Annotated in this window: 167 protein-coding genes, 1 other RNA gene and 3 pseudogenes (1 of these 171 only partly in view); 90 read left to right on the top strand and 81 right to left on the bottom strand. The window is 68.2% G+C overall.

The genetic code is table 11. From position 1 onward, the window contains the following. Positions 1-84: 84 nt before the first annotated feature. Positions 85-225 (bottom strand): annotated as a pseudogene (locus AC1RNC_RS15275) (hypothetical protein); the annotation flags it as partial. A gap of 458 nt (positions 226-683) precedes the next feature. On the opposite strand from AC1RNC_RS15275, the gene AC1RNC_RS15270 reads away from it, so the two are divergent. The 5 genes from AC1RNC_RS15270 to hisG all read left to right on the top strand — a co-directional run bounded on the left by AC1RNC_RS15270 (position 684) and on the right by hisG (position 6,088). Continuing rightward, positions 684-1,352 (top strand): hypothetical protein, encoded by a 669-nt coding sequence (locus tag AC1RNC_RS15270; RefSeq protein ID WP_492887212.1) that lies wholly within the window; start codon positions 684-686, stop codon positions 1,350-1,352. A gap of 349 nt (positions 1,353-1,701) precedes the next feature. Further along, the gene (locus AC1RNC_RS15265) at positions 1,702-2,208 is read left to right on the top strand and encodes a hypothetical protein (protein WP_492887211.1); all 507 of its coding nucleotides are present in this window, start codon (positions 1,702-1,704) and stop codon (positions 2,206-2,208) included. 278 nt (positions 2,209-2,486) lie between these two features. Beyond that, positions 2,487-3,983 carry a histidine--tRNA ligase gene (hisS, locus tag AC1RNC_RS15260; RefSeq protein WP_492887210.1) on the top strand — a complete coding sequence of 499 codons (1,497 nt, stop codon included), beginning with the start codon at positions 2,487-2,489 and terminating at the stop codon, positions 3,981-3,983. Positions 3,984-3,986: 3 nt separating this feature from the next. Beyond that, entirely contained in the window at positions 3,987-5,117 is a 1,131-nt protein-coding gene (locus AC1RNC_RS15255) for an ATP phosphoribosyltransferase regulatory subunit (protein ID WP_492887209.1), read from the top strand. Further along, positions 5,114-6,088, top strand: coding sequence for an ATP phosphoribosyltransferase (gene hisG / locus AC1RNC_RS15250; RefSeq protein WP_492887208.1), 975 nt, complete (start codon positions 5,114-5,116; stop codon positions 6,086-6,088). The genes AC1RNC_RS15255 and hisG overlap by 4 nt, the downstream gene beginning before the upstream one ends. A gap of 410 nt (positions 6,089-6,498) precedes the next feature. On the opposite strand, the gene AC1RNC_RS15245 is transcribed toward hisG, so the two are convergent. After that, entirely contained in the window at positions 6,499-7,317 is an 819-nt protein-coding gene (locus tag AC1RNC_RS15245; protein WP_492887207.1) for an AraC family transcriptional regulator, read from the bottom strand. A 148-nt stretch (positions 7,318-7,465) separates the two neighbouring features. Here AC1RNC_RS15245 and AC1RNC_RS15240 point away from each other — a divergent pair, with 148 nt between their 5' ends. After that, positions 7,466-8,161, top strand: a complete 696-nt coding sequence (locus AC1RNC_RS15240; protein WP_492887206.1) for an O-methyltransferase — start codon at positions 7,466-7,468, stop codon at positions 8,159-8,161. Then, positions 8,161-8,907 carry a siderophore-interacting protein gene (locus AC1RNC_RS15235; RefSeq protein ID WP_492887205.1) on the top strand — a complete coding sequence of 249 codons (747 nt, stop codon included), beginning with the start codon at positions 8,161-8,163 and terminating at the stop codon, positions 8,905-8,907. The genes AC1RNC_RS15240 and AC1RNC_RS15235 overlap by 1 nt, the downstream gene beginning before the upstream one ends. A 120-nt stretch (positions 8,908-9,027) precedes the next feature. Here AC1RNC_RS15235 and AC1RNC_RS15230 read toward each other — a convergent pair whose 3' ends face one another. Next, positions 9,028-9,423 carry a MerC domain-containing protein gene (locus AC1RNC_RS15230; protein ID WP_492887204.1) on the bottom strand — a complete coding sequence of 132 codons (396 nt, stop codon included), beginning with the start codon at positions 9,421-9,423 and terminating at the stop codon, positions 9,028-9,030. A 205-nt stretch (positions 9,424-9,628) separates the two neighbouring features. Here AC1RNC_RS15230 and AC1RNC_RS15225 point away from each other — a divergent pair, with 205 nt between their 5' ends. After that, positions 9,629-10,306, top strand: a complete 678-nt coding sequence (locus AC1RNC_RS15225; RefSeq protein ID WP_492887203.1) for a ferritin-like domain-containing protein — start codon at positions 9,629-9,631, stop codon at positions 10,304-10,306. A gap of 39 nt (positions 10,307-10,345) precedes the next feature. Here the strand turns inward: AC1RNC_RS15225 and AC1RNC_RS15220 are convergent, their stop codons facing one another. The 10 genes from AC1RNC_RS15220 to AC1RNC_RS15175 all read right to left on the bottom strand — a co-directional run bounded on the left by AC1RNC_RS15220 (position 10,346) and on the right by AC1RNC_RS15175 (position 19,633). Continuing rightward, positions 10,346-11,791 carry a glycosyltransferase family protein gene (locus AC1RNC_RS15220; RefSeq protein WP_492887202.1) on the bottom strand — a complete coding sequence of 482 codons (1,446 nt, stop codon included), beginning with the start codon at positions 11,789-11,791 and terminating at the stop codon, positions 10,346-10,348. After that, the gene (locus AC1RNC_RS15215; protein ID WP_492887201.1) at positions 11,791-12,816 is read right to left on the bottom strand and encodes an aromatic ring-hydroxylating oxygenase subunit alpha; all 1,026 of its coding nucleotides are present in this window, start codon (positions 12,814-12,816) and stop codon (positions 11,791-11,793) included. Before AC1RNC_RS15215 ends, AC1RNC_RS15220 begins: the two co-directional genes overlap by 1 nt. Further along, on the bottom strand, positions 12,813-13,433 hold the full coding sequence (locus tag AC1RNC_RS15210; protein WP_492887200.1) for an LbetaH domain-containing protein: 621 nt from the start codon (positions 13,431-13,433) through the stop codon (positions 12,813-12,815). The genes AC1RNC_RS15215 and AC1RNC_RS15210 overlap by 4 nt, the downstream gene beginning before the upstream one ends. Positions 13,434-13,447: 14 nt before the next feature. After that, positions 13,448-14,209 carry an SDR family NAD(P)-dependent oxidoreductase gene (locus AC1RNC_RS15205; RefSeq protein WP_492887199.1) on the bottom strand — a complete coding sequence of 254 codons (762 nt, stop codon included), beginning with the start codon at positions 14,207-14,209 and terminating at the stop codon, positions 13,448-13,450. Further along, entirely contained in the window at positions 14,206-15,276 is a 1,071-nt protein-coding gene (locus tag AC1RNC_RS15200) for a 3-oxoacyl-ACP synthase III family protein (protein WP_492887198.1), read from the bottom strand. The genes AC1RNC_RS15205 and AC1RNC_RS15200 overlap by 4 nt, the downstream gene beginning before the upstream one ends. 2 nt (positions 15,277-15,278) lie before the next feature. After that, positions 15,279-15,503: a phosphopantetheine-binding protein gene (locus tag AC1RNC_RS15195; RefSeq protein ID WP_492887197.1), complete on the bottom strand. Its 225-nt coding sequence runs from the start codon at positions 15,501-15,503 to the stop codon at positions 15,279-15,281. 9 nt (positions 15,504-15,512) lie between these two features. Further along, positions 15,513-16,523, bottom strand: coding sequence for a 3-oxoacyl-ACP synthase III family protein (locus AC1RNC_RS15190; protein WP_492887196.1), 1,011 nt, complete (start codon positions 16,521-16,523; stop codon positions 15,513-15,515). A 105-nt stretch (positions 16,524-16,628) separates the two neighbouring features. Further along, complete coding sequence (locus tag AC1RNC_RS15185; protein ID WP_492887195.1) at positions 16,629-17,687, bottom strand: DegT/DnrJ/EryC1/StrS family aminotransferase; 1,059 nt, start codon at positions 17,685-17,687, stop codon at positions 16,629-16,631. Between the two features lie 192 nt (positions 17,688-17,879). Then, the gene (locus AC1RNC_RS15180; protein WP_492887194.1) at positions 17,880-18,548 is read right to left on the bottom strand and encodes a phytanoyl-CoA dioxygenase family protein; all 669 of its coding nucleotides are present in this window, start codon (positions 18,546-18,548) and stop codon (positions 17,880-17,882) included. Positions 18,549-18,556: 8 nt separating this feature from the next. Beyond that, positions 18,557-19,633 (bottom strand): helix-turn-helix domain-containing protein, encoded by a 1,077-nt coding sequence (locus AC1RNC_RS15175; RefSeq protein WP_492887193.1) that lies wholly within the window; start codon positions 19,631-19,633, stop codon positions 18,557-18,559. Positions 19,634-20,143: 510 nt separating this feature from the next. Between AC1RNC_RS15175 and AC1RNC_RS15170 the strand changes: the two genes are divergently transcribed. Continuing rightward, entirely contained in the window at positions 20,144-26,260 is a 6,117-nt protein-coding gene (locus AC1RNC_RS15170) for a hemolysin-type calcium-binding protein (protein WP_492887192.1), read from the top strand. 435 nt (positions 26,261-26,695) lie between these two features. Here AC1RNC_RS15170 and AC1RNC_RS15165 read toward each other — a convergent pair whose 3' ends face one another. From AC1RNC_RS15165 to ybaL, 4 genes are all read right to left on the bottom strand, one after another. Beyond that, complete coding sequence (locus AC1RNC_RS15165) at positions 26,696-27,568, bottom strand: hypothetical protein (RefSeq protein ID WP_492887191.1); 873 nt, start codon at positions 27,566-27,568, stop codon at positions 26,696-26,698. Between the two features lie 572 nt (positions 27,569-28,140). Next, positions 28,141-30,261 carry a M13 family metallopeptidase gene (locus AC1RNC_RS15160; protein ID WP_492887190.1) on the bottom strand — a complete coding sequence of 707 codons (2,121 nt, stop codon included), beginning with the start codon at positions 30,259-30,261 and terminating at the stop codon, positions 28,141-28,143. A gap of 207 nt (positions 30,262-30,468) precedes the next feature. Continuing rightward, on the bottom strand, positions 30,469-30,963 hold the full coding sequence (locus AC1RNC_RS15155) for a copper chaperone PCu(A)C (protein WP_492887189.1): 495 nt from the start codon (positions 30,961-30,963) through the stop codon (positions 30,469-30,471). A 60-nt stretch (positions 30,964-31,023) separates the two neighbouring features. Then, the gene (gene ybaL / locus AC1RNC_RS15150) at positions 31,024-32,706 is read right to left on the bottom strand and encodes a YbaL family putative K(+) efflux transporter (protein ID WP_492887188.1); all 1,683 of its coding nucleotides are present in this window, start codon (positions 32,704-32,706) and stop codon (positions 31,024-31,026) included. A 71-nt stretch (positions 32,707-32,777) separates the two neighbouring features. Here ybaL and AC1RNC_RS15145 point away from each other — a divergent pair, with 71 nt between their 5' ends. Both AC1RNC_RS15145 and AC1RNC_RS15140 read left to right on the top strand, forming a co-directional pair. Beyond that, positions 32,778-33,026: a helix-turn-helix domain-containing protein gene (locus AC1RNC_RS15145; RefSeq protein WP_492887229.1), complete on the top strand. Its 249-nt coding sequence runs from the start codon at positions 32,778-32,780 to the stop codon at positions 33,024-33,026. 18 nt (positions 33,027-33,044) lie between these two features. Beyond that, the gene (locus tag AC1RNC_RS15140; protein ID WP_492887187.1) at positions 33,045-34,841 is read left to right on the top strand and encodes a cation:proton antiporter domain-containing protein; all 1,797 of its coding nucleotides are present in this window, start codon (positions 33,045-33,047) and stop codon (positions 34,839-34,841) included. A 109-nt stretch (positions 34,842-34,950) separates the two neighbouring features. Here the strand turns inward: AC1RNC_RS15140 and AC1RNC_RS15135 are convergent, their stop codons facing one another. Then, a complete protein-coding gene (locus AC1RNC_RS15135; RefSeq protein ID WP_492887186.1) occupies positions 34,951-35,376 on the bottom strand; it encodes a helix-turn-helix domain-containing protein in 426 nt (141 codons plus the stop codon). Between the two features lie 32 nt (positions 35,377-35,408). Between AC1RNC_RS15135 and AC1RNC_RS15130 the strand changes: the two genes are divergently transcribed. From AC1RNC_RS15130 to AC1RNC_RS15090, 9 genes are all read left to right on the top strand, one after another. Next, positions 35,409-36,275: a class I SAM-dependent methyltransferase gene (locus tag AC1RNC_RS15130; RefSeq protein WP_492887185.1), complete on the top strand. Its 867-nt coding sequence runs from the start codon at positions 35,409-35,411 to the stop codon at positions 36,273-36,275. A gap of 52 nt (positions 36,276-36,327) precedes the next feature. After that, complete coding sequence (locus AC1RNC_RS15125; protein ID WP_492887184.1) at positions 36,328-36,969, top strand: TetR/AcrR family transcriptional regulator; 642 nt, start codon at positions 36,328-36,330, stop codon at positions 36,967-36,969. Next, on the top strand, positions 36,966-37,979 hold the full coding sequence (locus AC1RNC_RS15120) for an HlyD family secretion protein (protein WP_492887183.1): 1,014 nt from the start codon (positions 36,966-36,968) through the stop codon (positions 37,977-37,979). Before AC1RNC_RS15125 ends, AC1RNC_RS15120 begins: the two co-directional genes overlap by 4 nt. Continuing rightward, positions 37,976-38,911 carry an ABC transporter ATP-binding protein gene (locus tag AC1RNC_RS15115; protein ID WP_492887182.1) on the top strand — a complete coding sequence of 312 codons (936 nt, stop codon included), beginning with the start codon at positions 37,976-37,978 and terminating at the stop codon, positions 38,909-38,911. Before AC1RNC_RS15120 ends, AC1RNC_RS15115 begins: the two co-directional genes overlap by 4 nt. Then, complete coding sequence (locus AC1RNC_RS15110) at positions 38,908-40,086, top strand: ABC transporter permease (protein ID WP_492836333.1); 1,179 nt, start codon at positions 38,908-38,910, stop codon at positions 40,084-40,086. The genes AC1RNC_RS15115 and AC1RNC_RS15110 overlap by 4 nt, the downstream gene beginning before the upstream one ends. Positions 40,087-40,422: 336 nt before the next feature. Next, entirely contained in the window at positions 40,423-41,628 is a 1,206-nt protein-coding gene (locus AC1RNC_RS15105; RefSeq protein ID WP_492887181.1) for an OmpA family protein, read from the top strand. Between the two features lie 500 nt (positions 41,629-42,128). Further along, entirely contained in the window at positions 42,129-44,018 is a 1,890-nt protein-coding gene (locus AC1RNC_RS15100; protein WP_492836918.1) for a ribonucleoside-diphosphate reductase subunit alpha, read from the top strand. Between the two features lie 191 nt (positions 44,019-44,209). After that, complete coding sequence (locus tag AC1RNC_RS15095; protein ID WP_492887180.1) at positions 44,210-45,193, top strand: lipid A-modifier LpxR family protein; 984 nt, start codon at positions 44,210-44,212, stop codon at positions 45,191-45,193. A gap of 106 nt (positions 45,194-45,299) precedes the next feature. Beyond that, positions 45,300-45,635, top strand: a complete 336-nt coding sequence (locus AC1RNC_RS15090) for a hypothetical protein (protein ID WP_492836339.1) — start codon at positions 45,300-45,302, stop codon at positions 45,633-45,635. A gap of 6 nt (positions 45,636-45,641) precedes the next feature. Here the strand turns inward: AC1RNC_RS15090 and AC1RNC_RS15085 are convergent, their stop codons facing one another. From AC1RNC_RS15085 to AC1RNC_RS15065, 5 genes are all read right to left on the bottom strand, one after another. Beyond that, entirely contained in the window at positions 45,642-46,277 is a 636-nt protein-coding gene (locus tag AC1RNC_RS15085) for a DUF2799 domain-containing protein (RefSeq protein WP_492887179.1), read from the bottom strand. Positions 46,278-46,379: 102 nt separating this feature from the next. Continuing rightward, a complete protein-coding gene (locus tag AC1RNC_RS15080; protein ID WP_492887178.1) occupies positions 46,380-47,648 on the bottom strand; it encodes a patatin-like phospholipase family protein in 1,269 nt (422 codons plus the stop codon). 9 nt (positions 47,649-47,657) lie between these two features. Further along, positions 47,658-48,341 carry a PAQR family membrane homeostasis protein TrhA gene (gene trhA, locus AC1RNC_RS15075; RefSeq protein ID WP_492836345.1) on the bottom strand — a complete coding sequence of 228 codons (684 nt, stop codon included), beginning with the start codon at positions 48,339-48,341 and terminating at the stop codon, positions 47,658-47,660. A 242-nt stretch (positions 48,342-48,583) separates the two neighbouring features. Beyond that, positions 48,584-49,354 carry a sulfite exporter TauE/SafE family protein gene (locus AC1RNC_RS15070; protein ID WP_492887177.1) on the bottom strand — a complete coding sequence of 257 codons (771 nt, stop codon included), beginning with the start codon at positions 49,352-49,354 and terminating at the stop codon, positions 48,584-48,586. A gap of 37 nt (positions 49,355-49,391) precedes the next feature. Next, positions 49,392-50,558, bottom strand: coding sequence for an MFS transporter (locus AC1RNC_RS15065; RefSeq protein ID WP_492887176.1), 1,167 nt, complete (start codon positions 50,556-50,558; stop codon positions 49,392-49,394). A gap of 95 nt (positions 50,559-50,653) precedes the next feature. Between AC1RNC_RS15065 and AC1RNC_RS15060 the strand changes: the two genes are divergently transcribed. After that, positions 50,654-51,580, top strand: coding sequence for a LysR family transcriptional regulator (locus AC1RNC_RS15060; protein ID WP_492887175.1), 927 nt, complete (start codon positions 50,654-50,656; stop codon positions 51,578-51,580). Positions 51,581-51,600: 20 nt separating this feature from the next. Here AC1RNC_RS15060 and AC1RNC_RS15055 read toward each other — a convergent pair whose 3' ends face one another. After that, the gene (locus tag AC1RNC_RS15055; RefSeq protein WP_492887174.1) at positions 51,601-52,647 is read right to left on the bottom strand and encodes an aspartate-semialdehyde dehydrogenase; all 1,047 of its coding nucleotides are present in this window, start codon (positions 52,645-52,647) and stop codon (positions 51,601-51,603) included. 367 nt (positions 52,648-53,014) lie between these two features. Here AC1RNC_RS15055 and AC1RNC_RS15050 point away from each other — a divergent pair, with 367 nt between their 5' ends. The 3 genes from AC1RNC_RS15050 (at position 53,015) to AC1RNC_RS15040 (ending at position 54,419) form a co-directional block, all read left to right on the top strand. Further along, positions 53,015-53,107, top strand: coding sequence for a hypothetical protein (locus AC1RNC_RS15050; RefSeq protein ID WP_492887228.1), 93 nt, complete (start codon positions 53,015-53,017; stop codon positions 53,105-53,107). A 164-nt stretch (positions 53,108-53,271) separates the two neighbouring features. Continuing rightward, positions 53,272-53,934, top strand: a complete 663-nt coding sequence (locus tag AC1RNC_RS15045) for a hypothetical protein (protein ID WP_492887173.1) — start codon at positions 53,272-53,274, stop codon at positions 53,932-53,934. After that, positions 53,931-54,419, top strand: a complete 489-nt coding sequence (locus AC1RNC_RS15040; protein ID WP_492887172.1) for a PIN-like domain-containing protein — start codon at positions 53,931-53,933, stop codon at positions 54,417-54,419. The genes AC1RNC_RS15045 and AC1RNC_RS15040 overlap by 4 nt, the downstream gene beginning before the upstream one ends. A 68-nt stretch (positions 54,420-54,487) precedes the next feature. Here AC1RNC_RS15040 and AC1RNC_RS15035 read toward each other — a convergent pair whose 3' ends face one another. Continuing rightward, a complete protein-coding gene (locus AC1RNC_RS15035; protein ID WP_492887171.1) occupies positions 54,488-55,177 on the bottom strand; it encodes a glutathione S-transferase family protein in 690 nt (229 codons plus the stop codon). Positions 55,178-55,313: 136 nt separating this feature from the next. Between AC1RNC_RS15035 and AC1RNC_RS15030 the strand changes: the two genes are divergently transcribed. Then, entirely contained in the window at positions 55,314-56,354 is a 1,041-nt protein-coding gene (locus AC1RNC_RS15030; RefSeq protein WP_492887170.1) for a ribonucleotide-diphosphate reductase subunit beta, read from the top strand. 109 nt (positions 56,355-56,463) lie between these two features. Here the strand turns inward: AC1RNC_RS15030 and AC1RNC_RS15025 are convergent, their stop codons facing one another. After that, positions 56,464-56,886, bottom strand: a complete 423-nt coding sequence (locus tag AC1RNC_RS15025) for a DUF6491 family protein (RefSeq protein WP_492887169.1) — start codon at positions 56,884-56,886, stop codon at positions 56,464-56,466. Positions 56,887-57,093: 207 nt separating this feature from the next. Further along, a complete protein-coding gene (locus AC1RNC_RS15020; protein WP_492887168.1) occupies positions 57,094-58,350 on the bottom strand; it encodes a dicarboxylate/amino acid:cation symporter in 1,257 nt (418 codons plus the stop codon). 307 nt (positions 58,351-58,657) lie between these two features. On the opposite strand from AC1RNC_RS15020, the gene AC1RNC_RS15015 reads away from it, so the two are divergent. Then, positions 58,658-60,112, top strand: a complete 1,455-nt coding sequence (locus AC1RNC_RS15015) for an AMP nucleosidase (RefSeq protein ID WP_492887167.1) — start codon at positions 58,658-58,660, stop codon at positions 60,110-60,112. A gap of 48 nt (positions 60,113-60,160) precedes the next feature. Here the strand turns inward: AC1RNC_RS15015 and nudC are convergent, their stop codons facing one another. Then, positions 60,161-61,099, bottom strand: coding sequence for an NAD(+) diphosphatase (gene nudC / locus AC1RNC_RS15010; protein WP_492887166.1), 939 nt, complete (start codon positions 61,097-61,099; stop codon positions 60,161-60,163). Positions 61,100-61,192: 93 nt separating this feature from the next. Between nudC and ffs the strand changes: the two genes are divergently transcribed. The 7 genes from ffs (at position 61,193) to def (ending at position 66,570) form a co-directional block, all read left to right on the top strand. After that, positions 61,193-61,290, top strand: an RNA gene (gene ffs, locus AC1RNC_RS15005) — signal recognition particle sRNA small type. A gap of 187 nt (positions 61,291-61,477) precedes the next feature. Then, positions 61,478-63,340 carry a DNA polymerase III subunit gamma/tau gene (locus tag AC1RNC_RS15000; protein WP_492887165.1) on the top strand — a complete coding sequence of 621 codons (1,863 nt, stop codon included), beginning with the start codon at positions 61,478-61,480 and terminating at the stop codon, positions 63,338-63,340. Positions 63,341-63,372: 32 nt separating this feature from the next. After that, entirely contained in the window at positions 63,373-63,702 is a 330-nt protein-coding gene (locus tag AC1RNC_RS14995) for a YbaB/EbfC family nucleoid-associated protein (protein ID WP_125157003.1), read from the top strand. Positions 63,703-63,828: 126 nt separating this feature from the next. Further along, entirely contained in the window at positions 63,829-64,431 is a 603-nt protein-coding gene (recR, locus tag AC1RNC_RS14990; protein ID WP_492887164.1) for a recombination mediator RecR, read from the top strand. A 115-nt stretch (positions 64,432-64,546) separates the two neighbouring features. Beyond that, on the top strand, positions 64,547-64,699 hold the full coding sequence (locus AC1RNC_RS14985) for a hypothetical protein (protein WP_492836373.1): 153 nt from the start codon (positions 64,547-64,549) through the stop codon (positions 64,697-64,699). A gap of 69 nt (positions 64,700-64,768) precedes the next feature. After that, positions 64,769-66,040 carry a DNA recombination protein RmuC gene (locus AC1RNC_RS14980; RefSeq protein ID WP_492836375.1) on the top strand — a complete coding sequence of 424 codons (1,272 nt, stop codon included), beginning with the start codon at positions 64,769-64,771 and terminating at the stop codon, positions 66,038-66,040. A gap of 8 nt (positions 66,041-66,048) precedes the next feature. Further along, positions 66,049-66,570 carry a peptide deformylase gene (def, locus tag AC1RNC_RS14975; protein WP_492887163.1) on the top strand — a complete coding sequence of 174 codons (522 nt, stop codon included), beginning with the start codon at positions 66,049-66,051 and terminating at the stop codon, positions 66,568-66,570. Here def and AC1RNC_RS14970 read toward each other — a convergent pair. Beyond that, a complete protein-coding gene (locus tag AC1RNC_RS14970; RefSeq protein WP_492887162.1) occupies positions 66,567-67,265 on the bottom strand; it encodes an FMN-dependent NADH-azoreductase in 699 nt (232 codons plus the stop codon). The genes def and AC1RNC_RS14970 overlap by 4 nt on opposite strands. 86 nt (positions 67,266-67,351) lie before the next feature. Here AC1RNC_RS14970 and AC1RNC_RS14965 point away from each other — a divergent pair, with 86 nt between their 5' ends. Continuing rightward, entirely contained in the window at positions 67,352-68,266 is a 915-nt protein-coding gene (locus AC1RNC_RS14965; RefSeq protein ID WP_492887161.1) for a LysR substrate-binding domain-containing protein, read from the top strand. Here the strand turns inward: AC1RNC_RS14965 and AC1RNC_RS14960 are convergent. Further along, positions 68,248-68,727, bottom strand: coding sequence for a cupin domain-containing protein (locus AC1RNC_RS14960; protein ID WP_492887160.1), 480 nt, complete (start codon positions 68,725-68,727; stop codon positions 68,248-68,250). The genes AC1RNC_RS14965 and AC1RNC_RS14960 overlap by 19 nt on opposite strands. A 64-nt stretch (positions 68,728-68,791) precedes the next feature. Between AC1RNC_RS14960 and dapE the strand changes: the two genes are divergently transcribed. The 3 genes from dapE to AC1RNC_RS14945 are packed head-to-tail and all read left to right on the top strand — an operon-like array spanning position 68,792 to position 71,537. Next, on the top strand, positions 68,792-69,964 hold the full coding sequence (gene dapE / locus AC1RNC_RS14955) for a succinyl-diaminopimelate desuccinylase (protein ID WP_492887159.1): 1,173 nt from the start codon (positions 68,792-68,794) through the stop codon (positions 69,962-69,964). A 16-nt stretch (positions 69,965-69,980) separates the two neighbouring features. Further along, entirely contained in the window at positions 69,981-70,901 is a 921-nt protein-coding gene (locus AC1RNC_RS14950; RefSeq protein WP_492887158.1) for a glutaminase, read from the top strand. 54 nt (positions 70,902-70,955) lie between these two features. Further along, positions 70,956-71,537 (top strand): NAD(P)H-dependent oxidoreductase, encoded by a 582-nt coding sequence (locus AC1RNC_RS14945; protein ID WP_492887157.1) that lies wholly within the window; start codon positions 70,956-70,958, stop codon positions 71,535-71,537. Here the strand turns inward: AC1RNC_RS14945 and truA are convergent. Continuing rightward, positions 71,534-72,277 (bottom strand): tRNA pseudouridine(38-40) synthase TruA, encoded by a 744-nt coding sequence (gene truA, locus AC1RNC_RS14940; RefSeq protein WP_492887156.1) that lies wholly within the window; start codon positions 72,275-72,277, stop codon positions 71,534-71,536. The genes AC1RNC_RS14945 and truA overlap by 4 nt on opposite strands. Beyond that, complete coding sequence (gene fmt, locus AC1RNC_RS14935) at positions 72,277-73,203, bottom strand: methionyl-tRNA formyltransferase (protein WP_492887155.1); 927 nt, start codon at positions 73,201-73,203, stop codon at positions 72,277-72,279. The genes truA and fmt overlap by 1 nt, the downstream gene beginning before the upstream one ends. A 123-nt stretch (positions 73,204-73,326) precedes the next feature. Here fmt and AC1RNC_RS14930 point away from each other — a divergent pair, with 123 nt between their 5' ends. Continuing rightward, positions 73,327-73,686, top strand: a complete 360-nt coding sequence (locus AC1RNC_RS14930; protein WP_492887154.1) for a cell surface protein — start codon at positions 73,327-73,329, stop codon at positions 73,684-73,686. Between the two features lie 113 nt (positions 73,687-73,799). Here AC1RNC_RS14930 and dapD read toward each other — a convergent pair whose 3' ends face one another. The 9 genes and pseudogenes from dapD to AC1RNC_RS14885 form a co-directional block, all read right to left on the bottom strand. Next, complete coding sequence (gene dapD / locus AC1RNC_RS14925) at positions 73,800-74,660, bottom strand: 2,3,4,5-tetrahydropyridine-2,6-dicarboxylate N-succinyltransferase (protein WP_492887153.1); 861 nt, start codon at positions 74,658-74,660, stop codon at positions 73,800-73,802. Further along, positions 74,657-75,322 carry a pyrimidine 5'-nucleotidase gene (locus tag AC1RNC_RS14920; RefSeq protein ID WP_492887152.1) on the bottom strand — a complete coding sequence of 222 codons (666 nt, stop codon included), beginning with the start codon at positions 75,320-75,322 and terminating at the stop codon, positions 74,657-74,659. Before AC1RNC_RS14920 ends, dapD begins: the two co-directional genes overlap by 4 nt. Then, positions 75,319-76,233 (bottom strand): acetylglutamate kinase, encoded by a 915-nt coding sequence (gene argB, locus AC1RNC_RS14915; RefSeq protein WP_492887151.1) that lies wholly within the window; start codon positions 76,231-76,233, stop codon positions 75,319-75,321. The genes AC1RNC_RS14920 and argB overlap by 4 nt, the downstream gene beginning before the upstream one ends. Positions 76,234-76,321: 88 nt before the next feature. Then, entirely contained in the window at positions 76,322-76,594 is a 273-nt protein-coding gene (locus tag AC1RNC_RS14910) for a SemiSWEET family sugar transporter (protein WP_492887150.1), read from the bottom strand. Continuing rightward, a complete protein-coding gene (locus AC1RNC_RS14905; RefSeq protein WP_492887149.1) occupies positions 76,594-77,058 on the bottom strand; it encodes a response regulator in 465 nt (154 codons plus the stop codon). Before AC1RNC_RS14905 ends, AC1RNC_RS14910 begins: the two co-directional genes overlap by 1 nt. A 16-nt stretch (positions 77,059-77,074) precedes the next feature. Then, positions 77,075-77,710: pseudogene (gene lovK, locus AC1RNC_RS14900) on the bottom strand (photosensory histidine protein kinase LovK); the annotation flags it as partial. Positions 77,711-77,958: 248 nt separating this feature from the next. Continuing rightward, on the bottom strand, positions 77,959-79,002 hold the full coding sequence (locus tag AC1RNC_RS14895; RefSeq protein ID WP_492887148.1) for a sulfate ABC transporter substrate-binding protein: 1,044 nt from the start codon (positions 79,000-79,002) through the stop codon (positions 77,959-77,961). Positions 79,003-79,077: 75 nt separating this feature from the next. Then, a complete protein-coding gene (locus AC1RNC_RS14890; RefSeq protein WP_492887147.1) occupies positions 79,078-80,538 on the bottom strand; it encodes an OprO/OprP family phosphate-selective porin in 1,461 nt (486 codons plus the stop codon). Positions 80,539-80,803: 265 nt separating this feature from the next. Continuing rightward, positions 80,804-84,064: an autotransporter outer membrane beta-barrel domain-containing protein gene (locus tag AC1RNC_RS14885; protein ID WP_492887146.1), complete on the bottom strand. Its 3,261-nt coding sequence runs from the start codon at positions 84,062-84,064 to the stop codon at positions 80,804-80,806. Positions 84,065-84,226: 162 nt separating this feature from the next. Between AC1RNC_RS14885 and AC1RNC_RS14880 the strand changes: the two genes are divergently transcribed. The 10 genes from AC1RNC_RS14880 to AC1RNC_RS14835 all read left to right on the top strand — a co-directional run bounded on the left by AC1RNC_RS14880 (position 84,227) and on the right by AC1RNC_RS14835 (position 97,153). After that, positions 84,227-85,642 (top strand): sensor histidine kinase, encoded by a 1,416-nt coding sequence (locus tag AC1RNC_RS14880; RefSeq protein WP_492887145.1) that lies wholly within the window; start codon positions 84,227-84,229, stop codon positions 85,640-85,642. Between the two features lie 281 nt (positions 85,643-85,923). Further along, positions 85,924-87,357: a phosphate ABC transporter permease subunit PstC gene (gene pstC, locus AC1RNC_RS14875; protein ID WP_492887144.1), complete on the top strand. Its 1,434-nt coding sequence runs from the start codon at positions 85,924-85,926 to the stop codon at positions 87,355-87,357. After that, the gene (gene pstA, locus AC1RNC_RS14870; protein ID WP_492887143.1) at positions 87,350-88,648 is read left to right on the top strand and encodes a phosphate ABC transporter permease PstA; all 1,299 of its coding nucleotides are present in this window, start codon (positions 87,350-87,352) and stop codon (positions 88,646-88,648) included. Before pstC ends, pstA begins: the two co-directional genes overlap by 8 nt. A 58-nt stretch (positions 88,649-88,706) precedes the next feature. Next, positions 88,707-89,549 (top strand): phosphate ABC transporter ATP-binding protein PstB, encoded by an 843-nt coding sequence (pstB, locus tag AC1RNC_RS14865; RefSeq protein WP_492887227.1) that lies wholly within the window; start codon positions 88,707-88,709, stop codon positions 89,547-89,549. Positions 89,550-89,572: 23 nt separating this feature from the next. Then, on the top strand, positions 89,573-90,265 hold the full coding sequence (phoU, locus tag AC1RNC_RS14860; RefSeq protein ID WP_492887142.1) for a phosphate signaling complex protein PhoU: 693 nt from the start codon (positions 89,573-89,575) through the stop codon (positions 90,263-90,265). 18 nt (positions 90,266-90,283) lie between these two features. After that, the gene (gene phoB, locus AC1RNC_RS14855) at positions 90,284-90,976 is read left to right on the top strand and encodes a phosphate regulon transcriptional regulator PhoB (RefSeq protein ID WP_492836421.1); all 693 of its coding nucleotides are present in this window, start codon (positions 90,284-90,286) and stop codon (positions 90,974-90,976) included. Positions 90,977-91,463: 487 nt separating this feature from the next. Further along, positions 91,464-93,365 carry a HAMP domain-containing methyl-accepting chemotaxis protein gene (locus tag AC1RNC_RS14850; RefSeq protein WP_492887141.1) on the top strand — a complete coding sequence of 634 codons (1,902 nt, stop codon included), beginning with the start codon at positions 91,464-91,466 and terminating at the stop codon, positions 93,363-93,365. 61 nt (positions 93,366-93,426) lie between these two features. Then, complete coding sequence (gene purD, locus AC1RNC_RS14845; protein WP_492887140.1) at positions 93,427-94,710, top strand: phosphoribosylamine--glycine ligase; 1,284 nt, start codon at positions 93,427-93,429, stop codon at positions 94,708-94,710. Positions 94,711-94,777: 67 nt separating this feature from the next. Next, positions 94,778-95,860, top strand: a complete 1,083-nt coding sequence (locus AC1RNC_RS14840; protein WP_492887139.1) for a phosphotransferase family protein — start codon at positions 94,778-94,780, stop codon at positions 95,858-95,860. A gap of 6 nt (positions 95,861-95,866) precedes the next feature. Further along, positions 95,867-97,153, top strand: a complete 1,287-nt coding sequence (locus AC1RNC_RS14835; RefSeq protein ID WP_492887138.1) for a metal-dependent hydrolase family protein — start codon at positions 95,867-95,869, stop codon at positions 97,151-97,153. 1 nt (position 97,154) lies between these two features. Here AC1RNC_RS14835 and lpxK read toward each other — a convergent pair whose 3' ends face one another. Genes lpxK through AC1RNC_RS14810 form a run of 5 tightly spaced genes read right to left on the bottom strand, consistent with a single transcriptional unit; the run spans position 97,155 to position 102,982 of the window. Continuing rightward, complete coding sequence (gene lpxK / locus AC1RNC_RS14830) at positions 97,155-98,162, bottom strand: tetraacyldisaccharide 4'-kinase (protein WP_492887137.1); 1,008 nt, start codon at positions 98,160-98,162, stop codon at positions 97,155-97,157. Next, entirely contained in the window at positions 98,159-99,418 is a 1,260-nt protein-coding gene (locus tag AC1RNC_RS14825; RefSeq protein ID WP_492887136.1) for a 3-deoxy-D-manno-octulosonic acid transferase, read from the bottom strand. The genes lpxK and AC1RNC_RS14825 overlap by 4 nt, the downstream gene beginning before the upstream one ends. Before the next feature lie 9 nt (positions 99,419-99,427). Further along, the gene (locus AC1RNC_RS14820; protein WP_492887135.1) at positions 99,428-100,432 is read right to left on the bottom strand and encodes a cation diffusion facilitator family transporter; all 1,005 of its coding nucleotides are present in this window, start codon (positions 100,430-100,432) and stop codon (positions 99,428-99,430) included. Between the two features lie 31 nt (positions 100,433-100,463). Further along, complete coding sequence (locus AC1RNC_RS14815) at positions 100,464-101,165, bottom strand: lysophospholipid acyltransferase family protein (RefSeq protein ID WP_492887134.1); 702 nt, start codon at positions 101,163-101,165, stop codon at positions 100,464-100,466. Then, positions 101,162-102,982 (bottom strand): ABC transporter ATP-binding protein, encoded by a 1,821-nt coding sequence (locus AC1RNC_RS14810; RefSeq protein ID WP_492887133.1) that lies wholly within the window; start codon positions 102,980-102,982, stop codon positions 101,162-101,164. Before AC1RNC_RS14810 ends, AC1RNC_RS14815 begins: the two co-directional genes overlap by 4 nt. Before the next feature lie 144 nt (positions 102,983-103,126). Between AC1RNC_RS14810 and AC1RNC_RS14805 the strand changes: the two genes are divergently transcribed. Continuing rightward, a complete protein-coding gene (locus AC1RNC_RS14805) occupies positions 103,127-103,792 on the top strand; it encodes a fused DSP-PTPase phosphatase/NAD kinase-like protein (protein WP_492887132.1) in 666 nt (221 codons plus the stop codon). A gap of 14 nt (positions 103,793-103,806) precedes the next feature. Beyond that, positions 103,807-103,905: pseudogene (locus tag AC1RNC_RS14800) on the top strand (hypothetical protein); the annotation flags it as partial. 19 nt (positions 103,906-103,924) lie between these two features. Here AC1RNC_RS14800 and AC1RNC_RS14795 read toward each other — a convergent pair. The 10 genes from AC1RNC_RS14795 to obgE form a co-directional block, all read right to left on the bottom strand. After that, positions 103,925-104,158: a DUF4170 domain-containing protein gene (locus tag AC1RNC_RS14795; RefSeq protein WP_492836443.1), complete on the bottom strand. Its 234-nt coding sequence runs from the start codon at positions 104,156-104,158 to the stop codon at positions 103,925-103,927. A gap of 20 nt (positions 104,159-104,178) precedes the next feature. After that, positions 104,179-104,958, bottom strand: coding sequence for a 3'(2'),5'-bisphosphate nucleotidase CysQ (locus AC1RNC_RS14790; protein ID WP_492887131.1), 780 nt, complete (start codon positions 104,956-104,958; stop codon positions 104,179-104,181). Continuing rightward, positions 104,955-106,286, bottom strand: coding sequence for a TldD/PmbA family protein (locus AC1RNC_RS14785; protein WP_492887130.1), 1,332 nt, complete (start codon positions 106,284-106,286; stop codon positions 104,955-104,957). The genes AC1RNC_RS14790 and AC1RNC_RS14785 overlap by 4 nt, the downstream gene beginning before the upstream one ends. 57 nt (positions 106,287-106,343) lie before the next feature. Further along, complete coding sequence (locus AC1RNC_RS14780; protein ID WP_492836449.1) at positions 106,344-106,745, bottom strand: MAPEG family protein; 402 nt, start codon at positions 106,743-106,745, stop codon at positions 106,344-106,346. Between the two features lie 181 nt (positions 106,746-106,926). Further along, a complete protein-coding gene (locus AC1RNC_RS14775; RefSeq protein ID WP_492887129.1) occupies positions 106,927-108,702 on the bottom strand; it encodes a M14 family metallopeptidase in 1,776 nt (591 codons plus the stop codon). A 96-nt stretch (positions 108,703-108,798) separates the two neighbouring features. Continuing rightward, positions 108,799-109,116 carry a type II toxin-antitoxin system PemK/MazF family toxin gene (locus AC1RNC_RS14770; RefSeq protein WP_492887128.1) on the bottom strand — a complete coding sequence of 106 codons (318 nt, stop codon included), beginning with the start codon at positions 109,114-109,116 and terminating at the stop codon, positions 108,799-108,801. Then, on the bottom strand, positions 109,113-109,379 hold the full coding sequence (locus AC1RNC_RS14765) for an AbrB/MazE/SpoVT family DNA-binding domain-containing protein (RefSeq protein WP_492102107.1): 267 nt from the start codon (positions 109,377-109,379) through the stop codon (positions 109,113-109,115). The genes AC1RNC_RS14770 and AC1RNC_RS14765 overlap by 4 nt, the downstream gene beginning before the upstream one ends. A 41-nt stretch (positions 109,380-109,420) precedes the next feature. Further along, positions 109,421-110,950: a UbiD family decarboxylase gene (locus tag AC1RNC_RS14760; protein WP_492887127.1), complete on the bottom strand. Its 1,530-nt coding sequence runs from the start codon at positions 110,948-110,950 to the stop codon at positions 109,421-109,423. 21 nt (positions 110,951-110,971) lie between these two features. Then, positions 110,972-112,102: a glutamate 5-kinase gene (gene proB / locus AC1RNC_RS14755; RefSeq protein ID WP_492887126.1), complete on the bottom strand. Its 1,131-nt coding sequence runs from the start codon at positions 112,100-112,102 to the stop codon at positions 110,972-110,974. After that, positions 112,099-113,163 carry a GTPase ObgE gene (gene obgE / locus AC1RNC_RS14750; RefSeq protein WP_492887125.1) on the bottom strand — a complete coding sequence of 355 codons (1,065 nt, stop codon included), beginning with the start codon at positions 113,161-113,163 and terminating at the stop codon, positions 112,099-112,101. Before obgE ends, proB begins: the two co-directional genes overlap by 4 nt. A 218-nt stretch (positions 113,164-113,381) precedes the next feature. Between obgE and AC1RNC_RS14745 the strand changes: the two genes are divergently transcribed. Beyond that, positions 113,382-114,341, top strand: a complete 960-nt coding sequence (locus AC1RNC_RS14745; protein ID WP_492836463.1) for a hypothetical protein — start codon at positions 113,382-113,384, stop codon at positions 114,339-114,341. A 51-nt stretch (positions 114,342-114,392) separates the two neighbouring features. On the opposite strand, the gene AC1RNC_RS14740 is transcribed toward AC1RNC_RS14745, so the two are convergent. The 3 genes from AC1RNC_RS14740 to rplU all read right to left on the bottom strand — a co-directional run bounded on the left by AC1RNC_RS14740 (position 114,393) and on the right by rplU (position 115,990). Further along, positions 114,393-114,926 (bottom strand): GNAT family N-acetyltransferase, encoded by a 534-nt coding sequence (locus tag AC1RNC_RS14740; RefSeq protein WP_492887124.1) that lies wholly within the window; start codon positions 114,924-114,926, stop codon positions 114,393-114,395. Positions 114,927-115,116: 190 nt separating this feature from the next. Next, a complete protein-coding gene (gene rpmA / locus AC1RNC_RS14735; protein ID WP_096052697.1) occupies positions 115,117-115,386 on the bottom strand; it encodes a 50S ribosomal protein L27 in 270 nt (89 codons plus the stop codon). A gap of 31 nt (positions 115,387-115,417) precedes the next feature. Continuing rightward, positions 115,418-115,990, bottom strand: a complete 573-nt coding sequence (gene rplU / locus AC1RNC_RS14730; protein ID WP_492102102.1) for a 50S ribosomal protein L21 — start codon at positions 115,988-115,990, stop codon at positions 115,418-115,420. Between the two features lie 201 nt (positions 115,991-116,191). Here rplU and AC1RNC_RS14725 point away from each other — a divergent pair, with 201 nt between their 5' ends. Then, on the top strand, positions 116,192-116,821 hold the full coding sequence (locus AC1RNC_RS14725) for a hypothetical protein (RefSeq protein ID WP_492887123.1): 630 nt from the start codon (positions 116,192-116,194) through the stop codon (positions 116,819-116,821). 40 nt (positions 116,822-116,861) lie between these two features. Further along, positions 116,862-117,977 (top strand): CobW family GTP-binding protein, encoded by a 1,116-nt coding sequence (locus tag AC1RNC_RS14720; protein ID WP_492836470.1) that lies wholly within the window; start codon positions 116,862-116,864, stop codon positions 117,975-117,977. A 5-nt stretch (positions 117,978-117,982) separates the two neighbouring features. Here the strand turns inward: AC1RNC_RS14720 and AC1RNC_RS14715 are convergent, their stop codons facing one another. Next, the gene (locus AC1RNC_RS14715) at positions 117,983-118,735 is read right to left on the bottom strand and encodes a hypothetical protein (RefSeq protein WP_492887122.1); all 753 of its coding nucleotides are present in this window, start codon (positions 118,733-118,735) and stop codon (positions 117,983-117,985) included. 132 nt (positions 118,736-118,867) lie between these two features. Beyond that, on the bottom strand, positions 118,868-119,317 hold the full coding sequence (locus AC1RNC_RS14710; RefSeq protein WP_125156952.1) for a biopolymer transporter ExbD: 450 nt from the start codon (positions 119,315-119,317) through the stop codon (positions 118,868-118,870). Between the two features lie 263 nt (positions 119,318-119,580). Between AC1RNC_RS14710 and AC1RNC_RS14705 the strand changes: the two genes are divergently transcribed. Next, entirely contained in the window at positions 119,581-120,612 is a 1,032-nt protein-coding gene (locus tag AC1RNC_RS14705) for a WD40 repeat domain-containing protein (RefSeq protein WP_492887121.1), read from the top strand. A gap of 71 nt (positions 120,613-120,683) precedes the next feature. Here AC1RNC_RS14705 and AC1RNC_RS14700 read toward each other — a convergent pair whose 3' ends face one another. After that, positions 120,684-121,010 carry a GIY-YIG nuclease family protein gene (locus tag AC1RNC_RS14700; RefSeq protein ID WP_492887120.1) on the bottom strand — a complete coding sequence of 109 codons (327 nt, stop codon included), beginning with the start codon at positions 121,008-121,010 and terminating at the stop codon, positions 120,684-120,686. A 175-nt stretch (positions 121,011-121,185) separates the two neighbouring features. Further along, complete coding sequence (locus AC1RNC_RS14695; RefSeq protein WP_492887119.1) at positions 121,186-121,848, bottom strand: nitroreductase; 663 nt, start codon at positions 121,846-121,848, stop codon at positions 121,186-121,188. A gap of 119 nt (positions 121,849-121,967) precedes the next feature. Here AC1RNC_RS14695 and mtgA point away from each other — a divergent pair, with 119 nt between their 5' ends. Next, entirely contained in the window at positions 121,968-122,645 is a 678-nt protein-coding gene (gene mtgA, locus AC1RNC_RS14690; RefSeq protein ID WP_492836478.1) for a monofunctional biosynthetic peptidoglycan transglycosylase, read from the top strand. On the opposite strand, the gene AC1RNC_RS14685 is transcribed toward mtgA, so the two are convergent. Then, entirely contained in the window at positions 122,642-124,087 is a 1,446-nt protein-coding gene (locus AC1RNC_RS14685; RefSeq protein WP_492887118.1) for an FAD-dependent oxidoreductase, read from the bottom strand. The two genes, mtgA and AC1RNC_RS14685, sit on opposite strands and share 4 nt — an antisense overlap. Before the next feature lie 100 nt (positions 124,088-124,187). On the opposite strand from AC1RNC_RS14685, the gene AC1RNC_RS14680 reads away from it, so the two are divergent. Continuing rightward, positions 124,188-124,637 carry a MarR family winged helix-turn-helix transcriptional regulator gene (locus AC1RNC_RS14680; RefSeq protein WP_492836482.1) on the top strand — a complete coding sequence of 150 codons (450 nt, stop codon included), beginning with the start codon at positions 124,188-124,190 and terminating at the stop codon, positions 124,635-124,637. 23 nt (positions 124,638-124,660) lie between these two features. On the opposite strand, the gene AC1RNC_RS14675 is transcribed toward AC1RNC_RS14680, so the two are convergent. After that, positions 124,661-125,443: a TOBE domain-containing protein gene (locus tag AC1RNC_RS14675; protein ID WP_492887117.1), complete on the bottom strand. Its 783-nt coding sequence runs from the start codon at positions 125,441-125,443 to the stop codon at positions 124,661-124,663. A 71-nt stretch (positions 125,444-125,514) separates the two neighbouring features. On the opposite strand from AC1RNC_RS14675, the gene modA reads away from it, so the two are divergent. Both modA and modB read left to right on the top strand, forming a co-directional pair. Further along, on the top strand, positions 125,515-126,276 hold the full coding sequence (gene modA, locus AC1RNC_RS14670) for a molybdate ABC transporter substrate-binding protein (protein WP_492887116.1): 762 nt from the start codon (positions 125,515-125,517) through the stop codon (positions 126,274-126,276). A gap of 2 nt (positions 126,277-126,278) precedes the next feature. Continuing rightward, positions 126,279-126,953, top strand: coding sequence for a molybdate ABC transporter permease subunit (modB, locus tag AC1RNC_RS14665; RefSeq protein WP_492887115.1), 675 nt, complete (start codon positions 126,279-126,281; stop codon positions 126,951-126,953). A gap of 57 nt (positions 126,954-127,010) precedes the next feature. On the opposite strand, the gene AC1RNC_RS14660 is transcribed toward modB, so the two are convergent. After that, positions 127,011-127,655 carry a TetR/AcrR family transcriptional regulator gene (locus tag AC1RNC_RS14660; RefSeq protein ID WP_492887114.1) on the bottom strand — a complete coding sequence of 215 codons (645 nt, stop codon included), beginning with the start codon at positions 127,653-127,655 and terminating at the stop codon, positions 127,011-127,013. Between the two features lie 438 nt (positions 127,656-128,093). Between AC1RNC_RS14660 and AC1RNC_RS14655 the strand changes: the two genes are divergently transcribed. The 4 genes from AC1RNC_RS14655 to AC1RNC_RS14640 all read left to right on the top strand — a co-directional run bounded on the left by AC1RNC_RS14655 (position 128,094) and on the right by AC1RNC_RS14640 (position 136,293). After that, entirely contained in the window at positions 128,094-129,272 is a 1,179-nt protein-coding gene (locus AC1RNC_RS14655) for an efflux RND transporter periplasmic adaptor subunit (protein ID WP_492887113.1), read from the top strand. A gap of 149 nt (positions 129,273-129,421) precedes the next feature. After that, a complete protein-coding gene (locus tag AC1RNC_RS14650) occupies positions 129,422-132,601 on the top strand; it encodes an efflux RND transporter permease subunit (RefSeq protein WP_492887112.1) in 3,180 nt (1,059 codons plus the stop codon). Beyond that, positions 132,601-134,010, top strand: coding sequence for an efflux transporter outer membrane subunit (locus tag AC1RNC_RS14645; protein ID WP_492887111.1), 1,410 nt, complete (start codon positions 132,601-132,603; stop codon positions 134,008-134,010). The genes AC1RNC_RS14650 and AC1RNC_RS14645 overlap by 1 nt, the downstream gene beginning before the upstream one ends. Before the next feature lie 117 nt (positions 134,011-134,127). Beyond that, complete coding sequence (locus AC1RNC_RS14640) at positions 134,128-136,293, top strand: hypothetical protein (RefSeq protein ID WP_492887110.1); 2,166 nt, start codon at positions 134,128-134,130, stop codon at positions 136,291-136,293. 15 nt (positions 136,294-136,308) lie between these two features. On the opposite strand, the gene AC1RNC_RS14635 is transcribed toward AC1RNC_RS14640, so the two are convergent. Then, a complete protein-coding gene (locus AC1RNC_RS14635) occupies positions 136,309-137,049 on the bottom strand; it encodes a LytTR family DNA-binding domain-containing protein (protein WP_492887109.1) in 741 nt (246 codons plus the stop codon). A gap of 146 nt (positions 137,050-137,195) precedes the next feature. Here AC1RNC_RS14635 and AC1RNC_RS14630 point away from each other — a divergent pair, with 146 nt between their 5' ends. The 12 genes from AC1RNC_RS14630 (at position 137,196) to AC1RNC_RS14575 (ending at position 155,657) form a co-directional block, all read left to right on the top strand. Then, the gene (locus tag AC1RNC_RS14630; protein ID WP_492887108.1) at positions 137,196-137,756 is read left to right on the top strand and encodes a DUF2306 domain-containing protein; all 561 of its coding nucleotides are present in this window, start codon (positions 137,196-137,198) and stop codon (positions 137,754-137,756) included. Positions 137,757-137,910: 154 nt separating this feature from the next. Further along, entirely contained in the window at positions 137,911-138,600 is a 690-nt protein-coding gene (locus AC1RNC_RS14625) for a TetR/AcrR family transcriptional regulator (RefSeq protein ID WP_492887107.1), read from the top strand. Between the two features lie 200 nt (positions 138,601-138,800). Continuing rightward, entirely contained in the window at positions 138,801-141,041 is a 2,241-nt protein-coding gene (locus AC1RNC_RS14620; protein WP_492887106.1) for a TonB-dependent receptor, read from the top strand. Positions 141,042-141,131: 90 nt separating this feature from the next. Further along, positions 141,132-142,460 (top strand): spinster family MFS transporter, encoded by a 1,329-nt coding sequence (locus AC1RNC_RS14615; protein ID WP_492887105.1) that lies wholly within the window; start codon positions 141,132-141,134, stop codon positions 142,458-142,460. A gap of 84 nt (positions 142,461-142,544) precedes the next feature. Continuing rightward, complete coding sequence (locus tag AC1RNC_RS14610) at positions 142,545-145,919, top strand: glycosyltransferase (protein WP_492887104.1); 3,375 nt, start codon at positions 142,545-142,547, stop codon at positions 145,917-145,919. Between the two features lie 74 nt (positions 145,920-145,993). Continuing rightward, a complete protein-coding gene (locus AC1RNC_RS14605) occupies positions 145,994-147,619 on the top strand; it encodes an alpha/beta hydrolase (protein ID WP_492887103.1) in 1,626 nt (541 codons plus the stop codon). A 63-nt stretch (positions 147,620-147,682) separates the two neighbouring features. After that, positions 147,683-148,369: a hypothetical protein gene (locus AC1RNC_RS14600; RefSeq protein WP_492887102.1), complete on the top strand. Its 687-nt coding sequence runs from the start codon at positions 147,683-147,685 to the stop codon at positions 148,367-148,369. A gap of 278 nt (positions 148,370-148,647) precedes the next feature. Beyond that, positions 148,648-149,847 (top strand): ADP-forming succinate--CoA ligase subunit beta, encoded by a 1,200-nt coding sequence (gene sucC / locus AC1RNC_RS14595; protein ID WP_492887101.1) that lies wholly within the window; start codon positions 148,648-148,650, stop codon positions 149,845-149,847. Next, a complete protein-coding gene (sucD, locus tag AC1RNC_RS14590) occupies positions 149,848-150,732 on the top strand; it encodes a succinate--CoA ligase subunit alpha (protein WP_492836516.1) in 885 nt (294 codons plus the stop codon). A 176-nt stretch (positions 150,733-150,908) separates the two neighbouring features. Continuing rightward, complete coding sequence (locus AC1RNC_RS14585; RefSeq protein WP_492887100.1) at positions 150,909-153,872, top strand: 2-oxoglutarate dehydrogenase E1 component; 2,964 nt, start codon at positions 150,909-150,911, stop codon at positions 153,870-153,872. A gap of 57 nt (positions 153,873-153,929) precedes the next feature. Then, a complete protein-coding gene (gene odhB, locus AC1RNC_RS14580) occupies positions 153,930-155,162 on the top strand; it encodes a 2-oxoglutarate dehydrogenase complex dihydrolipoyllysine-residue succinyltransferase (protein ID WP_492887099.1) in 1,233 nt (410 codons plus the stop codon). A gap of 150 nt (positions 155,163-155,312) precedes the next feature. After that, the gene (locus AC1RNC_RS14575; RefSeq protein WP_492887098.1) at positions 155,313-155,657 is read left to right on the top strand and encodes a DUF3088 family protein; all 345 of its coding nucleotides are present in this window, start codon (positions 155,313-155,315) and stop codon (positions 155,655-155,657) included. Here the strand turns inward: AC1RNC_RS14575 and AC1RNC_RS14570 are convergent. Continuing rightward, positions 155,654-156,340 carry an AcvB/VirJ family lysyl-phosphatidylglycerol hydrolase gene (locus AC1RNC_RS14570; protein WP_492887097.1) on the bottom strand — a complete coding sequence of 229 codons (687 nt, stop codon included), beginning with the start codon at positions 156,338-156,340 and terminating at the stop codon, positions 155,654-155,656. The two genes, AC1RNC_RS14575 and AC1RNC_RS14570, sit on opposite strands and share 4 nt — an antisense overlap. A 263-nt stretch (positions 156,341-156,603) precedes the next feature. Between AC1RNC_RS14570 and lpdA the strand changes: the two genes are divergently transcribed. Then, complete coding sequence (gene lpdA, locus AC1RNC_RS14565; protein WP_492887096.1) at positions 156,604-158,004, top strand: dihydrolipoyl dehydrogenase; 1,401 nt, start codon at positions 156,604-156,606, stop codon at positions 158,002-158,004. Positions 158,005-158,095: 91 nt separating this feature from the next. Then, positions 158,096-158,548, top strand: a complete 453-nt coding sequence (locus tag AC1RNC_RS14560) for a hypothetical protein (RefSeq protein WP_492887095.1) — start codon at positions 158,096-158,098, stop codon at positions 158,546-158,548. Positions 158,549-158,677: 129 nt separating this feature from the next. Here AC1RNC_RS14560 and AC1RNC_RS14555 read toward each other — a convergent pair whose 3' ends face one another. The 3 genes from AC1RNC_RS14555 to AC1RNC_RS14545 all read right to left on the bottom strand — a co-directional run bounded on the left by AC1RNC_RS14555 (position 158,678) and on the right by AC1RNC_RS14545 (position 162,406). After that, on the bottom strand, positions 158,678-160,663 hold the full coding sequence (locus AC1RNC_RS14555) for a methyl-accepting chemotaxis protein (RefSeq protein WP_492887094.1): 1,986 nt from the start codon (positions 160,661-160,663) through the stop codon (positions 158,678-158,680). Positions 160,664-160,802: 139 nt separating this feature from the next. Further along, positions 160,803-161,732, bottom strand: coding sequence for a tyrosine recombinase XerC (locus AC1RNC_RS14550; RefSeq protein WP_492887093.1), 930 nt, complete (start codon positions 161,730-161,732; stop codon positions 160,803-160,805). Next, positions 161,729-162,406, bottom strand: coding sequence for a DUF484 family protein (locus AC1RNC_RS14545; RefSeq protein ID WP_492887092.1), 678 nt, complete (start codon positions 162,404-162,406; stop codon positions 161,729-161,731). Before AC1RNC_RS14545 ends, AC1RNC_RS14550 begins: the two co-directional genes overlap by 4 nt. Positions 162,407-162,531: 125 nt before the next feature. Here AC1RNC_RS14545 and AC1RNC_RS14540 point away from each other — a divergent pair, with 125 nt between their 5' ends. Further along, positions 162,532-164,691, top strand: coding sequence for a primosomal protein N' (locus AC1RNC_RS14540; RefSeq protein ID WP_492887091.1), 2,160 nt, complete (start codon positions 162,532-162,534; stop codon positions 164,689-164,691). A gap of 10 nt (positions 164,692-164,701) precedes the next feature. Here AC1RNC_RS14540 and AC1RNC_RS14535 read toward each other — a convergent pair whose 3' ends face one another. Together AC1RNC_RS14535 and AC1RNC_RS14530 are read right to left on the bottom strand one after the other, a co-directional pair. After that, on the bottom strand, positions 164,702-166,303 hold the full coding sequence (locus tag AC1RNC_RS14535; protein WP_492887090.1) for an MDR family MFS transporter: 1,602 nt from the start codon (positions 166,301-166,303) through the stop codon (positions 164,702-164,704). Positions 166,304-166,382: 79 nt separating this feature from the next. Next, positions 166,383-167,171, bottom strand: coding sequence for a TerC family protein (locus tag AC1RNC_RS14530; RefSeq protein WP_492887089.1), 789 nt, complete (start codon positions 167,169-167,171; stop codon positions 166,383-166,385). Between the two features lie 132 nt (positions 167,172-167,303). Here AC1RNC_RS14530 and AC1RNC_RS14525 point away from each other — a divergent pair, with 132 nt between their 5' ends. The 6 genes from AC1RNC_RS14525 (at position 167,304) to AC1RNC_RS14500 (ending at position 173,886) form a co-directional block, all read left to right on the top strand. Further along, on the top strand, positions 167,304-168,401 hold the full coding sequence (locus AC1RNC_RS14525) for an acyltransferase family protein (protein WP_492887088.1): 1,098 nt from the start codon (positions 167,304-167,306) through the stop codon (positions 168,399-168,401). A 67-nt stretch (positions 168,402-168,468) separates the two neighbouring features. Then, positions 168,469-169,170 (top strand): CHAP domain-containing protein, encoded by a 702-nt coding sequence (locus tag AC1RNC_RS14520; RefSeq protein ID WP_492887087.1) that lies wholly within the window; start codon positions 168,469-168,471, stop codon positions 169,168-169,170. Between the two features lie 63 nt (positions 169,171-169,233). After that, on the top strand, positions 169,234-170,193 hold the full coding sequence (locus AC1RNC_RS14515; protein ID WP_492836548.1) for a magnesium transporter CorA family protein: 960 nt from the start codon (positions 169,234-169,236) through the stop codon (positions 170,191-170,193). 118 nt (positions 170,194-170,311) lie between these two features. Beyond that, positions 170,312-171,550 carry a pentapeptide repeat-containing protein gene (locus tag AC1RNC_RS14510; RefSeq protein WP_492887086.1) on the top strand — a complete coding sequence of 413 codons (1,239 nt, stop codon included), beginning with the start codon at positions 170,312-170,314 and terminating at the stop codon, positions 171,548-171,550. Positions 171,551-171,621: 71 nt separating this feature from the next. Then, positions 171,622-172,383, top strand: coding sequence for a MipA/OmpV family protein (locus tag AC1RNC_RS14505; RefSeq protein WP_492887085.1), 762 nt, complete (start codon positions 171,622-171,624; stop codon positions 172,381-172,383). A 75-nt stretch (positions 172,384-172,458) separates the two neighbouring features. Next, positions 172,459-173,886 carry an alpha/beta hydrolase gene (locus AC1RNC_RS14500; protein ID WP_492887084.1) on the top strand — a complete coding sequence of 476 codons (1,428 nt, stop codon included), beginning with the start codon at positions 172,459-172,461 and terminating at the stop codon, positions 173,884-173,886. A gap of 60 nt (positions 173,887-173,946) precedes the next feature. Here AC1RNC_RS14500 and AC1RNC_RS14495 read toward each other — a convergent pair whose 3' ends face one another. Then, positions 173,947-174,807 (bottom strand): crotonase/enoyl-CoA hydratase family protein, encoded by an 861-nt coding sequence (locus tag AC1RNC_RS14495; protein ID WP_492887083.1) that lies wholly within the window; start codon positions 174,805-174,807, stop codon positions 173,947-173,949. A 99-nt stretch (positions 174,808-174,906) separates the two neighbouring features. Here AC1RNC_RS14495 and AC1RNC_RS14490 point away from each other — a divergent pair, with 99 nt between their 5' ends. After that, a complete protein-coding gene (locus AC1RNC_RS14490; RefSeq protein WP_492887082.1) occupies positions 174,907-175,695 on the top strand; it encodes an SH3 domain-containing protein in 789 nt (262 codons plus the stop codon). Positions 175,696-175,840: 145 nt separating this feature from the next. On the opposite strand, the gene AC1RNC_RS14485 is transcribed toward AC1RNC_RS14490, so the two are convergent. Then, positions 175,841-176,275, bottom strand: a complete 435-nt coding sequence (locus AC1RNC_RS14485) for a DUF488 domain-containing protein (protein WP_492887081.1) — start codon at positions 176,273-176,275, stop codon at positions 175,841-175,843. Positions 176,276-176,348: 73 nt separating this feature from the next. Between AC1RNC_RS14485 and AC1RNC_RS14480 the strand changes: the two genes are divergently transcribed. Then, a complete protein-coding gene (locus AC1RNC_RS14480) occupies positions 176,349-177,239 on the top strand; it encodes an alpha/beta fold hydrolase (protein WP_492887080.1) in 891 nt (296 codons plus the stop codon). Between the two features lie 101 nt (positions 177,240-177,340). On the opposite strand, the gene AC1RNC_RS14475 is transcribed toward AC1RNC_RS14480, so the two are convergent. The 6 genes from AC1RNC_RS14475 to AC1RNC_RS14450 form a co-directional block, all read right to left on the bottom strand. Next, complete coding sequence (locus AC1RNC_RS14475; RefSeq protein ID WP_492887079.1) at positions 177,341-178,288, bottom strand: thioesterase family protein; 948 nt, start codon at positions 178,286-178,288, stop codon at positions 177,341-177,343. Between the two features lie 50 nt (positions 178,289-178,338). After that, a complete protein-coding gene (locus AC1RNC_RS14470; RefSeq protein ID WP_492887078.1) occupies positions 178,339-178,824 on the bottom strand; it encodes a transcriptional repressor in 486 nt (161 codons plus the stop codon). A gap of 55 nt (positions 178,825-178,879) precedes the next feature. Continuing rightward, entirely contained in the window at positions 178,880-179,653 is a 774-nt protein-coding gene (locus AC1RNC_RS14465) for an acid phosphatase (protein ID WP_492887077.1), read from the bottom strand. Between the two features lie 62 nt (positions 179,654-179,715). Continuing rightward, entirely contained in the window at positions 179,716-180,768 is a 1,053-nt protein-coding gene (locus AC1RNC_RS14460) for a 1,9-bis(guanidino)-5-aza-nonane synthase (RefSeq protein ID WP_492887076.1), read from the bottom strand. A gap of 113 nt (positions 180,769-180,881) precedes the next feature. Then, the gene (locus tag AC1RNC_RS14455; RefSeq protein ID WP_492887075.1) at positions 180,882-182,636 is read right to left on the bottom strand and encodes a 6-pyruvoyl-tetrahydropterin synthase-related protein; all 1,755 of its coding nucleotides are present in this window, start codon (positions 182,634-182,636) and stop codon (positions 180,882-180,884) included. Between the two features lie 140 nt (positions 182,637-182,776). Further along, positions 182,777-184,048, bottom strand: coding sequence for a type III PLP-dependent enzyme (locus tag AC1RNC_RS14450; protein ID WP_492836573.1), 1,272 nt, complete (start codon positions 184,046-184,048; stop codon positions 182,777-182,779). 236 nt (positions 184,049-184,284) lie between these two features. Between AC1RNC_RS14450 and phnC the strand changes: the two genes are divergently transcribed. From phnC to AC1RNC_RS14425, 5 genes are all read left to right on the top strand, one after another. After that, positions 184,285-185,094 carry a phosphonate ABC transporter ATP-binding protein gene (phnC, locus tag AC1RNC_RS14445; protein WP_492887074.1) on the top strand — a complete coding sequence of 270 codons (810 nt, stop codon included), beginning with the start codon at positions 184,285-184,287 and terminating at the stop codon, positions 185,092-185,094. Then, positions 185,091-186,116, top strand: coding sequence for a phosphate/phosphite/phosphonate ABC transporter substrate-binding protein (gene phnD / locus AC1RNC_RS14440; protein WP_492887073.1), 1,026 nt, complete (start codon positions 185,091-185,093; stop codon positions 186,114-186,116). The genes phnC and phnD overlap by 4 nt, the downstream gene beginning before the upstream one ends. Before the next feature lie 8 nt (positions 186,117-186,124). Continuing rightward, the gene (phnE, locus tag AC1RNC_RS14435; protein ID WP_492887072.1) at positions 186,125-186,973 is read left to right on the top strand and encodes a phosphonate ABC transporter, permease protein PhnE; all 849 of its coding nucleotides are present in this window, start codon (positions 186,125-186,127) and stop codon (positions 186,971-186,973) included. Between the two features lie 59 nt (positions 186,974-187,032). Continuing rightward, complete coding sequence (locus tag AC1RNC_RS14430) at positions 187,033-187,254, top strand: hypothetical protein (RefSeq protein WP_492887071.1); 222 nt, start codon at positions 187,033-187,035, stop codon at positions 187,252-187,254. 146 nt (positions 187,255-187,400) lie between these two features. Continuing rightward, positions 187,401-188,240: the 5' portion of an OprO/OprP family phosphate-selective porin gene (locus tag AC1RNC_RS14425; protein ID WP_492887070.1), read on the top strand. 420 nt of this gene lie beyond the right edge of the window; the window shows 840 of its 1,260 coding nt (coding positions 1-840); the start codon lies at positions 187,401-187,403; its stop codon lies off the right edge, out of view.

The following is a 188,240-nucleotide window of genomic DNA, read 5'->3' as shown; positions in this document are numbered from 1 at the left end:
GCGCGAAAAATCGACAAGCCCTTGATTTCGTAGATTTCCATATCGCGAACGCCGGGGATAGAGCGCCCTCAATCCCCACCCCTTGTCATCCCGGAAGCCTCGTAGAGGCTGTCCGGGACCCAGGGGCCGGCGCGATGCGGTTGCCCCTGGGTCCCGGCCCTCCGCTTCGCTGCGGCCGGGATGACAAGAATTGTTGAGTAAAGAGGGAGAGAGGGTTTCCGTCAGGCGCCCCTCGCCGCCATCCGACCCCCGAGGTCGGAGCCCCCCTTACATCTCACGGCGAGACGATCGCAGGGCTGTAGGGGTTGCTCAAGGACGACGCTCCGCGTCGCCGCGCGCGGCCGCCGGAGGCGGTCCTTGACTGACCTGATCAGCCCTGCACGCTGCAGCCTCCAAGAGATTTAAGGCTCGCCCCGACCAAGGTCGGCTGGCGACCCCTGGGGCAGGCCGTTGGAAGTCTCCGCTCTCCTCCCCTCTTGGGGGAGAGGGACCGGCGAACGCCGGTGGAGGGGGCAGCGCCAGGCATCAACCCAGGCCGTTCCAACTCCTCCGCCGTCCGACGTTACGACGTCAGGCCCTAAAACGAGTAGAGTCAGACTCGCAATAGTTGTTGATATTTTGCGACTCGCTCCAGTATCGGCGCTTCCTTGCGGAAGCTGGTCTCAATAGATCGAGGTAGCGCGATGTCGCTTGAGCTCATTGGTCTCGGCAAATTGCTAAGAGCGATCTACGCAGACCGCTCCGACAGGATCCGCATCCTGCGAGAGGATATCCGCAACACCATCAAGCAAGAGCGCGGGGAGCCGCAAGGGGATGGCGGTGACTTCTACGTGCCGTTCTGGGCTGACGCTAAGCGGCACGTCAGGGGAGAGGCGTATCTTCGGCAGAGCACAGAGGCGCGTATAGAATCGAACCGCGGGCGCGGGCGGCTATACGAGTTGCTGACTGATGGCTTTCTGTCTTGGTGGGAAGAGAGGCGGCGTCTTCGCAATGAACCTTTCACGATCGGCGCGGATGTCGTTCGTGCTCGATTCAACTGTGAAGGGCTTGGCGTCGTAAAAGTCGAAAACACCCTCTCGATCACCGTGGGGGACGATGGGCGTCGGATCGTCTACCCCTATTTCCCTGAGCAGCCAGGGCTATCTGAGGAAGCGGCTAGATTAGGCCTTTGGGTGATGTCTCAGGCCCTTACAGCACATAATGTCGAGGGGATGCGTATCCTTGATGTTATTCGAGGGCGCACGTTTTCAGTCTTGGACACGCCATTGACTGGCAATGAAGGGCGCATTTTTCGAGAGTGCTATGAGGCCCTGCTGCGCGAGTGGCAGAGCCTCCGTGCTGACTATCTTTAAGGACCAGTGCTTGCCCGACCTCGGTTAGGTCGGTGCGATCCTTAAATCTCTTGGAGGCTGCAGCGTGCAGGGCTGATCAGGTCAGTCAAGGACCGCCTCCGGCGGCCGCGTTGCGGCGACGCGGAGCGTCGTCCTTGAGTGACCTGATCAGCCCTGCGATCGTCTCGCCGTGAGATGTAAGGAGGGGGCCTTCCTCTAGGAAGGCGCGATCACTTCTTCGGGGTGGGCTTCGGAGCTTGATTGGGCGCCGGTTGAGGCGAGGGCTTCGGGCTAGGAGCGTTTCGATCGTTGAAAGCGCCGCGTTCGTCGCCCTTTGACGTCGTCCCAGGATTTTTCGGTGGAGCCATTGATGTCCGCGTCCCAAATCGACCATCGCGATCTGATCCCGAGCGATCCTGCGATGATTGTAGAGATTGTGAGGCAGGCTGAAGAGCGCTTCAAGATGCAAGTGCAGTTTGCTCTTGCAAGCGACGCCAGGGCCGGGGCCATGGCTACTTGGACTAGCGCCACAGCCGGTGCCTTTGTGATTGCTGCGATGGGCAGCCTTAGTGGGGGCGCAAAATTCGGGGCCCTCGCTGCGGGCATAACATTTGGTCTAGCGGCCTTTTGCTCAATCTGGGCAGCTCGACCAATTGCATTTGGATGTATCGGTACTCTACCAAATGGCTGGCTAGAAGTCGTGAGAGATAATGAAAAGCTCGTGGAGAGCCTTGCGGGTTATGCAGTTCTGCTTGATGAGCATTTATTGGACAATGAAAGTCGTATGAAGCTTAATGGTCGTTGGACCACTGGGGCAATGTGGTGCATGATTATGTCGCCATTCATTGCGCTGGCTGCGGCTCTACTCTTTGGGTGAAGGGTGCCGCAGCACTAGTAGCGGCGTGAGCGCTGAGAGAGATGGTCCGCTATCGCCTTACGCCTTGACCCCCTTCCCCTCCCTTCGCCTATCCGCTACACCCCCGCCCGATGACCCGCCTGCCGCACCACCACGGCTGCCACCACCATCCGACCTCGCCTCGCGGGATCGGCCGGGTCCGCGCGCTCTAAGCCGAGCGACCCAGCCAGAGCCCCGCCTAGCGGATGGGGCTTGGCATAAGCGCCATCCGTCGAAGCCTTGAAGACTAAGGACCGACGATGACCGACGACTCTGTGAACACCCCGCAAGACTTCCGCCCCGAGGCGCGCGCGCCGCGCGGCTTCGCCGACAAGCGCGCCCGCGACCTGCGGGCCGAGCGGGCGATCCTGGAGGCGGTGTCGGCGGTCTATGAGCGCTACGGCTTCGAGGCCCTAGACACCGGGGCGTTCGAATATGCCGACGCCCTGGGCAAGTTCCTGCCCGACAGCGACCGGCCCAACGAGGGCGTGTTCGCGCTGCAGGACGACGACGACCAGTGGATGGCGCTGCGCTACGACCTGACCGCGCCGTTGGCGAGGTTCGCGGCCCAGAACTGGGAGACCCTGCCCAAGCCGTTCCGCCGCTACGCCTTCGGGCCGGTGTGGCGCAACGAGAAGCCGGGGCCGGGGCGCTTCCGCCAGTTCATCCAGTGCGACGCCGACACGGTGGGCTCGGCCCGTCCGGAGGCCGACGCCGAGATCATCGCCATGGCGGTCGAGGGGCTGGAGGCGGCCGGACTGCCGCGCGGGGCGGCGGTGCTGAAGATCAATAATCGCAAGCTGCTGAACGGTCTGCTGACCTCGGCGGGGGCGGAAAGCGCCGGCCAGAAGCTGGCCGTGCTGCGCGCGGTTGACAAGCTGGACCGCCTGGGCGTGGACGGGGTCCGGCTGCTGCTGGGCGAGGGCCGCCTGGACGAGAGCGGCGACTTCACCAAGGGCGCGGGGCTGAAGGGCAAGGCGATCGACTCGGTGCTGGACTTCGTGTCGGCCGGGGTCTCTGGAGCCACTGGGGGCCGTTCGGCGACCCTGGACAATATCGCCAAGGTGATCGGCGGCTCGGCCGAGGGCGACGAGGGCCTCTTGGAGCTGTCGCGGATCGACGCGGCCCTGACCAGCCTCGGCATCGCCGACGACCAGGCCTTCATCGATCCGTCGATCGTCCGGGGGCTGGAATACTACACCGGCGCGGTGTTCGAGGCCGAGCTCTTGCTGCAGACCACGGACGAGAAGGGCAACAAGGTCTCGTTCGGCTCGATCGGCGGCGGCGGGCGCTATGACGACCTGGTGGCGCGGTTCACCGGCGCCGTGACCCCGGCGACGGGCTTCTCGTTCGGCGTCACCCGCCTGGCGGCGGCGCTGCGGGCGGCCGGACGCGAGCCGGGCGGCGCGGCGCGCGGCCCGGTGGTGGTGATCGCGTTCGACCAGGCGCACATGGGTGAGTACTTCTCCGTGGTCGGACAATTGCGCGCGGCGGGCGTCGCCGCCGAGGTCTATCTGGGGACCTCGGGCATGAAGCCGCAGATGAAATACGCCGACCGCCGGGGCGCGCCGGCCGTGGTCATGCTGGGCGGGGACGAGATCGCCGCCGGCACGGTGACGATCAAGGACCTCGACGCCGGCCGCCTGGCCGCCCAGGGCCTGGCCGACAACGCCGCCTGGAAGGCCGAGCGTCCGGGCCAGCAGACCATCCCGCGCGACCAGCTGGTCGCGGCGGTTCAGAAGATCATCGAGGGCTAGGTCATGAGGCTCGAGCGTTCCATTCCGGCGGAGGCGCTCGACGCCATCCGCGCGCCGCTGCTGGCCGCCGGCGCGGCCCTGACCGACGCCCCGGTGCTGCAGCCCCTGGGCCTGCTGCTGGACCTAACCGGCGAGGCCATGCGCTCGCGGCTGTTCGTCGTCTCCGGCGACGGCGGCGAGGAGGCCTGCCTGCGGCCGGACTTCACCGTGGCCGTGGCCCGGCAGCACTTCGAGAACGGAGGGCAACCCGCGCGTCGCCGCTACGAGGGCAAGGCCTTCCGCGTCGCCCCGCGCGGCTCGGATCGCGCCGAGGAGTTCCTGCAGCTGGGCGTCGAGGCCTTCGAGACCGGCGACCCCGTGGCCGCCGACGCCGAGATCGCCGCCTTGGCCTGGGCGTCTTCCGCCGCTGGCGGACGCTCGGACCTGTCGATGATCCTCGGCGACGTCTCGCTGTTCGCCGCCTTCGTCGACAGCCTGGACCTGGCCCCGCCTTTGGCCGCGCGGCTGAAGCGCGCCTTCGCCAAGCCGCGCCAGCTGAAGGCCGAGCTGGACGGCGACTCGTCGGCCCTCTCCAGCGAGCAGTCGCGGATCGCCTCGCTGCTGGCCGGCCTGCCCGAGAGCGAGGCCTCGGCGGTGCTGCAGGAGCTGTGGTCGCTGGCCGGGATCGAGCCCGTCGGCGGCCGTCGCCCGGCCGAGATCGCCCACCGCCTGGTCGAGCGCGCCGAGGCCGCCAAGGCCGGTCGTCTGGACGCGGAGCAGGCCGGCAAGGTCCGCGCCTTCCTCGCCGTCTCGGATCGTCCGGACGCGGCGCTCGACGCCATCGCTGCGCTCGCCGGCCCTAACGACGAGCGCCTGAAGGCCGCCATCGCCGGCTGGCGCGCGCGCCTGTCGGGCATGGCCGCGCGCGGCGTTCCGCTGGAACGCGCCACCCTGGCCGCCGCCTTCGGCCGGGCCTTCGGCTATTACGACGGCTACCTGTTCGAGGTGCATTCGGCCGCTCTTGGCGCCGAGCGGCCGCTGGCCGCTGGCGGCCGCTATGACGGACTTCCGGCCAAGCTGGGCGTCTCCACCAACACCGGCGCGGTGGGCTGCATGGTCCGTCCGGCGCGCGCCTATGCGGGAGGCGGCGAATGAGCGCCTCCCAAGAGAAGAATGAGCCGATGATCTTCGCCATCCCTTCGAAAGGCCGCCTGAAGGACCAGGTCGAGGCCTGGCTGGCCGACTGCGGCTTCCGGCTGGAGATGACCGGCGGCGCGCGCGGCTATTCGGCCGAGCTGGCCGGCCTGCCCGGCGTCTCGGTGCGGCTGCTGTCGGCGGGCGACATCGCCGCCGGCCTCGACAGCGGCGACCTGCACCTGGGCGTCACCGGCGAGGACCTGCTGCGCGAGCGCGGCGACGACATGGACAGCCGGGTCATGCTGCTGCGCGCCCTGGGCTTCGGCCGCGCCGACCTCGTCGTGACCGCGCCCAAGAGCTGGCTGGACGTCGACACCATGGCCGATGTCGACGAGGTCGGGCACCTGCATCTGGCCAAGACCGGCCGCCGCCTGCGGGTGGCGACCAAGTACGTCACCCAGACCCGCGCCTTCTTCGCCCGCCACGGCGTCGCCGACTACCGGATCGTCGAGAGCAGCGGCGCCACCGAGGGGGCCCCGGCCGCCGGCGCGGCCGAGCTGGTGGTCGACATCACCACCACCGGCGCGACCCTGGCCGCCAACGGCCTGAAGATCCTGTCGGACGGCGTGATCCTCAAGAGCCAGGCCCAGCTGACCGCCTCGCTGATCGCGGCGTGGTCGCCGTCGCAGCTGGACAGCCTGAAGCGGCTGCTGGCCGTGGTCGAGGCCAAGGGCCGGGCCGGCAAGCTGGCCGCGCTGGTCTGGCCGGCCGAGCAGGACGCGGCGGGGCAGGCGGCCGTGGCCGACTTTGTCGCCAAGGGCGGTTCGCGCCGGGCCAACGGCGCCCTGCTGGCGACCGGCGACCTGTTCGACGCCGCCGCCGCCCTGGCCGCCGCCGGGGTGGAGCCCGTCACCGTGTCGCGTCCGGACTATGTGTTCGAGTCGCGCTCGGCCGTGCTGGATCGCTTCACCATCGCGCTCGGCCACTGAGTTTTGACGATATCGTCAAAATATAACATCGATTCACAAGGTAAAATCGACTTTCCAGTCCAAACTACGGCGCTCGCGTCAAAAATTCGGCCAAACCTTTGCGAAAAAGGGATTTGCCGCGTTGACACCGTCATGAATTTGACGTTTCTAGACGATGCAAGGACGAAACGAGCCCAACAGAGAGCTCCCGTTCTTCGGCGTTTCGGGGAGGAAACGCCCGCCTAGATCGAATGATCGAGAAAATAGCCAGCCCGTCGCGATTATCCCCCGCGGCGGGTTTGGTGTATCTGGGCCTTGGCTAGTCTTTTGACGAAAAAGTCAAAATTCATTCGGGGCCTGAAAGCGCTTCCAGATGCTCCGGCGCGCGGGACGCGCTCACGCCCTGACCCGGCGGCCCAGCCTTGGACGGATCAACCGCGCGCCGGATGCCGTTCGGCCATGTAGCGGCCCGGCGACGCGCCAAGCGCCTTTCGGAACATGGTCACGAAGCTGGGCGTGCTCTCATAGCCGAGGTCGGCGGCCACCGCCTGGATCGAAGCCCCCTCGGCCAGCCACTTCACGGCCAGTACGATGCCGAGCTGTTGGCGCCAGCGGCCAAAGCTCATGCCGGTTTCCCGGGCGATCAGGCGCATCAAGGTTCGGCCGCTCAGGCCGGCGCGCCTGGCCCAGCTGTCCAGGGTTCCGCGCGCGGCCGGCGCGGCCATCATCTCGTCGACGATCTTGCGCAGGCGAGGGTCGGCCGGCATCGGCAGGTGAAGGTCCTCGACCTTGGCCACGGCCAGCTCGTCGAGCAGCACGGCCACCAGCCGCGAATTGGCGCCGCCTTCCTCGTACAGGTAGGGCAGGTGCGCCGCGCGGGTCAGCAGTTCGCGCAACAAGGGCGTCACCGACACGGCCCGGCACGCCTCGGGCAGGCCCGCGCCGACGTCGGGATCGATGAAGGCGTTGTAGCCGACGAGCGCGCCGCTGGCCTTGACGGCGTGCAGCGCCCCGCCGGGGATCCAGATGGCGCTGCGCGGCGGCACGATCCACAGGCCGCCCTCGACCTCGCAGCTGAGCGCGCCCTGCTGCACCAGGATGATCTGCCCCTTCCGGTGGCGATGATGGTCGATCTCGACCCCGCCAACGCCTTCCATCGCCGCGCCAAGGGCCACGATGGGACGCGGCACGTCGTCAGGCTCGATCCAGTCATCTTCCGCGTCCATGTCCGCGATGTTCAGGATCGGCATGTCGCGCGTCCGGAGCGAATATCGCCGATGGCGAGATTGGATAACATTCTGTCCATCCTTCGGAATGACGCCAGTCTCGCTCCCGGCTATCCGATCAGCCAGGAGAAGTCGAGATCGGGTCGGCTTCGCGGATCGCAAGGGAGTCATCGTGACCACACTGGCCAGCGAACGGGTCGCCAAGCTGTTGACCCAGCTGCATGGGGACGCCGAGGCTTCCGACCGCGAACATCTCGAAGCCATGATGACGACCCTCGGGGCGCCGGGCGCCTCGATGGAGGAATTGATCGCCGGCCTGCTGGCCGAAGAGCGCTCCGACTACCGGGCGGTCTATCACCGCTATGCCGGCAACTATCTGGCGGTCACCCCAACCTATGGGCGGTTCCTCTACGCGATGGCGCGCGCCTGCAAGGCGACCCGTATCGTCGAGTTCGGCACCTCGATGGGGATTTCGACGATCTATCTGGCCGCCGCCCTGCGCGATAACGGCGGCGGGCGGCTCGTCGGGTCTGAATTCGAGCCCGGCAAGGTGGCGCGCGCCCGCGCCAACCTCGAAGCGGCGGGCCTTGGCGATCTGGTCGAGATCCGCGAAGGCGATGCGCGCGAGACGCTGAAGGACTCCGGCGGCGAGGTCGATCTGCTGCTGGTGGACGGCGCGTTCTCGCTCTACCTGCCGGTGCTCAAGCTGGTCGAGCCTTACCTGCGATCCGGCACCGTCGTTCTGGGCGAGAACGCTTTCGACCCGGACTATCTCGCCTATATCCGCGACCCGGCCAACGGCTACCTCGCCCAGACCCTGCCGATCGACGAGGGGCGCGGCAACGAGTTCGCCGTGAGGGTGGGCTGATGGCCAAGTTCGTCTTGTCCCTGCGCCCGAAGCCCAAGCCGCCCGGGCGGCTGAGCCAGGCGCTGACCCGCCTTTTGATGAAGCGCGCGACCGTCGCCGCCATAGAGCCGCTGGCCCCTCGCTTCCGGCTGATCACGCTGGAGGGGCCGGCTTTGGCCGGCGTGAACTGGACGCCAGGGCAAAAGATCCAGATCGCCATGGGCTCGGCGTTCATGGCGCGAACCTATACCCCGATGGCCTGGGACGGCGCCGAGGGGCGCGCCCGGATTCTCGGCTACGCGCACGGCGCCGGGCCGGGAAGCGGCTGGCTCGAAGCGCTCGAACCCGGCGCTGAATGCGACATCTTTGGTCCGCGCCCCTCGATGGATGTCGCGGGCCTGGCGGGACCGATTGTCGTCTTCGGCGACGAAACCTCGATGGGCCTGGCCCACGCGCTGGCCGCGCGGGACAGCGCCGGAACCCTTTCATGCGTCTTCGAGGTCGGCGATGTCGATCACGCCAGGGCGGCCACGATGCGCCTGGGTCTGTCCGACGCGGCGCTGTTCAAAAGGGCCCCTGATGACGCGCATCTCGAGGCGATGGCGGCTGCGCTCGCGTCATGGGTCGCCGCTGGCGCGTCTTTCGTTCTGACCGGAAGGGCGGGCGCGATCCAAAAGCTTCGCCAGGGCCTGAAGCTGGAGGGAGTCTCGCCGGGGCGTATCGTCACCAAGGCCTATTGGGCGCCCGGCAAGACCGGTCTGGATTGACGCCGATCCCGTCAGGATCGGTGAAAATCCCGGCTCGAACCCCGAAGGATCCAAGGCCGGCTCTGGCGTTTTCAGGTCAAGTCGACCCTCTGAACGTCGCCCGGCGCCGGCCTCGCAATCCTATTCGCAGGCCGCGCAGCGCGCGTCGTTGTGCCGGCGCCGCCAGTTGGCCAGGTGCGCGCCGGCCAGCAGCAGGCCGCCCAGCACGGTCAGCGCGCGCTCGTCGGCGGCGGCCGGAAACTCCAGGGCGCCGGCGATCATCAGGGCCAGGCCCAGGATCGCCACCGTCGCCAGGCGCCAGGAGCGCGGCCGACGTGTGGACAGGTCGACGAACGACAGCGCCGCGACCGGCGCGGCGACCAGCACGAAGGCCACGTGCACCCACTCGGCCCGCGCCCACAGGCCCAGCACCGGCAGCAGCAGGGCCAGCGCCGGCAAGGCCAGGCAGTGGACCAGGCACAGGGCCGACAGCCCGACGGCGGAGGCGTCGAGCGCCCTGGCGAGGGTGGGGGTCATGAAGGCGCTCCTGATCTACGCGTCGCGGGACATTCGGACGCGGCCTCCGCCGACACCCGGTCCCGCCCGATGGCTCCTATCTAGTAGTGATATAATATAACACAAGGCCGAGCGGCCCGGCGGAACGGGCGCGCCGACAGACCGTTGTGGTGAAGGTTCGCGGCGCATCGGCGCCAACCGGAACCGGTTGACTGGGGTTGAGCCCATGGCTGGCGCGTTCAGGGACCGCTATCTCGATCTTCTGTGCTCGATCTACATCTACAACGAGCACCGCGGTTACACGGCGATCGACCGCATGCTGTGGGCGGTCCGTTCGAGCTGGCCGGACGATCACAGGCTGATCGATCTGATCGAGAAGCACCGCGCCGACGAGCGCAAGCACTACATGATGTTCCGGCGCTGGTTCGAACGGCGAGGCGTCATGCCGCTGAACGTGGATCGCGCCTGCGGCCACATCGACCGCTTCGTCGAGATCATGTTCAGGTCGCCGATCGACGCGCTGGACCCCGCGCTGATCGGCCGCGAGGATCTGTTCGAACGCCTCTGCCGGATCATCTCCCTCACCGAGAAGCGAGGCTACCGGCAGGTCGAGGTGCTGCTTCGCAACCCCTGGGTCCTCGGGGATGGGTCCCTGACCAAGATCTTCCGTGTGATCGAACAGGACGAACCCAGCCACTGGGCGCCCTATGACGGCTGGCTCGCGGACCATGGCCGACGCCAGGCGAACACCTACGAGCGCGCGGTCGACGGGTTCATCCACGGCGAGTTGCTGGCCGTGAAACTGCCGCTGCTGTTCCTGTCGCCGCGCCTGGCCCGCCGGACGACCTGGCCGGACGCGCATGACAATGATGCGCTGTCCGGGCCGGCGCTCGCCGCGGCCTGAGCCGGAACGGGCCGCCGGTCCCGAACCTCGTCCGAACCCTCAGTCCTCGTTGACCACCGAGGTCAGGGTGCGGCCCTGGCGGGCCTCGAAGCGCTCATGGGCCAGGTCGATCATGGCCTTCAGCGCGCTGAGGAAGTGGGTCTGGTCAGTCATCAGCCGACAGCGTTCCTGCTGCGGGCCGCGCCAGGCGTCCAGGGTCGCGGGCGTGTCGATCAGCGTCGCCAGGCGGGCGAAATAGTCGTCGGGATCCTTGGCGCGATGCTCGGGCGGGGCCATGGAGGCGACGTCGCCGTCCTTGGTGGTCAGCAGCACCGCGCCCGCCGTCAGGGCGATCATGGCGCTGTTGCCGCCGCCCTGGCGGAACGGGTTGGCGAACACGTCGACCGTGGTCATCAGCCGGGCCAGTTCCAGGTCCTGGTAGATGTAGCGGAACTGATCGCCCAGAATCGCCTGGCAGGCGTCCAGCAGATTGTCGGGCAGGCCGCCGACCACCAGCCAGATGCAGTTGGGACGGTCGCGCAGGATCTTCTCCATCCCGGTGACGAAGGTCTCGTCCAGATCGACCGCCAGGCGGTTGCCGACCGTGGCGATGACGAAGGCGTCCTGCGGCAGGTGGACCTCGGCGCGGGAACGCGGGGCGGGCGGACCCTCGTCGTAGAACGGCCCCGACAGGCTCTGGACGTAGTTGCGGATGTAGCTGGCCGGCGCGCCGCGGCGCTTCCAGATCGGCGCCATGTGCTGGGGCTCGTGGAAGTACCAGAAGACGTCGGCGTACTGGGGCGGCGGCTCGTCGCCGCAGGTGAACATCACCGTCGGGCCCAGGCGGCTGGCGATGGTGATCTGCGGGGCCATGATCGGCTCGCACCAGAAGTGATAGGTGCAAGGCCCCTTGCGGATCGCGTCGACCAGGTAGTTGGGGTTCTCCTGGGTGGAGATCAGATTGAGACCCCGCTCGGGCGGGACGTCGCCCAGGCGCTCGTCGATATAGGCCTGCAGATTGTTCTTGATCTCGCCGCCATGGTGCAGGTCGATCCGCTCGACCGTCGGGTCCATGGCCAGGGCGGCGACATAGTCGATCGCCCCGCGCGACGGCGAGTGAAACGGACCGGCCAGGTCGCCGACGAAGACCACGTGGGCGCGCCGAGCGGCGCTGAGCGGAATGTCGCGTGGCGGCAGGATCAGGGCGTCCGCGCCGTTCAGGTGCAGGCGCCGCGCCAGGGCCGCGACCCGGGCCGCGTGGCCATCGCTCAGATGCGGGCCGCGCCACCAGGCGATCGAGCCGAGGTCGGAGATCACCTGCAGGATGAAGTCGGCCCGGTATTTGCCGCTCTCCAGCAGGCTGATCACCCTCTCGGCGAAGGTATAGTCGTTGACGCCGTCCAGGGCGTCCTCGCCCAGCATGATGTCCCAACGCTCGGCGATGATCTTGATCGAGGGCAGGTACCGCTCTTGGGCGCCCTCCTGGAGGAAATCGAACAAGGCCATCAGGGCAGGTCCTCTTGCTGGGTCATCGCCGTCAGGATCGCGTGCAGACGCGCGACGCGGGCCTCGCCGGGCGCGAACACCCGGTCGGCGGAGGTCAAGTCATAGTGGGGGCTGACGCGGGCGCAGATCGCGTGATCCTCGTCGAAGATCTGGCGGTTGACCCGGGCGCTGGAGTCGAGGAACGCCGCGACGGCAGTCTCGTAGCCGGGCTTGATCTTGCCGGCCAGCAGGCGGCTGCAGAAGTGCGAACGGCGCGGCGTGGCCGACGGCAGGAAGGTCTGCAGCGAATAGGAATAGCCGAAGGTCGAGGAGACCATGGCGAACGGGAAGACATAGATCGTCCAATAGCCCGGATAGGCGCCGTCGACGTCGAAGAAGCGGTTCAGGGTCTTGAGGCCGCGCAGCGTGCGGCTGTCGGTGACGTGGCCCGTATAGGTGACGTTGAGGCCGTCATGGACGGTAGCCTCCTCCTTCAGCCCCAGCTGCGCCAGGGTGTGGGGGTGGACGGCGTTGACGTGGTCGGTCTCCAGGGCGTTCTCGACCGCCACCCGCCAGTCGGCCTGGAACTCGAAGGCGTTGAAGTCGCGTCGGCCGGCGATGTGGCCGGAGACCCGCGCCAGGGGCGCGAAGGCGCCGGCCAGCTGGGCCTCCAGATTCTGCGCGGGCGCGATCCCGACAAAGAGAAAGTCGCCGCACCAGGCGGTCTGGAAGTGGCGCAAGGCCACCTTGTCCAGGGCGCCGGGCGGGAAGGTCTTGGCCAGCGGGACGCGCACCTGGCCGCCGCGATAGCTCCAGCCGTGATAGGGGCAGACGGCGCGGCCGACGCCGTGGTCCTCGACGAAGAACCGCCCGCCGCGATGCGGGCAGACATTGTCGAAGGCGACGATCTGGCCTTCGTCATTGTGCAGCACGAGGTCGCCCAGGGCCCAGTCCAGGCGCAGGAAGGCGCCCGGCTCGGCCAGCTCGCTCCGGTGGGCGACGAGGTGCCAGAAGCCGTTCAGAAGGGTGGTGTCGAGGGGGTTCAAAGCCGCCTCGCCGGCGCCGCGTAGAGGGTCACCCCGTCCTCGCAGCCGCGCACCACGACCGCGCCGGCCCCGACCGTGCAGTCGGCGCCGATCGACAGGCGCGGCAGCACCCGCGCGCCCGAGCCGAAGAACGAGCGCGGGCCGACCGTGACGCCGCCGGTCAGGTCGACATAGCCGCTGAGGGTGACGAAGTCGCCGAGGCTGGCGTCGTGGCCCAGGCCCGAATGGGCGTTGATGGTGACGAGGTCGCCGGCCCGGCTGTCGGCCGAGACATCCGCGAACGGACCCACGACCACGCCGCGTCCGAGCCTGGCCGAGGCCGAGACCCAGGCGCGCGGATGCAGCAGGGTGGCGAAGGCGTCGGGGCCGCCCAACCGTCCGGCCAGGGCGACCTTGCCGGCCGGACCGGCGACCGCCATCACCAGGCGCTGGTTGGGGGCGAGCGTATAGGCCCTGGTGTCGCCCAGCTGCGGCAGGTCGCGGCCGAAGGCGGCCATCGGCCGGTCGCCGTCGTCCAGATAGCCGACGAAGCGGTCGCCCTCGGGCAGACCCGGCGCGAACCAGTCGTGGATCTCGCGGGCGAAGGCCCCGCCGCCGACCAGCACATAGTCCGTCATCGCGCGCCTTCCCCTCAGCTGGCCAGGTAGCCGCCGTCGACGGCCCACACCGCGCCGGTCACCCAGCGGGCGGCGGGCGACAGCAGGAACACGGCGGCGCCCGCGACGTCGTCGGGTTGGCCGAAGCCGAGCGGGTGCTGGGCCTCATAGGCGCTCATGCCGGCGTCGGAGAGGCCCCGGGCCAGCCGCGCGTGCATCTCGGTCTCGACCCCGCCGGCGGCGATGGCGTTGACGCGGATGGCCTTGGGGGCCAGCTCGCAGGCCAAGGAGCGGGTCAGGCCCTCGATCGCGGCCTTGGCGGCGGAATAGGCCATCATGCCGGCGCGACCGCGCTGGGCCGAGGCCGAGGACATCAGCACGATCGACGCGCCGGGCTTCATCACATTGGCCTTGCCGGCCGCGCGGCCCAGGCCCAGGGCGCCGTGCACCGCCGCCCCGAACACGCCGTCGATCTGCTTGGCCTTGGTCAGGCGGGCCGGCAGGACCAGCTCGCTGCCGGCCGAGTGGAAGACGCCGTCCAAGCCGCCGGCCTCGGCGGCGATGGCCGAGACGCGATCGGCGACGGCGTCGGCCTCGTTCAGCTCGGCGGCGAAGGCGGTGTGGCCCTCACCGGGCAGGGCTTCGAGGGTGGCGGCCAGACGCGCTTCGTCGCGACCGGTGATGATCACCCGGCCGCCGCACCGGGCGATCAGGGCGGCGGTGGCCCGACCCAGGCCCGAGGAGGCGCCCGTGACCAGGATGGAGCGATCCTTCAGCGCGTCAGCCGAGAAGGTCATGCGGCGATCACCTCGGCGCAGGCCAGCGGCCCGAACTCGGCCAGGACCGCGCCCCACGACAGGCCCACCCCGAAGCCGACCAGCATCAGCGTCTCCGCCCCCGTGGTCAGGCGCTGGGCCATGTCGTCGGCCAGCAGCAGAGGGATGGTCGCCGAACTGGTGTTGCCATAGCGGTCGATATTGATCGGCAGGCGCTCAGGGTCGGTGGCGCCGATCTTCTTGCCGATGTGGCGCAGCATGAAGCGGTTGGCCTGGTGCAGCAGATAGGCGTCGACCTTGTCGCCGGTCATGTCCGCGTCGGCCAGGGTGTCGGCCACCAGCCTGGGCACTTCGCGCAGGGTGAAGGTGAACACCTCGCCGCCGTCCATGTGCAGGCGGGTCGGGTCCAGGGTGAAGGCTCGGTCGGGATCGATGGGGCGGAAGCCGCCTTGCGGCACCATCAGCGCGCCAGCCCCCGAGCCGTCGGAGCCCAGGCGGAAGCGCATCACCGGCGCGGCGGGATCGTGCTCGATGGCCGAGGCCGAACCCGCGTCGCCGAACAGGACGGCCGTGCCGCGATCGTTGGGATCGACCAGGCGGCTCATGGTCTCGCCGGCCAGCAGCAGCACGCGCTTGCAGCCGGACTGGATCAGGCTGGCCGCCAGCCACAGGCCGTAGACATAGCCCGAGCAGCCCAGATTGACGTCGAAGGCCTGGCAGTCGGCGGCCAGGCCCAGGCGTCCGTGCAGCAGGCAGGCGCTGGCCGGCAGCGGATGGTCCGGGGTCTGGGTGACGAAGATCACGGCGTCGACGCTGTCGGGGTCCCAGTCCAGCTTCTGGAGCAGATGCCGGGCGGCCGCGAAGCAGAGGTCGGCGGTGGTCTGGTCCGGGGCGGACCAGTGGCGGGTCTCGACCCCGATCATCTTGACGACGTCGGCCACGGCCTGGTCGCCCAGGGTCTCGGCGATCACGGCGTTGGGCACTGGCGCGCCGGGTACGGCGCAGACCACGCCGCGCAGGGCGACGCCGGACAGGGCGTAGCCGCCCCGACGCGGACGCTCACCAGCGGCGGACGTGGCCGTGGTCATGATCAGGCCGCCTGAGCCCGCGGGATCAGGGCGACGATGTCGGCCACCGTCACGCATTCGGCCAGGGCCGCGCCGTCCAGCAGCTCGCCACGGATCTCGTCGACCAGGGCGATGGTCGAGACGATGGCCAGCGAGTCCCAGTTGTGGTTGGCCAGGACGGTGTCGGCGTTCACCTCGGCGGTGTCGGTCTCGAAGATCTCGGCCAGGCCGGCGTACAGTTCTTGCATAAGGGGCTCCTAGAGAAGAGCCTGGGCGGCGGCCCAGGAATAGCCGACGCCGAAGCCGACCAGCAGGACGCGGCGCGGACGCCCGTCCCTGACCAGCGGTTCCAGCGCCATGGGAATGGTGGATGAGACGGTGTTGCCCCAGTCGCGCAGGGCCACCACGAAGCGGTCCTCGGGCACGGCCAGCTTGCGGCGCAGGCGGTCGAGGATGAAGGCGCTGGCCTGGTGCAGCACGACGGCGTCGTAGTCGTCCAGCGTGGCGCCGGCGCGGGCCAGAAGCTTGTCGATCGCCGCCGGGACCGCGCCCAGGGTGAAGGTCATGATCGCCGCGCCGTTCATGTAGAGGTGATCGGCCGAGCGCAGATTGCCCGAGGCGTCCTCGGTGACGACGGCCGTCTCCGCCGTGCGCGGCTGGCGGAACCCTCCGGCCGGGACGATCAGGTTCTCGGCCCCCGATCCGTCCGTGCCGAACACGAAGGGGCCCAGGGCCGGCGCATCGGTCTCGATAGCCTCGATCAGGGTGGCGGCCGCGCCGTCGCCGAACAGGCTGCGCACGCCGCGGTCCATCGGATGGATCAGCTTGGAATAGGTGTCGGCGGTCAGCAGCAGCACGCGCCGCGCCTGGCCGCTGGCGATCAGGGCCTGGGCCATCGACAGGCCGTAGACGAAGCCCGAGCAGCCGAGGTTGAAGTCCAGCGCGCCGATGTCCGTCCGCAGCCCCAGCCGCCGCTGCAGGATGCAGGCCGAGGTCGGCAGGATGTGATCCGGCGCCTGGGTGCAGAACAGCAGGTAGTCGATGTCGCCGGGCCCGAAGCGGCCCTGGGCGAACAGCGCCTCGGCGGCGGCCTGCGCCAGGTCGACGGCGGTCTCGTCGGGGGCGGCGATATGGCGGGTCTGGACGCCGGTCTTGTCGAGGATCTTGTCGGCCGGCCAACTGGGATACAGCGCGGCCAGGTCGTCGTTGCTCAGCACCCGCTCGGGCAGGTGGCTGGCGATCGCGACGATTTTTCCGCTGGTGCCCACCTGACTCGGACGCTCCTCAACCGACGGCTGAGACTAGGGTTCCAAGTTCTAAAGACCGGTTAACCATAAGGCCGCGCGGATGCGGCGCGGCGTCGCAGAGCGGGCTCAGGCCAGGGCTTGCGCGAGGCTGAGGCCGACGCGGTTGACCTGGTCCAGCGCCATGTCGGCGAAATAGGGCAGGCCCAGGGTCGCCGACGCCAGGCGGGCGGTGACGGGCAGCGGATCGGCCGGGCAGGACGCGAAGGCCCGGCTGGTGTGACAGCCCGCGCCCCACCAGCGGCGGGTGTCGACGCCCTGCGCGCGCAGCGCCGCCTCGACGGCGTCGGCGGAACCGGCCGGCAGCTCGACCACGCAGGTGCTGGACACCCACTCCGGGCCCCAGCCGGGCTGGAAGACGACCGACGGCGTGTGCAGCAGGGCCATGCGCAGGCGCTGGGCGGTGGCGGCGTAGGCCGTGCGGGTCGAGGTCCATTGGTCCAGGGCGGCCAGGCCGACCGCGCAGGTATATTCGCTGAGCTTGGCGTTGTTGGCTGGGAACCGCGCCTCGCGGTCGCCCATGAAGCCAAAGCTGGTCAGGCCCCGGAAGCGGGCGATGAAGGCTGGGTCTTCGGAAGCGATGAAGCCGCCTTCGCCGACGCCCAGCGACTTGGTGGCGTGCAGGCTGACCATGGTCGGGACCGGGGCGGCGCCGACGCTGTCGAACGAGGCGGCCGCGTCGATGACCACCGGCAGGCCGGTGTCTTCCCGCAGCCTGGCCCACGGCGCGGGATCCAGCGGCCGGCCGAACGAAGCCACCGGGATCACCGCCGAGACGGGCCCCGGCGCATGCGCCAGGCGCTCGCGGACATGGTCGGCGTCCAGCACGCCGGTGACGGGATCGACGTCGACGAACCAGGGAACCAGTCCCGCCTGGATCGCGGCATGGGCCGTGGCGACGAAGGTCCAGGCCGGCATGAGGCACAGGCCGCCCGGCTTGGCGTTCAGCGCCAGCAGGGCCAGGGTCAGGGCCTGGGTGCCGTTGGCGGCGGTGCAGGCCAGGGTCGGACGCGTGAATCGCGCCGCCAGGCGGGCTTCCAGCTCGATCAGCAGCGGGCCGAAATTGGAATACCAGCGCTTGGCGTCGATCCGCTGAAGATACGGCAGGATCGCCTCGGCCGACGGCATGAACGGCCGCGCCACCGGGACGGGGGCGTCCTGCGGTGACGGGCCCAAAGCCTCAACGGCCGAGAGGAGAGCGGACGAATGAACCAAAGCGGATCGCTCAAGGTTGCCGGAAGGTTCGAGTAAGCGCCACGATGGTTAATCGAGGGTTGCGGGCGGGGTCTCCGGGGTGCGACCGACTGACGCCCCCGGCCGCTACGGAACGAACACCTCGGCGGTGTCCATCCGCACGGTGCGCAGGGCGCGGGTGGCCGCGTCGACCGCCCGGTCGGCCTCTGGACGGAAGCTCAGCAGCAGGGAGCGCCGCCGAGCGCCGACGCGGTTTCGGGTGGCTCCGTGCGGCAGGTCGGCGTCGAACACCAGGATGTCCCCCGCCTCGCCGGCCAGGGTCCGCGCCAGGGACTCATCCAGCGCGCCGTGGTCGAGAGGACGCGGGACCACGCGGGTCGCGCCGTTGTCCGGACCATAGGCGTCCAGGAAGATCAGGGCGGCGACACAGCGCTTGCCCAGGCCATCGCGGTGCAGGGGCTGGTGGCCGGCGCCGGGCAGGGGCTCGCGGCCCTCGACCTGGCTGAAATAGAAGGGGCCGCCCACCAGCCGCCCGGCCGCCGCCAGCAGGGCCGGCGCGCGGCACGTCCGCCGCACCAGGGGATCGAGATCGACCAGGGCGTGGCGCCAGCCCGGCCCCTTGGGCGCGCCCCACTGGTCCGGGGTTCCGACGCCGGCGTCGAACGCGTCGCGCAGGCCCTGGCGCCAGGCCTCGGGTACGGCGCCGCGCAGCAGCAGATAGCCGTCGCGGTCGAGGGCGGCCGCCTGCTCCGTCGCCAGCGGCTCGACCTGGGTGGGCGACAGGGGGGCGGTCATCGGCGCCTTTAAAGTCCCCGCAGCCAGGACAGCAGCTTGTCGACCTCGGACTGGCCGGCGACCTCGACAGGGCGGCGGCCGTCCTGGCCGAAGCTGCGGGCCTCGCCCGGGCGCATGTCGAAGCGGGCGCGGAAGGCGCGGCTGAAATGGGCCTCGGACTGGAAGCCGTGGGCATAGGCGATCTCGGCCAGCGAGGCCGCGGGGGGCGCATGCTGGGCGATGGCGCTGAAGGCGCGGTCGAGGCGGCGTTGCTGGATGTAGCCCGCGACGCCGTGCTTGCCGTCGAACAGGCGGTAGAGCGTCCGGCGCGAGACGCCCAGATGCGCGCCGACGGCGGTCGGGGTCAGGTCGCGGCTGTCCAGTTGGGCGTCGATATAGCGGCGGGCGATGGCGAACAGCCGGCCCTCGACGGGACCGTGCTGGGCCGGATCCAGGCCGGTCCGGCCGCCGATCAGGCCGGCGGCCAGGGCGCAGGCCGCGTCGGCGGCGGCCGCCGCCTCGTTCGGGGTCAGTTCGGGCGCGGCCCGGGCCAGACCCTCCAGGTGGGCGACCAGCAGCCGGGTAATGGCGGCGCCGTCGGGAAAGACCAGGCCGTGAGCGTCGCGGCCGCCCGTCGCCGCGTCCAGCCGCTCGCGGGCCAGGCTCAGCTCGATCATCTCGCCGTCGCTCTCGGTCACGCTGAAGGGGCGGCCCATGTCCAGTATGCGGATCGCGCCAGGGCCGCCGCCGATCTCGCGTCCGTCGCAATCGACCTGGAATGTCCCGGACAGCTGCAGGATCACCTGCACGGAGTCGACCCCGTCCAGCCGGGCCAGGGCGCGCGTGCGGGTCAGGATGCGGGCCGATGACCGGCGGCGGGCGACCACGGCCGGGCCCAGGTGATAGCCCCGCAGATGATCATGGAAGACCATGTCGTCGGGCAGCGCCACGTCGAGCAGCGGCGCCATGCCGGACCGGTAGCGCTCCGCCCCCTGATGACCCGACAGCATCCACTCCACGCGCGGCGCGGAGGTCTCGGACGGCGCGTCGGTCTCGTGGCGCGCGGCGGGTCCGGGATACGGCGTTGGAAGTGAAACTATCGCCATGGTTGTCTAGAATATATCGCACAACCGAAAGATTGGCACGCTGGTGCAAGATTAGTGGCACGTTCAGTCAAAGACGCCAATGTGTTTTCGCGGCCAAAATGGCGACGGCTGGGCAAAAGTCTCAGACGTGCTTTGACTATGGCAAGAACATCACGCGCGCTAGAAAGCGAAATGGCGGGCGGGAACGGAAAGCCGGATGTCGAAATCACGACACATGGGTGGGAAGAGCTAAGGACATTCGGAGTCACGAATAACAAATACGTTGCCTATCCGGTCTCTGAGTTAAATATTCGCCAATTAAGTGTGGTGAATATCTTGGGTTGCGTCAGTCGCCAACGGCGAAAACCCAGGGTTGAACAGTGCATCGGCCAGGAGATTCGTGGAGCCGAGTGAATATTGTTCTTGGGGCAAGCGCGTTTAGTAAGCGCCCGCGAGAATCTTCGCCATCCAGGACAGCCCGATAGTTTCAAGGCGCCACGCCGCGCGCCTGTTCAAATTTGGGGTTGATCCATGGCGCATGTAAACGGCAACACCGACAACGCTCCGCAACGGGCCGGTGGCGCGGCCTTGACGGGTCAGCTCTGGGTGTTCACCGAGGGCGGCGATTCCGACACCCGCCTGTACCGGATCAACAGCGACGGAACCAGCCAGACCACGGTCGCCAGCAACGGCGTGGGCGGTGCGGGCGATGACCAGTTCAGCTCGTCGTTCACGTCCGACATCGGCGTCGATACGGCGGCGGGCTACTACTTCGCGGTAGTCGGCGGCCAGAACAACGACAACGCCGTCCTAGTGCGCGGCCAGATCGGCAGCGCCGCGGCGCCGACGGCCGTCGTGACCCTCCCGGCCGCCGCCATCGTCAACACGATCGAGGTCGATGCGGTCAACCGGAAGATCTATGTCGGCTCCCAGGACGGCTCGTTCCCGCCGGACGGCGCCATCACCGGAATCCGCGTCTACAGCTACGACGCGGCAGGCGTGGTGACGGATAATGGTTTCCTGACCACGGCGGTGAGCGACAACCGCGCCAATGAAGGCGCCGATTACTTCGTCCTCGACCCGCAGGACATGGCGCTCGATTCCTCGATCGGCCGCCTGTTCTATACCGAGCGTGTCGACGGCCTGTTGAACAACATCTACCGTGTCGACATCGCCAGTCCCAACACTCACACCAAGTTGGTCAGCGAGTCTCAGTTCCCCGACGACTACTCGAACGGCATCGTCAGCGACATCGAGGTCGATGAGAGCACCGACCTCGTCTACTTCGTGACCCACTCGCAGCACCCGTCCGGCGGCGTCAACTACAATGCCTCCGAGAACGCGCTCTGGTACATCAGCGAGAACGCCTCCAACGGCACGGCCACGCAGGTGACCCTGGTCGGCATGCCGGGCGGCAACACCTTCTATCCCGGCGACATGACGTTCGATCCGAACCTGCGCCAGCTCTATATCGAGAGCGAGGAAACCGACGGTTCGCACACGGACGACGTCATCTACGTCTTCCAGCTGGACGGCGCGGGTACGACGGCCACCCTGATCGACAGCCTCTCGCCGGGCTTCACCCACACCGGCGCCAATATCGAAGGCCTGACCTTCGCGCAGTTGCCGGTGCTGAGCGGCCTGACCGGCACGGGCGTGGCGGCCGTCGAACAGGCGGCGACCAAGACCACGCTGCTGACCGGCGCGCCGACCGTCGCCGACAGCGACGGGGGCTACCTGACCAGCGCCACGGTGCGGATCACCGGCGGCACGTTCGCGACCGGCGAGACCAGCGCCGCCGACGATCACCTGGGCTACGGATCATCGGGCCAGATCACCGGCACGATCGCCACCACCAACATCACCGTGTCGTGGAACGCGGCGACCGAGACCCTGACCTTGTCGGGCTACGACACCCTGGCTCACTACCAGACGGCCCTGGCCGGCGTCAGCTACTGGGCCACGGGTGACAACCCGACCAACCACGGCGCCAACACCAGCCGCACCATCACCTGGACGCTGAATGACGGCACGCCCGACATGGCCGGGTCGACGGTCAACACCGGCACGACCACGCTCAACATCAGCGGCGTCAACGACGCGCCCGTCAACAGCGCGGTCACCAGCGCCACGGGCGCCGAAAGCGCGAACATCGCCATCACCGGCCTGCAGATCAGCGACGTCGACGCCCCGGCGTCGCAGACCATGACGATGACGCTCGGCGTGTCGAACGGCGTGCTCACCCTGCTGACCAATGTCGCCAGCGGCCTGACCGCGGGCGGCATGACCGGCAATGGCACGGCCAGCGTCACGATCACCGGCACGCAGGCGGCGATCAACGCCACCCTGGCGGCGTCGAACGGCCTCGTCTATCTCGGCGACAATGGCTTCAGCGGGACGGATTCCCTGTCCGTCGTCACCAGCGATGGCGGCGGCTCCGGCGCGGACGGCGTGAAGAGCGACAGCGACAGCTACGCGATCACCGTCCTCGGCGTGAACGACGCCCCGACCGTGGGTGGCGACGGCGCGGAAACCCTGGCGGCGACCACCGAGGACGTTTCGCCCACGACCCTGGTCAACACGGTCTCGTCCCTGTTCGGCGGCCAGTACAGCGACACCGATCTGGACGCCTTCGCCGGCGTCGCCATCGTCGCCAACGGCTCCGCCGCCGGCACGGGCCAGTGGCAGTACTGGAACGGCGCGACCTGGGTGAACGTCGGCGCGGCCTCGGGCGCGGCGTCGGTGCTGCTGGCCGCCTCGACGGCGATCCGCTTCGCGCCGGCCGTCGACTTCAACGGTCCGGCCCCGACCCTGACGGCGCGGGTCGTGGACGCCAGCGGCGGCGCGCTGACCAACGGCGCGATCGTCGCCACCACCACCAACGGCGGCTCGACGGTCTACAGCGCCGGAACGGTGGTGCTGGACCATGGCGTCACGGCGGTCAACGACGCGCCGGTCACCACCGGCGGCGCGGCCGTCGCCCTGACCAGCATCGGCGAGGACTCCGCGCCCGGCGCGGGCCAGACGGTAAGCTCGCTGTTCAGCGGCCACTTCTCGGACGCCAAGGACACGGTGTCGGGCGGCAGCTCGGCCAACGCCTTCGCGGGCGTGGCGGTGACGGCCAATACGGCGTCCGCGACCCAGGGGGTCTACCAGTACTATGACGGCGCGGTCTGGCATGACCTGCCGGCCGTCTCGACCGCCTCGGCCTTGATCCTCGACGCTGGCGCCCGGGTGCGCTTCGCGCCGGCGGCCGACTATTCGGGCTCGCCGCCCAGCCTGACCGTCCACATGATCGAGGACTCGTCGGGCGCGGTGACCACCGGCGCGACCGCCGACCTGACCGTCACGGGCGGCTCGAGCCAGTATGGCGCGGCCATGACGCTGGGCGTCACGGTCACCGGGACCAACGACGCCCCGATCCCGACCGGCTCGGCCACCCTGGCCGCCGTCGACGAAGACACCGCCGCGCCTGGCGGCCAGAACGTTTCGACGATCTTCGGCGCGCACTTCACCGATATCGACGGCGGCGACACCCTGGCCGGCGTGGCCATTACCGGCAACGCCGCCACCAGCGAAGGCGTCTGGCAATATTTCAACGGCGCCTGGGTCACGATCGGCGCGCCCACCGAGAGCGCCGCCCTGGCGCTGGCGGCCGGCACGCTGGTCCGCTTCCTGCCCGCCGCCGACTACAACGGGACGACGCCGGCCCTGACCGCCTATCTGATCGACAGCTCGGGCGGCGCGGTGACGGCCGGCGCGCTCCTGGACGTCAGCGTCAACGGCGGTCAGACCCGCTTCAGCGACACCAGCCTGACCCTGACCACCACCATCACGGCGACCAACGACACCCCCGTCGCGCCGGCCACGGCCACCACGGTCGGCGCGACCGAGCAGACGGCGGCGACGCTGCTGGGCTCGCTGGCCGTGTCCGACCTGGAGCTGGACGCCCGCAACGGCGGCAATGGCGACTACGGCGGCGCCAGCTTCACGGTGCAGCGCGCCTCCGCCAACCCCGCCGACAGCTTCGCCTTCGCCAGCGGGGGATCGTTCACGGTCTCCGGCGGCGACCTTCAGGTCGGCGGGCTGACCTTCGCCACGTTCACCAATAGCGGCGGCGCGCTGACGATCAGCTTCACCAGCTCGGGCGCATCGGCCACCACGGCGCGGGTCAATGACGTCATCAACCATATCACCTACACCAATGGCAGCGACGCGCCGCCTTCCAGCGTGACGCTCAACTACCTGCTCGATGACGGCTCGCCCGGCGGCGGCCAGGGCTCGGGTCCCACGTCCCAGGCCGGTGGCGCGGTGATCGTCAACATCGCCAACGTCAACGACCTCCCGACCGGCGCGGTCACGATCACCGGCGCGACGACCGAGGGCCAGGTGCTGACGGTCAACACCGCGGCCCTGACCGACGGCGATGGCCTGGGGACGCTGCACTATCAGTGGCAAAGGTCCAACGGCGCCGGCTACGACGATGTCGGGACCGACGCGACGACCTACACCCTGGGCGACGCGGACGTCGGCAAGGCGATCCGCGTGGTGGTCAGCTACACCGACGCCAAGGGCGCGGCCGAGACGGTCAATGGCGTCGCGACCGCCAACATCGCCGGGGTCAATGATCCGCACACCGGCGGGGCGTCGATCACGGGGACGGCGACCGAGGACCAGGTCCTGACCGCGGTCTCGACCCTGGCCGACGGCGATGGCCTGGGGACGCTGCACTACGACTGGCGGCGCGACACGGGCGGCGGCTATGTCAGCATCGGCGCGGCCGACCAGGCGACCTATACGCTGGGCGACGCCGACGTCGGCGCCACGGTCCAGGTGGTGGTCAGCTACACCGACGGACAGGGTTTCTCGGAGTCGGCGACCAGCGCCGCCACCGCGACGGTCGCCAACGTCAACGACCTCCCGACCGGCGCGGTGGTGATCGCCGGCGCGGCGGTCGATGGTCAGACCCTGACGGCCGGCAACACCCTGGCCGACGCCGATGGCGTCGGAACCATCCACTACCAGTGGAAGGCGGGCGGGGCCGACATCGTCGGCGCGACGAACGCCACGCTCGTGCTCACCGGCGCCGACGTCGGCAAGACGATCAGTGTCGTGGCCAGCTACACCGATGGTCACGGAGCGGCCGAGTCCGTCGCCTCGACGACGGTCACTGTCGGCAGCAGCACGCCGCCGTCGACCACGACCGGTACGGTGATCGACGGCGCGCCGGTGGAGGTGACCAAGACCGCCAACGCCGATGGCTCGGTGACCCAGACGACGGTCATCGCGCCGGTCACGCCCTCGGCCACCGACCAGACCGCCGACATTCCGCTATTTACCGAGAACGGCCAGTCGCTGTTGTCGGTGTCGGCGCCGGTGGGCTTCAGCATGATCGTCACCGGCAGCGACAAGCCGGAAACAGCGGGAAGCTCTTTGAACAACCTGATCACCGCTATCGTGGCCGCGGGCGGAAACAACAGCCAGACCGGGGCCGGCGGCGATTTCCTTTCCAGCCTGACCAGCGACTCGCGCATCCTGGTGCAGTCGGTGACCCCGACCGTGTCGCCGGGAGCCCCGTCGAACACCCCCCTCACCTTCGACGGCGGCCCGACCACGGACGGCGTCATGACGGCCCTGGTGCTCGACGTCACCAAGCTGCCGTCCGGCACGGTCATCAATCTCAACAACATCGACTTCGTGACCATCGTCGGCGCCACCAAGGTCGGCGGCGGCGACGGATCCCAGGTGGTCTTCGGCGACAACCAAAACCAGTACATCGTGCTGGGCGCCGATGACGACATCCTGCACGGCGGCGGCGGCGACGACACCGTCGGATCGAAGGGCGGCAACGACAAGCTCTATGGCGACGCCGGCGACGACACGCTGTTCGGCGGCGACGGCAACGACCTGATGGACGGCGGCGTGGGCAATGACACCGTGCTGATGGGCGGCAACCTCAAGGACTACATCTTCACCCACAGCGGCGCGGGCCTGCTGGCCACAAGCTTCGAGGGCGACGACACCATCCTCGGCGTCGAGACGCTGAAGATGGTCGACGGCTCGACGGTCACCGACCTGAACAAGCTGGTGGCCGGGACGACGTCGGTGGCGGTGATGACCTACGCGTTCTTCACCGGCAAGACGCCGACGGCGGCGGGGCTGACGTACCTGCTGCACGCGGCGGACACCGTCAACGCCAGCGACCTGAGCGACGCCTACTATCAGAAGTTCAACGTCGACAACCGCTACATCAACTTCGCGGTCAACCTGGCCTCGCCCCAGGGCCAGGCCCATGCCTGGTTCGAGACCAACTATGGCGCGCTGAACGCCGAACAGACCCTGACCAAGGCCTATAAGGAGATCTTCGGGGTCACCCTGACGAACGACAAGATCCAGCACCTGCTCTACGACCAGGTCGGCCAGGACATGACCCGCCTGCACTATTTCGAGCTTTTCGCGGGCTCGGCGGAGGGCGCCAAGGCCGGGATCATCGGCTGGCTGCTGGCCGCGGCGGTGCTGGAGAACACCGGCCGCTACGCGGCGGCCAACACCGCCTTCCTCAACGACTTCGCCGACGGCGACGCCAAGCTCAATGTCGACCTTGTGGGCGTCTACGGCGACGGCCACGCCTGGGGGACGCTGACCTAGGTCCAGCCCCCAGGACGCCGTCGTTCCCGCCCACCTAGCGGGAGCCCTTCCATCCGCCCGGGGGGAAGGCAGGCGCGGACTGCCAGGCAATCCGCTCGCATCTCACGCGTCTACCGAACCAGCGGGCGCCAAGAGGGCGTGCGCGCGCCGAACGCGAAACCAGATCGGTTTCGCGGACAGAGCCTCCCCCCGCCCAATGTCCAGTTCGCCCCCTCGGTCGCTTCGCGACAGCTCCCCGCATCGCGGGGAAGTATCTCACGTCGGCTCCCGACCGAGGCTGTGTAAAAACGTCGGAGCGGCATTTCTCGGTAGAACAATATTCTGGTGTTTAGCCCAAACGGGTTGAGCCTTTCGAGATCGGATGGAAACTCATCCATAGGCGAAAGAAAATGCCCGCAAAATTTTCAGCGCGGGTGTTTTCACACAGCCTCGACCCTAATCGGACATTCGCGGATGTTCGCCAGATGGTGGGCTGTCACCATCTGGCGCGCTTTTCGCCGCGCCCTTTAGCTTGCGAGAGATTGCTAGCAGCTGCTTCTCTAACTCGGATTCGGTTCTGCGCCGCTCCCGCTCGATCCAGTCTTCCTCAAGCATTTGGATGATCGCAGCACGCACGACGGGGAAATAATCCTTGCACTCCTCCTCCGATAGCTCGTGCAGACCCTTGCTCAGAATGCCGTAGGCTGCTCGATGCTTAACGATCGCCACGGGTAGGACCGACCTAAGCGCGTGAATTTTTTCTTCCATTCGCATTGTATCAAAGCCTGCAAGAGGGGCTTCGCGCTGCTCAACGAGTTGGCGGTGCTCCTCGACGAGACGTTCGAAAATCCGGCGGAGATAGACGAACGCGCCGATTCCGATGCCGTGGCTGGCCAAACCTGTTGCTTTGCGCAATTCGTTGAACGCGCCGCCCTTCAGCTGACCCCGGTACTTTTCGATGTCAGCCCCTGCGATATCCTCAAGCGATGGATATTGACCAACTTTCTGGATTATGGATTTTTTTGATTGATGGAAGTTGAAACAGTAAGCGTGCCCATTGCGCATGCATTTTGCGACAACATCAAACAACCCATCATGCAAAATATGTTCGTCAATCTGGTCATCCGTTCCCTTGAATGTTCCACTCGCTACTCGGAATGGTCCAGACTGCTTGCAACGAATGCAGTAGGTGTCGAACACAAAGCCTCGATTGCGGAAGATTCTCAACCACTCTCGCCCCACGTCGACAGGCGCGTACAGGCCCTGCTCTAGCAGCGCCTGGGCGTGAGTAATGGGCGCTTCCGGCTCAGGCGTTATTGGCGTTGTCATAGATCAGATGCTCCAACCGTAACCATGGCGCGCTATACTGTTGGTGACAACCGAGGGTCGCCTCCCACCCTAGTCGGACGTTGGCATACGCCCCATTCGGCACTTATGCTCCGGCCATGCCCGCAGCAAAGCCGCCACTCCAACCAGTCGCTCCCTCGCCACTATTGGATGCCGAGGCAGCGTTCATCAAAGCGACGGTCGAGCGTGTCTTCGGCGCCGACGCGGTTGTGCGTAATTTCGGCTCAGACCCTACCCGGCTCGACCTGCATGTCGAAACGAACACGGCGCCCCGACTGGAGCTGGACGAGTGCAAAGGTCATCTGTGGTGTCGAATTGAGAGGCCTACCTCGCTCATCGCAACGAAGCGCGGCACCCGCCCACATGGGCCCGCGAAGATCGCTTACCGCCAAGGCGTCATACTCTGACAGTCGAATAGGCTGAGAACGGCAGCTCACCACCCATCGCTGACACCTGGAACGACAGCTTTCCGGCTTTGGGCGGTTGTCTGTTTCGCTCACGAAAAAGGGCCGGCGTTTCCGCCGGCCCTTTCCATTTCCGCTGGATCGCGGGACCTACCAGATCTTCACGCGGTCCGCTGGGGCGACGTACAGCTTGTCGCCCGGCTTGACGTCGAAGGCGGCGTACCAGCCCGGCTGGTTCCGGACCGTGCCGTTGACGCGGTAGACGGCCGGCGAGTGCGGGTCGCTGGCGATCTGCTGCTTCAGCGCGTCGTCGCGCGACTTCTGGCGCCAGACCTGGGCCCAGCCCAGATAGACGCGCTGGTCGCCGGTGAAGCCGTCCAGGACCGGCGAGGGCTTGCCCTGCAGCGACACGTGGTAGGCGTCCAGGCCGAAGCCCAGGCCCGACAGGTCGCCGATGTTCTCGCCCATGGTCAGGTCGCCGTTGACGTGCATGCCCGGGAAGGGCTCGAACGCCGAATATTGGGCGCCCAGCTTGTTCTTCTGCACGTCGAACTTGGCGGCGTCTTCCGCCGTCCACCAGTCGCGCAGCACGCCGTCGCCGTCGGACTTGCGGCCCTGGTCGTCGAAGCCGTGGCCGATCTCGTGGCCGATCACGCCGCCGATGCCGCCGTAGTTGACGGCCGGATCCGCGTCCGGATGGAAGAACGGGGCCTGCAGGATGGCGGCCGGGAACACGATCTCGTTGTTGACCGAGTTGTAGTAGGCGTTGACCGTCTGCGGGGTCATGCCCCACTCGGTCTTGTCGACCGGCTGGTTCAGGCGCTCGACGTCGTGGCGATAGTCCCAGGCGGCTTCGCGCAGGGCATTGCCATAGGCGTCGCCTTCCTTGATCTCCAGCTTGGAATAGTCGCGCCACTTGTCGGGATAGCCGATCTTGACGGTGAACTTGGCCAGCTTGTCCTGGGCCTTGGCCTTGGTCTCGGCGCCCATCCAGTCCGACGCGTCGATGCGGGTCTTCAGGACGGTGCGGATGTCGCCGACCAGGGCGACCATCTTGGCCTTCGAGGCCGGCGGGAAGTAGGCGGCGACATATTCCTTGCCGACCGCCTCGCCCAGCAGGCCGTTGACCTGGGCGACGCCGCGCTTCCAGCGCGGGCGCTGCTCGGGCTGGCCCGACAGGGTCTTGTTACGGAACTCGAAGCTGGCGTCGACGAAGCGCTTGGACAGCATCGGGGCCGCGCCGTCGATCACCTTGAACGCCTGCCAGGCCTTCAGGGTCTCGATCGGGGTGTCGGCGTAGATCTTGGCGTATTTCGGGAACGAGGTGTTGGTCGTCACGATGACGCGGTCGATCTTCGGCAGTTCCGTGCCGACCAGGTAGCGGTTCCAGTCGTAGCCCGGCGTCTGGGCCTGCAGCTCGGCCAGGGTGGCCGGATTGTAGGTCTTGTCGCGGTTGCGGCGCTCGACCCGGCTCCACGAGGCCTCGGCCAGCTTGGTCTCGAAGTCGACGATGGCCTTGGCGTTCTGAGCCGGCTTTTCCCAGCCGCCCAGGGTCAGCATCTTCTCGACATAGGCCAGATAGGCCGTCTTCTTGTCGGCGAACTTGGCGTCCAGATAGTAGTCGCGGTCGGGCAGGCTGAGGCCGCCGGTCGCGGCGTAGACGGCGTAGGCGTTGGGGCTCTTGGCGTCGGTCGAGACGCCCAGGCCGATCAGGGCCGAATAGGGCGTGGTCGAGCTCTTGCCCATCAGGGCGGTGAACTCGTCCTTGGTCTTGACCTTCTGGACGCCGGCCAGCCACGGCTTTATCGGGGCGGCGTCGAGCTTCTCGATGGCGGCTTCGTCCATGAACGCGCGGTAGGCGGCGCCGATCTTGGCCTTGTCGCCGGTGGCGGCCTTGTCGGCGGCCGCGGCCTCGATCAGGGCCTTGGTGCGGGCTTCCGACAGCTCGGCCAGCTTGTCGAAGTTACCGTAGCGGGTGCGATCCGACGGGATCACCGTCCTGGCGTCCCAGGCGCCGTTGGCGAACTTGTAGAAGTCGTCGCCCGGCCTCACCGAGGTGTCCATGCCCGAGAGGTCGAAACCCCAGGTCCCGTAGCGCGGCGACTCCAGCGAGGTGACGTCGCCCGAGGCCACGCCCTCGGCGAGCGAGGGCAGCAGCGATTGCACCGTGCAGGCGTCGTTGACGCAGGGGTGCTCCTCGTGGGCTTGCGCCCCGAAGGCCGACAGAGACAGCGCCGCGATCGCCGCGGCGCCGAACCAAACTCGTTTCATGGAAGTCGCATCCGTTGGTGTGAGCTGGAGCGCGGCAGCTGAAAGTGTGAGCGGTTTCGGCGGCCGCCACGCTCCAGGTGTTTGAGGCAGAGCCTGTTTATCCGTTTCCGATTTTTATCGGAAACGGACAGGCTCTGGCCGGCAATCTGCACGGACGCGGAATATTTGCTCCCTTAAAAAAAGTTCATGTAGCCCATTTTCGACTCGTCAGTGCTTGTGCTCGGCCATGGCTGGAGCCCGCCCGCCGGACGGCGGGGTCAGTTGCACGACCAGGTCGACCCGCGCCTTGCGGCCGTTGTCGAAGACCAGGGTCACGGGAACTTTTTGCCCCACGGTCTGGGCCGCTTTCAGCGACAGGATCATGAGGTGGTAGCCGCCGGGGGCGAAGGCGACCTGGCCGCCGGCCGGGATCACCACGCCCTTGTCCAGTTCGCGCATGGTCATGACGCCGCCCACCATGGCCGACTGGTGGATCTCGACCGAGGCGGCGGCCGGGGTTTCCACGCGCCTGAGGGTCACCGGCGTCTTGCCGGCGTTGTCGATGGTCATGAAGCCCACCCCGTTCATGCCGGCCTGGGCCGGGCGGCTCCAGGGCTGGCGGATGGTCAGGGCGCCGAGCTTGTAGTCGCCGGCGTGCGCCAGCGGGGCGGCGACGGCGGCGGCCAGGATGGCGGTCAGGGCGATGGCGAACGGACGCGACATGGGCGCTCCTCCTCAGTGATGGTCGGGCGTCAGCCCTATGAAGCCCTTGGCTGGCAGACGCTAGTGATGTCCGGTCTGCGCCGCTGGCTTCTTCTTCGGCGCGCGCAGGAGCATGCCGCGCGCGATCTCTTCCTCGCCGATCAGGGCGTGGGTGGCGCCCATCTGCTTGAGAAGCGCGACGTCGGCGTCGGTATAGGCCCGGGCGACGATCTCGCAGTTGGGGTTGGCGGCGCGGGCCTGTTCGATGATGCGGCTGGCCTCGAACGGGCTGGGCACGGCGACGAACAGGTGGGTGGCCTTGTCGAGACCGGCCTTCAGCAGCACCTCGGGCTTGACCGCGTTGCCGCCGATCGTCTCGTAGCCGGCCTTGCGCAGCTCCTCGGCGCGCTCGGGATCATCCTCGATGACGACCAGCGGGGTCTTGGCCTTCAGGCCCTCGGCCACCAGCTTGCCGACCCGGCCATAGCCGACCAGCAGGGCGTGCGGCTTGGCGGCGGCCAGGATCGGCGGTTCGCCGGCGGCCTTGCGCTCCTTGGCGATCATCTTGGGCAGAACCCGATCCAGCAGGGCGAACAGCAGCGGGTTCAGCAGGATCGACAGGATGGCGCCGGCCAGGATCAGGTCGCGCCCCTCGGGCGGCAGCAGCTTCAGCGAGACGCCCAGGCCCGCCAGGATGAACGAGAACTCGCCGATCTGGGCCAGGCTGGCCGAGATGGTCAGGGCGGTGCTCATCGGGCGGCGGAAGGCCAGGACGATGCCCAGGGCGAAGATCGACTTGCCGATGATGATGATCGCCACGGTGGCCAGCACCGCCAGCGGCTGCTCCAGCAGGACTTGATAGTTGAACAGCATGCCGATCGAGACGAAGAACAGCACGGCGAAGGCGTCGCGCAGCGGCAGGGTCTCGTTGGCGGCCTGCTGGGAGAGCTCGCTCTCGGCCATGATCATGCCGGCGAAGAAGGCCCCCAGGGCGAAGGACACGCCGAACAGCGCGGCCGAGCCGAAGGCGACGCCCAGGGCGATGGCCAGCACGCCCAGGCGGAACAGTTCGCGCGAGCCGGTGTGGGCGACGCGGTGCAGGATCCACGGGATCACCCGGCGACCGACGATCAGCATCAGGGCCACGAAGGCCACGACCTTGCCGATGGTGATGGCGAAGGCGCCCAGGACGCCGCCGCCCAGGAAACCGGAAGCGGCCTGATTGGCCGGCGCTTCGCCGCCCAGTACGCCGGACAGGGCGGGCAGCAGGACCAGCGCCAGCACCATGGCCAGGTCTTCGACGATCAGCCAGCCGACCGCGATCTTGCCGCGTCCGGTCTCGATCAGCCGTCGCTCCTGAAGCGCGCGCAGCAGCACGACGGTCGAGGCGACCGACAGGGCCAGGCCGAAGACGATCCCCGCTCCGACGCTCCAGCCCAGAAAGACCGCCAGACCCAGGCCCATCGCCGTCGCCGCCGCGATCTGCACGACCGCGCCGGGGATGGCGATGTTCTTCACCGCCATCAGATCCTTCAGCGAGAAGTGCAGACCGACCCCGAACATCAGCAGGATCACGCCGATCTCCGCCAGCTGCGGCGCCAGCTCCTGGTCGGCGACGTAGCCGGGCGTGAACGGCCCGACCAGCACGCCGGCCAGCAGATAGCCGACCAGCACGGGCAGCTTCAGGCGGTTGGCGATGGCGCCGAAGATGAAGGCCAGGCCCAGGCCCGCGACGATGGTGGCGATCAGCGAGGTGTGATGCACGAGTTCTCCTTGACGGTCGTCCTTTTCGAGCGTACTCAACCAATATGGGTGATGAAGCCCAGGTACGCCAGATGCCGCACGCAAAAATTCTCCTTCCGGCGCAATGCCGGGCCGCTCGCGGACTGATCAACTGGTCCCAAGGCGAGCTCGCCGATCGGGCGGGCGTGTCGCGCAGCACGGTCAAGGACTTCGAGACCGAGCGTCACGCGTTGCACCATAGCACCGAACGCCTCCTGATCGACGCGATCGAGGCCGGCGGGGTGTCGCTGATCGCGGCGGATGAAGCTGGGGCGGGCGTGCGTCTGAAGAGAGCTGACTAGGATCAACGAGGAGGGCGCGTGGCGCACGAGGTTTCCCCAGAGAGCTACAAGGACCTGGTCCTGTTCCTGGCGACCGCCGGTATCGTCGCGCCGCTCTTCAAGCGGCTGAAAATCAATCCGATTCTGGGCTATCTGCTGGCCGGGGTGATCCTGGGGCCGTTCGGCCTGGGCCGGTTCATCCCCTACGCCCCGTGGCTGGACTACGTCACCGTCGACAACCCCGCCGAAATCGCCCAGCTGGCCGAGTTCGGGGTCGTGTTCCTGCTGTTCATGATCGGGCTGGAGCTGTCGTGGGAGCGCCTGCGGCTGATGCGCCGATGGGTGTTCGGCCTGGGCGCGATCCAGGTGATCGCCTGCTCGCTGGGCCTGGGCGCGGTGGCCATGCTGCTGGGCCAGAGCCCGGTGGCGGCCCTGACCATCGGCGCGGCCCTGACCCTGTCGTCGACCGCCATCGCCGTGCCGGTGCTCGCCGAGCGCCGCCGCCTGCATTCCGAAGCCGGCCGCGCCACCTTCTCGGTGCTGCTGTTCCAGGACCTGGCCGTGGCGCCGATCCTGATCACCCTGGCCATTCTCGGCCGCGGCCATGGATCGTTCCAGGTCAAGGACCTGCTGGCCCTGGCCCCCGCGGCCGTGGGCCTGGGCGCGATCGTGCTGGTCGGGCGCCTGGCGCTGCGGCCCATGCTGAAGTCCGTCGCCAAGGCCAAGAGCGAAGAGATGTTCATGGCCGCCTGCCTGCTGGTGATCATCGGCGCGGGTCTGGTCAGCGCGCTCTCGGGCCTGTCGATGGCGCTGGGCGCCTTCGTCGCCGGCATTCTGCTGGCCGAGACCGAGTATCGCCACGAGGTCGAGGTCAAGATCGAGCCGTTCAAGGGCCTGCTGCTGAGCCTGTTCTTCGTCTCGCTGGGCATCCGCCTGGATCTCTCCCTGCTGGCCGCCCAGCCGGTGGCGATCCTGGCCACGGCGGTCGGCCTGATGCTGCTGAAGACGGCCGTGGTGTTCGTCGGCGGCCTGGCCATGGGCCTGAACCGGCGCGCGGCGATCGAAGCCGGCCTGATCCTGGCGGCCGGCGGCGAGTTCGCCTTCGTGCTGCTGGACAAGGCCATCGACGCCGAGGTGGTGTCGCGGCCGCTGGGCCAGGCGGTGCTGGTCTCGGCCACCTTGACCATGTTCCTGATCCCGGCCCTGGCGGCGCTGGGCGGGTATCTGGGCCGCAAGAGCGCGCCGCTGCCGATCAGCGAAACCCCGCCGTCCACGCCGCGCGAGCCGGACCGCGTCGGTCCCGAGCCGGCCGGCCAGGTGCTGGTCATCGGCTATGGCCGGGTCGGCAAGCTGGTCGGCGACATGCTGGGCCGCCACGAGCTGTCATGGATCGCCGTCGAGCGCGACGCGCGTCTGGTCGAGCAGGGACGGCGCAACGGCGAGCGCATCTATTATGGCGACGCCTCGCGGCTCGAGCTTCTGGAGCGCTGCGGCCTGGCCACGGCCAAGGCGGTGGTGGTGACCATGGACGCCTTCGAGGTGGCCGAAGCCGTGGTCGCCGCCGCGCGCGGGGCCCGCCCGGACGTGCCGATCGTGGTCCGCGCCCGCGACGCTCACCACGCCGCGCGGCTCTACGAGCTGGGCGCCACCGACGCCGTGCCCGAGACCATCGAGGCCTCGTTGCAGCTGTCCGAGGCCGTGCTGGTCGATATCGGCGTGCCGATGGGCCTGGTCATCGCCTCGATCCACGCGCGCCGTGACGAGTACCGCAAGAAACTGAACCGCCCCGACGCCCTGGGCGGCCGCCGCCGACGTCTGCGCGACGCCTCTCTGTGAGAAGACGCTAGAGCATTTTCCGACGAAGTGGACACCGGTTCGTCGTCAGAAAATGCGTTAAAACAAGAGCCTAGAGCAGTTTACCGATCCAATTGGATCGGAAAATGCTCTAGACCGCTTCCGCCCGGTACCGCCGGCGGTGATGGCCCGCCGCCTTCACGAGGCGCAGGAAATGCGGGCAGTCCATCAGTAGCGGGACCTTGCAGTCGGCGGCGTGGGCCAGGCCCTCGCGCAGTCGGGTCAGCTGTTCGATGCGGCGGTCCAGGTCGACGGTCTTGGCGCGAAGGGCCGCGCGGTCGATGTCTCGGCCGGTTCGCTGGGGGCCGTCCAGCATCCCGCCGATCTCGTCCAGCGAGAAGCCGCAGGCCCGGCCCAGGGCGATCAGCGACAGCCGCTCGATCACGGCCGGGGCGAACAGCCGCTTGAGGCCCCGCCGGCCGGTCGAGGCGATCAGCCCCTTTTCCTCGTAGAACCGCAGGGCCGAGGCCCGCACGCCGGTCCGTTTCGCCAGGTCTGAAATATCAATCTCGAACACCGCTTGACCTCAAGTGCGCTTTAACTTGCAGGATGCGCGGGGAAGACGACGATCGCAACAACAGGGAGACGCGCGTGAGCGACCAGGACATGGCGGCCTATTGGGACCGCGCCGGGAAGGTATGGGTCCAGCAGCAGGGGCTGCTGGACCGGATGTACCGGCCGATCGCCCGGGCGGTGGTCGAGGCGGCCGACCTTCGCGACGGCGAGGCGGTGCTGGATGTCGGCTGCGGCGCGGGCGCGACGACCTTCGAGGCGGCGTGGCGCGTGGGGCCGACGGGCCGCGCGGTCGGCGTCGACATCTCGCCGGCGCTGCTGGCGCTGGCGCGGCGCCGGGCGGGCGAGGATGGTCTGGAGGGCGTGGACTTCCTGCAGGCCGACGCCCAGACCCAGGCCTTCAAGGCCGATTTCGACGCCATCGTCTCGCGGTTCGGGGTGATGTTCTTCCCCGATCCCGTCGCGGCCTTCGCCAATCTGCGCGCGGCCTTGAAGCCCGGCGGCCGCCTGGCCTTCGCCAGCTGGCGCGGGCCCGAGGACAACGCCATCGCGACGGTCCCGCTGGCCGCCGCCGCGCCGTTCCTGCCGAGCCTGCCGAAGTTCGAGAAGGACGCGCCGGGCCGCTTCGGCTTCGCCGATCCGGACCGGGTGCGGAGCATCCTGGCGGCGGGCGGCTGGCGCGATGTGGTGGTTGATCCGCTGGACGACCCGACGCCGGTCAGCGCCGAGGAACTGCTGACCATGAGCCTGCGCGTCGGTCCGCTGAACCCGATCCTGGCCGGCCAGGACGAGGCCGTGCGCGAGAGGGTTGGAGAAGCGGTGACGAAGGCGCTGGAGCCTTACGTGAAGGATGGCGTCGCCGAGATGAACTCGGCCTGCTGGCTGGTGACCGCGAAGGCTTGAGTTTCGGCCTGTTCGCCTTTAATGACTTCTGGGTCATTAAAGGCGAACAGGCATGCAGGCCGGAAATCCCAAATGGCGTCGACGCGCCGAGGCGCGGCCGGGCGAGATCGTCCAGGCGGCGTTCGAGGTGTTCGCGGAGAAGGGCTTCGCCGCCGCCAAGCTGGACGAGATCGCCGCCCGGGCCGGCGTCTCGAAGGGCGCGCTCTATCTCTATTTCGAGACCAAGGAGGACATCTTCCGCGCGGTGGTCCGCGAGGCGGTGGCGCCGAACCTGGACATGGTCGAGGCCATGCTGGCCCAGGCCACGATCCCCTTTCCCGACATGCTGCGCCTGATGTTCGCCCGCGTCGCCTCGGTGATCGCGACCACGAGGCTGGGGGCGGTGGCCAAGCTGGTCATCGGCGAGTCGCGAAACTTCCCGGAGCTGGCCCGCGTCTGGCACGACGAGGTGGTCAGCCGCGCCCTGTTGGCGATCGGAAACGCGATCCGGCGGGGCCAGGAGCGCGGCGAGGTCCGGCCGGGCGACCCGCGCCTGCAGGCCTTCAGCATCATGGGGCCCATCCTGACCGGCGTGATCTGGCGCGAAACCTTCACCCCCGTCGGCGCGCCCGCCGTCGATCTGGAGGCGCTGATCGCTCAGCACGCCGACACGGTGCTGCTGGGCCTGACGCCGCGTCCGGAGGCTAGGTCTTGAAGCCCGCGGCTCACCCCTCTCCTGGCCGTATCGTCGCCGTCGCGGCGGGCGTCGGTCTGGCCGGCTTCCTGGGTTGGCGACTGTTGGGGCCGGACGCCCATCGGCCGCATCGGCTGTCGGGCTATGTGGAGGGCGAGACGTTGTATGTCGGGGCCGCCAACGCGGGCCTGGTCAGCGCCGTGGCCGTCCAGCGCGGCGACCGGGTCAAGGCGGGCCAGCCGCTGTTCGCGCTGGACGCCGCCCAGCTGACCGCCGCCCGCGACCAGGCCGCCGCCCAGGTGGCGATCGCGCAGGCTCAGCTGCGCGACGCCGAGAAGGGGCAGCGCCCGCAGGAACTGGCCGTCTATGACGCCGAGCGCGCCGCCACCGAGGCTCAGATCCGCCAGGCCCGGTCGGACTACGACCGCATCGCGCCGCTGGTGGCCAAGGGCATCTATGCGCCGGCGCGTCTCGACCAGGCCAAGGCCGCGCTCGACACCGCCCGCGCCAACGCCGCGGCCGTGGCGCGGCGCAAGACCGTCGGCGGGCTGGGCGCGCGGCCGGACGCCGTGGCCGCGGCCCAGTCCGCCGTCGCCTCGGCCCGCGAGACCCTGACCGCCGCCCAGTCGCGTCTGGATCAGATCAGCCCCAAGGCCCCGGCCGCCGCCCGGGTGCAGGACGTCTTCTACCAGCCCGGCGAATGGGCGGCCGCCAACCAGCCGGTCGTGGCCCTGCTGTCCGACGACCGCGTGCGGCTACGCTTCTTCGCGCCCGAGGCCGAGGTGGCGCGCTATCGGCCGGGAACGATCGTCCGCTTCTCGTGCGACGGCTGCGGGGCCGAGCGCTCGGCGCGGATCAACTATGTCAGCCCTCGGTCGGAATTCACCCCGCCGGTGATCTACAGCCGCGAGGCCCGCCAGCGCCTGGTGTTCCTGGTCGAGGCGAAGCCCGAGCCCGGTCCGGCCCTGGCGCCGGGCCAGCCGGTCGACATCGTTCCTCTGGATGGCTCGTCCAAGGGGGATGGCCGGTGAACGACCTGGCCGTCGATGTCCGGGGGCTGAACAAGAGCTTCGGCCCGCGCCACGTGGTGCGGGACCTGGCGATCCAGGTCGGGGCGGGCAAGATCACGGGCTTCCTGGGACCCAACGGCTCGGGCAAGACCACGACCCTGCGGATGCTGTGTGGCCTGCTGACTCCCGACAGCGGCGAAGGGGAGGTGCTGGGTCTCGACTTCCGCAAGGACGCCGAGGCGGTCAAGCGCCAGACCGGCTACATGACCCAGAAGTTCTCGCTCTACGAGGACCTGTCGATCGAGGAGAATCTCGATTTCGTGGCCCGGGTCCACGAGCTGGACCGCCGCCGCGAGCGGGTGAAGGACAGCCTCGACCGCCTGGGCCTGACCGCCCGCAGGAAGCAACTGGCCGGCAGCCTGTCGGGCGGCTGGAAGCAACGCCTGGCCCTGGCCGCCAGCGTCATGCACGAACCCAGGCTGCTGCTGCTCGACGAGCCGACCGCCGGCGTCGATCCCAAGGCGCGGCGCGAGTTCTGGGACGAGATCCACGCCCTGTCGGCCGAGGGCCTGACCGTGATGGTCTCGACCCACTACATGGACGAGGCCGAGCGCTGCCACGACATCGCCTACATCGCCTACGGCAAGCTGATGGCGCGGGGCACGGCCGAAGCGGTGATCGCCGAGAGCGGCCTCATCACGTTCCGCGCCGAGGGGCAGACGGCCGAAGGACTGGGCGCGGATCGCCTGGCCGGGGATCTCGCCACGGCGCCCGGCGTGCTGATGGCCGCGCCGTTCGGGTCGGCCCTGCACGTCAGCGGACCCGACCGCGGGGCGCTGGAGGCGGCCATCGCGCCCTATCGCAAGCCGCCCCTGGAATGGACCGAGGTCCAGCCGACCCTGGAGGACGTGTTCATCCGGCTGATGGATCAGTCGTCGGACAATTTCCAATGAGCGCCCGAGGCGGCAGGGGGAGGCGGCTCTCCGGCGCGCGCATCCTGGCGGTGCTGATCAAGGAGTTCATTCAGCTCACGCGCGACCGGCTGACCTACGCCATGATCCTGGTCATGCCGATCGTGCAGCTGCTGCTGTTCGGCTACGCCATCAACAACGACCCGCGGAACCTGCCGATGGCGGTGCTGGTGCAGGACCAGGGGCCGATGGCGCGCTCGACCCTCTCGGCCCTGGTCAACAGCGGCTATTTCGAGATCGTTCGCACGGCGACGTCTCCCCGGGAGCTAGACGAAGCCGTGGCGCGCGGCGAGGCGCAGTTCGCCCTGACGATACCCGCCGACTTCACGCGGCGCGTGGTGCGCGGCGACGCGGCCCAGATCCTGGTCGAGGCCGACGCCTCGGACCCCGCCGCGACAGGCGGGGCGCTCGCGGCGCTGTCCAGCCTGCCCCGGACGGCCCTGACGCGCGATCTGGTGGGGGCGGTCGCCCCAAGGAGCCAAGGGGCGGCGGGCGGCGACCCGTTCGAGGTGGTGATCCACCGCCGCTACAATCCGGAGGCCATCACCGCCTACAACATCGTGCCGGGCCTGCTGGGGGTGATCCTGTCGATGACCCTGGTGATGATGACCGCGCTGGGCGTCACGCGGGAATATGAGCGCGGCACCATGGAGAGCCTGCTGGCCACGCCGGCCCGGCCGATCGAGGTGATGATCGGCAAGCTGACGCCCTATGTCGCCGTCGGCGTGATCCAGACGGTGGTGATCCTGGTCCTGGCCAAGGCCCTGTTCGCCGTGCCGATGGGAAGCTCTGATCTTCTTGGGGGCTGGCTGGCCCTGAGCCTGGGCGTCCTGCTGTTCATCATCGGATCGCTGGCCCTGGGCTTCCTGATCTCGACCGTGGCCCGCACCCAGCTGCAGGCGATGCAGATGTCATTCTTCTACATCATGCCCTCGATCCTGCTGTCGGGCTTCATGTTCCCGTTCCGGGGAATGCCGCAATGGGCTCAGGCCCTGGGCGGCGTGATCCCGGTGACGCACTTTCTCAGAGTCGTGCGCGGCGCCTTGCTCAAGGGGCTGGACGCCGCCGAGCTTTGGCCAAGTCTTTCCGCGCTCGGATTGTTTGTCGTCGCGATCTCCGGCCTGGCCATGGCGCGGTACCGGACCACTCTGGATTAGGCTGACGTTCTCCAGGACCTGACTGAAGAGGTTGAAATGTGCGGTTTTTAGGCGACGCTTTGCGAATGCTTGATCGTTTCCCACCTTCAAGCCCTTGCGCGCGACCTGTTCACGTGCGAACCCAGCGGAGCTGACGCTTATCTGCAGTGGATGTCGGCGGGCACGCTCGGAAGTAGATTTCTGAGGGGCGGTCTTGTTTGGCTTTCCTGAGCAAAGGGCAGGGGGGCGAAACCTGACGAGTGTGTCTTTGCTGACACTTTCCCGTGGCGTTCGCCTTGGTATAACAGTGCTCGGTCGGTATCCGGCCTGGGCAGGGCAATAGAGGGCTCTTCAACGATGAAACTCAACCTCCTGGCAGGAGCTGCTCTGGTCGCGGTGTTCGCCGCGTCGGGCGTTTCGGCCCAAGAGACCGGCTGGTACGGCGCGGTCGACCTCGGCTATCACTGGCCGCAATCGCTCGGCTCGCAGTCGAACCAGACCCTGCCGGACGGCGAATTCGCTCACTGGTCGTGGAAGTCCGAGAAGGACTGGACCGGCTTCGTGCGCCTTGGCTACCAATTCAACCCGCACGTCCGCGCTGAAGTCGAAGGCGGCTATCGCCCCGGCGACCTGGTGAGCGTCCGCGGCCCGGCCGTGCGTTCGCCGATCGGCCTCTGCACCCCCGGCGTGACCCGCACTACGGCGGCCGCGACCTGCGGCTCGCCGAGCGGCTCGATCGACGCCTGGACCCTGATGGCGAACGTCATCTATGACTTCGCTCCGGACGCTTGGCTGAACCCCTTCGTCGGCGTCGGCGTCGGCATCAACCGTCTGGACGTCAAGGCCCTGGGCCAGTTCAGCAACGTCCCGGGCGCCATCTCGGCGACCAACCCGGCGGTCCAGAACCTGACGGTTGACGACGACGATATCGCGTTCGCCTACCAAGGTCTGGCCGGCGCTTCGATCAAGGCGACCGACAAGCTGAAGATCGACGTCACCTACCGCTACATCACCGGCGCCGAGCACAACTGGTCGTCGACCGGCTCGCACTTCATCCAGCCGGGCGCCTTCAAGGGCCAGTACAAGGACCAGTCGGTGACCGTGGGTCTCCGCTACTCGTTCGCGTCGCCGCCCCCGCCGCCGCCGCCCCCGCCGCCGCCGCCGCCTCCTCCGCCCCCGCCTCCGCCGCCTCCCCCGCCGCCGCCGCCTCCCCCGCCGCCGCAGTATGAGGCCCGCGAGTTCATCGTGTACTTCCCGTTCGACCAATCGGTCCTGACGCCGGAAGCGCAATCGGTGGTCACGGAAGCCGCGAAGTACTCGAACGACGGTCACGCGACGAAGATCATCGTCGTCGGCCACACCGACACGTCGGGTTCGCCGAAGTACAACGTGAAGCTCTCGGAACGCCGCGCCAAGGCCGTCGCTGACGCCCTGGTCTCGCAAGGCGTCCCGGCCGCCGTGCTCGGCGTCGACTGGAAGGGCGAAAGCGCTCCGGCCGTCGCCACCGGCGACGGTGTGAAGGAACCGCTGAACCGCCGTTCCACGATCTCGATCAACTTCTAAGATCGAATCGACTGAAGACTTGGGAGGGCCCGGCGGCAACGCCGGGCCCTTTCTCTATGTCCGGCGCCGAGCGGGCGCTGTTTGAGCCGTCCGGCGACGCTTGGCGGCGCGGCCGCCGACCCCATATCCGACCTGAAGGCCCGGTTTGCTGGGCTTTCGCGGCGGTCGCGCGAGAGGCGAGCTCGCGAGCGCCGTTCACCGCCGACCACCATCCCTTGTGGCCCTCCTGTTAACGAACGACGTTGTCCGGGGGCGGATGTCCTGGAGCGCCTTGCGGCGTCCTGTCGCGGGTGAAAAAAGTTCGCCTATGCAACCCCTTGATCCTGCCTCACAAGTTCGGGGCGTTCACAGGTTGTTAACGAAAAACTCAGGGCGCAGCCGTTGACGAGTCATTCACCACTGTGGCCCCATATGTGGGTTGAGGGGGCTCCTCAGCCACAAGATATAGCGGCTGACCGGGGCATGTCCCTTCTCCGGAACACGCTGATTGAGCAATGGATTTGGTCATGAACGGCAGTGAAGCGGCGAAGACGAACATCCGGAACGAGGCCCGTCTGGCCGCGATCAAGCCCGCCAAGCGCCCGCAGCTGGCGCTGGTGCAGAAGGTGCTGGTCGATCGCTCGCGCGACGCCCTGCTGACCGACTTCGGCAAGACCACGCTGGAAGACCGCTACCTGCTGCCGGGCGAGTCCTACCAGGACATGTTCGCCCGCGTGTCGACGGCCTTCGCCGACGACGCCGACCACGCCCAGCGCGTCTACGACTATATGAGCCGCCTGTGGTTCATGCCGGCCACCCCGGTGCTGTCGAACGGCGGCGCCGATCGCGGCCTGCCGATCAGCTGCTTCCTCAACGCCGTCAACGACAGCCTGGACGGCATCCTGGGCGTCTGGAACGAGAACGTCTGGCTGGCGGCTAACGGCGGTGGCATCGGCACCTACTGGGGCGGCGTCCGCTCGATCGGCGAGAAGGTCAAGGGCCAGGGCCAGACCTCGGGCATCATCCCCTTCATCCGCGTGATGGACTCGCTGACCCTGGCGATTTCGCAGGGCAGCCTGCGTCGCGGCTCGGCCGCCGTCTATCTCGACATCCACCACCCGGAGATCGAGGAGTTCCTCGAGATCCGCAAGCCGTCGGGCGACTTCAACCGCAAGTCCCTGAACCTGCACCACGGCCTCTCCATCACCGACGATTTCATGCACGCCGTGCGTGACGGGACCAAGTTCGGCCTGCGCTCGCCCAAGACCAACGAGGTCCTGCGCGAAGTCGACGCCCGCGCCCTGTGGCAGAAGGTCCTGGAGCTGCGCCTGCAGACCGGCGAGCCCTACCTGATCTTCTCCGACACGGTGAACCGCGCCATGCCCTCGTTCCAGCGCGAGCTGGGCCTGAAGGTGCGCCAGTCGAACCTGTGCAGCGAGATCATGCTGCACACCGGCACCGACCACCTGGGCCAGGAGCGCACCGCCGTCTGCTGCCTGTCGTCGGTCAACGCCGAGACCTATCTGGAGTGGCGCGACCACCCGACGTTCATCGAGGACGTCATGCGCTTCCTCGACAACGTCCTGCAGGACTTCATCGATCGCGCCCCGGACGCGGCTTCGACCGCCGCCTACGCCGCCATGCGCGAGCGTTCGGTGGGCCTGGGCCTGATGGGCTTCCACAGCTTCCTGCAGAGCCAGAACGTGCCGTTCGAAAGCGCCCTGGCCAAGAGCTGGAACATGCGGATGTTCAAGCACCTGCGCCGCGAGGCCGACAAGGCCTCGATCGCCCTGGGCGAAGAGAAAGGCCCGTGCCCGGACGCCGCCGATCGCGGCTCCAAGGAGCGCTTCTCGCACAAGCTGGCCATCGCCCCGACCGCCTCGATCTCGATCATCTGCGGCGGCACCTCGGCGGGCATCGAGCCGATCCCGGCCAATATCTACACCCACAAGACCCTGTCGGGCTCGTTCGCGGTGAAGAACCCCTATCTGGAGAAGCTGCTCGAGGAGAAGGGCCAGAACACCGACGCGGTGTGGGGTTCGATCCTGGAACAGGAAGGCTCGGTCCAGCACCTGGACTTCCTGAGCCAGGACGAGAAGGACGTCTACAAGACCGCCTTCGAGCTGGACCAGCGCTGGGTGGTTGAGCTGGCCGCCGACCGCACGCCGGAAATCTGCCAGAGCCAGTCGGTCAACATCTTCCTGCCGGGCGACGTCGACAAGTGGGACCTGCACATGCTGCACTGGCAGGCCTGGGAGCGGGGCGTGAAGAGCCTCTACTACCTGCGCTCCAAGTCGGTGCAGCGCGCGGCCTATGCCGGCGCCGAGGACAAGGTCGCGGCGGTCCCGGGCGCGGGCGGCTTCGACGTCCCGGAAAAGACCGACTACGACGAGTGCCTTGCCTGTCAGTAGGCGTGGCCCGTCGGTAGGCCCGGCGACCAGGATCTGTGAAAGAGACGGCGGCGCGAGAAATCGCGCCGCCGTTTCACGTTCCGGGAACCTTGGTCTGTCACAACGGGTTCAGACCCTGTGCGTTTTCGCCGCGATGGACACGCGGAGAAACGGGCGTAGGCTGAGTGTCCGATTGGATTGGGGAATCCGTGATGCGGGTCGCTGGGGAGCGTACCGTTTTCTGCCTGATGGCCGTGATCGCGGGCATGGCGGCCGGCCACGCCGGCGTCGCTTGCGCGGCTCAGAAGGTCGGCAAGGCCGCGCCCGCGCCGGCTCCCAAGCCCCTCGCGCCGATCTCCTTTCAGGTAAAGCCCGAGAGCCTGCGTCCGCTTGATCCCGAAAGCGCCACGGGGTTCGCGGCCCGCGATCTCGACGCGCCCCAGGGCAAGGTCGAGGGCGGTTTCGCGCTGTCGCCCGCCGCCGCCCTGGCCGGCGACGCCCGCATCCTCGAGGCCGATCGCTTCTACGACGGCGCGGGTCCCGTGACCTGGCGCTCCAACGCCTTCAGCCACCAGGCCAAGGCCGGCGGTCCGATCGACTCGGTCCGCGTCTCGATGGCCGGCATGGCGCCGACCGCCGCCTATGCGCCGCTGACCCTGGTCCGCCCCGACAACGAGGACGGCTACGCGCTGCGCGAGGTCGATGTGACCGTGACGCGCGGCTGGCCCTCGGCCATGTCGCTGGAAGGCCGCAGGTTCGCCCTCGACGTCACGCCGCACGCCGGCATCGGCTATGGCGGGGCCGGCGGCTCGGCCGAGGCCGGCGCCACCGTGCGCCTGGGCAAGAAGAAGAACATGGGCGCCCGGGTGAACGACGCCCTCGGCGTCCAGGACGGCAATGCGGCCTTCGGGACGCGCGGACGCTGGTACATCTTCGCCGCCGCCAGCGGCCGGGCCGTGGGCCTGAACATGCTGCGCGGCCAGAACGGCGACTGGAGCCGCGCGGGCCTGACCCAGGACGCCACCAGCAAACTGATCGGCGACAGTCAGGCCGGCGTCGCCTGGCGCCGCGGTCCGATGCAGGCCTCGCTGGGCTACATCCACCGCGAGATCAAGGCCAGGGAAGGCATCATGGGTCTGGCCACCCAGAAAGACGACGTGGTGGCCCTGTCGTTCAGCCTCAAGCCCCAGTGGTAGGCGCGCTCAAGCCGCTGGCGAGCGGACCAAAGGCCTATTAGGCTTGTGTTCCGGGCCGCTTTCATGCAGCTAGCGCCGTCCCTTCCACCAGCCGCCAAGCGAGATCATGAGCGATAGCGAGCCCCCGCGCCGCAAGACCCTGAGCCTGAAGAGCGCGGTCGCCGCGCCCGGTGGGCCGCCGCCGCTCGAGCGTATGGTCAAGCCGTCGGCCCGCGCCACCGTGTTCACGCCCCATGCCGCCCCGCCGCCGCCGGCCCCCGCGCCGACCGGCGACTGGAAGTGCAAGCCTTGCGGCACGCGTTTCGATCCGCCGACGGACATCCCCGACGAGGATTCGGTCCGCTGCCCGTCGTGCAACGCCCGCCTGGGTCTGGCGTCGGACTTCCGCGCCGATCCGCCGAATGTCGAAAAGCTGCGCGCCCGGCACCTGAAGAAGGCTTAGGGGCGCTCACCAGCCGCCGTAGCGGGGCGAGAAGCGGGCTCTGAGATCGTCGACCTCGCGCTCGGCGTCACGGATCGCCGCGTCGGCGCGGCGGCCGTCCTCGATCGCCTCCCGACGCTCGCGACGCAGCCGGTTCAGACGATCGCGCAGTTCGCGGATCTGCTCGTCGGTGAGCTTGGGATTGCGCAACTCATCCTCGACCCCGTCGGCCTGGCGGGCGCGTTTATCGGCGCGCGCGTCGGCCGAGTTGAGATCCGATCGCGCCGACTCCAGCCGCTGCGTCGCCGCGTGGACCCGCTCGCCGTCCGCGTAGCCGCCCAGGAATTCGGCCTCGACCGGCGGCGGGCAGACCCCGGCATAGCTCTTGCCCTCGCGGCCGACCCGGAAGCCGTTCGGTTCGGTGCAGTAGCGTTTCAGCCCCTCGGCGCGCGCCGCGAAATAGGGGACGGGCTCCGGCGTCACCCCGACCTTGGCGCAGGCCTTGGCGTGGTCGTCGAGGCGGCTCATCGGGCGGCCGTCCACCCCGTCGCCGTAGCCGACCGCGCCCCAGTCGCCGCTCAGGCACTGCTCCTTGCTGATGGTCGCGCAGCCGACCGTGGTCAGCGCTCCAGCGACAGCCACCCCGACGACAAGGCTTCGCATCGATAGGCTCGGCATCCGAAAGCTCCCCTGGTGTCGGGCGAGCATAGAGCTAGGCCGTGTGAACCGTGGCTGAACGGCGTTCAGCGGCCGTCTCCGGGAAACCTAGGGCTCCAGCGGCGCCGTGATGCCGACCGGGCCTGGCTCGTCGCGGATGATCACGCCCGTGCCGCTGGACGGGGCGGGGAGCTGTTTCTTGAACAGGCCGCGCCACAGGCTCTGCTCCTCGACCGCGCTGGTCCACACCGTGCCCTCCAGCGCCTGCTGGCGCCCCGCGTCGTAGATGCGACGCATCAGGTCGGTCTCGAACTTCAGCAGGTTGGTCCCCTCGAAGCTGTTGGGGATCGAGGCCACGCTGAGCGGCAGGTTGTGGCGCGAGCAGAAGCCGGCGGCGAGACTCAGCGCCTGGCGGTATGAGAACCGCAGCATGGTGTCGAAGCTGCGGGCCATGATCGAGGCCACGCCGGGCGGGGTCGACTGGGGCGAGGGATCCAGCACCGTATTGACGATCACATGCACCCGGCCGCGCCGGAAGCGGGGGCCGAGGTTGCGCCAGTGCAGCAGGGCGTCGGGCATCAGAAAGAGCGGCGCGGCGACGCCGCCGTCGACGTGCATTTCCTGGTGATGCTGGCCGTCGACCTCGACGTCGATCAGCTTGGGCGGGAAGATGCCCGGCACCGAGGACGAGGCGACGAGCAGGGTGCGGAACAGTTTCAGAGCCGCGTCGCCGCCGTGGTTGGCGATCTCGCCCATGTCCCAGACCACGGCCCGCTGGCTGTCGAGATTGGTGGTGGCGATCAGCAGGCGCCGGCCCTTCAGGTGCTCGGCGGCGACCGCGTCGACCATCTCCTGGTCGACGAAGGTCTCGACCAGGGCGTCCAGACTCTCGCCCTTGAAGATGCTGGGGCCCAGCGCCGTCCCCAGGCGGCGGAAGCTGAGCAGCTCGGCCGCGTGGCCGCCGACATAGGCGTCGGTCAGGCGCTCGTCCCAGGCCGGGCCGAGGAACGCCAGGGGCGCGATCAGGGCCCCGGTGCTGACGCCGGTGACGATGGCGAAGTCGGGGCGGCGGCCCGCCTTGGTCAAACCCGCCAGGACGCCCGCGCCATAGGCGCCGCCGGACGCGCCGCCGGACAGGGCCAGGATGTTGAACTCATCGCGGCCAATCAGCGAGCGCAGCGGCGCCAGGCGGTCGGCGGCGCTGCGCAGGGCGTCGTCGGCCTGGTCGACCGAGAGGCGCACGCCCGGGAAGCCCAGGGCCTCGACGTGGCGCTCCGACGTCGGCGCGGGCAGGCGCTTGCCGCGCAGCGGATCGGTGGCCTTCCTGTCCTTGAAGAAGCCCTGGAGGTTGATCTTGCCGGAGGGATCCTTTTCCAAGGAGGGCCTCTAGCGCGCGCCGGCCAGCACCACGCCCACCAGGACGGCCGCGTAGTGCAGGCCCGCGCCGCCGATGACGTGGCCGTGCCAGATGGCGCGGCGGAACTTAAGCCGTTGCATCAGGTAGAAGATGGTGCCGGTGGAATAGACCAGGCCGCCGATGGCCAGCAGCAGCAGGGCCACCCAGGACAGGCCGTCGATCATCGGCTTGATGGCGACCAGCACCAGCCAGCCGAGGGCGAGGTAGAGGCCGACCCAGAAGCGCTTGTCCAGGCCCGGCAGGAACAGCTTGGCCAGCACGCCCGCGCCGGCCACGGTCCAGACCGCCGTGGTCATGCCGATCGCCCACCAGCCGTGCAGGTTCTGGGTGGTGAAGGGCGTGTAGGAGGCGGCGATCATCACGAAGATGCCGGCGTGGTCGAAGCGGCGCAGCAGCGGCCGCCAGCGGGCCTTGGCGAAGTTGTAGGCGGTCGACAGCGACAGCATCAGGATCAGCCCGACAGTATAGACGCTGACCGCGGCCACCTGCTGCAGATTGCCGATCCCGAAGGCCAGGCCCAGCAGGATGCCGCCGCCCAGCAGGGCGCAGGCCAGCCCGGCCAGGTGCACCACCAGGTCGGCGCACTTGGCGGCCGGGGTCGGATAATGCGTGGCGACCTCGGTGGCGATGATGTCGGTCGTGGTGGTCGTCATGGCCCCGCTCGATGCGAAATGCAGTACGTCCGAACGCTAGGTTCGTTCCGTGACATATAAGCGTCGATCATCGTGGCGGCGAAAGGGCGTCGGCGACACGATCGAGGTAAAAATCAGCGGAACCGAAAACCCCGTCCTTCGACAGGCTCAGGATGAGGTTTTCCACTGAAGCGATTTTGGTCCTCGTCCTGAGCTTGTCGAAGGACGGGGACCACGCAAAGGCGTCAGAAAAAGAGGCCCCTCTAAAAGAGAAGACCTCTGGCCCCGTCGAACATCAGCTTGCCGCCGACCGCGACCAGCAGCACGTAGATGACCTTGTAGAAGCCCTCGGCCGGAACGCGGCGCACCACCCAGACCCCGCCCCAGGTCGAGGCGATGGCCAGGGGCAGCAGCACCCCGGCGGTAGCCAGCACCTTGGGCGTGAACTGGCCCAGGGCGATGTAGGCCGGCACCTTCATCCAGTTCACGACCGCGAAGAAGATGGCGCTGGTGCCGATGAAGGCGTCGCGCGGCAGGCGGCGCGGCAGGACGTAGATCTGGAACGGCGGGCCGCCGGCGTGGGCGATCTGGCTGGTGAAGCCGGCCGCCGCGCCGCACAGGGCGCCCAGCCACGGCCGGCCTGGGGTCGCCTCGACCTGGGCGGCGGCCTTGACGGCGCGCTCGGCCCACAGGCGCTGCAGGGCGAAGACCACCGAGATCAGACCCACGGCCAGCTCGACGGCGGCCTCCTTGACGAAGGCGGCCAGGGCCCAGCCCAGGAAGATCCCGACCGCGGCGGCCGGCAGCATCAGGATCAGCAGGCCCTTGTCCCAGCTCTTCCGGAAGGCCCAGACGCTGACCACGTCCTGAACCAGCAGGATCGGCAGGGTGATCGAGGCGGCCATGACCGGCGAGACGGCCAGGGCCATCACCGGCACCGCCACCACGCCGATCCCGGCGAAGCCGCCCTTGGCCAGGCCCAGCAGGATCACGGCGGGGATCGCCACCGCGTAGAAGAACGGATCGGTCAGCATGGGCCGGTGCTTAGCAGCAAGCCCCGCCCATGCCTATTCAGGCCAGGACGGGTCCCGTCCGACGTTCCAGGCTCAGGCTGAAGGCGGCCAGGGCGAGCGCGGAGAGCGGCACCACGGCGGCGACCAGGGGCACGGCGGCCAGGCCCGGGCCGTGGTCGATCACCGCCCCGCCCAGCCAGGCGCCGAAGGCGTTGCCGAGGTTGAAGGCGGCGATGTTCAGGCTGGAGGCCAGGCCCTGGCCCGCGCCGCCGGCTTGGCTCAGCACCCGCATCTGCAACGGCGCGACGGTGGCGAAGGCGGCCGCGCCCAGTAGGAAGGCGGCGATCACCGCGCCCGCCTGGCTGTGGAAGGCGAAGGCCGAGGCGCCCATCACGATCGTCAGCAGGATCAGGGTCCCGGCCAGGGCCGCGTTCAGGCTCTTGTCGGCCCAGCGGCCGCCGGCGAGGTTGCCGGCCACCAGGCCCGCGCCGAACACCAGCAGGATCGGCGAGACGGCGGCCTGCGAGAAGCCGGCCAGCTGGGTGAGGATCGGCTGGATATAGGTGAAGACCGCGAACACCCCGCCAAAGCCCAGCACGGTCATGGCCAGGCCCAGCTGCACCTGCGGACGGGCCAGCACGGCGAACTCCTCGCGCAGCGGGGCGGGCTCGACCGTCTCCCTGGCGCTGGGAACCAGCACGGCCAGGACCACGAAGGCCAGGGCGCCGACGCCCGCTACCGCCCAGAAGGCCATCCGCCAGCCGAAGGCCAGGCCCAGCCAGGCGCCGAACGGCACGCCCAGCAGGGTGGCGAGGGTCAGGCCGGTGAACATGATCGAGATCGCCGAGGCCTTGCGCTCGGGCGCCACCAGGGAGACGGCGACCAGGGCGCCGACGCCGAAGAACGTGCCGTGGGCCAGGGCCGTGACCAGCCGCGCGCCCATCAGGATGCCGTAGGTCGGGGCGATGGCGGCCAGGATGTTGCCCAGGGTGAAGATCGCCATCAGCACCAGCAGGGTGGTCTTCTTCGGCAGGCGGCGGGTGGCGATGGTCAGGATCGGCGCGCCGACGAAGACGCCGAGGGCGTAGCCGGTCATCAAGAGGCCGGCGGTGGGGATCGAGACGCCGAGATCGGCGGAGACCTGCATCAGCAGGCCCATGATGATGAATTCGGTGACGCCGATGCCGAAGGCGCCGACGGTCAGGGCATAGAGGGCGAGGGGCATGACGGCTCTCGTATTGGGTTGGCCCCCCAGATAGCGCCGGCGTGTTCGATGAATTAGATTGGATGAAGGAACTTTACTTGTGAAATGAGGGCACAATGGCGCGCTCGGAGATCAATCGTTCGGGGGAGATGGAGGTCTTCGCCCGCGTCGTCGAGGAGGGCGGCTTCACGGCCGCGGCCAAGGCGATGTCGATGACCCCGTCGGCGGTCAGCAAGCTGGTGGCGCGGCTGGAGGCGCGGCTCGGCTCGCGGCTGATCAACCGCTCGACCCGCAAGCTGCAGCTGACCGCCGAGGGCCTGACCTTCCACGAGCGCACCCTGCGGGTGCTGGCCGACCTGGACGAGGCCGAGCGTTCGGTCGCCGTCTGCGCCGTCCCCAAGGGGCGGCTGCGGATCAACGCCAACGTGCCGTTCGGCCTGCACCACCTGCTGCCCCTGGTTCCGAAGTTCATGGCCCTGAACCCCGAGGTGCAGGTCGATGTGACCCTGACCGACCAGATCATCGACCTGCTGGACGAGCGGACCGAACTGGCGATCCGGGTGGGGCCGATGCGGCCCTCGCAGCTGGTGGCCAGGAAGCTGGGCGACAGCCGCACCGTCCTGGTCGCCTCGCCCGACTATCTCGCAAGGCGCGGGACGCCGCGGCATCCCGACGACCTGGCCGATCACGACCTGATCACCTTCAACTTCTCGCGCCAGTGCGACGAATGGCCGTTTCGGATCGCGGGCGAACGGGTGTGCTATCCGGCGCACGGCCGGGCCATGGTCGGAGACGGCGAAAGCGCCACGCACCTGGCCCTGGCCGGGCAGGGGATCACCAAGCTGGGCATCTTCCACATCGTCGACCAGATCCGGGCGGGCCGGCTGGTCCCGGTGCTGGACGACTTCAATTCCGGCGAGCTGGAGACGGTCAGCGCCGTCTATGTCGGCCACGCGGGTCCGCTGCCGGCGCGGGTGCGGGCGTTCATCGACTTCCTGGCGGCGGAGGTCGATGTGGACTGGCCGATGGGGCGAGCGGTTTAGCGCCCGCCCCTCGGCGAGATTTACGCCCCCAGCATCACTTCGGCGATCTGCACCGCGTTCAGCGCCGCGCCCTTGCGCAGGTTGTCGCCGACCACGAACAGGGCCAGGCCATGCTCGACGGTCGGGTCGGGCCGGATGCGGCCGACGAACACCGGATCCTGGCCGGTCGCCGCCAGCGGGTTGGGCACGTCGTCCAGCACCACGCCCGGCGCTGCGGCCAGCAGGGCCGTGGCCTCAGCCACCGACAGCGGACGCTCGAACTCGGCGTTGATCGACAGCGAGTGGCCGGTGAACACCGGCACGCGCACGCAGGTGCCGCTGACCGGCAGGCCGGGGATCTCGAGGATCTTGCGGCTTTCGTCGCGCAGCTTCAGCTCTTCCTCGGTATAGCCGTCCTCGCTCAGCACGTAGTTCAGCGGCACGACGTTATAGGCCAGCGGAACCGCCCACTTGCGTGGAGCGGGCAGGGGCGCGGCGTCCGGCGACTGGGCCAGGCCGTCCAGGTCCCCGGCCGCGCCGGCGCGCAGCTGCTCGGACAGCACCTCGATGCCCTCCATGCCGCCGCCCGAGGCGGCCTGGTAGGTGCTGACGGTCAGGCGCTTGAGGCCCGCCTTGTCATGCAGCGGCTTGAGCGCCGGCATGGCGGCCATGGTGGTGCAGTTGGGGTTGGCGACGATGCCCTTGGGGATATTGGCCAGCGCGTGCGGATTGACTTCGGCCACCACCAGCGGGACGTCCGGGTCCGAGCGCCAGGCCGAGCTGTTGTCGATCACCACGGCCCCGGCCGCGGCGGCCTTCGGGGCCAGCTCGCGCGAGGTCGAGCCGCCAGCCGAGAAGAACACGATGTCCAGGCCGGCGAAGTCGGCGGTCGCGGCGTCCTCGACCACGATCTCCTGGCCCTTGAAGTCGACCTTGGTCCCGGCCGAGCGGGCCGAGGCGAACAGGCGCAGGTCCGCCAACGGGAAGTCCCGCTCGGCCAGCAGCTCGCGCATCATGCCGCCGACCAGGCCGGTGGCGCCGACGACGCCGACGCGGGGCGGGTTGGCTCGGGAAAACTTGAAGCTCACGGGTCTACGTCTCCTGGAAAGTGCGGAGGCGCGGGCTTGGAGGTCTCAAGGGTGTGAGAACCGGCCCCGCGCATCGGCGGGGCTGGTTGGGGATGCTCGCTAGTTCGCGCACAGACCCGACCACGCCCCGCCGAGGCGGGTCGTTTTCGGGGTAATAATCATGGTCGCGGCGAAGGTCATCGGCGCGGTGAATAGCGGGGAAGCGTGGCGGCGTAAAGATGGGGCTGGGGAATATTGATGCGTCGGCAGGCGCGCAAGCCTCGCTGTGAGCAAGGTCATACCCCGCTTCGTCATCCCGCGCTTTATGCGCGGGATGACGGGGTTTGGGGGGGCGCTTCCTTCTCCCCGGAGAAGGAGCCCTCCTTACATCTCACGGCGAGACGATCGCAGGGCTGAGCGGGTTGCTCAAGGACGGCGCGCAGCGCCGCCGCGCGGCGGCCGGCCGGAGGCCGGTCCTTGACCAACCCACCCAGCCCTGCACGCTGCAGCCTCCAAGAGATTTAAGGATCGCACCCGACCAGGGCGGTCGGGCTAATTGAGCGGGCATCTGACAGCGATGACCGAAAATGTCGTGGTAATTTGCAAAACTACCTAGGTCGTCGTCATATATGCGGAGAGGGCAATGTGCAGACACCATCGAATTGGATCGAGCTAGGGCGACGGGGGGCTTTCACCACAACGCAAGTTGCGGTGCTGCTTGGTGTCGAGCCTTCGCGAGTTGCCTCTTGGTTGGTTGGCAATCCGCCGTTGATTGTATCGGATTTGCCGTCTGTAGCAGGCAGAATTGCGCTTTCCTTCGACGGCTTGGTTGAGGCCCGGGCAATTAATTATCTGCTAGCCGAAGGGATCTCTCGCCGCCGGCTCGCGATGGCGATGAAAGCGATGCGGCAGAGATGGCAAGACCCGCATCCACTTGCCCGTGAAAGAAAGCTGACGACAGACGGATCTTCAGTTTTAGAGCTTCAAGGCGAGAAGATCATTGACCTACTTACCGACGCATACCTGCACCCTGAAGTTCTTCGGCCGGCCTTAGCCGGGCGCGTGGTTTTCAGGAGCGGGCGTGCGGTATGGCTGGAGCCCTATCCCGACGAAATGCCTTTGGTTCGGATTGATCCAGCGAGGGCGTTTGGTCGGCCGGTGATAGTGGAGGATTCTACGGCCGTTCCAACCGAGACTCTGGCTGCCTCAGCAGAGGTCGACGGTGTGGCGGAGGCCGCAGATTGGTTTAGCGTCAGTGAGGGGGCGGTCACTCAGGCCGTCGCATTCGAGCAACGTATCGCTGCTTGACCCTCATCCGCTTCGACGAATGCATCAACCCACGCATCGTCGATGCAATAAAAGCGATCGGATTCCAACGGGACGTCCAGTTAGAAACACCGCAGGAACTCGCCCAGCGAGGACTGTCGGATGTCAATTGGATAGAGGATTTTAGCGGTCGCGGCGGGCGTTTGATCGTATCAGGTGACGGCAATATGAGGCGCGTCCAGTTGGAGCGTGCTGCGCTTGAAGCCTCCGGTGTAGTCGCAGTTTTCCCGCACATGAAATGGTACAGTGGCCTGGGAAGGTGGGGCCAAGCCGCATTCTTCATGGCTTGGTTTCCAGCGATAGTTCGTCTCGCAAAAGAAGCTGCGCCGGGATCTCATTTTCGTATCCCGACATCGCTGTCGGGTGATTTCAGTAGCCTTGAGCTGCTCAGATCCCTTGCGGATATTGAGCGCGAACGAATGCAAAAGGCAGCACAGAAGGCGGCCGACAACGAGGACGGTTCCTAGGGGGATAGCCAGGCTCTGCCGTTTGACGGAGTGAGCGCGATTACTCTCGGCCGCGCCAATCATTGCTCTCACCCTTGCTGCCCCAACCGCTCCCATCCCTCAAAAAACGGGAACCGCTGCTCCCAGAGCCCCGCCAGCCGCGGATCGGCGTCGACCCGCCTGACCACCTCGCTCATCCTCGGCGCGGCCTCGTAGAAGCGCACCCGGCGCGGCCCCCAGCGGCTGACCACCGTGACGTAGAGGTCGAGCACGCTCAGCTCGTCGCCCAGCAGGTAGCGCCCCCCAATCTTCTCGCTGAAGGGCGTGATCTGGCGCTCCATCATCGCCCAGCAGTCCAGGATCCGCTCGGCGGTGGCCGCCTTGATCCGCGCCTGGATTTCCGGGTCCGGCCCGCCCAGGCGTGACGGATCATCCCGCACCCAGAACAGCGAATAGATCGAGGCCGGGATGAAGGTCATCCAGCGCAGGAACTGGGCGCGGGCCGGATCGTCGAGCGCGGGACCGAGCCGCGCTTCCGGATAACGGTCGGCCAGCCAGATCAGGATGGCGGCGCTTTCGGTGATCGTCTCGCCCGCCGGGGTGACGAGGGCCGGAATTTGCTTAAGGGGATTGATCGCGGCGACCTTGGCCTGCTCGACCTCGCCCTCCCAGGTCGGGGCCTCGACGATCTCATAGGGCAGGCCGATCAAGGACATAGCCGCCTCGACGGGCACGCCGCCCGAGCCGAGAGCGCTGAAAATCGTGAACGGTTTCTCCACAAATCATCCCCTATGTTGTGGGCGCGGCCCATTGTCACACTAAATGTAGTGGGTCACTATCAGGGTGCGTCGGGCGTCGGCCTGCCGTAGCCTTAAGCCTACCCCGTCCGCTCGATTCTCGCTCCCGAGGCCCGCCATGTCTGCTCCGTCGTCGCTCATCCTGCCCGGCCTGATGACCCCGTCGGGCGGCTACAAGCCGTTCCGCTATCCGTGGGCCTACGACTTCTGGAAGACCCAGCAGCAGGTCCACTGGATGCCCGAAGAGGTGCCGCTGGGCGAGGACCTCAAGGACTGGGCCGTCAAGCTGAACGACAAGGAACGGAACCTGCTGACGCAGATCTTCCGCTTCTTCACCCAGTCCGACGTCGAAGTGCAGGACAACTACATGGAGCGCTACGGCCGGGTGTTCAAACCGACCGAAGTGAAGATGATGCTGGCCTCGTTCGCGAACATGGAGACGATCCATATCGCGGCCTACGCCCTGCTGCTCGAGACCATCGGCATGCCCGAGACCGAGTTCTCGGCGTTCATGGAATACGAGGCCATGAAGGACAAGCATGACTACATGCAGACCTTCGGCGTCGAGACCAATGCCGACATCTGCCGGACGCTGGCGATGTTCGGCGGCTTCACCGAGGGGCTGCAGCTGTTCGCCTCGTTCGCGATGCTGATGAACTTCCCGCGCTTCAACAAGATGAAGGGCATGGGCCAGATCGTCTCGTGGTCGATCCGCGACGAGAGCCTGCACTGCGACGGCATCATCAAGCTGTACCACGCCTTCAACAAGGAAACCGGCGCGGTGACCAAGTCGGTGGCCGACGACATCGTCGACTGCTGCAAGCACGTGGTCGGGCTGGAGGACAAGTTCATCGACCTGGCCTTCGAAGCCGGCGAAATCCAGGGCATGACCCCCGACGACATCAAGGCCTATATCCGCTTCATCGCCGACTGGCGCCTGCGCCAGCTGCAACTGCCGGAAGTGTACGGCGTCAAGGAAAACCCGCTGCCCTGGCTGCAGTCGCTGCTGTCGGGCGTCGAGCACGCCAACTTCTTCGAGGCGCGCGCCACGGAATATTCCAAGGCCGCGACCAAGGGCCAGTGGCACGGCGCAGAGGGCGTCTGGACCAGCTTCGACGAGATGATGAAGAAGCGCACGGACCTGACGCCGGCGCAGTGATCGCTTCACGAGGGGCGTGAGCAGAGGGCGGGATCCGGAAGCCGGGTCCCGCCCTTTGTTGTTTCGCTTCCTGGGCGTCGGCGCCGACGCAGGGCGGCGCCCGGCGGCCTTACGGCTGATACTTCTTCGGGATCGCCTTGATCTCTTCCGGCGTCAGCTTGGTGATGGTCTTGGCCCGGATCGGGATGGCCATGCCCAGGCCGTCGCCGACGCGCAGGTCCAGGTCCAGCGGACCACAGACGCTGTCGGGGCCGCGCACGATCGACACCAGATGCGTGCCCGGCCAGGTCAGCTGGTTGGAGCCCCACGCCAGGTCGACGCGATAGACGTCTCGGCCGCGGACCTTCATGTACAGGGTGTTCTTGTCCGGCGCGGTCCAGCCGCGCCAGTCGGACAGGTAGAAGCACTGGCGGGCGGGCTTGGCCGCCTTGACCGGGACGTCGCCTTGCGCCGCCGAAGCGGCCGTGGTGCCCATGCCGGCCAGAGCGAGCCCGATCAGCGCCGAGCGCGCGATGTGGGTGATCTTGCTCATGACGTCATCGTCCTCAAAGGCCCCTCGCCTCAAGAGATTGGACCTCGTCGGGGCCTTGTCAAGTTTTTACTGTACATTTGAAACTGTACACGAAAAAGCCCGCCTCCCAGCGCGCCGGGGAGGGGGCTTGGCCCAAAAAGAAAGAGCCAGTCAGGCTGGAAACCTGACTGGCTCGGGGCTCTGATCGAGGCCTTGCTGGCCGAGGGGTTAAGCCTTGGCGGGCTCGGTGTCGGGCTGGATCTCGTCCAGCTCGCCTTCCCACTTGGCGACCACGGCGGCGGCGACGCTGTTGCCGACGACGTTGGTGGCCGAGCGGCCCATGTCCAGCAGGTGGTCGACGCCGAGCACCAGGGCGATCCAGGCCTCCGGCAGGCCGAAATAGGTCAGGGTGGCCATGATCACCACCAGCGAGGCGCGCGGCACGCCGGCGATGCCCTTGGACGTCACCATCAGCAGCAGCAGCATGAAGATCTGCTGCTGGACCGAAAGGTGCACGCCGTGCGCCTGCAGGATGAACATGGTGGCGAAGGTGCAGTAGAGCATCGAGCCGTCGAGGTTGAACGAATAGCCCAGCGGCAGGACGAACGAGACGATGCGACGGCGCACGCCGATCTTGGGCAGGCTGTCGAGGATGCGCGGATAGGCGGCTTCCGACGAGGCGGTCGAGAAGGCCAGCAGGGCCGGCTCGCGGATCACGCCGAACAGCGGGATCACCCGCTTGCCCAGCACCAGGAAGCCGGCGACGAACAGCAGCAGCCACAGCGTGCCCATGGTGGCGTAGAAGCCCAGCACGAACTTGCCGTAGACGGCCAGCATCGACAGGCCCTGGGTGGCGATGGTCGAGGCCAGGGCGCAGAAGATCGCCAGCGGGGCCAGCTTCATGACGAAGCCGGTGACCTTCAGCATCACCTGGGCGCCTTGCTCGGCCAGTTCCAGGATGTGCGGGGCCTTGTTGTCCAGCGAGGCGACGGCGGTGCCGACGAACAGGCTGAAGACCACGATCTGCAGGATCTCGTTCTTGGCCATGGCCTCGAAGATCGAGGCCGGCACCAGATGGGTCAGGAAGCCCTGCAGGGTGAAGGTTTCGGTCGAGGCCGCCGGGGCGTTGGCGGCGCTGGTCAGCTCGGTCAGGTTCAGGCCCGCGCCCGGGTGCAACAGGTGCACCATCAGCAGACCCAGCAGCAGCGATACGGCCGAGGCGCTGATGAACCAGGCCATGGTCTTGGCGCCGATCCGGCCCACGGCGGCGGCGTCCTCCATGTGGGCGATGCCCGCGACGAGCGTCGTCAGCACAAGCGGGGCGATGATCATCTTGATCAGCCGCAGGAAGAGGTCGGTTCCCATCTTGAACCACTTGACCGCTTCTTCGGTCTGGGCCGGATCGAGGAACTGATTACAGGCCCAGCCGACCGTGACCCCCAGGATCATGGACGCGATGATCAGATAGGCGAAGCGCTTGTTCATGAATCCCCCTGGCGTCTGTCTCGACGTCGACGGCCTTGTTCTGGTGTTCGGAAGGAACGACGCGCGAGAACGCTCGCGCCGCCATTCGCCCCTCCTTGAGCATTTCAGCCCTTGTGGCCGACCGGCGCCGGTTCGTCCATGCCCTTGCGATGACACGGCCTAGCTTCCGGCAAACCAAGCCGAAGAATTAGGCTCATCCTAGAGACGGAAGTCCGCGCGACTTCCTCACCTTCGCTAAGTAATAAATCATTCCCATTTGGCCGGGCCGGCGTCTCGCCAACGTCGCAAAACGTCGCTATAAGGACCCATGTCAAACCAAGAAAAAGCAATCGCCGTCGTCGAACGGCTGAATGACGAATACGAACGCGCCGTCGACGCTCTGCGGACCGCCCTGCGCGCCTATCTCGAAAACGGAACCCGCCCCGACCCGCAGACGCGGTTCGACGGCACGTTCGCCTATCCCGAGCTTCGACTGACCTACGACCCGGAGGCCCTGCCGCCCAAGCTGGCCCGCTCGTACGCCCGCGTCAGCCGCCCCGGCGTCTATTCGACCACGGTCACCAAGCCGGCCCAGTTCAAGGACTATCTGGTCGAGCAGCTCAGCCTGCTGATGGACGACTTCGACGTCGAGATCGAGGTCGACCGCTCCAGCCAGGAAATTCCCTATCCCTACGTGCTGGACGCCACCATCGACCTGAACCAGGCCGACGTGCGCAGCGAGGACATCGCCCGCTTCTTCCCGACCACGGACCTGGCCTTCATCGGCGACGAGATCGCCGATGGCGTCTGGAACCCGGCGCTGGAGGAGACCCGCCCGCTGTCGCTGTTCGACGGCCTGCGCACCGACTTCTCGCTGGCGCGCCTGAAGCACTACACCGGCGCCCCGGCCGAGGACGTGCAGCAGTTCATCCTGTTCACCAACTATCACCGCTATGTCGACGAGTTCGTGCGCTGGGGCATCGAGCAGCTGCGGCAGCCTGACAGCCCCTACACGGCCCTGTCGTGCTCGGGCGGCGTGACCATCACCGCCGACACGGTCAATCCGGAGCTGGTGGTGGCGGAGTCGAGCTGGCGCAAGCACCAGATGCCGGCCTACCACCTGATGGCCCCGGGCGGCGTGGGCGTGACCCTGCTGAACATCGGCGTCGGCCCGTCCAACGCCAAGACCATCTGCGACCACCTGGCTGTTCTTCGTCCGCAGGCCTGGCTGATGATCGGCCACTGCGGCGGCCTGCGCGACACCCAGACCATCGGCGACTACGTGCTGGCCCACGCCTATCTGCGCGACGACCACGTGCTGGACGCCGTGCTGCCGCCGGAGATCCCGGTGCCGTCGATCGCCGAGGTGCAGCGCGCCCTCTACGACGCGGCCAAGGCGATCAGCGGCGACAGCGGCGACCAGCTGAAGAAGCGCCTGCGCACCGGCACCGTGGTCACCACCGACGACCGCAACTGGGAACTGCGCCACAGCCTCTCGGCCCTGCGCTTCAACCAGAGCCGCGCCGTGGCGATCGACATGGAGAGCGCGACCATCTCGGCCCAGGGCTATCGCTTCCGGGTGCCGTACGGGACGCTGCTGTGCGTGTCGGACAAGCCGCTGCACGGCGAGATCAAGCTGCCCGGCCAGGCCAACGCCTTCTACGAGCGGGCGATCAGCCAGCATCTGCAGATCGGGATCCTGACCTGCAAGCTGCTGCACGCCGAGGGCCCGAACCTGCACTCGCGCAAGCTGCGAGCCTTCGACGAGCCGCCGTTTAGATAAGGGCGGCCTGGACGATGCTCCCCCGTCGTCCGGGGGGCGTCTGGAGCGTCACTCCTCGCTCCACGCCTTGATCAGTTGATGGGCGATCGCCAGCGACGGCGGGCAGAACACGCCCTCGATCTCGCCCTTGATCAGCCGGACGGCCTCGTCCTTGCTGAACCAGCGCACCTCTTCCAGCTCGGTCTGGTCGGGCGCGGCTTCGGCGCTGTCGACCTCGGCGATCAGGCCGATCATCAGCGAGCCCGGCCACGGCCAGGGCTGGCTGGAATGGTAGCGGACGGCGGTGGCGGTCAGCCCGGCCTCCTCCTTCAGCTCGCGGGCGCAGGCCTCCTCGATGGTCTCGCCGGGCTCTAGGAAGCCGGCCAGGGCCGAGAACATGCCCTTGGGCCAGGCCGCCTGGCGGCCCAGAAGGCACTTGCCGTCATGGACCGCCAGCATGATCGCCACCGGGTCGGTGCGGGGGAAGTGCTCGGCGTCGCAGGCGGGGCAGACGCGCTTCCAGCCGCCGTCGGCGACCTCGCTCTTCTGGCCGCAGTTGCTGCACCAGCGATGGCGGCGACGCCATTCGAACATCGACTTGGCGGTCGCGAGAATCCCGGCGTCGGCCGGGGGCAGGGTCGCGGCCGCGCCGCGCAGCTCCTCGAACCGGCCCAGGCCCTGCAGCGGGCCCTCGGCAGGGTCGGCGGTGGTGTCGATATCGACCGCGAAGACGGCGATGTCCTTCCACAGGCCCAGATACAGCAGCCTCTCGTTCCCGCCGGCCAGGTCCTGGGCCATGTCGGCGCGCAGATAGGCGATCTGGACACCGGTCGGCTTGCCGTCCTCGCCGAGCACGTCCTCGACCAGCGGCTTGCCGTTCCACAGCGCCACGGCCAGCGACTCGGGGTCGGCCAGCCTTTCGGCCAGCCAGGCTTCGTCCCCCCGCCGCTCGCTGTCGCGGTTCAGAGGGTTGCCGGCGAAGGTGTTGGTGATGATCGACAGGGCCATGTGTCGTCTCTAGCGCGAGTATGAACGCTCGTCACGACGTCGCGAATGCGTCATGCGGCTTGCATCCGTCGCGATGAGTCGCGATATAGGCCTCGGAGATCGGCGCGGACGGAGTCCTCGCCAACTTGGTCAGGGCCGAGAGGCAGCAGCCACAACGAGATCAGCTCTGGGTCGCTGTCCGGTCTCCACCTTTCCCTTCTCCTGAAATCGTCATCGGTCTACAGCGAGGCCGCAATGGTCGCTGGACCAAACCCTCGTCCTTCGACAAGCTCAGGATGAGGATTTGGACTGCCCTCGGCTCATCCTTGGGACCAGTCCCTGTCAGTAGCCCTCATCCTGAGCTTGTCGAAGGACGAGGGCGGCGTTACCGGACTGTCCATGGCCGACCTCGACGATCTCTCGCCTGATTCCGCGCCGCCGTGGGACGAAGCTCCCCCCAAGGAAGACTTGGCCGAGCGCGACGAGAACACCGCCGACATCTTCGGCGAAGCGCCAGCGCCAGCGCCCGCGCCGGTCGCGGAGGCGCGTCCCGTGGTCGAGTCTCCGCCCGAGAGCGAGAAGGGCGACGCCTATACCGTGCTGGCGCGGAAATACCGCCCGCGCACCTTCGAGGACCTGATCGGCCAGGAGGCCATGGTCCGCACCCTGGCCAACGCCTTCTCCACGGGCCGCATCGCCCACGCCTTCATGCTGACCGGCGTGCGCGGCGTCGGCAAGACCACGACCGCCCGCCTGCTGGCCCGGGCGCTCAACTACGAGACCGACACGGTCAAGGGGCCCTCGGTCGACCTGACCACCGAAGGCTACCACTGCCGCGCCATCATCGAGGGCCGGCACATGGACGTGCTGGAGCTGGACGCCGCCAGCCGCACCAAGGTCGACGAGATGCGCGAACTTCTGGACGGGGTGCGCTACGCCCCGGTCGAGGCGCGCTACAAGGTCTACATCATCGACGAAGTGCACATGCTGTCGACGGCGGCGTTCAACGCCCTGCTGAAGACGCTGGAAGAGCCGCCGCCGCACGCCAAGTTCATCTTCGCCACCACCGAGATCCGCAAGGTGCCGGTGACGATCCTGTCGCGGACCCAGCGCTTCGACCTGCGCCGGGTCGAGCCGGATGTGCTGGTCAAGCACTTCGACAAGATCTCGGCCAAGGAAGGCGCGCGGATCGAGATGGACGCCCTGGCCCTGATCGCCCGAGCGGCCGAGGGCTCGGTGCGCGACGGCCTGTCGCTGCTGGACCAGGCCATCGTGCAGAGCGATCGCGGGGCCACGGTCACCGCCACCATCGTCCGCGACATGCTGGGCCTGGCCGATCGCGGCCAGACCATCGCCCTCTTTGAAAACGTCATGGCCGGCAAGACCAAGGACGCGCTGGAGGGCTTCCGCGCCCTCTGGGGCTTCGGGGCCGATCCGACGGTGGTGATGCTGGACGTGCTGGACCACTGCCACGGCGCGGCGGTGGCCAAGGCCCTGGGGCCGGACGCCCTGTCGATGCCCAAGGAGCAGGCCGCGCGCCTGGCCGCCATCGGCGCCCACACCTCGGCCGGCACGCTGTCGCGCCTGTGGCAGATGCTGCTGAAGGCCCACGAGGAGGTGCGCCGCGCGCCCGACGCCATGGCCGCGGCCGAGATGGCCCTGATCCGCCTGTGCTACGCCGCCGACCTGCCCGGCCCGGAAGAAGCCCTGAAGGCCCTGCGCGACGGCGCGCCGCCCGGTGGAATTGGCGGCGGCGGTTCGGGCGGAGGGGGCTCGATGGGCGGCGGTTCGGCCGGTGGCGCGAGCTCGGCCGCCCATGCGCCCATGACCATGGCCGCGCCCGGGGCCCTGGCCATGCCGGTGGTGGCCTCGTTCGACGACGTCATGGCCCTGATCGCCGCGCGGCGCGACATCGGCCTGCGGCTGGACGTCGAGCAATATGTCCGCCCGATCAATTTCCGGCCCGGCGCCATCACCTTCGAGGCCGCGCCCGGCGCGCCCGGCAACCTGGCCGGCCGCCTGGTCCGCTTCCTGAAGGAGGCGACCGGCCAGCCCTGGCTGGTGGCCGCCGAGGGCGGCGGCGGGGCCGAGAGCCTGATGGAGCGCCAGAAGCGCGAGGAGCGTGAGGCGCTGGCGGAGATCAAGAAGGATCCGTTCGTCGCCTCGGTGCTGTCGGCCTTCCCCGGCGCCGAGATCGTCGAGATCCGCAAGCTCCTCACCCCCGAGGTCCCGCCTCTGGAGCCGGACGAGGAAGAGGGCTGAACGGCCCGCTGTTTTGAATTTGGAGTTCTGAGATGAAAGACCTCGGCGGCCTGATGAAGCAGGCTCAAGCCATGCAACAGAAGCTGGCGGACGCCCAGGCGCGTCTGGCCGAGAGCACCGTCGAGGGGACCTCGGGCGGCGGCATGGTCACCGTCACCCTCAAGGGCACCGGCGAACTGGCCAAGGTGGTGCTGGACGAAAGCCTGATCGAGCCGGGCGAGGGCGAGGTCATCGCCGACCTGATCGTCGCCGCCCACGCCGACGCCAAGAAGAAGCTCGACGCCAAGCAGGCCCAGATGATGCAGGAGGCCGCCGGCCCGATGGCGGGCCTGATGGGCGGCATGCCCGGGATGAAGTTCTAGATTGGCGGAACCGATATCCTCGTCCTTGGACACGCTCAGGATGAGGATATCCACCGACTCGACAATCACCTTCACCCTGAGCCTGTCGAAGGGCGTGGGTGAAGCACCGCCTTCGCAAAGGACCTGATGGCCGCCTCCGCCGGACCCGAGATCGAGCGCCTGATCGCCCTGCTGTCCAAGCTGCCGGGGCTGGGTCCGCGCTCGGGCCGGCGGGCGGCCCTGGCCCTGCTGAAGAAGCGCGACACGCTGCTGGCGCCGCTGGCGGCCGCCATGGCCGACGCCCAGGCCAAGGTCCGCGCGTGCTCGGTCTGCGGTTCGCTGGACGTCACCGATCCCTGCGCCATCTGCTCGGATGGCTCGCGCGACGGCCGCCTGCTGTGCGTGGTCGAGGAGGTCGGTTCGATCTGGGCCATGGAGCGCGGTGGCTCGTTCAAGGGCCGCTACCACGTGCTGGGCGGATTGCTGTCGGCGTTGGACGGGGTCGGGCCGGACTCGCTGCGCATCGCCGAGCTGGCGGCCCGCGTGGCCGACGGCGAGGTGGCCGAGGTGATCCTGGCTCTGCCGGCCACGGTCGACGGCCAGACGACCGCCCACTACATCGCCGACCGCCTGGCCCGCACCAATGTGCCGGTCACCATGCTGGCGCGGGGCGTGCCGGTCGGCGGCGACCTCGACTGGCTCGACGACGGCACGATCGCCCAAGCCTTGCGCGCCAGACGCCCGGCTTGAGCGAAATCCTGGGGATCGCCCTGGAATCCGGCTGACAGCTTGGCCTTCCCGCGCCAAGCTCCGCATCGTCGCGTTCGGCCAGTCGCCGGCGCGCGCCAGTGGAGGGACTGATTACATGAGCACGCCCGAGGACAAGGCTCCGGAAACCGAAGCCGAAGCGCCGCACCCGGCCAAGGTCGGCGTGGTCGACCGCGGCCACAACGTCACCGGCTTCGGCGGCGAACCGATCAGCGGCATGATCGCCGATCTCGCCGACGGCGACGACTGATCCAGGCGGCGGCCGGGTGAAGAACCCGGCCGCCTTCCGTTTTGGGCCGACTCCCGCTAAGAACGGAGCATGAACTTTTCAGATCCGTTCCTGATCCTGGCCATCGTCTTCGCCCTGGCGACGATCGCCTGCGCCCTCTGGGCGTTCGCAGCCCAGCGCCGGGCCGCCAAGGCCGAGGCCCAGGCCTGGATGCTGAACGAGAAGGTCGCCCAGGCCGAGGAGCGCACGCGCCTTCTGGAGGACCAGACCGCCACCCAGATCGAGCTGATCAAGGCCCAGGCCGCCCAGAGCGCCAACGCCATCGCCGAACAGCTGATCAAGCGCGCCGACGAGAACGCCAAGAGCCGCGACAACCTCACCCAGGCCCGGCTGGAGGCCCAGCTGAAGCCGGTGGCCGAGACCCTGGCCAAGTTCGAGGCTCAGGTGACCGCCGTCGAGAAGGCCCGCGCCGAAGAGACCGGCGGCCTCAAGGCCCAGATCGCCCAACTGCTGGAAGCCTCGACCGCCACCCAGACCGAGGCCCGCAAGCTGTCGGCCGCCTTGCGCCGCGGGGCCGGCGTCCAGGGCCGCTGGGGCGAGCAGATGCTACGCAACGTGCTGGAGATGGCCGGCCTCAAGCACGGGGTGGATTTCACCGAGCAGGTCCAGCTCGACTCCGGCCGGCTGCGCCCCGACGTGGTGGTGCGGATGCCCAAGAACGCCGCCTTCGTGATCGACGCCAAGTGCTCGCTGACCGCCTATCTCGAGGCCCAGGACGCCAGCGACGAGATCGCGCGGGAAGCCGCCTATGTTCGCCACGCCGCCAGCCTGCGCACCCACGTTCAGCAACTGTCGGCCAAGGCCTATTGGGACGCGTTGGAGATCTCGCCCGACTTCGTGACCATGTTCGTGCCCGGCGATGGCATCCTGACCGCCGCGCTGGAGCGCGCGCCCGAGCTGATGACCGAGGCGATGGACAAGCGGGTGATCATCGTCACGCCCTCGACCCTGTTCGCGCTCTGCAAGGCCGTGGCCTATGGCTGGCGGGTCGAGGAGCAGGCCAAGAACGCCGTCGAGGTCGCCGCCCTGGGGCGCGAGCTCTACAAGCGCATCGCCGACATGGGCGGCCACGTCGCGGGCGTGGGCCGTTCGCTGTCGGCGGCGGTCGACAAGTACAACGCCTTCGTCGGGTCTCTGGAGAGCCGGGTCCTGCCCAAGGCCCGCGAGTTCGAAAAGCTGAAGGTCGACCACGGCAAGTCGATGGACGAACTAGAGGCCATCGAGACGGCCGTCCGCCCCATCACCAAGCTGGACGTGGGACAATCTCCCACCTTGACGCTCGGAAATGACCCCACTACCTGAGGGGGACCATGGCTATCCGTCGCATCCTCACCGTCGATAACGCCGCCGACCTGGCGACGCTGAAGAAGATCTCCGCGCCCGTGGAGACCGTCACCGACGAGTTGCGCGCCCTGATGGATGACATGCTGGAGACCATGTACGACGCCCCGGGCATCGGCCTGGCCGCCGTGCAGGTGGGCGAGCCCGTCCGCGTCATCACCATGGACCTGGCCCGCGAGGGCGAGGAGCCGGCTCCGCGCTACTTCGTCAATCCCGAGATCCTGTCGACCTCGGAAGACACCCTCGGTTACGAGGAAGGCTGCCTGTCGGTGCCGGAATATTTCGACGAGGTCGAGCGTCCGGCCAAGGTCACCATCCGCTACATGAACTACCAGGGCGAGACCGTCGTCGAGGAGGCCGAGGGCCTGTTCGCCGTCTGCATCCAGCACGAGATGGACCACCTGGAAGGCGTGCTGTTCATCGACCACCTCTCGCGCCTGCGCCGCGACCGCGCCATCACCAAGGTGAAGAAGGCGCGCCGGGCGGCCTAGGGCGCGCGCGTCGATCCACCCTCCCGTTCCAACGCGATCGTCTCTGCCAGCGCGTCGACCGCCGCTTCTGCGCGCGCCAACGAGGCCGTCAGGCGGTCGTCCTGGAACTCGTCATACTCGACCGCCGCCGTGCGCAAGTCGGTGATCCCCAGATAGGCAAGGGGCTTGGCCAGGGCGGGCGTAACCAGTTCCAGGTTGGCGATCCGTTCGCCGGAGTCGTAGCCGTAGTCGCCGCGCGCGGTCAGGACCACCAGGGTCTTGCCCTGGTCGGCCAGCATCGGCCAGTACGGCTCGCCCTGGCGCGCCCGATCGAAGCCGAAGGTCAGGCCCACGCGGACGATGTTGTCGATCCAGGCCTTGAGCTGGGCTGGCGGGCCGAAATTGTACATGGGGGCGCCGATGACGATGACGTCGGCGGCCTTGAGCTCGGCGACCAGGGTGTCGCTCTCTGTGAGGACCTCGCGCATCCAGGGCTCGCGCAGCGCCGGCGCGGTGAAGGCCGCGTGGATCCAGTCACCGCTGACCGGGCGCGGCGGACGGACGCCGACGTCGCGATAGCGGACCTCGTCGCCTGACCGAAGTTGGCTCCAGCGTTCCACGAACCGATGGCTCAGGCGGCGGGTGTGCGAGCCATGGCGGTCTTCGCCCGAGCGGCCCGAGCGCGCGCTGGCGTCGATCTGCAAGACGGTGGTCATGAGTATCTCCGAGCTGATGAAAGTTCATCCGTGGAGATGGGTTTGCGCGCGTGACACGGCTATGGCGAACGCATATTCATCAGGTCATGGATGAGATAAATTCATCTTTCACGCGCCGACGGCTGCCACTCGGCGACCTGCGCGCCTTCGAGGCCGCCGCACGGCTGGAGAGCTTCCGCCAGGCCGCAGACGAACTGGGCGTCACGCCCACGGCGATCAGCCATCGCGTCCGCGAGCTGGAAGAGACGCTGGGTCTGAAGCTGTTCGACCGCCAGGTGCGGCGGGTCAGCTTGACCCCCTCGGGAAAGCGGCTTTTCCCGGTGCTGCGCGATGGCTTCGACGCCTTCGCCGAGGCGCTGCGGGGTCTGAAGCCCGACAATGGCGAGGCGGCCGTGACTGTGTCGGCCCTGGTGGCTTTCGCCGCCCGTCGCCTGCTGCCGCGCATCGCCGAGTTCAGCCGGGCGCATCCGGACCTGCAGCTTCGGTTGCACGCGTCGGACGATCCGGTCGACCTGCGCTCGGGCGCGGCGGACCTGGCCATCCGCTACGGCTACGGGCCGTTTCCGGGCCTAGTCGCCGAGCCGCTGTTCGTCGAGAGCTTCGCGCCGGTGTGTAGTCCCAATCTGCACTTGGCCATGCCCGGCGATCTGCGTGGCCAGACCCTCTTGCACGCCGAGTGGCGGCATCCGGCCGCCGACACTCCGACCTGGGCCCGCTGGGCGCAGGCGGCGGGTCTCCCGGACCTAGACACCACCCCGCGCCTGACCTTCACCGACGATAGCCAGGCGATCCAGGCGGCGGTGGCGGGGCAGGGCGTGGCCATGGCCAGTCTGGGCCTAGTGCAAGATGAGCTGGCTTCGGGCCTGCTGGTCAAGCCGTTTGGCCCGGTGATCCCGGGGCGGCCCTATCATTTACTGCGGCTGCCGACGGCGTCATCGGCCGTGATGGCGGTGCACGATTGGCTGCTGACCGCGCTGAAGGCCTACCGCTTCCGCCCCTGATCCGTCTCATAAGGTGTCCCGTCACGATGGCGGTAGACATCCTCCCCCTCCCGTAGAGCCAGGTCGATATCGGGATAGTCGCAGCCATCCGTATCCGGCCGCCGCGAGCCGATCTCCAGCAGCAGCACGTCCCTGTCCGAGCGGTTCTGGAAGTGGTGGCCGTTCGCCACCCCGGCCTTGAAGCCCGCGCAGTCGCCGGCCCGCAGCACCGTCTCGCCGTCGTTGTCGACCAGCACGACCTCGCCTTCGACCACCCAGGTGAACTCGTCCTCGGCCGTGTGCCAGTGGCGCTGGCTGGACCAAGCGCCGGGCGGCAGGCGCAGGAGGTTGACGCCGAACTGGTCGAGCCCGACCGCGTCGCCCAGCTTGGTGCGGTGGCGCGACAGGCAGGGCGCGTTGAAGGGCGTGGGGTAGGCCGTGCCGACGCGGGTCGGGGCCGAGGCGATATCGATCTTGGGCATCGGGGACCTTGGAAGAAGTTTGTCGGGTTTGCGTCCCGCCGGAGGGAAGCCTAAACCCCGCACCATGACCAGCCCCGCGCCCGTTTCCGTCAGCATCGACGCCGTAGAGCTCGCTCAAGCCCTGATCCGCCGCCCTTCGGTGACCCCGGCCGACGCGGGCGCGATGGACACGCTGCAGCGTCAGCTGGAGGCGCTGGGCTTCACCTGCCGGCGCATGACGTTCGGCGAGATCGAGAACCTCTACGCCCGGCGCGGAACGGCGCGGCCCAACCTCTGCTTCGCCGGCCATACGGACGTGGTGCCCGTGGGCGACGACGCGGCCTGGACCGCCGGGCCCTTCGAAGCCGAGATCAAGGACGGGGTGCTGTATGGTCGCGGCGCGGTCGACATGAAGTCAGCCATCGCCGCCTTCGTCGCCGCCGTGGCCAAGGTCCCCGAGCACGCTGGCTCGATCAGCTTCCTGATCACCGGCGACGAGGAGGGCGTGGCCGAGGATGGCACCGTCAAGGTGGTCGAGGCCCTGGCCGCCGAGGGCGAGGTCATCGACCACTGCATCGTCGGCGAGCCGACCAGCGCCAACCTGCTGGGCGACATGGTCAAGATCGGCCGGCGCGGCAGCATCAACGCCTGGATCGCCGTGGACGGCGTGCAGGGCCACGTGGCCTATCCGCATCGCGCGGCCAACCCGATCCCGGTGATGGTCGACATCCTGTCGCGCCTGCAGAGTCGGGTGCTGGACGAGGGCTATGCCGGCTTCCAGCCGTCGAACCTGGAAGTGACCACGGTCGATGTCGGCAACACGGCGACCAACGTCATCCCCGCCTCGGCCAAGGCCCGGATCAACATCCGCTTCAACCCGGCCCACCAGGGCAAGGACTTGGCGGCGTGGATCGAGGCCGAGTGCCGCGAAGCCGCAGAAAGCGTCCCTGGGGGCTTCTCGGGCCGCGTGGAAGCGCTGTGCAAGATCAGCGGCGAGGCCTTTCTGACCGAGCCGGGCGCCTTCACCGACGTGATCGTGGCCGCCGTCGGCGACGCCACCGGCCGCGTGCCGGAGCTGTCGACCACCGGCGGCACCAGCGACGCCCGCTTCATCCGCGCCCTGTGCCCGGTGGTCGAGTTCGGCCTCGTGGGCTCGACCATGCACCAGGTCGACGAGCGGGTTCCGGTCGAGGAGATCCGCCAGCTGGCGGGCGCCTACGAGGCGCTGATCAACCGCTACTTCGCGGCCTTCGCTTAAGAGCCGGCGCGTCGACATGAAGGCGCTCTCGATCCCCGACGTGCTGGCCGAGGTGGCGGTGCTGGTGAAGCCGCACTTCGGCAAGGGCCGCGCCGCCGACTATATTCCCGAGCTCGCCAACGTGCCGGGGACGAAGTTCGGCATGGCCGTGCGCACCGTCGACGGCGGCGAGCACGTGATCGGCGACGCCGACGAGGGCTTTTCGGTCCAGAGCATCACCAAGGTCTTCGCGTTGGGGCTGGCGCTCAACCGCCTGGGCGACGAGACCTGGACCCGCGTGGGCAAGGAGCCGTCGGGCACGCCGTTCAACCACCTCTCCCTGCTGGAAGCCGAGGGCGGCGTGCCACGCAACCCGTTCATCAACGCCGGCGCCCTGGCGATCACCGATGTGCTGTTGGACGTCACCCGCGATCCGGCCGCGCTGATCCGGGACTTCGCCGGCTTCCTGTGCGACGAGCGGCTGGAGATCGACGGGGCGGTGGCGGCCTCGGAGCTGGCCCATGCCTGGCAGAACCGGGCCATCGCCAGCCTGATGCGCGGCAAGGGCACCCTGACCCACGAGCCCGAGGGCGTGGTGGCCGCCTATTGCCGCCAGTGCGCCCTGACCATGAGTTGTCGCCAGCTGGCCCGGGCCTTCCTGCCCCTGGCGGCGGGCGGCTTCTCGCCGGTGGCCCAGGAGACGGTGTTCCCCGAGCGCCTGACCCGGCGGCTCAATTCGCTGCTGCTGACCTGCGGCATCTATGACAGCGTCGGCAACTTCGCCTACCGCGTCGGCCTGCCGGCCAAGAGCGGCGTGGGCGGCGGCATCGTCGCGGTGATCCCGGGCAAGGCGACGGTGGCGGTCTGGTCGCCGGAGCTGGATCGGTTCGGCACCTCGGTCGTCGGCACGGCGGCGCTGGAAGCGTTCAGCCAGATCACCAACTGCTCGGTGCTGTAGAGACTTTGACGCGGCTCAAGGGCGCCGGTTCGCGCCTGGGCCACCCTGATCGTTATGAGCCGGCGTATTCTCATCCTGGTCGGGCACCCCGACCCAAGCCCCGACCGTTTCGGCGGCGCCTTGGCGAGCGCCTATGCCGACGCCGCGGTGAAGGCCGGCCACACCGTGAAACGCGTCGACCTGGGGTCAATGGATGTCCCCTACCTGCTCGGCCAGTCGGAGTTCGAGCAGGGACCGCCGCCGGCCGAAATTCGCGCCCTGCAACAGGACATCGAGCGGGCCGAGCATATCGTGCTGCTGTTTCCCCTATGGCTGGGCGGCGTTCCGGCCAAGCTGAAGGCGCTCCTGGAGCAGGTATTTCGCGGCGGCTTCGGCTTCGCCATCGGCGAGCGGGGCTGGATCTCCAAGCTCAAGGGCCGCTCGGCGCGCCTGGTCGTCACCATGGGCATGCCCGGCCCGGTGTTTCGCCTGGTCTTCGGCGCCCATGGCGTGAGGGCGATCGAGAAAGGCATCCTGATGCTGGCCGGCGTGCGGCCCATCCGCAGCTCGATCGTTGGCGGGGTCGAGTCGATCGGACCGGCCGGCCGGGCGCGATGGCTGGCCAGGATGCGGGCGCTCGGCGCCAAGGCCGCTTAGTCTCCGTACCCGACGCCGACCAGATACAGCCCGTCGGCTGGGGCCACGGGTCCGCATTCGCGGCGATCCCTGGCCTCCAGCGCCGCCTTGACGTCGTCCGGCGTCCAGCGCCCGGCGCCGACCTCGACCAGGGTCCCGGTCATCGACCGCACCTGCCGGTGCAGGAAGCTGCGGGCCTCGAAGTCCAGATGGATCTCCTCGCCGGCCTGGCGCACGCGGGCGACGTCGAGCGTCTTCACCGGGCTCTTGGCCTGGCAGTGCATGTCGCGGAAGGTCGTGAAGTCGTGCAGGCCGACCAGATGCTGGGCGGCCGCGTGCATGGCGTCGGCGTCCAGGTCCTTCTTCACGTGCCAGACCTTGCCCTTGTCGAGCGCCGGCGGGGCGCGGCGGTTGAGGATCCGGTAGAGGTAGCGACGCTCATTGGCCGAGAAGCGGGCGTGCCAGCCCTCTTCGGCGCGTTCGGCCGAGAGGATCGACACCGCCTCGTGGGTCAGGTGGGCGTTGAGGGCGTTGAACACGGTCTGGGCCGGCCAGTCCTTCTCGAGGTCGACATGCACCACCTGGCCGGTGGCGTGGACCCCGGTGTCGGTGCGGCCGGCGGCGGCGATGCGCACGTCCTGGCCGCTGAAGGCCTTCACCGCCGTCTCGATCGCGCCCTGCACCGACGGCAGCACGGCCTGGGCCTGGAAGCCGTTGTAGGGCCGGCCGTCATACTCGACGAGGAGGCGGTAGCGGGGCATCAGGCCAGCACGGTTCCGGCGGGGATCGGGAAGCCGCGCGTGAAGGTCTCGGCGTCCTGGACGCCCTTGCCTTCGCGCTGGGCCTTGAGCAGGCGGACGGCGCCTTCACCACAGGCGATGAGCAGGCCGTCGTCCAGGGCCACGCCCGGAGCGCCGTCCTGGTCTTCCTGGCGTGACAGCAGGGCCTTGACGCGGACGGCTCCCTTGTCCGACGGCGCCTCGAACCAGGCGCCGGGGAACGGCGAGAGGCCGCGAATATGGGCGTCGACCTCGGCGGCGGGGCGGGTCCAGTCGATGCGGGCCTCGGCCGCCTTGATCTTCTTGGCGTAGGTGACGCCCTCCTGGGCCTGCGGGGTCTCGATCGCGCCGCCGCGCTCGACGGCCGCCAGGGCCACGGGCAGCAGGCGGGCGCCGACGGCGGCCAGCTTGTCGTGCAGCGAGCCGGCGGTCTCGAGCTTGTCGATCCGCACCTGCTCGGACATCAGGATCGGACCTTCGTCGAGGCCTTCGCTCATCCGCATGACCTGGACGCCGGTGACCTGGTCGCCGGCCATGATCGCCCGCTGGATGGGGGCCGCGCCGCGCCAGCGGGGCAGCAGCGAGGCATGCAGGTTGAAGCAGCCGTATGTCGGCGCGTCGAGCACGGCCTTGACCAGGATCTGGCCGAAGGCGACCACGACCGCGGCGTCCAGCGCCAGGGCCTGGAAGGCCTCGATCTCCTCGGCCGTCTTCATCGAGACCGGCGTGCGGACCGGCAGGCCCAGGCCCTCGGCGAAGGCGTGGACCGGCGAGGGCTTCAGCTCGTGGCCGCGCCCGCGCGGGGCCGGGGGCTGGGAATAGACACAGGCGATCTCGTGGCCCGCGGCGACGAGTTCGGCGAGGCACGTGACGGCGAAGTCCGGGGTGCCGAGGAAGGCGATGCGCATGGCGGGGGTTTAGCGGTCTAAGCGGCTTCACGCAAAGCCCAGAGCAAGGGGGCCGAGACGGAACCTTGGCCTTGGGGCTTCGTTATGCAGCCGACTTACTGAACCTCCATTGGGAGCCCGACCATGCGTTCCAAGCTGATGCTGATCGCCGCCGCCGGCGCGGCCCTGACCCTCGCGGCCTGTTCGCAGGAACACGCCACCGAGGTGAAGGAAGGCGCGAAAGCCGCCGCTTCCGACATCAAGGACGCCGCTCACAACATCGCCAACGACCCGGACGTCAAGGAAGCCGGTACGGCGATCAAGGAAAGCGCCAGGGAGACCGGCGCGGAGCTGAAGGAAGCCGCTGGCGACGCCACCGACAAGGCCCAGGAGCTCGGCGAAAAAGCCGGCGACAAGGCCAAGGAGGCCGGCGCGGAGCTCAAGCACGACGCCAAGAAGGGCGCCGCCGAGAGCAAGAAGCAGCTCAACGAGGCGACGCGATAGGATGCCGAAACCTCGCCCTTCGACAAGCTCAGGGTGAGGCTTCTACTGACACCCGGCGCTGGAAGTCGTCCTCACCCTGAGCTTGTCGAAGGGCGAGGACGTCTCCGATAAACTTAATCCCGCAGCAGGTCGTTGATGCTGGTCTTCGAGCGCGTCTGGGCGTCGACCGTCTTGACGATCACGGCGCAGTAGAGGCCCGGGCCGCCGTTCGGGTCGGGCAGGTTGCCCGGGACCACGACGCTGTAGGGCGGGACCTTGCCGATGTGGATCTGGCCGGTCTTGCGGTCGACGATCTTGGTCGAGGCGCTGATGAACACGCCCATCGACAGGACCGAGCCTTCGCCGACGACCACGCCCTCGACGACTTCCGAGCGGGCGCCGATGAAGCAGTTGTCCTCGATGATGGTCGGGTTGGCCTGCAGGGGCTCCAGCACGCCGCCGATGCCGACGCCGCCCGACAGGTGGACGTTCTTGCCGATCTGGGCGCACGAGCCGACCGTGACCCAGGTGTCGACCATCGTGCCTTCGTCGACATAGCCGCCGATGTTCACGAACGACGGCATCAGGATGACGTTCTTGCCGATGTGGGCGCCGCGACGGACGATGGCGCCCGGAACCGCGCGGAAGCCGCCGGCCTCGAACTGCGGGGCGTCCCAGCCGTCGAACTTGTTCGGAACCTTGTCCCACCACGGACCGACCGCGCCGCCCAGCGTGCCGGCGCGCATGACGGTGTTGGGATTCAGGCGGAACGACAGCAGCACGGCCTTCTTCAGCCACTGGTGGGTCACCCACGCGCCGTCGACCTTCTCCGAGACGCGGACCTTGCCGCTGTCGAGCAGCAGCAGGGCTTCCTCGACGGCGGTGCGGACCGGGCCGGCGGTGTCGGCCGAGACCTCGGCGCGGGCTTCCCAGGCGGCTTCGATCTCGGTCTGGAGGTCGGCCAAAGAAATGGAAGGGGGGCTCACGGCGGTCATTGCGGGCTTCCTTGCAGGCGGGCCGCGTTCAGGAACGCGGCGAGGTCATGGGTGCGGAAATGGACGTGTTCCGAGGTCGAGTCCTTGGCGTGCGGCCCGACCAGGATGGTGGTCATGCCCATCCGGGCGGCCGGGACCAGGTTCTTCTCGCTGTCCTCGAAGAAGGCCGCCTGGGGCGGGCGCACGGCGTGCAGCTTGGTGATCTTGTCGAAGGTCGCCAGGGCGGGCTTGGGCAGGTAGTCGGCCGTCTCGATCGCGAACAGGTCGTCGAACAGGTCGTGCAGGTTCAAATGACCCAGCACGCGCTCGGCGTGGCCCAGCGAGCCGTTGGTGAAGATCAGTCGCCGCCCCGGCAACCGGGCGATCGCCTGGCGCAGGGCTGGGTCCGGGACCAGCCGATCCATCGAGACGTCGTGCACCTCGTCCAGGAACACCTTGGGCTCGATGCCGTGATTGATCATCAGCCCGGACAGCGTGGTGCCGTGCTCGGTGAAGTACCGCTTTTGCAGCGCCCGGGCCTCCTCGCGCGGAAGGCCCGTCATGCGCTCCACGAAGTCGGTCATCTTGACCTCGATCAGGCCCATGAACTCGCTTTCCAGCGGGTACAGGGTGTTGTCGAGGTCGAACAGCCAGGTGTCGACGTGGGCGAGGTCGGCGCTCATCGCGAGATGAGCGTGCCCGCGCCGTGTTCGCTGAACAGCTCGACCAGCATGGCGTGCGGGCGGCGGCCGTCCAGGATGACCACGGCCTCGACGCCCGATTCCACGGCGTGGATGGCGTTTTCCAGCTTGGGGATCATGCCGCCGCTGGCCACGCCGCTCTCGATCAGGCCGCGCGCCTCGTCGATCGTCATCTGACGGATGAGGTTGCCCTCACCATCCAGCACGCCGGCGATGTCGGTCAGCATCAGCATCCGCTTGGCCTTCAGCGCGCCGGCCAGGGCGCCGGCGACGGTGTCGGCGTTGATGTTGTAGGTCTGACCGTCGGTCGAGACGCCGATCGGGGCGATCACCGGGATGTAGTCGGTCTCCGAGGTCAGCAGCGCCTGGATGATGTGCGGATCGATCTTGGTCGGCTCGCCCACGAAGCCCAGGTCGACGACCTGCTCGATGTTGCTGTCGGGATCGCGCTTGGTGCGGGTCACCTTCTCGGCGGTGATCATCCGGGCGTCCTTGCCCGACAGGCCCACGCCGCGCACGTCGGCCTCGGCGCCGGCCAGGGTGATCCAGTTGGCGATTTCCTTGTTGATCGCGCCCGACAGGACCATCTCGGCCACTTCCATGGTGGCTTCGTCGGTGACGCGCAGGCCGTCGACGAAGGTCGACTTGACGCCAGCCTTGTCCAGCATGCGGCTGATCTGCGGACCGCCGCCGTGCACCACCACCGGATGGACGCCCAGCAGCTTCAGCAGCACCGCGTCGGCGGCGAAGACCTTGGCCACGTCTTCCTGGCCCATGGCGTGGCCGCCGTATTTGATCACCACCGTCTCGCGGTCGTAGATCTGGATGTAGGGCAGGGCCTCGGCCAGGGTCTTGGCGGTGGCCCAGCCGGCTTCCTCGGCGGCTTCGGTCAAGGCGACTGTCCCTCAAGCAAGTTGGGATGCGGAAATAGGCGCGCCTCGATAGCGGACCCCGCCCCCCCTGTCATCAAAAAGGGGGGCCTCAGGCCTTGTGGTCGAACCGCCACTTCATGACCAGCACCGCGCCGGACATCAGCAGGCAGGCGGCGTTGGAGGCGATCACCGGCCAGGCCTTGACCAGGCTCCCGTAGGCGATCCAGCACGCGAAGCCCGTCACCGTGACGATGTAGGTGCGCAGCGAAACGGACGAGGCGTCCTTTTCCTTCCAGATCTTGACGATCTGCGGGGCGAAGCTGGTGATCGACAGCAGGGCGGCGGCCGTGCCGACGACCGCGGCGACCGGGGGCGCCGCCATCAGGCGATCCGGGGCAGGTCGCCGAGACCCCAAAGCTGGGCGTAGGCCGGGGCCAGAGTCAGGCCTACCGGGACGGGCCCGGGGGCATGGCCTTCCTGCAGGCAGTAGGTCAGGTACGACAGGGCGGTCCGGACGCCGTGCTCGGAATAGGGCTTGCCGATCACGCCGCAGGCTCCGGCGTAGTCGTCAGGCAGGCGCTTGACGTTGGCGGTCATGAACAGGGCCACGCCGCCGCAGTCGCTCGAGATCTTGCGGGCCACCTCGACGCCGGTCGGGCCGTCGCTGAGGTGGACGTCCACGAGCGCGAGGTCGGGGTGCAGCTTCTCGGCGAGATCGACGGCTTCGTCGGAGCTCATGGCGCAGCCGAGCGAGTGGCAGCCCACTTCCTCGACAAGATGTTCGAGCTCGATCGCGAGGAGCATCTCGTCCTCCACGATCAACACATCGAGCGCACGCCCGGTCATACTGAAACCTGTCCTTTTAGCGCGCCCCATTCACGGGCAGCAGAACGACTACGCGGGCGCCAGGTTCCGCATCGGTGGTCTCACTCTTGGCTTTCAGCTGCTGACACAGCAGCTGAACAATGGTGAGGCCGAAGCCGGGTGGCGTGGTGTCCTTACCGAACCCAACGCCGTCGTCGGCGATTTCGATCCGAAATTCGCCCTCCTGGCGGCGAACGCCGACGAAGATCCGGCCGCCACGTCCTTCGGGGAAACCGTGTCGCAGAGCGTTGGTCAGCAGTTCGTTGACCACCAGGGCGAACGGCGCGGCCTTGGCGGCGGGGATCTCGACACGCTCCAGATCCAGCTCGATGCGGATGTCGTCGCGGCTGGCCGAGCCCATGAGGTCGGCGACCATGTCGCGGATGAAGGCCGAGACGTCGAAGCGCTCGACGTCCTCGCTCTGGAACAGGCGGCGGTGGACGGTGGCGATGGCGTTGACCCGGCCCAGCATGCCGCGCAGCGAGGCCTTCAGCGCGGGGTCGGTCACCCGGCGGTTCTGCAGCAGCAGCAGGCTGGAGATCAGTTGCAGGTTGTTCTTGACCCGGTGGTCCACCTCGTGGAGCAGGGCGGTCTTCTGCTCCAGCGCCTCGGTCAGCTCGCGGGTGCGCGCCTCGATGATCGCTTCGAAGTCCTCGGGACGACGGGCCGCGGCCTGATCGGTGTCGCGCGCCGGTTCCGAAATGTCGTTCATGCGTAAGGCTAAGCTCCCGCCACCCCGTGGACGCTCAACGTACCTGATCGTGTCGAGTTCCCAACATAGACCTAGACGGGAAAGGTAGACGGCGGAGATCCCATGGCTGGATCTCCGCCGATCCGAAGGCCGACCCGCGCTTCCCGGAGCGGGCAGGCCGTTGGAAGGTGTTATTTCGGCTGATAGATGCGGTCGAACACGCCGCCGTCGTTGAAGTGGGTGGCCTGGGCCTTCTTCCAGCCGCCGAAGGTGTCATCGATCGTGACCAGCGGGATCTTCTTGAAGCGGGCCGCGTACTTGGCCGCCACGTCGGCGTTGCGCGGACGGTAGTAGTTCTTGGCGATTAGCTCCTGGGCCAGCGGGCTATAGAGGAAGTTCAGATAGCCTTCGGCGACGGTGCGGGTCTTGTGGCGATCGACGTTCTTGTCGATCAGGGCGACCGGGGGTTCGGCCAGGATCGACAGGCTGGGATAGACGATGTCGAACTTGCCCGGCAGTTCGTCCTGGGCGAGGTAGGCCTCGTTCTCCCAGGCCAGCAGCACGTCGCCCAGGCCGCGCTGGGTGAAGCTGGTGGTGGCGCCGCGGGCGCCGGTGTCCAGCACGGGCACATGCTCGAACAGGGTCTTCACGAAGGCCTCGGCCTTGGCGGGATTGCCGCCCGGCTGCTTGAGGGCCCAGGCCCAGGCGGCCAGGTAGTTCCAGCGCGCGCCGCCCGAGGTCTTCGGGTTCGGCGTGATCACGTCGATGCCCGGCTTCACCAGGTCGCCCCAGTCCTTGATCTTCCAGGGATTGCCCTTGCGGACCAGGAACACGATGGTCGAGGTGTAGGGCGTGGAGTTCTGCGGCAGGCGCGACTGCCAGTTAGCGGGCAGCAGCCTGGCCCTGGCGGCGATCTCGTCGATGTCATAGGCCAGGGCCAGGGTGACGACGTCGGCCTGCAGGCCGTCGATCACCGAGCGGGCCTGCTTGCCCGAACCGCCGTGGCTCTGGTTGATCACCAGGGTCTGGCCGACCTTTTCCTTCCAGTACTTGGCGTAGGCGGCGTTGATGTCCTTGTAGAGCTCGCGCGTCGGATCGTAGCTGACGTTCAGCAGGGTGACGGGCTTGGCCTGGGCGAAAGCCGAACCGCCCGCGGCAAGGACCGCCGCGCCCGCGCCCGCGCCGGCGCCGGCCAGAAGACCTCGACGGGTCGGAACCTGGGTGAAGTCGCTCATCGAGACGGTCCTTTCTGGAGGTCTTCCAAGGATCTGTGGAGCCGGCGCGGCGCCCACAACGCCGCGCCGACGACTTTAGAACGCGTATTGGCTGCGCAAGTTGACCACCTGGTAGTCCTGGCTCAGCGGAACCGCGCCGCCGGCTGGGTCCAGGCGATCGATCGAGACATCGTAATAGCCCAACGAGAACTTGGTCACGGGGTTGGGGAACCAGTTGATGCCGACAGTGGTGATCTTCTGCTCGCCGCCGCGGACGCGGTCGGCGGCCAGAACGGCCTGCTCGTGATAGTTCAGGTCGGCGACCGAGTAGCGCGCCGCCAGTTCCCAGGCGCCCCACTGGCGCTTCTTCAGGTCGAACGGGTGCGCGATCGCCGGGGCGTCGAACGCGAAAGTGTTGGCGTTGTACTTGCGGGCCTCGCCGGTCAGCACCCACGAGCCTTCGACGTACCAGGCCTTGAGCTTCGGATCGGTGACGCCGGCCGCCGGATTGCGGCGGTCGATGGCGATGTCGAAATATTCGCCCTGGATCAGGACGTTCTTCTTCTGGGCGGCGGCCTCGAAGCCGTAGTGGCGGGCGCCGGTCGAGTCGATCGCGCCGGTGGTGATCAGCTGTGTCCCGTCGACGCGCAGCTCCGGACGGTCGCTGACGGCGACGTTATAGGCCCCGCCGACCGCGGTCTGGGCCGGAGTGACCACCTTGCTGGCGTTGGCGCCGACATGGACCAGCCAGTCGAGGCCCTTGAATGGCACGAAGGCGACGCGGCCCAGATAGCCCAGCTGCTCGTCGACGGTCTGACCGTCGCCGGCCTTGGCGCCGGTGATCGCGCCCGACAGCAGCCAGCGCTCACCCAGGGCCTGGCCCTGCAAGGCGATGCGCTTGTCGGCGCCGGCCAGGCCGCGCGCCAGCTCCGAGCCCGACGGGCGTTCGGCGAACAGCGAGCCGTTGGTCGAGGCCGCGTCCTCCAGGCCGACGTTCGGGGCGAAGGCGCCGACGCGGACCTTGAACGGGGCGTAGTTGTACTGGACCCACAACTCCTGCAGCGTGCCCTGGCCATCCGTGCCGGCGCCGCCGAAGTCCAGCAGGGCGTTGTATTCGAAGTTCTTGTAGAACTTGCCGTCGACGCCGATGCGGGCGCGGCGGAAGTTCGTGCCGCTGTTCAGGTCGCGGGCGTTGCCCAGCACGGCGGGTAGGCCCTTGTCCTGATAGTACTGGGCGGCGTCGAGCTGCATCACCGCGTGGATCGTGGCGCTGAAGGCGCCATCCCCGGAGGCGATGGTCGGCTTGCCGGCGGCGATGCTGACGGTGGTGGCGCTCTGGGCGGCGCGAACGTCCTTGAGGCTGGCGGCGGTGGCGGCCTTCAGGTCGGCGACCTGCTGGGCCAGCGTGGCCAACTGGGCTTCGAGCGCGGCGATACGAGCCTCGGCTTCGGCGGGCGAGCGCGGCGCGGTGTCCTGGGCGGATGCGGCGCCGGCGGTGGCCAGCAGAGACGCGCCAGCGATCAACGCCACGCGAAATGCGATACAGGTCTTGGTCATCGTGTCTGTCCCCTTTCGGCGCCGCTGGGCGGGCCGACCTGCCGAGCTAGGGAAGACGATTATCCCTAGTTGCGGAATCGAGATTTAGGAAAACCGGCCGTGAGTTTTTCTGTAGGCGCGGCAAAGTGTCGCGAAATACGCTGCGAATCTTCAGCCTTATCAGACATTTAAACCCGTAAATGTTCCGTTCACGGAAAAGGCCGCCGCGGTTTCCCGCGACGGCCTGCGATATTTTTTGCGGAGAAGGTTGAGGGGCCGCTGGACCCTAGAACATCGCCCGGCCAGCGAGGCGCAGGTTGTAGCGCTTCTGCTTCTTGGTGGCTTCGACGCCGCCTTCGATGCCCAGGTAGGACATCGGCGTGCCGGCCCGCAGGGCGAAGCCGGCGGTCACCGCGCCGTCCTTGTTGTTCAGCGCGGCCAGGGTGAAGGGGTTGCCGCCCTTGAAGGCCGCGACCGTGTCGCCGACCGAACCGGCCAGGGTCTGGCGATAGCCGACCCGCACTTCCGGGCGCCACCAGACATTCTTGCCGAAGTCGGCGCCGACCACCACGCCCAGCTCGCCCGAAAGGTTGCTGGAGGTGCGCTTGGCGACGGTCAGGTCGAAGCCATCGCCGCCGCCGCTTTCGGCGCGCTTGCCTTCGCGCAGCCAGACATAGTCCAAGCGGCCTTCCGGACGGGCGAAGAAGCGGCCGAACTTCTGCTCGTAGGCCACGCCCGCGAAGGCGTTGGCCGTCAGGCCCTTCCAGTCGGCGGTGTTCTTCAGGATCAGGTCGGCGACCCCATCGGCGTTGCCGTCCGGCGAGATGAAGCGGCGGTCGCCCTTGAAGAAACCGTAGCCCAGGCCGCCGCCGGCGTTCATCCGCCAGCCGCCGACCGAACGACGCCAGTAGGCGCCGGTCTGGACGAACGAGGCGGTGGTCTGCTCGCCGACCTTGGCGACGGTGTCGTGTTCCTCGAGGCTGGTATAGGCCAGGGTCAGGCCCAGCGCGCCGCCGGCGTCGCCCATGGCCTCATAGCCGGCGACGAAGCCGAACGCCTGGGTGTCCGAACCCAGGGTCTGGCCGGTGTCGCGACGGGTCAGCGAGGTGATTTCCTGGACCCAGATGCTGTCCGGACCATAGCGGTCGCCCGGATCGGGGCGGAACATGGTGGCCTGCGAGACCTGCTGGTTGACCGACTGCAGGGCCGCGAACAGGCCCTCGCCCTGGTCGGGCAGCATCTGGTCGTAGAGGTCGCGATAGGCGTCTCGCGTCGTCTGGTTCAGGAACGTCCCGGCCAGGGCCGAATCCTTGCCCAGCGCCTGGTAGACGGCGTCATAGGCCGAGGTCTCGGACCGGTTCAGGCCGATCTCGGCGGCCGTCTTCTGGCGGACGTCGATATAGACGTTGTTGGTGTCGGCGCGGCTGCTGGCCACGTACATGAACGGCGCCTGGGCCAGCAGGCCGTTGCCGATCGAGCCGACATTGACGTTGCTGCCCTGGATCACCGTGAAGGTGGTGGGCTGCTTGACCAGATTGGCCAGGCGGATGCCCAGCTCGGCGCCGGAGGCGATGTTGGTCGCGCCCGAGACCACCAGCTTGGTGTTCTGGCCGGCGGCCGGATCGGCCGAGAACAGGATCTTGCCCTTGTCGCCGACCGTCAGGCTGGTGACGTTGATGGTGTCGGTGTTGACGATGCCCAGGCTGCCGTTGGCGACGGCGATGTCGAGCCTGCCGTCGCTGTCGGTCAGCTTGCCCAGGGCCACGCCGCCGCCGTCGATCGACAGGCGATCCTGGCCGGTCCCGAACGACATGGCGCCCACCAGGGTGCCGCTCCACAGGTTCAGGGTGTCATTGCCGCCGCCGAACAGCACGTCGCCGACGGTCACCGGCGCCGAGGTGGTGCTGGTGGCGTCGGCGCTGGTGACGGTGTCGGTGCTGGGGAAGGTCGAGGTCGAGGCGTAGTCGGTCGGGCCCTTCTGGGTGAAGGTCACGCCCGAATTGTTGGCGCGCAGGTCCAGGGCGATCGCCTGGCCGCTGGTCGTCACGGTCGCGGCCGTGCCGTTGGCCTTGTAGGCCGGCGCCGTCAGGGTGGCGCGGATCGAGCCGGTGTTGGTGATGGTCTTCAGCGCGCCGGCCTGGTCGAGGATGGCGACCGCGTCGCCGGTCTCGCCGGTCCGCGTGGCGACCAGGGCGCCGCGGTTGTTGATGGCGGTGGTGTTCGAGCCCGCGCCCAGCACCACGGCTCGCGCCGTGGCCGTCACGCCCGAGCTGGCGAACGAGCCCGCGGTGGCCGTGATCGAGCCGCGGTTCAGGATTTCCCCGACGCTGGCGCCGGAGTTCAGGATCAGGCCGGTGGCGTCGGCTTCGTAGGTCGTGGCCGTGACGGTGCCGTCGTTGCGCAGACCGTTGGCGAGGGTGGTGGTCTTGCCGCCGCCCGCGCCGATCGAGACGCCGGTGGCGGTGACCTTGTCATAGACGCCCGCCGCGGCGATCGCCCCCTTGGCCACCAGGCCGTAGGCCAGGTCGCCGGCGCCGACCGCGCCCAGGGTGACGTTCTGCGTGGCCGAGCCGATCTGCAGGGCCGGCGCCGCGCCGAAGGCGCTGATGCTGGACGAGCCGGTGCTGCTGGAGGTGGTCGTCGTCGTGACGGTGTTGCCGTCCGTGCCGACCTTGGAAGAGTAGTTGGAGCCTTGCAGCAGCACGCCGCCGGTCACGTCGCCGGCGATGCGGACGGCCGGACCGCCCTGCAGCAGGTCATCGGCGTCCAGCTTGCCCAGGGCGTCGGTCGTCGTCGGGCGCGAGGTGTAGCGATAGCCGGTCGCGCTGGCGCTGCCCTGCAGGACCAGGGCCCCGTTGATGTTGGCGTCGATGGCCTGGGCCACGGCGTTCGCGCCCTGGACGGTGGTCGAGCCCCCCAGGGTCACCTTGCCGGTGACCGGCGCGGCGATCCGCGCGCCGTAGCTGTTGTCGCCGATGACGCTGATCGCGCCCAGGTGGGTGACGTTACCCAGCACCGGGCCTTCCAGCAGGATGCCGGCCGAGTTGTTACCCTTGATCGTGATCGTGCCGGCGGCGTCGTTGATGATGTCGCCGGTGAAGGTTCCGGCGTTGGTCAGCCGGATGCCGAAGCGGCCATTGCCCTGGGCGAAGGGGCCGTCGAGGTCGCCATCCGAATCGCTGTCGGTCGGCGTGTAGTCCTCGTCCAGCGTGATCGCCAGCGAGTTGGTCAGCGAGCCCGTCCTGCCGCCGATGACCAGCACGCCGACGCTGTCGTTGACGCCCTTGGTCTGCAGGGTGCCGGCGTTGGTCACCTTGTTGTTGCTGTCCAGGGTGACGATCGCGCCCGCGGTGGTCGGCTTGATCGAGCCGTCGGCGGTGATCTTGATGTCGTCGGCGGTCGTCGCGCCCGCAGCCGTGCTGGTGGCGATCGGCGTCGTCCGCGCGGTGGTGACCGTGGTTTCAGCCAACGCGGCGAAACCCATGGCCAAGAGAGGAGCGGCCGCGACCGTCGCGACCAGGACCTTGCGCTGCATTACGAACGACACCCCATGGAAACCGGCGCCACTAATTCATGTCATGATGCGGCGAAATTGCGGTGAGTCCCGCTCGCGACACGTACTAAGGCGCCAACCGTCTATCGCATGGCATGGCGGGGCGCCATATCTGGATCGACGAATCGCCTCTCGCTTGAATCGAAGAGCCTTCCCATGCCGCTGGCGCAGACGCCCCCGGACGGACAAGACAGCGCCGCGACGAGCGCGTTCTGGCCCGTGATGATCGGGCCCGGCGCCATTCTGGGCCTGGCCGTCACGGGACTGGCCCAACCGGCCCCGGCCCTGCTGGCGGCCGCGGTCGCCGGAGCGGCCGGCGTCTTCCTGTCGCGGCGCGCGAGTCGCGGACGGGCCCGCCCGATCATGGGCGCGGCGCTGGCGCCGGCCGCCGCCGTCGAGGAGACGCCGCCGTTCGTGGCCATTCTCGACCGGCTGCCCGACCCGCTGATGGTCATCGCCGCCGAGGAGGCCGACGACCTGACCGGTCGCCGCTTCCTGTTCGCCAACGCCGCCGCGCGCGAGTTGTTCAAGATCCAGCACCAGGGCGGGCTGCTGATCACCGCCGTTCGCAATCCGCGCGTGCTGGAGGCCGTGGATGAGGCGCTGTTCGGCGGCGTCGAGGGCGTGGCCGAGTTCGAGACCGGCGGAACGCAAGGCCGGGCCTGGCTGGCCCACACCCGGCCGCTGCGCGAGACCAACGGCCGCTCGCGCCTGGCCCTGCTGGCCCTGCGCGACGAGACCGACGCCCGCCGCAGCGAACGCACCCGCGCCGATTTCCTGGCCAACGCCAGCCACGAGCTGCGCACGCCGCTGGCCTCGCTGTCGGGCTTCATCGAGACCCTGCGGGGCCACGCCAAGGACGATCCGGGCGCCCGCGACAAGTTCCTGGGGATCATGCTGGCCCAGGCCGAGCGCATGTCGCGCCTGATCGACGACCTGATGAGCCTGTCGCGGATCGAGCTGAACGAGCACATCGCGCCGCTGGGCCGGGTGGACCTGGCCATGGCGGCGGTCGACGTGATCGACGCCCTGGCTCCGCAGGCCCGCGACAAGCAGGTCGCCTTCGATCCCGTCCTGCCGCCGCGCGGCGGCGCGGTGGTCGACGGCGATCGCGACCAGATCATCCAGGTGATCCAGAACCTGATCGACAACGCCATCAAATACACGCCCAAGGGCGGGACGGTGCGGGTCGAGATCTTCCCCGGCCTGTCCGCCGAGGCCGCCGCCGCCGCCCGTGACCCGGCCGCCGCGCGGATGTCGCTGCTGACCCCGGACCACGACACGACCGAGCGCTACGCCGTGCTGCGCGTCACCGACCGGGGGCCCGGCCTGGCGCGCGAGCACCTGCCGCGCCTGACCGAGCGCTTCTACAGGGTCGAGGGCCAGAAGAGCGGCGACCGCTCGGGCACCGGTCTGGGCCTGGCGATCGTCAAGCACATCATGAACCGCCATCGCGGCGGGCTGACGGTCGAGAGCGTCCAGGGCGAGGGCGCCACGTTCGGGGTCTACCTGCCGATGGCCAAGGCCGGGGCCGAGATCGCGCCGTCTCCCGCCGTGACCACCGAGGCCTGACCCCCCAGCCGGGCGCCGCGGCCTTCGGATCCGCCAGGTGACCGGTTTATAAAGGGGAACCGGAGGCCTTCGCGCCGGCTGGCGAAACGCCGCGACAGGTCGCGCGGGGCGGCTCGTCGATCCTCCGGCTGAAGAAACGCGCGCGGCGAACCGGGCGCTGTCGTCAAACTGTCACATATCCGTCGCATAAGCTCAGCGCCTGCCCGGCATAGATCGGGGCGGGGGAAGGCGCGCGATCGTGCGGGGCCTTCGACACACTTCGCGCAAGATTAGCCTCACGCATGCTGACCTGGCTCTCGCTCATCGTCCTGACGCTGTTTTCCGGCCTGGCTTTCGCCGCCGGACGTCGTCGCGCCGTGGCCGCCGCGGGAGGCCGCGCCCGCGTCCTCCACTCCCTGCCGGACTACTACGGGACCTACGCGGCCCTGTGGGCCGGCGTTCCCGCCGCGTTGCTGCTGCTGCTGGGGACCGCCTTCGGCGGCCGCGTCGAGGACGCGATGCTGAAGACCACGCGCCCGGCGGCCGTCTCGGCCCTGGATCCGGACCGTCAGAACGTCTTCTTCAGCGACGCCCACGCGATCGCCGCCAAGCAGGCCCCGTCGGAAGTCGCCTACGAAGGCGAGCTGAAGGTGGCGCTGGACGCCAAGGTCGCCGAAGCCAAGCGCATCGGGACGCTCCTGAACGTCGGCATGCTGGCTGGCGCCGGCGTGCTGGCCCTGGCGGGTTTCCTGCTGGCCTTCCCGCGCATCAATCCCGATTTCCGGGCCCGCAACCGGGTCGAGGGCTGGACCAGCATCCTGCTGATCGGCTGCTCGGTCGCGGCCGTCCTGACCACCCTGGGCATCGTGCTGTCGCTGGTCTGGGAAAGCTGGCGCTTCTTCCAGAGCGTCAATCCGCTGTCGTTCCTGTTCGGCACCGAGTGGAGCCCGCAGATCGCCATGCGCGCCGACCAGGTCGCCTCGGCGGGCGCCTTCGGGGCCGTGCCGCTGTTCGCCGGCACCTTCCTGATCATGTTCATCGCCATGCTGGTGGCGGCTCCGGTCGGCCTCTATTCGGCGATCTACCTCTCGGAATACGCCAGCCGCACCGTGCGCGGCGTGGTCAAGCCGCTGCTGGAGATCCTGGCGGGCGTCCCGACCGTGGTCTACGGCTTCTTCGCCGCCCTGACGGTGGGCCCGCTGTTCCGCGCCGGCTTCAACGCCATCGGCGCGGCCCTGCCGCCCGGCCCGCTCGCCACCTACCTGATGGAAGTCCAGAACCAGATGGCCCTGGTGGCCGGGGTGGTGATGGGGATCATGCTGATCCCGTTCGTCTCCTCGCTGTCGGACGACATCATCAACGCCGTGCCGCAGTCGCTGCGCGACGGCAGCTACGCGATGGGGGCCACCAAGTCGGAGACGGTCAAGAAGGTCGTCCTGCCGGCCGCCCTGCCGGGCATCATGGCCGCCATGCTGCTGGCCGTGTCCCGCGCCGTCGGCGAGACCATGATCGTGACCATGGCCGCCGGCCTGCAGGCCAAGATGACGGTCAACCCGCTCGACACCGTGACCACGGTCACCGTCCAGATCGTCACCCTGCTGACCGGCGACCAGGAATTCGACAGCCCCAAGACGCTGTCGGCCTTCGGCCTGGGCCTCACCCTGTTCGTGGTGACGCTCTGCCTGAACATCGTCGCCCTGCGCATCGTCCAGAAGTACCGGGAACAATATGACTGACGCGACCCTCGGCGCGGCCGCCCCGCGCTCCGCCGCCTCGACAGCCATGCAAGCCCGGCTGAAGAAGCGCCACGCCGCCGAACGCACCTTCAAGGCCCAGGGTCTGGCCGCGATCATCGTCGCGCTGATCTTCTTGGTGGTGCTGGTCGGCCGCATCGTGGCCCAGGGCTACACGACCTTCGAGACCCACACGCTCAGCGTGCCGGTCTACCTGAACCCGGATCGTATCGACCGCTCGGACCTCTCGGGCGTCAACTACGACTACATCGTCGCCGAGGCGATGATGAAGAAGCTGGGCGTGCAGGACGACGACCTGGGCACCACGTCGAGCAAGGTCCAGGATCTGCTGTCGCGCGACTTCGGCTTCCAGCTGCTGAACAAGCTGAAGGCCGACCAGTCGCTGATCGGCAAGACGGTCACCGTCACCGGCCCGTTGAAGGCCGACGCCGACCTCTATTTCAAGGGCGAGATCAAGCGCTCGACCGCCGAGGGCGACCGTAAGCTCGACAACCAGCAGCTGGACTGGCTGGACAAGCTCGAGAAGGACGGCTCGGTGAAGTCGGGCTTCAACTTCGCCTTCTTCACCCATTCCGACTCGACCGAGCCCGAGCAGGCCGGCGTGCTGGGCGCGGTGGTCGGCTCGGCCATGATGCTGATCATCACCGCTCTGATCGCCGTGCCGGTCGGCGTGATGGCGGCCACCTATCTGGAAGAGTTCGCCCCGAAGAACCGCTGGACGGACATCATCGAGGTCAACATCAACAACCTCGCGGCCGTGCCGTCGATCGTCTACGGCCTGCTGGGCCTGGCGCTGTTCATCAACTGGCTGCACGTGCCGCGCAGTTCGCCCTTGGTCGGCGGTCTCGTGCTGGCCCTGATGGCTCTGCCCACCGTGATCATCGCCACCCGCTCGGCGCTGAAGGCCGTGCCGCCCTCGATCCGCGAAGCCGCCCTCGGCGTCGGCGCGTCGAAGACTCAGACGGTCTTCCACCACGTGCTGCCGCTGGCCATGCCCGGCGTGATGACCGGCGCCATCCTGTCGCTGGCCCACGCCCTGGGCGAGACGGCCCCGCTGCTGATGATCGGCATGGTCTCGTTCGTGCCCGGCGTGCCGGAAGGCTTCACTGGCGCGGCCACCGTGCTGCCGGTCCAGGTGTTCATCTGGGAGAACGCTTCCGAGCGGGCCTTCCATGAACGCACGGCCGCCGCCATCATCGTCCTGCTCGTCTTCATGATCGTCATGAACGCCGCGGCCGTCATCCTGCGCCGCCGCTTCGAACGCCGCTGGTAGGTTTCACATGACCCTGATCCTGAACCCCAACGCTTCGCCCCTTCTCCGCGGACACGCCATGACCGTCCAAAGCCCCGACGACAACGCCCACACGCCGGTGATCCACACCACCGTCCCGCACGCCCAGGCCGCCGCCTCGGTCGGCGAGGCCAAGATCAAGGCGCGCGACGTCAAGGTCTTCTACGGCGAGAAGCAGGCGCTGTTCGACGTCAACATCGACATTCCGGCCAAGTCGGTCACCGCCTTCATCGGCCCGTCGGGCTGCGGCAAGTCGACCTTCCTGCGCTGCATCAACCGCATGAACGACACCATCCCCTCGGCCCGCGTCGAAGGCGTGATCGAGATCGACGGTTCGGACGTCAACGCCAAGAGCGTCGACCCCGTGGTCCTGCGCTCGCGCGTCGGCATGGTGTTCCAGAAGCCGAACCCCTTTCCGAAGACGATCTTCGAGAACGTCGCCTACGGCCCCAAGATCCACGGCCTGGCCACCGGCAAGGCCGAGCTGGAGGCCATCGTCGAGAGCAGCCTGAAGAAGGCCGGCCTGTGGAACGAGGTCGCCGACCGTCTGCACCAGCCGGGCACGGGTTTGTCGGGCGGCCAGCAGCAGCGCCTGGTGATCGCCCGCGCCATCGCCGTGTCGCCGGAAGTGATCCTGATGGACGAGCCCTGCTCGGCGCTCGATCCGATCGCCACCGCCAAGATCGAGGAGCTGATCGACGAGCTGCGCAGCCAGTTCTGCATCGTCATCGTCACCCACTCGATGGCCCAGGCCGCCCGCGTCTCGCAACGCACGGCCTTCTTCCACCTCGGCAAGCTGGTGGAGAGCGGTCCGACCGAGGAGATGTTCACCAATCCTCGCGACAGCCGCACCCAGGACTACATCACCGGCCGCTTCGGCTAACCAGGCGCGCGGGAGCGACACAGATGACTGAACATACCGTCAAGTCGTACGGCGAAGAGCTGGCCCACCTCACGGCCGAGGTCACCCGCATGGGCGGCCTGGTCGAGGCCCAGGTGGCCGACTGCATCGCCGCCATCGCCCGTCGCGACGGGCCTCTGGCCCAGGCCGTGGTCGCTGGCGACGAGCGCCTGGACATCCTCCAGGCCGAGATCGAGCGCAAGGCCTTCAAGCTGATCGCCCTGCGCCAGCCGATGGCCGTGGACCTGCGCCACGCCGTCGCGGCCCTGAAGATCTCGATGAGCCTCGAGCGCTGCGGCGACATGGCCAAGAACATCGGCAAGCGCGCGCTGATCCTGACCGAGGCCGACCCGATGACCGCCCTGACCCGCTCGATCGAGCGCATGGGCCGCCTGGTGCAGAGCCGCCTGAAGGACGTTCTGGACGCCTATACGAGCTCGGACCTGCAGCGCGCCATCGGCGTGTGGAGCCGCGACGAGGAAGTCGACGAGCACTACAACTCGATCTTCCGTGAACTGCTCACCTACATGATGGGCGACCCGCGCACGATCAACGCCTGCGCCCACCTGCTGTTCGTGGCCAAGAACCTCGAGCGCATCGGTGACCACGCCACCAACATCGCTGAAATCATCCACTTCGAGCTGACGGGCGACGAGCTGATCTCGCAGCGCCCGAAGCTGGATGTGCTGTCGCAATAACCCTAGAGGCGGCCTGAAGTGACTCCGTATGTTCTGGTGGTCGAGGACGAAGACGCCCTGGCCACGCTCCTGCACTACAACCTCGACAAGGAAGGCTATCGCGTCGGCGTGGCCGGAGACGGCGAGGAAGCCCTGATCATGGCCAACGAGCGGGCCCCGGACCTGGTCATCCTCGACTGGATGCTGCCCAAGGTCTCGGGCATCGAGGTCTGCCGCCGCCTGCGGGGCCGGTCGGAGACCCGCAACGTGCCGATCATCATGCTGACGGCGCGCGGCGAGGAGAGCGACCGCATCCGCGGCCTCGACACCGGCGCCGACGACTACGTGGTCAAGCCGTTCTCGATGGTCGAGCTGACCGCCCGCGTCCGCGCGGTGCTGCGCCGGATCCGTCCGGGTCTGGCCGATGACCGCATCACGGTCGGCGACATCGTCATCGACCGGGTCGCCCACCGCGTGAAGCGAAGCGGCAAGGAGATCCATCTCGGCCCGACCGAGTTCCGCCTGCTGGACTATCTGATGCAGCACCCGGGCCGGGTGTTCAGCCGCGAACAGCTGCTGGACGCCGTCTGGGGCTCGGATGTCTATGTCGAGGCCCGCACGGTCGATGTCCATATCGGCCGCCTTCGCAAGGCGCTGAACGGCACGTCGGACGGCGACCCGATCCGCACGGTCCGTTCGGCGGGTTACTCCCTGGACCTGGACGCCGCCTGACGGGCCATCGGCGGCCGTCGCCCGAGATCGAGAGACCAAGAGACCGCGCGCCATATCCTGGCGCGCGGTTTTTTGTTTTGGCCGGGCCGCGCCCGCCGCGGCGGGCAGCCTGGCGTGTTTTCGCAACGAAGCCGCGACTTCACTTGAAGGTGGTGAGGCAGAATGCCGCTGCCCCTGGGTTGTTGGATTCATGGCCCGTTAACTGCGCGCGACTGAACTTCGAGAAGTAATTATCGCGTGCTTTGGGTCTATCCGGGGCGATGCGAAAGTTTGTCGTCGATAGGCCGTGAGTAAGCCTGCCTAGGCATAGAAAATTTTCGAAGAACATGTTCGGACTTTAGTGGCCGAATTGTTGAATTTCGTGCGCCTAAAAATTGGACATGAACATCATGGGGATTGTCTTCATGTCGCTACGAAGAAGAATAGAGATTCCTTCCGCCGCTTTTCCATTTCCTCAGCCAAGGCCCGAAGCTGGCCGGAGTCTTCCATGCGTATGACGATCAAGCTCAAACTTGCCCTGACCATCGGGGCGCTCATTCTGATGATGGCGGGCGCGACGCTGTTCGGCGTGAGCGAACTGGGGGTGTTGAACGCGGGCCAGAAGGCGATGGTCGAAGGGCCGGTCGAGCAGCTGCGGCGGAGCCAGTCGTTGAGTATCGCGCTATTGCAACTCGTCCGTGCCCAGAAGAACATGGCCCTCGCGAGCGACGCCGAGGAACTGCGCGGCCAGAACGCCAAGGCCGACGCCCACAGGGAAGCCGTCCGGACTCTTCTGGAGGCGGGGCTTGGCCACGCCAGCGCCGAGGGCAAGCCCAAGTGGGAGACGCTGGCGCGTGACTGGGCGCAGTTCGCCGAGAGCGACGAGTCCCTGCGTGGCGAGATCCTGGCTGGACATCGCGACCTCGCCATCGAGCAGATGCACACCACCCAGCGCAAGATCACCAATAGCATCACCCAGACCGTCGATGAGTTGGTCAAGACGCAGGAGGCGCGTCTTGCCGCGGCGCAAGTCGCCGCCGACACCGCCTACGCGACATCGCGCAACACCTTGATCGCGGTGGTTCTCGCATCGATCCTGCTGGGCGTGATCGCCGCCGTGTGGATCGCCCGCACCATCGCGCACGGCTTTGCGAAGATCGATAGCCTGGCCAAGGCGGTCGCCCTCGGCGACCTCGACCAGAACGTGACGGTCAAGACCAATGACGAGATCAGGGACCTCGTCGAAACCATCAACCAGATGACCTCGAATCTGCGCGCCACGGCCGCGCTCGCCGACCAGGTGGCGTCGGGCGACCTGTCGGCCGATGTCAGGCCGCTGTCGGATCGGGATGTGCTAGGTCATTCCCTGCGCGGCATGGTCGTCAATCTGCGCCAAAGCGCGGGCATCGCCGACAAGGTCGCCGACGGCGATCTCACCGTCCAGGTCAAGCCGCTGTCGGACAAGGACGTCATGGGCCTGGCGCTGGAACGGATGATCGAGCGCCTGCGCGGGGTGGTCGGCGACGCGATCACGGCCTCGGAGAACGTCTCGGCCGGCAGCCAGGAGCTTTCGGCGACCTCGGAGCAGATGAGCCAGGGCGCCACCGAGCAGGCTTCGGCCGCCGAACAGGCCTCGGCCTCGATGGAAGAGATGTCGGCCAACATCAAGCAGAACGCAGACAACGCCACCCAGACCGAGAAGATCGCCCGCCAGTCGGCGATCGACGCGGAGACTTCGGGCGCCGCCGTCAGCAAGGCCGTCGACGCCATGCAGACGATCGCCGAGAAGATCACCATCGTGCAGGAGATCGCCCGCCAGACCGACCTGCTGGCCCTGAACGCGGCCGTCGAAGCCGCCCGCGCCGGCGAACACGGCCGTGGCTTCGCGGTCGTGGCTTCGGAAGTGCGCAAGCTGGCCGAGCGGTCGCAAACCGCCGCCTCGGAGATCAGCGCCGTGTCGTCCGACACCGTCAAGGCCGCCCAGTCGGCCGGCGAGATGCTGACCAGCCTGGTGCCGAACATCCGCAAGACCGCCGAACTGGTCTCCGAGATCAGCGCCGCCTGCCGCGAGCAGGACATCGGCTCCAGCCAGATCAACGAGGCCATCCAGCAGTTGGACAAGGTCACCCAGCAGAACGCCAGCGCCTCGGAAGAGATGTCGGCCACCTCGGAAGAGCTCGCCGCTCAGGCCGATGAACTGCAGGCCTCGATCGCCTACTTCCGCACGGGCGACGAAGAGCGCGGACGCCGGACGCCGGTCCGCGCCGCCGTCAAGCGTCCGGCCGCGCCGGCCCGCAAGGCCCCGGCCCGCGCGGTCGCGACCCAGCAGGCCCGCGTCGCCGGCTTCGCCCTGGATCTGACCCAGGGCGGACCGGACGAGGCCGACGCCGATTTCCGCGACTATGCCTGAGCGCGAGGCGCGCGCCGTTCGGCCTTGACCCGCCGGGCCGCGCGCGCCACACCCCGCGCTCATGGAAAAGCTGACCATCCTCCTCGTCGGGTCCGGCGGGCGCGAGCACGCCCTGGCCTGGAAGATCGCCCAGTCGCCGCTGTGCGGCCGCCTCGTCGCCGCCCCAGGAAACCCCGGCGTCGAAGCCGTCGCCGAACTTCGGAACGTCAAAGCGACCGACGCCGACGCCCTCGTCGCCCTGGCTCGCGAGATCGGCGCGGACCTCGTGGTGGTCGGCCCGGAATCGGCGCTGGAGGTTGGCCTGGCCGACAAGCTCGCCGGGGTCGGCATCCCCTGCTTCGGCGCCAGCCAGCGCGCGGCCCAGCTGGAGACCTCCAAGGCCTTCACCAAGGACTTCTGCCAGCGCCATGGCCTGCCGACGGCGGCCTATGGCGTGTTCGAGGACGCGGCCTCGGCCGGCGCCTTCCTCGACACTCTGGAGGCGCCGTTCGTGATCAAGGCCGACGGCCTGGCGGCCGGCAAGGGCGTGGTCATCGCCGCGACGAGGGATCAGGCCGACGCCGCCGTGCTCGACATGCTGGGCGGCCGCTTCGGCTCGGCCGGCGCGCGGGTGGTGATCGAGGAGTTCATGCACGGCGAGGAGGCCTCGCTGTTCGCGATCTGCGATGGCGAGACTTCGGTCTTCTTTGGCGCGGCCCAGGACCACAAGCGCGCCTATGACGGCGACGAGGGCCCCAACACCGGCGGCATGGGCACCTATTCCCCGCCGCCCGTCCTGACCGACGCCCTGATCGACCAGGCCTGGCGCGAGCTGATCGTCCCGACCGTCGAGGGCATGGCCGCCGAGGGCAACCCTTACGTCGGCGTGCTCTATGCCGGTCTGATGCTGACGCCCACGGGGCCGAAGCTCGTGGAATACAACGCCCGCTTCGGCGATCCGGAGTGCCAGACCCTGATGCTGCGCCTGGACAGCGACATCGTCCCGATCCTGCTGGCCGCGGCCAAGGGCGAGCTGGCTAGCGCCGAGCCGCCAAAATGGCGTGACGAGGCGGCGATCTGCGTGGTGCTGGCCGCCGAGGGTTATCCCGACGCCCCCAAGACCGGCGGCCTGATCCAGGGCGCCGAGGGGGACTTCGGCGGCGAGGCCGTGGTCTTCCACGCCGGCACGACCCGCGACGCCGAGGGGAACCTGCGCGCTTCGGGCGGTCGGGTGCTGAACGTCTGCGCCCTGGGCGCGACCCTGAGCGAGGCCCGCGACGTGGCCTATGCGGCGTTGGGGACGATCAGCCTGGAGGGCGGCTTCTATCGTCGCGACATCGGCTGGCGAGCGCTGAAGACACACTAGTGGTGGGTTGCGTCGACGGCATGGCGCTCTAAACTCCCCGTTCAAACAAGCGTTGGGGAGAACCGCCATGGCCGAAGCCGCCGAACAGTCCGCCCAGGACCTGAACTCGGGCACCAAGCCGGTCGACCCGCGCCACGCGATCGACGAGGCCAAGCTGGCGGCCTGGCTGGAGGCCAATGTCGAGGGCTATGCCGGTCCTCTGGAGGTCCGCCAGTTCAAGGGCGGCCAGTCGAACCCGACCTACCAGCTGGTCACGCCGGGCAAGAAATACGTCCTGCGCCGCAAGCCGCCGGGCAAGCTGCTGCCCAGCGCCCATGCCGTCGACCGCGAGTACAAGGTGATCTCGGGCCTGAACAAGGCTCACTTCCCGGTCGCCAAGGCCTATGCCCTGTGTATGGACGAGGACGTCATCGGCACGATCTTCTACGTGATGGAGAACGTCGAGGGCCGGATCCTGTGGGACGGGACCCTGCCGGACTACCAACCCGCCGAGCGCCGGGCGATCTACGAGGCGCAGATCGACACCCTGGCGGCCCTGCACAATGTCGACTACGAGGCCGTGGGTCTGGCCGACTACGGCAAGCCGGGCAACTATTTCGCCCGCCAGATCGATCGCTGGACCAAGCAGTACCGGGCCAGCGAGACGACCAAGATCGACGAGATGGACCAGCTGATCGACTGGCTGCCCAAGAGCTGCCCGGTCGATGACAAGACCTCGATCGTCCACGGCGACTACCGCCTCGACAACATGATCCTGCACCCGACTGAGCCGCGCGTCATCGCCGTGCTGGACTGGGAGCTGTCGACCCTGGGCAATCCGCTGGCCGACTTCAGCTATTTCCTGATGAACTGGGTGATGCCGTCCGACCAGCGCGGCGGCCTTTCCGGCGTCGAGGACCTGACGGCCTACGGCATCCCGACCATTCCCGAGGCGGTCGAGCGTTACTGCAAGGCCACCGGCCGCGACGGCCTGCCGGAGCTGGACTGGTATTTCAGCTACAACCTCTTCAGACTGGCCGGCATCTGCCAGGGCATCGTCGGCCGCGTCCGTGACGGCACGGCCGCCAGCGCCCATGCGCAGCTGATGGAGGCGCGCGTGCCGATCCTGGCCAAGGGGGCTTGGTCGTTCGCGCAGAAGGCGGGGGCCTAGCGACCGATGAAGAAGCTGCTGACGGGCGTCTGCGCCCTGGCTCTGGCCGGGGCGCTCTCCGGCGTCGCGTATGCCGAGACCGTGTTCGTGCAGGCCGGCAAGCTGCTGGCCGATCCGGCCACCGGCAAGGTCGAGACGGCCAAGACCCTGGTGCTGGAGAACGGCAAGGTCAGCAAGATCGTCGACGGCTACGTCTCCGAGCCCGGCGGCAAGGTCGTCGACCTGAAGGACAGCTTCGTCCTGCCGGGCCTGATCGACAGCCACGTCCACCTGACCCACGAGCAGAGCCCCAATTCGCGCCTGAACGCGGTGACGCGCGGCCCCGCCGACGAGGCCATGGTCGGGGCCGGCTTCGCGCGCAAGACGCTGATGGCCGGCTTCACGACGGTCGCGGACCTGGGCGCCGACAACAAGGCGATCTTCGCCCTGCGCGACGGCATCAAGCGCGGCGACGTGGCCGGTCCCCGGATCATCGCCGCCGGCTCGGCCGTGTCGATCCACGGCGGTCACGCCGACGTGAACGGCTATAGCGAGGAGGTCATGCACGTGCTGCGGCCGACCTCGGTGTGCTCGGGCGCCGACGACTGCCGCCGCGCGACGCGCGAGCAGGTCTGGCTGGGCGCCGACATCATCAAGATCACCGCCACGGGGGGCGTTCTCTCCAACACCGCCGCGGGCCTCTCCCAGCAGTTCTCGGACGACGAGCTGAAGGCCATCGTCGACGCCGCCCACCGCATGGGCCGCAAGGTCACCGCCCACGCCCATGGCCTCGATGGCATCAACAGCTTCCTGCGGGCCGGCGGCGACTCGATCGAGCACGGCACCTATCTCGACAACGACAGCATCGCCCTGTTCAAGAAGAACGGCGCCTATCTGATCCCCACCCTGATGGCCGGCGACTTCGTCTACCGGATCGCCTCGAGCCCGAACAACTTCCTCACGCCCAACCAGACGGCCAAGGCCCTGGAGGCCGGTCCGAAGATGCTGGCCATGGCCCGCCGCGCCCACGATGGCGGGGTCAAGATCGCGTTCGGCACCGACACCGGCGTCAGCGCCCACGGCGACAACGCCGGCGAGTTCGCCCTGCTGGTCAAGGCGGGCCTGACGCCGCTGGAAGCCATTCAGACCGCGACGGTCAACGCGGCCGACCACTTCTCGCTGAGCAGCGAAATCGGCAGTCTGGCCCCCGGCAAGGCGGCGGACCTGATCGCGGTGAAGGGCGACCCTTTGAGCGACGTGACGGCGCTGCGGGACGTGACGTCGGTGATCAAGGGCGGGGTGGTCTACAGGTAGGCTAGACCCCCGCCTTCGCCAGCAGGTCCTCTAACGCCGCCTCGTCGTCGAAGCGGGCGCGGACCGGCCACGGCGTGACCTTCTCGCGCCACTTGGCCGGCAGGCGGACCCAGTCCTTCTCGGTGGTGACCAGGCCCGCGCCATAAGCCTGGGCGCGGCTCTCCAGCATCTTCAGCGTCGCCTCGTCGTACTCGCCGTGGTCGGGGAACGGCGCGAAGTCGACCAGCTGGCAGCCGGCGGCGGTCAGGGCCTTCTCGACCTTCCAGGGCTTGCCGATGCCGGCGAAGCCGACCTGCGGACCCTTGGGGACCGGCGCCGCGGCCTCGAGCCTCGCCACCAGCACCGGCATGTCGCCGAACTGGACCAGCAGGTCGAAGTCGGGCTGGGCGACATCGAGCGGCAGCAGCACGATCACCGCGTCGGCGCGCGACAGGCCCACCTTCAGCGGCTCGCGCATGGGCCCGGCGGGGAAGACGCGGCCGTCGCCGAACGGCCACTCGCCGCCGCGCGTCTCGCCGTCGACGACGACCAGGGACAGGGCCTTCTTGACGGTCGGGTTCTGGTGGCCGTCGTCCATGACGATGGCCTGGGCCCCGCAGCGCACCGCCGCCTTGGCGCCGGCGACGCGGTCGACCGACACCCACATCGGAAAGTCCTGGGCCAGCATCAGCGGCTCGTCGCCGACGTCCTTGGCGGTGTGGCGCGCCGTGTCGACGCGGGTCGGGCCCTTGGACTTGCCGCCATAGCCGCGCGACAGGCCGTGGGCCGCGACGCCCCGGCGGGTCAGGATCAGCAGCAGCTCGCGGACGATCGGCGTCTTGCCCGCCCCGCCCATGGTGACATTGCCGACGCAGATCACCGGCGCGCCGACGATGGCGGGCGTGGCGCGGGCGATGCGGCGGCGGGTGGCGTCGGCCCAGATCCACGACAACGGGGTCAGCAGGGCGCGGGTCAGCGGGGCGGGGCCGCCGCTCTTCACATACCACCAGCGGGGCGTGCCGAGTTTCATGAGGCTATCTTGGGGACCAGCTCGAGGATGCGGGAAAGGCCGGCGCGGGCCTCGGCGTCGCGGGCGTCGACGAAAGCGCGGGCGCGGGCGGCGCGGGCCTGGGCGGCGACAGGGTCGGCGAGGTCGGCGGCGATCGCGTCGCTTAAGGCTTCCGGCGAGGTCATGACCACGCCGCGGGCCGCGCCCAGGCCCGCGAAGGCCGAGGTCCAGTTGTCGACGAACGGGCCGCTGATGGCCGGGCAGCCCAGCCGCGCGGCCTCCAGCGGGTTGTGGCCGCCGATGTCGGGGACCAGGCTGCCGGCGATGACCGAGGTTCCGGCCAGGCGGAACCACAGGCCCATCTCGCCCAGGGTGTCGGCGACGAGGATGTCGGCGGTGCCGCTGGGATGACCGCGCAGGCTGGCGGTGAGGCCCCGGGCCTTGGCCAACGCGACGATCGCCGGACCACGCTCGACATGGCGTGGGGCCAGGACGACGGGCGGCCTGTCGGGCAAAGCGGCGATGGCGTCCAGCGCGATCTCATCCTCGCCCGGATGGGTGCTGGCGATCAGCAGGGGCGGACGCGGGAAGCGCGCGCGTTCGGCGACCAGGGTGGCCTCATCCACCGGCAGCGGCGCGGCGCCGAATTTCAGGTCGGCCTCGCCGGTCACCTGGCCGCCCAGGGTCTCGAAGCGTTCGTGGGCGCGCGCGTCCTGGGCCAGGATCAGGTCGAAGTTCGACAGCAACAGGCGGGCCGCGTCGGGACGCCTTTGCCAGCTGGCGAAGCTGCGGTCGGACAGCTTGGCCGAGACCAAAGCGAGGCGCGTCCCGGCGGCCTTGGCCTCCAGCAGCAGGTTCGGCCACAGCTCGCTCTCGACGAAGACCGCGAGGGACGGCTTCCAGCGGGCGATGAACCGCCGCGCCGCGCCGGGGGCGTCGATCGGGATGTACTGATGGATCGCGCCGGCCGGCAGGCGCTGGGCCAGCAGGGCGGCCGAGGCGGTGGTGCCCGAGGTGACCAGCACCGCGACCTCGGGCCGCTCGGCGCGCAGGCGTTCGACGAGCGGCAGGATCGACAGGCTCTCGCCGACGCTGGCGCCGTGCAGCCAGACCAGCGGGCCGTCGGGACGCGGGGTCGGGGCCTTGGCCAGGCGCTCGGCGATCCGCGCCGGATCTTCCTTACCCTTGCGCGCCCGACTGGCCAGCAGCGAGGGCGCGAGCGGTTCGAGAAGGCCCGTGGCGGCTCGGTAGAGCGCCAGGGCGGACGGCCGGATCACACCACGCCCCTAAACGACATCGGCAGGCGCCAGGGCGCAGCCGTGGGCGCCGGCGCTGGACTCGACCTGGATGGTCACGTGGCCGATCTTGAACTGGCTGGCGAGTTCCGCGCATGCGTCGTGCAGGAACTGGTCGTGGTCGCCGCCGTCCAGCGGACGGACAACATGAGCTGTTAGAGCCGTCTCGGTCGTGCTCATCGCCCAGATGTGCAGGTCGTGAACCTCGCTGACGCCGGGACGCGCGGCCAGCCAGGCGCGGACCTTGCCGGTGTCGATGCCGCGCGGCGTGGCGTCCAGGGCCATGTCCAGCGAGTCGCGCAGCAGGCCCCAGGTGCCCAGCACGATGACCGCGACGATGGCCAGGCTGACCACGGGGTCGAGCCACAGCCAGCCGGTGAGACCCATGGCGAAGGCCGCGACGACCACCCCGGCCGAGACGCCGGCGTCGGCGGCCATGTGCAGGAAGGCGCCCCGGACGTTCAGGTCTTCCTTGCTCCCCTTCATGAACATCAGGGCCGTGGCGGTGTTGATGACGATGCCGATGGCGGCGACGATCATCACCGGGCCGGTCTGGATCGGCTCGGGCGTGGCGAAGCGGCGGATGGCCTCCCAGGCGATCGCGCCGACAGCCAGCAGCAGCAGGGCGGCGTTGCCCAGCGAGGCCAGGATGGTGCCCTTGCGCAGGCCGTAGGTGCGGCGGGCGCTGGGCGCGCGCTTGGCCAGCACCGCCGCGCCCCAGGCCAGCAGCAGGCCCAGCACGTCCGACAGGTTGTGGCCGGCGTCGGCCAGCAGGGCCAGCGAATGGGTGATCAGGCCGGCGCCGGCCTCGACCAGCACGAAGCCCAGGTTCAGCGCGGTGCCGATGGCGAAGGCGCGGCCGAAATCCTTCGGCGCGTGGCTGTGCCCATGATGCCCATGGTCGTGCCCATGGCCGTGAGCGTGCGCATGATCGTGGTGATCATGATCATGATCATGACCGTGGTCGTGGGTGTGTCCGGAGTGATCGTGCGGCATGGGTCCTACATCCCACCAAGGACGAGCCGGATCAATCTTGCACCAAATGTTCGGCGCGGCGGGTGACGGCCGAGAGGCGCGCGGCCCAGCTTTCGACCAACTGGTCGACATCGTCGGCGCGCCCGGCGCTGGTCGGGCCGTCCCAGACCATGGCGGCCTTGGCGAAGGGCAGGGGAATCACGGTCTGGTCCCACGAGCCCAGGCGGAGGCAGGGCTTCGCGGCCAGACCCACGAAGATCACCGGCGCGCCGGTGATGCGGGCCAGGGAGGGCGTGCCCTTCTCCATGTGCTCGGCCGGGCCGCGCGGGCCGTCGGGGGTGATGGCGATCCCGCCGCCGCCCCGGACCCACTGGACCATGTCGCGGAAGGCCTGCTCGCCGTTCTTGTTCTTGGCCAGGTCGGTCTTCTTGGCCGACGAGCCACGAATGGCCGGGAAGCCCAGTTTCTCGACCGTGCGGGCGATGAACTCGCCGTCGTTGGAGCGCGAGATCAGGGCGCGCATGTCCTGGCGCTGGGCGGGCGCCTGCGGCCAGCTGAGCGGCGACATCGGGATGCGCGAGTGCCAGAAGCACAGGATCGCGCCGACGCCGGTCTCGCGGCCTTGCGCCCAGACCGCCTCGGCCTGCTCGCGGCCCTCCTCGGTCATCCGCAAGGTGGCGTAGACCAGCTTGGAATAGCCGGCGAACAGCGAGGACAGGAGCCAGATCACGAACGGCGAACGCAGAGGTCTCAAGCGTCCTTCTCCAAGGCGGGGGCCTCCGAAGCGTGGTCGAGGTCCTGAGCCTTGGCGAGGCGCGCGTACAGACCGCCGGCGCGGACCAGCTCGGCGTGGGTCCCGGTCTCGACGACACGCCCCTTCTCGATGACGTAGAGGCGGTCGGCGTTCTTCACGGTCGACAGGCGGTGGGCGATCAGGATCGTGGTGCGGCCGGCCATCAGCCGCTCCAGCGCCGCCTGGACCTGGGCCTCGCTCTCGGTGTCGAGCGCGCTGGTGGCCTCGTCCAGCAGCAGGATCGGGGCGTCCTTGAGGAAGGCGCGGGCGATGGCGATGCGCTGGCGCTGACCGCCCGACAGCCGCGCCCCGGCCTCGCCGACGACGGTGTCGTAGCCCTCGGGCAGCTCCAGGATGAAGTCGTGAGCGGCGGCCTGGCGCGCGGCGGCCTCGATCTCCAGCTGGCTGGCGCCGGGGCGGGCATAGGCGATGTTGGCGCGGATGCTGTCGTCGAACAGGAACGGCTCCTGGGTGACCAGGGCGATACGGTCGCGCAAGGAGGCCAGGGTCACCGACCGGACGTCGTGGCCGTCGATGGTCACCGCGCCCGCCGTCACGTCGTAGAAGCGCGGGATCAGGTTGAGGATCGAGCTCTTGCCGCCGCCCGAGGGGCCGACCAGGGCCACGGTCTCGCCCTTCCGCGCGGTGATCGAGACGTCCGACAGGGCCGGGGCGTCCTCGCCATAGGCGAAGCTGACCCGGTCGAAGGCGATAGCGCTGTCGCCGGCCGGCAGGGTCCGGGCGTCGGGAGGATCGACGATGGCCGGGGCGACGTCGAGGGCGGCGAACAGGCGGCGGCCGGCGGTCAGGCCCTCGGCGAACACGGTCTGCAGGTTGGCCACCTGGCGCAGCGACTGGGCGGCCATCAAGAGGCTGGTCATGAAAGCGAAGAACACCCCGGCCGTCAGCGGCGCCAGGGCGAACGGGCCGAGGGTCAATGCGCCGGTCGTCGCGCGCCAGCCGGCATAGGCGAAGACCACGGCCACGATGAAGGTGGTGAAGGTCTCGGTGGCCGGGGCGGCCATGGCGCGGGCGTTGCTGCCCTTCATCAGATGGCGCTGGCGACGCGCGACCACGGCGGCGACCCGCGCCTCCTCATAGGCCTCGCGGTTCTCCATCTTGACGATCTTGACCCCGTCCAGGCTCTCCATGATCGCGGTCGAGAGGTTGGAGGTCTCGCCCATGGCGCCCTTGGCGGCCTTGGTGGTGCGCTTCGAGAAGCTCCGGATGATCAGGCTGGCCAGCGGCGCGACGACCAGCACGCCGGCGGCCAGGATCGGCTCCAGGCTGAACATCGCCAGCAGCGCGCCGATGACGGTCAGGGCTTCGCGGACATAGTTGACCACGCCGGTGGTCGCCGCCTCGCGGATCAGGCCGGCGTCGTACAGCACCGAGGCCACGTACGAGCCGGAGTGGGCGCCGCGCAGGCGCTGCAGGTCCGAGCGCACCAGGCGGCCGAACAGGCGCACCTGCATGTCGCCGACCACGCCGTTGCCGATGCGGTTGATGACATTGGCCTGGATGACCTGGAACACGCCGCGCGCCAGGGCCAGGCCGGCGATGGTCAGCGGAATGGTCCAGATCGCGCCGGCGCGCGGATGGGTGATCAGCTGGTCGATGGCCGGCTCGATGATCTTGGCCAGCTTGACCGACAGGGCCGCCACGATCGCGGCGCTGACGATCGAAACCGCCAGGCCCTTCCAGCGGGGTTTCAGGAACTCGCGCCACATCCGGCCCATCAGGGCGCGGTTCGAGGGCTGAGCATCCGGTGAGGTCATGGCGGAGGGGTCGGATTTGTGGGCGGAGCTGTCAAGGACGTGGCGGACGCACTGCCCACGAAAAGCGACGCCATGAGGGCGGCTTTTGCCTTTCGGGGCCGATACCCTTACCTAGGCTCGGAATTTCCGAAGGATCGCGCCGCCTTGGCCAAGTTCGACCTCGCCACGCCCTGGGGCCGGTTCAAGACCTATCTCCACTATCTGTGGAACGACCATGCCTATCTGCGCCTGGGCTTTTCGAACGCCCACTGGATCAGCCCCGAGCTGGTTCGCGCCAACCAGCCGTGGCCGTTCCAACTGGCCTGGTGGAAGAAGCAGGGGATCAAGACGATCGTCAATCTGCGCGGCGGCTTCGACGGCAGCTTCTACGCGCTGGAGAAGGACGCCTGCCAGCGCCTGGGCCTGAACTTCGTCGACTTCACCATCACCTCGCGCGAGGTCCCGATCCGTGAACGGGTGCGCGGCGCCAAGGAGCTGTTCGAGAGCATCGAATATCCAGCCCTGATGCACTGCAAGTCGGGCGCGGACCGGGCGGGGATCATGAGCGTGTTCTACGCCCACTACCGCCTGGGTCTGCCGATCCGCGAGGCGATGAAGCAGCTGGGGCCGCGCTACTTGCACATCAAGCACGGCAACACCGGCGTGCTGGACTATGTGTTCGAGCAGTATCTTGAGCGGGGCGAACCCAAGGGGCTGACGTTCAGCGACTGGGTCGAGAGCGACGACTACGATCCCGTCGCGATGAAGAAGACCTTCCGGGCGGGGATGCTGGGGAAGGTGCTGACGGACAGGATTCTGCGGCGAGAGTAGGGGGCGGAGCTGACCCCCTCCACCGCCGTTCGGCGGTCCCCCTCCCCCAGAAGGGGGAGGAGAAATCTTTTCCGCCACCCCTTTGGGGGCGGACAGACCTGCGTAGCAGGTCAGGTGGGGGCTGGCGCGGCCTTAGCCCTCGCTCGGGTCCAGCAGCTTGTGGGCGTGGATAATGAAATAGCGGGCGTGGGCGTTGTCCACGGTCGCCTGGGCCTTGGCCTTCCAGGCTTTGTGGGCGTCTTCGTAGCTGGGATAGGCGCCGACGAACTCGACCTTGGACAGGTCGCGGAATTCGACACCAGCCACGTCCGAGAGTTCGCCGCCAATGACGATATGAAGAAGCTGCTTATCGGGCATCTGGAGCAAGTTCCTGCGAGGAATTGGTTTTATGGCAGCTCGATATGCCCGACGCGCGACAGGATCAATGGCGCAAGCGTCTGATTGGCGCAAACCAGGCTCGGAACCAGCGGAACGGGGCGATTATAGGCGAAATCCCGGCCCTTGTGGTCGCTGAGCCACGCGCCGGCGCGGCGGCAGATCAGGTCGGCGGCGGCGACGTCCCATTCGCTCTTGGGCGACAGGGCGATGGCCGCGTCGAAGGTCCCGGCCGCGACTAGGCACATGCGGTAGGCGATCGAATTGCGGCTCTCGATGCGCATGTCCGGCCAGGGCTCGCGCCAGGCCGGGTGGGCGAACATCTTGGCGTCGCCGAGCATGGCCGAGCCTTCCAGGCCCTGGGTGGCGCTGGGTTCGATGATCACGCCGTTCAGGGTCGCCGGACCGTCGACCGTGGCGGCGTAGGTCTCATTCAGCGCCGGGGCGTGGACGACGCCGGCCACGGGCTGGCCGTTCTCGACCACGGCGATCGACACCGCGAACCACGGCTTGCCCTTCATGAAGGCGGCCGTGCCGTCGATGGGGTCGACGACGAACTGGCGGGTGGTGGTCAGGCGGGCCGGATCGTCGACCGTCTCCTCCGACAGCCAGCCGTAGCCCGGGCGTTCGGCGCCGAGGCCGGTCTTCAGCAGGGTGTCGACGGCGAGGTCCGCGTCGGTGACCGGCGAGCCGCCCTCCTTGGACCAGATCTTCAGACCGCCCTCGCGCGCTGAGAGCGCCAGCTCGCCGGCCTCCCTGGCGGCTCGGAGGATCAGGTCCAGGTCGTTCATTTGCCCGCGATCGCCAGCGCGTCGACCAGGATCGACGGACTGTTGCTGGCGCCGCGGAACTGCAGATCCGAGCCAGGTACGAGGCGGGCGTAGATGTCGATCAGGTTGCCGGCCACGGTGATCTCGGTGACTGGGCCGGTGCTCTCGCCGTTCTCGAACCAGACGCCCGAGCAGCCCACCGACCAATCGCCGGTATTGCCGTTCAGCGAGGGCCCGAACATCGAGGTCACCAGCAGGCCGGTTCCGGCGTCCTTCATCAGGCCCTCCAGATCCCGCGCGCCCGGCTGGAGCGTCAGATTGTGGGTCGAGACGCTGGAGGGACCCGCGAGGCCGCGCGAGGCGTGGCCGGTGGTGACGAGGCCCAGCTGCTTGGCCGAGCTGGTGTTGAGCAGCCAGGTGGTCAGCACGCCGTCGTCGATCAGGGCGCGGGCCTGCGTGGCCACGCCCTCGTCGTCGAACGGGGCCGAGCCCAGGCCGCGCGCGCGGTGCGGGTCTTCCAGCAGGTTGACGCCCCGGGCGAAGATCCGCTGGCCCAGCTTGTCCTTCAGGAACGAGGCGCCCCGCGCGACCGAGGGGCCGGAGATCGCGCCCAGCAGCGGGCCGATCAGGCTCATCGCCAGCCGGTTTTCGAAGATCACCGGCGCGACCGTCGAGGCGATCTTGCGCGGGTTGAGGCGCGCCACGGCCTGGCGGCCCGCCTCCATGCCGATGTCGCCGGCGGCCGGCAGGTCGCCGAAGTGACGGGCCGAGCGGCCCTCGCCGCCGCGTTCCATGCCCGCGCCCTCGCCGGCGATGGCCGAGGCCGAGATCGAGTGTCCGGTGGCCGCATGGGTCCCGTGGAAGCCGGCGGTGGTCACCAGCGCCCATTTCGACGACGACCATGTGGCCGAGCCGCCGTCGGAATTGGTCACGCCCTTGACCTCGCGGGCGTGCGCCTCGGCGATACGGGCCTGGGTCTCCAGGGTCTCGGCGGTGGGCTCGTAGGGGTCGATCAGGTCCAGCTCGGGGAACGGACCCTTGGCCAGGCGATCGTGCTGCGCCAGGCTGGCATAGGGATCTTCCGGGGCCAGGCGGGCCATGGCGACGGCGCGCTCGATCAGCTTGGCGCGCGCCTCGGCCGAGATGTCGGAGCCGGAGACGGTGGCGCTGCGGCTACCGATGAAGACGCGCAGGCCAAGGTCGCGGGCCTCTTCGCGCTCGACCTCTTCCAGCTCGCCCAGGCGGACCGAGACGGAGAGCGACTGGCGCTCGGCGAAGACGGCTTCGGCGGCGTCCGCCCCGGCCTTGCGCGCGGCGGCGACCACGTCATGCAGCAGATTATCGTCCATGCGGTCTTATGGACTTTATCGCCTCCCCGGTGCAACGGGGGAGGCGGGTTCGGTCCGCTACCCGATCGCCGACAGCAGCAGGGCCACGCCCGCGAAGATGTAGGCCAGCCAGGTCGCCACCATGCCGACAGAGCGCCCGATCGAGGCGCCGCCGTTGGTGGACAGGCCGAAGGCGTGGATCGCGCGGCCGGCGAACAGGATGAAGCCGACCACATGGATGGCCAGCGGCGAGGCGCCGGCCACGGCCAGCACGGCCAGGGCCGCGACGCCGGTCGGCACGTATTCAGTGGCGTTGCCGAAGGCGCGGATGGCGCGGGCCAGCTCCGGGATGCCCTCGTCGCCCAGGGCCACCTTGTGCTTCTGGCGCAGGCGCACGACCAGCAGCGACAGGATCAGCAGCAGGAAAAGGTGCAGGCCGGCCCACAACGCGGCGGCGTGGCCCGAAGCAATCGTATCCATCGGTATTCAAGCCCTAGTGACGAATCCGCCGCCAGAGCGTCATCGCCGAAAGTGGTCCCGGTTTCGGCGGTTATGACGCTCTTTGACATAAACCGAGCCTGTTTATCCGCGCCTTCGCGCGGACAGGCTCGGCGAAGGCGCCATATGAGGCCTTCCGCCCATGGTCGGCAAGTCGACCCGCCTATCGCGCGACTTCGCGGGCGATCGGGTACAGCAGGTAGTGGTCATCATAGAAGGGCGTGCGCTCGTAGAACCAGGCCAGGCGCCCGTCCGGATCGGCTGCGAACTTTGGCTCGGCGGCCAGCTTGGCCTCGAACTCGGCCTTCAGCGCGGGATCGGCGGCCAGCATCTTCTCGGCCAGCGGTGCGATGGCGTAGGACTCGATGTACTCGACCCGGCTCAGCACCTCCGGGACCATGCCCCAGGCGAAGAAGCTTTCGCTGGACTGCGGTTCCAGCAGCAGCACGACCAGATCGCCCAGCGGCTGGTCGGTGGGGACGCGGACCGAGCCCTTGGGGAACGTCCAGTCGCGAGTCTGGGTGGTGATCTTGTCGACGCTGATCTGGACGTGACCCTCGTTGGCGCGGTCGGCCAGCTTGGGATCGACCAGGCGGATCATCTCGACGTTCACGACCTTGTCGGCCGGCAGGGTTTCCAGCGTCACGCCGTGCAGCCTCAGCCGCTCGATGATGTCGGCGCGGTAGCTGGGCACGTAGTAGGCGACCGGACGCTTCAGGCTCAGCGTCGAATGCGAGCCGTAGAAGGGCGTTTGCCAGATCTCGGGATCGGCTTCGCCCAGCCAGCGGATTTCCTTCCGGCCCGAGGCGGGGCTGTCATAGGTCTCGTACTTGATGCCCTTGAAGTGGCGCGTGTAGCTGGGCTTGTCGTCGGAGACGAAGTTGGCCTGGATCTCGGCCGGCCGAAGGGCGCTGTCGGCGGCGATGGCGGCGCGCAGATCGGAGCCCTTCTCCGCGAGCAGCTTCAGGGCCGTTTCGATGAAGACATAGGTTCCCAGCACGCGCTGGGCATGGGGCTTGAGGCTGTGGTTCTCGATCAGGATGGTCGGGACGTGGGCCGCCGCGCCCCAGCCGTTGGAGAAGCGCTCACCCAGGCCCCCGTCGTTGAAGCCGGCCTTGGGATCCTGGTCGTCGACGCCGAACACCAGCTCGCCCGGGATGTGGCCCTCGGCCTCCAGGCTCCGGTTCATGACCGGCTTGAGCACGTCGTCCAGCCACTTGGCGATGGCTGGCGAGCGGTTCCAGACGCCGTTCTCGCCGTTGAAGCCGTAGGTGACGTCGTACTGGTAGTCCAGGCCGTCGGTCACGTGGACATCGACATAGAGATCGGCCTTGTACTTGGCCTGCAGACGCTTCAGCGCCTGCATCTCCGGCTGGTCCAGCTTCATGAAGTCGCGGTTGAGGTTCTGGTTGGCGGCCGTGTTGCGCCAGCCCTGGATGCGCGGCCCGCGCTGGTTGGGGCGCGAATAGGCGCTGGCCCGCTCATGGCCGTCGACCGACAGGATCGGGATCAGGACCAGATTGACCTTGTCCAGAAGCGCGTCCTTGCCGTGGAACGCCATGTCCCGCAGCAGCATCATGCCGGCGTCCTTGCCGTCGATCTCGCCGGGGTGGATGCCGCACTGGACCAGCAGCAGCGGCTTCTTCGGATCCAGCGTCTCGCCGTCCTTGCTGGCGATCACCGCGAAGATCGCGCGGCCTTGCGGCGAGACGCCGAAGTCCTCGACCCGGATCAGCTGGCTGGCCTTGTCCAGGCGATCGAACCAGGCGCGGGTGTCGGCGTAGTTGGGCGAGAAGTCATGCTCGGCGTCGGCCTCGAACGCCGTCACCCACGGATCGGCCTTGTCGCGGATCAGCGCCTGGCTGGCGCCCTGCCAGTGTGGGGCCGGCGGCAGGAAGGGTTGATCCCAAGGGGCTTTGGCGGGCGGCGTTTGAGACATGACGGGACTCGATGACAGGGCGGCGATCGCCGTGAGAAGCAGGATTCCGCATGGCTATCGTCCTTGTCCGACAGCCAGTCGACGGCAAGGGCTTAGTCAGTCCGGTTCGAACATCAAGCGCAAGACGCCAAGGACCTGGTCCAGCGTGGAGTCGTCCAGCCGGCCCAGCCGCTTGATGAGGCGGCTTCGCGCCACCGATCTGATCTGATCGGGCAAAATCCGCCCGGCCCTTTCCTGGAAGACGACCTCGATGCGGAAACGAGCCTTCGCGTCGCCCGAACTCATCGGCGCGACGATGAAGATGTCGTGGTGGCTCAAGCGGTCTGGCGAGACGATCACGCACGGACGGGTCTTGCGGATTTCACTTCCCTCGGTGGGATCGAGGCGGGTCAGCCAGACCTCGCCGCGCTTCACCATTCCCAGTCCTTGTCCGCTTCGCTGGTGAGCGGCGCCTCTAGCCATTCACGATCTTCTTCGGTCAAGCCCAGGGCGCCCAGACGCTTTGAGTCCTCTTCCCAGCCGGCTCGAGGATCCGCGGTCACGGGCGACAGGAAGACACGACCGTCCTCCGCCACGAACTCGATGCGGTCGCCCAGCTTGGCGCCGAGCGTCTCCAGCACCGGCTTGGGCAGGATGACGCCCGCCGAGTTCCCGATCTTGCGGATAGCCGAGGACATGACCTTCTCCGTTGCAACGGAGTAATAACATGCCGGGCCACTTATTTCCAGATCGGCGCGCCGTCGCCAGGCAGACCCAGTCGGCCCCACATATCGCTGACCTTGTCGATCACGCCTTGGTCCATGCGGATCTCCTGGCCCCATTCGCGCTTGGTCTCGGGCGGCCACTTGTCGGTGGCGTCGAGGCCGATCTTGGAGCCGAGGCCGCTCTCGGGGCTGGCGAAGTCCAGATAGTCGATCGGGGTGTGCTCGATCACCGTGATGTCCCGGGCGGGGTCCATCTTGGTGCTGATCGCCCACATCACGTCCTTCCAGTCGCGGGCGTTGATGTCGTGGTCCACGACGATCACCCACTTGGTGTACATGAACTGGCGCAGATAGCTCCAGACGCCCAGCATCACGCGCTTGGCGTGGCCGGGATAGGCCTTCTTCATCGACACCACGGCGATGCGGTAGCTGCAGCCCTCCGGCGGTAGCCAGAAGTCGACGATCTCGGGAAACTGCTGATGGATCAGCGGGATGAACACCTCGTTCAGCGCCTCGCCCAGCACCGAGGGCTCGTCCGGCGGCCGGCCGGTGAAGGTGGTCAGGTAGATCGGGTCCTTGCGCATGGTGATCGCCGTCACCTGGAAGACCGGGAACTTCTCGACGCTGTTGTAGTAGCCGGTGTGGTCGCCGTAGGGACCTTCGTCCTCGTAGTCGTCGAGCAGGACGTGGCCCTCGATGACGATCTCGGCGTGGGCCGGGACCATCAGCGGCACGGTCTTGGCCGGTACGAGGTCGACCTTGGCCCCGCGCAGCAGGCCGGCGAACTGGTACTCCGACAGGGTGTCGGGCACCGGCGTCACGGCGGCCAGGATGGTGCCGGGATCCGCGCCCAGGACGGCGCAGGCGGGCAGGGGGTCCTTGTTTCCCGCCTTCTTGTGGCGGGCGTAGTGCTGGGCCCCGCCGCGATGGGCCAGCCAGCGCATGATGCAGCGGTCCTTGCCCAGCACCTGCATGCGATAGATGCCGAGGTTGAAGTCATCCTCGCGATCCTTGCCCGGCCCCTTGGTGACGACCAGCGGCCAGGTGATCAGCGGCGCCGGCTCGCCCGGCCAGCAGGTCTGGACCGGCAGCTGGGTCAGGTCGATCTGGTCGCCGGTCAGGACGACCTCCTGCACCGGAGCCTTCTTAACCGTGCCCGGCCGCATGGCCATCACGGTCTTGGCCAAGGGCAGCATGTCCAGGGCGTCCTTTAGCCCCTTGGGCGGCGCGGGCTGGCGCAGGAAGGCGAGCAGTTCGCCGACCTCGCGCAGCTCGCCGGCCGTCTCGCGCGGCTCGCCGCCCAGGGTCACGCCCATGGCCACGCGCTTGACCGTGCCGAACAGGTTGGCGAGAGCGGGCATCGACGAGCGCGAGCCGTCGGGCAGCAGCACGTGCTCGAACAGCACCGCCGGGCCGCCGGTCGCTAGCAGGCGAGTCTGGATCTCGGTCATCTCCAGCACGCTGGAGACCGGTTCGGTGACGCGCACCAGTTCGCCCTTGGCCTCCAGGACATCGATGAATTCGCGGAGGGATCGGTAGGCCATGGGGATACTCGTGCGTGCGGTCTAGTTGGCTACGGCCAGATCGTCGGCGTGGATCATCGGGCCCTCGGTGAAGCCGAGTTCGGCCTCGATGGCGTCGGAGCGCAGGCCGGCGATGCGGTGGGCGTCGGCGCTGTCGTAGCGGACGAGGCCGCGGGCGACCTCGCGGCCGGTCTCGTCGCGGACGCGGACGGCGTCGCCCTTCTCGAACGGGCCTTCGATGGCGCGGACCCCGGCCGACAGCAGGCTCTTGCCCGAGGCGAGGGCGGTGGCCGCGCCGGCGTCGACCGTGACCCAGCCCTGCGGGGCCAGCGAACCGGCGATCCAGGCCTTGTAGGCGGCGGCCGGCGAGGCGTTGGCCTCGATCAGCGTGGCCTTCTCGCCGTCGGCGATGGCGGCCAGCGGACGCGGGCGCGAGCCCAGGGTGATCAGGGTGGCGCAGCCGGCGGCGCGGGCGATGCGGGCGGCGGCGATCTTGGTGGCCATGCCGCCGGTGCCGACCCCCGCCGCGGCGTTGGCGCCCTCGGCCATGCCGGCGATCTCGGGCGTGATCTCGCTGACCAGAGGGATGTGCGCGGCGTTCGGGTTCTTGCGCGGGTCGGCGGTGTAGAGGCCGTCGATGTCCGACAGCAGCACCAGCAGGTCGGCGCCGGCCATCTGGGCCACGCGGGCGGCCAGGCGATCGTTGTCGCCGTAGCGGATTTCCTCGGTGACGACCGTGTCGTTCTCGTTGACCACCGGCACCACGCCCAGGCCCATCAGGGTCTCGGTGGTGGCGCGAGCGTTCAGCCACCGGCGGCGCATCTCGGTGTCGTCGCGGGTCAGCAGGATCTGGGCGACGCCGATGCCGTGCGGCTCGAAGGCTTCCTCCCAGGCGCGCATCAGCAGGGACTGGCCGGCGGCGGCGGCGGCCTGCTTCTCGGGCAGGGTCGCCTTTCGGCCGGTCAGGCCCAGGCGACGGCGGCCCAGGGCGACAGCGCCCGACGAGACCACCAGCACCTGCCTGCCGGCGTCGCGCAGGGCGGCCGCGTCGGCGCAGAACGCCTCCAGCCAGGCGCGGTCGGCTCGGCCCGTCTCGGCGTCGACCAGCAGGGCGGAGCCGACCTTGAACACGATGCGGCGGGCGTTGGAAAACGCCCTGGCGGCCTGGCTCACGGCGTCCAGCCCCCGGGGGTCTCCTCGATGTGGTCTTCGTCCTCGTTGATCTCTTCCTCGAGATCGCCGCGACGGATGCGGACCTGGCGATAGGCCGCGCGCAGCAGTTCGGTGACGCCCTGGCCCGAGACGCCCGACACCAGGCGCGGCTTGACGCCCGCGACCGCTTCCAGCTCGGCGATCTTCTCGGCGAGGGTCTCCTCGTCGAGGGCGTCGATCTTGTTCAGGGCCAGGATCTCGGACTTGTCGGCCAGCTCGTCGCCATAGGCTTCCAGCTCGCCCCGGATCGTGGTCCAGGCGCCGGCGATGTCGTCCTGGGTGGCGTCGATCAGGTGGATCAGCACGGCCGAGCGCTCGACGTGGCCCAGGAAGCGGGTGCCCAACCCCGCGCCTTCCGACGCGCCCTCGATCAGGCCAGGGATGTCGGCCAGCACGAAGCGTTCGCTGCTCGACAGATCCACGACGCCGAGGTTCGGGGTCAGGGTGGTGAAGGGATAGTCGGCGATCTTCGGCTTGGCGGCGCTGGCGGCGGCCAGGAAGGTCGACTTGCCGGCGTTGGGCAGGCCGACCAGGCCGACGTCGGCGATCAGCTTCAACCGCAGCCAGATCCAGCGCTCCTCGCCTTCCTGGCCGGGGTTGGCGTATTTCGGCGCCTGGTTGACCGGGCCCTTGAAGTGCAGGTTGCCCCAGCCGCCGTTGCCGCCCTTGGCCAGCAGCAGGCGCGCGCCCGCGTGGTCGAGGTCGGCGATCAGGGTCTCCTTGTCCTCCTCGAGTATCTCGGTGCCGACGGGAACCTTCAGCAGCACGTCGTCGCCAGCGGCGCCGTGGCGCGCGCGACCCATGCCGTGCACGCCCGTGCCGGCCTTGAAGTGCTGCTGGTAGCGATAGTCGATCAGGGTGTTGAGGCCTTCGACGGCCTCGATCCACACGTCGCCGCCGCGACCGCCGTCGCCGCCGTCCGGGCCGCCGTACTCGATGTACTTCTCGCGGCGGAACGACACCGATCCGCCGCCGCCGTTACCCGAGCGGATGTAGATCTTGCATTGGTCCAAGAATTTCATGGCGCTCTTTAGTCCCAAGGCGTCCCGCGCGTCGAGCCCAAAGGGGCCTAAGGCCCTCACGCCGGCCCACCACATCGGCTCTTCGAACTGTGACGCTTGTCCGCGTCGAAAAGCGTGACCGCTATTCGTCATCGTGACGAAATGTTAAAACACAAAATGCGACAAAGTGTCTTGGCAGCGTAACCGGCGCTTCATGCGACGGAACTGGAGGCTGACCTTTGGCTACGGCAGAAGACAGCAAGGCGATACTGGCGAGGGATCTGCGCGATTTGTCGACGCAGGACCTTCACCGTAAGTATAGCGCCGAGGCGTCGGTTCACCGCAACATCTTGATCGCCCGGGGCACCGGCGTCGCGCCGCAGTGGCGCGAGTTCAAGACGTTCCTGGCGGAGGTGGGCCTAAGGCCGTCCGGCGACCACAGCCTGGTCCTGCTGAATCGCTACGAGCGCACCTATGGTCCCGGCCGCGCCAAGTGGATGACGGCCGAGGAACAGGCCGCCCACGAGATCGAATTCGACCGCCTGCGGGCGGAACAGCAGCGTGAAGAACAGCTGCTGATGCACAAGACCGCCGCCACCAAGCGCGCCAGCATGCCCGGCGCGCCGTCGTTCGGCCAGTTCACGCCGATGGCCGGCAGGCACGTGGCCTTCACCGACGTCGCCCGCAAGCTGGCCATTCCGGTTTCGGCCCTGTCCAAGGCCATGCCGGCCGGCGCGTCCGCCGACGAACTGGTCAAGCGGTCCAGCACCGCCAACGAACTGATCAACGAGCAGGCCACCTGGCTGCCGCCGGATCCGGTCCGCAAGGCCGGCTTCTTCGAGGCCTATCGGATCTGGCACCTGCAGGTGCAGCCGCAGTTCGGCCGCGCCGCCACCCCGACCTTCCTGTTCCTCTACATCGCCCTGCCGGTCATGAAGCAGTGCCGCGATGAGCTGATGGACCTGGACCTGTGGAATCCGCTGGGCCAGCGCGCGACGAGCGCGCGGGACGCCCATATCTCGTGGAAGAAGTACACCGAGTTCATGCCGCGCGCGCAGGTGGCGCTGATGGAGATCCCCATCTACGCGACCTATTCGCTGCTGTCGGACCTGGACGCGCTGTGCGAGCGGATCATCACGGCCGAGAAGCGCTTCCGCGAAGGCCCGCAGAAGGTGATCCACACGCACCGGGCGGCTTAAGGCGCCTAAAGATTTCTCCTCCCTCAGAGGGGGAGCAGATTCTCTGGATTCCTAGGCCAGCCACACCATCATCCGCGTCGTCGCCGGCTCGCCGCGCGCGATCGAGGGCTTGTGCTCGACGACGCCGGTGTACAGGAAGCCGGCCTTGACCAGCACGCGGCCCGACGCGTCATTGTCGGCGAAGTGGCCGGCCACGACATAGCGCTTCCTCCAGGCCGAGCGGGCCCAGTCCAGCGCGCCGCGCGTGGCCTCGGTGGCGTAGCCGCGACCCCAGTAGGGGCGGCCGATCCAGTAGCCCAGCTCGACCCGATCCTCCGGCGTGGTGAACAGGCCGATGACGCCGATCAGGCCCTCGTCGGCCAGTTCGATGGCGAAGGTGTTGTCGCGAGACCGGTCCTGGGTTCCGCAGCGGGCCACGAAATCCTCGGCGTGGCCGCGGGTATAGGGCGCGGGCATGCGGGTGGTCATGCGCGCGACGTCATGATCGACGCAGAAGGCCGCCACGCGCTCGACGTCGGCCTTGGCCGGCGCGCGCAGCGTTAGCCGCTGGGTTTCGATGACGGGTCTTTCTTCGATGACGCACATCGGCGCCTCCCAGAGTTTCCGGCTCCTCTTGCTTGGGAACCGTGACGCCGCCATGGCGAAGCTTTCGATTTCATGGCGGCGAGACAAAACAAAAGCGGGGAGCCCGGCGTTCCGGACTCCCCGCTAGAGATCGTCTGTCCGGATCGTCTTCTGAGTGAGAAGCACGATCCGAAGAAACTCTGGTTCGTGCTTACTCGGCCGGTTGAGCGGCCGGGGTCACCGTCACGTACGTACGGTTATGCTTCTTGGTCACGAAGCCCACGGCGCCTTGCACGAGGGCAAAGAGGGTGTGGTCCTTGCCGATGCCGACATTCGTGCCCGGATAGAACTTCGTGCCGCGTTGACGCACGAGGATGTTGCCGGCGAGAACCTTCTCGCCGCCGAACTTCTTCACGCCAAGGCGCTTCGACTCTGAGTCGCGACCGTTGCTGGACGAGCCGCCTGATTTCTTGTGAGCCATCTTGCTCTCCTACCTTTAGAAGGCGTCGCCCTTAGGCTTCGCCTTCCTCCGTGGTGGCGGCGGCCTTCTTAGGGGCGGCCTTCTTTTTCGGGGCGGCTTCGGCGGCCGGCTCGGCGGCGACGTCAACAGCCTTCGGAGCCTTGGCGGCCTTCTTCGGAGCGGCCGGAGCCGCTTCGGTCGAGCCGGTCGGGATCGTCGCCGGGACGGCGGCGTCGCCGAGGCCGCGGGCGCGGGCGTTCAGGATGACCTTCGGGGTCAGGTCGATAGCGCCTTCCCACTTGGCTTCCAGGCCAGCGCCGACGACCGACGTGACGCGCACGACGGATTCGAACTGGCGGTGACCGCGGGTGCGGCGATAGCCCTGGCGACGGATCTTCTTGAAGATCTTCACCTTCTCGCCCTTGCGGGTTTCGAGCAGGGTGCCGGAGACGACAGCGCCGTCCACGGTAGGGGCGCCGACCGTCACGGCCTCGCCTTCGCCAAGCATCAGGACTTCACCGAAGGCCACGGCAGCGCCGGGTTCACCTTCGAGCTTTTCGACAACCAGCAGGTCGCCGGCTTGAACCCGGTACTGCTTGCCGCCGGTTTTGATCACCGCGTACATAGGTTAGCGCCTTAAAAACGTGCGTTCGCAAAATAGGGAACGCCCGCTCGGAAACCCGGCGGGCGAAGAGGGCGCGACTTATACAGCCAGAAGGGCGGGAGTCAACGCCGTTGGGCCGGAATCCGACGACACGGCGCTTAAGTGCGATTAGGCGGACACGCCCCCTGGGACGTTACTTTATAACGCGCTATATGCCGTGACGTGAACTCGACCTTTTTCACCTCCATCGCCGTGACCGGTTTCGCCGTGGCCTTCCTGCATGCGGCTCTGCCGACGCACTGGCTGCCGTTCGTGCTGGTCGGCCGCGCCCAGAAGTGGTCCACGAGCCGAACCCTGGGCGTGACCCTGCTGGCGGGCCTCGGCCATGTGGGCCTGACGATCGCCCTCGGCCTGGGCCTGGTGGTCGCCGGCCTGGCGCTGGAGCCCAAGCTGGGCGGCTTTTTCCATTGGGTCGTCGGCGGCCTGATGGTCGCCGTGGGCCTCTTCTATATAGCGCGCGGCCGCCACAACCACGCGCTGCCGGAAGCGGGCAGGCGCGTCTACGCCTCCGACCGCGCCGCGATCATCGCCCTGGTCACCCTGCTGACCCTCTCGCCCTGCGAGGCGTTCCTGCCCTACTACCTGGCCGGGATGCAGCACGGCTGGCAGGCCTTCCTGGTGCTGAGCGCGGTGCTGCTGGCCGCCACCTCGGCCGGCATGCTGATCTTCACCAGCCTGTCCCTGGCCGGCTTCAAGCGCCTGGGCCTGCAATGGGTCGAGCGCTACGAGGAGACCATCCTGGGCGTGGCCCTGGTCCTGGTCGGCCTCGCCGTTGCGTTCTTCAAGACGTAAGCGGCTTTCGCTCCGCGTCCCGGCCTCCTAAATAGCGGCCATGACCCAGACCGCTCCCGCTCCCGGCAAGATCCCCGTCACCGTGCTGACCGGCTATCTCGGCGCCGGCAAGACCACCCTGCTCAACCGCATCCTCACCGAGGAGCACGGCAAGCGCTACGCCGTGATCGTCAACGAGTTCGGCGAGGTCGGCATCGACAACGACCTGGTGGTCGGGGCCGACGAGGAAGTGTTCGAGATGAACAACGGTTGCGTCTGCTGCACGGTGCGCGGCGACCTGATCCGCGTCCTCCAGGGCCTGATGAAGCGGAAGGGCGGCTTCGACGCCATCATCGTCGAGACGACCGGCCTGGCCGATCCGGGCCCGGTGGCCCAGACCTTCTTCGTCGACGACGACGTCAAGGCGCGCACGGCCCTCGATTCGGTCACCGCCGTGGTCGACGCCAAGCACATCATGCTGCGCCTCTCCGACAGCAAGGAAGCCGTCGAGCAGATCGCCTTCGCCGACCAGATCGTGCTGAACAAGACCGACCTCGTGTCGGAGGACGATCTGCGCCACGTCGAGGCCCGTATCCGCCGCATCAACCCGCTGGCCCCGATCCACCGCGCCCAGCGCTCGAACGTTCCGCTGGACGCCATCCTGGGCAAGCACAGCTTCGACCTGGAGCGGATCACCGAGCTGGAGCCGTCGTTCCTGAACCCGGCCCACGGCGAGGCCGGCCACGTCCACGACGAGCACTGCGGCCATGATCACCACCATCATGACCACGGGCACGACCATGGGCACGTCCATGACGAACACTGCGGTCATGATCACCACCACGGCCATGACCACGGCCACGCCAGCGCCATCCACGACGATGGCGTCAAGGGGATCTCCCTGACGCTGGACAAGCCCGTCGACGGCCAGAAGATCACCGCCTGGCTGAACGACCTGCTGGCCAAGCGCGGCCCGGACATCCTGCGCGCCAAGGGCATCATCGACGTGAAGGGCGAGAACAAGCGTCTCGTGTTCCAGGCCGTCCACATGATCCTGGAAGGCGACTTCCAGCGCGAGTGGACCGACAAGGACAAGCGCTACAGCCGCATGGTGTTCATTGGCCGCGACCTGGACGAGGCCGAGCTGCGCAAGGGCTTCGAGGCGACGGCGGCCTAGACTTCCTAGGCGGCCAGGCCGCCCAGGATCTGGGCCAAGAGCCGGCTCGACAGGGTCTGCGTCATCGGCGAGGCGGCGAAATCCGCCGCCGCCTTGTCGCGCAGGCCGCCGATCTCGCGCGTCAGATACTTGATCGTCCCGGCCGGGCCCGACTCGCGCTCGGCCTGGTCGGCGGCGAACTGATCAAGGAGCTTCTGCCTGTCCTCGTCCGTGCGGGTCGGGGGCGCCGCCACGGTCTCGCCATCGGGGCCGGAGCGGATCTGGCTCCATTGCGCGGGCTCGACATCGACCCGCAGCGCGCTCGCCGGCAGCCTCTGCGGCATCGCCGCGACCATCTCGTCCCGCGAGTGCAAACCGTCGCCGTCGGCGTCGCGCGCCAGGAACACCGGGCCGGACAGGAAGCCGTTGTCCAGGGTGTCGGCCCGGCGCAGGGCCTTCTCGGCCTCCATCTCGTCGTCGGACAGCTTGCCGTCGCCATCGATATCGGCGCGGGCGAACAGGCTGGCGATCGCCTCGGAGCCGGAACTGGACGCCAGGGCGCCCGCCGAAGGGGCGGCAGCCATTTCCGCCCGGCCGATCTTGCCGTCCTGGTCGGCGTCCAGGCCCCGCATCATCGTGGCGAACGCATCGCCGGATCGGCCCGAGTCCGCCGCCTTGAGCTCGTCGAAGCTCAAGGTCTGGTCGGTATCGGTGTCCAGCTTGTCGAAAAGCTTCTGATACAGCTGCTGAGTGAGCGCGCCGCCGCCGATCGTCGTCATCCGTCTGGGCTCCGCCGTTAAGGGACGGCGAAAGGACAAGCAAGGATCGCGCCAAGGTAGAGCTTGGAGCAAACAAAAAGCCCCGGAGCGCGCGCTCCGGGGCTTTCGTGTTCTTGGCTGTCGCCGAAGAGCCTAGTGAAGGTCTTCGTTGATCAGGCCGACCTTGAACCAGCCCGAGGTCTGGAGTTGGTTCAGCACGCCCATGAAGTCGGCGTACAGCACGTCGGCGTCGGCGCGGATCATGACGCGCTGCTCGTCCTTCGGGCCGGTTTGGCCGGTCGCGGCGAACTTGGCGTTCAGATCGGCTTCCAGGCCGTCGAGGCTGGTTTGCTTCTCGGCGATGAAGATCGCGCCCGACTTCTGGATCGAGATGAAGACCGGTTCCTTCGGCTTCGGAGCGTTCGGGGGCGGCGGAACCGCCGGGGGCAGGTCGATCTTGATGGAGGTCACGGCCATCGGCACGGCGACCATGAAGATGATCAGCAGAACCAGAAGGATGTCCACGAAGGGCGTGACGTTGATTTCGGAATTCTGGCCCAGCGAATAACGGCCACCGCCGCCGCCAGCAAGTTTAGCCGCCATAGCCTGACTGTCTCCCAGAAGGCCGCGCCGACACGGGCGCGCCTGAAATGTCGTTACCTCGCCACGTCTGGCGTAGACGGGCGCGGAAGTAAAGCCCGACGACGCATCGCAATAGCAACCCCCTTTTCGACTCTTTTTGACCGAACGCCGTTCGAACGTGCAGCTTCGCGGGCGCCGCTTCGCCCGAGGCGCGAAATGCGCCGCAACGGCGGGCTTTCTGAAAGAGTCTGGTCGTCGGCGGCCCGGCGCCTTATCTCGCGCGCATGATCTTTTCTTTCGACGCCTTCGTCACCGAAGCCCTGTTCGACCGCTCGGGCCGCGCCATGTTCGCCCTGGGCGACGGCACTGTCCGCCTCCAGACCCAGGAGGGATTCGTCACGGTCGAGGCCCATGGCGGCGCGATGGGCGGGGCCGTCCTGGCCGCCGCCATCCATCCCAGCGGCGTCGGCGTCGTCACCGGCGGCGACGACGGCAAGGTGGTCTGGAGCCGAATCGAGGGGGGCGAGGTGGTCGCCACCTTGATCGCCGAGGTGAAGAACCGGTGGATCGAGCATGTGGCGACCAGCGCCGCCTCGGGCCTGATCGCCTTCACGGCCGGCAAGGAGGTTCATGTCCGCGACGTCGCCGACCCGGCCTTCGCCCGGACGTTCCAGCACGAGAAGACGGTGTCAGGCCTGGCCTTCGAGCCCAAGGGCCGCCGCCTGGCCAGCGCCACCTATGGCGGGGCCCAGCTGTGGTACGCTCGCATCGCCGACCAGAAGCCGACCGTGTTGAAGTGGGCCGGCAGCCATATCGCCGTGGCCTTCAGCCCGGACGGCAAGTTCCTGATCTCGTCGATGCAGGAGAACCAGCTGCACGGCTGGCGCCTGTCCGACGGCAAGGACATGCGGATGGGCGGCTACCCGTCCAAGATCAAGAGCGTGGCCTTCTTCGACAAGGGTAACCTGCTGGCCACGGCCGGCGCCTCGGGCGCGGTCATCTGGCCGTTCGCCGGCGCCAACGGCCCGATGGGCAAGGAAGCCGCCGAGATCGGCTTCTCCCGCGATTCGATGGTCGTCCGGGTGGCGGGGATCGACGCCCAGCCGGTCTGCCTGGCCGCCCAGGACAACGGCAAGATCTGGGCCGCCCACATGCGCAACGGCCGCATCGAGACCCTGAAGGCCGAGAAGGGCGCTTCGATCAGCGCCTTGTCGACCAGCCCCGACGGCCGGTTCTTCGCCTGGGGCGACGAGAGCGGCGAGGCCGGCGTGCTGGAGATCCCGGACCTGAGCGGCCCGCGCCAGTTCGCGGGGTAGGCTCACCGCCGACGTCCTCGTCCTTCGACAAGCTCAGGATGAGGACTTGATACGTGGCGGCAAGAAACACCTCACCCTGAGCCTGTCGAAGGGCGGGGTGTTCGGCGCCGCGCCAGACCGGGAAGCGCCTCCCAGTCACCACGGATCACCGCTTCCTTCTTCGCGCGGCTCCAGCCCTTCAGTTGGCGCTCGAAGGCGATGGCGTCGGTGATGAATTGGAAGTCGCCCGCCCAGACCAGTTCGACAGGCCTGCGCTTGTAGGTAAAGGCCTTCGGGTCCAGCCCTTCATTGTGAGCGCTTACGCGAACGGCAGGGTCGGGGCCGCGATGTGAGCCGACATAGTAGGATCCGTCCGCGCAGCGCAGGATGTAGACCCAGGCGGATTGGATGTCGTACATCGCTCAAGTCTCGAGGCGAGAATTTGAAATGTATACGGCTATAGATTGAATTGGCGCAAATCCGTGCCAAACCCCTCGCCCTTCGACAAGCTCAGGGTGAGGTGTTTCTGGCGCTGGTGCATCCAACCTCCTCACCCTGAGCCTGTCGAAGGGCGAGGACAGCGCGGCGCCTACTTCAAAACCCCTTCAGCTCCGCCCACTCCTCGAACGGCGCGCGCCGCGAGCGGAAGTTGTTCACCGGCGCGGCTTCGTCGCGGTAGCCCAGGGCCATGCCGGAGAACAGCATATGGCCTTCCGGCAGGCCGACATGGTCGTCGACGATCCTGTTGTAGTGCGACCAGAACTCCTGCGGGCAGGTGTCCAGGCCCCGCTCGACGGCCAGCAGCATGAAGGTCTGCATCAGCATGCCGACGTCGCTCCACTGCGGCGGGCCGCAGCGGCGGTCGATCGAGAAGAACAGCTGCACCGGCGCGCCGAAGCCCTGGCCGTTGGTCGAGAACCATTGGAGGCGCTGGATCTTGTCCTCGCGCGGGATGCCCAGCGCGCCGTACATATCCTCGCCGACCTGGAAGCGGCGCGTACGCAGCGGCTCCCACAGATTGGCCGGATAGACGTCGTATTCGGTCGGGTCGGGCGCGGCCACGCGGGCCAGCATGGTCGCCTTCAGCTTTTCCAGCGGCTCGCCGGCGATGGCCTGGACGCGCCAGGGCTGAAGATTGCCGCCGGACGGTGCGCGGGCGGCCGCTTCCAGCAGTTCGCGGACCAGGGCCCCATCCACGGGATCGGGCTTGAAGGCGCGCACCGACATGCGGCGGTTGACGGCGTCGATCACGTCCATCGAAGGCTCCTTGAAACCCGTGTATCTATGTCGCGCGACAGCGGCGATGCGTCTGGTTAGCATCCGTCCGCAAGGTCAAGACAAGTAGACTTCTCGGTTACGCTTCTTGGGGGACGTTCGTGCGGCGGCTGTTGCGGAATATCGCGCTGGCTCTGTTCATCGTGCTGGTGGCCGGGCCGGTGGTGACGGTGATTCTCTATCGCTTCATCCCGCCGCCGGTGACGCCGCTGATGGTCATCCGCGCCGTCGAGGGGCGGGGACTGGATCACCGCTGGAGGCCGATCGACAAGGTCGCGCCGGCGCTGCCGCGCGCCCTGATCGCCGCCGAGGACGCCCGGTTCTGCGAGCACCATGGCTTCGACTTCAACGCCCTGCAGAAAGCCTATGCCAATAACGAGGCCGGCAAGAAGATCCGGGGCGGCTCGACCATCAGCCAGCAGACGGCCAAGAACGTCTTCCTGTGGCCGGGGCGCTCCTACGTCCGCAAGGGGCTGGAGGCCTGGTTCACGGTGCTGATCGAGCTGCTGTGGGGAAAGGAGCGGATCATGGAGGTCTATCTGAACTCCATCGAGTTCGGCTCGGGCATCTATGGCGCCCAGGCCGCCTCGCAGCGCTATTTCGGCGTCGACGCCGACAAGCTGACCCAGGCCCAGGCCTCGCGGCTGGCGGCCATCCTGCCCAGCCCGCTGAAGTGGCGGGTGATCAAGCCGGGCAAGTACGTGGCCAAGCGGACCCAGAAGATCGGCAAGGCCTCGGGCGCGGTGCGCCGCGACGGCCTGGCCGATTGCTTGGGCTAGACGCCGACCTGGGGGAGATAGGCCTCGACCGCCGCCTCGTCCCCCGCCTGGCCGATCGTGGCGATGTAGCCATCGGGGCGCACGAGCACGAAACCGCCGGGCGGCAGGCCGTAGGCGTCGGCGAACCAGCCATCGGTGTCCGTCAGGTCCGCGACGACGAGGCCGGGGCGCGGCGCGATCGCGCTCTTGCCCAATAGCGTCCAGTGTGGCCCCGCAAGCACCTCGAACACACGCCGACCCTGGCAGGGCGCGTCCGGTGCGCGATCGCCCGGCGCGACCTTGGCCTCGACGCCCAGGTCCAGCGACAGCGTCGAGCCTTCGTAGCCGAGGTCAAGCTGCCGGGCCTCACGGCCGCGCCTCATGCCCTGGCGCGTCAGGGCCTTGGCCAGGAGATCGGTGGAGAGGCCCAGCACGTCGGCGGCGATCGGGCGGCGCTCGGCCTCGTAGCTGTCAATCAGACCTTCCGGCGCGCCGTCCAGCACGGCGGCCAGCTTCCAGCCCAGGTTATAGGCGTCCTGGATGCTGGTGTTCAGACCCTGGCCGCCAGTCGGGGGATGGATGTGGGCCGCGTCGCCGGCCAGCAGCACGCGCCCGACGCGGTAGCGATCGGCTAGGCGGGCGTTGAGGCCGTAGACCGAGGCCCAGAACATGTCGTGGACCACGATGTCGTCGCGGCCCGTCCGTTCGCGGATCAAGGTGTTCAGGCCCTCGACCGTCAGACCCGCCTCGCCGGTGGCCGGCGCGTGGCCCTGGATCTGGAAGAGGTCGGTCCCCGCCAGCGGACAGAACGAGACCTGGCCGGTGTGGCGGTCGCCAAACACGTGCCAGGCTTCGCGCGACAGGCCCGTCAGCCGGGTGTCGGCGACCATGGCCAGGCCCGGCAGGGTCTTGCCTGGGAAGTCGATGGCCAGCGCGTGGCGCACGAAGCTGCGGCCGCCGTCGGCGCCGACCAGCCAGCGGGCGCGGATCGTCCGGCCATCCGCCAGGGTCGCGGTGACGCCCTCGGCGTCCTGGTCGATTCCGGCCAGCTCGGCGGCGTATTCCGGCGAGTGACCCAGTTGGGCGAGGCGCTGGCGCAGGATGGTCTCGGTCAGGAACTGCGGCAGCATCAGCGGCGTGGCGTGGGGCTCGGCCGGGGAGGGGCTCGCGCCTTCGGCGATGACGGTCTCCTCGAAGCCGCCGTCCGGAGCGTAGTTCCGCACCGGCGGATAGGGGCCGCCCGTGGCCAGCATGGGCGCCAGGACGCCGAGATCCTCGAACACCTCCAGGCTGCGGGGTTGGATGCCCTTGCCGCGGGAGCCCTGGAACGGGCGCTCGGCCTTGTCGATCAGGCGGAAGGCGACGCCCCGGCGGGCCAGGTCGATGGCCAGGGTCAGGCCGGCCGGACCCGCGCCGGCGATCAGGACGTCCGTGTCTTCGGGAGCGGATTGGGCGAGGGTCATCGCATCTCCTAACGCGTGCGTTATGCACATATTTTGCGTGCAAAAAGCACATAAATCCGAGGCTGGACGGGGTCAATTAAAAACGTGCAAAATGCACGTTATGAATCCCGAGCTTCGCGACATTCACCTGGCGATGATGGACCTCGCGGGTTTCCTCAATCGGCCTCAGGCCGATGATCTGCTGCTGCGCGAGGCCGGCGTGTCGCTGGACCGGGCGCTTTTCCCCTTGCTCGGGCGCATTGGTCGAAAAGGGCCGATCGGCGTGGTCGAGCTGGCGGATCTCGCCGGCCGTGACCACTCGGTGGTCAGTCGTCAGGTCGCCAAGCTGGAAAGCCTGGGCCTGGTCGAGCGCCGCCCCGGCGCGACCGACAAGCGCGTGCGCGAGGCGGTGGTCACGGAGAAGGGCGCGGAAGTGGTCGACAGGCTGGACGCGGCGCGCCAGCGGCTGGTCGGGCCGATGATGGCGGCGTGGAGCGACCAGGAACTCAAGGACCTGGCGCGGCTGCTGCGCAAGTTCGTCGACGGGGCGAACGAGGCGCTGAAGGGCTAGCGGGCCCGCGAGGTTTCGGCCCCTCAGTCGACCGCCAGGATCACATCCGCCGCCGCGATCCGCGCCTCGACCTTGGCGCCGACCGCCAGGCCCCAGGCCGCATCCTCCGGCTTCAAGGTGGCCGTCAGGCTCTTCCCGGCCGTCAGGGCGATCGTCACCTCGGCCGAGGCGTCGCCGGCCTCGCGGTCGACGATCTCGCCGGGCAGGCGGTTGTCGCCGTCGCCCCCGGGGGGATCGGCTCCGATCCGCACGAAGCTGGACTTGATCAGGGCGATCACCGCCTGGCCGGGTGCGAGGCCCAGGTCCTCGACGCTGCGTTGGGTGATCGAGGCGCGCAGGACGAGGCCTTCGCCCAGCGCCAGGGTCACGGTCGCCGTGACGCCGTCGCCCTTGACCGCCATCACCTCGCCGCGCAGGGCGTTGCGGGCGCTGGTGCGCAGATCCAGGCTCCACAGCAGTTCGGCGTCGCCGGACAGATCCGCCTCCAGCCGCGCGAAGGCCGCGCTCACCTCGCGCTCGGCGGCGCGGAAGGCGCGGATCACCGCTTGCCCACGCGGCGTGACCTCGGCCGTCCCGCCGCTCTTGCCGCCGGGCGCGGCGCTGACCAGGGGGGCGTCGAAGAGGTTGTTCAGCGCCTGGATCCCGTCCCAGGCGCCCTTGTAGGAGAGCCCGACCTGCTTGGCGGCGGCGCTGATCGAACCCAGGCCGGCGACGGCCTCCAGCAGGGCGATGCGGTCCAGCCCCACGCGGGCCAGGCCGCCGCGCCTCAAGATCAGGGAGGCGCTGAAATCGTCTTCGCGGGCCACTGTTTCACCGTTATGTACAGGAGCTACATAACCGCAGCCCGAAAACACCGTTGAGAGGCTAGGATTACCAGATGATCGCCCGCCGTCCGATGCTGATCGCCGCGCTTTTGTCCGTGGTCCTGGGCGGGACCGCCTTCGCCGGCGAGACCAAGGTGGCCGTGGCGGCCAACTTCACCGAGGCCGCCAAGGAGATCGCCGCGAAGTTCAAGGCCAGAACCGGCCATGACGCGAGCCTGAGCTTCGGCGCGTCTGGCCAGTTCTACACCCAGATCGCCAACGGCGCGCCTTACGAGGTGTTCCTGTCGGCCGACGCCGAGCGCCCGCAAAGGGCCGAGACCGAGGGCCTTGCGGTTCCGGGATCGCGCTTCACCTACGCCACCGGCCGCCTGGTGCTGTTCAGCAAGACCCCGGGCCTGGTGGACGGTCCAAATACCAAGGGGGGCGCGGTGCTCAAGACCGGCAAGTTCGAGAAGCTGTCGATCGCCGATCCCAAGACCGCGCCCTACGGCCAGGCGGCGGTCGAGACCCTGACCCGGCTAAAGCTCTACGACGCGCTGAAGCCGAAGATCGTGCAGGGCGCGTCGATCACCCAGGCCTTCCAATACGTCCAGACGGGCGCGGCCGAGCTGGGCTTCGTGGCCCTGTCGCAGGTGATCAACGAGCCGGGCGGCTCGCGCTGGATCGTGCCGGCGTCGCACCACACGCCGATCGACCAGCAGGCCGTGCTGCTGAAGGCCGGCGCGGACAGCGAGGCGGCCAAGGCCTTCCTGAAGTTCCTGAAGAGCGGCGAGGCCAAGGCGATCATCAAGCGCTACGGCTACGAGGTCCGCTAGGGATGACGGAGGTCCTGTGGCTGACGGGCAAGCTGGCGGGGATCACCACGATCCTGCTGCTGGCCCTGGCCACGCCGCTGTCCTGGTGGCTGGCGCGCGGCCGCTCGGCCCTGCGCGCGCCCGTAACGGCGCTGGTCGCCCTGCCGATCGTGCTGCCGCCGACCGTGCTGGGTTTCTATCTGCTGATCGCCCTGGGGCCGAAAAGCCCGTTGATGGCGCTGTTCCAGCCGTTCGGGGTCCGCACCCTGGCCTTCACCTTCGAGGGACTGGTGATCGGCTCGCTGATCTATTCGCTGCCGTTCGCGGTGCAGCCGCTGCGCAATGCGTTCCTGGCGATCGGCGACGAGCCGATGGAGGCCGCCGCCACCCTGGGCGCCTCGTCGTGGCAGCGCTTCTGGCGGGTGGCCTTGCCGCTGTCGATCCCGGGCTATGTCGCCGCCGCCATCCTGGTCTTCGCCCACACGGTGGGGGAGTTCGGGGTGGTGATGATGCTGGGCGGCAATATCCCGGGCGAGACCAGCGTGCTCTCGACCGAGATCTATCGCCTGGTCGAGGGCATGGAGTGGGGGAGGGCGCATCAGCTGTCGCTGATGCTGCTGGCCTTCGCCTTCCTGGTGCTGTTCACCCTGCTGGGGCTGGAAGCACGCTCGAAGATCCTGCTGCGCACCCGATCATAGACGGCGCGCGGCTTCGCCGCCGCGCTCCAGGCGACCGAAATCGGACGCGCCTTGCGCTCAGCGGCCGTCGAGATGGAACTTGATCAGCGCCTTGGCCGAGCGCGCCACGGCCTTAACCGGACCGCCGGCACCGAGCGTCACGCGAGCCCCCGAGGCGCCTTCCATCAGCAGCATCAGAGAGTCCGCGAGGTCGTCGTCCTTGGCCCCCGCGGCCCGGGTCAGGGCGTTGATCCGGCGGTACAGCTCTTTCTTGTAGTTGACCGAGACCACCTGGGCCGGGTGGTTTTCCTCGTGCAGCTCGATGGCGGCGTTCGACAGCGGGCAGCCATGGATGTCGGCGTTGCAGGCCTTGGTCTCGAAGGCGTCGAAGATCGCTTCCAGTTGGGCGCGCGGGTCGGTGCAGCAGCACGACGTCACCTCTTCCCACCAGGCCCAGTAGTCGCGCTCCTGCTCGCGCAGCACCTCGGCGACCAGCTCGTCCTTGGACGGGAAGTTGCGATAGAGCGTCATCTTGGTCGCATCGGCCTCGGACGCGATGGTCTCGACGCCGACCGCGCGGATGCCGTGCTGATAGAACAGCTCGCGGGCGGTCTCGAAGATCCGGTCCCGCGCGGGGCGCTTGGATACGGCCACGCTTGGGGTTGCCCCCACAGCGGTTTCCGTGTCGCCCCCGACAACGTCCCCAGAATTTCTCGTCGCCATTTTGGCAGTGCTCTCCTTGACGTGCGAGTTACCGGTCAGTATCTCTCGGCTTGTCGATGATACCGAACGGTCTCGTCACATCCTAAATCGTCCTTCCGGTCGCCCGGGTCAAGTAACAGCCCCTGCGACATTTCCTCCCTTAAACCCCAAAAAAGGAGCGCGCGCCAATGCCCTCGCAAACAAACGTTTACGTCGACGCGCCCCAGGCCAAGCCGGCTAAGGGTTTGCTGGGTCTATTTAAATCTCAGGCCGGTCCCAACCGGCGATGGATCGGACAATCCCCCCATGGGCCAACGGTGCGCGCCCTGGGCGACACCTGGTCCTCGAGCACCCGACGCTCCGCCCGGCGGCCCGTCTTCGAGTGACGAGAGTCTGGGAATGACAACAAGAACCTCCCCTTCCGCCTCCCCGCTTCACCTCCCGACAGGGTCCTCCCCCATGCGTATTCAACCCGTCATCACGTCTTTCGCCGGCCTGGCCGCCGTGGCCGTGCTGGCCGCTTGCTCGGCCCAGGCCAAGCAGGAGGCCGCCGCCCCGCCCCCCGTTCAGGTCACCGTCGCCGACGTCGCCTTCAAGTCGCTCCGCCAGTGGGACGACTTCACCGGCCGTCTCGAGCCGATCGACACCGTCGAGATCCGTCCGCGCGTCAGCGGCTATGTCGACGGCGCGCAGTTCGCCGAGGGCGCTCGCGTCCGTAAGGGCCAGGTACTCTTCCAGATCGACCCGCGCCCCTACAAGGCCGAAGCCGACCGCGCCGCCGCCGAGGTGTCGCGCGCCAAGGCCCAGTTGGACCTGGCCAGCATCAACCGCGAACGCGGCCGTCGCCTGATCGATCAGAACGCCCTGGCCCAGAGCGAATTCGACCGCCTCGCCTCGGAAGAGCGCGCGGCCCAGGCCAATGTCTCGGCGGCCCAGGCGGCCTACCAGACCGCCCGCCTGAACCTGGAATGGACCAAGGTGACCTCGCCGATCGACGGCCGGATCTCCAAGACCATCATCACCCGCGGCAACCTGGTCACCCAGGCGTCCCTGCTGACGACCGTGGTGTCCGACACCCCGATCTACGCCGAGTTCAACGCCGACGAGCAGACCTTCCTGAAGTACGCCTCGGCCGAACGCGGCAAGGGCAGCCCAGTCTATATGGGCCTGATCACCGAGGACGGTTATCCGCACGAGGGCAAGCTGTCGTTCATCGACAACGCCCTGGACGCCAAGAGCGGCACCATCAACGGCCGGGCGATCTTCGCCAATGCCGACGGCCGCTTCACGCCGGGGCTGTTCGCCCGCATTCGCCTGGTCAGCGCCGAGAGCCAGGTCGTCGCCCTCGCCCCCGATCGCGCCATCGCGACCGACCTGGGCAAGCGCTTCGTCGTGGTGGTCAACGGAAACAACAAGGCCGAGTACCGCCCGGTCGAGGTCGGTCCGCTGGCCGGCAACCTGCGCATCATCCGCTCGGGCCTGAAGCCCGGCGACCGGGTGGTCGTCGGCGGCCTGCAGAAGGTCAAGCCGGGCGACACCGTCGCGCCGGTCAAGGTCAAGACCGACCTGGCCGACCTCTCGCAGCTGGAAGTCGGCGGCCGCCAACTCGCGGTCAGTCGCTCCGCCGGCCAGAACTAGGTTCGAACCTGAAGCGTAACGCCCGGCTCGCGTGACGAGTCGGGCGTCTTTTTCCAGGGTTTTCTCGGTTCCTGTCGCTCGCCGGATGGCGGGGAGGGGCCCTGCATGCCCGACGCTTACCCCATCGGCTCCTCCCCGGATCGACCGCCATGAACTTCTCGAAATTCTTCGTGAGCCGACCGCGTTTCGCGGCCGTGCTCTCCATCGTCATCTTCATCGCCGGCCTGGTGGCCCTGCCCCAGCTGCCGATCAGCGAATATCCCGAAGTGGTGCCGCCGACCGTGGTCGTGCGCGCCGCCTATCCGGGCGCCAACCCCTCCGTCATCGGCCAGACCGTCGCCGCTCCGCTGGAGCAGGCGATCAACGGCGTCGAGGGCATGATCTACCAGTCGTCGCAGTCGGCCTCGGACGGCGCGATGATCCTGACCGTCACCTTCGCGCTCGGGACCGATCTCGACAAGGCCCAGGTGCAGGTTCAGAACCGCGTCGCCCAGGCCCTGCCGAAGCTGCCCCAGGAGGTGCAGCGCATCGGCGTGACCACCGACAAGGCCTCGCCCGACCTGACCCTGGTCGTGCACATGATCTCGCCGAACAATCGCTACGACATGCTCTATCTGAGCAACTACGCGCAGCTGAACGTCCGCGACCGCCTCAAGCGCGTCGACGGCGTGGGTGACGTGCAGATCTTCGGCGCGGGCGCGTACTCGATGCGCGTGTGGCTGGATCCGGAAAAGCTGGCCTCGCTGAACATGACGGCCGGCGACGTGGTCAAGGCGCTGCGTGAGCAGAACGTCCAGGTCGCCGCCGGCCAGCTGGGCGCGCCGCCCACCAACACGGGCGCGGACTTCCAGCTGTCGATCAACGCCCCCGGCCGCCTGACCGACGAGGAGCAGTTCCGCGACGTGATCATCCGCTCGGGTGAGAACGGCGAGATCACCCGCCTGGGCGAAGTGGCCCGCGTGGAGCTGGGCGCCAACAACTACGCCCTGCGCAGCTTGCTCGACAACAAGTCGGCCGTCGCCATGCCGATCTTCCAGCGTCCGGGTTCGAACGCCCTGCAGATGGCCGCCGACATCAAGAAGACGATGAAGGAGCTGAAGAAGGAGTTCCCCGAAGGCGTCGACTACGAGATCATCTACGACACGACCGCCTTCGTGCAGGAAAGCATCGACTCGGTGGTCCACACCCTGATCGAGGCCATCATCCTGGTGGTCCTGGTGGTGGTGCTGTTCCTGCAGGGCTGGCGCGCCTCGGTCATTCCGCTGATCGCCGTGCCCGTCTCGCTGGTCGGCACCTTCGCGGTGCTGCTGATGCTGGGCTTCGGCCTCAACGCCCTGACCCTGTTCGGTCTGGTCCTGGCCATCGGCATCGTCGTCGACGACGCCATCGTCGTGGTCGAGAACGTCGAGCGGAACATCTCCAACGGCCTCGAGCCGGCCGCGGCCACCCGCAAGGCCATGAGCGAGGTCACCGGACCGATCATCTCCACGGCCCTGGTGCTGTGCGCGGTGTTCATCCCGACCGCCTTCATCACTGGCCTGTCGGGCCAGTTCTACCGTCAGTTCGCCCTGACCATCGCCATCTCGACGGTGATCTCGGCCTTCAACTCCCTGACCCTGTCGCCGGCCCTGGCCGCCGTGCTCCTCAAGAGCCACGACGCGCCGAAGGACCGCTTCCAGAAGATGATCGACGCGGCGCTGGGCTGGTTGTTCAACCCGTTCAACCGTTTCTTCGCCAGGGCTTCGAACGGCTACGTCAACGGCGTGGCCAAGAGCCTGGGCAGGTCGACCGCCGGCCTGATTATCTACGGCGTGCTGCTGCTGCTGACCTTCGGCGCCTTCGCCAAGACCCCGGGCGGCTTCGTGCCGCAACAGGACAAGGCCTATGTCGTCGCCGTGGTGCAACTGCCCGACGCCGCGTCGCTGGACCGCACCGAGGCCGTCATCCGCCAGATGGGCGACATCGCCATGAAGGTGCCGGGCATCAAGCACTCGGTGGCCTTCCCCGGCCTGTCGGCAAACGGCTTCATCAACAGCCCCAACTCCGGCGCGGTGTTCTTCCCGCTGGCCGACTTCAAGGACCGCAAGGACAAGTCGATGTCGGCCAACGCCATCGTCGGTGAGCTGAACGCCAAGTTCGGCGCCATCCCCGACGCCCAGATCGCGGTCTTCCCGCCGCCTTCGGTGCAAGGTCTTGGCACGATCGGCGGCTTCCGCATGCAGATCGTCGACAAGGCGGGCCTGGGTCCTGACGAGCTGAACAAGCAGACCCAGAACCTGATCGACAAGGCCCGCAAGGATCCGGCCCTGGTCGGGGTGTTCTCGACCTACCAGGTCAGCGTGCCGAAGATCGAAGCCAATATCGACCGCGAAAAGGCCCGCGCCTCGGGCGTGTCGCTGACCGACCTGTTCGAGACCATGCAGGTCTATCTGGGCTCGCTGTACGTCAACGACTTCAACCGCTTTGGCCGCACCTACGAGGTCAACGTCCAGGCCGACCAGAGCTTCCGCCTGCAGCCCGAGCAGATGCTGCGCCTGCAGACCCGCAACGGGTCGGGTCAGATGATCCCGCTGGGCAGCTTCGTCAGCTTCAAGGAGGCCACGGGTCCTGATCGCGAGAGCCACTACAACGGCGTGCTCACGGCCGAGATCAATGGCGGCCCGGCCCCCGGCTACTCCTCGGGCCAGGCCCAGAAGGCGCTGGAAGACCTGGCCAAGAAGGAACTGCCCAACGGCATGGGCTACGAGTGGACCGAGCTGACCTACCAGCAGATCCTGGCCGGCAATTCGGCGGTCTACATCTTCCCGCTGTGCGTGCTGCTGGCCTTCCTCGTGCTGGTCGCCCAGTACGAAAGCTGGAGCCTGCCGCTGGTCGTCATCCTGATCGTGCCGATGACCCTGCTGTCCGCCCTGGCCGGCGTCCTCTTGACCCACGGCGACAACAACATCTTCACCCAGATCGGGCTGATCGTGCTGGTGGGGCTGGCCTGTAAGAACGCCATCCTGATCGTCGAGTTCGCCAAGGAGCGCGAGGAACATGGCGACACGCCGCTGCAAGCGGTGCTGGAAGCCTGTCGCCTGCGCCTGCGGCCGATCCTGATGACCTCGATCGCCTTCATCATGGGCGTGTGGCCGCTGGTCGTCTCGCACGGCGCCGGTTCGGAGATGCGCAAGGCGATGGGCGTGGCGGTGTTCTCCGGCATGCTCGGCGTCACGCTCTTCGGCCTGATCCTGACGCCGATCTTCTACTACGTCATCCGCCGCAACACGGCCCGCCGGGCCGCGAGCAAGGCGGTGAATCCGACGGCTCCGGCCGTGGAGGCTCACTGATGTCCGTCTTCGCTAACACCCTGCGCGCCGCGCTGATCGCCGGCATTTCCCTGACGGCCGCCGCCTGCGCGGTGGGGCCGAACTACAAGGCGCCGGCGACCCCGCCGGCGGCCTTCCAGAACGCCGACCCGGCCGTCTTCACCGCCGCCAATCCGGAAGCCGAATGGTGGAAGGCGTTCGGCGACCCGGTGCTGGACCAGCTGGTCGGCCAGGCCTTCTCGGCCAATCTGGACCTGAAGATCGCCGTGGCCCGCGTGGCCGAGGCCCGGGCGCTGTTCACCGAACAGAAGCTTGACCTGCTGCCGCATGTCACCGCCGACGGGACCTATGTGAAGAGCAACCAGCAGCAGCCCGGCTCGAACGGCCAGCGCGTCGAGAGCCAGACCTACCAGGCCGGCTTCGACGCCGGCTGGGAGATCGACCTCTTCGGGCGCGTCCGTCGCGGCGTCGAGGCGGCGGGGGCGGAAGCCGGCGCGGCCCAGGCCGACTTGCGCGACGCCCAGGTCACGGTCGCGGCCGAGGTGGCTCGGAACTATCTCGAACTGCGCGGCGCCCAGGCCCGGCTGAAGGTCGCCAACCGCAACCTCGAGACCCAGCGCGAGACCTTGCGCCTGACCAAGGTGCGGTTCGACGCCGGGGCCGGCAGCCCGATCGACGTGGCCAGCGCTCAGGCTCGCCTGAACGCCACCGAAGCGGCGATTCCGGGCCTGATCACGGCCGAGAAGCGCGCCAACTACCGCCTGGCCGTCCTGACGGGTCAGCGCCCCGGCGCGCTGGACGCCCTGCTGGTCCCGCGCGATGTCGACACCCGTCCGTTGATCACCGCCCTGCCGATCGGCGACGCCGGCGATCTGCTGCGCCGCCGTCCGGACGTGCAGGCGGCCGAGCGTCGCCTGGCGTCGCAGACCGCCCAGGTTGGGGTGGCCACGGCCGACCTCTTCCCGCGCGTCTCGGTGACCGGCTTCGTCGGCTTCCTGTCGGGAACCTCGGCCGGCTTCGGCGCCGGGGCCAGCAAGGCCTGGTCCGTGGCCCCCAGCGTCAGCTGGCCGGCGCTCGACCTGGGCAGCGCTCATGCCCGCCTGCGGGCGGCGCGGGCCCGCGACGACGCGGCCCTGGCCAATTACGACCAGACCGTGCTGCGGGCGCTGGAGGACCTGGAGAACGCCCTGGTCTCCTACCGCCAGCAGCAGGCCCAACTGGTCAGCCTGACCAGCCAGGCCGCCGCCTCGCGTCGCGCGGCCGAGCTGGCCCGGATCCAGTACAAGGAGGGCGGCATCGACTTCCTGGTGCTGCTGGACGCCGAGCGCACCCTGCTGGCCGCCGAGGACAGCCTCAGCGTCGCGGAGACCGGCGTCAACACCGACGTCGTGGCCATCTACAAGGCCCTCGGCGGCGGCTGGAAGGCCTGATATCGAAAGTTCGCCCCGGCCATTGCGCGACCGGGGCGAACTATTTTTCACGGCTCCGCTTGCATGTGTACAGCAAACTCAATACCAATCCTGGCGACAAGTGCCGGAGGTTGAGTCATGGCTACGCTTCAAGTTCTGAAATCCGCTTACAGCGACGTCTCGCGTCTCCCGTTCGCCAACATCCCCGCGGCGGACCTGACCACTCTGCAGACCCTGGCCGGGCGCGTCGACGCCTCGACCCTGAGCCTGGCCGACGCGCGCATCGAGATCGGCAAGCTGGTGACCGCGTCCACCACGGTGGCTAATCTCTCGTACAACTTCTTCACCGGGGCGACGCCGACGGCGCTTGGCCTGGACTATCTGATCTCGCCGAACGGCGGGAACCCCAACAACCTCAACTCGGCCTACTACCAGTCGTTCTCGGCCGAGAACCGCTTTATCAACTTCGCGGTCAATCTGGGGAAGAACGGCGCGGGCAAGGACGCCTTCACCGCCGCCTATGGCGCACTGGACCTGGCCGCCGCGGCGACCAAGGCCTATGGCGAGATCTTCGGCTTCGCCCCGGCGGCGGGCCTGATCGACACCATCCTGACCGCCCAGGTGCCCAACGGCCTGGGCGGGACCTTCACCCGCGCGGAGTACTTCGCCTACTACGGCGGCGACGGCGCGAACGGCCTGGGGACCAAGGGCGCCCTGGTCGGCTTCCTGCTGGCCGTGGCCGCCAACGAGCATATCGGCGTCTACGCCAAGGCCAACGACGCCTTCCTGGCCGACCTCGCCAATGATGGCCAGGCCAGCTTCAACACCAGCCTGGTGGGGACCTATGGCGAGCAGGCGACCTACGCGGCCGGCGCGACCATCGCGGTGACCGACACCCAGAGCGTCTCGCCCGACGCGACCAATGCGGCCCTGCGCTCGACGACCAACAACGACACGGTCACGGGAACGACCAACAGCGGCGCGATCCTCGTCAGCGGCGGCCACGACACCGTCACCTTCTCGGGCGCGGTCGGCGGCTATATCGACGGCGGCGACGGCAACGACACGATCAGCGTCGGTCAGCTGAACGCGGCGGTCGACGTTCTGGGTGGCGCGCCGAACGGCAAGATCAGCGGCGGCGCCGGCAACGACCTGATCACGGTCGGCAAGATGATCAACGGCGCCATCGTCGACGGCGGCGCTGGCGACGACACCCTGGTGATGGGCGCCGACACCGACCTGTTCGACAAGACCCAGATCACCAATGTCGAGCACCTGGTGCTCGAGAACTTCAAGCTGTCATTCACCTCGCCGACCCTGGGCGCGACCACGGTCATGCCGCTGGTGGCCACGAACTATACCGGTCTGCAGGACGTCACCCTGAAGTCGTCGATCTCGACGCGGATCGACAACCTCGCCCAGAACGTGGCGCTGAAGATGGATGGGGTCACCGGCGGCACGCTGAAGGTCAACTACCACGTCGACCTGGTGATCACCGGCATGTCCTCGGCGCAGGTCGGGGCCCCCGTCGTGAACGCCTATCTGAACAACGTCACCAGCAGCAACGCCACGCCGACCCAGCTGGTGGTCACCGGCAATGACGGGGCGCTGGTCGTGCACGTCCAGAGCGACAGCACGCTGGCCCTCATCAACTCGCAGACCGTCGACGGACCTTACTCCAACGGCAAGGTCGTCGTTGTCGGGACCGGCCACCTGACCGCCAACTTCATCGGCAGCGAGGGCGGCTACAACCTCACGACCCACAACCTGGACGCCTCCAGCTCGGCGGGGATCGACGTCCTCGGGATCGGCGGCTCGGGCGGCGTCCCGAATACCGTCGTGCTGTCGGCCTACAATGACAGCGTGGCCGCCGACCTGCTTGGGGCGTCCGTGTCGACCTTCACCCTGGGCGCGGGCTCGGACGTCTTCAAGCTGTACGAGAACGGCGTCTCCGCGCCGCGCTTCTCGAACCTTAGCGTCGCGAACAACAAGGTGACCACCTTCGCCACCCTCACCGACTTCGAGAAGGGCGTGGACCACGTCGATCTGGGGACGGTGATCCCGGCGGTGACCACCGGCATCAGCGCCGGCTCCGCCACCACCCTGGAACAGGCGCTGATCAACGCTTCCAGCCAGGTGTCGGCCAACGGCACGGGTGTCTTCGAGTGGAACGGCGACACCTACATCTACCACCAGGACGCCACGGTCGGGGTCAATACCGGCGACGGCCTGATCCGTCTGGTGGGCGTCACCGGCCTGACCGTCGGGACCGGCGCGGGCAGCGTCGACATCCACTTCGGCTAGGCGAAGGCGGGCTGATCAGAACCAGCCGCTCTCTCGCAACGCCTTGGCGTAGGCGCGGCTGACGGGCGCCTCGACGTCGCCCTTCAGCCGCAGGGTCGCCCGGCCGTCGCCGCGCCGGGCGACCTCGACCGCCGCCTTGGCCACCCACCACGAGCGATGGGTCTGGGCGCCCTCGATGCCCTCCAGTTCGGCCACGGCGTCCGACAGGCGCATCAGGATCAGGTCCTGGCCGCGCGAGGTGTGCAGGCGCAGATAATGGTCCTGCGCCTCGACGGCGAAGAGCTCGGCGCCGCGCAGCTTGGCGGGCAGGCGGTCCAGGAAGCGCGGGGCCGGGGCGCCCTTCGGCGCCGCGTGGGTCTGGGCGGGTTCGCGCTGGACCAGGAAGTTCAGGGCCGTCATCGCCGCGGTGACGATGAACACCGGCGCCAGGTAGCGGGGCAGGGTCTCCATCCGGATCCCGCGCTGGAACACGCTCTCGCTGACGAACCACACGAAGGCCGTGAACGGCAGGGTGATGGCGATGACGGTCAGGGCGCCGTAAAGCCAGGGGGCGCCGTCGGCGCGGCCGTCGCGGCCGATCACCTGGGTGACGCCCGTGCCCACGACCGCGCCGGCGACGCACAGTCCGACCCAGTAGGCCAGTCGCGTGAGCAGCGGCGCCTGGCCCGAGCCCAGGGCGCCGATCAGCGCCAGGAACACGCCGGCCCCGCCCGACACCAGATAGCCGCGCACCGCCTCGCGCGAAGTCAGCGCCATTCGCGAAGCGTGAACGGCGTCCTCCAGCCGCTCACGAAGGGACGGCGGCGATTGGCGCAACGGCGATTGAGACAAGAGAACGCCCACTCCAACAAGGCTTTCGACGGCGAGACGAACCCGCCGGACCGAACCCGGAGTGAAGGAAGATGGATGAGAACGGCAAGTCAATCGCTCTGGCGGCGCTTCGCAACGACACCCTGAGAAACGCCGCCGTGGGCGTCGTGCTGGCGGTTGGCGTGGTCGGCGTCGCGGCTACTGGCATGTTCACCGACCTCGCGGGCTATGCCGCGCGCATTCCGTTCCATCCCCACGCGCCCGACCTGTCGCGGATCGCCGAAGCGCCCGCCGTCATCAGGCTGCACCTGCTCTCGGCCCTGACCGCCCTGGTCATCGGCGTCGCGCTGATGATGCGGGTGAAGGGCACGGGCCTGCACAAGCTGCTGGGCTGGACCTGGGTGCTGGCCATGGGGACCACGGCGGTCAGTTCGCTGTTCATCCGCGAGCTCAACCACGGCGCCTTCAGCTTCATCCACCTGCTGTCGGGCTGGACCATCGTCGGCCTGCCGGGCGCCGTCTACGCCGTCAAGCGCGGCAGGGTCGCCGCCCACCGCCGGGCCATGACCGGCATGTTCACCGGCGGCCTGCTGCTGGCCGGCCTCTTCGCCTTCATCCCCGGCCGCCTGCTCTGGACCGTGTTCCTGGGCTGATCCTCTGGCGGGCGCCCGTGGCCCTGCCGGTGACCTTCCACGAGGTGTTCGCCCAGGCCTAGAGAGCAAGCCTGGATAACAAGGGTCCCTTGCCAGGTCCGCCGGGATGCGCCTATCCGAGGACGGAGCGCAACCACGGCGGACCTCGACTTTCATGACCGCAACCAAGACCCGCGCCAGCGGGCGGGGCCGTCCGTCCAAGGCCAAGGGACTGGATCTCAAGGAAACCATCCTCGACGCCGCCGAGGGGCTGTTCGCCCGTCACGGCTTCCATGGGGTGACGACACGCCAGGTGGCGGCGGAGGCCGGCGTCGATACGGCGCTGATCCACTATTATTTCGGCGCCAAGCGCGAGCTGTTCGACGCGGTGTTCCTGCGCCGCGCCGAGATCCTGAACCAGGCCCGCGAGGCGTCGATGAACGCCTATGTGGAGGCGCACGACGCGGGGTCCATGACGGTCGAGGGGGTGATCGAGGCGTTCATCGATCCGCTGCTGCGCATCTCGCGAGAGGGCGGGGCCGGCTGGAAGAGCTACTTCGTCCTGGTCGCCCAGGTGAACAACACCCCGGCCTGGGGCGGCGAGACCATGACCCGCTTCTTCGATCCGGTCGTTCACCAGCTGGTCGAGACGCTGAAGATCGTCCGGCCGGAGGCGGCCTATCGCGACCTTTACTGGTGCTACCAGTTCCTGACCGGCTCGATGATGCTGTCGCTGTCCGAGACGGGACGCATCGACTCGCTGTCGGAAGGCGAGTGCCGTTCCAGCGACCTGGAAGCGGTCCGCCGACGCCTGTTCTCGTACTGCGCGGCCGGCTTCGAGGCGGTGATCGCCAAGGCCCTCTAGCAAGATCCTCCCCCACGTGCGGGGAGGCATCATCCGTCCCCGATCCTTTTTTCATCACCTGATGAAAAAGTGCTGGCGTCCGGCGCCGGTTCGGGTGATGGTGCCTGCAATTCGCTGTTCGATGAAATGGCGAACCCCGAGCACGCGTCCGCATAAGACGGATCCGGCTCGGACGGGCGGAACGCAAGGGAGGGAACCCCATGACTTCGATGTGGAAGGCTGCGCTGTTGGCTGGCGCGGCGTGGAGCACGATCGCGGGCGTCGCGTCGGCGCAAGAGGCTCCGGCGGCAAGCGGCAACGTCTCGGTCGACGAGGTGGTCGTCACCGCCCGTCGTCGCGAGGAAAACCTCAAGGACGTGCCGGTGGCCGTGTCGGCCTTCTCGGCCGAGAAGCTGGAACGCTCGGGCGGCACGGACATCACCGTGCTCTCGCAGACGACCCCGAACATCACGGTGCAGACCGCCCGTGGCTCGAACTCAACCCTGATCAGCTACATCCGCGGCGTCGGCCAGCAGGATCCGCTGTGGGGCTATGAGCCCGGCGTCGGCCTCTATGTCGACGACGTCTACATCTATCGTCCGCAGGGCGCGGTTCTGGACATCTTCGACATCGAGCGCATCGAAGTGCTGCGCGGCCCGCAGGGCACGCTGTACGGCCGCAACACCATCGGCGGCGCCATCAAGTACGTGACCAAGCGCCTCGGCGACGAGGCCGGCGCCAAGGTTCGCGCGACCTATGGCAGCTACGACCAGACCGACCTGATGGTCACCGGCCAGACGCCGGTCGGCGGCGGCCTGTCGGTGGGCGGCGCCTATGCTCTCTACAAGCGCGACGGCTACGGCAAGAACCTGACCACGGGCGCCGACCAGTACGACAAGGACGTCCAGGCTTATCGCCTGAGCGCCGAGTACAAGCCGACCGAGGATCTGTTCTTCCGCCTGGCCTATGACAAGGTCGTGGACAAGTCGAACCCGCGTCATGGTCACCGCGAGACCCTGCCGACCGTCGGCGCCTATCCGATCCTCGACATCTACGACACGCAAGCCGGCCTGGGCGACAAGAACCGCGTCAAGACCGAAGGCCTGTCGCTGACCGGCCAGTGGGACGCCACCCAGAACCTGACGTTCAAGTCGATCACCGCCAACCGCAAGGGTCATACCCAGACCCTGATCGACTTCGACGGCACGCCGCTGCCGACCCTGGACGTGCCGGCCACCTATGACGACCGCTCGTTCTCGCAGGAACTGCAGGCGGTCTATGCGGACGAGAACGTTCAGGGCGTCTTTGGCCTGTACTACATGAACAGCCAGGCCTCGGGCGAGTTCGACACCATCGCTGGCAACCTGGGCGTCTCGATCGCCGACGGCGGCAAGGTCAACACCCAGAGCTTCGCGGCGTTCTTCGACTTCAGCGCCAACCTGACCGACCGCCTGAAGGTCTCGCTGGGCGCCCGCGCCACCCGCGACCACAAGCGCGCCAACGTGTTCCGCTTCTTCTATCTGGGCGCCACGCCGTCGCCGTACCAGGGCGGAACGAACCGTCCGATCCTGCAGGTGCGCACCAACTATGACGCCGCCCGCACGTTCGAGCAGTTCACGCCGCGCATCTCGGTCTCGTACGAGCTCAGCGACGACCTGAACACCTACGCTTCGTTCTCGAAGGGCTACAAGTCGGGCGGTTGGGACATGCGCGGCGACGCGTTCATCACCCCGCAGACGACCCAGGGCTACCTGCCCGAAGTCGTGAAGACCTACGAAGCCGGCCTGAAGGGCTACGCCCTGGATCGCCGCGTCTCGTTCTCGTCGGCGATCTTCCTGTCGAAATACACCAACCAGCAGGTCACGACCCAGGTCGTGGTGCCCTCGGGCATCGCCAGCTCGGTCGACAACGCCGGCGCCTCGACCCTGTACGGCGCCGAGTTCGAAGCCACCGCCAAGTTCAACCAGCACCTGACCGGCAATGTCGCGCTCGGCTACATCCACGCCAAGTACGACACCTTCAGCCGCTTCGTGCCGGCCGGCGCGCCGAACCCGCTGAACCCGTCCACGGTCCTGGCCACCGGCCAGGTGATCAACGTCGCCGACCTCTACGGCTTCCAGAACACCCCGCAATGGACGGGCAATGTCAGCCTGACCTGGCGCGCGGATCTGGCCGGCGGCGACATCGCCATCACCCCGATGGTCAGCTACCGCGACAAGTACCAGCAGTTCGAACAGCCGCTGCCGGCCCTCGACCAGAAGGCCTTCACCCTGGTGGACCTGACGGCGATCTGGACCGCGCCGGGCGGCAAGTACAAGCTGGCCCTGACCGGCAAGAACCTGACCAACGAGAAGTACCGCACCGGCGGCTACAACTTCGGGGCGCCGACCTACAACAACTCGGTGATCGGCTTCTACGGCCCGCCGCGCACCGTCGCCGGCTCGATCGAGGTGGCGTTCTAATTATCTAGGCGACTTAGCTCGGGCGGGACTTGCTGCAACAAGTCCCGCCCTTTCTTTATGTAGACACAGGCAGTGGCGTAGGGGGCGGCGATGAGCGAGCAGCAGCAGACGGAAGCGAAGACGCAGCAGGGCTCGGGCTATCGCTACGTGGTCCTGGCGATGCTGATCCTCGCCTATACGTTCAACTTCCTGGACCGGCAGATCCTCGGCATCCTGGCCAAGCCGATCAAGGACGAGTTCGGCCTGACCGACGCCCAGTTCGGCCTGATGGGCGGCCTGGCCTTCGCCCTGCTCTACACGACCCTGGCCATCCCGATCGCCTGGCTGGCCGACCGCTTCAGCCGCGTCTGGATCATGACCGCCGCCCTGACCCTGTGGAGCGGCTTCACCGCCCTGTGCGGCGTGGTCGGCAGCTTCGGTCACCTGTTCCTGGCCCGCATGGGCGTGGGCATCGGCGAGGCGGGCGGCGTGGCCCCGGCCTATTCGCTGATCTCGGACTATTTCCCCAAGCACCAGCGCGCCCGGGCCCTGGCGGCCTACGCGTTCGGCATCCCGCTGGGCACGGCGGCCGGCACCCTGGTCGGCGGTCTGCTGGCCGTGCACTACGGCTGGCGCACGGCCTTCATCGTCGTCGGCGCGATGGGGGTGGTGCTGGCCCCGATCTTCCGCCTCGTCGTCCGCGACCCGCCGCGCGGCGGCGCCGATCGCGCGCCGAACGCGCCGCCGGTCGCGCCGGCTCCGGCCGCCCCGCTGCGCGAGGTGGCGAGCCTGCTGGCGGCCAAGCCCAGCTTCTGGCTGCTGGCCCTGGGCGCGGCGGCGTCGTCGGTCTGCGGCTATGGCGTCGCCGCCTGGCTGCCGTCGTTCTTCATGCGCAGCCTGGGCCTGACCCTGTCCCAGACCGCCTGGTACTATTCGGGCATCGCCTTCCTGGGCGGGGTGGTCGGCATCTGGATGGGCGGCGTGATGGCCGACCGCCTGGGCGCCAAGTCCAAGGCCGGCTACCCGCTGACCCCGGCCGTGGCCTTCCTGATCTCGGTCCCCTGCTTCCTGCTGGCCATGAACAGCGGATCGCTGGTCGGCGGTTTGGGCGGGACCGCGTCCCTGGCCCTGGCCTTCGTGATCTTCCTGATCCCCACGGGCCTGAACCTGGCCTGGCTGGGTCCCGTCACGGCGGCCGTGCAGCACCTGGCGCCGGCGCCCATGCGGACCACGGCCTCGGCCCTGTTCCTGCTGATCAACAACCTGCTGGGGATCGCCGTCGGGGTCTACTATTTCGGCGCGATGGCCGACTTCCTGAAGCCGACCTTCGGGGCGGAATCCCTGCGCTGGGCGATCTATACCGGCATGGGCTTCTACCTGCTGGCGGCCCTGCTGTTCTTCCTGGCCTCGCGCCGCCTGGACCGGGATTGGGTGGAGTAGGGCGCGGTGACTAGCCGCATCACGGCATAGCGCCACGGTTCGGTCAATTTCGGGTATCAAAGGGCGCGAAACCAGAGCGCCAGCATGACTCCCGAAGACCGCCACATCTTTCACGACCCCTCCGGCAAGCGCGAGCGCCGGGCCAAGCTGGTGCTCGGCGTCGTCATCTCGCTGGTCGCCGCGATCGTGGCCGGCTTCGTCGCCACCCTGGCCTTCGCCCCGCGGCTGCCCGAGGCGCCGCTGAAGGACCCGCACGTCCTGACGTCGCTGCACCAGGAAACCCCGCGCAAGACCAGGATCGTGAAGTCATGGCGCCGCGTGCCCCGGCCTCCCGCCGTGAAAGGCGAGGCCGGGCCCAGCGACGCCGCCCATCCGCTGTCGGTCGGCTTCTACGTCGCCTGGGACGAGGACAGCCGCGAGTCCTTGCGCCGCAACATCGACAAGCTGGACGTGGTCTCGCCGCAGTGGGTGGCGATCAACGGCGCCAAGGGCGACATCACCCTGGTCGACGACGCCGAGGGCGTGGCCCGGATCGCCAATGCGCCCAACAAGCCGGCCGTCCTGCCGCTGGTCCACAACTCGGCCAACGCCGCCTTCGACGGTCCGCTGGCCGATGCGCTGCTGACCGACCCGGCCGCCCGCGCCAAGCTGATCAACAATCTGAAGGTCCTGGCCGACCAGCATGGCTACGGCGGTTACGTCTTCGACTTCGAGGCGCTCTCCGCCAAGGGCCTCAACGCCTATCCGCTGTTCCTGAACGAGGCCCGCGCCGCCCTGGCGGCGACCGGCCGCGAGGTCTGGGTCACCGCCCCGTTCGACGGGGAAGGCTGGCCTCTGAAGCGTCTGGAGCAGGCCTCCGACACCCTGGTGCTGATGGCCTATGACGAGCACTACGCGCTCGGCGATCCCGGCCCCAACGCCGGCCAGGACTGGTACGAGACCGAGCTGGAAAAGCGCTTCGCCCGTCTCGACCCGAACCGCGTGGTCCTGGCCCTGGGCGCCTACGGCTATGACTGGACGCTGAACAAGGACGGCTCGCGGTCGTCCGGCGCTCCGACCACGTTCCACGAGGCCATGCGTAACGCCCAGGACGCCGGGGCGACGATCCGCATGGACGACAACGCCCTGAACCCCACCTATCAGTACACCGACGACAACGGCGACGAGCACGTCGTCTGGTTCCTGGACGCCGTCACCCTGTTCAACCAGATCAAGGTCTCCGACGCCTGGAAGCCGCGCGGCTATGCCCTGTGGCGGATGGGCATGGAGGATCCGGGCGTCTGGTCGCTGCTGGGCAAGCCCTATGGCAAGGCCTCGGCCGGCGGCCTGACCACCCTGGCCAACGGCCAGGGCGTCGACTTCGACGGCGGCGGCGAGGTGCTGCGCGTGGCCCAGTTGCCCACGCCCGGCAAGCGCAGCCTGGAGTTCGATCCCGACACCGGCCTGGTTTCGGGCGAGCGCTACGACGTCATTCCCAGCAGCTACGTGATCGAGCGCTACGGCCAGAAGAAGGGCCTGGTGGCCCTGACCTTCGACGACGGCCCCGACAGCCGCTGGACGCCGAAGATCCTCGACATTCTCAAGAAGAAGAACGCGCCCGCGACCTTCTTCGTGATCGGCCAGAACATGCAGCGCCGCCCCGACCTGGTGGAGCGCGAGGTGGCCGAGGGGCACGATGTCGGCGGTCACAGCTGGACCCATCCCAACATCGCCGAGACGCCGCTGCCGCAGGTGCAGGTCGAGCTGAACGCCACCCAGCGCCTGTTCGAGGTGCTGACCGGCCGCTCGATGCGCCTGTTCCGCCCGCCGTTCTTCGGCGACGCCGAGCCCTCGACCCCGCACGAAGTGGCCCCGCTCGTCATCGCCCAGACCCTGGGCTACATGACCGTGGGCCTGCGCATCGACCCGGACGACTGGCAGAAGCCGACGCCGCAGCAGATCATCGACCGCGTTCTGGATCGCCTGGACAATCCGGGCGATCGCCCGGGGCAGGTGGTGCTGCTGCACGACGCCGGCGGTGACCGCAGCCGGACCGTGGCGGCCCTGCCGGGGCTGATCGACCAGATCCGGGCCCGCGGCTACCGCCTGGTGACCGTCGGCGAACTGGCCGGCATGACCGCGCAACAGGTGATGCCGCCAACCTCGCGCACGGCCGCCGACCTGTTCCTGGATCGCCTGGGCTTCGACTTCTTCCGCTGGGCCCAGGCCACGATGACCTGGCTGTTCATCACGGCGATCTTCCTGGGCGTCGCGCGTCTGGTGTTCCTGGCCAGCCTGGCTCTGGTCCACCGCTTCTGGACGCATGAGGAGCCCGCCGATCTCGATAGCGAGAACGGCCCGCTGGTCTCGGTGCTGATCCCCTGCTTCAACGAGGAGAAGGTGATCGCCGCCTCGGTGGCGCGGATCCTGGAGAGCGACTGGAAGAACCTCGAGGTGCTGGTTCTCGACGACGGCTCCAAGGACCGCACGGCTCAGGAGGTGCGCGACCATTTCGCCGATGATCCGCGCGTGACGCTGCTGTCGTTCGAGAACGGCGGCAAGGCGCGGGCGGTCAATCGCGGCCTGGCCGTGGCCAAGGGCGAGTTCGTTGTCGCCCTGGACGCCGACACCCTGTTCCCGCCCGAGACCATCGGCCGCCTGGCCCGCTGGTTCCAGGATCCGGACATCGGCGCGGTGGCCGGCAACGCCATCGTCGGTAACCGGGTCAATATCGTCACCCGCTGGCAGGCGCTGGAATATGTCACCGCCCAGAATCTGGAGCGCCGGGCGCTGTCGGCCCTGGGCGCGGTCACCGTGGTGCCCGGCGCCGTCGGGGCGTGGCGCAAGAGCGTGCTCGACGCGCTGGGCGGCTATCCGTCCGACACCCTGGCCGAGGACCAGGACCTGACCATCGCCTGCCAGCGCGCCGGCTGGAAGGTCGCCTTCGATCCCGAGGCCCGCGCCTATACCGAGGCCCCGGACACCGTCGGCGGCCTGCTGAAGCAGCGCTTCCGCTGGTCGTTCGGCACGCTGCAGTGCGTGTGGAAGCACCGCAAGGCGATGTTCAGCACCAAGACTCCGGTGCTGGGCTTCGTGGCCCTGCCGCAGATCTGGCTGTTCCAGATCATCCTGGCCGTGGCCGCGCCGCTGGTCGACTTCGCCGTCATCTGGAGTCTGATCAGCGGTCTCTATGGCGCGGTCGCCCACCCCGTGGAATGGCGCCCGGACGACATGCTGCTGGGCCTGACCTACTGGGCGATCTTCATCGCCGTCGACCTTTCGGCCGGCGCCCTGGGCATGGCCCTGGAGAAGCGCGCGCCCTGGGCCGACCTGCCCTTCCTGCCGGTGCAGCGGTTCGGCTATCGCCAGCTGATGTACTATGTCGTGGTCAAGTCGGTGGTCATGGCCATTCGCGGCGGCCGGGTCGGCTGGGGCAAGCTGGAGCGGCGCGGGTCGGCGTCCGTGGGCGCGAACGGCTAGGCTTGCCAGCCTTGCGCCGGCATGGCCAATCTCTCGCCCAGTTTTTTTGGGGCCAAGTTTTGGGGGGCGCGACCATGCGGGCGATGATCAGGGGTGGGATCGTAACGGCGGCGATGCTGCTGGCGGTGAGCGGCGCTCAGGCCTGGGCGGCCGACGGCCATCCGATCCTGCAGGTCCAGGTGGGAGCCCAGATCCAGGGACCGGTCTCGGGCCGCCTGCTGGTCTTCGCCCAGCCCCTGGCCGCGGCCAAGGCCGGCGCCAGGGACGGCGTGATCGAGAGCGTCGAGGCCAATCCGTTCGAGGGCCAGGGCCAGGTCGCCGCGCGTGAGGTCGGCACGGTCGGGGCCGGCGCCACGGTCGAGATCGATCTGGACGGCGTCGCCGCCCCGCAAGTGTTCTCCAAGCTGCCGCCGGGCGAGTACGCGGTCCAGGCCGTGCTCGATCAGAACCACAGCTACAATTACGGCGGCCGGGGCGGCGGCGATCTGGTCAGCCCGGTCACCACCGTGACCCTGCCGCTGGCCGCCGGGACCAAGCTCGTCCTAGACAAGGTCGAGCCGGCCTACGACCCCTTCAAGCTGCCGCCGGAAGCGCCCAAGGCGGCCGTCGATCGCCTCGCCGCGGCCAGGCCGCACATCGCGCCGGTGAACTTCGTCAGCCCCGCGCTCAGCGCCTTCTTCGGTCGGCCGATCACCATGAAGGGCTGGGTCCTGACCCCGCCCGGCTACGAGACCGGCAAGGAACGCTATCCGACGGTCTATTACACCCACGGCTTCGGCGGCTCGAACGAGCACCTGGTGAACCAGGCGACCCGCATGTACGACCTGATGGCCAAGGGCGAGGCCCCGCCGATGATCTGGGTCTATCTGGACGAGAGCAGCGCCACCGGCACCCACGAGTTCGCCGACAGCCTCAACAACGGTCCCTGGGGCAAGGTCCTGACCGAGGAGCTGATCCCGGACCTGGAAAAGCGCTGGCGCATGGACGCCAAGCCTACGAGTCGTTTCCTCAACGGCCACTCCTCGGGCGGCTGGGCGACCCTGTGGCTGCAGACCCGCTATCCGAAGGTGTTCGGCGGAACCTGGTCGACCTCGCCGGACCCCAGCGATTTCCACGACTTCACGGGCGTGGACCTCTACGCCCCCAACGCCAACGTCTACTACAAGCCGGACGGCTCCTTGCGTCCCATCGCCCGCGACCACGACAAGGTGCTGGCGACGCTGAAGGACATGGTCGCGCTGGAGGAGGTTCTGGGCGAGTACGGCGGCCAGTTCGGTTCGTTCGACTGGGTGTTCTCGCCGCGCGGTCCGGCCGGCCGGCCGCTGCCGATGTTCGACCGGGCGACCGGCGCGGTCGATCCCGCCGTCGTCGCCTACTGGAGCCAGCACTACGACATCGCCGCGCGGCTGAAGGCGAACTGGCCGGCGCTGAAGCCCGATCTGGACGGCAAGGTCCGCCTGATCGTCGGCACGGCCGACACCTTCTATCTGGACGGTTCGGCCCGCAGGCTGGAAGCGGTGATGAAGGGGCTCGGGGCCAAGACCGACTTCCGCTACCTGAAGGACAAGACGCACGGCGACCTCTACCAGGTCGGTGACGACCGCCAGGCCCTGATGAAGCAGATCGCCTGGGAGATGTACGCCGTGGCCCGGCCGGGCGCGAAGCCGCCCGCGCCGATTCCCGCCGCGCCCAGAGGTTGAGATAACGCCGATCTGTGGCAAGCTCCGCCGGGTCGCCTAGCCGGCGCTCGGGGGTAACTTGCCATGAAGTCCGTCGCCATCGCACTTTCACTCGCTCTGGGTCTGGCTCTGACCGTTCCCGCCCAGGCCGCGCCGCCGGCCGGGACCGAGAAGGTCAAGTTGTCGGGCAAGAAGGGGCCCAGCCTGTTCCGGCCCGGCTTCCAGCTGGGCGAGTACGACGGCGACGCCACGGTCAAGAGCAGCAAGAGCTCGGTGACCGGCGTCTTCGAGGGCGGCAAGGCCAGCGTCGAGATGACGGTCAACGGCCCGGGCCTGGGCCCGGTCGAGGTGGCCTGCGGCGGCGGCCAGAGCCGGCTGGGCCTGGGCTGGATTACCTTCGACCGCGACAAGCTGCAGTTCTTCTGCACGCTCTCGGGCCCCGGCGCGGGGGCCGACGCGACCTTCGCCCTGGCCAGCGCCAAGGGCGGCGGCCTTCTCAAGAACCTCCAGCAGCCGCAGCGCGCCGCCGAGCTGCGCTTCGGCGGCCTGAACATCCGGGCGCGCACGGAACAGGTCGGCGGCCTGCCGATCGGCGGCGGGGCGACGATCGGCTACGTGTTCAGTCGCGACGGGGTCGACATCGGCGGGGTGGACCTGGCCGCCATGCAGCCGACCGCCTACTTGCCGCCCAAGGGCTCGAAGGATCGTGACGCGGTCGCGGTGCTGTCGCTGATCCTGATCTTCTTCAAGGACCCCGGCCGCCAGCGGTGATCCCGCGATGATCTCGCCTTGATCTGGGCGCCAACGGCTGACACGATCCATGACACCGGGGGACAACTGTTCCGGCGCGAGATTTTGTGACCGGTAACAGCTACGCGGGGTCAAGGGCTTCCCGTGCCCTGAGCGCCCAGATGCCCGGCGCGGGTGTCTCGTCGGACAAGATAAGCACGCAAGCCCTCACCTTATCGTCTTCGTGCGGTTGCGCCTGCGAAATAGCGCTCCTATAACCCGGCCACATTTCAGAAAGCCGTCGTCGAGACCGGGCCCTCATGAACATCCACGAACATCAAGCCAAAGCCGTACTCGCCGAGTTCGGCGCTCCCGTGCCGCGCGGCTTCGCCGCCTTCACTCCGGATGAAGCCGCCGCCGCCGCCGAAAAGCTCGGCACGCCGGTCTTCGTCGTGAAGAGCCAGATCCACGCCGGTGGCCGCGGCAAGGGCAAGTTCGAGGGCCTGGGCCCCGACGCCAAGGGCGGCGTCCGCGTCGTCAAGTCGGTCGAAGAGGTCCGCACGAACGCCCAGGAAATGCTCGGCCGCGTGCTGGTGACCCACCAGACCGGTCCCAAGGGCAAGCAGGTCAACCGCCTCTACATCGAAGAAGGCGCGGCGATCGCCAAGGAATTCTACCTGTCGCTTCTCGTCGACCGCGCCTCAAGCAAGGTCTCGGTGGTCGCCTCGACCGAAGGCGGCATGGACATCGAGGATGTCGCCCACTCGACGCCCGAGAAGATCCACACCTTCACCATCGACCCGGCGACGGGCGTGTGGCCGACCCACCAGCGCGCCCTGGCCAAGGCCCTGGGCCTGACCGGCGGCCTGGCCAAGGAAGCGGCTTCGCTGCTGACCCAGCTCTATACGGCGTTCATGGCCAAGGACATGGCCATGCTGGAGATCAACCCGCTGATCGTGACGGCGGATGATCACCTGCGCGTCCTGGACGCCAAGCTGTCGTTCGACGGCAACAGCCTGTTCCGTCACCCGGACATCAAGGCGCTGCGCGACGAGAGCGAAGAAGACCCCAAGGAAATCGAAGCCTCGAAATACGACCTGGCCTATATCGCCCTGGACGGCGAAATCGGCTGCATGGTCAACGGCGCGGGCCTGGCCATGGCCACCATGGACATCATCAAGCTGTACGGCGCCGAGCCGGCCAACTTCCTGGATGTCGGCGGCGGCGCCAGCAAGGAGAAGGTCACCGCGGCCTTCAAGATCATCACCGCCGATCCGGCCGTGAAGGGCATCCTGGTCAACATCTTCGGCGGCATCATGCGCTGCGACATCATCGCGGAAGGCGTCATCGCCGCCGTGAAGGAAGTCGGCCTGCAGGTTCCGCTCGTTGTCCGCCTGGAAGGCACCAACGTCGAACTCGGTAAGAAAATCATCTCGGAAAGCGGCCTGAACGTCATCGCCGCCAACGACCTGTCTGACGGCGCCGAAAAGATCGTCGCGGCCGTGAAGGGTGCTCGCTAAATGTCGATCCTCATCGGTTCTGAAACCAAGGTCATCTGCCAGGGCATCACCGGCGCCCAGGGCACGTTCCACTCCGAACAGGCCATCGCCTACGGCACCAAGATGGTCGGCGGCGTCACGCCGGGCAAGGGCGGCCAGACCCACATCGGCCTGCCGGTGTTCGACACGGTCGGCGAAGCCAAGGAAGCCACCGGCGCCGACGCCTCGGTGATCTACGTCCCGCCGCCCTTCGCGGCCGACTCGATCCTGGAAGCCATCGAAGCCGAGATCCCGCTGATCATCTGCATCACCGAAGGCATCCCGGTGCTGGACATGGTCAAGGTCAAGAAGGCGCTGCAAGGCTCGCGTTCGCGCCTGATCGGCCCGAACTGCCCGGGCGTCCTGACGCCGAACCAGTGTAAGATCGGCATCATGCCGGGCGGCATCTTCTCGGCGGGCTCGGTCGGCGTCGTGTCGCGTTCGGGCACCCTGACCTATGAAGCCGTGTTCCAGACCACCAATGCGGGCCTGGGCCAGACCACGGCCGTCGGCATCGGCGGCGACCCGGTCAAGGGCACCGAGTTCATCGACGTGCTGGAACTGTTCCTGGCCGACGAAGCCACCAAGTCGATCGTCATGATCGGTGAAATCGGCGGCGCGGCCGAAGAAGAAGCGGCCCAGTTCCTGAAGGACGAAGCCAAGCGCGGCCGCAGCAAGCCCATGGTCGGCTTCATCGCCGGTCGCACGGCCCCTCCCGGCCGTCACATGGGTCACGCCGGCGCCATCGTTTCGGGCGGCAAGGGCGGCGCCGAGGACAAGATCGCGGCGATGGAAGAAGCGGGCATCCGCGTCTCGCCTTCGCCGGCCAAGCTGGGCGAGACCCTGCTGGAAGTCCTGAAGGGCTAACTAGACACCGAAACCCCGCCTCGCGCGGGGCCCAGGTTTTTTGCGACCGCCAGTCGACGATCCGAAAAAATCACCTGGGCCCCGCCGTTCGACGGGCGCCCGGGCGATTGAGAGACTATATTTACGGGCTATGCGGTAGCGCTCCCGTAGAGCATCCGGATCTAAGGCGAAGAACGATGGCGGACGACGCAGGCATCATCAACCAGGTCTTGACCGAGACCAGCTTCCTCTACGGCGCCAACGCGGCGTTCGTGGAGGATCTCTACGCCCAGTGGGCGGAGAACCCTGGATCGGTCGAACCTTCGTGGAACGCCTTCTTCGCCAGCCTCGCCGAGCAGGCCGACCAGGTTAAGCGCGCCGCGCAAGACCCGGCCTGGACGCCCAAGAAGGTGCCGTCCGTCCGTCCCGACTGGCTGTCGGCCCTGGACGGCCAGTGGGCCACCGTCGCCCCCGCCGTCGAAGCCAAGATCGCCAAGGCCGTCGAGGGCAAGGCTCCCGGCGCCTCCGCCGAGGCCGTCCGCGCCGCCACGCTGGACAGCCTCCGCGCCATCATGATGATCCGGGCCTACCGGATGCGCGGTCACCTGGCCGCCAATCTCGACCCGCTGGGCCTGGAGCCGCCGAAGCCCGCCCCGGAACTGGATCCGGCCACCTACGGCTTCTCGGACGCCGACTACGACCGGCCGATCTTCCTCGACTTCGTCATGGGCATGGAAACCTCGACGATCCGCGAGATGCTCGAGATCCTGCGCCGCACCTACTGCGGCAATGTCGGCGTGCAGTACATGCACATCTCGGATCCGCACGAGAAGGCCTGGCTGCAGGAGCGCATCGAGGGTCGCGACAAGGAGATCGTGTTCTCCAAGGAGGGCAAGGTCGCCATCCTGAAGAAGCTGATCGAGACCGAGGGTTTCGAGAAGTTCCTGCACAAGCGCTTCCCAGGCACCAAGCGCTTCGGCCTGGACGGCGGCGAATCCATGGTCCCGGCCATGGAGCAGATCATCAAGCGCGGCGGCGCCCTGGGCGTGAAGGATATCGTCCTGGGCATGCCGCACCGCGGTCGCCTGAACGTGCTGGCCGCCGTGATGGGCAAGCCCTACCACGTCATCTTCCACGAATTCCAAGGCGGCTCGTCGGTCCCCTCGGACGTCGAGGGCTCGGGCGACGTGAAGTATCACATGGGCGCCTCGTCGGACCGTGAGTTCGACGACAACAAGGTCCACCTGTCGCTGACCGCCAACCCGTCGCACCTGGAAATCGTCAACCCGGTCGTGATCGGCAAGGCCCGCGCCAAGCAGGCCTTCACCCTGCGCGAACAGCCGGACGCCGGTCGCGGCCACGTGTTGCCGTTGCTGCTGCACGGCGACGCGGCCTTCGCCGGCCAGGGCGTGGTGGCCGAGTGCTTCACCCTGTCGGGTCTGAAGGGCTACCGCACGGGCGGCACCATCCACTTCATCGTCAACAACCAGATCGGCTTCACGACCAGCCCGCGCTACTCGCGCAGCTCGCCTTATCCCAGCGACATGGCGCTGATGGTCGAAGCCCCGATCTTCCACGTGAACGGCGATGATCCGGAAGCCGTCGTCTTCGCCGCCAAGGTCTCGACCGAGTACCGCCAGAAGTTCGGCAAGGATGTGGTCATCGACATGGTCTGCTACCGTCGCTTCGGTCACAACGAAGGCGACGATCCGACCATGACGTCGCCGATCATGTACGCCAAGATCAAGGGCCACCCGCCGACCCGCGAGCTCTACGCCAACCGCCTGATCGGCGAAGGCGTGATCAGCCAAGCCGAGTCGGACGCCTGGGTCGGCGAGTTCGAGAAGTTCCTCGACGCCGAGTTCGACGCCGGCAAGACCTACAAGGCCAACAAGGCCGACTGGCTGGACGGCAAGTGGAAGGGCCTGGCGCTGCCGGGCGACGAAGAGCGTCGCGGCAAGACCGCCTTCCCCAAGACCCGCCTGCTGGAAATCGGTCGCCAGATCACCACGATCCCGGACCGCATCAACGCCCACAAGACCGTCAAGCGCGCCATCGACAATCGCCGTGAAGCGATCGAGAAGGGCGAGGGCATCGATTGGGGCACCGCCGAGCACCTGGCCTTCGCCACCCTGCTCGACGAGGGCTTCCCGGTCCGCCTGTCGGGCCAGGACTCGGTGCGCGGCACCTTCACCCAGCGCCACTCGGACGTCATCGACCAGACGACCGAGGAGCACTACACGCCGCTGAACAACATCCGCGCCGGCCAGGCCCACTATGAAGTGATCGACTCGGCCCTCTCGGAAGAGGCGGTGCTGGGCTTCGAATACGGCTTCTCGCTGGCCGACCCGAACACCCTGACCCTGTGGGAAGGCCAGTTCGGCGACTTCGTGAACGGCGCCCAGGTGGTCATCGACCAGTTCATCAGCTCGGGCGAACGCAAGTGGCTGCGGATGAGCGGCCTCGTCATGCTGCTGCCGCACGGCTATGAAGGCCAAGGCCCCGAGCACAGCTCGGCCCGCCTGGAGCGCTTCCTGCAGTCGTGCGCGGAAGACAACATGCAGGTCGTCAACTGCACGACGCCGGCCAACTACTTCCACGCCCTGCGCCGCCAGATGAACCGCGAGTTCCGCAAGCCGCTGATCGTGATGGCCCCCAAGAGCCTGCTGCGCCACAAGCGCGCCGTCTCGAACCTGGACGACTTCGCCGAAGGTTCGGCCTTCCACCGCGTGATGGTGGACGGCGCGGAAGCCGGCTGCGACGTCGGCGGCGTCACGCTGAAGAGCGACGACCAGATCAAGCGTGTCGTCATCTGCTCGGGCAAGGTCTATTTCGACCTCGTGGACCATCGCGCCAAGACCGGCCGCGACGACGTCTATCTGCTGCGTCTGGAGCAGTTCTATCCGTGGCCGATGCGGTCGCTGATGAACGTGCTGAGCCGCTTCAAGAACGCCGACCTGGTCTGGTGCCAGGAAGAGCCCAAGAACATGGGCGGCTGGACCTTCGTCGATCCGTGGCTGGAGCTGACGCTCGACAAGCTGGACATCAAGGCCAAGCGCGCCCGCTATGTGGGTCGCCCGGCCTCGGCGTCCACCGCCGCGGGCCTGATGAGCCGCCACCTGAAAGAACTCGAGACGTTCCTCAACGAGGCCTTCGCTTAAGCGTCGGACTTCGTCTTTAATTTCGCCGGACCAAACAAGAGAGACCTGGAAAGCCCCATGGCCGACATCATGACCCCCGCCCTCGGCGAATCCGTCACGGAAGCGACGGTCGCCCGCTGGACCAAGAAGGCCGGGGAGGCCGTGAAGAAGGACGAGATCCTCGTCGAGCTGGAAACCGACAAGGTCAGCCTCGAAGTGGCCTCGCCCGCCGACGGCGTGCTGTCGGCCATCGGCGCCGAAGAAGGCGCGACCGTCGTTCCGGGCACGGTCCTGGGCGTGGTGACCGAAGGCGCGACCGCGTCGGCCGCTCCGGCCGCCGCCGCCCCGGCCCCGAAGGCCGCCGCTCCGGCTCCGACCCCCGCGCCGACCCCGGCTCCGGCGCCCGCTCCGGCCGCCGCCGCCGCCCCGACCGCCGCCCCGGTCAGCCCGGCGCCGGCCCGGATCGCCGCCGAGGCGGGCCTTGACCTGTCGAAGGTCGCGGGCACCGGCAAGGACGGTCGCGTGACCAAGGGCGACGCCCTGGCCGCTCTGGAAGCCCGCGCCGCGGCTCCGGCCCCGGCCGCCGCCCCGGCCGCGCCGCGCGCCCTGCACGAGCGCGAGGAACGCGTGAAGATGACGCGCCTGCGTCAGACGATCGCCCGTCGCCTGAAGGAAGCCCAGAACACCGCCGCCATGCTGACGACCTTCAACGAGGTCGACATGAGCGCTGTGATGGCCCTGCGCGCCCAGTACAAGGACATCTTCGAAAAGCGCCACGGCGTGAAGCTGGGCTTCATGTCCTTCTTCACCAAGGCCGTGGTCGCCGCGCTGAAGGCGATCCCGGACGTCAACGCCGAGATCGACGGCACGGACATCGTCTACAAGAACCACTACGACATCGGCGTCGCCGTCGGCACCGACAAGGGTCTGGTGGTTCCGGTCGTCCGTGACGCCGACGCGCTGAACCTGGCCGAGATCGAAAAGGCCATCGGCGTCCTGGGCAAGAAGGCCCGCGACGGCCAGCTGTCCATCGAGGACATGCAGGGCGGCACCTTCACGATCACCAACGGCGGCATCTACGGCTCGCTGATGTCGACGCCGATCCTGAACGCGCCGCAGTCGGGCATCCTCGGCATGCACGCGATCAAGGAACGCGCCATGGTCGTCAACGGCAAGATCGAGGTCCGTCCGATGATGTACCTGGCCCTGTCCTACGACCACCGGGTCGTCGACGGCGCCGGCGCCGTGACCTTCCTGGTCAAGGTCAAGGAAGCCCTGGAAGACCCGCAGCGCCTGCTGCTGGACCTCTAAGAGACTTTGAGAAGCCCGCCCTCACCGGCGGGCTTCTTCGCTTCAAGCGCGCCAGGCGAAAGTGTGTGCGGTTTCGCCGCCTGGTGCGCGCTACTCAAAGAGGCCCCGCGCGCTATGCGTCGGGGCCGTTTTGCTTTCCGGGAGACCGTCATGGCCAAGGACACCCTCTATCTGCTGCCGATGGGCTTCGACAAAGAGGGCCAGCAACGCTTCTGCCCCGACTGCGCGATGATGGAAGGTTACCTGGCCGCCTATCCGCGACTGCGCGACGTCCTCGACATCGTCCGCGTCGACTACGCCCGCCCGCGCCCGGCCCTGGTCGAGCGCCTGGGCGAAGAGCACCAGAACGCCCCCACCCTGATCCTCGGCGAGGCCTCCCCCGACGCCGGCCCGCACGGCGAGATCCAGACGGCCAACGGCCTGAGTTTTCTCAGCGACGCCCGTCCGATCACGCGGTGGCTGGCGGCGAAGTATGGACTGCCCGCGCCGCTCTAGCGGCTGGCCTTCAGCACCGCCGCGCCGAGCGTGGCGTAGTCGCGGTTGAAGTGGTGGTCGCCGCGCAGGCGGACCTTGGTGACCTCGGCGTCGGGCAGGCTGGCGCAGATATCGGCCTTTTCCTGGTCGCCGTAGACGCAGGTGATCTTCAGGCCGTTCAGCGCGGCGATGGCCGGGCCGACCGGAAACGAGTCCGGCGTGGCGATGTTGAGCCAACTGGCGGGGTGGAACTGCAGGTCGCCGTGCGGGCCGGCGCCGATCAGCACCAGATGGCCGATGTGGCCGCGGACGTCGGCGGGCAGTTGCGGGATGATCGCCGGCAGGGCGTCGGCTCCGAACGAGTAGCCGACCAGCGTCACCTTCGAGCGGCCCCACAGGCGCTCGTACGATCGCAGGGCCTGGGCCAGGTCGGCGGCGGCGCCGGCGGGCGAGCGCTTGGTGGTGAAATAGCTCAGCGAATTGACGCCCAGCGTCGGCACGCCGTTGTCGGCCAGATATTGGGTCACGCCCTGATCCAGGGCCGCCCAGCCGCCGTCGCCCGAATAGAACACCGCCAGAGTGTCGCCGGCCTTGCCGCTGGCGACCGGGATCTGGTCCAAGCCAGACGCCGAGGCGGCGAGGGGCGTCGCGGCGCTGAGCGCGACGGTGGCGAGGGCGGCGATGAGGCGGGCGCGAAGGGTCATGCTGGTATGACGCCACCGAGCCGTGGCGCTCTCCAGGCGAGCTGATGTCAAGCTTGTGGCGGTCCCCGCGGCGGGTCGTCGCGCCGGGTTTGAACAGGTCGGCCATTCTCCTTGGTTTTCAAGGCCGCGGGCGTCGAAAGCGGGTTCCGTTTTGGGCCGCATGCCTCTAAGGAACACGCGCCTCCAGAGGTCTGACAATTGGCCGGCGAGGCCCCATATTTGTCCGGCGCCGTTCTCCGGCGCGTCCTCGAGGCGATAGACCCATGGCTCAATACGACGTCGTCATCATCGGTGGCGGTCCCGGCGGCTACAACGCCGCGATCCGCGCGGGTCAGCTCGGCTTGAAGACCGCGATCGTCGAGTCGCGGGGCAAGCTGGGCGGCACCTGCCTGAACGTCGGCTGCATGCCCTCGAAGGCGCTGCTGCACGCCTCGGAAATGTACGCCGCCGCGACGGGCCCCGAGTTCGCCAAGCTGGGCATCGAGGTCAAGCCGAAGCTGAACCTGCCGCAGATGATGGCCCAGAAGGCCGAGAGCGTCGAAGCCCTGACCAAGGGCGTCGAGTTCCTGATGAAGAAGAACAAGGTCGAGTACGTGAAGGGCTGGGGCCGCATCGACGGCGCTGGCAAGGTGATCGTGAAGGCCGAGGACGGCTCGGAAACCGTGCTCGAGACCAAGAACATCGTCATCGCCACCGGCTCGGAGCCGACCCCGCTGCCGGGCGTGACGATCGATAACAAGCGTATCGTCGATTCGACCGGAACCCTGTCGTTGCCGGAAGTGCCCAAGTCGCTGATCGTCGTCGGCGCTGGCGTCATCGGCCTGGAGCTGGGCTCGGTGTGGAAGCGCCTGGGCGCCGAAGTCACCGTCGTCGAGTACCTGGACCGCATCCTGCCGGGCACGGACACCGAGGTGGCCAACGCCTTCCAGAAGATCCTGACCAAGCAAGGCTTCAAGTTCTCGCTGGGCGCCAAGGTCACGGGCGCCGTCGCCTCGGCCAAGGGCGTCAAGCTGACCCACGAGCCGGTCGCCGGCGGCGCGGCCGCGACGATCGAGGCCGACTACGTGCTGGTCGCCATCGGCCGCCGTCCGTTCACCCAAGGCCTGGGCCTGGAGACGGTCGGCATCACGCCGGACAAGCGCGGCATGATCGCCAACGACCACTTCAAGACCGGCGTCGCCGGCATCTGGGTGGTCGGCGACGTGACCTCGGGTCCGATGCTGGCCCACAAGGCCGAGGACGAGGGCGTGGCCTGCATCGAGCTGATCGCGGGCAAGGCCGGCCACGTCAACTACGACATCATCCCGGGCGTCATCTATACGAGCCCCGAAGTCGCCACGGTCGGCAAGACCGAGGAAGACCTGAAGGCCGCCGGGATCGCCTACAAGGTCGGCAAGTTCCCGTTCCTGGCCAACAGCCGCGCCAAGATCAACCACGAGACCGACGGCTTCGTGAAGATCCTGGCCGACGCCAAGACCGACCGCATCCTGGGCGCCCACGCCGTCGGCCCCAATGTCGGCGACATGATCGCCGAGGTCTGCGTGACCATGGAGTTCGGCGGCGCCTCGGAAGACATCGCCCGCACCTGCCACCCGCACCCGACCCGTTCGGAGGCGATCCGCCAGGCCGCCATGGGCGTCGAAGGCTGGACGATGCAGGCCTGACCAGGCAGGCGTAACAGCCCTTTACGATAGTTGATGACCGCGTCCGTCAATCGGACGTAGAGTGGCGGGGTTTCGGCAACGGAGCCCCGCCATGCTTTTGTCCGTGATGACCCTCGCCGTCCTGCTGCAGGCCGCGCCAGCTGTGGCCACTGCCGTGGTTATACCGGAGGCCGCCCCTGTGGCCGGCCATACGGATTATCTATTTCGGCCAAAGCCGTCCGATACGGACCCGCGCGTGGATCAGTTGAGGATGCGGCTCCCCAAGGCCGCTGGCCCGAAGGCCGCCGATGAGGCGGGCGCCAGACGCTTCGCATCGCCGTCATCCAAGATGAAGCCGCCGCGACGGTCCCGGCCGGACTTCGTGCGCAACCCACAGATGACGAGCTGTGATCGCGACGGACTGACCAACGCCGGCCATCCCGACACCCCGGAGGTCCAGCCGCTGTCGAAGATGCCCAAGGCCCATGCCGAGCGCGCCGTGGTTCGCTTGGTCGACGGCTGCCCCGTGCCCGTCCTGATCGCCCAGCGGACGCCCGCGCGTTAGATTCGAGGGCGCCCTCAAGAAAAAACCCCGCCGGCGGACCGGCGGGGCTGTACGCGTTTTCGAGGGGAGGAACGCCCGAGGGGCGGGCGCTTACGCTTACTGAACCTGGTGTGCCGCGCGGGCGCGGGATCAGAACTCTTCCCAGTCCTCGCTGGCGCCGACGGCCTTGGCCAGCTTGGCCTGGACGGAGGCGACCGGGTTGACTCCGGGACGGCTGGCCGTGCTGGCCAGGGCCGGGCCTCGGCTCGGGGCCGGAGCCGCCGCGCGCGGCGCCGGGGCGGCCGGGCGGTGCGTCGGGCGAGCCGAGCTGCTGGCGGTGTTCGCCACCGCGCCATTGACGCGGAAGCGGCTGATCATCTGCATCAGATTGCCGGCCTCGCCCTTCAGGGCGTGCGAGGCGGCGGTCGACTGCTCGACCATGGCGGCGTTCTGCTGGACGGTCTGGTCCATCTGGTTGACGGCGGCGTTGACCTGGTTGAGGCCGGTGGCCTGTTCCTGGCCCGAGGCCGCGATCTCGCTGACCAGGGCGTCGATCTCGCCGACCTTGCCGACGATGGCCTGCAGGGCCTCGCCGGTCTGGCCGACCATAGAGACGCCTTGGTTGACCTGCTGCGATGAGGTCGAGATCAGGGTCTTGATCTCCTTGGCGGCGTCGGCCGAGCGCTGGGCCAGGGCGCGAACTTCCTGGGCGACGACCGCGAAGCCGCGGCCGGCTTCACCCGCGCGGGCGGCTTCGACGCCGGCGTTCAGGGCCAGGAGGTTGGTCTGGAAGGCGATCTCGTCGATCACCCCGATGATCTGGCTGATCGATTGCGAGGACTTCTCGATCTGGTTCATGGCCTCGACGGCGTTGCGGACCACGATGCTGGAGCGCTCGGCGTCCGAACGGGTCGAGCCGACCACCTTGGAGGCTTCCTGGGCGCCGGCCGACGAGCGCTTCACCGTGGCGGTGATCTCGTCGAGGGCGGCGGCGGTTTCTTCCAGGCTGGCGGCCTGCTGCTCGCTGCGGCGCGACAGGTCGTCGGCGGCCGAGGCGATTTCGTCCGAGCCCGCGCCGATGCCGTTGGCGGCGTGGACGATGGTGCCCATGGCCTCTTCCAGCTGGGCGATGGCGCCGTTGAAGTCGTTCTGCAGGCGCTTGTAGGCCTCGGGGAACTGCTGATCGAGGCGGTAGGTCAGGTCGCCGTCCGACAGGCGGGCCAGGCCGCCAGCGATGGCTTCCATGACGAAGGCCTGCTCCTTGGCGGCGGCCTCGGCGATCTCCAGGTTGCGGCGGCGCTCGGCTTCCGTCTCCGCGTTGGCGCGGTGCTGGGCGGCCTCGGCGGTGCGCAGGGCCACGGCGTTGTCCTTGAACACCTGGACAGAGCGGGCCATGGCGCCGACCTCGTCCTTGCGCTCGGCGCCCTTGACGTCGACGTCGACGCTGCCCTGGGCCAGGACCTCCATGGTCTTGGCGGTGGCGGCCAACGGGGCGGCGATCTTCTTGGCGCCGATCCACAGCGCCAGCGCAAGAGCGGCGCCGGCGGCGATCAGGCCGAACAGGATCGAGAACACGGTGCCGGCGGCGGCTTCCTTGGAAGCCTTCTCGACCATCTCCTTGGTCTCGGCGGTGTGGGCGTTGGTGTAGGCGTTGACGTCCGCGGTCAGCTTGGTGATCTGCGGGTCGATCTCGACCATCACCATCTTGGCCGCGTCGTCCATGTCCTGCTGTCCGAGGTCCGCGCCGCTGCGGGCGCTGGCGTAGATCTTGTCGAGGCGCGCCTTGTAGCCGTCAACGGCCTTGGCCGTGTCGGGCTCGGCTTGCTTCACGCCAGCCAGCAACGCGGTGGCTTCCTTGTAGGCCGCGTCCAGATCCGCGCTGGCGGTCTTGCCCTCGATCGAGCCGCCTTCATAGGCGATCGTGCGGTAGGCCGAGTAGCCCATCGTCGCGACGCGACGGCTGAACCGCGCGATGCTCAGTTCGGCGGGCGCGCGCTGTTCCACCAGGATCTTGGTGTTGGCCTCGATCTTGCGGGCCTGGATGGCGCCAAGGCCCACGATCACCAGGGCGATCAGGGTCAGGATGACGGCGGGCAGGGCCACCTTGGTGGAGATCTTCAGATCGTCGAACTTCATCGGAGCCTCATGGCGGTACGGCTCTCGCCCGGGGGAGCGCGCGGTTTCACGTCTAGAAGACCGTCAGTCCCGTAAAATCGCGGTTAATGCTAAACCCGGATCGCTTTTCGCGACGTTCCGCCGCACTTGTCACGGACGCTCAGGCCTTCGGATGGGCGGCCGCGTAGGCGGCCAGCAGGCCAGCCGCGTCGACCTGGGTGTAGCGCTGCGTCGTCGACAGCGAGGCGTGGCCCAGCAGGTCCTGGATGGCCCGCAGGTCCGCGCCCGCGCCCAGCAGGTGGGTGGCGAAGGCGTGGCGGAAGGCGTGCGGCGTCACTCTGTCGGAGAGGCCAAGACGTCCGCGCAGGGTCTGGACCAGGGCCTGGACGTGGCGCGGCGACAGCGGCCCGCCGCGCATGGCCCGGAACAGCGGCTCGTCGGCGGTCAGCACGAACGGCAGCTCGTCCAGATAGACGGCGACGGCGGCGCGGACGGCGTCCAGCACCGGCACGATCCGGGTCTTGCCGCCCTTGCCGGTGATGCGGATGGCCTGCCCCAGCGGAGCCTGGGCGAAAGTCAGCGAAAGCGCCTCGCTGATCCGCAGGCCGCAGCCCCACAGCAGGGTCAGAACCGCCTCGTCACGGGCGGTCTCCCAGGGATCGCGCTCGGTGTCGTCGGCGGCCTGCGTGATAAGGTCGCGGGCCTGGTCCTCGGAGACGGGCCGGGGCAGGCCGATCTTCAGGCGCGGGCCGCGCACCAGCTCGACGGCGGCGTTGGCCACGCCGTGGCGCTGGTCCAGATAGCGATGAAAGGCGCGGATCGACGATAGGGCCTGCGAAATCGAGCGCGGAGCCAGAGCGTCTTCACCCTGGCGGCGGAAGGCCAGATAGCCGCGCAGGTCGGCGGCCGAGATCTCGCCCATGGCCGACAGGCTGACCGCCTCACCCCGATGGCGCTCCAGGAAGTTCAGATAGGCCAGGACGTTGTCGCCATAGGCGCGCACCGTGCGCGGCGAGGCCCGGCGCTCCAGCGTCAGGTAGTCCAGCCAGGCGGCGTAGGCCTGGCGAGCGCTCCCGACGCCCGAGGTCACAACACGGGCCAGCGTTCGGCGGTGCGCTCGACCACGCGGGCCAGGAAGTTGACCAGCTCCGTGCCCATGTCGGGGGTGAAGCCTTCCGGGTCGGTCGAGCCGAACGCGACCAGGGCCTCGCGGCGGGGCTCCCAGATCGCCATGCGGACCAGGGCCATGCTGCGGATGGTCTCGGCCTTGTCGCCGAACAGCGGCAGGGCCGGGGCGAAGAAGCCCATGCGGGCGATCGGCGCCTCGCCCAGGATCATGTCGACCTGACCCTCGGCCAGGACATGCCAGCCGGCCGGCACGCGATGCGGGCCTTCCAGGGCGATGACGCCGGCGGCCAGGCCGAAGCGCAGCTGGGTCATCTCGTCGACGCGGCGGGCGAGATCGGAATGGTTGCGGGCGTCCAGCAGGTCGATGACCGCGGCGTGGGTCTGGGCCTGGGCCGAATAGTTGGCGCGGGCGTTGGCCTCGATCGCCTGGCGGACGGTGGCCTCGCGCCTGTGGGCGGCGGCGGCGCGGGCCAGGGCGCGCGGACCGAAGTCGACGACATTGGCGGCGTCGACCCGCAGGCCCAGCTCGCCCAGCAGGTCTTCGTCGTGGCGCAGGAATTCCGGCTGGACGCGCAGGAAGTCGCGGACGCTCTCGGCGTCGACCGTTTTCCTGCTGGCGTTCGTCGCGTCGCTCATCGTCGTCCCCACCGGTAAAAAGCACTCCGTCCGGATGAAGCGGGCAAGACGGTTAATGTCCGCTTGATGACGACTCGACGGCCGCTCTCGACCTGGGGACGGTTTGGCGGCAAAAGCATGCCGTCATGTCCCGTATCGCTTCCGTTCTGCTGCCGATGCCGTTGCCGGAGGCCTTCGACTACGCCGAGCCGGACGGACTCGATCTGAGCATCGGCGACCATGTGGCCGTGCCCCTGGGCCCGCGCGTGATTCGCGGCGTGGTGGTCGCCCTGCGCGACGGGACGGGCGGCAACCGGCCGCTGAAGCTGATTCAGGGGCGGGTCGACGATCCGCCGCTGCCGCCGGGCGTGCTGGCCTTCGTCGAGTGGGCGGCGCGCTATTCGGTCGACCTGCCCGGCTGGCCGCTGGCCATGGCCCTGCGCGGCCTGCGCCATCCGCCGCCCAAGCCCGACAAGGTGCTGGTCCTGTCCGGAACCCAGCCCGCCCGTATGACGCCGGCGCGCCTGAAGGTGCTGGCCGCCGCCGAGGGCGTGAAGCTCTCCGGTGCGGCGCTGGCCTCGGCCGCCGGCGTCTCGGCGGGCGTCGTGAAGGGCCTCGTGGACGAAGGCGTGCTCGCGGTCGACTATGTGGAACCCGAGCGCGGCCTGCCGCAGCCGGACCTCTCCCTGCCGCCGCGAACGTTGAACCCCGGCCAGGCCGCCTGCGTCGCGGTGATGAAAGAGATGCTGGACGCCGGCGGCTTCCAGGCGGCGCTGCTGGACGGGGTCACCGGCTCGGGCAAGACCGAGGTCTATCTGGAGGCCGTCGCGGCGGCGCTGGAGGATCCCGAGGCCCAGATCCTGGTGCTGCTGCCCGAGATCGCCCTGACCCAGGCCGTGCTGGCCCGCTTCGAGCAGCGCTTCGGCGCCCTGCCGGCCGAGTGGCACTCCGGCGTCTCGCCGCCGCGTCGCCGGCAGGTCTGGGAGGCGGTGGCCAGCGGTAACGCCCGCATCGTGGTCGGGGCCCGCTCGGCCCTGTTTCTGCCGTTCCGCAAGCTGCGCCTGATCGTGGTCGATGAGGAGCACGACAGTTCGTTCAAGCAGGAAGAGGGCTTCATCTACCAGGCCCGCGACCTGGCCGTGGCCCGCGCCAAGATCGAGGGCGCCAGCGTGCTGCTGGCCTCGGCGACGCCATCGCTGGAGAGCCTGTTCAACGCCCAGGCCGGCCGTTACCGCTGGCTGCGGCTGTCGGCGCGCCACGGGGCGGCGCAGTTGCCGGACATCGACCTGATCGACATGCGCCAGACGCCGCCGGAGCCCGGGCGCTGGCTGTCGCCGCCGCTGATCAAGGCCATGGCCGTGACGCTGCAGCGCGGCGAGCAGACCATGCTGTTCCTGAACCGGCGGGGCTATGCGCCGCTCGTCTTGTGCAAGGCCTGCGGCGAGAAGATGAAGTCGCCCGACACCGACAGCTGGCTGGTCGAGCACCGCTATACCGGGCGACTGGTCTGCCACCTGACCGGCTTCTCGATGAAGAAGCCCGAGGCCTGCCCGCACTGCGGGGCCAAGGACTCGCTGGTGTCGATCGGCCCCGGCGTCGAGCGGGTCGAGGAGGAGGCGCGGCACATCTTCCCCGACGCGCGGATCGCGGTGTTCTCGTCCGACACGGTGATGGACGCCGAGGCGGCCAAGACCCTGGTGGCGACCATGGCGGCGGGCGAGATCGACATTCTCGTGGCCACCCAGGCGGCGGCCAAGGGTCACAACTTCCCGAACCTGACCCTGGTGGGCGTGGTCGACGCGGACCTCTCCCTACGGGGCGGCGACCTGCGGGCCGGGGAACGGACCTTCCAGCTGCTGGCCCAGGCGGCGGGTCGGGCCGGGCGTCACGAGAAGCCGGGGCGGGCGCTGCTGCAGACCTACTCGCCCGAGCACGCGGTGATGCAGGCCCTGAAGGCCCAGGACCGCGACGCCTTCGTCGAGGCCGAGATGGCGATGCGTCAGGACGCGGGCCTGCCGCCCTACGGCCGCCTGGCGGCGGTGATCGCCTCGGGCCCGGACGCCGCGGCCCTGGACGCCTATGTCGAGGCCCTGGCCGCGGTGATCCCCAACGCCGAGGGGGTCGAGGTGTTCGGCCCCGCCGACGCGCCGCTGGCCCTGGTGCGCGGCCGCCGCCGCAAGCGGTTCCTGGTCAGGGCCGAGCGCAATGTCGACCTGCAAGGCTTCATGGCCGCCTGGCGGGCGCGGGCCAAGGTCCCGAACTCGGTGCGCGTGGTGATCGATATCGATCCTTACTCGTTCCTGTAGGCGGCTTTCTCTAGCTGTTCGTCGGCTCGGCTTTATCCAGCGTCGGCGCGCCCGACGCCGGCTGGTGCGAGCGCAGGGGCAGGGCGGGGATGAACAGGATCGTCACCAGGCCCGCCAGGACCACGAACAGCGCCGCGACCATCACTCCGCTGACGGCGTTGATCAGCGCGCCTTGCAACACCGGATCGGCGTGGGCCGCCTGGCCGCTGGCGGCGGCCTTCACCGCCATGCCTTCCAGCTTGCCGAGGTCGAGGCCCCCGCCGGGCAGGTCGGCCAGGCGCGCGGTCAGGATCGTCCCGGCCAAGGCCGCGCCGACGGTCGAGCCTATCTGCCGGAAGAACTGGTTGGAACTGGTGGCCACGCCGATGTCGCGCGGGTCGACCGCGTTCTGGGTGGCGATGTTGAACAGGCTCTGGCCCGGACCCAGGCCCAGCCCCACGAACGCCAGCAGCACGCAGAGCAGCGGCAGGCCTTGGATCTTCGACAGGTCGTGCAGCAGGAACACCGCGACCAGCAGGATGACCGCGCCGCCTAGCATGTAGGGCTTGTACTGGCCGGTCCTGGAGACCAGTTGGCCCGCGATGGTGCTGCTGACGATCAGGCCGGCCATCAGCGGCAGCATGGTCATGCCGCTGACCGTGGCCGGCACGCCCCGGCCCAGCTGCAGGAACAGCGGCAGGAACATCACCACGCCCATGAAGGCCATGGAGATCAGGAAGCCGGCCAGGTTGGCCGTGGTGAACACCTTGTTCTGGAACAGGTGCATCGGCAGGATCGGGTTGGAGACCTTGGTCTCCGCCACGACGAAGGCGGCCAGCGACACGGCGGCCAGGGCGAAGAGGGAGAGGCTCTGCGGCGAGCGCCAGGCGAAGCTGTGGCCGCCCAGGCTGAGCGCCAGCAGCAGCGGCACGAAGGCGGCGATCAGCAGGGCCGCGCCCAGGAAGTCGATCTTGCCGGCCCGGCGATGCTCCAGCGGCGGCATCTTCACGATGACCATGAACAGCGACAGCAGCGACAGCGGCAGGTTGACGTAGAACACCCAGCGCCAGCCGGCGACCGTGTGGGTCCCGATCTGCACCGTGCCATGGTCGGTGAAATAGCCGCCGATGATCGGCCCCAGCACGCTGGCCAGGCCGAACACCGAGCCGAAGACGCCAGCGAACTTGCCCCGCTCGCGGGGCGGATACAGGTCGGCGATGATGGCGAAGGCGGTGGTGAACAGCGCGCCGCCGCCGATGCCCTGCAGGGCGCGGAACACGATCAGCTGCACCATGCCCGGCATGCCCAGGATGGTCCCGAACTCGCCCGCCAGGCCCGACAGCCACGAGCCGGCCAGGAAGATCGAGATACCGGTGATCAGCACGGGCTTGCGGCCGAAGATGTCGCCCAGCTTGCCCCAGATCGGCACCATCACCGTCGAGGTCAGCAGATAGGCCGTCGTCACCCACGAATAGAGATTGAGGCCGTTCAGCTCGGAGATGATCCGCGGCATGGCCGTGGAGACGATGGTCTGGTCCAGCGCGCTCAGCAGGAACACGATCATCAGCGCCGTCAGGGTCAGGCGGCGCTCGGCGTCAGAGAAGGCCTGGGGGACGAAGGTCTGCGAGGTCATCGGGCCCTGAGAGCGTGATAAGCCGGGATGGCCGACCTATCACGCTCCCGAGGCGGGAAGTAGAGGAGGCGGGCGCCGCCTAGTGGTCCTTCTTCGCCCCGCGCTTGCGCGACAGCATGTTCAGGCCCTCGACCCCGGCCGAGAAGGCCATGGCCGTATAGATGTAGCCCTTCGGCACATGGGCGCCGAAGCCTTCGGCGATCAGCACGGTGCCGATCATCAGCAGGAAGCCCAGGGCCAGCATGACCACGGTCGGGTTGTCGTTGATGAAGTTGCCCAGCGGATCGGCGGCCAGCAGCATGGCGGCCACGGCGATGATCACGGCGGTGATCATGATCGGCAGGTGATCGGTCATGCCGACGGCGGTCAGGATCGAGTCGATCGAGAACACCAGGTCCAACAGGATGATCTGGAAGATCGCCGCGCCGACGTTGGAGATCACGACGGTGACCTTGTCCTTCTCCAGCACGTCGTCGCTCCTGTCCGGATCGACGCTGTGGTGGATCTCCTTGGTCGCCTTCCAGATCAGGAAGACGCCGCCGGCGATCAGGATCAGGTCGCGCCACGAGAAAGCGGTCTCGAAACCGGGCTCGCCGTGCGAGCCGACGGGACCGGTGATCCCCAGGTCGAAGACCGGCGCGGTCAGGCCGACGATGAAGGCGATGGTCGACAGCAGGACCAGGCGCATGATCAGCGCCAGCGAGATGCCGATGCGGCGCACCCGCGTGCGATGCTCGGGCGGCAGCTTGTTCGATAGGATCGAAATGAAGACGAGGTTGTCGATCCCCAGAACCACTTCCATGACCACCAGGGTCACCAGCGCGGCCCAGGCGGCCGGGTCGGCGACCAGGTTAAGGAGTTCGTTCATCGGTCCTCTCTAAGGTTATCGGCCAGGCCGTCGTTTCGCGTATGCATACATGTAACACAGCGAGATAGGCGGGTAACGCTGATCTTTCCACCCCGTGGGGGCGGAAGGGCAGGTCCTTAAGGGACGTCGTCGATGCAGGACGCCGCGAATATAAAGCCCCTGACCGCGCTGCGGTTCTTCGCCGCCTTCTGGGTGGTGCTGTTCCACTATTGGCCCAAGCTGGACGTCGCTTTCACGCCGGCGATCGCGCGGAAGGGCTATCTGGGGGTCGAGGCGTTCTTCATCCTGTCGGGCTTCATCCTGTGTCACGTCTATCTGCGTGGTTTCGGGGAGGGGCGGTTCCGCTATGGCGACTTCCTTTGGAACCGGCTGGCGCGGGTCTATCCGCTGCACCTGGCCACCCTGGTCGGCGTCGGCGCCATGGCGTTCGTCGGGACCATGGCGGGCCTGAACGTCGATCCGAACATCCTGTCCTGGAAATCGCTGCCGGCGAACCTGCTGTTGGTCCATGCCTGGGGCTTCGCGCCGGTGGCCGGTTGGAACCACGCCTCGTGGTCGATCTCGGCCGAGTGGTTCGCCTATCTGAGCTTCCCGGCCTTCGCCTTCGCGGCCTGGAAGCTGCGCGAGCGGCCCGTGGTCGCCGTGCTGGGCGCCCTGGCGGTGATCGCCGGGCTCTATCCGGCCTTCCAGGCCCTGGCCGGCTTTCCGCTGACCGACGCCACCATCGAATGGGGCGCTTTGCGCATCGTGCCGTGCTTCGCCTTCGGCTGCGCTCTGCACGCGCTGTGGCGTTCGGACCGATTCCCCGCCCGACTCGGCGGCTATGGCGCCGCTTTATTGGGCATGGCCACGCTCGCGGCGATCCAGTTTTCCGCACCCGATCTGGTGATCGTGATGCTTCTGGGGGGGCTTATTTTCATGCTCGCGACCGTCGCTAAGACCGGTTACGAGTTTGCTGGACAGTCAGTCTTCGTCTATCTTGGCGAGATCAGCTACTCGACCTACATGATCTGCATCCCGTGGAAGATCCTGGCGATCAATGCGGCGACCAAGATTTTCAATATCGATGGCGACAAGCTGCCGCCCCTGGTCTGGATCTTGATTGTCGGCGGGCTGATCCCGCTGTCGGCGATCTCCTACCATTTCATAGAGAACCCGTGCCGGGAGTGGATGAAATCTCTGGCCGCGAACCGCAAACAGCGCCGCTTGGCGCTCGCGGGCGCGGCATAAACACTCTTTTCACCAGTCTCTGGCAGGGTTATCCCTTAGCCCAGTGACGCGGGGGAGTACCCACAGCATGACGAAACGGACCAGGGCCCTTCTGGGTTCCCTGCTCGCTGCCGCCATGATCAGCTTTGCGCCGGTAGCGGCCAATGCTGACGGCTACTGGCAGTGCGTACCGTTCGCCCGTCTGATGTCGGGTATCCAGATCTTCGGCGACGCCCGCACGTGGTGGTCGCAAGCCGCCGGCAAGTACGACACGGGCTCGGTCCCGAAGATCGGCTCGGTTCTCTCCTTCAAGCCTACCGCCCGCATGAACCTCGGCCACGTGGCCTTCGTCAGCCAGGTGCTCACCGACCGGGTCATCCAGGTCACCCACGCCAACTGGTCGATCATCGAAGGCGATCGCGGCCAGATCGAAAAGGACGTCACCGTCGTCGACGTCTCGCCCAACGGCGACTGGACGCAGGTCAAGGTCTGGTACGACCCGATCCGTGACCTCGGCTCCAGCGTCTATCCGACCAACGGCTTCATCTATCAGGACGCCCAGGCGACCAAGATCGCCATGGCCACCGCCAAGATCGCCATGGCCCAGAACGCCGTGGTCTCGGCCGCCAAGCAGGCGGCCAACCAGGTCGCCAACTCGGTTCGCTCTTCGCCCCTGGACATCATCGGCCAGGCCGCCGACTCGACCGATCGTATCGCCGCCCTGATCGAGGCCGCCGCCGGCGGTGGTTCGTCGAGCGACACGAGCAACAAGCAGAACGCCCCGCGCTGATCGGGAGCGCGTTGACCTAGAGCGCCGGCCGGGGCACACCCGACCGGCATTAGAGGCGGCGTCATGCTTAGAATCCTCCGTCACGGCGCTCCGGGCTTCGAGTCCGGCGGTCTGTCGCCCGACTGGCGGGTGCCGGCCGACGCCGTCTGGATCGAGCTGGTCGACCCCACCCGCGCCGAGGAAGTCGCCGTCGAGCAGTCGATCGGCCTCTTGCTGCCCACGCGCGAGGAGATGGCCGAGATCGAGGCCTCCTCGCGCCTCTATCAGGAGGACGGCGGCACGTTCATGACCGCCACGGTGCTGGTCAACGCCGACGGCGACCTGCCGACCGCCGCCCCGGTCACCTTCGTGCTGGCCGGCGCGCGCCTGATCACCATCCGCTATGTCGAGCCCAAGGCCTTCTCGGTGTTCGCCGCCCAGGCCGAGCGCCAGCCCAGCCTGTGCCCCAACGGCCTGCAGACCTTCCTGGGCCTGCTGGACGCCATCGTCGACCGCACCGCCGACATCCTCGAGCGCACCGCCGCCGAGGTCGAGGTGCAGTCACGGGCCATCTTCAGCCGCCCGCGCGGCGCGGCGTTCGAGAGCATCCTCAACCGTTTGGGCCGGGCCCAGAACGTCAATTCCAAGGCGCGCGACAGCCTGGTCAGCCTGGCCCGCCTGCTCAGCTTCGCGGCCCTGGCCGACCAGTTCGAAGGCTCCAAGGAGCTGCGCGATCACCTGAAATCGCTGCAGCGCGACGTCCAGTCGATCACCGACCACTCCAGCTACGTGGCCAGCAACATCACCTTCCTGCTCGACGCGGCCCTGGGCCTGATCAACATCGAACAGAACTCGATCTTCAAGGTGTTCTCGGTGTTCTCGGTGATGTTCCTGCCCCCGACCCTGGTGGCCGGGATCTACGGCATGAACTTCGAGCACATGCCCGAGCTGAAGTGGATGGAGGGCTATCCGATGGCCATCGGCATGATGATCTTTGCCGCCGCCGCGCCGCTGCTGTGGTTCCGCCGGAAGAAGTGGCTATAGAGTCCGCGCAGCGCCGCGACAATTTACCGCGCTCTAAACGATGGCTTAAAGCTGATCTGGCAGTTTGGGCGACGGTTCCCAGTTCCCCGCGTATCCGCCAGAGAGCGCTCTTCGCCCCATGCCCGCCGTCGCGTCGTCACGACCGAGCCTGATCCGCAACCTGCACGCCTCCGCGGTGCGCGAGGTGCTGGAGGCCCATGCGCGCTACATGAAGGGGCTGCCCAAGGGCCGCCGGGCGGTGCTGCAGTACGTCAACCTGAACAACTACGAGCTGGACGGCGTCGATCTCTCGGAGGCCGACCTGACCGGGGCGCTGCTGGGCGGGGCTTCATTGCGCCGGGCCAAGCTGACCCGCGCCACGCTGTATGGGACCGACCTGCGCGACTCCGACCTGCGCGACGCCGATCTTTCCCGCTGCGACATGCGCGGGGCCTGCCTGCGCGGGGCCAATCTGGGCGGGGCCAATTTGTCCAGCTGCGATCTGCGCGAGGGCGTCACCGCCGTGCAGGACGACGAGAAGGGCCTGCGGATCCTGGAACATTCCAAGCGGCCGGGCGAGCTGGACTACGCGATGCTGCAGGGCGCCAACCTCAATGGAGCGCAGATGTCGGGCGCCTTCGCGCGCCAGGCCGATTTCACCGACGCCGACCTCTCGAACGTCACCCTGCAGGGCGCCAAGCTGACCAATGCGGTCATGGACGGCGCGGATCTGTCGGGCGCCAATCTGCACAATGCCGAGATGTCCAAGGTCTCGCTGCGCCGGGCCATCATGGTGGGCGTCGACGTCAGCGGCGCGGACCTGACCGACGCCGACATGACCGAGGTGCTGCGGGCCCCGCCGCCGATCATCTATGTCGACGACCTGCCCCTCAACGAGGTGCTGGAATCCCACGAGCTGTTCTGCAAGTCCGACGGCCGCGAGGGCAAGGCGGCCAAGGCCGCCGAGGTCGATTTCCGTCCCCTGCGCCGCCTGAAGGATCGCCGCCTGTCCGGCCTGTTCGCGCCCAGAGCGGTGTTCTTCGGCATGGACCTGGACGGCGCCCACCTGCAGGGGGCGAACCTGGCCGGCGCGGACCTGCGGGGCGCCAAGCTGCGCGGAGCCGATCTGCGCGGCGCGCGTCTGGTCGACGCCCAGCTGACCCGCGCGGACCTCACCGGCGCCAAGCTCGGCCCGCTGAAGATCGCCGAGGACCGGGTCATCCGCACCGACCTGACCCGCGCCGTGCTGCGCGGGGCCAATCTGAAGGGCGTCAGCGCGCCTCGGGCCCGGTTCCTTGAGGCCGACTTCAGCCGCGCCCGCCTCGACGGCGCGGACCTGACCGACGCCGAGCTGCCGCCCGGCTTTCGCCGCGCCTAAACATCTGTCTCCGCGTTGCGGCCGTACCTGTGTCGATGATCGGACATGGTATTCTGAATAAGGAGGCAAGTATGACCCACGCTCTGACGCCAATCGCTCTGCTCTGCGTGCTCACCGCCGCAGGCCTCGCCACCGAGGCCAGCGCCCAGGATCGCGCGCCCGACCGGACGATCGTCGGCGGCGCGTTGATCTACGCGCCGGCCTACCAGGGCGCCGAGGACTACCGCGTTCTGCCGTTCCCGTTGATCGATCTGAAGTACGGCCGCTTCTTCGCCAGTTCGCGCCGGGGGATCGGCGCCAACCTGATCGACGGCGACGCGGTGGATGTCGGGGCCGGGGTGACCTTCGTGCCAGGCTACCGCCGTCGCGACGCGCCAGCCGGCATCGGCCGGGCGTCGGGCGGCGCCGGAGCGCGGATCTCCGCCGACGTGAAGGCCGGCAGGGTCATGGCCAGCCTGGGCGCGACCAAGGTGCTGTCGGGCGGCCTCGACGGCGCCCTGGTCGACGCGATCCTGGCCATGCCGCTGCGGCCGTCCGACCGGCTGACCGTGATCCCCAGCGTTTCGACCACCTGGGCCGACGGCGCCTATACGCGCAGCTATTTCGGCGTCAGCGCCAGCCAGGCGACGGCCTCGGGCCTGCCGGCCTATCGCCCGGGCGGCGGGATCAAGGACGTCTCGGCTTCGCTGACCGCCAGCTATCGCCTGACCGACCGGGTCAGCCTGGGCGCGACCGGCTCGATCACCAAGCTGACCGGCGACGCCAAGAAGAGCCCGATCGTTTTCGACCCGACCCAGCCCTCGGCGGTGCTGACGGTTTCCTACAGGTTCTAGCGGGCGGCCGCGCATTGAAGCCTTGCGGCGAGCATTAACCTTGGTGTTGATGCACGAAAAATCGCAGGAGCCTTCATGTCGCGTTTGTCCTGGATCGCCGCCGCCGGCGCTCTGGCCTTGACCTGGCTGGGCGCGAGCGCTCACGCCGCCGCGCCCAGGGTCGAGAAGACCGCCTGCGTCGGCGACTACAAGGCCAGCGGCCTGAAGGTCGACTGCGGCGAGCTGATCGTCGACGAGACGCGCGGCGATCCCAGGAGCCGCCGCATCAAGGTCGCCTTCGCCGTCGTCCACGCCAGCGAGCCCAAGGCCGGCCTGCCGCCGGTGATCTATCTGCACGGCGGCCCGGGCGGCTCGGCCCTGAAGGGCCTGCCGCGCCTGCTGAGCAGCAAGGCCTCGCGCGAGTTCGTCGCGCTCGACCAGGACTGGGTGTTCATCGACCAGCGCGGCGGCGGCCTGTCCGTCCCCAATCTCGACTGCCCGGGCGCGCACCTGACCGACGCCGGCCCGCCGTCCGACCAGGACGCGCAAGGCATTGTCGCCTGCCTGAAGGCCTTCCAGGCCAAGGGCGTGAACATCGCGCGCTACAACGCCGTCGAGGTGGCCAAGGACGTCCAGGACCTCCGCGAGCTACTGGGCTTCAAGCGGATCGACCTGTTCGGCGGCTCGTACGGCACGCGCATCGAGGCCGCCATCCAGGCCCATGCGCCGCAAGGCGTGCGCGCGGTGGTCCAGGACTCGCCCTGGCCGCCCGAGGCCGACTGGACCGTCGGCGGTCCGGCCATGGTCTCCAGCTCGATCGACATCGTCATGGCCAAGTGCGCGGTCGTGGCCGAATGCGCCAGGCGCTATCCGGACCTGAAGGCCAAGCTGGCCGTGGTGGCCGAGCGCTGGCTGGCCGGCCCCCAGACGATCAACGGCAAGACCTACGCCGCCGACGACCTGGGCGGCTGGCTGATGGACGCCAGCTACTTCACCGCCGGCGTGCTGCCGCGCGACCTTTGGAAGATCATCCAGGGCGACGTGGCGCCGGTCGCCGACTTCGTCGAGAGCCGCGACTACTACAGCGAGGGCCAGTTCATGACCCACCTGTGCAAGGAGGAGATCCCGTTCGAAAATCGGGCCGACGTCGCCAAGGGCGCGCGGAACGATCCGGTCGCCCGCCTGATGGTCGCGTCGATGCAGCGCATCCACGACGTCTGCAAGGCGATCGACGTCGGCCCGATCTCCAAGGCCGAGCAGGAGCCGGTCAAGACCGCCATCCCGACCCTGTTCCTGGCCGCCGAGATCGACCCCGGCTGCCCGCCCGAACTGACCAAGGCCGCCGCCAAGGGCTACGAGGGCTCGCAGGTGGTCATCGTCACCAACGCCACCCACGGGGTCAGCCGCGCCAGCCCCTGCACGCGCAAGATGATCCGGAGCTTCTTCCAGGACCCGACCAGGCCGGTGGACCGTAGCTGCCTGCCGGCGGCGGATACGCCGATGGTGTTTACGTACGCGGGGTAGGGGCTCGATAAGCTCCGTCATCCCGCGCATAGAGCGCCGGATGACGGTGACGGTGTAGTCCTACATCTTCTTCTTCAGCGGCAGCAGGTCCGGATAGACCGCGTCACGCTTCTGGGCCTTGGCCGTGAAGGCCTCGGCCATGTGCGGGCCGGAGAACATGCCCGTCTGCCAGGTGGCGATGTAGTCCAGGCTGTCGGCGATCGAGTGGTCGCGGGCGTAGTTGATCATCACCTTGCTGCCGGCCACGGCGAGCGGCGACTTGCCGGCGATCTCGCGAGCGGTGGCCAGGGCGTGGGCGACGACCTCCTCGTGAGTATCGAGCACCTCGTTGACGAGGCCGATGTCACGGGCGCGCTGTGCGGGCAGGCGACGGCCGGTATAGGCCAGCTCCCGCACCCAGCCCTCGGGGATCAGCTTGCACAGGCGCGGGAAGGTGCCGACGTCGGCGGTCATGCCGATATTGATCTCCTGGATCTGGAAGAAGGCGTCGGCGCTGGCGTAGCGGATGTCGCAGGCGCTGACGAAATCGACCGCCCCGCCGATACAGCCGCCCTGGATGGCGATGATCACCGGCATCCGGGCCCTGTCCAGGCAGCTGAAGCTGTCCTGCAGCACATGCACGAAGCGGCGGAAGCTCTCGGCGGCCACCCAGCGGTCGGCGTCGTGGCGGGTGGTGACGCCCTCGTCGTCCGTGAACACCGAAAGGTCCATGCCGGCGCTGAAGTGCTTGCCGGTCGAGGAGATGACGATGCAGCGGGCGCGCGCGTTGTCATCAATATCTTTTACAATCGCGGGAAGCTCGTTCCAGAAGGGCCGTGTCATGGTGTTCATGGCTTCGGGGCGCTTCAATTGGATGTGCGCGACGCCGGCCTCGATCTCGACCTTGAAACAGCTATACTCGTCATGATCGTGGCCACTCATGCCCGGCTCTCTCCCGAAGAAACGTTTCGTGTCGTTGATCACACTATCGACCGGGCGGGAGACGACGACAACACTGACCTGACGGAAGAGGATCTCGCCATGACGACCCGCAAAATGTTCACCGCCCTGGCCATCGCCGCCACGGCGTCCAGCCTGGTGGCGGCCCCCGTCCCGGTTCTGGCCCAGTCGCGCGGCCTCAGCGGCCTGTTCGCCTGCGAAGGCTCGGGCGGCAAGCAGGAAGGTGGCGCCCTGATCGGCGCGGCGGCCGGCGCCCTGCTGGGCAACAAGCTCGGCGGCAAGAACAAGACCCTGGGCACGCTGGTCGGCGCCGCCGCCGGCGCGGCCGCGGGCGGCTATATCGGCTGCCGCATGCAGTCGACCGACGCGGCCCTGGCCGAGCAGGCGACCAAGAAGGCGCTGGAGACCGGCGTCGCCCAGACCTGGTCCAACAGCCGCACCGGCAATTCGGGCCGCATCGCGGTGGTCTCGTCCAGCTACGGCCCGCCGATCGACGGCCGCGACCTGCGCTATTCGGCCGGCGTCCAGAGCCTGCCCAGCTTTGAAGCCGCCGGCGGCGCCTATGTCGCCAGTTCCACGGCCAACCTGCGCGCGGGTCCGTCGACCAAGGCCAAGGTGGTCGGCAAGATCGCGGCGGGCGAGAGCTTCGACGCCCTGGGCGTGGTCCCGACGGGCGGCTGGGTGCTGGTCGGCCGCGGTGGCTACGGCGTCGGCTATGCCGCCGCATCGCTGGTGCGTCCGTACGGCCAGCAAGTCGCCAGCTGCCGCGTGATCGACGCCTCGGTGTCGGGCGGCGGTCAGCGCGCGTCCAGCCAGCGCTACAGCGCCTGCAAGGACGCGCGCGGCGAGTGGCAGGTGACCCAGGCGTAAGGTCGAAACAACGTCAAAACCTTGTCATCCCGGAAGCCTCGTAGAGGCTGTCCGGGACCCAGGGGCGGCCGGCGCGGCGTTCACGCACCCCCTGGGTCCCGGCTCTCCGCTTCGCCACGGCCGGGATGACAAGTTTTGGGGAAGTTCAGAGGTCGATGACCTCGCACTTCAGCTGCTCGCGAATGCGCTCCGCCACGATCCGCCGGTGGCAGCAGTTCGGATCGTCCTCGTAGCAGAGCAGGGCGATCCGTTTCGTCTTCGCCAGTTCGGTCGCCTGGGCCAGGGCCAGCACGGCCTCCGGCTCCTCCAGGTGGGCGTTGAAGATGGCGCGCATCTCGTCGATGCGTCCGGCCCGAGCCGCCTCGCGGCCCGGCTTGGGCGTGCCCAGCGGCCTCAGGTGAAGGTAGTCGACGCCCTGGTCCTTGAGGCTGTTCCCCAACAGGGTCTTGGAGAAGCCCGCCTTGCGCGAGCTGGCCACGGCGCGGACGTCGACGACCAGCTCGACATCGGCCGCCTTCAGCCGCGCGATCATGCCGCCCTGCGTGTCGGTTTCGTAGCCGATGGTGGCGAGTTTATTCATATCGCAAGGCTCCATGGACGCGGGGTCTCCGCCAGCCTACCTTAACGCTCGTAACTCCAAGGGAGCCACGCCGATGGACGCGGCCGTCTTTCGCGAACCTCGCAAGCGCTCCGTGGCCGTACCCGGCGGCGAGATCGCGGCCCTGGAGTTCGGTCCACAGGACAAGCCGATCGACGTGGTGTTCGTCCACGCCAACGGCTTCAACGCCCAGACCTATCGCGTGCTGCTGTCGCCGCTGGGCGCGGGCCTGCGGATCCTGGCCATCGACCAGCGCGGTCACGGCGACACCACCCTGCCCGCCAATCCCGAGGGCCGCCGCTCCTGGCGCGACCTGCGGGACGACCTGACCGGACTGCTCGATGTCCTGGACGGCCCGCCGGTGGTGCTGGCCGGCCACTCGATGGGCGGCACGGTCAGCCTGCTGGCCGCCGCCGAGCGTCCGAACCGGGTCAAGGGCCTGGTCCTGCTAGACCCGGTGATCATGCCGTGGCTGGCCACCCTCTACGCCAAAGCGCCGTGGACCTCGGGCCGTCTCTGGAAGCACATGCCCCTGGTCCAGTCGGCCCTGCGCCGTCGGGCCGTGTTCGACGACCGCGAGCAGGTGTTCGCCGGCTACAAGGGTCGAGGGGCTTTCAAGACGTGGCCGGAGACCATGCTGGCCGACTATGTCGCCGGCGGCTTCGTCCAGCGCCAGGACGGCAAGGTCGAACTGGCCTGCGCCCCGGCGTGGGAAGCCTCGAACTACGCGGCCCAGGCCCATGACCCGTGGCGGGCGGTGCGGCGGGTCAAGGTTCCGGTGCGAATCCTCAAGGCCGAGAAGCACTCGACCTGCATGGCCGGCGACGGCTTCGCGCGGCGGGGCCGGAACGTGAAGATCGAGGTCGTGGCGGGGACCAGCCACTTCCTGCCGATGGAGCGCCCAGACGTGGTGCGGGACGCGCTGTTCGACATGGCGACGGGATAGGGGCCGAAACCTCGTCCTTCGACAGGCTCAGGATGAGGTTTCTAATGCGACGCTGAACTAGCCCTCATCCTGAGCTTGTCGAAGGACGAGGGCGGGCCACCCTACAGCGCCAACCCCTCCACCTCATGCTTGCTCAACGCCACCCGCGCCGCGTCGGTCACCGGCACCACCTTGCGGGCGTCCAGGTCGAAGGTGATCGCCACCGCCTCGGACGTGCCCCAGGGCTGTCCCGTCGCCGGGTCCAGCATCCAGTGAGCCATGCGCATGGTGCGTGCGTCCGTGCCGATCAGGCCCGAGCGGATCTCGACGCGGTCGCCGGGCCGGGGCCAGGCCAGGTAGGCGATCCTGTATTCCAGGACCGCGCCCCCGTACCGCGTGGGCTTGGGCTCGGCGTGGTCGACCACGACGTCGCGGAACGGGTGGATGAACGCGCCGATGCCGTCGGAGACCCGGCCGATGAACTGCTCGGCGCGCATCCTTCCGTACACGTCGCAATCTGACGGGAGCAGGCCGCCCAGGCCGATTCGGGTGAGGCCCAGGGCGTCGGCGCGCTCCAGGCTGGCGGTCGGGGCGAACGGCGACAGGTCGATGCTGCGCGCGCGGGCCTTCTCGGGGATCGTGACCTTCAGGGCCTCGGCGCGCTGATGGGCGATCTTGGGCCAGGGGAAGGGCTGGCCTTCGCGCGGAGTGGCGTGGACCACGGTGGTCTGGAAGGTCGCGGCCAGCTCGCCCGAGGCCGGGTGGATCAGCAACTGGAGGAGCCTGGCCTCGGTCTCGCCCATCTCGATCACCCCGCCCAGCATGGTCAGCGGCGCGCCGGCGTGAGCTTCGCGCAGGAAGCGGATGTGGTGCTCCTTGACCAGCAGCGTGGCGTTGGCGTGCGGCGAGAAGGCCTGGGACATGCCCAGCTCGGCGGCCAGGCCGATCAGGCCCTCCTGGGCGCGGACCACGTAGTGGCGCACGTTCATGTGCCCCATCTCGTCGCAGTCCCAGGTGTTGACGCCTCCCCGCCAGATCTCGACGCCGGGGAGGGTCTCAGCGGTCGTCATGGCGTCTCTCGCACGGTGTTGAACAGCCGTTCGAGCCTAGCGGTGTTTCGTCAGGTCCGGCAATCGGCGCAGAGGCCGTGGGCCTCGATGGTCACGGCGGTCAGGGCGTAGCCGGCCGTGACCCCGGCGGCGATGATCTCGGCGCTGGCCTGGGGCTCGATCTCGCGGGTCGCGCCGCAGCAGTCGCAGATCAGGAAGGCGGCGGCGTGGCCGTCGGCCTCCTTGCGGCAGGCGACATAGGCGTTGAGGCTCTCGATCCGGTGAGCGAAGCCCTGCTTTTCCAGGAAGTCGAGGGCGCGATAGACCGTCGGCGGCTTGGCCGGCGGGCCGTCGCCCCCGAAGGTCGAGATCAGGTCATAGGCCTTCACCGGCTGGCCGGCTTCCAGCAGCAGCTCCAGCACCCGGCGACGGGGCGGGGTCAGGCGCTGCTCCGCGGCCACGCAACGGGCCTCGGCCGCCTCGAGCTCGGCCGCGAGGCTCGCGCCGGCGACGCCGTGATTATGGTGATCGTGTCCGCAAGGAGAGCCGTGAGCCATGGCCAACAGGTAGAGGGCCGCGCGTGCGCGCGCAACCGTGACGGCGTGACGCGCCTCAGTACAGCGGCGCGCTCAGCAGGTTGGCCTCGGCCGTGCAGCGCGCGGGTTCGGGCGGCGAGCCCTTGGCGCGGGCGGCGTCCAGTTCCGCGCGCACCCCCGCGAGGTCGGCCTTGAACGCCTCCGAGCTCCAGAGCGCGGCGAACAGGGTCTCGGCGTTCGCCTGCCCGGCCTCGACCGAACTGGCGTTGTGGACGCCGCAGACGATGCGGCTTTCGCCGAAGGCCTTGGCGCGGGCCAGGATCGCCTGCGAGCGGTCGGGCGCGGCCTCGGCCAGCAGCAGGCCGACGGTCCAGCCCCAGGTCGCGTGGCCGGACGGATAGTCGGGGGCGATCGCCAGGCCCAGGCTGCGCTTCACGCAGATCGGACCGTTCTCGGACAGGTAGGGACGGGGCCGCCGATACTTGAGCTTGGGTCCCGACACCGCCTTGCGGACGTCGTGGCTCATCCGCAGCAGCATGGCGGCCAGCTTGGGATTGCTCTCACGGGTCGGGGTGTAGCCCAGCGCGCAGGCATAGCCTTCCAGGACCCGTTCCTCGACATTGTCGGCCTTCGCGATCGACCAGCGCGGCGTGCCTTCCAGCTTGCGGGTGGCCAGGAAGATCTGGCGGTCTCTTTCCGCCGCCGGCGAGCCCTTGGCGGGCGGCGGGGCCAGATGATCGCGCGCGTCGAACTGGGCCTTGGCCAAGTAGCGGCCCGCCGGGGCGGTGTCGCCGCCGAGCGTGGCGCAGCCGGTAACGAGCAGGGCGGCGGCAAGGACCAGAACGCGCATATGAAAAAGGGCCCCCGGAGCAATTCCGGGGACCCTGCATTTTCAGTGAGAGTCGTTCAAGCTCACTTGCCGAACAGCTTGTTCCAGCGCGGCTTTTCGCGGCCCTTCCAGGCTTCGCGGTGATAGGCGTCGCTGGCGATTAGCGGCACCACCGTGGTGGCTTCGGCGAAGACCATCTGTTCGTAGGTGGTGTTCACCTTGCCCCACGAAGCGGCTTCCTTCAGCGTCGACGAGCTGCAGGCGCCGTCGCGGACGTCGGCGACCGTGATCTGGACGGCGTACTTGTGCATGTCGGCCTCGACGCCGAGGATCTCGGCGCAGACGACGGTGTCCTGGGCGAAGTTCTTGGGCACGCCGCCGCCGACCATGAACAGGCCCGTGGTGCCGGCCGCGATCTTGATGTCGGTCAGTTCGCGGAAGTCCGCGACCGCGTCGATCATCAGATAGGGCTGTTTGGCGGCGATGCGCTCCTTCTGGTGCTTGACCAGGCCGAAGCCCGCCGAGCTGTCGACGAAGGCCGGGCAGAAGATCGGCACGCCTTCTTCATAGGCGGTCTGGATCAGCGAGCCCGGCTTCTTGGCGTTGCCTTCGCTCAGCCACTTGCCCATTTCCCAGATGAACTCGCGCGAGGAATAGGCGCGCGGCTCCAGGCGGTTGCAGATCTCCAGGATCGTGTGATCGCAGTTCTGCAGCTCTTCTTCGTCGATATAGGTGTCGTAGATGCGGTCGATGTAGTTGTCGCGCAGCACGTTGTCGTCGACCGGGCCGGCGGCCTGATAGTGCTTGAAGCCCAGGGCCTCGAAGAAGTCCATGTCGACGATCGAGGCGCCGGTGGCGACCACGGCGTCGATCATGCCGTTCTTCACCATGTCACGGTAGACGTGCATGCAGCCGCCAGCCGAGGTCGAACCGGCCAGGATCAGCCAGGGCGAGCAGCCCTTGTCTTCCAGGGCCATGTTGAAGATGTCGGCGGCGCGCGCGGTGTCGCGGCTCGAGAACGACATCTTGCGCATGGAGTCGATGATCGGACGGGCGTCGAACGACGTGATGTCGATGTGCTCGACGACGTTCTGCAGCAGTTCGGCCTTGGTGTTGTTGGGAACGGGAGCGTTCATGACAGAGGGTCCTCTGAAGGTGAGCGCCCGTCGTGACCCACGAACACGCCGGGACGGAGCGACCGGCGAGGGGATTGGTTGCAAGGGCGCGCTATATAGAAGGTTTGCGACGATTATCGAGTCCCAATCGCGGTTTCCGTCTTTTCCTGCCGCTCACGTCGCCGACGCGTCACGGCCGGCGCGGCCAGCAGGCCGGCGACGACCAGCAGCGCGGCCAGGGTCACGGCGTTGCTGGCGCGCTCGATCGGCGGCGCGACCTGGCGGATGCGATAGACGTGGCGGCCGGCCTGGGCCTGGAACGACACGAAACGCGTCGCGCCGATCGGCTGGGCCTGGAGCGGCGTCTTCTGGCGGCCATCGACGCGCTCGGCGCGCCAGCTGGGGAAGTAGAAGCGCTTGACCGTCACGGTGGTCGGGGCCGGCAGGTCGAGGTCCATGGCCACGCTGCCGTCCGGGAAGCCGCTGGCGGCCAGCACCTTGCCGCCGCCGTCCGCCAACGCCACCAGCGGCGCGGCGGGGAAGGCGTTCAGCAGGTCGTGGTCGTCGAAGGCGGGATAGACGGCGTAGCCGGCGGGCAGGTGCTCGTTGGGCGCGCGGCCGGCGGCGATCAGGGCCTCGCCCCCCGGGTCGACGGGAATGGTGGTGACAGCGCGCAGGCCGGGCCAGGCCAGGACCAGCAGCCAACCCGCCAGCACGGCCGGGACCACCATCAGCGCCGCCAGGCGACGGGGGCGGCCGGACACGGCGGCCAGACAGACGGCGGCCACGGCGGCGGCCTCGCTGACCACGATGATGCGATAGGCGAACTGCACCTGCGACAGCGGCTGGACCTTCCACACCCAGGGCAGGGCGTGGAGGACGGTGGCCAGCACCGCCACCGCGCCGAACAGCATCGCCGGAACGGCCGTGCGGCGCCGCGGGGCGTCGATCGCCGCCAGCAGGGCGGCCAGGCCGGCCGCGCCGGCGCACCAGCTGGACAGGGCGATCTTGGTCATGAAGCCGCCGGCCGGCCAGCGGCTGAAAGCCAGCAGGCTCCAGCCGTCGGTGTCGCCGCCCCACAGCCAGACCAGCTGGGCGTCCTTCTGCATCAGCAGGGCCGGGCCCAGATAGACGGCCGCCAGGGCCAGGCCCAGCACGCCGCCGGCCAGGCAGCGCGCGGCGACGGCGATCCGGTCGGCCGGCGCGGCGGTCCACACCCGCCAGCCGACGACCGCCGGAATGATGATCAGCGTGACCAGCAGGGCGCTAGGCAGGTGCGACAGGATCAGGGCCGCGTAGCTCAGGGCCAGGAGCGCGATCCCCCGGCCGTGCGAGGCGGCGCGCTCCAGCCCCAGCAGCAGCCAGGGCAGGACGGCATAGGCGGTGACCTCGGCGAAGGCGCCCCGGAAGTAGAAGTCGATCGTGTGATAGGGCGCCAGCATGTAGGCGACCGCGCCGATCAGGGCCCAGCGGTCGCCGGCGCGGCCGCGCAGCCAGGCGAACATGCCGCCGCCCGAGGCCAGCAGCAGCAGGAAGTTCGCCCAGGCCGTCACCTGCAGGGCGTTCAGCTTGTGCAGGGTGATGAAGTCGACCACGGCGGCCACGTAGAAGGCCATCGGCGGGTAGTAGTAGAACGACGGCGCGCCCAGGCCCTGGAAGGCGCCGGGCAGCCAGCGCGGCGGCAGGTCGCCCCGGCGCAGGGCCTCGATGAACTCGTGAACCCAGACGGTGTTGTAGACCACGCTGTCGCTGGGGCCCGCGCCCCGGACCAGGGTCGAGCCCACCAGCAGCAGAGCGGTCAGCAGCAGGGTGGCCAGGATGATGACCGGACGCGGCTGGCGGCCCGATGGGGCGTCGGTCGCGTGCTCGGATTCCGAAATCGTGGTCATGCCTGCTCCGCCGGATTCGAGCGGTTCGTGTGTCGGACGCGCGTAGAAAAGTCCAGCCGCAATCCCAGGCTGAAAAGTCAGGCCGAAACGAAAGAGGCCAGGGACAAGCCCTGGCCTCCGGATCGTTGCGGCGTCCGCGCCTAGCGACGGCGCTTGCGCTTGCCGGCCGCGCCCTTGGGGCGGGAGAAGCGGACGATCTTGCGCTCTTCGTTCTCCTGGCGGACCGCCGGGATCGAGCGCTTGGCCAGGCCGTACATCGAGGCCATCGGCGCGTCCTGAACCTCCGCGGTCTCGGTCTCGCCGAAGCCGTTGAAGCGGGTCGACATGGCCACGCCATAGGCGCCCAGCATGCCGATCTCGATATAGTCGCCCTCGTCGACGCTTTCCGGCAGGTAGAACGGGCCGGGCATGTAGTCGACGCTGTCGCAGGTCGGGCCGTAGAAGCGGAAGGGCTTGAGGCCCTCTTCCACCACTTCGCCGCCACTTGGGCCGTTCTTGCGGTACAGCTTGACCGGGAAGGGCCACTTCATGTGCGCGGCGTCGAACAGCGAGCCATACGACCCGTCGTTCAGATACAGCGCGTCGCCCTTCTTCAGCTCGACCTTGACCAGCAGCGACGAGGCTTCGGCCACCAGGGCGCGGCCCGGCTCGCACCAGAGCTTGGTGCTCTCGTGGACCATCATCTCGGCGAAGCCGCGGTCGATGGCCGCCAGGTACTCGGAGAGATCCGGCGGGACCATGCCCGGATAGATCGACGGGAAGCCGCCGCCGACATCGACGACATCGGCCAGCACGCCGGCGCGGACCAGGGCGCGCGAGGCCTGGGCCATCGACGCCTGATAGGCGGTGGGCCGCATGCACTGGCTGCCGACGTGGAAGCTGAGGCCCATCAGGTCCTGGGTGGCGCGGCGCGCGGCCAGCAGCAGGCCCGGGGCGTTGTGCGGCTCGACGCCGAACTTGCCCGACAGGCTGTAGGCCGCGCCCTCGGCCTGCACGCCCATGCGGACGATCAGGTTGAGGTCCTTGGCCTGGCCGGTGGCGTCCAGGATCTTGGCCAGCTCTTCGTGGGTGTCGAACGAGAAGGTCTTCACGCCGTGGTCGAAATAGGCGGCCGAGATGGCCACCCGGCTCTTGACCGGATGCATGAAGGCCATGCGCGAGCCCGGGGCCTCGTTGGCCACGAGTTCGATCTCGTTCAGCGACGCGACGTCGAACGACCGCACGCCGGACTGAGCCAGCTCGCGGATCACCCACGGCGAAGGATTGGCCTTCACCGCGTAAAAGACGTCGCCTTTAAATTCGGACTGGAACCAGCGCGCCGCTACCGACACCGCGTTCGGTCGCACGAGTGCGACAGGACGTTCCGGTGACCGCTCACGGACCAGGTCCAGGGGAGTATGGTACGTGTGCAATTCACGTAGACCCCTGCAGAAGTTAAACCCAGGCCGGCGTTAGCAGCGCTTATGAGGACTTCGGGTCCGCCGGAGCGAGCGAAATAGGGGCAATGGTCGGGGATGTAAAGTCCCTTTTGCGGCCCCGTTTCGGGACGGATTGATCCACGGGCCGTCACAAATCCATTGCTTACCTGCCCCAAACCGGAGAACGCATTTCCCAAGCACCGAAACCACGTTAAGGATTCGCCCCGACCATGACGTCGGACCCTGTTCTCTCGATCCGCGCCGCCTCCAAGACCTTCGGGTCTCGCCGCGCGCTGGACACCGTCTCCCTCGACGTCAATCGGGGCGAGATGATCGCGCTTATCGGGCCTTCGGGCTCGGGGAAATCCACGCTCCTTCGCTCCATCGACGGCCTGCAGACCATCGATGCCCCTAGAGAAGGCGAAGAGGGCGGCCAGATCGAGGCTTTCGGCGGTCCCGTGCAGGCCAAGGGCAGGGTGTCGGGCGAGGTGCGCAAGGCGCGCATCCGCATCGGCTTCATCGCCCAGCAGTTCAACCTGGTCGGCCGCCTGTCGCTGTTCAGCAACGTGGCGCTGGGCTCGCTGGGGCGCATCCCGTTCCTCCAGGGCCTGTTCGGCGCCTGGCCGCGCGAGACTCGCGAGGCGGCGATGGCCGCGCTCGCCCGCGTCGGCGTGGCCGACTACGCCGGCCAGCGCGCCAACACCCTGTCGGGCGGCCAGCAGCAGCGCGGCGCCATCGCTCGCGCCCTGGTCCAGAAGGCCAAGATCATTCTCGCCGACGAGCCGGTCGCCTCGCTGGATCCCGTCTCGGCGCGCAAGGTCATGGAGATCCTGCGTGATCTCAATCAAAGCGACGGCCTGACCGTTGTCGTCACCCTGCACCAGGTGGACTACGCCCTGCGCTACTGTGACCGGGTCGTGGCCCTGAAGGCCGGCCAGAAGGTCTATGACGGCCCGGCCTCCGGCCTGAAGCGTGAAAAACTCATCGATATCTACGGCCCGGAATTCGAGGACGTATTCTGGGAAGGAGCTCCCCAATGATCAGCCGCCGCTCGGCTCTCGTGATCGCCGCCGGTTTCTCGGCCCTGGCCCTGGCCTCGTGCGGCCAGAAGTCCGACACTCCGGCCGCCAAGGACACGATCACCTTCTCGATCCTGTCGACCGAGTCCGCCCAGAACATGGAAGGCTACTGGAAGCCGATCCTGGCCGACATGGAGAAGCAGACCGGCCTCAAGGTGAAGCCGTTCTTCTCGTCCAACTACTCGTCGCTGATCGTGGCCATGGGCGCCAAGCAGACGGATGTGGGCTGGTTCTCGAACCAGTCGGGCCTGGAAGCCGTGCGCCGCTCGAACGGCGAGGTCTTCGCCCGCACGTTCGATCCGTCGGGCACCGACGGCTACAAGTCGGTGATCATCGTCCCGGCCGCCAGCAAGATCCAGACGATCCAGGACCTGCTGAAGTGCGACAAGTCGCTGAACTTCGGCATCGGCGACAAGAAGTCGACCTCGGGCACTCTGGCGCCGATGACCTATGTGTTCATTCCGGCCAACAAGAAGCCCGAGGAGTGCTTCAAGACCGTGATCAGCGCCAACCACCAGGCCAACCTGTTCGCGGTGGCCAACGGCAAGCTGGACGCGGCGACCAACAACTCGACCGCCATCAATCTCTCCAGGGCGCGCGGCGAGGGCGTCACCGACCGGATCCGCGTGATCTGGGAATCGCCGACCCTGCCGGAAGACCCGATCGTCTGGCGCAAGGATCTCGACCCGGTCGTGAAGGAAAAGCTGCGCCAGTTCTTCCTGACCTACGCCCAGGGCGACACGCCGGCCGCCCAGCAGCAGCGCGGCTATCTGAAGAAGCTGTCGATCGGCGGGTTCAAGCCGGCCGACGACACCCACCTGCTGGTGGTGCGTGAAATGGAAGCCACCGAGCAGCTGGGCCTGGCCCGCGAGTCGGGCGACCAGGCCAAGATCGCCTCGGCCCAGAAGACGCTGGAGGGCGTCAAGGCCGAACGCGTCGCGGCCGAGGGCAAGGCGGGCCTCGCCGCGACGCCGGCCAACTGAGGTCCTCGATGAGCGACGCCGCTATCAGCGCGCCCCATCCGAGTGCAGGCGGCATCCCGGCGCCGCCCAAGCGCTCGGCCTCGGCCATGGCCTTCGACACCCTGCTATGGGGCGGGGTGATCCTGCTGCTGATCGTCAGCTTCAAGCCGGCCGAGATCGACAAGTTCCCGCAGCTGTTCACCGACACCGAGCGGACCAGCGCCTTCGCCAAGCTGTTCTTCAAGCCGTTCACCGATCCCAAGCTCTTCATGTCGATGGAGTGGGGCCTGTTCATCGGCAAGATGTGGCAGACCATCCAGATGGCGCTGTGGGGCACGGCCCTGGCGATCGTCGCGGCCATCCCGCTGGGCCTCCTGGGCGCGCGCAACATCGCCCCGGTCTGGATCCAGCAGCCGGTTCGTCGCCTGCTGGACCTGATCCGCTCGATCCCCGACCTGGTCGTGGCCCTGATCTTCATCACCGCCGTGGGCCTGGGGCCGTTCGCCGGCGTGATGTCGATCATGTTCAACACCGGCGGCGTGCTGGCCAAGCTGTTCGCCGAGGCCGTCGAGTCGATCGACAAGGCCCCGGTCGAGGGCGTGCGCGCCACGGGCGCGGTGAAGCTGCAGGAGATCGTCTGGGGCGTGATCCCTCAGGTGGCGCCGCTGTGGACCAGCTATGCCCTGTACCGCTTTGAATCGAGCGCCCGCGCGGCCACCGTGCTGGGCATCATCGGCGCGGGCGGCATCGGCCAGATCCTGTTCGACTCGATCAACGCCTTCCAGTTCGACCAGACCGGCTGCATCGTGCTGGTCATCGTCGTGGCGGTGTCGATCATCGACCTGCTGTCGCAAGTGATCCGTACGCGGCTGCTGTAGAGCCTGTCCTGCTTCAAGGAACAGGCCAAGAAATCGGCGGGCGCGCCGTTCACCAACCAGTGGAACGCCTGGTCCAGAACGTCGCCGTGAAGGGCGACAGCAGCTTCATCGTCAACGACGCCCTGACCCTGGCCGACATCACGAAGGGCGGCTCAGCGACGAGCCGCCCTTCCGAACGCCCCGAAGAAGCAGGCCGGATCCGGCTTTTCAGGCCGCGCCCGCTTCGTTGGTGGACGGATCTTCCTCTTTGTTCCCGTGATTTCGCCATGTTGCTGAGGTGACACAGTTTAACAATTGAACAACAGTTGTTGCGTCGCTGTCACAAATCGGCGGCGGAACTGTCATGTGGCCCCGGTAAGCCCGCGATTGTCCTGATCCCGTCCTTCATCGGGCGAGAGAGCAAGGGCACTTCAAGGGGAAAATCACAATGAGCATCAAGACCTCGCTGGTCGCCGGTTCGGCGCTGGGCGTCGCGCTTGCTCTGAGCCCGGGCGTCGCGGCCCAAGCCCAGGATATGGCTTACAAGTGGAGCGGCGCTCCGCAATTCTCGAACGACGACACGATGTTCAAGTTTCGCGGTCGCATCCTGCTCGACTACGTCAACCAGGACGTCAGCCGTGATGGCCCCGGCGGCGATTACAAGACCAGCAACTGGCGCGGTCGTCAGGTGTTCCTGGGCGTCGAAGGCAAGCTGAACAACTACTTCGCCTACAAGGCCGAAGGCGGCTGGGTGAACGGCGGCGCGGCCTCGTGGGACGACGTCGTCATCGAGTACAAGCCGAGCGAACAAGTTTCGCTGCTGTTCGGCAACATCAAGGCCGCCGGTCTCGAAAACCTGACCTCGACCCGCTTCACCACCTTCATGGACCGTGGTCCCTACGGTGACTTCGGCGTCGACAGCTACCTGCTCAGCGCGGTCGCCAAGTACCAGGGCTTCAACTATTCGGCCACGTTCGCCGTCCAAGGCAACAGCATCAATTCCAGCGACGTCGCGATCGCCGGCGCCGACAGCAAGGAGCGCTTCGGCCTGACGGCGCGCGGTCACTTCGCCCCGATCAACACCGACACCGACAAGCTGCACGTCGCCCTGTCGTATCGCTACCGCAACCGCGGCGACGAGAACGCCTTCGCCTATACGGGCCGCACGACGACCGCCTACAGCAACGGCGCCACGTTCTACACCACGGGCGGCATCGGTAACCGTGACAAGACCCTGGCCGTCGAGGGCATGTACATCCACGGTCCGTTCTCGGTCCAGGGCGAGTAT

This window comes from Caulobacter sp. GW822-FHT01G02 (assembly GCF_058802865.1).
Note: the sequence above shows the minus strand (reverse complement) of the source record. Positions and strands in the feature narration are given on the sequence as shown.

What these genes read in the sequence shown, in the direction of transcription:
- AC1RNC_RS15270 (WP_492887212.1), top strand. Translation starts at nt 684, where the DNA reads ATGTCGCTTGAGCTCATTGGTCTCGGCAAATTGCTAAGAGCGATCTAC.
- AC1RNC_RS15265 (WP_492887211.1), top strand. Translation starts at nt 1,702, where the DNA reads ATGTCCGCGTCCCAAATCGACCATCGCGATCTGATCCCGAGCGATCCT.
- hisS (WP_492887210.1), top strand. Translation starts at nt 2,487, where the DNA reads ATGACCGACGACTCTGTGAACACCCCGCAAGACTTCCGCCCCGAGGCG.
- AC1RNC_RS15255 (WP_492887209.1), top strand. Translation starts at nt 3,987, where the DNA reads ATGAGGCTCGAGCGTTCCATTCCGGCGGAGGCGCTCGACGCCATCCGC.
- hisG (WP_492887208.1), top strand. Translation starts at nt 5,114, where the DNA reads ATGAGCGCCTCCCAAGAGAAGAATGAGCCGATGATCTTCGCCATCCCT.
- AC1RNC_RS15245 (WP_492887207.1), bottom strand. Translation starts at nt 7,317, where the DNA reads ATGCCGATCCTGAACATCGCGGACATGGACGCGGAAGATGACTGGATC.
- AC1RNC_RS15235 (WP_492887205.1), top strand. Translation starts at nt 8,161, where the DNA reads ATGGCCAAGTTCGTCTTGTCCCTGCGCCCGAAGCCCAAGCCGCCCGGG.
- AC1RNC_RS15230 (WP_492887204.1), bottom strand. Translation starts at nt 9,423, where the DNA reads ATGACCCCCACCCTCGCCAGGGCGCTCGACGCCTCCGCCGTCGGGCTG.
- AC1RNC_RS15225 (WP_492887203.1), top strand. Translation starts at nt 9,629, where the DNA reads ATGGCTGGCGCGTTCAGGGACCGCTATCTCGATCTTCTGTGCTCGATC.
- AC1RNC_RS15220 (WP_492887202.1), bottom strand. Translation starts at nt 11,791, where the DNA reads ATGGCCTTGTTCGATTTCCTCCAGGAGGGCGCCCAAGAGCGGTACCTG.
- AC1RNC_RS15210 (WP_492887200.1), bottom strand. Translation starts at nt 13,433, where the DNA reads ATGACGGACTATGTGCTGGTCGGCGGCGGGGCCTTCGCCCGCGAGATC.
- AC1RNC_RS15205 (WP_492887199.1), bottom strand. Translation starts at nt 14,209, where the DNA reads ATGACCTTCTCGGCTGACGCGCTGAAGGATCGCTCCATCCTGGTCACG.
- AC1RNC_RS15200 (WP_492887198.1), bottom strand. Translation starts at nt 15,276, where the DNA reads ATGACCACGGCCACGTCCGCCGCTGGTGAGCGTCCGCGTCGGGGCGGC.
- AC1RNC_RS15195 (WP_492887197.1), bottom strand. Translation starts at nt 15,503, where the DNA reads ATGCAAGAACTGTACGCCGGCCTGGCCGAGATCTTCGAGACCGACACC.
- AC1RNC_RS15185 (WP_492887195.1), bottom strand. Translation starts at nt 17,687, where the DNA reads ATGCCGTCGGCCGAGGCGATCCTGCCGTATCTTCAGCGGATCGACGCC.
- AC1RNC_RS15180 (WP_492887194.1), bottom strand. Translation starts at nt 18,548, where the DNA reads ATGACCGCCCCCCTGTCGCCCACCCAGGTCGAGCCGCTGGCGACGGAG.
- AC1RNC_RS15175 (WP_492887193.1), bottom strand. Translation starts at nt 19,633, where the DNA reads ATGGCGATAGTTTCACTTCCAACGCCGTATCCCGGACCCGCCGCGCGC.
- AC1RNC_RS15170 (WP_492887192.1), top strand. Translation starts at nt 20,144, where the DNA reads ATGGCGCATGTAAACGGCAACACCGACAACGCTCCGCAACGGGCCGGT.
- AC1RNC_RS15165 (WP_492887191.1), bottom strand. Translation starts at nt 27,568, where the DNA reads ATGACAACGCCAATAACGCCTGAGCCGGAAGCGCCCATTACTCACGCC.
- AC1RNC_RS15160 (WP_492887190.1), bottom strand. Translation starts at nt 30,261, where the DNA reads ATGAAACGAGTTTGGTTCGGCGCCGCGGCGATCGCGGCGCTGTCTCTG.
- AC1RNC_RS15155 (WP_492887189.1), bottom strand. Translation starts at nt 30,963, where the DNA reads ATGTCGCGTCCGTTCGCCATCGCCCTGACCGCCATCCTGGCCGCCGCC.
- AC1RNC_RS15145 (WP_492887229.1), top strand. Translation starts at nt 32,778, where the DNA reads ATGCCGCACGCAAAAATTCTCCTTCCGGCGCAATGCCGGGCCGCTCGC.
- AC1RNC_RS15130 (WP_492887185.1), top strand. Translation starts at nt 35,409, where the DNA reads ATGCGCGGGGAAGACGACGATCGCAACAACAGGGAGACGCGCGTGAGC.
- AC1RNC_RS15125 (WP_492887184.1), top strand. Translation starts at nt 36,328, where the DNA reads ATGCAGGCCGGAAATCCCAAATGGCGTCGACGCGCCGAGGCGCGGCCG.
- AC1RNC_RS15110 (WP_492836333.1), top strand. Translation starts at nt 38,908, where the DNA reads ATGAGCGCCCGAGGCGGCAGGGGGAGGCGGCTCTCCGGCGCGCGCATC.
- AC1RNC_RS15105 (WP_492887181.1), top strand. Translation starts at nt 40,423, where the DNA reads ATGAAACTCAACCTCCTGGCAGGAGCTGCTCTGGTCGCGGTGTTCGCC.
- AC1RNC_RS15095 (WP_492887180.1), top strand. Translation starts at nt 44,210, where the DNA reads ATGCGGGTCGCTGGGGAGCGTACCGTTTTCTGCCTGATGGCCGTGATC.
- AC1RNC_RS15090 (WP_492836339.1), top strand. Translation starts at nt 45,300, where the DNA reads ATGAGCGATAGCGAGCCCCCGCGCCGCAAGACCCTGAGCCTGAAGAGC.
- AC1RNC_RS15085 (WP_492887179.1), bottom strand. Translation starts at nt 46,277, where the DNA reads ATGCGAAGCCTTGTCGTCGGGGTGGCTGTCGCTGGAGCGCTGACCACG.
- trhA (WP_492836345.1), bottom strand. Translation starts at nt 48,341, where the DNA reads ATGACGACCACCACGACCGACATCATCGCCACCGAGGTCGCCACGCAT.
- AC1RNC_RS15070 (WP_492887177.1), bottom strand. Translation starts at nt 49,354, where the DNA reads ATGCTGACCGATCCGTTCTTCTACGCGGTGGCGATCCCCGCCGTGATC.
- AC1RNC_RS15065 (WP_492887176.1), bottom strand. Translation starts at nt 50,558, where the DNA reads ATGCCCCTCGCCCTCTATGCCCTGACCGTCGGCGCCTTCGGCATCGGC.
- AC1RNC_RS15060 (WP_492887175.1), top strand. Translation starts at nt 50,654, where the DNA reads ATGGCGCGCTCGGAGATCAATCGTTCGGGGGAGATGGAGGTCTTCGCC.
- AC1RNC_RS15030 (WP_492887170.1), top strand. Translation starts at nt 55,314, where the DNA reads ATGTCTGCTCCGTCGTCGCTCATCCTGCCCGGCCTGATGACCCCGTCG.
- AC1RNC_RS15025 (WP_492887169.1), bottom strand. Translation starts at nt 56,886, where the DNA reads ATGAGCAAGATCACCCACATCGCGCGCTCGGCGCTGATCGGGCTCGCT.
- AC1RNC_RS15020 (WP_492887168.1), bottom strand. Translation starts at nt 58,350, where the DNA reads ATGAACAAGCGCTTCGCCTATCTGATCATCGCGTCCATGATCCTGGGG.
- AC1RNC_RS15015 (WP_492887167.1), top strand. Translation starts at nt 58,658, where the DNA reads ATGTCAAACCAAGAAAAAGCAATCGCCGTCGTCGAACGGCTGAATGAC.
- nudC (WP_492887166.1), bottom strand. Translation starts at nt 61,099, where the DNA reads ATGGCCCTGTCGATCATCACCAACACCTTCGCCGGCAACCCTCTGAAC.
- AC1RNC_RS15000 (WP_492887165.1), top strand. Translation starts at nt 61,478, where the DNA reads ATGGCCGACCTCGACGATCTCTCGCCTGATTCCGCGCCGCCGTGGGAC.
- AC1RNC_RS14995 (WP_125157003.1), top strand. Translation starts at nt 63,373, where the DNA reads ATGAAAGACCTCGGCGGCCTGATGAAGCAGGCTCAAGCCATGCAACAG.
- recR (WP_492887164.1), top strand. Translation starts at nt 63,829, where the DNA reads ATGGCCGCCTCCGCCGGACCCGAGATCGAGCGCCTGATCGCCCTGCTG.
- AC1RNC_RS14985 (WP_492836373.1), top strand. Translation starts at nt 64,547, where the DNA reads ATGAGCACGCCCGAGGACAAGGCTCCGGAAACCGAAGCCGAAGCGCCG.
- AC1RNC_RS14980 (WP_492836375.1), top strand. Translation starts at nt 64,769, where the DNA reads ATGAACTTTTCAGATCCGTTCCTGATCCTGGCCATCGTCTTCGCCCTG.
- def (WP_492887163.1), top strand. Translation starts at nt 66,049, where the DNA reads ATGGCTATCCGTCGCATCCTCACCGTCGATAACGCCGCCGACCTGGCG.
- AC1RNC_RS14970 (WP_492887162.1), bottom strand. Translation starts at nt 67,265, where the DNA reads ATGACCACCGTCTTGCAGATCGACGCCAGCGCGCGCTCGGGCCGCTCG.
- AC1RNC_RS14965 (WP_492887161.1), top strand. Translation starts at nt 67,352, where the DNA reads ATGGATGAGATAAATTCATCTTTCACGCGCCGACGGCTGCCACTCGGC.
- AC1RNC_RS14960 (WP_492887160.1), bottom strand. Translation starts at nt 68,727, where the DNA reads ATGCCCAAGATCGATATCGCCTCGGCCCCGACCCGCGTCGGCACGGCC.
- dapE (WP_492887159.1), top strand. Translation starts at nt 68,792, where the DNA reads ATGACCAGCCCCGCGCCCGTTTCCGTCAGCATCGACGCCGTAGAGCTC.
- AC1RNC_RS14950 (WP_492887158.1), top strand. Translation starts at nt 69,981, where the DNA reads ATGAAGGCGCTCTCGATCCCCGACGTGCTGGCCGAGGTGGCGGTGCTG.
- AC1RNC_RS14945 (WP_492887157.1), top strand. Translation starts at nt 70,956, where the DNA reads ATGAGCCGGCGTATTCTCATCCTGGTCGGGCACCCCGACCCAAGCCCC.
- truA (WP_492887156.1), bottom strand. Translation starts at nt 72,277, where the DNA reads ATGCCCCGCTACCGCCTCCTCGTCGAGTATGACGGCCGGCCCTACAAC.
- fmt (WP_492887155.1), bottom strand. Translation starts at nt 73,203, where the DNA reads ATGCGCATCGCCTTCCTCGGCACCCCGGACTTCGCCGTCACGTGCCTC.
- AC1RNC_RS14930 (WP_492887154.1), top strand. Translation starts at nt 73,327, where the DNA reads ATGCGTTCCAAGCTGATGCTGATCGCCGCCGCCGGCGCGGCCCTGACC.
- dapD (WP_492887153.1), bottom strand. Translation starts at nt 74,660, where the DNA reads ATGACCGCCGTGAGCCCCCCTTCCATTTCTTTGGCCGACCTCCAGACC.
- AC1RNC_RS14920 (WP_492887152.1), bottom strand. Translation starts at nt 75,322, where the DNA reads ATGAGCGCCGACCTCGCCCACGTCGACACCTGGCTGTTCGACCTCGAC.
- AC1RNC_RS14910 (WP_492887150.1), bottom strand. Translation starts at nt 76,594, where the DNA reads ATGGCGGCGCCCCCGGTCGCCGCGGTCGTCGGCACGGCCGCCGCCCTG.
- AC1RNC_RS14905 (WP_492887149.1), bottom strand. Translation starts at nt 77,058, where the DNA reads ATGACCGGGCGTGCGCTCGATGTGTTGATCGTGGAGGACGAGATGCTC.
- AC1RNC_RS14895 (WP_492887148.1), bottom strand. Translation starts at nt 79,002, where the DNA reads ATGAGCGACTTCACCCAGGTTCCGACCCGTCGAGGTCTTCTGGCCGGC.
- AC1RNC_RS14890 (WP_492887147.1), bottom strand. Translation starts at nt 80,538, where the DNA reads ATGACCAAGACCTGTATCGCATTTCGCGTGGCGTTGATCGCTGGCGCG.
- AC1RNC_RS14880 (WP_492887145.1), top strand. Translation starts at nt 84,227, where the DNA reads ATGCCGCTGGCGCAGACGCCCCCGGACGGACAAGACAGCGCCGCGACG.
- pstC (WP_492887144.1), top strand. Translation starts at nt 85,924, where the DNA reads ATGCTGACCTGGCTCTCGCTCATCGTCCTGACGCTGTTTTCCGGCCTG.
- pstA (WP_492887143.1), top strand. Translation starts at nt 87,350, where the DNA reads ATGACTGACGCGACCCTCGGCGCGGCCGCCCCGCGCTCCGCCGCCTCG.
- pstB (WP_492887227.1), top strand. Translation starts at nt 88,707, where the DNA reads ATGACCGTCCAAAGCCCCGACGACAACGCCCACACGCCGGTGATCCAC.
- phoU (WP_492887142.1), top strand. Translation starts at nt 89,573, where the DNA reads ATGACTGAACATACCGTCAAGTCGTACGGCGAAGAGCTGGCCCACCTC.
- AC1RNC_RS14850 (WP_492887141.1), top strand. Translation starts at nt 91,464, where the DNA reads ATGCGTATGACGATCAAGCTCAAACTTGCCCTGACCATCGGGGCGCTC.
- purD (WP_492887140.1), top strand. Translation starts at nt 93,427, where the DNA reads ATGGAAAAGCTGACCATCCTCCTCGTCGGGTCCGGCGGGCGCGAGCAC.
- AC1RNC_RS14840 (WP_492887139.1), top strand. Translation starts at nt 94,778, where the DNA reads ATGGCCGAAGCCGCCGAACAGTCCGCCCAGGACCTGAACTCGGGCACC.
- AC1RNC_RS14835 (WP_492887138.1), top strand. Translation starts at nt 95,867, where the DNA reads ATGAAGAAGCTGCTGACGGGCGTCTGCGCCCTGGCTCTGGCCGGGGCG.
- lpxK (WP_492887137.1), bottom strand. Translation starts at nt 98,162, where the DNA reads ATGAAACTCGGCACGCCCCGCTGGTGGTATGTGAAGAGCGGCGGCCCC.
- AC1RNC_RS14820 (WP_492887135.1), bottom strand. Translation starts at nt 100,432, where the DNA reads ATGCCGCACGATCACTCCGGACACACCCACGACCACGGTCATGATCAT.
- AC1RNC_RS14810 (WP_492887133.1), bottom strand. Translation starts at nt 102,982, where the DNA reads ATGACCTCACCGGATGCTCAGCCCTCGAACCGCGCCCTGATGGGCCGG.
- AC1RNC_RS14790 (WP_492887131.1), bottom strand. Translation starts at nt 104,958, where the DNA reads ATGAACGACCTGGACCTGATCCTCCGAGCCGCCAGGGAGGCCGGCGAG.
- AC1RNC_RS14785 (WP_492887130.1), bottom strand. Translation starts at nt 106,286, where the DNA reads ATGGACGATAATCTGCTGCATGACGTGGTCGCCGCCGCGCGCAAGGCC.
- AC1RNC_RS14780 (WP_492836449.1), bottom strand. Translation starts at nt 106,745, where the DNA reads ATGGATACGATTGCTTCGGGCCACGCCGCCGCGTTGTGGGCCGGCCTG.
- AC1RNC_RS14775 (WP_492887129.1), bottom strand. Translation starts at nt 108,702, where the DNA reads ATGTCTCAAACGCCGCCCGCCAAAGCCCCTTGGGATCAACCCTTCCTG.
- AC1RNC_RS14765 (WP_492102107.1), bottom strand. Translation starts at nt 109,379, where the DNA reads ATGTCCTCGGCTATCCGCAAGATCGGGAACTCGGCGGGCGTCATCCTG.
- AC1RNC_RS14760 (WP_492887127.1), bottom strand. Translation starts at nt 110,950, where the DNA reads ATGGCCTACCGATCCCTCCGCGAATTCATCGATGTCCTGGAGGCCAAG.
- obgE (WP_492887125.1), bottom strand. Translation starts at nt 113,163, where the DNA reads ATGAAATTCTTGGACCAATGCAAGATCTACATCCGCTCGGGTAACGGC.
- AC1RNC_RS14740 (WP_492887124.1), bottom strand. Translation starts at nt 114,926, where the DNA reads ATGTGCGTCATCGAAGAAAGACCCGTCATCGAAACCCAGCGGCTAACG.
- rpmA (WP_096052697.1), bottom strand. Translation starts at nt 115,386, where the DNA reads ATGGCTCACAAGAAATCAGGCGGCTCGTCCAGCAACGGTCGCGACTCA.
- rplU (WP_492102102.1), bottom strand. Translation starts at nt 115,990, where the DNA reads ATGTACGCGGTGATCAAAACCGGCGGCAAGCAGTACCGGGTTCAAGCC.
- AC1RNC_RS14720 (WP_492836470.1), top strand. Translation starts at nt 116,862, where the DNA reads ATGACCCAGACCGCTCCCGCTCCCGGCAAGATCCCCGTCACCGTGCTG.
- AC1RNC_RS14715 (WP_492887122.1), bottom strand. Translation starts at nt 118,735, where the DNA reads ATGACGACGATCGGCGGCGGCGCGCTCACTCAGCAGCTGTATCAGAAG.
- AC1RNC_RS14710 (WP_125156952.1), bottom strand. Translation starts at nt 119,317, where the DNA reads ATGGCGGCTAAACTTGCTGGCGGCGGCGGTGGCCGTTATTCGCTGGGC.
- AC1RNC_RS14705 (WP_492887121.1), top strand. Translation starts at nt 119,581, where the DNA reads ATGATCTTTTCTTTCGACGCCTTCGTCACCGAAGCCCTGTTCGACCGC.
- AC1RNC_RS14700 (WP_492887120.1), bottom strand. Translation starts at nt 121,010, where the DNA reads ATGTACGACATCCAATCCGCCTGGGTCTACATCCTGCGCTGCGCGGAC.
- AC1RNC_RS14695 (WP_492887119.1), bottom strand. Translation starts at nt 121,848, where the DNA reads ATGGACGTGATCGACGCCGTCAACCGCCGCATGTCGGTGCGCGCCTTC.
- AC1RNC_RS14685 (WP_492887118.1), bottom strand. Translation starts at nt 124,087, where the DNA reads ATGACCCTCGCCCAATCCGCTCCCGAAGACACGGACGTCCTGATCGCC.
- AC1RNC_RS14680 (WP_492836482.1), top strand. Translation starts at nt 124,188, where the DNA reads ATGAATCCCGAGCTTCGCGACATTCACCTGGCGATGATGGACCTCGCG.
- modA (WP_492887116.1), top strand. Translation starts at nt 125,515, where the DNA reads ATGATCGCCCGCCGTCCGATGCTGATCGCCGCGCTTTTGTCCGTGGTC.
- modB (WP_492887115.1), top strand. Translation starts at nt 126,279, where the DNA reads ATGACGGAGGTCCTGTGGCTGACGGGCAAGCTGGCGGGGATCACCACG.
- AC1RNC_RS14660 (WP_492887114.1), bottom strand. Translation starts at nt 127,655, where the DNA reads ATGGCGACGAGAAATTCTGGGGACGTTGTCGGGGGCGACACGGAAACC.
- AC1RNC_RS14655 (WP_492887113.1), top strand. Translation starts at nt 128,094, where the DNA reads ATGCGTATTCAACCCGTCATCACGTCTTTCGCCGGCCTGGCCGCCGTG.
- AC1RNC_RS14650 (WP_492887112.1), top strand. Translation starts at nt 129,422, where the DNA reads ATGAACTTCTCGAAATTCTTCGTGAGCCGACCGCGTTTCGCGGCCGTG.
- AC1RNC_RS14645 (WP_492887111.1), top strand. Translation starts at nt 132,601, where the DNA reads ATGTCCGTCTTCGCTAACACCCTGCGCGCCGCGCTGATCGCCGGCATT.
- AC1RNC_RS14640 (WP_492887110.1), top strand. Translation starts at nt 134,128, where the DNA reads ATGGCTACGCTTCAAGTTCTGAAATCCGCTTACAGCGACGTCTCGCGT.
- AC1RNC_RS14635 (WP_492887109.1), bottom strand. Translation starts at nt 137,049, where the DNA reads ATGGCGCTGACTTCGCGCGAGGCGGTGCGCGGCTATCTGGTGTCGGGC.
- AC1RNC_RS14630 (WP_492887108.1), top strand. Translation starts at nt 137,196, where the DNA reads ATGGATGAGAACGGCAAGTCAATCGCTCTGGCGGCGCTTCGCAACGAC.
- AC1RNC_RS14625 (WP_492887107.1), top strand. Translation starts at nt 137,911, where the DNA reads ATGACCGCAACCAAGACCCGCGCCAGCGGGCGGGGCCGTCCGTCCAAG.
- AC1RNC_RS14620 (WP_492887106.1), top strand. Translation starts at nt 138,801, where the DNA reads ATGACTTCGATGTGGAAGGCTGCGCTGTTGGCTGGCGCGGCGTGGAGC.
- AC1RNC_RS14615 (WP_492887105.1), top strand. Translation starts at nt 141,132, where the DNA reads ATGAGCGAGCAGCAGCAGACGGAAGCGAAGACGCAGCAGGGCTCGGGC.
- AC1RNC_RS14610 (WP_492887104.1), top strand. Translation starts at nt 142,545, where the DNA reads ATGACTCCCGAAGACCGCCACATCTTTCACGACCCCTCCGGCAAGCGC.
- AC1RNC_RS14605 (WP_492887103.1), top strand. Translation starts at nt 145,994, where the DNA reads ATGCGGGCGATGATCAGGGGTGGGATCGTAACGGCGGCGATGCTGCTG.
- AC1RNC_RS14600 (WP_492887102.1), top strand. Translation starts at nt 147,683, where the DNA reads ATGAAGTCCGTCGCCATCGCACTTTCACTCGCTCTGGGTCTGGCTCTG.
- sucC (WP_492887101.1), top strand. Translation starts at nt 148,648, where the DNA reads ATGAACATCCACGAACATCAAGCCAAAGCCGTACTCGCCGAGTTCGGC.
- sucD (WP_492836516.1), top strand. Translation starts at nt 149,848, where the DNA reads ATGTCGATCCTCATCGGTTCTGAAACCAAGGTCATCTGCCAGGGCATC.
- AC1RNC_RS14585 (WP_492887100.1), top strand. Translation starts at nt 150,909, where the DNA reads ATGGCGGACGACGCAGGCATCATCAACCAGGTCTTGACCGAGACCAGC.
- odhB (WP_492887099.1), top strand. Translation starts at nt 153,930, where the DNA reads ATGGCCGACATCATGACCCCCGCCCTCGGCGAATCCGTCACGGAAGCG.
- AC1RNC_RS14575 (WP_492887098.1), top strand. Translation starts at nt 155,313, where the DNA reads ATGGCCAAGGACACCCTCTATCTGCTGCCGATGGGCTTCGACAAAGAG.
- AC1RNC_RS14570 (WP_492887097.1), bottom strand. Translation starts at nt 156,340, where the DNA reads ATGACCCTTCGCGCCCGCCTCATCGCCGCCCTCGCCACCGTCGCGCTC.
- lpdA (WP_492887096.1), top strand. Translation starts at nt 156,604, where the DNA reads ATGGCTCAATACGACGTCGTCATCATCGGTGGCGGTCCCGGCGGCTAC.
- AC1RNC_RS14560 (WP_492887095.1), top strand. Translation starts at nt 158,096, where the DNA reads ATGCTTTTGTCCGTGATGACCCTCGCCGTCCTGCTGCAGGCCGCGCCA.
- AC1RNC_RS14555 (WP_492887094.1), bottom strand. Translation starts at nt 160,663, where the DNA reads ATGAAGTTCGACGATCTGAAGATCTCCACCAAGGTGGCCCTGCCCGCC.
- AC1RNC_RS14545 (WP_492887092.1), bottom strand. Translation starts at nt 162,406, where the DNA reads ATGAGCGACGCGACGAACGCCAGCAGGAAAACGGTCGACGCCGAGAGC.
- AC1RNC_RS14540 (WP_492887091.1), top strand. Translation starts at nt 162,532, where the DNA reads ATGTCCCGTATCGCTTCCGTTCTGCTGCCGATGCCGTTGCCGGAGGCC.
- AC1RNC_RS14535 (WP_492887090.1), bottom strand. Translation starts at nt 166,303, where the DNA reads ATGACCTCGCAGACCTTCGTCCCCCAGGCCTTCTCTGACGCCGAGCGC.
- AC1RNC_RS14530 (WP_492887089.1), bottom strand. Translation starts at nt 167,171, where the DNA reads ATGAACGAACTCCTTAACCTGGTCGCCGACCCGGCCGCCTGGGCCGCG.
- AC1RNC_RS14525 (WP_492887088.1), top strand. Translation starts at nt 167,304, where the DNA reads ATGCAGGACGCCGCGAATATAAAGCCCCTGACCGCGCTGCGGTTCTTC.
- AC1RNC_RS14520 (WP_492887087.1), top strand. Translation starts at nt 168,469, where the DNA reads ATGACGAAACGGACCAGGGCCCTTCTGGGTTCCCTGCTCGCTGCCGCC.
- AC1RNC_RS14515 (WP_492836548.1), top strand. Translation starts at nt 169,234, where the DNA reads ATGCTTAGAATCCTCCGTCACGGCGCTCCGGGCTTCGAGTCCGGCGGT.
- AC1RNC_RS14510 (WP_492887086.1), top strand. Translation starts at nt 170,312, where the DNA reads ATGCCCGCCGTCGCGTCGTCACGACCGAGCCTGATCCGCAACCTGCAC.
- AC1RNC_RS14505 (WP_492887085.1), top strand. Translation starts at nt 171,622, where the DNA reads ATGACCCACGCTCTGACGCCAATCGCTCTGCTCTGCGTGCTCACCGCC.
- AC1RNC_RS14500 (WP_492887084.1), top strand. Translation starts at nt 172,459, where the DNA reads ATGTCGCGTTTGTCCTGGATCGCCGCCGCCGGCGCTCTGGCCTTGACC.
- AC1RNC_RS14495 (WP_492887083.1), bottom strand. Translation starts at nt 174,807, where the DNA reads ATGAGTGGCCACGATCATGACGAGTATAGCTGTTTCAAGGTCGAGATC.
- AC1RNC_RS14490 (WP_492887082.1), top strand. Translation starts at nt 174,907, where the DNA reads ATGACGACCCGCAAAATGTTCACCGCCCTGGCCATCGCCGCCACGGCG.
- AC1RNC_RS14485 (WP_492887081.1), bottom strand. Translation starts at nt 176,275, where the DNA reads ATGAATAAACTCGCCACCATCGGCTACGAAACCGACACGCAGGGCGGC.
- AC1RNC_RS14480 (WP_492887080.1), top strand. Translation starts at nt 176,349, where the DNA reads ATGGACGCGGCCGTCTTTCGCGAACCTCGCAAGCGCTCCGTGGCCGTA.
- AC1RNC_RS14475 (WP_492887079.1), bottom strand. Translation starts at nt 178,288, where the DNA reads ATGACGACCGCTGAGACCCTCCCCGGCGTCGAGATCTGGCGGGGAGGC.
- AC1RNC_RS14470 (WP_492887078.1), bottom strand. Translation starts at nt 178,824, where the DNA reads ATGGCTCACGGCTCTCCTTGCGGACACGATCACCATAATCACGGCGTC.
- AC1RNC_RS14465 (WP_492887077.1), bottom strand. Translation starts at nt 179,653, where the DNA reads ATGCGCGTTCTGGTCCTTGCCGCCGCCCTGCTCGTTACCGGCTGCGCC.
- AC1RNC_RS14460 (WP_492887076.1), bottom strand. Translation starts at nt 180,768, where the DNA reads ATGAACGCTCCCGTTCCCAACAACACCAAGGCCGAACTGCTGCAGAAC.
- AC1RNC_RS14455 (WP_492887075.1), bottom strand. Translation starts at nt 182,636, where the DNA reads ATGACCACGATTTCGGAATCCGAGCACGCGACCGACGCCCCATCGGGC.
- phnC (WP_492887074.1), top strand. Translation starts at nt 184,285, where the DNA reads ATGACGTCGGACCCTGTTCTCTCGATCCGCGCCGCCTCCAAGACCTTC.
- phnD (WP_492887073.1), top strand. Translation starts at nt 185,091, where the DNA reads ATGATCAGCCGCCGCTCGGCTCTCGTGATCGCCGCCGGTTTCTCGGCC.
- phnE (WP_492887072.1), top strand. Translation starts at nt 186,125, where the DNA reads ATGAGCGACGCCGCTATCAGCGCGCCCCATCCGAGTGCAGGCGGCATC.